We start from the raw sequence: 230,686 nt of genomic DNA, 5'->3' as shown, positions 1-230,686 counted from the left end.
CAGACTTAGGTACGACCCCATACTTTTCAAAGAGGGAAACAACCATATCCCATTGGCCACCATCTTGTTGAGGGGTTTGAAGGAGGAAGGCAACCTTACGGCTAGTCAATTCCTGATCCGCTGTCGCAATGATTTGCTCCAAGAACCAGTTGGATTTTTCGTACTTATCCCAGAAGAAGGTATGAGCTTGAGACAACTCAAAATCCTCTAATTGGAAGTTTGAGATCATCTTGTGGCGGAAGGTATTTAAGGCCGCAAACATCCAGCAACGACCAGAAGCTTTCTGGTCTGTTACTTTGTCCTTGGTTAAATCAAGAGAAAAGACGGGCGTGTTTTCTACTGCACTTTTGCGTGTCTCCAAAGCTGCATGAATCCCATTGTGGGTGATGGCATTTTCGAGAGCCGCAAATTTCACATTTGCTTGGTAATTTGCATAAAGTTGATCTGTAAATTCTTGTGTTAATTCTGACATAAGATTCTCCTTTGTAAAGCTACTTACCATTATAGACCATTGACCAAAATCTTCAAGTAAAAATTGTTTTAAAGGTCAGAAGAATGGATCGTGTAGATGATTTGATCTCCGACATAGTCTTTTCTAGCGACAGCATTTGGGAGAGTTTCAAGATAATGCATTCCAGCTTTTGCCATGACCCTTCCTGAAGCAGGGTTCAAACTGACATACTTGGCCTGAATTTCCTTGAATCCCACCTCTACCAACAAAAAGTGTAAAACCGCTTGGAGGGCTTCTGTCATCAGACCTTGACCCCAGAATTTTTTTCCTAGAATATAGCCAACTTCACATATTTCTTTTTGTGAATCCTGGGAAACGACACTGATATCTCCTATCACTTGTGCGGGATTATCTTTTTTGCAAATTGCCCACTTGTAGCTATTTTCCTCTTGGTACTGACGGAGCCACCTTTCGATCGAAGCCCGAGTCACTTTAGGATTTGGATGAGGATCCCAAGTCACATATTTAAGATTATCTGTGTCAGACGCCCAATTTTCAAACATTGCCTTTGCATCCTCTAAACCAAAGCGTCTTAATAATAAACGATTGGTCTCCAGTTCAATAGAACCCAATTTTCTCATCCTCTTTCCTCCTATCTGTTTAAAAAAAGTCGGCTCAACCGACTTTTTCTTTCTTATCAACGCCAGAAGGTATCAAATACTGTAATTGGTAAATGGCGTTTGTGTTGGCCTTTGTGCCACCAGCTTTCAATGGTTGCTTGAGCTTCTGGGCTAACGGATTTCCCTTCTAGGTAGTCATCAATTTCTGCATAGGTCACCCCAAGAGCTACTTCGTCAGCGATACCTGGCTTCTCCTCTTCCAAATCCGCAATCGGTACCTTTTCATACAAGGCAGGATCAGCTCCCAGCGCCTGAAGCAACTGCTTGCCTTGGCGCTTGTTAAGGCGGTAGAGAGGCAGAATATCGGCTCCACCGTCTCCAAACTTGGTAAAGAATCCAGTGATGTTTTCGGCTGCATGGTCTGTCCCAATGACGGCTCCGCTATAGGCACCCGCTAAAGCATACTGAGCAATCATCCGACTCCGGGCCTTGATATTGCCCTTGTTAAAGTCTGAGACATCCGTTCCTGTCGCTTCGACAGCACGCTCCATGGCATCGACCGATTCCTTGATGTTCACGACCAGGCTGACGTCTGGCTGGATGAAGGCCAAGGCCTTTTGGGCATCTGCTTCATCCGCTTGGACACCGTAGGGCAAGCGAACTGCAACAAACTGATAACTGGCATCTCCAGTCTCTGCCCGCATTTCCTCCATGGCTAATTGAGCCAGGCGACCCGCTAGGGTCGAGTCCTGACCTCCTGAAATTCCTAAGACAAAGGTCTTTAGAAAAGGATGTTTTTGCAAGTAATCCTTCAAAAAATCAATCGACCGGCGAATCTCTTCTTGAGGATCAATGACTGGTTTGACCCCTAATTGGGCAATAATGTCTTCTTGTAGGCTCATTCTTCTTCACCTCCCAAGGCTTTCTGACGCATCTGATCAATGAGGTCCATCTTATCTTGCCAAACATCCTTGGCCAAGTCCACGGGATAATGTTGTGGATTGAGGACACGTTTGTACTCATCCCAGAGCTTGTCAAATTCCTTCCGAGCATAGGCTTGGATATCCATCAAGGTTGGCAATTCGTAGACCTGTTTTCCATCCTTGAAAATATCGACCAAGAGCGGGATGGCATCAAAATCACGAACCGTCTTCTTGATATAGGTGTAGGTCGGATGGAACATTTTGATTTCTGTCAGTTCATTGACATCTACTCCATCGTAAGTGATGTAATCCCCTTCAGATTTGCCTTTTTCCCGACTGGTAATACGCCAAACTTGCTTCTTCCCTGGGGTTGAAACTTTTTCAGCATTGTTAGACAGCTTGATGGTATTTCGCATTTGACCATTGTCGTCTTCGATAGCAACAATCTTATAGACTGCTCCGAGGGCTGGTTGGTCATAAGCTGTGATCAACTTGGTTCCGACACCCCAGACATCAATCTTAGCCTTTTGCATCTTCAAGTTGAGGATGGTGTTCTCATCCAAATCATTTGAAGCATAGATCTTCGCTTCTGTGAAACCAGCTTCATCCAACTGTTGGCGAACCTTTTTCGAGATGTAGGCAATATCTCCAGAGTCAATCCGTACGCCTAGGAAGTTGATGCGATCGCCCATCTCACGCGCTACCTGAATCGCAGCTGGAACTCCGATACGCAAGGTATCATAGGTATCCACTAGGAAGACACAGTTGCGATGGGTCTCAGCATAGGCCTTAAAGGCTTGATAATCATCGCCATAGACCTGCACCAAGGCATGGGCATGGGTCCCAAGGACAGGGATGTCAAAGAGTTTTCCTGCACGTACGTTACTGGTCCCGCTAGCGCCCCCAATAACAGCTGCACGGGTTCCCCAAATAGCCGCATCCATTTCTTGTGCTCTACGAGTCCCGAACTCCATCAAAGGTTCGTCTTCAATCACAGACTTGATCCGAGCGGCTTTTGTGGCAATCAAGGTTTGGAAATTGACAATATTGAGGAGGGCCGTTTCAACCAACTGACACTGGGCAAGCGGTCCTTCTACTTGGACAATCGGCTCATTGGCAAAGACCAGGTCCCCTTCTTTGGCAGAACGAACGGTCAATTCCATTTTGAAATTTTTCAAGTAATCCAGGAAGGCTCCTTCGTAGCCTAAGGATTCTAAGTAGGCAATATCCGACTCTGAAAAACGTAGATTCTTCAAATAGTTGACAATGCGCTCAAGACCTGCAAAGACGGCATAGCCATTTTTAAAGGGTTGCTGGCGGAAATAGGCTTCGAAGACCGCCTTTTTATTGTGTATGCCTTGCTCAAAGTAAACCTGCATCATATTGATTTGATACAAATCAGTATGGAGAGTTAAACTATCATCTGGGTACATATTTGATCCCTCTTCTTTTTTACGTCATGGCACCAGTCACGCTCTGTCAACTGGCACAGTCCAAAATAATTTTAAACACATTATAGCACATTTTAAGCAGGACCACATGAGTTTAATCCGGTCTAAGCCTCATTTTTTATCGTAAAAAAGAAGGGATCTTCGCCTCTTTCCATCAGACGAACATCCCTTTCTTCTTTCTTATTCTTCGTGTTCAGTAATATATTTATAAGCTTCTTGACCGGCGACAGCGCCATCCCCAACAGCTGTGGTGACCTGACGAAGATCTTTTTGGCGGACATCTCCAACCGCAAAGACACCCGGCACGGAGGTCTTCATGTGATCATCCGTGATCACCCAACCTTGGTCGTCTAGAATACCGAGGTCTTTGGCAAAGTCACTAACAGGATCCAAGCCCACATAGATAAAGACACCCCCAGCTGCTTGCTCGCGAACCTCACCTGTTTGAACATCTTTTAAGACCAGACTGGTCACACGGTTGTCCCCTTTGATCTCTTCGACCACTGTATTCCAAGCAAAGTGAATCTTTTCATTGGCAAAAGCTCGGTCTTGAAGAACCTTTTGGGCACGTAGGGCATCGCGGCGATGAACAATGGTAACAGACTTAGCAAACTGAGTCAGGAAGATTGCCTCTTCAACCGCAGAGTCTCCCCCACCAACAACCATGAGATCTTCATCCCGGAAGAAGGCACCATCACAGACAGCGCAATAAGAAACCCCACGACTATTCAATTCTTCTTCACCTGGAACTCCCAACAAGCGATGGTTGGAACCTGTCGCAATAATAACGGTCTTGGCTTGCAAGAGGCCATCATCTGTCGTAATTTCCTTGTAGCTTCCTTGATCAACAATGTTTTCGGCTCTGCCAAACAAGTGTTCCACACCTAGGGCTTCTAGAGGTTCAAACATCTTTTCAGCCAATTCAGGCCCACTGATATTGGCATAGCCTGGGTAATTCTCGATATCGGATGTATTGTTCATCTGTCCGCCAGGAATTCCAGCTTCTAACAAGGCAACCTTTAGATTGCTGCGGGCTGCATACAAGGCTGCAGTCATTCCCGCAGGTCCTGCGCCGATAATCAGTGTATCATACATAAGCTTCTCCTTTTGTTGTAACTATCTTGATTCTAACTCCAATTGAACCATTTTGCAATTATCTTGCTCGAAGAATAAACAGAACTCCGATAACTGCAAAGGTGAGGACTGGAATTGTCATAATATCAATTAATAAAATATCATAGAGGTGTAACTGGCGTTCCTTAGCTGTTTTATCCGTCTTACGAGCCGCTCGCAAGCCTATCCAAATAGCTGAAGCAACCAACACCCCAATTGAAGTGATGATTAGGCTCTCGATATAGAGAGATAGCAATTGGTTTAACATAAGATCTCCTTAGTATCCAAGATTGGAATGAGGGGACGAGGTGCCGATTCGTTTCGTTCACTATTGGATCAAGTTGAAACTTCTATCTTCGCGGAAAAATGAACTACTACTATTCATCTTTTCCTGAGGCACCTACTCAAAGAAAAATCCGAGTCTGAAACATCGCGTTCCAGACTCGAGCTCTTATATATTATATCAAACAAATGTTCGTTTGTAACTAGCAAAGAATTCTTTTGTCCGCTCTTCTTTAGGAGCTTTCATGATCTCTTCTGGAGTCCCAGATTCAATAATTTTCCCCTTGTCTAGGAACAAGACCTTGTCTGCCACTTGGGAAACAAAGCTCATATCATGGCTAACCAGAATCATGGTTTGACCTGCCTGAGCTGCTGCTGCGATGGCTTTTTCTACCTCTCCGACCAATTCCGGATCGAGGGCTGAAGTTGGCTCATCCAATAAGAGGACTTCTGGCTTCATGGCTAGGGCACGTGCCAAGGCCACCCGCTGTTTCTGCCCTCCTGACAAATGACGAGGGTAATGGGTTTCGCGGTCCGACAGACCGACTTTTGCGAGTTCTTCTTTGGCAATCTTGGTCGCTTCCTGGTCGGGTAAGCCTTTGACGACGATCAGTCCTTCCTTGACATTATCCAAAGCAGTCTTGCGACTGAAAAGATTAAACTGTTGAAAGACCATAGCTAGTTTTCTTCGAAGGGTCAGGATCTCGTCCTTGCTGATGGTTTCAAAGTCCACCTTCTCCCCATTGATCTCAATGCTGCCACTATCTGGGGCTTCCAAATAGTTCAAGCTTCTCAAGAAGGTTGATTTCCCAGCTCCAGAAGAACCGATCAAGGCAACAACTTCCCCTTTTTGGACTTCCAAATCGAGATGGTCTAGGACTACTTGACCGGAAAAAGATTTTGATAATTGTGAAATCCGAATCATGCTGCTCGTTCCTCCTCTTGCAAGGTTTGGGAAACAACTTTTGGATCTTTGATAGCGAGTACCTGTTCGATCCAACGTCCCAATTGTTCAATCAAAATATTAATGGCCCAGTAGATCAATGAAACAGAGATAAAGCGCTCGAAGTAACGACTGTCATTCCCCGACATAATCTTGGCTTGGGCAAAGATTTCCAAAACACCTGCATAAAAGGCCAGAGAAGTCCCCTTGGTCAAACCAATCAAAGAGTTGATCAAGGTCGGAGTCGCAACCACGGCTGCATTTGGAATAATAATCCGACGATAAACTTGGGCATTAGTCATGCCGAGACTCTTCGCTGCTTCGATTTCACCCGCATCAACAGATAAAATCGCTGCCCGAATGGTCTCACTGGCATAGGCTGCCTCATTGAAGGCAAAGGCCACAATGACAAATAAATGGGCTGGTACATCATTGATATTAAAGGCTGTCCCATATTGTTGGTTAATGGCCTTCAATAGGAGCGGGATTCCATAATAGGTCAGCATCAACTGAACCAAAATTGGTGTCCCTCTTAAAAAACTCACAAACAAAGCTTGGATCGGGTAAAGGATTTTTACCCGATTGATTTTGACAATGGCAAACAATAGGGCTAGCAATAGACCAAAAAAGGCTCCTGCTAAGGTTAACAAAATCGTATTGGGAAGCTCTTTTAAAATTCCGGGAATAGCTTCAAAAACGACGCGTAGGTTAAAGATTTCTCCTTCTGGTATCCATTTTAAAAACTGTTCGTACCAGCCAGACGCCAAATAAGTAGTTGTAAACATCTTCGTTACTTCCTCCCTCAATAATGAATCATTCTATCATATTTACAGTTAAAATGCTGAGTTTTGCTACTGATCGTTCGTAAATCATGCTTCAGGTCTGATGGGATAACAAGCAAGCGTCTCCCTTAAGAGCAAAAAAATAGACTATCTATAGATAGTCTATCACAAAATAAATCAGCGACCAAATAGTTAATTTTTATGGAAATCTTTAAATTTCTTTATCACTAAAAGGTTTGGCGTTTCGCCTTTCTTTCTGCTCGACCGCGAGCACGATTCTCAGCTCGCTTGGCTTTCCGACGTTTCTCGTCCACGGCCCATTTGATTTTTTTCTTGTAGCCTGGTTTGATTTTTTTCTTTTTCTTCTTGACCAAGCCGATCATCTCAATGTCGAGTTTTTCTTGGCGTTTTTCACGATTAGCCCGGCGATCCCGGTCGTAGGTATCTTCGATAGCTCCAGCCTTCAAGACCTTAGGGACAAACTGGATGCCCAATTTTTCAAGCTCCCGAATGTCTGAGTCATCACTCGGTTGATAGAGGGTGATAGCTGTACCAGGAAGACCATTCCGACCAGTCCGGCCAACGCGGTGGACAAAGAAGGATAAGTCTTGTGGAATAGCATCATTGATGACATGGCTAACCCCTTCAATATCAATTCCACGCGCTGCCAAGTCTGTCGCCACGATATATTCAAAATCCAGGTTTTTGACTTGGTTCATGATTCGTTTGCGCTCCCGTGGAGGAACCCCTCCATGGATTTTAGCGACCTTAAGCCCCTTCTCTACCAGAAAAGCATGCAAATCGTCCGCTCTATCCTTGGTGTTCACAAAAATCATAGCTAGATAAGGTTGAAGAGCCTGCGTCAGTTGATAGACTTGCTCGTTCTTATCACGCCCTTTTGTCGATACCAACCAGTTATCAATGGTATCCGAGATCACTGTTTTGGTTTTAATCTGCTCCATGACAGGGTTAGACAGGTATTTTTTCAAAAAGGGTTGTAACTTTTGCGGAATCGTCGCTGAGAAGACTAAAAACTGAAGCTTCTTAGGAAGACTAGATGCAATCTTATCTACTGTCGTCAAAAAGCCCATATCGAGAGTCATATCGGCCTCATCGACCACAAAGGTATGCGCCTTATGAATGGCCAGATCTCCAGAAGCGACCAAATCATAGATGCGGCCTGGTGTCCCGATCACGATATGCGGTTGGGCTACTTGGAGCTTATCAATCTGACGAGCCTTATCAGTTCCGCCGACATAGTTAGCAATCCGAATTTCCTTTTCACAGTGGCTAGCAATCTGACGAGCCGCTTGGTAGATTTGAGTTGCCAATTCCCGACTCGGTGCTGTGATGACCACTTCAACATGGCTACTATCTTCGTTCAAGGTTTGAAAAATAGGCAAGAGGAAGGTATGGGTCTTTCCAGATCCTGTTTTAGATTCACCAACCAAATCTCGACCTGCTAAAACAATCGGGATGAGTTTTTCTTGAACTTCTGTTGCTTCGATAAAATTAATCTCTTTTAAGGCCTCTTGGATATAGTCCTTAAACTTAAAATCTGTAAATTTCATTCTCTTATCCTTTCATCATCTCTACTATTATATCAGAAAAGTCTTCTTCCCGCTCTTCTTTTGGACAGCAATTCCTAGCAAGCGAAAAAGGTTGAGATAGCATCCCAACCTTTTATGATTCACGACTTATGAATTGGTCAAATAGTAGATCAAGAGGGTCAAGGCGCTCATTCCTGCACCGACACTCCAGAGAAAGGCATCGACCTTCCACTCAGACCATTTAGGACCATTACCTGACAGACCACCTAATTCTAAATGGTGATGGAAAGGCGTCATGCGGAAGATTCGGCGTCCTTCCCCTGTCCTTTTCTTGGTCCATTTGAAATAGGACACTTGGAGCATGACAGAGCTAGTCTCAAAGACGTAGACAATCCCAATCAAGAGCAAGGTCCACTCTACGTGGAGAGCCATGGATAGAGTCGCAAGCATCCCACCTAGTGCTAGGCTTCCAACATCTCCCATGAAAATCTTGGCCGGCTTGTGGTTGTAGACGAAGAAACCTAATAGAGCTCCAATCATACTGATGGTCACAAAAAGGATATCGATTCGTCTTTGCCAAACAGCGATGATGGAATAAGCGATCAAGCTGATGGTTACCGAAATGCTTGCCAAGCCATCAATCCCGTCCGTTAAATTGACTGCGTTTGAAAAACCAACCAACCAGAACAAGGCAAAGATAATATAGAAATGTCCCAAATAGACATCCCAACCAAAGACATTGAGAAGACTACCAGCTCCATGACGTTCAGAGAAGAGATAGAAAATGATCCCTCCCAACAATTGCAGGGCTAATTTTTGCTTGGGATTTAACCCTTCATTGATCTTACGAAAGACCTTTAAGAAGTCATCCAAGAAACCGACGATTCCATACAAGACCAAAATAAAGAGGATCAATTGAACAGGACGCGTAAAGTTCCCAGTTAGGAAGCTAAAGACAAGGGTGACAAAAACTGAAGTGATCAAGAAGACCACTCCCCCCATAGTTGGAGTGCCTGCTTTGGCTTTGTGTTGCTTCACATCTTCGTGCATTTGTTGGCCCGAAATATGGGCCCGTTGATAGAAACGGATAAAGGCAGGAATGCCAATAACCGTTAGAATAAATGATACTACTAGGGTAGCAAGTAACATATCAATCTCCTAATGTAATTGTTATTTTCTTCGTCTTCTTTAAAGCAGTTTCTACTTTGACGTTTTGTTTGCTCACACGAGAACCTTCCCCTTTATAGGTGATCTCAATGCCCGTCCATTCCGCAAATTTATCAACATTTTCCTTGGTCCATCCATACATATCCGGAACTGAATCCAAGTCATCTGTTAATAATAACACTTGCTCATTTGCTTTTAATTTCGTTCCTGCTGATACAGACATCTTTTTAATATTCTTTCCAGTTCCTAGGACAACAGGCTGGATCAGATTGCGACGCAGTTCATCTGCGAAGCCACCTGGGCTGATGGTCTGCTTCAAGTTCAATTCTTTCGACAAGGATTCTGCCGACGGCATCTTATAGGTGTCCTCTTTCGTGACCCCATCCAAGGCCTTGGTTTCCGTTACTAGATTCAACTCATCCTTCAAAGCAACCGCATCTTCCAAGACTGGATTGACTAGTTCTTGCCAACTGGTCGGACTAAAGCTGACTTCAGGCTGTTGAACCGTCACATACATAATGAAATCTGGATCTTCAGCCGGTGTCATGACAACAATCGAGTTGATATTGTCATTTTCGCCTTCCAAATATCCATTAGCCGTTGCAATTTGGGCCGTCCCTGATTTGACAGCGACATTTTGTCCAGCTACTTGGATAATGGGACCATCCGATGAATAGAGGGTACCAAATTGAGGATCAGTCCCTACCGTAATCATGTAATTACGGGTCTGTTGGGCAACCGAAGCGGGTACTGGATTGCCGACAATCTCTCTTTGTGATTTACGAGCAGTTTCATGCTTGCCGTCGTAAATCGCACTGATAAATTTAGGCTCCAACATTTCCCCATCATTTGCAATGGCAGAAAATGCACGCAACATCTGCGTTTGGGTCACCGAAATCCCTTGACCGAAAGAAGACATGGCTTGAGTGACATAGTTATCTCCTGGTAGGCCTCCAAAACCTTCGTCTCCCATTCCAAAACGTGTAGGAAGTCCGAACTTAAAGAGTTTGAGGTAATTCATCCAGACATTATTGCCCATCTTCTGTTCAAGCTTGGTCATCCCAATGTTACTTGAATAGGCGAAACCTTGGGCAATATTCATATAGCGACCTTCTGACAAGCCCATATTGATTTCCCAGTCTTTGATGATCGCGTCTTTTACTTGTAGCTCGTTATTGTAATATACCTCATTATAGGCTGGGAAAGTCCCATGATCAATCGCTGCAGCCAAGGTCATGACCTTCATAGTCGAACCTGGTTCGTACTGGTCCTGGTAAAGAATCGTATTCCAAGTTCTCAAATTCTTGATATCCAGACCTTCTTTGGTATCTGCATTAAAGGTTGGCCGTTGCGTCGTTGCAAGGATTTCGCCTGTTTTGGCACTCACTAGGGTCGCACTGACAAATTTGCCTTTTACCTTTTCTTGGAATACATCCATTCTGGTTTCGAGATAGGTTTGCAGTTCTGCAGAAAGGGTTGTATAAACATCCTTTCCATCTTCTGTCTTCACGGCAACCTTGTCTGATCCCGGCACAATATTTCCGTTACGATCCTTTTCATAGGTCACAACTCCATCCTGACCACCCAAGATACGATCCAAGGATTTTTCTATTCCCGTTATTCCCTGTAGGGTTTTATTGCCTTCTTTATCTTCTACCAATTGAGCTTGACCGATAAATTGAGAGGCAAAGGTCCCATTTTTATAACTCCGATTTGGACTCGTCGTAAAATCAACACCTTTAATGTTGGCAGCTTCTAGTTCACTCCGGATAGCATCCATATTGCTATAGCTGATATCGTTCCCCGCCGCACCAAAAGAAACTTGGTTGAGCTTCTTTTGAGACAGTTGTTGGACGACATAATCTTTTTCCATCCCCAAATAACGATTAAAAACGTCCGCTACTTGGTTGTATTGGCTTTCTTCAACGTATAAAACTTCACCTTTTGCTGATTTATAAGTTTTGTCGATGATAGCATAAACATTATAAGTCGTCGCATCTTCAGCAATGACAGCTCCATTTCGATCATAAATTGTTCCTCGTTTGGCTGGAACAATCTCAGTTTTCTGATGGACCTGATGCGATAACTCAGATAAATTTTTTCCAAATTTGCTATCTGTGCCTATAATGACTGCAAAATTAATAAGAAAAATGAAGAAAACAAGAATGGAAAGCAAACTTAAATTCTTAGCTACTTGCCGACGATTTTGGTCTGGAAGTTTCCTTTTTTTAAGGGAATAACGAATGATTTTCTTTTTTAATTTACTCATCGCTACTTGAACTCACCACTTTTCGATTTTCTTTTTGGAGGGTCATCCCCTGAGAACTAGCTAACTTAGACAAGCGTTCATATCGAGTCAACTCATTGACTTCTTGCCGGATATCTTCTAGTTCAGTCTCTTTTGTTTTTAGTTCCGTATTGAGGTTTGTCAAATCACTTTGCACTTGTAGAATCCGCGTCTGCATAAAAATAATACTGACAGCAAGGATAATCCCTGTTAGGACAATCGAGCCATAAAAGGCTTTCTCTACTCTGGTAAAGCGACGAATACGATCTTGCAATTGACTGCCACGAGATCGTAATGGTTGATCTGCCATGTTCATTTCCTCTTACTTATGAATTTTTTGAGCAACCCGCAATTTTGCAGAATGAGCTCGGTTGTTATTTTCTAACTCTTCTTGGCTTGGAAGAATCGGTTTTCGAGAAACTAATTCCATTTTTGGTTTTAAGTCCTCTGGGATGAAGGGCAAGCCCTTCGGTACATCTACTGTAGAAGCTTCTTTAAACAATTGCTTGGTCAAACGATCTTCCAAGGAATGAAAGGTAATGACTGAAATACGACCACCAACTGCCAACAAATCCATAGCCTGCTGGATTGATTCATCAGCCGCTCCCAATTCATCATTGACTTCGATCCGAATAGCCTGAAAAATTTGTTTGGCTGGATGCCCCTTTTTCTTGAGTTCCTTGGCTGGTTTTGCCGACTTAATAATCTCTGCTAATTCTGTCGTCGTTTCAATCGGTTTTATCGCACGCGCTTGTTCGATCTTTCTAGCAATTTGTTTGGAGAATTTATCTTCCCCATACTTGAAAAAGATGCGAACCAAATCATGGTAATCATAGGTATTGACTACTTCATAAGCTGTCAAAGAAGCGTCTTGATTCATCCGCATGTCCAAGGGAGCGTCTTTTTTATAAGAAAAACCACGAGACCGCTCATCTAACTGAGGACTAGAGACTCCCAAGTCATAACAAATGCCATCAATTTCACTGACTCCCAATTCTTGGAGACGCGCTTGAAGATTCCGGAAATTGTCTTTGATGAAGGTTACCATGCCTTTTTCAACGTAAGGAGCCAATCGTTTCTCCGCATTATCAATCGCATGCTGATCCTGGTCAAAGGCATATAAATGTCCTTTTTCACTTAATTGACTTAATAAATATTCGCTATGGCCGGCTCCACCTAATGTGGCATCCACATAGATTCCATCTGGCTTTATATCCAGCATATCAATCGTTTCATGGAGCAAGACCGTTACATGATGAAATTCTTTACTCATATCCTATCTATTTTACCACAAATCTGACCAGGATGCACTTGAGATTCTTTCCTCTATCCACACACTGTTTCGGGATAAAAAGTTCCTATTCTTTAAAAACCTCATTCTATCAACCAATAGACCTAGAGAAACAAATTGTGATACAATAACCCTATGAAAGATAAGAAATACCTTCTCCTTGGCCTGCTAGTGGCCGATCTTATTGCAGTTTACTTTTTCCTACGAACTCCTGTCCCTTGGATTTTTTGGACAGCTACCTTTGTTCTTGCCGTCTCCATTTGGATATTTAAAAATCAATGGAAAAACTACAAAAATAGAGATGAGGAGTCAGAGTAGCCCATATAGAATTAGAAAACTCGATCAGTTCAATATCTGATCGAGTTTTCTATTGTCTATTTATGAATTGGGATCATCAAGGCTACGGCCATGCAAGCCTTTTTCCCGTTGGACTTGACGTAGTTTTTCTGGTGTCACATCATTTCCTTCTTCGTCAACAACTTTGATACCTTCAATGTGATGACGGACGGAGCGTCTGTAACCTTCAATATACTCTTCACGAAGTTTAGCTTGTTCTACCTCTTCTTCTGGTGTCAAGCCTTCTGCTTTTTTCTTTTTGGCAAGCTCATTGATTCGAGCAATTTTTTCAGGTGTCATAATAAAACCTACTTTCTACCTGTCATCAGGTCATTATTTTGTATTTAATTGGTTAAAGGCTGCGACTTTATTGGCTTTTGCTACTAGACTAGCAAGAAGGGCCAAACGATTCTTTTTAACAGCCTCATCTTCTGCCATAACCATGGTATTGTCAAAGAAAGCATCGATGACTGGGCTAAGAGCAAAGAGTTGAGCCAATTTGTCGCTAGCTGAACCTGTCAATTCTAATTCTTCAATCGCCTTAGCAAGAGCTTTTTCTTGATCATTTTCAAAGAGACTAGCATCGACCTCTACTGAAGCATCTGCTTTTTCTGCCAAGTTGAAAGCACGTGAGAGTGACTCAACAGCTGCCTTATAACCATCAGTCTTAGCAGCTTCTGAAAGAGCTTCAGCCGCTTCAAGCATATCCGCTACCACGAAGTTTGAACCAGCAAGTACAGCTTCTTTGATGTCTTTAGATGTGCGTCCCATCATCTTGTCTACACGCGCCTTGATGAAGTTGAGCACTTCTGCTTGATTGGCATACGAAAGACTATCGAATGAAAGTCCGTAAAGACTATCGATTAACTCATCCATCGGGATGTTCCAACCAAAGGCATCCAAGATACGAACAATCCCTTGTGTTGCACGGCGAAGCGCATAAGGGTCATTGGAACCAGACGGAATCAAACCGACTGAGAAGAAGGAAAGAAGGGTATCCAATTTATCCGCAAGAGCAAGGATGGCACCAACCTTGGTTTCAGGAAGGGCTCCATCTGCTGAATCAGGAAGATAGTGCTCACGGATAGCTGTCGCTACTGCAGCATCTTCACCAGCAAGGAGGGCGTATTTTTCACCCATGATTCCTTGCAATTCATCAAACTCTCCAACCATACCAGTCAAGAGGTCAAATTTGTAGATTTCTGCTGCACGAGCTACAGCTGCTTTTTCTTCAGCAGTCAAGCCAGCTTGCTCAGCCAAGGAAGCCGCAATGACACCAGCACGGGCCATGTGTTCTGAAAGAGAACCGATTTTTTCATGGAAAGTCACGTGTGCCAATTTAGCAACCAGGTCTTCAATCTTGAGTTTTTGGTCTTCACGCCAGAAGAATTCACCATCTTCGAGACGCGCCACCAAGACTTTTTCATTTCCTCGGATAACATTTTCCAAGTGCTCAGCATTCCCATTACGGACTGAGATGAAGTTTGGTTTAAGCTTACCGTCAAGGTCACGTACAACAAAGTAACGTTGGTGCGTTTCCATTGAGGTCACCAAGACTTCTTCTGGAACGTCCAAATACTTAGTATCGAAACTTCCCATAAAGGCAGTTGGGTATTCGACCAAGTTCAAGACTTCATTCAAAAGTCCTTCTTCGATTTGGACTTGAACACCTTGTTCTGCTTCAATAGCTTTGATTTGCTCACGAATCATGTTTTCACGTTCTTTGCTGTCTGCAATGACGTAAACGGTACGAAGGTCTTCTTCGTACGAATCCGCATTGGTAATTTCCACTTCATGTCCAAGGAAACGGTGTCCGCGACTCACACGACCTGAATGGATATCCAAGAAGTCGAGATCAAGCGCTTCATCACCCAAAAGGACAATCAAGGTATGAACTGGACGAATGTATTCAAAGGTGTTGTTAGCCCAGTGCATGCTGACAGGGAAAGTCAATGAAGCAAGTACTTCTGGAACGCCGGCCAAGACTTCTTTGGCAGGTTTTCCAGCTTCATGTTTCGTCACGTAAACGTATTCTTCTCCCTTAACTTCACGGAATTCGATGTCATCTACAGTCAAGCCTTTTCCACGAACAAAGCCTTGCGCTGCTTTTGAGAAGTTTCCATCAGCATCCAAGGCAATTTTCTTAGAAGGTCCTTTAAAATCTTCTGTCAAATCGGTTTGTTGATCAGCCAAACCAAGTACACGAACAGCCAAACGACGTGGAGTTGAGAAGGTTTGAATGCTTTCATATGAAAGGCGGTTATCATCCAAGAAGGCTGCCATTTTCTCACCCAATTGTTTTTCACTTGGTGTGACAACGTAGGCTGGTAACTCTTCAAGTCCTAGTTCTACTAATAAGTTTTTTGTCATGTTTTTTCTCCAGAAAATATCTTTTTTCCAGTTTGCCTTATGTGATTGGCACGCAAGCAACCGACTAGGTCGTTTCATTGCTAAAATTGGAGCCTAAGGTCTCCAATTTTGCCTGGTATCATTAGTTTCTCTAATGATACCTCAATCACTGCGGCAACTGGTTCTGTAGGATTATTCTATAATCCAATTCTATTAATACACTCTCTTTATTCTTCCTCTTCTGCTAGGAGTTTTGCGCGTGTGGCTTCGTCGAGAAGTGGGTAACCGAGTTTCTTGCGTTCTGCGACGAAGGTCTTAGCTACGACACGGGCCAAGTTACGGATGCGGGCAATGTAGCCGGCACGTTCTGTAACAGATACCGCTCCACGAGCATCAAGTAAGTTAAAGGTATGTGAACATTTCAAAACGTAGTCATAGGCTGGGTGAACGAGACCCAATTCCAAAGCACGTCCGGCCTCTTTTTCAAATTTTTCGAAGTTTTCAAGAAGCATATCTTGGTCAGAAACTTCAAAGCTGTATTTTGAGTGCTCATATTCTGGTTGAAGGAAGATTTCTCCATATTTTACACCCGGAGCCCACTCGATATCATAAACTGAGTCTACTTCCTGGATGTAAGAAGCCAAACGTTCCAAACCATAAGTGACCTCAGCGGTAACAGGACCTGTTGCCAAGCCACCGACCTGTTGGAAGTAAGTGAACTGAGTGATTTCCATACCATCCAGCCAAACTTCCCAACCAAGACCAGCTGAACCAGTTGATGGATTTTCCCAGTTATCTTCTACGAAGCGAATATCATGCTCTAAAGGATTGATACCCAATTTTTCCAATGACTCAAGGTAAAGTTCTTGAATGTTTGATGGTGATGGTTTCATGACCACTTGGAATTGGTGGTGTTGGTAAAGACGGTTTGGATTTTCCCCGTAACGACCGTCTGCTGGACGACGAGATGGCTCTACATAAGCCGCATTCCATGGTTCCGGACCAATGGCGCGAAGGAAGGTGTAAGGACTCATCGTACCCGCACCCTTTTCATTATCATAAGCCTGCATGAGCATACAACCCTGGTCATTCCAGTATTGTTGCAAAGTCAAAATAATCTCTTGAAAAGTCAATTTTTTAGACATGTTTTACTCCATTTTCTATAATTTCTTGCGACACGAGTCTGCCTCGTCGATCATACGAGGCAAGACGAGTTAGTACTGCGTCTAGCTCAGGCACCCTAGTGCTGAGCGTGGGACAGCCCGACTGAAAGGAGGTCTCTGCCACTGACGCAGTGAAAGGTTAGTTTTTTAGACATTATTTACTCCATTTTCTATAATTTATTGCGACCTAGAATACAAAAAGAACCGTGTCTTTCCCCCTAAGTCAAGTGACCTAGGGGCGTCAGAAACGCGGTTCCACCCTAATTTATTACTTCATTTTATTCTACTGTACTCAGCTATCTACTGAGAGAAAGCGCCACTTGCCTATCTTGTTCCACTTGGCTTTCACTGTCCCAAGCTCGCTAAAAAAACGCCATAAGCCTTTCTTTCTTGACTAGTATTATAGCAGATTTCTATTCGAGTGTAAACAAAAAACAAGTCCGAAACTGTTGTTTCAGACTTGTAGAAATTCCTTTCAAAGAAAGGGTAAGGTTATGGGCGTTTTGCAACCTTTGGTTTTTTCCCATTTAATTTTTTCTTAGCAGCTTTAACCTCTGCTAAGGCCGCCTTGACTTCCTGTTGACTAGCACCAGGATTAGCCAGTACTGCTTGAGCGCGGATAAAGGCTTGAAGGTAATTCACCTTCACCTTATCTGCTGCATAGATAAACTTAGCGTTCTTAGCTTGGAACTGGAGTTCTGCTGCAATCAATTTCTTAAGACTTGAGAAATCGGTTGTTTTGCCAGTTAATTGTTGATCAGCCGCCTGGTAGTTCGCAAGCGCTTGGTTGATTTGCTCTTGTGTCACACCTTCGCGGACGAGCAAGAGAGCCAACTCCTTAAAGCTTTGATCAAAGGCACGTCGAGCAGAATCCTTAGCGTTCGCATAACGGCCTGTTTTTGAAGTCGCATCATAGGCAGCAATAGCTGATTTTAGCGCTGTGAAATCAGACTCTTTCCCATCTAATTGACTGGTTACCAATCCAAGATTTGAAAAGATTTGGTCAACTTCTGCTTGTGATAACTTAGTCGCAAGAGCTTTCTGAGCTTCTTGGTATGCTGCATCATAAGCTAAACGTTTTTCACTTGTTGCATTAAAGTACTGAGGAGTGCTGGTCAAGTTAGCTTGTTGAGCCAGCAATTGCAACAATTGGGTCTTAATGACAACAGAAAGTTTTGCGAGGTTGTTTTGATCCGCCAGAACGGTCACAGTCGGTGCATCCTCAAACAACTCATAGCCTGTTGGTAGACTGACTGAAATCGTATAAGTTCCAACTGGGACATCTTTCCCAAAAGCATTCTTGCCATAGCGTTGAACTGGAAGAACAAAGGTTTCACCAGCTTGATTCTTCAAGACAACTGGTGTTGTTCTAGGTACTGCTTGATCAAAGACCAGGCTCAAAGGAGCAGTGACAATCTCTTTGGCCAAGAATTCGATGGTCTTAAAGCTATCCTCTGCAGTGATTTCAAATTTCTGAGTTCGTTCGCTGACGAGTTTCAGATCTGATTTGTCATAGGCAAAGAGTTCTGCAACATAGCTACCAAACTTAAGGAAATTGATTTCTTTCCCTTTATCTAAGTTGACATACTGCCCTTGTTCATCTTTGATACGGTAGACAAAATCAGTATCTAATTCTTGATGTGTATCGGCATCTAGGACTGATACCTTAATTCGGCCACTATCCTCAGTAGCAGCAAAATCAGCAAGAGAGGCAAAGTCGCGGTTTCCAGCGTAATCTTCAACCACATAGTAAAGTAAGTCTTTACTGATTCCTTCTGGAAGAGTATAGCCTCCATCTTCATTTGCCGTTAAATAGACACGGTTTTCAAAACGGCTAGTCTTCCCTAGGGCGTCTTTCCCCTCCTTAACTAGGGTCCCCTCTTCATCAAAGGTCTTGACATAGAAGACTTGCTCTCGTAAGATTCCACCATTGCCAACATCTTTTGTTTTACGAGCATAGAAGGTTTCTACCCCATCCTTCTTGGTCGTGTAACCTGAAGTCAAGACTGGTTTTTGGGTATCAATTTGGAGGTTAAAGCGAACAACTTGCTCCTCTGCTCCTGGAACTGCTGGCGTATAACGAACCTCATAGATATAGTGACCATCCGCCACCTTTTCACCCTTGGCATTAGTTCCTTCCCAAGCCGTGTTGTCGACTAGATAAGATCGTTTCCCACGTCCGTCAAAATAATTCTTACGAGCAGAGAAAGCTCCTGTACTTGTCCAAACTGGCTGAGCAAATGCTTGATCATCTGCCTTGTAGACAGCTGCTTTCATATTTTTTAGGTTTCGCAAGACTACAGCCCGGTACTGCACGTAATCTTTGTTTCCATCTCCATCTGGAGAAATAGCCAGACGTACATTGCCATCCGCATCTAAATGGAGGACATTCAAACCTTCTGGAGTTTCTACTGTCCCAAGAACGATTGGGCTTCGTTCTGCTGTTTCCTTCTTAGCAGTCGAATAGAGCACGTCGTTAGCGTTAGAGACTAAGGATGTTACATTCGTCTTTGATGGCACATGTTTGGTTTCTGGAACATCATAGTAGAATCCTGATTTCCCTTCTCTTACCAAATTGTAGATTGGTTTTTCAACCGCAGGGATATTTTGGAAAGAACCACGGAAGCCCATAAATGGAATGCTAACCACATCGCCGTCATCTGCTGGATCCACAAAGCGAACAAATCCTTCTAGGAAGTAACCGTTCGGCATCAATTTAGTCAATTCCTCTGCAAACTTAGACGCATCGACAGTCACTGTCACTGTCTGACTACTATGGGCTTTTACAGTTACATTTGGCCATACCGTCTCTGTTAATTTCCGAGGCTTCAAGGTAAAGCGATCATCTTTTACATCGTCGGTAGTGGTATTCACAATCATCTTCAACTCTCTGTCAGTATCAGAAATATTATGAACGGTCACATCAAAACTAAACCGATCCTCGACATTGCCAAGAGTTACGCTTGGGTAAGCATCTTCATTCGTTACATATAGGTCTGTTGAAACCGCTGCAGCAGTATCCACAATCCCCGCCCCTTGTTGACGTACCGAAGTGTAAGCACCCGTTTCTTTGTTGAGGTGCGGTTTTGCGGTTGACATGATTAAGGCTTTGACTGTTGCAGATAGCTCCTCTGGCGAAAGTTCTGGATGATGAGCTTGGAGGTATTCCTTCACCAAAGCCGATACCCCAGCTACATGAGGGGAGGCCATACTGGTTCCGCTCATACTACCATAGCTATTGTCATTTAGAGATGAAAAGATCGACCCACCAGGTGCTGTGACATCCGGTTTTAATTGGCCATCTGTTGAGACTCCCCAACTGGAGAAATCTGACATCTTATCTGCATCAGGGTTTGGACGATTGTCTAAGCTACCATCAAAGACAAGCTTGTAGTCTTTACCTTTAATCGCTTCTCCATAGCGCTTAGAAATGAAAACAGCAGGGATCTTTCTCGCATCCCCTTCGAGGCCCATTTTGACATTCGCGCCTTCGACACTGTTGTAAATAAGGGCTCCAATTGCTCCTTTTTTATAGACATTAGCGACCTTATCTGAGAAGGTGATTTCGCCACGTTTGATAAGGGCAACTTTACCAGTCAAATCGAGACTGTCTAAATCACTCTCACGCCCCAAACCAGCATCTACATAATCATATTCTTTCCCATTTTCGAAATTGGCATCTGTTTCAGCTGCTGTATAGGTGAATTTTCCTTTATCCAAGTCGGCATTGTCTTCCAAGCCTCGAACTGTAAAGACTTCTTCTGTTACAACCGAATCATTTACGGATGCAACTGAAATAGACTCTTCTACGGTTGAAGGACTCCCCACGACACCGTAATCAGGGTTTTCAGCACTTGGATTGTCATAACCGTATCCATAGGTATTGCTATTTCCTGCCGCGATAATGACGCTAACCCCTTTTGCGCGTGCTCGTTGGATAGCTTCCCGGACAGCGGGACTAGCATTCACAGTAGAACCTGTCACAGATCCCAAACTCATGTTGATGACGTCCGCTCCCAATGCAACTGCGTCATCAATCGCTTTCACATAGACAACATCACTGGTTGATCCACTACGATCAGAGAAAACACGCATAAACATCACTTGGGCTTCTGGAGCAACTCCGTATACATAGTTGCCATCCCCAGCTTTTTTGTCAGGGTTCCCAGTCGCAATCCCTGTTACGTGCATACCATGTGAATCATGGTCTTTTTCTTTGATATTGTCATCTCCATCCATATAATCATAAGCAAAGACGACCTTATCGTTGTACCATTTTCCGTAGTCAATTCCCGCTGCTTTTTTTGCAGCTTCTAATTCTGTTTGATTTTTGAACTTCCCTTTTGTCGGGTCTGAAATCCGCAATACTTCATGGTAGACATCTAAACCAGAGTCAATGACTGCAACAACAGTCCCTTCACCCTTGTAGCCTTTTTCCCAAGTTTGAGGCACATTAATAATCGTATTGCTGCTGATACTGAATGGTTTGTCTTCAGCTTTCTTTTCAGCTCTTGCTTCTGTTGCAGGGTTAGCCTCAGCCTTCTCCTCTGTTGAAGAGGGTTTAACTTCTGTTTTTTCCTGTCCCTCACTTGCTTTTTCTGCAGGTTTAGCCTCAATTTTAGTTACAGCTTCTACTTGCTTTTCAGTAGCTTTATCCTCTGTTTTTGCTTCCTGGGCAACTACTTGGCTACCTGATTCGACAGATGGACTTGTTGCCCCTTTTTCTGAAGAGGCTGGCTCGTCAACAACTTTACCATTTTCAACTACTGAGTCTCTAGTCTGCTCATTTGCTTGATCACTTACAGGAGAAGCAGACTCGCTTGGCAACGCTGGATTTGCTTCTGCAGATGCAATTACTGCCGTCTCTGGTTGTTTTGTTTCATCCGCACTTACATTTCCTGCTCCAAAGACAAGGACCGACCCTAACAGCACCGATGCAACACCAAATTTATATTTTCTCAATGAGAAACGCTGTTTACTCATAAGATTCCCCCTATATACTAAATTATTCTTATTATACTCCTAATTTTTCAGAAAATTCACTCAACATTAACTTTGTTATCAAATTGTAATATTTCCGCATGATATCTTTAATTAGGTGTTTTTTGTTTGTTTTTAGTGATTTTATAATTCAAATAATTAGAAAACTAAAACCAATCATCCGTTTTTTTATCTCATTGCACAAAAAAACAGCGAGAGCAAACTCTCACTGTCTTTTATAAATCAACTAACTTACTGTCTTAAAAGTCTTTGGTATCTGGATCTGGCGCTCCCGCTTCTACTGGGATCTTCCGAAGGAGCTCACAGTCTTCTGGAGCCAATTCGATTGTAGTGCATTGAAGATTACTTGCAATGCGTTCAGGAGTCACTGATTTAGGCAAAGGTAAAAATTCTTCTGCTAAACTCCAAGCTAAAAGAAGCTGGGCTGGAGTTACACTATATTTTTTAGCCAATGCAAGAACTGTCTCATTTTGAAAAAGCTCTCCTTGACCAAATGGACCCCAAGCCTCCAATAAAATTCCTTTATCACGGCAATAACGGACTACTTCCTCTTGATAGACTCCAGGAGCCAAGCGGATCTGATTGACTGCTGGAAGAACTTTGGCACTCTCCAACAAAGCATCCAGGTGATGAGGCAAAAAGTTACTCACGCCAATAGAGCGAATTTTACCCACTGCCTGCATATCTTCCATGGCTCTCCAAACCTCACGATTCCGTTCTTTCCAGGCCTCATTTTCTCGGTGAGTCACAGGATTTGGCCAGTGGATTAAATACAAATCGATATATTCTAGACCCAATTTGTGCAAAGATTCCTCTAGGCCATTGACAGCATCCTCATAGGTGTGACGATTATTCCACAACTTGGTCGTTACAAAAAGCTCTTCTCTTGGAATACCACTATCCCGGATAGCCTTTCCGACGCTTTCTTCATTTTGATAGATGGCTGCCGTATCAATATGGCGATAGCCCGCTTCTAAGGCTGTTTTTACTGCTTGATAAGCTTCCTCGCCATCTTTCGCCTTCCAAGTACCAAAACCTAGTACAGGAATTTGGCGTCCGTCATTTAGTTTGTAGCTCTCCATCTTATTTCCCGTCACTTTTCTTTGTTTTTTCATCAGACTTAGAAGTCTTTGCATTCAAGCGCAACTTTGGCTTAAAGATATTTTCCTTAGGTTGCACCATTGATTTACTAAAAAAGGCATAGAGTAAAAAGGCACTACCTGCCACTAGAATGACGGGACTACGGCGTAACATACCGTAGAGAAAGAAAAATAATCCCATCAACAAAAAACGTACATTTATCTTATTCATAAAACTACCTCGCGATTCAATTAATTTCATTATACCATGTATCAGAGCAATGAGACAAATGGCTAGGCCAAGGAATCTTATTTAAATGAGAGTGGGACAGAAATCGGTCATTCGTTAGAATTCAATTTCGTCGTCCCACCTCCGCACAGTTGAGTAGGGCTGTAAAAGCTGATGAAATCAGCGTGGTAGAGCCCACTCAACCACTGCGTCTTGCTAGACAATCTAAAGACAATTGAGAGGCTAGGACTCTTGTCCCAGCCTCATGGAAGAAATTCAATTTTAAAACTAGTGAAAGGAAGCGAAAGCAATTGATTCGTATTCGAACCTCTTTTTCACCATTAAGCTTCAAATCGTTTTTGGCCATCCAAGAAGGTTGCAACCAACTCTAAATCTTTATCAAGTACAATAAAGTCAGCATCATGTCCCTCACGAATTTGGCCACAGACATCATCAATATGGACAGATTTAGCAGGATTGAGACTGGCCATCATGACCGCTTCATGAGGATTAGCAATGCCCCACTCAACAACATTCTTCAAGCCATCTTTAAGCTTCAAGATCGAACCAGCCAAGTTTCCTGTCGATTTCAAACGGGCCGTTCCATTTTCTACGACAACAGGGAATTCACCCAACATGTAGTCGCCATCTTCCAAGCCACCAGCTGTCATACAGTCGGTGATCAAGGCAATATTTTCCACTCCTTTTTGTTTGAGGAGAATATCGCAGGCTTTTGGATCAACGTGATGGCCATCACAGATTAACTCTGCATAAGTATGTGGAAGTTGGTACATAGCCCCAACCATTCCAAGTTCACGGTGCGTCAAGCCGCGCATTCCGTTATAGGCATGCACCCAGACACTAGCCCCAGCATCCACTGCTTTTTTGGCTTCGTCAAAGGTTGCATTGGAGTGCCCCAGCGCAACTGTCACCCCTTCTCCTGTTACTGTACGGACAAAGTCTTCTACACCTTCCCGCTCAGGAGCAAGGGCAATTTTATTGAGTAAGCCATTGGCTGCTTTTTGCCATGCACGGAATTCATCCATCCGAGGATCTTTCATATAGGCTGGATTTTGAGCTCCTTTGTACTTCTCTGTAAAGTAAGGACCTTCAAAGTAAATCCCACGGATCTTTGCACCAGAAGCTTCTTGGTATCGTGCTCCAATGTTTTCAGTTACTGCTAATAATTGCTCATAAGAAGAGGTCAAAGTTGTTGGCAAAAAGCTAGTAACCCCTGTGCTCAAGAGCCCCTCACTCATAGTATGAAGGGTTCCTTCAATGTTGTTGTCCATAACGTCAACTCCACCAAATCCATGGATGTGCGTATCAACCAAACCAGGAGCAATACTATAGCCGGTATAGTCCAAAACGGTAGCTCCCTCTGGTAGCTGATCCACATGTTTTCCGAATTTGCCATCGACAATTTCTAGATATCCTCCCTTACGAATTCCATGGGGATAAAAGAATTGATCTGCTTGTATATAGGTTGTCATGGTGATTTCCTTTCTTTTTCTACCGATATATTCATACACATTATAATCCTTTGTGCTACATTTGTAAATGGTCTAGACCTATTTTATTTAAATATATTAATATTCTTTATAAATACAATAAGAAATCCAGTTCTAAAGAACTGGATTTCAGAATATTGACAAACTTTTTCCATAAAATAGATAGATGATTTTTTTAAAAAATTATCTTTTTTGAGAAATTAGGCAGATCTAAAACTTTCCGCTGTGAGAAAAGTGCCTAGATCAATTAAGGTCTAGGTACACGGAATTATTGAGACCTTAGGCTCAATAATTAGTCATGGAACTTCGAAGAAGTTCGCTGACGTCCGTACTCACCTAAGGAAAGTTTTAAAAAAAATGTTATACCAATCTAAAGAGAGTGGGACAAAAATCGGTCACTCGTTAGATTCGATTTCGTCGTCCCACCTCCGCACAGTTGAGTAGGACTGTAAAAGCTGATGAAATCAGCCTAGTAGATCCCTACTCAACCACTGCGTCTTGCTCGACAATCCAAAGACAATTGAGAGGCTAGGACTTTTGTCCCAGCCTCTTTTTGCTTTTTTAGATCTGCTCTAATTGTACCTTCTCTGCTAAATTCATGGCATGGTCTGCAACACGTGTATAGTGAGAGATCATATCAATAAAGTTGACACCTGCTTGAGGTGTACACTCGCCCTTGTTTAGACGAGAAATATGGGTCTTCCGCAATTTCTTTTCGAGCTTTTCAATTGCCTGATGGCGCTGTTCCAACTCTGCTGCCAACTCTTGGTTATCCTCTTCTACACTTCTAAGTGCATCTTTAACAAAAGTAGCAGTTTGTTGGTAGATATCTTCTAATTCAGCCAAGGCATTATCAGAAAACACAACTTTCTTCCGAATGAGGTAGTCCGTCAGGTTGATTAAGGATTCCGCGTGGTCTCCAATCCGCTCTAAATCTCGAGAAGAATCCAAAATATTAGTCAAGGATTCACTTTCTTTTGGACTCAGAGCTTCACTAGACAAGCGGATCAAGTATTTGGTCAACTGATCATCGATGGTATTAATGGCTTCTTCTGTTTTATGGCCTTTTTCAGCTAGCTTTTCTTCTTGATTTACAATGTAGCGATAGGCCAAGTCGAAACTCTTTTCAGCATAGGTTCCTAAATGCAATAGTTCTTTTTTGGCATTTCCTAAAGCAATCGAAGGAGCTTGGGTAATCAGATTTTCATCCAAGTAAAGTGGTTCGTATTTGACCACTTCATCCTCACCAGGAATCAATTTCGTCACAAAGTAAGCCAAAGCTCCAATGAAGGGGAACTGGATGATGGTATTGGTAATATTAAAGGTCCCGTGAGCAAAGGCTATGGTCATCTCGGGAGACAAATGAAGAGTCGTTTCAAACCATTGAATCAAAGATGTAAACGGAACAAGGAAGACAAGACAGATAATGGTTCCGATAACATTAAAGGCTACATGGGCACCCGCCACACGTTTGGCCGCAATATTTGCTCCCAAGGAAGCAATGATGGCTGTAATGGTCGTTCCGATATTATCACCAAAGAGAACTGGGAGAGCCCCTTTAAGGTCAATCAAATGACTAGCATAGAGATTTTGTAAGATACCAATGGTTGCAGAGGAAGCCTGAATCAAAAGAGTTAATCCTGATCCGACAAAGACACCCAAGATAGGACTTTTACTCAACTCCACCATGTAGTCACGAAAAACTTGCAAATCTTTAAGAGGTTCCATAGCCCCACTCATCAAGTTGAGGGCAAAGAAGATACCACCGACACCAAAAACGATTCGTCCAACATTATTAACCAAACGATTTTTGGTAAAGAAGAGACAAATCGCTCCGATAAAAAGCATAGGCAAGGCGTAGTCTCCTAATTTAAAACCAATGATAAAGGAGGTAACAGTAGTTCCAATATTGGCCCCCATAACAATACCAATAGCTTGACGGAGGGTTAGAAGTCCAGCACTCACCAGACCGACCGTAATCACTGTAACCCCTGAACTAGACTGAATCAAAGCAGTCATCCCAATCCCTACTAGAACCCCTAGAAAGGGATTACTCGTATATTTATCAATATAGTATCGAAGGCGATCCCCTGCAGCCTGTTGCAAGTCTTCTCCCATGGTTTTAATACTATAGAGAAAGAGACCCAAGCCACCTAAGAAGTTAAATAAAATGTTCTGCCAATCAATGGACATTTCTTTCCTCCATCATCATTCGATAAAAGTTTACTCACTCTATTTTAAAACATCCACCACTTGGACACAAGTTTTTTTTTGAAATTTCTTCTGAATTTTGTCCTAAAAAAACGATAGACTCTACAAAATCTATCGTTTTGTTCATTATTTTTTATCAAGCTCTCGTAACATTTGATCAATTTTGTTTCCATATTCAATGGATTCATCTTTGATAAAGGTTAAATCCGGAATCTTATATAATTTTAAATTCCGACCTAATTCGCGCTTGATGGTTCCTGTTGCTTTTTCAAGCCCTGTCTGAGCCTTCTGATTATCTGAAGCCAGGTCACTCATAATCGAATAGTAGACCTTAGCCATAGACAAATCGCCTAGCATCTGAACATCCGTAATGGTGACACCTTGAACACGTGGGTCACGAACTTTTTTTTGCAAAATTTCGTTGACTTCACGCTTGATTTCCATCCCTACTCGGTCTGTCCGAAAATGACTTGCCATAGGAACTCCTTTCTGATCTGTCTTTAAAACTAGGAAATGGGAGATTTCTTCTCTTCTTTCCTAGTTAACAGTTTATTTTTTAATTTCTTCCATGATGTAAGCTTCGATGGTATCATCCGTCTTGATATCATTGTAGCCTTCGATCATCAATCCACCTTCGCGACCGTTGGTTACTTCTTTGACATCATCTTTATAATGTTTCAAGCTAGCAAGAGCGCCATCATAAATCACGACACCGTCACGAATGACACGAACTTTGGAATCACGAGTGACCTTACCACTGAGGACCATAAATCCACCAATGGTACCCACTTTAGAGACTTTGAAGGTTTCACGAATAACCGCTTCCCCGATGACTTTCTCTTCAAACTCAGGATCCAACATTCCCTTCATGGCATCTTCCATTTCTTCAATCACTTTGTAGATGATTGAGTGAAGACGGATTTCTACCTCATCAGCTTCAGCTTGCTGACGCGCTTGAGGAGTAGGGCGGACGTTAAATCCAATGATGAAGGCATTTGAAGCTTCTGCGAGGGTAACGTCTGATTCGTTGATAGCACCAACCGCTGAGTGAACGATGGTAACCTTGACACCTTCTACTTCAATCTTTTGAAGGGAAGCAGCAAGGGCTTCAACCGAACCTTGTACATCAGCCTTGATAATGACATTAACAGATTTCACTTCACCAGCCTTCAAAGTATCAAAGAGGTTTTCAAGGCTGACACGATTAGTTGCTTGCCGTTGTTTCAAGAGGGCACGTTTGGCACGTTCTTCACCCGCTGCACGCGCTGATTTTTCATCTTCATAAACCGCAAAATGGTCACCCGCCATCGGCGCTTCGTTTAGACCAGTAATCGAAACTGGTGTGGAAGGACCTGCAACCTTAACCCGACGTCCAAGGTCATTGGTCATGGCACGGACACGCCCGAAAGTATTCCCGACAACGATTGGATCTTGGACATTCAAAGTACCTTGTTGCACAAGAAGAGTTGCAACCGCACCTTTTCCTTTATCCAAACGCGCTTCGATAACGGTACCAATAGCACGGACTGTTGGGTCTGCCTTGAGTTCTTGGATTTCAGCTACAAGAAGGACCGTTTCCAACAACTCATCGATGTTTTGGTTGAACTTGGCTGAGATTTCTACAAATTCAGAATCTCCACCCCAAGCAGTTGACATAACGCCGTGTTCTGCCAATTCTCCAATAACACGTTCTGGATTGGCACCTGGTTTATCAATCTTGTTAATGGCAACGATAATTGGAACGTTAGCCGCTTTTGAGTGGTTAATGGCTTCAATCGTCTGAGGCATAACCCCGTCATCCGCTGCTACGACCAAGATGGTAATATCGGTAACAGATGCACCACGTGCCCGCATAGAGGTGAAGGCTGCGTGTCCAGGTGTATCCAAGAAGGTAATCTTCTTGCCGTTTTCCATGATTTGGTAGGCTCCGATATGCTGGGTGATCCCACCGGCTTCTCCTGTCGCAACCCGTGAGTTACGAAGGGTATCCAAAAGGGTTGTTTTACCATGGTCAACGTGTCCCATAATGGTAACAACTGGTGGACGCTCCACCAATTTATCTGGATTCAAATAACCATCTTCGACGAAGAAGCGCTCGATATCCGCATTATCCACTTCAACCTTTTTCTTAGCTTCAATTCCATAATCCACTAACAGAAGTTCAATGGTATCGCCATCCAAAGATTGGTTTTGTGTCGCCATCACGCCCATCATGAAGAGCTTCTTAACGATTTCTGCCGGCTCACGCTTAATCCGTTTTGCGATTTCCGCAACCGTCATTCCATCTGTGTACTCCAATTCACTTGGCAACTCATGGAATTTACGCTCTGTTACTGGTTTTGGAGCTTCATTGCGGTTATTCTTTCCTTTTTTATTCTTTTTGTTGTTATTCCAGTTACTATTTCTTTGATTTCTCACTTGGTTTTGACTACTTCGATTCTTTTGTTGTTTTCTTGGACCATCTTCTTCACGATCAAAATCTTCACGTTTTTTGTCTGGTCTAGCTTGCTTTTTCCGACGTGTATCAACTGCTGCAGGACTTGGACTCGCTACTGGAGTTGCTTTCACTGGCTCCGCCTTTGGTTGTGAAGCGACAACTTCAGTGGCAACCACTTCTTCGCGCTTACGACGTTGTTGTCGTTCTTGCTCAACCTTGGCTGCCTGGTTTTGCTTGTAGCGTTCTTCACTACCACGTGCATATTCCGCATTTTGCTCTGCCTTTAATGCTGCAGCACGGGCTTTGAAATCAATCTTGGGTGCACCGTTTACTGGATTTGGACGTCCTTGACCATTTCCAGCTTGATCGCGACGACGATCATTCCCTTGATTTCGACGGTCATTCCCTTGATTCTTTCGCTCATTGCGATTTTGGAAACGATCTCCGTCCCGACGGTCGTTTTGTTGTTTTTTAGGTCGATTTCCTTGTTGTTGACGACGTTCAGCTTGCTCTTTCGCACGGGCTTCACGTTCCGCCTTGAAATTACGACTCTTTGGCTTCACAACAGGTGCTACAGCTGTTTCAGTTGTTTTTTCTGTATTGTTTGCAACGGGTTCTTTTGCAACCGGCACAACTTTTACTTGTTTTTCTTCCGTCACTTTAGGAGTTTGAGGAGCCTTTGATGCAAAACTATTCACCAAACGCTCAACAGCTTCACCTTCAATACTAGAAGCGTGACTCTTTACCTCCAACCCTAATTCTTTCGCACGTGTGACGACTTCTTTACTTTCCTTGCCTAGTTCTTTGGCAATCTCATACAATCTTTTCTTAGACAATTGCTGTCCTCCTCTTCTATTCCATAAGAGACCTCATTTTCTTTGAAAATCCAGCATCTGTCACGGCCACAACCTTTCGTGAGCGACCAATGGCAGTGCTTAATTCTAGTGTTGAAAACACGGTTAATACCGGAACGCCATAATAGTGGCATTTATCTGTGATTTTTTTTGTAAGATTGGGAGCGGCATCATCTGCTAGAAAAACTAAGCAAGTCTTTCCTTCTTGAACAGACTTGATAACCAATTCTTCCCCAGAGATAATTTTCCCTGCTCGCTGAGCCAATCCCAATAAATTACTGACTTTTTGCTTATTCAAGGCCTAACTCTCTTCTCTTCACCTTATGATCCACATAAGCAATCAATTCGTCGTAAAAAGCTTCATCCACTTCCATGCTAAAGCTGCGATTGAAGACTTTCTTCTTTTTAGCTTGAAGTGCTTCCTCATTATCCAGTTTGATATAAGCACCACGACCATTTGCTTTCCCAGTCGGATCGATAAAAACTTGACCTTCTTTATTTTTTACGATTCGCAAGAGATCTCGTTTATCGATGACCTCGTTTGAAACAACAGACTTGCGTAAAGGGATTTTTCTTGTCTTTACCATGATTCCCTCCCTATTCGTCTACAGAATCCAAATCACTTTCTACTTCTTCAAAAGCAGGTTCTTGACTTGCTTCCATTTCTTCGTACTCACTAGCTGATTTGATATCAATCCGGTAGCCAGTTAAGTGAGCCGCCAAGCGTACGTTTTGACCCCGACGACCGATCGCAAGAGATAGTTTGCTATCTGGCACTACCACAAGGGCATGTTTGCTGTCTTCTTCGTCAAAGATAACTTGATCGACCTCAGCAGGAGCAATGGCATTGTAGATAAATTCTGCTGGATCTGGGACCCACTCAATGACATCAATATTTTCTTCTGTTGGAACCATACGATCCAATTTCTGATCATAGCGAGCTGGGTGGAACTTGCTGGTGATCTTTTTAATATTCGATCCACCACGACCAACGATGGTTCCAATCGCATCCACGTTTGGATTATGGCTACGAACAGCAACTTTGGTCCGGTCGCCAGCTTCACGCGCTACGCTCATGATTTCAACCGTTCCATCGTAAACTTCCGGAATTTCTTGCTCCATTAAACGTTTGATCATTTCTGGATGGCTACGGCTTACGAATACGTTCACCCCACGAGGATTGTCTTCTACTTTGTAGACAAATACTTCGATGCGATCATGAGATTGGAAAACTTCTCCTGGAATTTGATCTTGTTTAGACAATTGAGCTTCGATAGATCCTAAATTCACATAGATAAAGCGATTATCAAAACGCTCCACAGTTCCACTCATAATTTCATTTTCATGTTCTTTATAAGTGTTATAGGTAATCGCACGAGTTTGCTTGCGCATTTTTTCCATGATGGTTTGTTTGGCAGATTGTGCTGCGACACGGCCAAACTCAGCAGGAGCCTCTTCAAATTTGATTTTGTCTCCCAATTCATAGGCAGAGCTAATTGCAAGAGCATCTTTCAAACTAATTTCTAACCGGCTATCAAAAACTTCGTCTACTACTTCACGAACGGTATAAACACGGAAGTCACCAGTCTTTTCATTAAACTCGATAGCAGCACTCTCGGCTTGGCCATACCGTCTCCGGTAAGCTGAACGCAATGATTCTGTGACAGCTTCAATGATATCTTCTTTTTTGATTCCTTTGTCTTCTTCTAAGATGCGAAAAGCATCTAGCATTTCTTTACTCATTCTTTTCTTGCTCTTAAGCTACTAAGAGCCTTCCTTTCTTTTCTGCTATAATTTGACAGCTAATCTTGCTTTCGATACAAGACTATAGGGGATTTCAATGGTTTTCTTTCTGGTTTTGTCCATGTATTCCATGGTCAATTGGTCATCTTCGAACTTAACGAGTGTTCCTTCAATAACCTTTTGTTTGTCAACTGCCTTGTACAAGCTGACATGGATATATTGACCCAGAGCTTTTTCCACTGCATCTTTGGTTTTTAAGGGACGCTCCAAACCAGGACTCGTCACTTCTAGGAAGTACTGTTCCGGGAATGGATCTGGTTGAATCTGATCCAACAGAGGACTAATCACTTCTGTTAAATCTGCTGTATCGTTCAGGGTAATACCACCTGGCTTATCAACAAAGATACTTAGAACATAATCTCCTACAACCTTTTCATATTCAACATCCACTAATTCAAAGGGAGCTTGGATGACCGGTTCAATAATTTCTGTTACTAATTCAACAATTGTTGCGATAGGACAACACCTCCTCACAGATAAGAGGCGAAGATATGTCTTCGCCTCTCCTTTTCTATTCATTTTAAACATTTTAGCACAAGTTCCGTCGAAATGCAAGAATTTCGCCTTCCTCATTCTTACAGCTATCATCAAAAAGAAAAACGAGAGTGGGATAGAAATCGGTCATTCGTTAGAATTCGATTTCGTCGTCGCACCTCCGCACAGTTGAGTAGGGCTATAAAAGCTGCTGAAATCAGCCTAGTAGAGCCCACTCAACCACTGCGTCTTGCTCGACAATCCAAAGACAATTGAGAGGCTAGGACTTTTGTCCCAGCCTCCTTAATCCTTATCTAGACTTTAAAATTGTGCTTCAACTCGATAAATAACCTGACCCTTACTTGAGAATTTCTTTTCATATTCGGTCATGACATTGCCCTCAAAATCACTCGCATGAAGATCTAACCAGACACCCTTTAAAGTCATTCCGTATTGAGAAAAACTCACCAAACTATATTCAAAGAGTCCTCGATTGTCCGTCTTAAAATGAATCTCCCCATACTCTGGCAAAATCTGTTTGAAGGTATCTAAGAAACTCTTATAAGTTAAGCGACGTTTTTCATGACGTTTCTTCGGCCAAGGATCTGAGAAGTTGAGATACAATTGATCAATCTCGCCATCTTCAAAGTAATTGGTGAGGCTATCCCCATCTACCCAAAGCAACTTGATATTCGGAACGTCGGCTTCTAACACCTTGTCCAAAGCGTAGCTTAATACCGATTTTTGAATATCAATCCCAATATAGTTGATAGTTGGATTTTGTTTGGCCATTCCAGTGATAAAGGCTCCTTTACCGCTTCCCACTTCAATATGAATCGGATGGTCATTTCCAAAAATCTCATGCCACTTCCCTTTGGCTTCTTCTGGTTTCAAAATGACATATTGCGGATTGGCTTCTAATAATTCGGTTGCACCTTTGCGGTTTCTAACTCTCATGCTTCTTTCCCATATTTTGACCGGAAATTACGCAAGGCATAAATTTCCCGGTTAACATTCTCTAAATCATTATTTTCATAGTATTTTACAATCTGACAAAGGAAAGAGTATTGACCAAACCAGTACAATTTACCAAATACAGTTTCGTTGTACTTATAGCCGTAATAGACCAGCCAATCCTGCCACTGAGAGTCTGGAATGTAGTGACTTAAAACATGGGCCACATCCATCATCCGATCTGTCAAGCGGACAGAATCCCAATCAACCAAGTAGATGAATCCACTGTCCGTTTCAATCCAGTTACTGTGGCGTACATCTCCATGAACAATGGTCGCATAATCTTCTCGAAAAGCTGGAACAGTCTGTCGTAAACTCTTTAACACAGATTGCAAATAATTGTTTTGACGCAAAGCAATTGGCAACTGACTGCTCAGAGAATTCAATAAATCCAGCGGAGATTCAGCCGTGTAGCCCAATTTTCTCAATTGTGTCATCAAGGGGCGTGAACGGTGCAAACGAGTCAGGATATGAACCACTTGCTTTTTCCCCATCCCATTTGGAGTTAAAATTTCTCCATTTAACCATTCTTGTGCGCTCATCACATTTCCGTCAGGTAAGCGTCGGCTCCATAAGAGTTGTGGAGCAATTTGTTCTTTAGCTAGCCCCGCTAATATTGGAGTTGTATTCATTTTGACAAATACTTTCCCCCCATCCGGATAAGTCCCCATAAAGGCTTTCCCGCTTTTACCAGCAATTGGGGTCAACGTTAGCTCTTTTTCGTTCGAGTCCATCTATTCCTCCGTAAAAAGTTTCCCATCTATTTTACTAATTTTAAGGCGTTTCGTCAACTAATCGTCTCACCTTGAAAGGTGCATAAACATAGGCTAAAAAGGCTGTGAAAGCTAGCAAGGCCAAGACAAGAAGTTTGTCTTCAAAGACCACCAATCCTAGGCCTCCCTCGATGAGAGCCACAAACAAAGTCACCGATTGAACTGTTTGAAGAAGCCCTCGTGTCTTAGCACGATTTTCCAAGGGGAAAAGTCGCGTTAAATATTGATAGTCAAAGGCCTTGTAGAGTCCAAGCAATTGAAAAACAAGTAAATAATTCAAGAGCCCAGTGACAGCCACTGCTACTAGTGTTTGCGGGATGAAGAGAAAGACCGCTATTGATAGTCCTAATAGACGCAGGCTCATGGAAAACAGATCCCCATTTCTGAGATAAGAACGGAGATACAAGTTGTTCCAGGTCTTGTCGCTGACTTTCGGAACCATTTTTGTCAGCTTATCTAAATAAGCCCGCCGTTTTACGCTATTAGTCATTCCTTTTACTGTTGTAAAAAGGGCAAAAAACCTTAGAATACTTTGCTTTCTCAGGTTTTCAAGCTCTACGATTCGCTTCCAATCAAGACCCGCCTGGTTATAGAATCTTTTCCCCTTCCCTTGAAAAACAAGAACTTTCAAGAGAAAGAGAGCAACCAAATAAACCCCTACAATGGCAAGAGACAGTCCTAAAGCCAGAGCCAAAGGGACAAACAGGACAAGCACAAAGGTTTGCACAATTCCCCAGAAAATAGTCGCTCGTAAGGTTTGTTGTTTCAAATAGCCCTTCAATTCCTCTTCTTTTACTAGGAGGAAAATCATGTCTGGCTTCTCAACATAGGTTGCGATTGAACCAACAGGAAGCAGGAGAAAGGGAGCTAGGACAAGTACAAGGAGGAGAAGGCTCTTATCTTCTGGTAGAGAGCGCAAAAATTGGCTGTACTGAACTGCTAAAAAACCTAGAAAAATCAAGAGAAAGAGAACAAAGTGATCATTAAACACATAGCGAGAATATTTCAAACACTGATTGCGAAAGCTCGCTTTCCTCTTTTTTAGTACTTCTATCATCGGTCAGCCTCTTTTGTTAGTGCAAGGTAAATCTCATTCAAATCCGCATCTGCCATTCCAAACTCTTTTCGCAATTCCTCTAAAGTCCCCTGGGCACGGACCTGTCCCTTATGGAGGATGACAAAGGCATCACACATTTTTTCAGCAGAATCCAGAACATGGGTACTCATTAAAATAGATTTTCCTTTTTCTTTCTCTGCATTCAATAGTTGAATTAAATCTGAGATTGCAACTGGATCTAAGCCTAAAAAGGGCTCATCCACAATAAACAAACTTGGATCCACAGCAAAGGCACAAATGATCATGACCTTTTGTTTCATCCCCTTAGAAAAATGGACAGGAAACCAATCCAATTTTTCCTCTAGTCGAAATTGTTTCAAGAGAGGAGTTACACGCGCAAAAACAGCTTCTTGATCCAAATCATAGGCCATAGCTACTGTTTCAATATGCTCACGCAAGGTTAACTCTTCATAAAGGCTAGGGGTTTCTGGGATATAACCAATTTTTTGACGATAAGCACTTGGAGAAGCAACTAGAGTCAAGTCATCAATCCGGATTTCACCAGCATAGGGACGCAGGAGACCAATAATTTCATTAATGGTCGTTGATTTCCCTGCCCCATTCAAGCCGATCAATCCAATTAATTGGCCATCGCCAACCTCAAAACTAACATCTTTTAAGACAGGGATATTGACATAGCCTCCTGTCAGGTTTTTTATTTCTAACATATTTTCTTTGCTTTCTGGTATAATGTTCTTATATTATAACAAAATCTAGCTAAATTGAGGTATATTTATGGTTTCGGATTGTATTTTTTGTAAGATTGTTTCTGGAGACATTCCTGCTTCTAAGGTCTACGAAGATGACCATTTTCTTGCTTTTTTAGATATCTCCCAGGTCACTCCAGGCCATACCCTTGTGATTCCAAAAAAACATGCCCGCAATCTGTTGGAAATGACACCAGATGAAACGGCTGATCTCTTTAACGTCGTTTCAACAGTCACCAAAAAAGTTGAAAGTGCTACGCAACCTCAAGGGATGAATATCATTAGTAATATGGAAGAAATCGCAGGACAATCTGTCTTCCATACCCATGTCCATATTCTTCCACGCTACTCTCAAGATGACGACTTAAAGATTGATTTCATTGCCCATGAACCCGATTTTAATCACCTTGTCCAATTAGCCAAGGATATCTCAAACCATTAAAAAGGAGCTTACTATGAAATTAAGAGATCTATTTTGGTTTGCGACTGGAGCAACCATCAGCTATCAGCTTGTTAAAAATCGCGAACCTCTGAAAAATGAATTCAGTGAAACCAAACAACTAACCGAAGGAATCCAATCAAACCTTTCTAACATCAAAAAAAATATTGAAATCATCCAAGATCAAAGAGTCCTTTTAAATCAATTACTGGAAGACTTTTCCTATAAAGCAAGGGTCTTCTCTCAGCAAGCCAATGCTTCTGTAGAACAAATCCAAACTATTTGGTCTGAGAAATCAAATCACGAATAAGCAAAAAAGGTTTTGAGACAGTCGTCTCAAAACCTTTTTATTTTTAGAAGAGAAATGATTTAGTTTCCTCCATCACCAGCTACTGTTGTATCCGTAGAAGGAGTCACTGCCGGTTGGTATTGTGTAATTGCTTCTGAGCTTACAGTAGTTTCTGGAACATAGGAAGGTTCATAATATCCTCCACCAGTATCCTGGCTCGATTCTACTGAAGCTTCACCACTTTCTGATGAAACAGTTCCACTAGCTTCGTCTCCATCTAATAAAACAGCACTCGTTTTAAGCTTGCGCAAAGGCGATAAACCAAGACTTTTACGCAGTATATTCTGCATCTTCAACAGGTGTTCTGAAGTAACAATTTGGTAACTTCCGCCATCGGCAAGGGTAGCATCTTCACCTTTCAACTGTTCCATACGAATGTTCTTCAAGGCATCTCGATAGCCCATCAACTGCATCAAACTATCCGTATCCAAGGAGATATTGGTCTGCATATTATCACTAACCGCTTCAATAATTCCTTGATAATTGCTCAGACCATCCAAAGTCAATATTTTCTTGATGATCTTTTCGATGACTTCTCGTTGACGTTTTTGACGACCATAGTCTCCTTCTGGATCTTGATAACGCATCCGTGAGTATACTAACGCTTGTTCTCCGTCAATTTCTTGACGACCAGGTGGAATTTTAGCTGTATACTCCGGTTCATTTTCTTCAATCGAAATATCGAAATCAAATGGATTGTTTACCGTTATTCCGCCGACCTTATCAACCAGTTGGACTAGGCCTTTCATATTAATCATCGCATAACGGTCAATATGAATATTCATCAAATCTTGGATGGTTTCAATGGCCAACTCGGCCCCACCTTGAGCATAAGCTGCGTTCAGCTTAGCTTGAACCGTTTCTCCATCCTGCGTAATATTGGTTAAGATATCCCGTTCCAAACTCATAATCGTTGTCTCACTCGTTTGTGGATTCACCGTCACCAGGATCATGGTATCACTGTTTCCTACCCACTGATCCTCTCGTGAGCCTGATCCAGTATCGACCCCCATGAGCAAGATGGTCATTGGTTTGTTTTCTGCAATGACATTGTTTTCACCGCCGATTCCTTTATAGGTCTTACTCAACGCATTTGTCGACTGATTAAGGATGGTCAGCCCGTACGCCCCAATCCCAATCGTCGTTACTGCTAACAAACTAAAAAACATTAATAGAATTTTTTTAATCATTGATTCTGTCCATCTATCAGTTTGCCCATTAGGTAAACATCCAGATATTCCCCTTCCTTGTATACGCCTCTCTTTCGGAGGCCTTCAATTTCAAATCCTAGCGTTTGATAAAGATGGATAGCCCGTTCATTTCGAACTTGGACACTGAGTTCTAACTTCCGAAGGAGGTTGGTCCCTTCTGCCCATGCGATTCCTTCTTCTAGAAGAAGGCGACCTAAGCCTTTATTCCAGTATGCCTTCCGAATAACAATAAAGAGATCTCCAATATGACGCAAAGCCTTGTTTTGATCCGCGACAATATTTAAGACACCTACTAGATCCTCACCCAAGTATAACAAAAGACATAATTGATTGTCTGTTTGTGCTTGTTTTTTTGCATACATTTCCAACTCTTGCTTGGTCATCCCAAGTCCTTCTGAAGATAAGGTCGTAAAATCAGATTCAGTCGCTACATCTTTAAAAAAGTCGAGTAAAGACTGTGCATCCGACACTTCAGCCTCTTTCAAAAAGAGATCTAGTACCTGTTCCATCTTCAAGCTCCTACAGAAGTCAGAAATGACTCCCTTAATTGTTCTGCACGTTCCCCGACAGCTGACAAGCGTATCTCGCGTCCGTCACCATCCTTGAGCAATTCAACCTTTAAATATCCAGCAGGAAGACTGGTCTCTAGCAACTCTCCCCACTCAATGACGGTAACCCCTTCACCAAACAAAAAGTCATCCAAATCAATCGAATCTGGATCGTCCCCTATACGATAGACATCCAGGTGATACAAAGGCAAGCGACCTTCATATTCTCTCACGATAGTATAAGTAGGACTTTTGATCATCTGACGAATGTCCAAACCTTGAGCAAGGCCTTTTGTAAAGGTTGTTTTCCCTGCCCCCAGATCTCCAGTCAGAATCACTACATCCTGTTTTTCTAATTGTTGACCCAACTGTTTCCCAAGGGCAATTAACTCTTGTTCATTTTGACTTTTCATTCCACCATTATACCAAAAATAATTGATTCTTGCCCACCATTTTTCGTCAATCATCCTTCTACCTCACTTGAGACAATAAAAAGAAGAGGCTGGGACAAAAGTCCTAGCCTCTCAATTGTCTTTGGATTGTCGAGCAAGACGCAGTGGTTGAGTGGGCTCTACTAGGCTGATTTCATCAGCTTTTACATCCCTACTCAACTGTGCGGAGGTGGGACGACGAAATCGAATTCTAACGAATGACCGATTTCTGTCCCACTCTCTTCCCTCAGTTCTCATTTTAGTGCAAGGCCATACTGATAAAGTTCAGGATAAACAAAGCATCTAAAATCCAAATCATACTGTGAACCTCTTTGGCTTCACCTTTGACAAGTTTGGTTACTGTATAAGTGATGAAACCTGCTGCAATCCCATTTGTGATTGAATAGCTGAATCCCATAAAGATAGAAGTGAAGAAGGCTGGTACAGCTTCTGCCATATCATCCCAATGGATGTTTTTCAAGCTACTTAACATCATGATCCCAACGATAATCAAAATTGGTGCTGTCGCTGCAGTTGGCACAATGGCAAGAAGGGGACTAAAAATACTTGACACAGCAAAACAAAGAGCTACTACGAGGGCTGTCAGACCAGTCCGTCCACCAGCTCCAATACCCGCAGCTGACTCAACATAAGTTGTCACATTCGAAGTACCCGCAATTGCACCAACAGATGTCGCTACGAGATCTGAATAAAGGGCTTTATCCAATTTAGCGGATTGGTGATTTTCACCATTTGTGGCAACAATACCAACTTTTTCACCTGTTCCAATCAAGGTACCAATAGTATCAAAAATATCTGTCAATGAGAAAGCGAGAATAGCCATCAAGGTTTCAGGAAGACGAGAAGTATTGGTAATCAAAGAACCTAATCCTTCTGAACCAAGTGCAGCACCAAAAATTTTCCCAAGATCATTGACAGCTGCTCCAAGATGGGTACTACCAAAGTCAATCGTTGAAAGATCAACAATGCCAAATACAATAGCGAGGACTGTTGTCGTAAGGATAGATAGGATAATCCCTCCTTTAATGCCCTTGATGACAAAGAAAACAGTAATAGCTAAGCCAGCCAATGCAAGGAGGACTGTCGGACTATTGAAATTAACAAGTCCTGGGACCGCTGCAGAATTTGCTGTAATCGCCGCATTTGCCTTATCAGCCCCTTCTCCTGCTACTGTATAGGTATGTGGATCAATCGAAAACTTCAACAGACCAGCATTTTTAATTCCAACATAGGCCAAGAAAATTCCGATACCAGCAGAGATAGCTGAACGCAAAGCATTTGGAATTGACTCAATAATCATTTTCCGAACATTAGTTAATGTGATAACCAAGGAAATCAATCCGCAAATGAAGACCATTCCCAAAGCTTCTTTCCAAGAATAGCCCATCCCAAATACCACTGTAAAGGTAAAGAAGGCATTCAAGCCCATCCCCGGTGCTTGGGCATAAGGTAGATTGGCATAGAAAGCCATCATGAGAGTTCCAACGACTGACCCAATAATGGTTGCTAGAAATACTCCTTGAGCAGGCATACCTGTTTGGGAAAGCATTTGAGGGTTTACAAACAAGATATAAGACATGGCAAAGAATGTCGTTAAACCAGCTAATACCTCTGTACGAACCGTCGTTCCGTGTTCAGATAGTTTGAAAAACTTATCCATTTTTCCAATAAACTCCTTAAAAAAATAAATCTGTCCGCGATTCAATCACGAACAATACCAATATTTTATCAAATATCATTCACTTTTACAAGCGATTCATCTGGACAATCTTTCGTGGCACATCCTTTACCATTCGAAAGACTGAAATTTTCCTATTTATCTGGTATAATGGTAGCATTCTTCTTAAAATATGGTGCTCTTTACTCTATAAAACATTCCTTGTTTAGAGTACGAAAAACCATACAAATGAAAGGATTTTTCCTATGAATAAAAAACTAATCGCTGTCGATTTAGATGGCACCTTATTAAATTCTGAGAGTAAATTATCACCCTATACGATTGAAACCATCCAGAAAATCAGTGAACAAGGCCACCAGGTCATTATTACAACTGGGCGTCCCTATCGAATGGCAGATCATATCTATAAGGAATTGGGTTTGGAGAGTCCCATGATTAACTTTAACGGTGCTCTCACTCATATTCCAAATAAAAAATGGTCGAAAGAACTATCGATGACCCTTGATAAAAAATACCTCCTAGATATGGTCGAGAGAGAAAATGACATCCAGGCGGACTTTATTGCAGGGGAGTATCGCAATAAGTTCTATGTCACCCATACCTACCACCATACTATTGATCCTGCCTTATTTGGGGTTTCTAAAATCTCCTCCAAAACAAAATTCGAAGCTCGCAAAGTTACCGAAAATCCGAATGCGATCCTCTTTCAAACACGCGCTGAAGATAAGTATGCTTTAGCCGAAGAAATGCGTGCCTACTACCATCATGAGTTGGAAATCAATAGTTGGGGTGGGCCACTCAATATTCTGGAGTGCGCTCCAAAAGGGGTCAATAAGGCTTTTGCCCTCAACTATCTCCTCGAGACTTACGGACTTGATCGGAAAGACTTGATTGCTTTTGGGGATGAGCAAAACGATACAGACATGTTGGCTTTTGCAGGAACTGGTTATGCTATGAAAAATGCCAATCCTGTCCTCCTCCCCTATGCGGATAAACTAACCGATTATACCAATGATCAGGACGGCGTTGCTCGTCAACTAGAAAAACTCTTCCTATAAAGCGAACCGCTTGAATCACCTTTTACAAGAAGGGATTCAAGCTTTTTGTTTTCTTACTTAATAAGAAAACAGGGGCCTATCCTTTTCCGAAAATTATTTAACCGGTCAAATTTATTTTCAGAAAATTTTCTATATAAACGCTTACTGACCAATAAAGTTTGTGATAAAATTAACATAACAAAAATAAAAAAGGAGCCTAGCTCGTTTCATACGATAATGATTCTAGTGATTTTACTTCTCGTTTTATTACCGTCTCTAACGTCCAGTAGGAGATGCTGTCAAAGTCTTTGACGAAATGGAAGCTGGAACCATTCAAGGACGTATGGTACTTGACTTCACCAACTAAACAACTGAATCTACAAGACTAGTCCAACTGGGCTGGTCTTTTTTAGTTTCTCACAAGCAGGGCCTGAAAGGAGTTTCTATATCTTTATTTTACCCCTTAGAACCGACTACTAATCATTTCAGAAACTCCGAATCCCCTTCACTCCCATTTTGTCAAGGATTTCCAAAGGCCTTCCGAGTTCTGTAGTGAAAAACTCTGCTAACACCCAAAGATAAATGTTAATTATTTAATATATTAAAGCTCTTCTTTTTCCTTTAATTTAGTACTGAAAAATTGACTTTATCATGAAAACGTTTTATAATAGATAAGCTTAAAGTTTTCTTAAACTGAAAGTCAAACAAATTTTATAAGGAGGAATGTCAATAATGAGTATTGGTATCATTATTGCTAGCCACGGTGAATTTGCAGCTGGAATCCACCAATCCGGCTCGATGATCTTTGGGGATCAAGAGAAAGTTCAAGTGGTTACGTTCATGCCAAGTGAAGGCCCAGATGATCTCTATGCTAAATTCAATGCTGCTGTTGCCGCATTTGATGCAGAAGATGAAATCTTGGTTTTGGCTGACCTTTGGAGTGGTTCTCCATTTAACCAAGCGAGTCGCGTTATGGGAGAAAATCCAGAGCGTAAATTTGCGATCATCACTGGATTAAATCTTCCGATGTTGATTCAAGCTTATACAGAGCGTTTGATGGATGCAAATGCAGGCGTTGATCAAGTCGCTGCAAACATCATCAAAGAATCTAAAGATGGAATCAAAGCTCTTCCAGAAGAATTGAATCCTGTCGAAGAAGCAAGCACTGCTTCCGCTGCCCCTGTTGCCCAAGCTGCTATTCCAGAGGGAACAGTGATTGGAGATGGCAAACTCAAAATCAACCTTGCTCGTCTCGATACTCGTCTCCTTCATGGACAAGTCGCTACTGCTTGGACTCCTGATTCAAAAGCAGATCGCATTATCGTTGCTTCAGACTCAGTTGCCAAAGATGAACTCCGTAAAGAGTTGATTAAGCAGGCGGCACCAAATGGTGTAAAAGCAAACGTAGTCCCAATTCAAAAATTGATCGACGTCGCAAAAGATCCACGCTTTGGTGAAACACATGCTTTGATCTTATTTGAAACACCTCAGGATGCTCTTCGTGCCATCGAAGGTGGTGTTCCGATTAAAACCTTGAACGTTGGTTCAATGGCCCACTCAACTGGTAAAACCATGGTTAACAATGTGTTGTCAATGGATAAAGAAGATGTGGCTACATTTGAAAAAATGCGTGATCTTGGAGTAGAATTTGATGTCCGTAAAGTGCCAAATGACTCTAAGAAAGATTTGTTTGACTTAATTAACAAAGCTAACGTTCAATAATCGATTACTTACGAAAGGATTTTAAACATGTCTATTATTTCTATGGTATTAGTGGTCGTTGTTGCCTTCTTAGCAGGTCTTGAAGGTATCCTTGACCAATTCCAATTCCACCAACCACTTGTTGCTTGTACCTTAATCGGTTTGGTAACAGGTAACTTGACTGCCGGTGTGATGCTTGGTGGTTCCCTTCAATTACTTGCACTTGGCTGGGCAAACATTGGAGCTGCCGTTGCACCCGATGCTGCTCTTGCATCTGTCGCTGCTGCGATTATCTTGGTTCTTGGTGGTGACTTTAGCTCTAAAGGAATCGCTGTGGCTCAAGGTGTGGCTATTCCACTTGCAGTCGCTGGTCTTTTCTTGACCATGATCGTCCGTACTCTCTCTGTTGGTTTGGTCCACACTGCCGATGCTGCTGCTAAAAAAGGTGATATCAAAGGGGTAGAACGCGCTCACTTTGTAGCTCTTCTTCTTCAAGGTCTTCGTATCGCTATTCCTGCAGCCCTCTTGTTGATGATCCCTGCTGAAACTGTTAAAGGTGCGCTTGAAGCGATGCCTGCTTGGTTGTCAGACGGTATGCAAATCGGTGGGGGTATGGTTGTAGCCGTTGGTTATGCTATGGTTATCAACATGATGGCAAGCCGTGAAGTTTGGCCATTCTTTGCCATTGGTTTTGCACTTGCTGCCGTCAGCGAATTAACTTTGATTGCTCTTGGAGCGATTGGTGTTGCCCTTGCCTTGATTTACCTTTCACTTTCTAAGAAAGGTGGCAACGGAGGTGGCGGAGTCGCTACTTCTAATGACCCAATCGGCGATATTCTCGAAGACTATTAAGAAAGGTGTGACACTATCATGACTGAAAAATTACAATTATCTAAATCAGATCGTCAAAAAGTTTGGTGGCGTTCAACCTTCTTGCAAGGTTCTTGGAACTACGAACGGATGCAAAACTTGGGTTGGGCTTACTCATTGATCCCAGCTATCAAAAAACTCTACACCAAGAAAGAAGACCAAGCGGCTGCTCTTGAGCGTCACATGGAGTTCTTCAACACTCACCCATACGTAGCTGCTCCAATCATCGGGGTTACTCTTGCCCTTGAAGAAGAAAAAGCAAACGGTGCTGCTATTGATGATGCTGCTATCCAAGGGGTTAAAATTGGTATGATGGGGCCTTTGGCTGGTATCGGAGATCCAGTCTTCTGGTTTACAGTTCGTCCGATCCTTGGAGCACTTGGTGCATCTCTTGCCTTGACTGGTAATATCCTTGGTCCACTCATCTTCTTCCTTGCATGGAACGCAATTCGTATGTCCTTCTTGTGGTATACCCAAGAACTTGGATACAAAGCCGGTTCTGAAATTACCAAAGATATGTCTGGTGGAATCTTGCAAGATATCACTAAAGGAGCTTCTATCCTTGGGATGTTTATCCTCGCTGTCTTAGTAGAACGTTGGGTATCGATTAAATTTATCTTCAATGTCTCATCAGTTAAGCTAGACGATAAAGCTTATATCCACTGGGATAAACTTCCTGAAGGATACAAGGGAATCCAAGAAGCCTTCGCTCAAGTTGGTTCAGGCCTATCTCAAACACCGGAAAAAGTTACGACTTTCCAACAAAACTTGGATTCATTGATTCCTGGTTTGATGGGCTTACTTCTTACTTTTGCTTGTATGTGGTTGCTTAAGAAAAAAGTATCTCCTATCACCATCATTATCGCCCTCTTTGTCATCGGTGTCTTGGCACACGTTGCTGGCTTGATGTAAGCAAAAATCAATAAAAAGAAGGTTTCGGCCTTCTTTTTATTATGATATAATAGAATTACTTGAAATCAGGAGGAAAGAATGGCGCAATCGCAGAATAAAACCGTTGAATTCCATACCACAGGAGTCTCTTATCTAGGAGTGGGAGGAAAGGTTGGAAAAATTTTAGTTGGAGACGTGGCTTTTGAATTTTATGCAGATGCTAATGTAGAAGACTACGTCCAAATTCCCTGGAAAGAAATCGAACAGATTGGAGCCAACGTATCCGGGCGTAAAATTAGCCGCCATTTTGAAATCTATACCAAGGAAAGCAAATTCCTGTTTGCTTCTAAAGACTCGGGAAAAATCTTAAAAATTGCCCGTGAACACCTTGGAAATGATAAAATTGTCAAATTGCCGACCTTGATCCAAACCATCGCAGCTAAAATAAAAAATCTATTTGCAAAATAGCTTCTTTTCTTGTATAATAAACAAAAACGGATAAGTAAGTTAAGAGGCTCTTTCAGAAAGTCTGCGGTTGCTGTGAGCAGATAGAAACCTTAATTGAAATTCTACCGTTTCTTTAAAATACAATATTGAATCAAGTGCACACCTGTGAAGTTGGATGGAACCGTGGCCCTGCCACTCCAACACTATAACAGGTGTGTTTTTTGTTAAAGGAGAAGCTATGTTAGATATTAAACGAATTCGTACCGATTTTGATACGGTTGCTGAAAAATTGGCGACACGTGGGGTAGACGCTGCTATCTTAAATGAGATGAAGGAAATCGATGCTAAACGTCGTGACATCTTAGTCAAGGTTGAAACCCTCAAGGCAGAGCGTAACACCGTTTCTGCTGAAATTGCTCAAGCCAAACGCAACAAGGAAAATGCAGACGACAAGATTGCTGCCATGCAAACCCTATCTGCTGAAGTCAAAGCGCTAGATGCAGAATTAGCGGAAATCGATGCTAAATTGACAGAATTTACTACGACTCTTCCAAACATCCCAGCTGATAGTGTTCCTATTGGTGCAGACGAGGACGATAACGTAGAAGTTCGCCGTTGGGGAACTCCTCGTGAGTTTGACTTTGAACCAAAAGCCCACTGGGATCTTGGGGAAGACTTAGATATCCTTGACTGGGAACGTGGTGGAAAAGTCACTGGTGCCCGCTTCCTCTTCTATAAAGGCCTGGGAGCTCGTTTGGAACGTGCTATCTACAACTTTATGCTAGATGAGCACGGTAAGGAAGGCTATACTGAAGTCATCACCCCTTACATGGTTAACCATGATTCTATGTTTGGTACCGGACAATATCCAAAATTCAAGGAAGATACTTTTGAACTCAGCGACACTAACTATGTCTTGATTCCAACCGCTGAAGTGCCTCTAACGAACTACTACCGTGATGAAATCATCGATGGGAAGGATCTTCCGATCTACTTTACTGCCATGAGCCCATCTTTCCGTTCAGAAGCTGGTTCTGCTGGTCGTGATACACGTGGCTTGATTCGTTTGCACCAATTCCACAAGGTTGAAATGGTTAAATTTGCCAAACCGGAAGAATCATATGAAGAATTGGAAAAGATGACAGCTAACGCTGAAAATATCCTTCAAAAGTTGAACTTGCCATACCGTGTCGTAGCTCTTTCTACAGGAGATATGGGCTTCTCAGCCGCTAAGACTTACGACTTGGAAGTCTGGATCCCAGCACAAAATACCTACCGTGAAATCTCAAGCTGTTCCAACACAGAAGATTTCCAAGCACGACGCGCGCAAATCCGCTACCGTGATGAAGCCGATGGTAAAGTCAAACTTCTTCACACTTTGAATGGTTCAGGATTGGCTGTTGGACGTACCGTCGCTGCTATTCTTGAAAACTATCAAAACGCAGATGGTTCTGTAACCATTCCAGAAGTCCTTCGTCCATACATGGGTGGAGCTGAAGTTATTGCACCAAAATAAGATAAGAATAAAAAACTGAGTCTTGCATCTGCAAGCTCAGTTTTTTTAATATTTACGAAAACGCTGGTAGCGTTGCTCTAGCAGATCTTCGAGAGACAAAGCTTGTAGTTCCTTCAATTCTGCTTGAATTTCCTTCTTCACTTGAGCGAGTAGTTCTCCATTTGAGAAACCATGCTCCGGAATCACCTTGTCTACAATATCCATATTTAACAACTCATGCGAAGTAATCTTCATCAACTCAGCAGCTTCCATGGCACGGCTTCCATCTTTCCATAGAATAGAAGCAAATCCTTCTGGACTCAAGACGGCATAGATAGAGTTCTCCAACATCCAGACCTTGTCCGCTACAGCCAGAGCAAGGGCGCCACCTGAGCCACCTTCCCCGATGATAATTGCGATAATCGGAACCTTTAAATCACTCATTTCCATGAGGTTACGCGCGATAGCCTCACCCTGTCCCCGTTCTTCAGCGCCAACACCCGGATAAGCACCCGCGGTATTGATGAAGGTTACTACTGGACGACCAAACTTCTCCGCCTGTTTCATCAGACGCAAAGCTTTTCGATAACCTTCAGGATGGGGTTGACCAAAGTTTCTACTGAGGTTATCCTGAAGATTCTTTCCTTTTTGAATCCCGACAACCGTTACCGCTTGATCTCCAAGCCAACCAATTCCACCAATCACTGCACCGTCATCTCGGAAATTCCGATCTCCATGTAGTTCGATAAAGTTTTCAAAAATTCCATGAGCATAATCAAGAGCTGTCAAACGTCCTTGGTCACGAGCTTCTTTAATAATTTGTGTTATTCTTGTCATTACTTCCCTCCATGAAAGGCTAACAAGTCTGCGATTGTTGAACGCATATCACTACGCTGGACAATCACATCCACAAAGCCATGCTCTTGTAAAAATTCAGCCTTTTGGAAATTATCCGGCAACTGTTCCCGCACGGTTGACTCGATCACTCGACGACCTGCAAATCCCACAAGGGCTTGACTCTCTGCAATGATGATATCCCCTTCCATTGCAAATGACGCCGTTACCCCTCCTGTTGTTGGGTCTGTTAGAACGGTAAGATAAAACAAGCCTGCTTTTGAGTGTCTTTGAACAGCTGCAGAGATTTTAGCCATCTGCATCAAACTGACGATTCCTTCTTGCATCCGAGCACCACCAGAAGCTGTAAAGAGCACGACTGGGAGCTTTTCTTCTGTCGCCAATTCAAATAGGCGGGTAATCTTTTCACCGACCACAGAGCCCATAGAAGCCATGATAAAATTGGAATCCATAATACCAAGAGCGACTTTATGGCCCCCGATTTTTGCAGTTCCTGTTAACACAGCCTCATCAAGCCCTGTTAATTCACGAACAGTCGCCAATTTCTTCTTGTAGTTTGGAAACTTAAGCGGGTCCTTGGTCTCAATACCCGTAAACAGTTCAATAAAGCTTCCTGGATCAATCGTCAATTGAAGCCGTTCTACAGCAGAAATACGGAAGGTATAGCCACACTTAGGACACAGACGTTCACTTCCTAGATCCTTTTGGTAAATGGTATGTTTACAGCCCGGACACTGAGAAAACAACTCATCTGGAACCTCTGGTTTCGGCTGAGGTGCTTCAATGGCCGACCGATTGGGATTAATTCGAATGTACTTATCTTTTTTAGAAAATAAAGCCATCAACTTCTCCTTACTTGGTAAAAGAACTTTGTAATTGTGCGCGTTCATTCCTTGTGAAAATGAATCTCACATTTACAAAGTTCAATGCTTATTGATTTTTCTGATAATTTGGTAAAAATTTTTCCATCAGAAAGGCGGTATCGTAATCACCAGCAATCACATTCGAATCTGAAATCAAATCCAATTGGAAATCACTGTTGGTCATTACACCGTCAATTTCCAACTCATAGAGGGCGCGTTGCATCTTCATCAAGGCATCGAAACGATTCTCTCCATGGACAATGATTTTGGCAATCATACTATCGTAGTAAGGTGGAATCGTATAGCCAGGATAGACTGCAGAATCCACGCGCAAGCCAACCCCTCCACTTGGAAGGTAGAGATTGGTGATCTTTCCTGGACTTGGTGCAAAGTTAAAGGCAGGATTTTCCGCATTGATCCGGCATTCAATGGCATGACCGGAAATTTGGATATCTTCTTGACGCACAGACAATTCTTGGCCTTCAGCAATCTTAATTTGCTCTTTCACGATATCAATTCCAGTGACAAATTCTGTCACGGGATGCTCAACTTGAACCCGAGTATTCATCTCCATGAAGTAAAATTCGCCTTTACCTTCATCGTAAAGAAACTCGATTGTCCCAGCATTTTCATAGCCAACAGATTCTGCCGCGCGGACAGCTGCAGATCCGATTTGGTCTCGAATTGTCTTACCGATTGCTACGGATGGAGATTCTTCGAGGACTTTTTGGTTGTTTCTTTGAAGGGAACAATCCCGTTCACCCAAATGAACCACATGTCCAAATTGGTCAGCCAAAATTTGAACCTCAATATGACGAGCTGGGTAGATGACGCGTTCAAGATACATAGCTCCATTGCCAAAGGCCGCCTTAGCTTCTGTCGAAGCAGATTCAAAAGCTGGAACTAGGTCCTCTGCCCGTTCTACTTTACGGATACCTTTACCGCCACCTCCAGCTGACGCCTTCAGCATAACAGGATAGCCAATCCGATCAGCAACTTCCAAGGCTTCTTCAGCTGTATGAACTTCACCATCTGATCCTGGAATCACAGGTACGCCTGCTTTGATCATTTGTGCTCGGGCATTAATTTTATCACCCATCATATCCATAACAGATCCTGATGGTCCAATAAACTTAATCCCTACTTCTTCACACATGGTGGCAAACTTCGAATTTTCACTCAAAAATCCAAATCCTGGGTGAATCGCTTCTGATCCAGTCAAAACTGCTGCAGATAAAACAGCATTCATGTTCAAATAAGACTCGGTTGACTTGGCAGGCCCAATACAAACTGCTTCATCCGCTAGTAAGGTATGCAAGGCTTCTTTATCAGCCGTTGAATAGACAGCGACTGTTTCAATTCCTAATTCACGAGCAGCTCGAATAATCCGGACCGCAATTTCACCACGATTCGCGATTAAAATTTTTCGGAACATAGAAACCTCCCTAGTTACCAATTGCAAATGTTAGGGTCCCGCTAGCAGCTAATTTCCCATCGACTTCCGCTTTTGCTTCCACGACCGCAATCGAACCACGACGCTTGACAAAGGTAGCCGTCATCACGAGCTGATCTCCCGGAACGACTTGTTTTTTAAATTTAACCTTATCCATTCCAGCGTAAAAGACTAATTTCCCTTTATTTTCTGGTTTGGATAATTCTAAGACACCGGCAGTTTGTGCCAAGGCTTCCATAATGAGGACACCTGGCATTACTGGGTAGCTTGGAAAGTGCCCATTAAAGAAGGGCTCATTGATCGTCACATTCTTAATGGCTACAATCGTATCCTCACTTGTTTCAAGGACGCGATCCACCAACAACATCGGATAGCGATGCGGAAGAGCCTCTTTAATAGCTTGAATATCGATCATTTAATCCGTACCAATCCTTTCCCAAACTCGACCATTTCTTCATTTGAAACAAGGATTTCAGTGACGATTCCATCTCTTGGCGCAGGAACTTCATTCATGACTTTCATTGCTTCAATAATCAATAAAGTTTGGCCTTTTGAAACGCTATCTCCAACCTGAACAAAAGCTGGTTTATCTGGACCTGAAGCTAAATAAGCTACACCGACAAGAGGACTTTCAACTACTTCCCCTTCTGCTGCTACTGTTGGAGCAACTTCTGGAGCTGACGGAGCAGCTGGTTCTTCTGCGAGAACAACAGGGCTTTCAACAGCGGGCGCCACTTCCTGAACTACAGGAGCTGGCGTAGCAGGTTGCGAGCTAGCTACACTGCCAGTATTTTTACTAAATGATAGCACATCCGTTGCATTTTGATAGCTAAATTCACGAAGACTGGATTGGTCAAATTGACTCATTAGGTCTTTAATTTCTTGAATATTCACTTTATCCCTCCCAACGTTTAAAGGCTAAGACAGCATTGTGTCCTCCAAATCCAAATGTATTGGAAATAGCATAGGAAATCGGACGTTCTTGCCCTTCACCAAAGATGACATTGGCTTCAATATAATCTGATAACTCTTGTGTTCCAGCAGTTTTTGGAACATATTGATGGCGAATTGCTTCAATTGTCGCAATAGCTTCAACTGCCCCTGCTGCTCCCAAGAGGTGACCTGTAAATGATTTTGTAGAAGATACTGGAACTTCTGTACCAAATACAGAAACGATTGCACCACTTTCTCCTTTTTCATTTGCTGGAGTAGAGGTTCCATGGGCGTTGACATAATCAACTTGAGCTGGTTCAATTTCTGCCTCATCCAAAGCCAACTTCATTGCCTTGATAGCACCTTGACCTTCTGGATGTGGAGAAGTCATATGGTAAGCATCACAGGTATTACCGTAGCCCACCACTTCAGCAAGAATGGTTGCACCACGTTTTTCAGCGTGTTCCAAACTTTCAAGTACCAACATACCTGATCCTTCACCCATTACAAATCCATTCCGATCTTTATCAAATGGAATAGAAGCACGAGTTGGATCTTCTGTTGTTGAAAGAGCTGTTAGGGCTTGGAAACCGGCAATTGCAAATGGCGTAATAGAAGCTTCTGAACCACCTACCAACATCAAATCTTGGAAACCAAATTTAATGGCACGGAAAGCATCCCCAATCGCATCATTGGAAGAGGCACAAGCAGTATTGATCGATTTACAAATTCCATTAGCTCCAAAACGCATAGCAACATTACCAGATGCCATATTTGGCAGAGCTTTTGGAAGGGTCATTGGTTTGACACGTTTTGGCCCTTTTTCATGCAAGCGAATCACTTGATCTTCGATTTCTTTGATACCACCGATACCAGAAGCAACAATGACACCAAAACGATCTTTATCAATAGCTTCTACATCTAAACCTGCATGATTCACAGCTTCTTGAGCGGCATACAAAGCATATAATGAGTAGTTGTCAAAGCGGTTTGTATCTTTTTTGATAAAGTATTTATCAAATGGGAAATCTTGGATTTCAGCTGCATTATGAACAGCAAAGTCACTGTGGTCAAATTTTGTAATCGGACCAATTCCAATTTTTCCTTCTTTTAAGCTATTCCAAAATTCTTCTGGAGTGTTTCCGATTGGAGATGTCAAGCCATAGCCTGTTACAACAACACGATTTAATTTCATTTCAAAACCTACCTCTTTTTATTGCATGGTTAAGCCACCATCAATTGCGATGACTTGCCCTGTTAGATATTCTTGAGTCGCAAGAAAGACTGCAACATCTGCTACTTCTTCTGTATTTCCAAATCGTTTCATTGGAATTTGAGCGAGAGACATTTCTTTAATTTTTTCCGGAAGTCCTTCTGTCATATCAGACTCAATGAAGCCCGGCGCAATGACATTGACTCGGACATTTCTACCAGCTACTTCACGCGCTACCGATTTAGAAAAACCAATCAAACCAGCTTTCGAGGCAGCATAGTTAGCTTGTCCAACATTTCCTGTCAGACCGACAACACTCGACATGTTAATGATAGCACCTTCACGCGCCTTGGTCATCGGCTTTAAGACTGATTGTGTCATATTAAAAGCACCAGTCAAATTCACCTTCAAGACTTGCTCAAAATCTTCTTCCGTCAATTTTAACATGAGCTTATCATTGGTAATCCCAGCATTGTTAACAAGGATGTCTACTGAGCCAAGTGCTTCAATCGCTTCCGCGACCATTCGTTTCGCTTCCGTAGCTTGGGATACATCCCCAGTAACGCCAACTACCTTCACACCGTATGAGGCAAATTCATCCACTAGACCTGCAGGGAGCTCTCCACGACTATTTAAGACAATGTTGGCACCTTTTGACGCAAATTTATGTGCAATAGCCAATCCAATGCCTCGACTTGAGCCAGTAACAAATACATTTTTATTCTTCAGTTCCATAGTCACCTCATCTTATTCGTTCAGTAAGGCATCAAGGCTTGCTTGATCCTCAACATTTTTCGTTGGAAGAGTTTTATCAATTTTTTTCAAGAAACCAGTCAAGACCTTACCTGGACCAATTTCAATCACTTCATCTACTCCAAACTCTTGAATCGTTGCAATCGAATCATAGAAACGAACAGGCTCCATCACCTGGCGAGCTAATAAAGCTTTGATTTCGTCTGATTTCATGATCTTTGCTTCTGTATTCCCAACCAAAGGCAAGCTAAAGTCCTTAAAAGTAACTTTTTCAAGTTCAGTCGCTAGTTTTTCACTAGCAGAAGCAAGTAAGGCCGTATGGAAAGGACCAGAGACATTTAGAGGAATCAACCGTTTTGCCCCTGCTTCTTGTAAGAGTTCAACTGCATAATCCACAGCTTCAACCTCTCCACCAATCACAATTTGGGCAGGAGTATTGTAGTTAGCTGGTGTTACAACTCCCTTTTCAGAAGCCTGTTGACAGATTTCTTCAATCAAGGCAGGATCAGTATTCATGACAGCTACCATCTTCCCGCTTCCAGCAGGCGCAGCTGTTTCCATAAATTCACCCCGCTTGGCTACCAAAGCGACTGCTTCTTCAAAAGAAAGAGCACCTGCAGCAACCAAAGCAGAATATTCTCCTAGAGAAAGACCGGCAACAATATCCGGTGTCATGCCCTTTTCTGCTAATAGACGATAAATAGCTACTGAAGTTGTCAAAATAGCCGGTTGGGTAAAGCGTGTTTGATTGAGCTTGTCTTCATCAGAATCAATCAATTCTCGTAAATCATAGCCCAAAATCTGACTTGCAGTATCAAATGTCTCCTTAACAATCGGATAAGTTGCATACAAGTCACTAGCCATCCCCAATTTTTGGGCACCTTGACCAGCAAATAAGAAAGCACGTTTTGTCACTGTCCTCTTCCTTTCCTTTACTTGTTAGAATTTGACATCTGCCCAGCGAGCTGCTTCTTTCTGAATGACTTTAGCAGCTCCAAAATAGATATCTTCCAAGATTTCAGCACAGGTTTCTTCTTTACCTACGAGACCTGCAATTTGTCCTGCCATCACAGATCCGTTATCAACGTCTCCGTCCACAACAGCATTGCGAAGAGCACCTGCTCCTAATTCTTCAATTTCTTCTTGAGTCTTCTTACCTGCCAAGAAATCTTTTTCCGCTTGGTTATAGGCAGAAGCCAATTTATTCTTAATCGCACGAACTGGATGGCCAACAACTGACGCAGACACTACTGTATCAATGTCTTTAGCTTTCAAGATTTTATTCTTAAAGTTTTGGTGAGCATTTGATTCTTTAGCTACGACAAATCGTGTTCCCACTTGAACAGCAGCTGCTCCAAGCATGAAGACTGCAGCTGCTCCAGCACCATCAGCCACACCACCAGCACCAATAACGGGAATAGAAACAGCTTCGACCACTTGACGAACCAGGGTCATGGTAGTCAATTTACCAATATGCCCACCTGCTTCCATTCCTTCAGCAATCACAGCATCCGCACCTAGTTTTTCCATCCGTTTTGCTAAAGCTACTGAAGGTACAACTGGAATAACGGTAATGCCAGCTTCGTGGAAACGATCCATATATTTCCCAGGATTCCCTGCACCAGTGGTAACAACTTTAACCCCTTCTTCGATAACCAAGTCAACAATGTCATCTGCAAAAGGAGAGAGGAGCATGATATTCACTCCAAAAGGTTTGTCAGTAATGGATTTGACACGATCAATATTCGCTTTGACAACTTCTTTAGGTGCATTTCCTCCACCGATGATCCCAAGACCACCTGCATTGGATACAGCTCCAGCAAGATCTCCATCTGCTACCCAAGCCATACCACCTTGGAAAATTGGATATTTAATGTTTAATAATTCTGTAATTCGTGTTTGCATAGTACCTTCCTCATTTTCGCTTAAGTAATAGTTTGAAAGCGGTTCTTTGCTTTGAGCGTCAAACTATTACCTAAACAAGAGAGAATATCTTTCGATACTCTCATCCATTATTATTTAGTTTTTTCTTCTACGTAAGCAACAAGGTCACCTACAGTAGACAATCCTTCTTCAGTTTCAATTTGAATGTCGAATGCATCTTCAATTTCTGAAATCACTTGGAACAAATCCAATGAATCAGCTTCAAGATCTTCAAAAGTAGACTCAAGTGTTACTTCTGATGGTTCTTTACCAAGTTCTTCAACGATAATTTCTTGTACTTTTTCAAATACTGCCATGATTGGCCTCCTTAAAATAATAAAAAATTTTTAAAATGTGTTACCACATGTTTAACTAGATTGTAACAAGAAGTGAGCCCCATGTCAAACCTCCACCAAATCCAGACAGAAGAATTGTTTGACTTCCATCCAATTTGATCAGTCCTTGGTCGACACACTCCGATAATAAAATTGGAATACTTGCGGCACTCGTGTTACCATATTCCATCATGTTTGCAGGAAGTTTTTCCCGATCAACCCCGATTTTCTTAGCCATTTTATCTAAGATACGGTCATTTGCTTGGTGCAGAAGAAAATAATCAATCTCCTCAACAGGCACTGGAGCAGCTGCTAACACATTTTTAATACTCTTAGCCACATCCCGAATAGCAAAATCAAAGACTGCTCTCCCATCCATTGACAAATATTTTTTATCTTCTTCCTTATCAGAATATGGTGAAGATAAACCAACAGATGATGATTGAAGAACCTCTCCACGGGAACCATCTGAAAACAGACTTTCTGCTAAAAAAGTTTGTTGCTCGGAAGCTTCCAATAAAACGCCACCAGCACCATCTCCAAATAAGACTGCTGTTGTCCGATCTTCCCAATCGATCACTTTCGACAAGGTTTCACTTCCGATAACAATTCCTCGTTTGTACTGTCCAGAGCGAATAAACTTTTCAGCAGTCGCAAGCGCAAAGACAAATCCACTACAAGCAGCTGTCAAATCAAAAACAAAAGCTCTAGAGGCCCCAATTTTAGCTTGAACGCGAGCAGCTGTAGATGGCATCATAGAATCCGGAGAAATTGTTGCAACAAAGATAAAATCCAACTGATCCGCATGTAAACCACTCTTTTTAAGTAAGCGACGAGCTACTTCCGCAGCTAAATCGCTGGTTGATTCCGACTTGGATATATGTCGCTTCCGAATTCCTGTCCGACTTGCAATCCACTCATCGCTGGTATCCATCCGTTCAGAAAGATCTTGATTGGAAATCACTTGGCTAGGCGAATAATGGGCTACTTGACTTATTTTTGCAAAAGTCATTATTTCAACTCCTCCAAGAAACGATAAAGGTTCTGCAAACCTTTTTGCATCACTTTCCGTTCATCTGGAGACATCCCATCGATAATCTGATTGACCATCCGCTTGTGAAATTGTTGGTGAAGGCGATACAAGAGCTTTCCTCTTTTTGTCAAACTCAAATGGACAACACGACGATCAACTTCAGACCTGGTTCGTTCAATATAACCTTTTCGTTCAAGATTATTTAAACTGGTAGTGACTGTACCTAACGTTACCATTAACGAACGCGAAATATCACTTGGAGTTGCGTTTGGTGTTGAGCCGATCACATCAATTGTGTGCATTTCCTTGATAGAAACATCATTAAATCGACTGCTACGTAAACTAGTTTCTTCGATGACTAATACGTTGTTAAAAATGGATGTAAGATAATCATTGACTAGTTGAAAATTCAAAAACCACACCCCCTATTCATTACTTTGATAATCGAATTTTATCAAAATTCAAACCAAATAGCAAGCCTCAACAACAAAAACATAGAAATTTTACGTTTTTATTTTCCTTGAAATTTTGGCCGCCGACGCTCTGAATAGGCTATCACTCCCTCTTTGAAGTCTTCTTTTAGAGATAGATTTCTTTGTAACTTCAACTCAATTTCGGCATAGCGATCCCAGTCAATCAACATACTAGACCATGCCAACTCCTTAATCGCAGCAAAAGAATTGTCTGAGCTACGTCTTAACTTCATGAGAAGTTGATTGGCAGTCTTATCTAATTTTTCTACTTCAGAAACCTTATAAACAACTCCATATTCCAGAGCCTTTTCAGCACCTAATGGTTCACCAGTCATCGCTAACTGAGTTGCTCTACTCAAACCAATCGCTCTTCCTAAAAGGAAAAGACCACCTGCATCAGGAGCTAAACCGACTCCAACAAAGGCTTGAATAAACTTCGCTTTATCAGACGCAATACAAAAATCTGCCGCTACTGCCATATTAGCAGTTGCTCCTGCAACCGCACCATCTGCAACCATAATCACTGGTTTTGGAATTTGCTTCATTCTTTTAGAGATTTGATTAACCAATTCCGCAATTTGCGTTAAAGAATCGATATCATCGGCATCGACAGCCCGTTTCATCTCTGCTAGATCACCACCGACTGAAAAAACCTTTCCGACTGCTTTAAATAAAATAAAACGAACGTCTGCGTTCTGCTCAGCTAATTCTAATGCTTCAAGAATTTCCTGACACATTGGAATGTTAAAACCATTTGAAACCTCAGGCCTATTTAAAATAATGGATGCGAGATCCTCTTCTACAGAAAATATAATCGTTTCGAACACCATAAGCTACCTCTTTACTAATTAGCTATTCATATTATTTGATAGTTGAACTTGTTTATTTTTATATTATTTTAGCACAACTACTTTGAGAAGTAAATTACATTTTCATAACAAAGTGTCTCATCCGAAAGACTCCCTTGATAACAGTGCTATTTTAGATTGTAACAAGGCCCTATCTTTGGTATAATTTAAAGAAAGTTGTGTAAAGGAGTCCACATGAAAGTAGTTAAATTTGGTGGTAGTTCATTAGCATCTGCTACCCAGCTAGAAAAAGTATTCAATATCGTTAAAGAAGATGAAACCCGTAAATACGTTGTCGTCTCTGCCCCAGGAAAACGAAATCCTGAGGATACAAAAGTTACAGATGCCCTCATTAAGTATTACAAAGAATATACCAACGGAAAAGATACTAGTCAAAGTCAAGAATGGATTATCAATCGCTATCGTTCTATTACAGAGGAGTTAGACTTGGACGAGGAAATAATTGAAGAGATTTCTAGAGATATCAAGTCTCTTGCAACACTTCCCAAATCCGATAACACCTTCTTATATGATACCTTCTTGGCAGCTGGAGAAAACAATAATGCAAAACTGATTGCAGCCTACTTTGTTAAAAAAGGCTTAGAAGCAAAATATATCCACCCAAAAAATGCAGGTATTTTTGTAACAAGTGAACCTTGCAATGCCCGTATTCTCCCTTCTAGTTATGACAAGATTGAAGAACTGATAAACCATAATGAGATTTTAGTTATCCCAGGATTCTTTGGAATTACAAAAGAAGACCAAGTATGTACATTCTCAAGAGGAGGATCTGACATTACAGGATCCATTATCGCAGCCGGAGTTAAAGCAGATCTCTACGAGAACTTTACGGACGTAGACGGTATTTTTGCAGCCCACCCAGGAATCATTAAACATCCTCATTCTATTCCTGAATTAACCTATAAAGAGATGCGGGAATTAGCCTATGCTGGCTTTAGTGTCCTCCATGATGAAGCACTTGTTCCTGCATATCGTGGAAAAATTCCAATGGTCATTAAAAACACCAACAATCCAAAACATCCAGGTACCAAGATTGTGCTGAACCATATCGATGAAAATGTTAAAGTTGTTGGAATAGCAGGAGATTCTGGATTTGTCAGCATTAATACCACAAAGTACCTAATGAATAGAGAAGTCGGTTTTGGTAGAAAACTATTACAAATTTTAGAAGATTTGAATATTAGTTGGGATCACATGCCAACTGGAATTGACGATTTATCGGTTATTCTACGTTCGAAAGAACTAACCCCAATTAAAGAACAAGAAATCTTAAAACATTTAATCCAAGACTTACAAGTGGACTATGCAGAAATCGAACATGATCTTTCTATTATCATGATAGTAGGAGAAAATATGAAAAATCAGATCGGTGTAACTGCAACAGCTACGAAAGCTTTATCAGAAAACAACATTAATATCCAAATGATTTCCCAAGGATCCAGTGAAGTTTCTATCATGTTTGTAGTTAATCAAGAACAAGAAAAACAAGCCATAAAAGCTCTATACAATGTATTCTTTAACTAAAAAAAGGTTCGAAAGAACCTTTTTTACTTATCTAATAAAAAAGAAAAATAAAAAAACCCTTTCGGGCACTTACTCCGCCAGTAGGACTCGAACCTACGACATCATGATTAACAGTCATGCGCTACTACCAACTGAGCTATGGCGGAAAAAAGCTAAGCGACTACCATATCTCACAGGGGGCAACCCCCAACTACTTCCGGCGTTCTAGGGCTTAACTTCTGTGTTCGGCATGGGTACAGGTGTATCTCCTAGGCTATCGTCACTTAACTCTGAATGATGAACATTCAAAATTGAATACCTATATTCTAACAAAAATCTAAACGGCTGTAAATATCCTCAGTTACTTTTTGGATAAGTCCTCGAGCTATTAGTATTAGTCCGCTCCATTGCTCACACAACTTCCACTCCTAACCTATCTACCTGATCTTCTCTCAGGGCTCTTACTAACATATAGTTATGGGAAATCTCATCTTGAGGTGGGTTTCACACTTAGATGCTTTCAGCGTTTATCCCTTCCCTACATAGCTACCCAGCGATGCCTCTGGCGAGACAACTGGTACACCAGCGGTAAGTCCACTCTGGTCCTCTCGTACTAGGAGCAGATCCTCTCAAATTTCCTACGCCCGCGACGGATAGGGACCGAACTGTCTCACGACGTTCTGAACCCAGCTCGCGTGCCGCTTTAATGGGCGAACAGCCCAACCCTTGGGACCGACTACAGCCCCAGGATGCGACGAGCCGACATCGAGGTGCCAAACCTCCCCGTCGATGTGAACTCTTGGGGGAGATAAGCCTGTTATCCCCAGGGTAGCTTTTATCCGTTGAGCGATGGCCCTTCCATACGGAACCACCGGATCACTAAGCCCGACTTTCGTCCCTGCTCGAGTTGTAGCTCTCGCAGTCAAGCTCCCTTATACCTTTACACTCTGCGAATGATTTCCAACCATTCTGAGGGAACCTTTGGGCGCCTCCGTTACCTTTTAGGAGGCGACCGCCCCAGTCAAACTGCCCTTCTTCTACTAGGAACTGTGGTTCCATTCTTACAATAGAATAAAGTAGGTGTTTCATGAAAAATAGAATAAAGGACGATGTAAAAGAGCAGTTTTTAACCTCTCTTCAAACCATCATTTCTTATCCTTCGGTTTTAAACGAAGGCGAAAATGGAACACCGTTTGGACAAGCTATCCAAGATGTCCTTGAGAAAACGTTAGAAATTGCTCAAGAAATGGGCTTTCAAACCTATCTAGATCCTGAAGGATACTATGGATATGCAGAGATCGGTCAGGGGGAAGAACTCCTGGCCGTTCTTTGTCACTTGGATGTTGTTCCAGCCGGTGATTTAGAAGATTGGCAGACGCCACCTTTTGAGGCGACTCTGAAAGATGGATGGTTGATCGGACGTGGAGTACAAGATGACAAGGGGCCATCCCTTGCGGCCCTTTACGCAGTTAAGAGTCTGCTTGACCAAGGACTTGTATTTACCAAACGGATTCGCTTTATATTTGGTACGGACGAGGAAACTCTCTGGCGCTGTATGAACCGCTACAATCAGCTAGAAGAAAAAGCAGATCTTGGCTTTGCTCCAGATTCGTCCTTCCCATTAACCTATGCTGAAAAAGGCTTGCTTCAAGTGAAGCTCCATGGACCAGGCTGGGAGGATCGTCCTTTACAAGCTGGTCGTGCCCTTAACGTGGTACCAGATAAGGCAACTTATAAAGGGGAACGCTTAGAGGAACTTTTACCAGTGATCGAGCAAAGTGGTGTGAACTATACAGAAGAAACTGGAGCAGTAACCGTTCTTGGACTGTCTAAACACTCCAAGGATGCGGCTGAGGGTGTCAATGCTATTGTCGGCTTAGCGGAAAGTCTTTCCTTGATCCAGCCTCATCCAGCCCTTCTCTTTATAGCAGATGCTGTTGGGGAAGATGCGATAGGAGCAGCTCTCTTTGGTGAAATCAAAGATGAACCAAGTGGTGCTCTTTCCTTCAATATTGCGACCCTCTCTATTGATGAAGAGCAATCTGAAATCGGGATTGATATTCGGATCCCTGTCCTAGCAGATAAGGATGCTTTAGTAGAGCGATTAACTGAAGTGGCAGCTAGCTATCAACTTCAGTATGAAGAGTTTGATTATGTAGCTCCCCTGTACGTTCCATTAGATAGTCCGTTGGTGAGTACTCTGATGGCGGTCTACCAAGAAGAAACGGGGGATCAGACTCCAGCTATGTCCTCAGGAGGAGCTACTTTTGCTCGAACCATGGAAAATTGTGTGGCTTATGGGGCCCTCTTCCCTGATGCTCTCCAAACAGAGCACCAGGCGAATGAACGAGCCAAACTGGATGATTTGTATCGTGCAATGGAAATTTATGCCGAGACCATTCGACGGTTAGCAGGCAAAGAAGTCTAATATAGATTTGAAAAAAGCTTAGATGGTCAGTGAACTGCACCCCAAAAGTTAGACAGAAAAAATCTAACTTCCTGAGAAGGTTGTCAAATCCCCATCCAATACCGCATCATCTGGATTCGTCGACTTGAAGAAATCCTTCCGATTGGCAAAGACCATCTCATGATCGGGGTCTTTATCTGACATAGTTACCGTAATGAGGGGATCCTTATCTGATTGGTATTTAAAGATACGCACAGTGACGGTGAAATCAGTATTTCCATCAGACTTTTTCATCTGACTAGTAGAAACTTTATTGGCACCTTCTACTTTGAAATCCGTTGAGAACGTTGCTGAAACAGCACCATCATCTGTTTGATAATCAATTTTCCAAGATTTCCCATCTTTCTGTATCTTGGCCTTATCACGCGCGCTAGAGACATATTCACCAGACAAATCGATGGCTTTTTCCTTAGATGAGGACGAGGTCTTCGAGGTCTGGTTGAACTCTTTTTGATGATCCGGTTGGATATTGGAGCTAGAGTAGAGATAGACTCCTCCAATTAGAACCACTGCACTCACAAAAGCGATGATCATCCAAAGATATTTCTTATCTAACTTTTTGATCATTTCAATACCTCCTTGAAATGGTAGTTACCTATTAGTATACCTTAAATTCTATTTAAAGCAAACTTTGACCGAATTTCATAAATTTTTTATCGTTTTTCGATACTTTTTTATTGACTTATTTTTTATAAAGAGTATACTATAAGTAAATAATAAATAAACTTTAAGGAGGCTTGCGATGAAAAACTCAAAAACCTTAAAAAATGTTATTGAAGTCTTAACGGCTTTCATTTACTTCTGTGGCTTTATGACTGTGGCAGCACTGGTCATCCACCTGCTTTCACGGATGGGTGTGTTTAAGGATCTCGTTCAATCTGGGCGCTTGTCCTTTGAGGTGAATGGCATCCAGCTTTTCCCAAAACATCTGCAACCCCTATGGCAGTTGCTCTTCCCACTAGCCTCAAGTGCTATTTATATTCTTCTTCTCATCACCATTCGTAGCTTCCTCCAAAATCTCTACCAAGAAAAGATCTTTTCTCACTCCAACATTGATCTTTGCAACCGAGCTTGGAAGATCTTATTGGTCTTGTCCTTTATGTCTGGTACACTTGAAACCAGTGGCGACGTTTATCTCCTTCCCTTTACCTTCCAATTGACCTTTAATACGGGACTCCTCCTCGCTGTCCCAATTGTCTGGGTCCTTGGCAAGATTTTAGAGAGAGGAATTGCGATCGCTGAAGAAAATGAGCTGACCATTTAAGGAGGGGACCATGATTATCGTCAATCTAGATGTCATGCTGGCCAAGCGAAAGATGAAATCCAATGAGCTAGCTGACAAAATCGGCATCACTACCGCCAACCTCTCCATCCTTAAGACAGGCAAGGCCAAAGCTATCCGCTTCACCACCCTTGAAGCTATCTGCAAAGAACTGGACTGCCAGCCCGGAGATATCCTGGAATACCGGCCAGATGAATAGGAAATATCTTAAGAAAAGTAATTGGAGACTTTCCTTAGGTGAGGACGGACGGTAGCGAATCCCTCTGGGATTCCATACCTAAAATTTGAGCCTACTGTCTCAAATCTTCCGAGAGTCTGAAACGAAACTGTTTCAGACTCTTTTCTCACTGATGAAAACTATAGCGATACAACAAAAGCACTCCCGCGGGAGTGCTTTTAGTATACAATCATCAGTTTAGCCAATGATGCTGCCATTTAGCACAGATGGATCAACGGTTAAGACTGTTAATTGATCCCCGTGTTCTGCAGAAAGAATCATGCCTTGGCTGACATATTTCTTCATCATCTTACGTGGTTTGAGGTTGGCCACGATTTGGAGTTTCTTGCCGACCAATTCTTGTTCATTTGGATAGAATTTTGCGATACCAGAGAGGATTTGACGGTCTTCGCCATCTCCTGCATCTAGGCGGAAGCGAAGCAATTTGTCAGATCCTTCGACGCGTTCAACTTCTTTGACCTCTGCCACACGGATTTCGACCTTGTCAAAGTCTTCAAATTTAATCTCATCTTTTTCAGACTTGAGTTCCACTTCTTCTGGAATCCATTCTTTTTCTTAAATCTTGTCAATATCTTTTTTCTATTTTTTTAAAAAAAGTTTTTCTTTTTTTAAAAAAATAGAAAACGAGAAGTGGATTCTTCTCGTTTTCTTATGATTATACAAGTTCTTTATATTTTTTCTGTTCTGCTTTATTTGCCCAAACGTAATGTCCTGGCTTGATTTCAACCATTTCTGGTTTGTCGGTTGAATAATCATGCTGATCAGGATCATAAACTTTCAGAACTTTTTTGCGTTCTAGAATTGGATCTGGAATCGGAACTGCCGATAGTAGAGATTGTGTATAAGGATGAATTGGGTTGTTAAACAATTCTTCCGTTTCAGCTACTTCTACAATAACACCTTTGTAAATAACCGCAATACGATCAGAGATAAAACGAACTACTGAAAGATCGTGTGCTATAAAGAGATAAGTCAAGCCCAACTCTTTTTGGAATTTCTTCAGGAGGTTCAATACTTGTGCACGAACTGATACGTCTAGGGCAGAAATTGGTTCATCTGCAATAACAAATTCTGGCTCCATTACCAAGGCACGAGCGATACCAATCCGCTGGCGTTGTCCACCAGAGAATTCATGGGGATAACGAGTCAAATGTTCTGCTAGAAGACCCACTTCATGCATAATCTCTTTTACTTTACGTACTCGGTCTTCTTCATTTTCGAATAGATGATAATTGTACAAACCTTCTGAAATAATGTAGTCGACTGTTGCACGCTCATTCAAGCTAGCTGCTGGGTCTTGGAAGATCATTTGAATCTTTCGGATTAATTCATTTTCATCCTTGCGATTTTGCTTCCCATTGATCTTTTTACCATCATATAAGATGTCACCTGCACTAGTGTCATTCAAACCAATGATTGCTCGACCAATTGTTGTCTTCCCACTACCTGACTCACCAACGAGGGAAAATGTTTCCCCTTTATTGATGAAGAAATTTGCATTCTTTACGGCTACAAATTTTTTACTTCCTTCACCGAAGGAAATTTCTAGATCTTTAACTTCTATTAATTTTTCTGTCATTTCCTTCTCCTAGTCCTTGATTGTAGTGAATCCCATTTTTGCACTTATTTTTTCATGAAGATTATCAATAATTTCTGGTTTATTGACTTTTGGTGCATCTTCATGCAAGAGCCACGTTTTAGCCCAATGTGTATCTGAAACTTTGAAAACTGGTGGATGTTCCTCAAAATCAATTTGCATGGCATAGTCTGAGCGCAAAGCAAAGGCATCCCCTTTTACCGGTGAGTACAATGATGGAGGAGTCCCTGGGATAGAAAATAAATCACCCTTAGAAGTAGACAACTGTGGCAAACTTGAAAGAAGACTCCATGTATAAGGATGTCTTGGGTCATAGAAAATTTCTTCTACTTTACCAAATTCTACAATTTCACCAGCATACATTACGGCAACCTTATCTGCAATACTTGCCACCACACCCAAATCATGGGTGATAAATATTGTTGTAAAGTTATATTCTTTTTGTAATGATTTCAACAAGTCAATGATTTGGGCTTGAATAGTTACGTCGAGGGCCGTTGTAGGCTCGTCACAGATCAAGATATCAGGACGGCAAGCAAGCGCAATAGCAATAACGATCCGTTGGCGCATCCCACCTGAATATTGGAAAGGATATTCATCAAAGCGACGTTCTGCTTCCGGGATTCCCACCTTTTCCATATAGTCAATAGCCATTTCTCTGGCTTCTTTTGCACTCTTGCCTTGGTGTTTAATAATAACCTCTGTAATTTGTGATCCGATTGTATTAATCGGGTCCAAACTGGTCATTGGGTCTTGGAAGATCGTTGCAATTTTTGCACCACGAATTTCTTCCCAATCTTTGTTTGACTTGAGTTCTGTTAATTCTTGCCCGCGATAATTAATGGTCCCATTGGCAATTCGTCCGTTTTCTTCTAACATTCCTGTAAAAGTTTTTGTCAAAACAGATTTACCAGAACCTGATTCACCAACAAGCGCCATGACCTCTCCTTCAACAAGATCCAAAGAGACATTGCGAATAGCTGTTAAGACACGATCCCGAACATCAAATTCTACTACGATATCGCGAGCAGATAAGATTACATTTTTATCATTTGTCATATCTACTCCTCCTATCTATGTGTACGTGGATCGCTGGCGTCTGCAAGATTTTGTCCAACGATATAGAATGACAAGGATACCAAGACTAAGACTGTCAATGGAATCCAGAAAAGATACGCATTGGTTGTTACGTTTTGTGAGTAGTCTGAAATAAGACGACCTAAACTTGGAACTGTAATCGGCAATCCCAATCCAAAGAAGGAAAGGAAGGCCTCAGTCGAAATAAAGGCTGGCAACAATTGTGTAGTTGTCGTCACAATAACAGAAACCAACTGTGGCAAAATATTTTTCGTCACAATTTTAAGGGTTGGTGTACCCAAGGTGCGACTGGCCAAGTTGTACTCTAAATCGCGGTAACGCATAATTTGGACACGGATAGAGTAAGCAATCCCAATCCATCCTGTCACTGTCATCGCCAAAATCAAGTTCCAGAAACCAGCACCAATTGAGTAAGTCAAGACAATAACAATCAACATGAATGGAACATTTGAAATAACGTTATAAACTTCCATCATGAAGCGGTCGATTGATTTTGACACACCCCAAATCCCGCCGATCACTACTCCAATCACAACGTTGATCAAGGTAGCAATAAAGGAGATGATAATCGAATTGCGGGCACCAAACCAAACTCCATCAAACAAGGATTTACCATTGTTATCCGTACCAAAGAAGGCCTTGGTGCTTGGCGGATTCAAACGGGCAGTAAAGTCATTTACTTTACTTACATCATTGTAATCAAAGTTTGAAAACATTGGGTATACAAAACTCATTAAGAGAATAGCAACCAAAACGGCTAACATCAAAATGGTTGATTTCTTTTTGAAGAATTGACGGAATACGGATTTCCAATAGGAGTAAGACGGCGCATCAATTGTCTCAGAGGCAAAATCATCACGTTCCACAAATTGGAATTTCTTCTTATCGATTGTAGACATTATTTGCCTCCTTTCTTAGTTGTTAGTTTGATACGAGGGTCTACCATAACCATAAGGATATCTCCAGCCATTGCTCCAAATACAGCAAGAACAGTAAAGATGAAGACAAGACCAACTACCATGGTATTATTGGATGCCTTGATAGAATCAATCAACATTTTACCCATACCAGGGAAGGCAAAGACAGTTTCTGTCAAAGTTGCCCCTGAAATGACTAGAACCAATTGAACAGGAATCCCTGTAACGATCGGAACCATGGCGTTTTTGAAGATATGTTTGCGGGAAATTTCTTTCTCAGAAAGCCCTTTGGCACGTGCAAAACGGACAAAGTCTTGAGAATGCAAGTCGATCATGTAACGGCGAATCCAAACTGCCAATCCTGGTGCACTCAAGAGACCCAAAATCACAGAAGGTAGTACATAAGAGCGCCAATCCTGAGCCCCTAACACTGGGAAGGAATCTGGTAAGCCGATAGAAGAGCCAGCCAAGCGAACGATGTAAACCAAGGCAATCGTCGGCAATGACATCATAAATGTTAAAGTTGCCGTAGATGCACTATCAAACCAAGTATTCTTCAACAAGGCCATATAAGATCCTAAAGGAATAGCAATCAAGTAGGCAATCGCAATCCCGATTAAACCGATAATGGCTGAGCTCACAATCATGGATGGATTTTCATAGTTGCTCAATGTTGCTGTATAAGCATCTCCTTTACCAAAGCGGGCGATATCTTGAGCATCTGCCTTGCTTGGTGATTTGTATGTACGAGAGTAGATATTGATAGAAGATTCTTTTTTTCCTGTTGGGAAGTTTACTTCACTCTTCTTAGTTGTACCTTGTCCTTGTGTAATAACCTGAAGAACAGGTGTATTTGAATAAGTTGGGTAAGATTCACCCAAGTTTAAGGATACAAAATTTTGATGAATGAACGGGAATTGACCATTGAAATACAAAAGATATTTATGTTTAGTCCCCGAACCAACTACTGACCAACCAATAGCTGGGTCATTTTCAATTCGAATATAGCGTTCAAGTTTTGGATTAGAAGCATCTTTGATGACATTTGGATGGTCAATCTGAATCAGATTACCATAGAATCCAATAACACGTTCAAAGACAGGGACTTCACGAGTAGCGTAAAAACCTTTGTTTTCAGGGAAACGTTTCAATACCCAGCCATTTCCAAGGTTAGAAATGTACTTTTTGTAGATCTTCTCGTTTTCTTTAGTAGGCTCTACTGTTACTGATGAGTCTTCCTTGCTTGCTTTTTCTTTCAAAGCTTTTGAATCAAGATATTCTATATACCCCATGCGATCATAGACTGTATTTTCATAATTGATTTTAGAGTCTTTTGTTTTCGCAATCTTGTTATAGTTAGGGTCGTTTTTGAAAATTAAATTTCTTGGGGTTAGCGTATAAATAATTGTATACGTCAATGTCGTAACCAAAAAGATCGACACCAACGAACGTAAAATACGCATAAATATATATTTTTTCATATTCCGTTCCTTTAATGTTCAAAAGAACTTTCTCCCCTATTAGAGAAAGTTCTGATGAAGGTGATTATTTGACGTGTTTTTCAAGATCTTGCTGAGCCTTCTTGTTTGATTCAGCTTTTTCTTTCAACCATTTTTCACGTGCTTGATCATATTGTTTTTTAGTGACAGGTTCATCTTGAATTTCAACATATTTGAAATAAGTTGATCCTTTGTTACCTGTTTGTGATGAAGGTTCAGAGAATGGAACCACTTTTGAAACCACTGTAGCTGCACCAGAGCTTGTCATAGTTGGAATTACCAATGCGCTATCTGTTAACCAAGCTTGCGCTGCTGCAAATTTTTCATAACGTGTCACTACGTCTAGGGTTTCTTTTTCTGCATCATCAAGCAACTTCGCATATTCATCTAAGCCAACAGCCTTAGCAGAGGCATTATCGACACCACCAGCAAATCCAAGATAAGTCTTAGTTTGGTCTGGAGAAGATGGTTGCAAGGTATCAAGGTAAGTAGATGGGTCATCATAGTCTGGATTCCATCCTACAAGTCCTTGAAGGTCCCAGTCAGTTTCTGCAGCTGATGGTACGTTAAGAGTAATGTTCAAGACTTCATCTTGGTCCATCATTTGAAGGTCCACAACAACGTTTTCTGTACCAAGTGTTTCTTCAACTGATTGTTTGAAGGATTGCATCCGTGACACAAAGTTTGTTGAGTTTTGTGCAACCGGAACATCCAAGTGGATTGGGAATTGAACACCCTCTTTTTGGAGTTCAGCTTTTGCCTTTTCAAACTGAGCTTTTGCTTTTTCCTTGCTATAGAGTCCGTTTTGACTGTCTGCAAGATTCACACCGCTCCATTGATCCCCATAAGTTTGCAACTTGTCTGCTACTACATCACCAAAGTCTTTACCGTTTACTTGAACAAAGGCAGGTGCAGTGTACATATTCCGAATAGCAGCCTTAGCATACTCTTTACCATTGACTTGCGCTGAATAATTTTCGCGGTTCAAGGCAAAGGTGATAGCTTGACGGAAATTCTTGTTCAAGATAGCTTTCTTCGTAGAAGATTTCTGCTCATCTGACGTCTTAGAAGTATGGTTGTAAGCTTGACGGTCAATGTTGAAACCTAAGACTGCGACACCAGAACCAGGCTGTGTGTTGTAGATATTGTCTTTGTATTTTTCTTCAACAGACGCAAAGTTAGAGCTAGCAGGGTATAGACGCGCCTTGGTATATGAACCATCGCTAAAACCGCGCGCTATGGAATCTTGATCTGATCCATCATAATAAGACAATTTAATCTTGTCAATATGAACGTTGTCTTTATCCCAGTAATCTTCGTTCTTTTCAAAAGTGATTTCTGATTTAGAAGTGATTGATTTCAAAAGGAATGGACCATTGAACAAGATTGATTTGACATTACCAGGTTGACCAAATTCATCACCCTTGCTCTTCAAGAATTCTGTACTAATTGGGAAAAGAACTCCATTAGTTGTTTTTGAATTCCAAAAAGTTTCTGGTTGATTCAAAGTATACTCAAGTGTATAATCATCTATTGCTTTGACCCCAACCTCGGAGAAATCTGAAATTTTTCCTTCTGAGTAGTCTTTCAATCCTTTGATTGAGTCTTTCACCAATGGAAGAGATTCTGATTTCTTGTCTGCCGCATGCTTCAATCCAGTAACAAAGTCATGAGCTGTTACTTCACCATGCTCTTCGCCGTCGGCATCATACCATTTAACACCCTTACGGATTTTGTAAGTATAGGTCAAGCCGTCTTTTGAAACAGACCAATCCTCAGCAATAGATGGCACAAGGTTTCCGTATTTGTCATTTTCCAACAAACCATCTACACCGTTTGTTGTAATATCGTGTACGGAAGCTTTTGAAGATACGGTGTAATCCAAAGTTGTAGGATCATCTGTATAAACATAGCCATACGTTGTATCTTTTTTTGATGCAGACTTGCTATCTTTTGAGCCAGAACATGCTGCAAGGAAAGTTGCTGCGAGCAATGTTACTCCGGCAAATGCAAAAACTTTACTTTTTTTCATTTTGAGTCTCCATTTTATTGAATTTAGATAGAATTATAGCATAAGTAAAGAAAAAAGTAAACTAAATTTTCTGAATATTTGGCAAGTGAAAGGAGCCACTAAGCGGGGGACTGCCTAAAAAATCAATCCTTTTTAGTGGCTCCTTCCCTTAAATAAACTTATGCCTTCTTACTATCCCAATTATTTTTCATCTATTTCGATTCGATGTGGTTCTTTAATTCTTCTTGAGCTTTTTTATTGGATTCAGTCTTTTCTTTTAACCATTTTTCTTTGCTTGCATCGTAATCCTTTGTCTTGATGACTTCTTCTGAAAGTTCAAGATATTTATAGTTGGTTCCAGTTCCTTTTGTTCCAACCCATGAAGCCGCACGACTATATGGAACAGTCCGTTGCAACATTGGAGTTCCACCATTTGAAACAGTCGGCAAGATCAATGAACTATCGGTTAGCCATGCTTGAGCAGCTGCGTATTTCTCATAGCGTACAGCTTGATCATTCACTTCAGCATTGGCATCTTTTAATAGTTCTGCATACTTCCCAAAGTCAACTGCTGGAATAGCAGGACTGTTTGAGCCTGCATCCACACCTAGATAGTAGAAAACAGAACCGTTAACAGGACTTAAGCTCTCTAAATAAGTAGATGGATCTTGGTAGTCTGGAACCCATCCACCTCCTGCAAGGTCATAATCTTTCTCAGCAGCAGTATCTGTGAAATAGGTAATATTGTTAAAGTCATCATCAGATAATTTCTGAATATCTACGACAACATTGTCTGCACCGAGAACAGCTTCTACGGATTGTTTAAAGGAGCTAGCTTGTTGTACCTGACTGTTATCCGTTTGACTGACAACGTAATCCAAATGAATTGGGAATTCTACCCCTTCTTTTTGCAGTTGTTCTTTAGCTTTTGCAAACTCAGTCTTGGCTTTTTCTTGATTGTAGAGAGTGGTTTGGGCATCATCTAGATTTACATCTTTCCACTCATCTCCATAGGTCACCAATTGTTTCTCAACAACCTTACCGAACTCTTCTCCATTTACTTGAACAAAAGTCGGTGGAACCAAGGTATTCCGAAGAATCTTGGTCGCCGCATCTGCTCCCGATGTTTGAGCTGCATAGGCTTCACGGTCAAAGGCAAAGTTTACAGCTTGACGGAAGTCTTTGTTTAAAATCGCTTGTTTTGTGGACGATTTCTGAGCATCTGTTGTTTTGGCTGTATGGTTATACTTCTGACGATCAATGTTGAATCCGAGGTAGTATGATGTTCCGTATTGAACACCATAAACAATATTATCACCAAATTTCTTTTTTACACTCTTATAAGTGGAGCTATTTGGCATTACTGTCGCAAATGAATATTGTCCATTCTCAAATTTCTTGATGACAGATTCTGGATCTGATCCGTCATTATAGGTCAACTTCACATGATCAATATGAACATTCTTTTCATCATAATATTCCTTATTTTTCACAAGTTCAATCTGCGATTTTGAAGTTAAATTCTTCAAATAATAAGGACCATTATAGAGAATACTACTTGGCTTCAAAGAACCGAAGTCTTTCCCTTGAGATTCTAAGAAAGCTTTGTTAACCGGGAAGAGGACGCCTGAGGTCGTCTTAGAATTCCAAAAACTTTCTGGACGTTCCAAGGTATATTGAACGGTATAATCATCTAGGGCTTTCACGCCAACTGTATTGAAATCTTTTGTTTCACCTTTGACAAATGCATCTAAGCCTTTAATCGAATTTTGGATTAAGAAAAGACCCTCAGATTTTGCTTCCACAGCGTGTTTGATACCTGTCACAAAGTCCTGGGCTGTTACAGCACCATACTCTTCTCCCTCACTGGTATACCATTTTGCATCTTTTCGAAGTTTATAGGTATACACCAAGCCATCTTCCGAAACAGTCCAGTCTTCTGCCAAACTTGGGATTAAATTTCCATATTTATCATTTTCTAACAAACCATCAACAAGGTTACTTGTAATATCAGACGTTGTTGTACGAGTCGAGGCAATGTAGTCCAAAGTATTTGGATCTGTTGAATAAATATAAGAATAAGTAGATTGATTGCTACTTCCACCGCCACAGGCTGTCAATAGAAGAGCACTGGCTAGAGAAACACCGGCCAGTACGAACCGTTTATTTACTTTCATCACTATCTCCTTATGTTAGGTTTTCTACCATTATACACTATTTCTCTCATTTTACCAACTATCTTTAAAATCGAACCGTAGGATCTCGATTGATAACTGGACAAAAAGAGGATTGGGGAAGTTTCCTTCTTTTATGATACAATAGTAGTGACAATAAACAATCGAGGATTCAAACGTGAAAAAAATAATCACTTTACTTCTTTGTCTACTTCTTACACTTCTCACTACTTCTCCTGTGAAAGCAGAGGACCTAGAGCTTGGAGCCCAGCATGCTATCGCGATTGATGGGACAACAGGTAAAATACTCTACGAAAAAAATAGCGAAGAAAAAAAAGAGGTTGGTGGAATCAGCAACCTTTTGACCACTTATCTCGTCTATGAAGCCATTCAACAAGGAAAATTATCTTTAAATGACGACGTGGAGATTTCGGACAAAGCCTACCAACTAACTGCTGTCGAAGGAATCAGTAACGTCCCTATGGAAGCTCGCAAGTACAAGGTTAAAGACCTGCTCACTGCGCTGCTTGTATCAAACGCCAATAGCGCTGCCATCGCCTTAGCTGAAAAAGTAGCTGGAAGCGAGGAAAAATTCATCCTCCTTATGCAAGCAAAACTAAAAAAATGGGGGATTAAAGACGCTATCATTGTAAATGCTAGCGGACTGGATCAATCCCTTATTGACGATAATAAGGAATCTAAAAAGAAGAATACTGAAAACAAGCTGAGTGCTTATGATGTGGCAGTCATCGCAAAACATCTCTTAGAAGACTACCCTGAAGTTACCAAAATCACCTCCCTTTCCCATGCAGAATTTGCTGGAATTCAATTGGAGAGCAGCAATTATATGCTAGAGAACATGCCCAGCTATCGAGCAGGAGTGGATGGTCTAAAAACTGGAAATTCCGAAAAAGGAGGCATTTCATTTGTGGCTTCTACTAACCAAAACGGTATTCGAATGATTACCGTTGTCATTGGTGTTGAGGCAATCGATGGAGATCCCTACGCACGATTTGTTGCAACAGCCAACCTGATGAATTATGTGAGCCAAAACTTCATTGCAAGCTTGATTGTCAGCAAAGGCGAAGCCTACAACAACAGTAAATCAACGGTTCTTGATGGCAAGAAAACCAGCGCTATTGCTGTTGCCAAGGATGACTTCATCGTGATCGAACGGCAAGGAAGCCAAGCAGAACCTAAAATCACCTTCGAAAGCAGCCAACCTTCTTTTAGCGCTCCCTTAAAGAAAGGTACTTCCCTAGGGACCCTTACCTACACCGACCCAGAACCCATCGGGCGAGGGTATATCGAAGGTAAAGCTCCTAGTATGGAAATGGTGAGCGGAGAAAATATCCAAAAAAGTTTCTTCTTAAAGGTATGGTGGAATCAATTTGTTCGTTACGTTAACGAAAAGCTATAAATACTAATAAACAAAGAGGCTGGGACAAAAGTCCTAGCCTCTCAATTGTCTTTGGATTGTCGAGCAAGACGCAGTGGTTGAGTGGGCTCTACTACGCTAATTTCATCAGCTTTTATAGCCCTACTCAACTGTGCGGAGGTGGGACGACGAAATCGAATTCTAACGAATTACCGATTTCTGTCCCACTCTCTTGTTTAGTTGAATCAATCAATAGAACTTCTATCGAACTTCGAAATAAGGAAAAGCAGTGTCACTGTCTATTGGATGAGTCGGGATTTCTTCTTCAATCACCCCACGCCAACCTGCTACCAATTCTTCAAAAGATAAGCTAGCTTCAGGAGTAGCTGTTGTTAATTTACGACCAAACCAAGCCATGGTCGCTGTTTCTAATTGAAGCATGGCGTAGCTAATCACAGGAACATTCGCAGCTTCGTAATTTTCATTTACTGCATGGGCTACAGCTGAAGCTTGCGGCAAGAGTTGAAGACGGATTTTTTCCACAAGCGGTGGATCTAATTCTTGCCAAGAAATTAATTTCCCATCAACTTGATAATACAAGTCAAATGTTTCTTGACCTGGCTTAAAATTCACTAGCATAAAGGCACGATCAGCTTTATCAGGGCCACCAACAGCCTTCACAGCATTAATCAAGAGATTTTGTTCCATTTGTCTCCAATAATCATCCGCTTCTTCGGCTAGATCGTTTGTAAATGGGGGGAACAATTTCCTCTGCAGGAATTTCGCCCTTATTCGCTTTTTCAACATTACCAAATAATTTTTTTAAGAATCCCATTTGCTACTCCTTGCTCCTATTAGCCGACAGATCCTTCCATTTCATAGCTAATCAAGCGGTTAAGCTCAACTGCATATTCCATCGGAAGTTCTTTAGTGAAGGGCTCCACAAATCCCATGACAATCATCTCTGTTGCCTCGGATTCTGACAAGCCTCGACTCATGAGGTAATACAATTGTTCCTCTGAAATTTTTGAGACCTTAGCTTCGTGTTCCAATGCAACTTGTGAATTGTGGATTTCATTAAATGGAATGGTGTCAGATGCAGACAAGTCATCCATAATAATGGTATCACACTCGATGTGACTAACCGATTTCGCTGAATCTTTATTGAAGGTCACTTGTCCACGGTAATCAACCTTTCCTCCACCTTTAGCGATGGATTTTGAAACAATAGAAGAGCTCGTGTGAGGAGCATTGTGGATCATTTTAGCACCTGTATCTTGGTGTTGCCCAGCATTGGCAAAAGCGATCGACAACATGGTCCCACGTGCACCTTCTCCATCTAGGTAAACTGATGGGTATTTCATGGTCGTTTTGGCACCGAGGTTCCCATCGATCCATTCAACCGTCGCATCTTTCATCGCTTTGGCCCGTTTCGTTACCAAGTTATAGACGTTATCAGACCAGTTTTGGATAGTTGTATAACGCATATAAGCGCCATCCAAAGCAAAGATTTCGACAATAGCAGCATGCAAGCTGTTACTTGAATAAGTTGGCGCTGTACATCCTTCTACGTAGTGGACACTTGCTCCTTCATCGACAATAATCAAGGTCCGTTCAAACTGACCTGTATTTTCATTGTTAATTCGGAAGTAAGTCTGCAAAGGAACATCAACCTTTACACCCTTCGGTACATAGATAAAGGTTCCGCCTGACCATACTGCGGAGTTGAGGGCTGCTAACTTGTTATCTGTCGGAGGTACCAACTTAGCAAAGTATTGCTTGAACAAGTCTGGATATTCCTTCAAGGCAGAATCTGTATCGGTAAAGATGATTCCTAACTTCTCAAATTCTTCCTTCATATTGTGGTAAACCACTTCAGACTCATACTGAGCTGCTGCTCCGGCCAAGTAAGCACGCTCTGCTTCTGGAATCCCAATCCGTTCAAAGGTCTCCTTGATTTTTTCGGGCACTTCATCCCAGCTACGTGCAGGTTTATCAGATGGTTTTTGATAGTAAATCAAATCATCAAAATCAATATCTGACAAGTCTGCCCCCCATGTTTGCATAGGCATTTTTTTAAATGCTTCATAGGACTTCAAACGGAACTCCAGCATCCATTCCGGCTCATTTTTCGCAGCAGATAACTCACGAATAACTGATTCATTCAACCCTTTTCCTGTCGACAAGATCGGGTCTACATCATCGTGAAAGCCAAATTTATATTCACCAAGATCAATTGGTTTTGGTTCTACTCTTTCTTCTGTCATATCTTTCCTTTCAGTTTCTTTTTTGCGCTCTTTCCATATGATTCATCTTCTAGTCTTGACCATAAGCATCCGAGTTTTGAGTCAATTAAGTAAGAAGAAAATCGGTTAAAGGGCACACTAGAATTTGCACACTCTTATGCATCATTACGATTGAGAATCAATTGCTTTTTTGAGAGCATTCCAGGCTAGGGTCGAACACTTGATCCGTTGCGGGAATTTAGCAACCCCAGCTAAAAAAGCAGCATCTCCCAACTGGTCTTGACGGGCATCTTCTTTGCCTTGGACCATTTCCGAAAAAATAGTCGCCAACTCTAGCACTTCTTCCTTTGATTTTCCTAGGACAACATCCGTCATCATACTAGCAGAAGCCGTCGAAATCGTACAACCTGAGTTGACAAAGGCAATATCCTTGACTACTCCATTATCATCAAACTGAACAGACAAACTAATCACATCCCCACAGGTAGGATTGTTCAGGTTGATTTGTTCAACTCCTTCAATCTTTCCATGATGATGGGGATTTTTTGAATGGTCAGCCACTACTGCCATATAGAGGCTATCTAATTTAGAAAGTGCCATTGAAAAACTCCTTTGTTTTTATCAGCGCTTCTACAAGCTTATCGCAGTCTTCTTTTGTATTGTAGAGATAAAAGCTAGCTCGAGCAGTCGCCGGAACCTCCAAATACTGGATTAAAGGTTGGGCACAATGGTGGCCTGCCCGAACGGCAACCCCTTCATAATCCAAGGCAGTCGCAAGATCATGAGGATGCAAATCCCCTAAATTGAAGGAAATCACCCCTGAACGTTTCGCTAAATCTTGGGAGCCATAAATTTTCAAGCCTTCAATCGCTTGAAGTTTGGGAAAGACATAGGCAATCAAGTCTTGCTCGTGACGCTCAATCGCATCCATGCCAATAGCCTCCAAATAATCAATCGCCGCAGCCAAACCAATGGCGCCAGCCATATTGGGAGTCCCTGCTTCGAATTTCCAAGGGAGTTCCTTCCAGGTTGCTGATTGTTCATAGACAAAGTCAATCATTTCTCCACCAAATTCAACAGGTGACATTTGGTTGAGATACTGCTCTTTTCCATACAAGACTCCAATCCCTGTAGGTCCAGCCATTTTATGGCCCGAAAAGACAAAGAAGTCTGCATCTAGTTTTTGAACATCTATTTTCATATGAGGGACTGATTGAGCCCCATCCACTACCACAATGGCTCCTTTTTCATGGGCCAATTGAGCGATTTCTTGGACAGGATTTATCACCCCGAGTACATTAGAGGCATGAGCAATGGAAACAAACTTGGTTCGATCTGTCAATTTTTTTCGGAAATCCTCTAGATCCAGACCACCGTCTTTCAAGTAAGCATAAACCAACTTAGCCCCCGTCTTACGGCAAGCCTCCTGCCAAGGAAGGATATTGGAATGGTGTTCCATAATGGAGATGAGGACCTCATCCCCCTCTTCTAGGATTTCTTCTGCAAACCGACCAACCCAGTTCAAGCCTGTCGTGGTTCCTCTCGTAAACAAGACCTCTTTGGTTGAGGAAGCATTTATAAAACGACGGACAGTTTCTCTTGCTGCTTCGTAGGAAGCGGTCGCCCGTTCGGCCAAGGTATGGACTCCGCGGTGAACATTGGCATTATCCTCTTGGTAATATCGATTCACAGCTTCTAAGACAGCTTTTGGTTTTTGTGTCGTCGCTGCATTATCCAAATAGACAAGTGGCTCATCATTCACAATTTGATCTAAAATCGGGAAATCTTTCCGAATCTTTTCGACATCTATCATCTTTATCTCTTTAATAATTTATCTTCAATGGTTTGGATCATTTCTTCACGAACTTCTTTAACTGGAATTTCCACAATCACTGATCCAAGGAAGCCACGAACCACTAGGCGTTCTGCAGTTGCTTGATCCAAGCCACGGCTCATCAAATAATACATATCTTCAGGGTCAACTTGACCGATAGAAGCCGCGTGACCTGCTGTCACGTCGTTCTCATCAATCAAAAGAATTGGATTGGCATCAGAACGTGCTTGATCAGAAAGCATTAACACACGGCTTTCTTGTTGGGCATCCGCTCCCTTAGCTCCCTTGATAATGTGGCCAATCCCGTTGAAGGTCAAGGTTGCCTTTTCAAGAATGACACCATGTTGCAAAATATTCCCTACTGAATTGCAACCATAGTTGGTTACACGGGTATCAATCCCTTGAATTTGACGCCCACTAGATAAAGCTACAACCTTAAGGTCTGCATGGCTTCCATTTCCGATCAAGTCACTATCAAAGTCAGCAACGACATTTCCTTCGTTCATGACACCGATAGCCCAGTCAATGCTGGCATCCTTGCCTAGTTTGCCACGGCGGCTAATGTAGGCAGTAACATTCTCACCGAGGCGATCAATCGCTGCAAACTTCACTTGCGCTCCAGAACGAGCAATCACTTCGACTGTAATATTAGCAGTCGCTTTGGCACTACCCTCTCCACGCGATTCTAAGCGTTCTAGATAGCTAATCTTACTGTTTTTACCAGCGATAATCAGGATGTGCTTGTTAAATGGCACATCGCTATCACTATCTTGGTAGAATACACCCTCGATTGGTTCCGCAATTTCTACATTATCTGGAATATAGAGAACAGCACCACTGTTAAAGTAGGCTGTGTGGTAAGCCGCTAACTTGTCATCATCGTATTTAACAGATGACATGAAAAATTCTTTTATGACCTCCGGAATTTCTTCCAAGGCTGAGTGAAAATCTGTGAAGACAACACCCTGGTTCGCCAAGTCAACTGGAATCTGTTCAAATACTGTATGGGTCCCATACTGAACCAATTTTAATTGATTGTCAATCGCAGTGAAGTCTGGCACAGCAGTGAGTGGTTCACTTTCTGTGATCGTTCCATCCCCAAGATTCCAACGATGAAATTTCACACGTTCAATCACGGGTAGTTCTAAGTCATCCATTTTATCAAAAGCCTTCTGGCGCAACTCTTGCAACCATTGAGGCTCTGCATGCATTTCTGAAAAAAGTTTGATATTTTCTTTGGTCATTTACTCCTCCTCAAAGATCCTGTTCAGTTTTTGACACAAGATTAGAGTTCTTCTTTGTAGTCGTAACCTAACTCTTCTGCTAATTTCGCGTATCCTTCACGTTCCAAACGCACAGCAAGTTCAGGACCACCTGTAAGGACCACACGACCTTCCATCATCACGTGAACCACATCAGGAGTAATATAGTTTAGGAGACGTTGGTAGTGGGTAATGATCATAGCACCGAAACCTTCACCACGCATTTCATTGACCCCTTTTGAAACCACTTTAAGGGCATCAATATCTAAACCAGAGTCAATCTCATCAAGAAGGGCAAACTTCGGTTCCAACATCAACAATTGCAGAATTTCATTGCGTTTTTTCTCACCACCTGAGAAGCCTTCATTCAAATAACGCTCTGCCATTTCTTCCTTCATGTTGAGAAGTTCCATTTTTTCATCCAATTTTGTGATAAAATCACGAACAGAAATTTTTTCGTCTTCTTCTTTTCCAGCATTCATAGCTGCACGAAGGAATTCAGCATTGGTAATTCCTGGAATTTCTGATGGATATTGCATAGCAAGGAAAAGTCCCATACGAGCACGCTCATCCACTTCCAACTCAAGGATATTTACTCCATCAAATAGAATTTCACCTTTGGTAACTTCATAGTTTGGATTCCCCATAATGGCTGCAGATAGGGTTGATTTCCCTGTTCCGTTAGGACCCATAATGGCTGCGATTTCTCCTGTTCTAAGGGTCAAGTTCACGCCTTTCAAAATTTCCTTGCCTTCAATTTCTACATGAAGATCTTTAATCTCTAATACTGACATTTGTATTCCTTTCTGCTATAGAGTTTTGTCTTATCTAGTATAACAAAAAAAAGCCTAAAAGGCTTTTCTGGTGTTTAGAATCGTTCTTATTTAGTCTTGTTTTTTCTATTTTGTCGAACTTTCTCTCGATAGGCAGAATTCCCTATATAGCGTAAACAATTGAGAAGCGGACTATGGTGAGGACCTAGGACTCCAATTAATTCCGCTAAGAGCTCAACCCCTAATACCAAACCAATGACAAGAAGAACTCCGCCAATACGAGTAGAGATATTCAACAGCAGAGAGATCATAGCAAAAATCATCGAAATTCCATAGATAACCAAAACGGTTCCGCGATGCGTTAAGCCCAAAGAAAGTAAACGATGGTGCAAGTGATTCCGATCTGGTGCATAAAACTTCTGACCAGAGAGAGTCCGACGGACAATTGCTAAAAAGGTATCCGTAATTGGAACTCCCAAGATAATCATCGGCGTAACAACCGCAACAGCTGTCGCATTCTTAAGACCTTGCAAGGACAAAACAGAGATCATAAAACCAATGAAGAGGGCTCCTGTATCCCCTAAATAAAGAATCGCTGGATGATAATTAAAGGGGAAGAAACCAGCAATGGCCATGACTAAGACAAAAATCGTCATGGTCAAAAAGAGATTGGGCACTGGGAGAAAGAAATGAGAAACAATCCCCATCGTCACCAAGGAAATAATCGAAACTCCACTGACCAGGCCATCCAAACCATCAATTAGGTTGACTGCATTGGTAATAGAAATGATCCAAATAACTGTTAAAATATACGATAACCAAGGATCAAAATGAAGAAATGGTCCCCCGAAAGGTATCTTGAAATCATTTAAGCGAAAATCTGTAAAAAACCAGATCACACTAGCTCCTAGGAAAATCCCCAGCATCTTTAACCGCGGTGATAATTCTTTTATATCATCGACTAAACCAGTCAGTCCAATAATCCATCCTCCAACGACAACTGGTACGGTATAGGTCAGATAAGATGTCTTAGCTACATGCCCCTTTGTAATCATCGGCAACAAAATGACGGTTGCAATGGTAAAAGCAAGAATAATAGCTAAACCACCAGCGCTGGGCATGGGTTTCTTATTGATCCGACGCGCATTTGGATAGTCTACGGCATCTATTTTAAACGCCAATAACCTCACAAAGGGAGTTAGAATCAAACTGATCAAAAAAGTTGCAATCAGGACCAGGATAAATTGTAACGGAAAAGTAATCATACCAAATTAACCTTTTGAAGTTCGTGAATAGCATCTGAGACAAGCAAGAGATGGCCATGTTCCTGAAGGACAGCTCTAGTAGTATCTGTATCTTCCGCATATTCACGCATAGTTGCCAAAAGCCAACCTGGATAATCCTGCGGACACCCTTCCAAATCGATCAGGATGGTTAAATAGTACATCCCGTCCATTTTATAAAGTTCAGAAGTCTCAACAGCATAATGAACTGTTTTTGTAAACCGAATCACTTCTTCTAACTGAGAAAACTGGAGGATATAATAAATATACCGTGTATCTACTGGATGATTCGATGTATCTTCTTCTGAAATCTGATTTTCGTCAGCCAATTCCTCAGCTTCTAAATGACGGATCGCATCGCCGTCTCCCTTACTCTTTTCAGAGATGGTTTTTTCCAAGGTTTTGATAAATTCGTCTGGAGACATTTGCGACAATTCTTCCATATCAGGCAAGTCGGAAAAATCTTCAAAATTTAAATGCTGATCAATTTTTGATTTGGTCACAAAAACATCGAGTTTATCTGGCTTAGGGGTCACTCGGAAACTTAACATACCACTGTCTAAGAAACTTTCTGGCATTTCTAATTCATCTAAGATGGTATAGAAAAATTCTTCTGTTTTTTCTTGAGGCACCAAAAAATCGGCCATTTCCATGCCCCGTTCTTCTAAGTCCTCTAATTGAATCGTGATTTTAATGGTTGAATCACTGATTTGCTTCATCTTCATGACTGCACCTCATACTATTAGTCTTTCTATTATACTAAAAAGGGACATATTTTTCAAAACATGACCCCCTCCTTAGATAGGAAACAAGACTTAAACAAAAGAGCACTTCCTCCCCCGCAAACATAGCAGTTTGAAGAAAAGGAAGAAGCACTCCAATTTCATTATTAGATAAAGATTTTAATCACTGCGTAGACGAGCAAAATCGCCCCCAGAACAATCCGATATTTCCCAAAGACTGTGAAGTCATGAGTTTTGACATAGTCTGTCAAGAAGCGAATCGCTACCATACTAACACCGAAGGCTACCGCCATAGCAACTAAAAGGATTGTTCCCTGGCTGAAGCTTAAAGCATTTCCTCCCAAGACAAACTTAGCGACCTTTAATAGGCTAGCCCCAAACATGGCAGGAATCCCCAGATAAAAGGTGAATTCTGTCACCACTGAGCGACTAACTCCATTGACCAAACCACCTACAATTGTTGCACCTGACCGACTGGTTCCTGGGAAAAGCGACAAGACTTGGAACAATCCAATATAGAGAGCTGTCTTATAAGGCAACTTGTGTAATTCCGTCACTTCCGGCTCTACTTGCTCCCGTTTTTCAAGGTAAATAAAGGCCCAACCATAGGTGATCAGCATGATGGCTACAGAAAAAGAGTTATGAAAATGAGCTTCAAACCAATCATCCAATTTAAAGACAAAGAGCAAGGGTAGAGTCGCCACAGCAACCTTGGCCCACAATTGCCAAGTCCGTCTCACCTCTTTTTTCGATTTCCCCGGCTTAAATGGATAAAGCTTGTCGAAATAAATCACGACGACAGCCATAATGGCACCAAGCTGAATAACGACATTAAACATCTCCATAAAGGCAGGATTTTGATCCTTAAACTGGATAAAGTCTTGAATCAAAATCAAATGACCTGTACTTGAGATTGGAAGCCACTCTGTGACTCCTTCAACAATTCCAAAAAGAATCGCTTTTATCAGTTCAATGATAAACATCTTTTTCTCCTAAACTTACATTTGCTATATTATAACACATTTCTAGCCATAGAACCAGATGCGCTTGCAAGGATGCATAGACTAAAAGAGAGTGGGATAGAAATCGGTCATTCGTTAGAATTCGATTTCGTCGTCCCACCTCCGCACAGTTGAGTAGGGCTGTAAAAGCTGATGAAATCAGCCTAGTAGAGCCCACTCAACCACTGCGTCTTGCTCGACAATCCAAAGACAATTGAGAGGCTAGGACTTTTGTCCCAGCCTCCTATAAAATTGTAAACACAAGATTGGCTAGTCGACACATTTGTAACTCTAAAAAGCACCGAAGCCACCGCCTCCGCCACCGCCAGAGAAACCACCCCCTGAACTTCCGCCTGACGATACTGTGAAATGACTAGCGGTTGTAGCAGTCGTTCCATAATTAGACAAGAGACGGCTGGAATGGATTAGATTACTACGAAACGGAGTGTAGACATAGGCATCCATACCTGGGTTCTCTAAGTGGATTTGACGAAGCTTCATCACTTTACTTACTTGATCTGCAAAACCAAACAAAGTAGCATAGACTAATAAACGATTCCATAAAACCAGCGATTGAATTTCTGCTTCTTCCAAATGAGCGATATCCCGCAACATATTACGGAAGCTATCCCAATAATAGCGTTGCTCAGCTCCGAGCTCTGTTGGGACCCCATCCCGTTGATAGAGGCTGAACTTCCCTTGGAAGGATGCCGGAAGGATCCACATCACCAACACATACATCACGCAAAAGATAGAGAGCCAGTTTAAGACAAAATAAGCTACTAAACCAGCTACCAAGGCAATGCTCCATGCAACCCATCCAAAGAAGAGACTTTTACGTCCTGCACTTTCCTCCCCAGCCTCTAAGGGACGATAATAAGAAGGAAGGGTAAATGTTTGGATCTTCTGCTGAACAGCTTGAGAGACACGAGAAATCGCTGCATCAATACGATTTTGTGCTTGTTTTCCTCGCTCACGAATCTCATCTTGATCTTTCTTAGAAGCATATTTATAGAGAGAATCTGAAATTTCATAATCTGAAAACAAGTCATCTGTTCTACAATATTTTTGAGAACCGAATGCAAGTCTAAGAAACTCTCTCTCAAATTCATCCAATGTATCTTCATTTTGAATCGTTAAAACTGTATGAGTGTCGTATTGCTCACAGATGATATTTTTTCGATCAATCAAATCAAGTAAGGTAGCTTGCACCAACTGATCAAATTTAAAGGCTCCCCGAGCGTGTTTTTTGGTTGGAGAGATTTCATCTAGCTCTGTAGAATAAACAATTGAAGCCATTAGTAGAGGCGCAACGTTATTTGGAATCTCATACAAGCGACTATTTTTCGGAAAAACCTTGGTAGAAGTAACAGATTTCATGAAACGATGACGATAATAAATAGCAAGAAGAAGGAAGAGCAGAACAAGGATTGGAAGTAGGACCTTTATAAATAGGCGAATCCAGGTCCGTTTTTGAACAATTCCAGCTTGCGTCCGATGATAGTTGGCCTCCTCCATTAAGCCTGTATCTCTATCTGATTCCCCAAAGGAAGCTACATCCGATTTCAACCAGTAAGCATAAATTTCAACACCTTCTTTTCGTTTCAGATGATGTAGAATAGCCCTATAGTTTGCTCCTTCTTTCTGGACAGTTACCTCAGCTCCCATATAAGCCGTATGGATATTTAGTTCCGCTTTCGAGGTAGCCGTGGCAAATTTCGGAATGACCTGCAACTCTACTTTTTTGACCCCCTGATCCCCATCACTGATGGGCTTCCAGTTCAATAACAAGATATCCCGATGAACATAGAGCAGGTTTTTTAACTGCCAGGTAACCTTCACCTTAACAGTATCCCCTGCGCTTCCGCCATTGTAAATCTTAACCTGATAACCATCACCTAAATTTTGAACTTCTGGTTCTTGTGACAAGGTTCTGCCTTCTACTTCCACCAGGGGAGGAGTTACTATTTCAAAACCTTGAGGCATTTTACCCGCCGATCCCAAGGTGACATATTGGCCATTATAGGAAGTTGTAAAATGATAGACCAATTCTTCCTCATAAGTAGCATCGTCCCAAGTTTCCAAGATTAAAGTCCCCCGATAAGAATGAATCTCATAGGAAGGACCATCCGCCTTGACAAGACCCGTTACAAATAGACAGGTCATCACTGCAAATAGAACATACAGAATTTTTTTCATTTTCCTATACTCCTTTGGTATATTATAGCATTTTTTTATGAAAAGGCTATCAGGTTTGAAAAGTAGGCCAATTTCCTGTACAATAAGATGATACTATTTATATAGGAAGAGGAGACTACATGAAAAAAACAATTTATGCTCTCTTTACAGGACTACTTTTATGCCTGGGAATGAGCCATATTGTAAAAGCAGACGAATATCTCCGGATCGGGATGGAAGCCGCTTACGCTCCTTTCAACTGGACCCAAGAGGATGATGCAAATGGAGCCGTGAAGATTGATGGCACTAACCAATATGCCAACGGATACGATGTCCAAATCGCAAAAAAGGTTGCTGAGGGACTAGGTAAAAAACCGCTGATCGTAAAAACATCTTGGAACGGACTAATTCCCGCCCTCACCTCTGGTAAAATCGATATGATCATCGCTGGAATGAGTCCTACTGCTGAACGCAAGAAAGAGGTTGCTTTCTCTAATAGCTACTATACCAGTGAGCCGGTCATGCTGGTGCGCAAAGACGGGAACTATGCAAATGCGACTAGTCTAGATGACTTCAAGGATGCAAAGGTCACCTCTCAACAAGGGGTCTACCTCTATTCTCTCATCTCCCAACTCAAGGGCGCCAAACAAGAAACCGCTATGGGGGATTTCGCCCAGATGCGTCAAGCTTTAGAATCTGGCGTTATCGATGCCTATGTTTCTGAGCGGCCTGAAGCCTTGACAGCTGAATCTGCTAATTCAAAATTTAAGATGATCCAATTCAAAAAAGGTTTTGAAGTCGGGGAGGAAGATGCGACCATTGCTATCGGGATGAAAAAAGGCGACAGTCGAATCGACCAAGTCAATGCTACACTAGCTAAAATTTCGGCTGAAGACCAAGTCAAACTCATGGATGATATGATTGAGAAGCAACCCGCTTCCAACGATGCTAGTGATGATGAGCAGACTTTCTTCAGCCAAATGATGAAAATTTTGAAAGATAATGGACCACAGTTCTTACGAGGAACTGGAATGACCCTCTTAATCTCTATGACAGGGACCATTGCTGGTTTGATTATCGGTTTGTTAATCGGTGTTTTCCGAACTGCTCCTACGTCTAAAAACAAGGCTCTAGCTGCCTTGCAAAAATTCTTTGGCTGGTTCCTCAATGTCTACATTGAAATCTTCCGTGGTACTCCGATGATCGTTCAATCCATGGTTATTTTCTACGGTTCAGCCCAAGCCTTTAACATTTCCTTGGATCGTACCTGGGCTGCTATCTTTATTGTTTCGATCAACACAGGAGCTTATATGAGTGAGATTGTTCGTGGAGGAATCTTAGCAGTGGATACTGGCCAGTTTGAAGCGGCTACCGCTCTGGGGATGACCCATGGACAAACCATGCGCAAGGTCGTTCTCCCACAGGTCGTGCGCAATATCTTGCCAGCGACAGGGAATGAATTTGTCATCAACATCAAGGATACATCTGTCTTGAATGTTATCTCTGTGGTTGAACTCTACTTTACAGGAAATACGGTCGCAACTCAAAACTACCAATACTTCCCAACCTTTACCATTATTGCGGTAATTTACTTTATCCTGACTTTCACCATCACCCGTATCCTTCGATACATCGAACGTCGCTTAGACTCTGATACCTACACAACTGGTGCCAATCAAATGCAAGTCAAAGAGGTGAAATAATGGCAGAAAAAATACTTGAAATCAAACACTTAAAAAAATCCTACGGTCAAAACGAAGTTTTGAAGGACATCTCTCTTTCTGTTGAGAAGGGCGAAGTTATCTCCATCATTGGGAGCTCTGGTAGCGGGAAATCTACCTTCCTTCGCTCCATTAATCTCTTAGAAACTCCGACTGATGGAGAAATCCTCTACCGGGGACAGAACGTTCTTGATCCTGATTACGATCTCACCCACTATCGGGAAAAATTGGGCATGGTTTTCCAAAGCTTCAATCTATTTGAAAACTTAAATGTCTTGGAAAATACCATTGTGGCACAAACAACCGTTCTCAAGCGTGATCGTGAAACAGCAGAGAAAATTGCTAAAGCGAACTTAGAGAAAGTTGGCATGGGAGAACCTTATTGGGCTGCTCGTCCAAAACAACTCTCAGGCGGCCAAAAGCAACGGGTGGCTATCGCTCGGGCCCTTTCTATGGATCCTGATGCCATTTTGTTTGATGAACCAACCTCAGCTCTGGACCCTGAAATGGTCGGAGAAGTTCTTAAAATTATGCAAGAGTTAGCCAAAGAAGGCCTAACCATGATCGTGGTGACTCACGAAATGGAATTTGCCCGAGATGTTTCAAGTCGCGTTATCTTTATGGACAAGGGGGTCATCGCTGAACAAGGTGATCCAAAAGAAATCTTTACCAATCCAAAAGAAGAACGAACCAAGGAATTCCTTCAACGTTTCTTAAATTAAAACAAACTCCCTCACTGGAATGATTCCGATGAGGGAGTTTTCGAATACCATTAAATGAAAGTGAAATTCCACACATAAGCTTGTCGAAATCCTTTAATAGCTAGGGAGAGAGTTAGTGATACTTTCCTACGATATCCTGATTTATACTATATAAAAAGAAGGGAAGCTTGTTCCCTTCTTTTTTATATAGTATTTTAATTTTCAAATTTTTGATGATTCTTATCATAAAAATCGATTAAGCCAAGCGCAGTTTCAAACGAGATGTTTTTCACTTTTGCACGACCTTGCGCAAGTGCAATGATAGACATTTCACGGGCGTTCGTTTCTTTACTGATACGATACCCAGTGATCTTTTTATCACGTACCCAACCAACAACTGATTCCACTTTTTCGAAGTTCGATTTAGCCATGATCATTCTCCTATATTATTATTTCCAATACTAATATAAAATTTTTTGCATATTTTGTCAACCATAATAGCTGAAAGTACGAACAATTTTAAAAAAGTCAGATATTTTGTTATTTTGCTTTTAAAGCTGAAAGGATTTGGGTACGAATATTCTCTACGCCATCCGGATTTGCTGGTAAGAAGAGGGTATTGGTTCCTTGCTTTTCTGCAAAGTTATTCAAAGTATCCAAATATTGGTTGGTCAAAAGAATGGACATGATCTGTTCTTCTGTCAAATTCACATTGGTATCTTTCAATTCCTTGATAGAATCAGCCAAACCATCTACGATAGCCTTCCGTTGTTCTGCAATCCCGACCCCGTGAAGACGATCCTTTTCAGCTTCTGCCTCAGCTGCTGTAACAATCTTGATCTTATCAGCTTCTGCCAGTTCTTGGGCTGCCACACGTTTCCGTTGAGCCGCATTAATCTCGTTCATAGATTGCTTAACTTCAGCATCTGGTTCAACTTTAGTAATCAAGGTTTTTACGATAATGTAACCATAGGTCGACATTTCTTCAGCTACTTGCTTTTGAACCTCAAGGGCGATTTCATCTTTTTTCTCGAACAATTCATCCAAGGTCAACTTTGGAACAGATGAGCGCAAGGCATCTTCGATGTAAGATTTGATCTGAGCTTCTGGGCGCATCAATTTGTAGTAAGCATCCGTTACATTGTTTTCATTTACGCGGTATTGTGTCGCTACATTCATGGTAACAAATACGTTATCTTGTGTCTTTGTTTCGACCACAATCTCGCTTTGCAAGAGACGCAATTGCACACGCGCCGCAATTTTATCGATTCCAAATGGTGCACGGACATGAATCCCACTGTTGCTGATCTTTTGATAGCGTCCAAAACGCTCAATAATCGCAACAGATTGTTGTTTCACCACATAGAGTGAGCTAATAAATACACTAGCTCCAACGACTAGAATAGCCAGTAGAAAAATCCAAATCATTTTCTGATTCTCCTTTATGTTTTATTTACTTTTTAAAAGTGATTCTTTGGTAAAGAATCCATCATACCAACATGTTGTAGAGAGTTTCATTTCCATTTAAATTAATGAAAGCGGGGTCAAATTGTTCAATCCGATTGATCAGACCTGCGTAATCATGCTTATCCGCTAAAGCAACCCCAATCAAGACTGGGCCCGTCCCCTTGCTTGCCCGTTTGATGTACTCAAACCGCGTGATATCGTCATTTGGCCCTAAGATATCATTTACAAACTCTCTCAAAGCTCCTGGACGTTGCGGGAAGTTGACGATGAAGTAGTGTTTGATACCATCATAGATTAAAGCTCGCTCTTCCATCTCTGGCATCCGGTTAATATCATTGTTCCCACCAGAAATCACACAACAAATGGTCTTCCCTTTGATATAGTCTCTCAACACTTCTAAAGCCGCAACACTGGCAGCTCCAGCCGGTTCTGCAACCAAGCCTTGCTTGGAATAAAGATCAATCAAGGTCTCAGAGATCAAGCCCTCGTTTACTCCAATTAAGGTCTCAACATTTTTTTTCGTTGCTTCATAAGTCAGCTGGCCAACCTTTTGAACAGCGATTCCATCCGCAAACTTATCAATTTGTTTGAGTTTGACCGGGCCTCCAGCTTCAAATGCTGCCTTCATCGACCGAGCTCCATCTGCTTCGATCCCAATAACATCGATCTCTGGTGCTTGTTCCTTTATATAGGTGGATACTCCAGCGATGAGACCTCCCCCACCAACTGGTACTAACACAGCATCAAAGTCAATCGACTCTTTTTTAGCTTCCTCTAGGATTTCGTAGGCTACAGTCCCTTGACCCGCTTGGACGTTGACATCATCAAATGGATCAATGAAGGTACAGTTTTTAAGCTCGGTGTATTCCTGCGCTGCCTTAGAAGAAGCATCAAAGGTATCTCCTACTAATTTAATGGTCACATACTCTCCACCGAAGAAACGAACCTGGCTAATCTTCTGCTGAGGTGTCGTAATGGGCATAAAGATGGTCGCTGGGATTTTCATCTCTCTACATGTGTAGGCGACCCCTTGTGCATGGTTACCCGCCGAGGCACAGACTACTCCTCGCTCTCTCTCTTTCTCATTCAACTGAGAAATCGCGTAGTAGGCTCCACGAATCTTAAAGGAACGAACACGCTGAGCATTTTCCTTCTTTAAGTAGATTTTCGCTCCATACTTTTCGGATAAATAATGATCATAATCTAAGGGAGTCTCAACAACCACACCCTTTAAGACCTTGTGGGCTTTTATGATATCTTTCGATGTTATCATAGTCTTCCTCTTCTTCTCCTTATTTCATCTAATTATATCAAAAGACTGCAAAAATTTCAGCGTGTTTTCCAAATTTTCAGAAAAATCACCCAAAATGCTCGATATGGCACGTCTCTTCATACAGATTCTGCTAAATGGTTGAAAATACCTTCCAATCCATCTCTGCTATTGATGAAAAAGAAGTTGGGATTTCTCCCAACTTCACCATCACCTCATTAGTTATAGATTTTAAAGGCGTCGTCATCATTTTTTCCAACGAATGGCATTGCTTTACGCAATTCAGCACCAACTTTTTCGATTTCAAGGTTAGCCGCTTGTTCACGGTAAGCAGTCAATTTTGGACGACCAGCTTTGTAGTCGTTGACAAAGTCATTAGCAAATTTACCATTTTGGATGTCCGCAAGAACGGCTTTCATGTTTTCTTTCACTTGCTCAGTAATGACACGTGGACCTGACACGTAGTCACCGTATTCAGCAGTGTTTGAAATTGATTGACGCATTTTCTTGAATCCACCTTCGTAGATCAAGTCAACGATGAGTTTCATTTCGTGAAGTACTTCAAAGTAAGCCAATTCTGGAGCGTATCCGGCTTCCGTCAAGACTTCAAAACCTGCTTCGATAAGGGCAGTCAAACCACCACAAAGAACGGCTTGTTCACCAAACAAATCTTCTTCCGTTTCTTCTTTGTAGGTTGTTTCCAAAAGTCCTACACGTGCTGAACCAACACCTTTACACCAGTCCATAGCGATGTCTTTAGCGTTACCTGTAGCATCTTGGTATACCGCGTAAAGTGCAGGAACACCAAATCCTTCTTCATACGTACGGCGAACCAAGTGACCTGGTCCTTTAGGCGCACACATGAAGACATCAACATCTGCAGGAACTTTAATGAATTCGAAGTGGATGTTGAAACCATGTGCAAATCCAACAGCATTTCCAGCTTCCAAGTTTGGAGCAATTTCTGCTTCGTACAATTCTTGTTGGATTTCGTCTGGAGCCAAGATCATGATGACATCAGCCAATTTAGTTGCTTCTGCTACTGTGTAAGTATCAAAACCATCTTCTTTTGCTTTGTCAAAAGATTTACCTGGACGTACACCGATGATCACATCATGACCTGAGTCACGCAAGTTTTGAGCATGGGCATGACCTTGTGATCCATAACCGATAACGGCGATTTTTTTACCGTCAAGTGCTGCTACTTTTACATCTTTTTCGTATTCCATTTGAACTGCCATAGTTTTTTTCTCTCTTTTCTATTTTTATTGCCTCTTAGGCGGTAGTAACTATTTTGAATGGTGGGCTTTAATCGCGGGTAAAGCCAGTTGCACCCGTCCGTGCAACATTCTTAATCCCATAAGGACGAATGACACGCAAGAGAGCTTCGTTCTTCTCTGCATTTCCTGTCATCTGCACGGTGATGGAGCTTGGAGCCACGTCTACCACAGTCGCGCGGAAGGGCTGGATAATGGCCAGCAATTCTGCCCGTTTCTCTGCAGGCGCTGAGACCTTGATCAGAATCACTTCACGCTCGAGATGAGGTTTATCTGTAATATCTCGAACGCGAATCACATCGACCTGACGGTTGAGTTGCTTGATGATTTGTTCCACTTCATCATGAGACGCGACGTCAATGATAATAGTAATCCGTGACACATTAGGATTTTCTGTCGCCCCTACCGAGATACTCTCAATGTTGACTTGGCGTCTAGACAAGACACCAGTAAAGCGATTGAGAACCCCAGACCGGTTTTGAAGTTTGGCTGTTAACATTCTACGCATTAAACTTCACCCCCAACATCTCATGATTGCTCTTACCAGCTGGTACCATTGGTAAAACGTGCTCTTTCCGAGAAATGTCGATCTCGATGAACATTGGTACATCTTCGGTAATAACTTCCAAATCCTTCTCTAAGGTTTCGGGATTATCAAATTTGTAATTCTTAATCCCATAGGCTTGCGCCATCAATTGGAAGTCTGGCAAGGTTTCAAAGACAGACTCTGATGTTCGTCCATCATAGAAGGCTTCTTGCCACTGCCGAACCATTCCAAGTGAATGGTTGTTGAGCATGATGACCTTGATTGGGATCTTGTAAACATTCAAGATTGCCAATTCTTGGTTGGTCATCTGGAAGCCACCATCTCCGACAAAGAGCACGACTTCTTTATCTGGATTGGCAATCTTAGCACCAATGGCGGCTGGTACACCGAATCCCATGGTTCCTAGACCACCAGAAGTCACCAACTGCCGTTCGTTTTGGTACGGGTAGTACTGAGCTGCCCACATTTGATGCTGCCCAACGTCTGTTACGACGATAGCATTCCCCTTGGTCAACTCACCAACGCGTTCAATAACCGCTTGAGGTTGGACGACGCGTTCTTTCTTATCATAAGAACGAACCCGATTCTTATCTTGGGTGACTTTCTCGACCCATTTCTCCGTATTGTTATGAACCACTGGCTCTGCTAACAACTGTTTTAAGGCTTTTTTGGCATCGCCAACGACTGGAATATCGACTGCAATGATTTTACCAATCTCAGCCGGATCAATATCAATGTGAGCGACTTTGGCATTCTTCGCAAAGGTCTTTGGATTTCCCGTCAGACGATCATCAAAACGACAACCGATGCTAATCATAAAATCCGCTTCTGTCATGGCAATGTTAGCCGCAAAGGAACCGTGCATCCCACCCATTCCAAGGAAGAGAGGGTGGCTGGTCGCAATCGTTCCTTGTCCTAGAAGACTAGTTACCACAGGAATCTGATAGCGTTCTGCCAACTCGACCAATTCTGTTGCTGCTTCCGCATAGCTGACGCCACCTCCAGCCAAGAGGACTGGTTTCTTAGCCTTTCCAAGTTGCTTCAAGATTTTCTTAATCTGTAATTCATTTGGTTCAATAGTCGGCTGGTAACTTGGAATGTTAATGGCCGGATTGTAAATATAATCAGTTTCTAGGGCAGAGACATCTTTTGGAAGGTCAATGACGACGGGGCCTGGACGCCCAGTTGTCGCAATATGAACTGCTTCCGTGATAACCCGTGGAATATCCGCTGTCTCACGTACTTGGTAATTGTACTTGGTGATGGGCATGGTAATCCCAACAATATCCGCCTCTTGAAAGGCATCTTTCCCGATCCCAGAACGGTTGACCTGACCAGTAAACACAAGAAGAGGAACACTATCACTCATGGCATCCGCAATCCCTGTAATGGCATTGGTTGCTCCAGGTCCACTTGTGACGACGGCCACACCTAGCTTCCCAGTTGATTTGGCATAGCCTTCAGCTTCATGCAAGCAGCCTTGTTCATGTCGGCCAAGAATGTGTTTGATCCCTTTAAAACTATAAATAGCATCATAAAGGGGCAAAACCGCTCCACCTGGGTAGCCAAAAATGGTATCAATCCCAAGATCTCGAAGCGTTTCTAGCACAAGCTCTGAACCTGTTTTTGCAGTTTCTAAGGTAATTTTCTCCATGTCTCTCCTTTCTGTTTCTTTGATTATCAAATGAGCATGCTACTATCATACCATTTTTGGAAAATAATTCAAGTAAAAATCACAAATTTTCTGAATTTTCTATCCAAATCCGATTAATGAGAGTTGTCCTAAAAAAGAACAATCCAATCAAAAAAGTCTCTAGGAATCCTAGAAACTTTGCTTGCTTATAGCCATCCCTTTTCTTGGGCGATTTTCGCCGCCTCGGTCCGGTTCTCTGCATTCAACTTGGTCAGAATAGCCGACATATAATTGCGAATAGTCCCGTTAGAGAGAAATAAACGATCAGCAATTTCTTGATTAGAAACTCCCTTTGCAACTTCTTTTAGGACCGCTTGCTCCTGAGAGCTTAGAGGATTGGGATGGGTTAGGATTTCCTCCATTAATTCAGGAGAATATTCTTTTTGCCCTGCCAAAACCGTATGAAGTGTTGCCATCAAATCTGTAATGCGACGTTCTTTTAAGACATAGGCATCGACTCCGGCCTTGAGGGCCCGCTCAAAATAACCCGGTCTCTTAAAAGTCGTAACGATGACGACCTTGAGTTGGGGTTGTTGACTTTTAGCCCATTCCAACACTTCTAACCCTGTTTTGATTGGCATCTCGATATCTACAATGGCAATATCGACTGGATGGCTTTCGAGTATGTGAATAGCTTCTTGCCCGTCTCCAGCCTGCAAGACTTCTTCCACATCCTCTTGCAGGAGCAAGAGCTGGCAGAGAGCATCTCGCAACATACTTTGGTCTTCAGCAACTAATAAGCGCATCTTATTTCCTTTCTTGATAGGGGATCCGTATTTCTATGCGGGTCGGCTTGTGACGATGACTGATCTCTAGCTCTCCTCCCAATAAGGCAATCCGTTCGCGGATCGAGTGCAGGTCCTTGCCGGAGACTTTGGAAAAGCCGATGCCATTGTCTTCTGCGACCATTTCTACCCCTGTTTCGGTAGAGCGATAAGAGAGATGGGCCTCCGTCGCTTTGGCATGTTTGATCATATTAGTGGCTAATTCCAGAGACACCATGGCCAGTGCAGACTCTAGGATCGGCGAGATACTAGCTGTATCAAGCTCATTTTGAATCTCCACTTTGACTTGCGCCACTTCTAGCATTTGCTGGACGGTTTCTAACTCTCTTGCCAGCGTTCGCTGCTTCAAGTTCTCCACAATCTCCCGGACTTGGTGCATGGACTCTTGACTAATGGCTTGAATCTCTTGCACCTGCTCCTGCGCCTTCTCAACCTGACCCAATGCTAAGAATTGATCAGCCAGGTCTGCCTTGACACTGAGCATAGCAAAGGTATGGCCCAGACTGTCATGTAGATCACGGCCAATCCGATGGCGCTCGTTTTCTGCCAGCAAGAGATTGATCTGGGCATTTTGCTTGGCATGGTCAGCTTTCAACTCTTCCATCATCCGAATCCGAACCATGCCGTAAGTCATGGCATGGGTAAAGAAGAAAATGATGATTAAAAATACCCATTCATACTCCATCGCATTCTGTTTGAAAAAGATAACTCCAAAAAGTAGGAATTGCGATAGAAAAACTGTCCAAAGATAAGGAGAGCGAAAATTGCGAATCTCAAAGTGATAGACTAACAGATTACTGATGAAGAAATAAAACCAAAAATAGTTAGCGTTAATAAAAAGAGTATTTCCTGCTACATAGGCTAGGAGGTACAGCCAACAAATCCAGATCAGCTTTTTGTTTTCAGTAATCAAGATTCCTAGATAGGAAGCAATAAACAAGAGGGCTAAAAAGAAGTGCCAGTAGGGAACCTCACCCAATAAAATAGAGATAAATGGGAATCCCATAAAAACTAGGCTAGCGTAAAACATATAATGAATACGCTTGAGTTTTTCGATCATGAACGAACCTCAGAATGACGACGATAGACGATGACAAGAGCAAACAAGACCAGGGTAAACAAGCTTAAATAGAGACTAGCAAAGCCATTGACCTGCCCCTTATTTAAAAAGGTCTTGATCAGCTCCATCAATTGATAGGTTGGCAGGCATTTACCAATAGCTTGCATCCATTCTGGAAAGACACTAATAGGCATCCATAGGCCACCCATAACAGCCAGTCCCATATAGAGGAGATTGCCCGCAACCGACATCAATTGACTGGAAGGAAGCAAGGTCAAGACCAGACCGATAGCTACAAAAGCTAGACTTCCTAGGATGAGAAGGAAGGCCGCTAAGACCCAATCCTGTAGAGACATGTTCACATGCCGCACCACATGACCCACGGTAAAGACGACCCCAATGGATAGGAGAAAGTCTACAAAGAGACCCGCAACCTTTATTAGATAATATTCTACCATAGATACCGGGGTATGGCGCAAGACTTTTTGCCAATTATTGAGTCGATCGGTTTCAAGAACTGTTGGAAAGGAAAATAGAGCCGTAGACATCATGGAAAAAGCCGTCATAGAGAGGAGATAATCCCTCATAAAATGAGCGGGCGCCCCTGGTGTGTCCTGGTACATCCCTGAAAAGAAGAGATAAAAGGCCGTGGGCATCCCTATTGATAATAAATAATAAATGGCTTGGCGTCTGGTCAAATGCCACTCAACCACGCCGAGAGCTTTCATGCGTTTCATCTTCTCTACCTACTTCCTTTGTATTTTCAAAAATAGAATCCAATAAACTTCGATTGGTCACTTCGATCTCTTGGATCGAACAGCCTTCTTCTTGCAATCGAGTCCACAAACGATTGGCATCGCCTGTCACAACTTGAAGGGCATCAGGTTTGACCGTCACTTGACCAATTCCGTCCATCCCTGCCACTAGAGCTTGGTATCGCAAAGGCAGGGTAAAATGTTTTTCTACCTCTTCACTTCTCATAGCTAGTGGCGTCGTATCTCGAAGCAAACGTCCCTGGTGCAAGACCAGGATCCGGTCAGCTGTATGCTCTACTTCCTCAATGTAATGGGAAGAATAGACAATAGTCACACCTTGATCTTTTAAATGCCCGACAATCTCCCAAAAGCGTTGGCGAGTGGATGTATCCATGGCAGCCGTTGGCTCATCCAAAAACAGAAGACTGGGACGACCAATCAAGGTCAGGACAAAGGATAGGAGACGTTTTTGCCCACCAGACAGCTTACTGGCCAATTGTTTCTTTTGTTCTAGACTAAAACGCAATAGATCATCGATTTCACAGACCGTTAAGGGATTGGGATAGATGGAGCGAAAGAAACTAATTAGTTCCTGCACGGTTAACTTTTGCACGATAGCATTCTCTTGAGGGAGATAAGAGATACTAGTCTTCAATTGAGGATGACCAGGAGCTTTTCCCTCTATTTCAATGGTTCCAGAAGTTGCCTTCCTATCTCCTAGGAGGCAATTCATCAAGGTCGTCTTCCCTGCTCCGTTAGGCCCAATCAAGGCCATACAGTCTCCCCGTTCAACCCTGAAAGAAAGATCTTCTAGAATCACTTTTCCTTTAATACTTTTCTTCAAGTTCTCAACTCTAATGACACTCATGAGACTCTCCTTTCAACCAGGCTTGGCCAGCTGGAATGATGACATAGACAACCAAGGTCACTCCCCAAACCGTTTGGAAAAACCAGCTAGGAAAATGAGCAGAAAACCATCCCGTCATCATCTCAGTTACCCAAAGGAGCAAACACAGAGCAGCTACCAAGCCAATTTCAATTTTCTTTTTCATTGCTCCATCTCCTTTTTAACAGCCTTGACCATTTTTAGCCCTTCTTGGACTGCCCAGCTCATGATGCCAATCCCCGCAAATAATTCCCAAGGGAAATGGTAATAGAGGCTATCATCCTTTGAAAAGATCAAATAGACGACCATCCCAACCACTGTTAATGTAAACACTTTATAGAACCATTGTTTCATTTTTCCTTACCTCTTACTTTCTGACTTTATTATAGCGAAAGGAATAACAGGCTACTAGATGATTTTGTCACTGGCTGACATGACAAATGTCATGGAAAATAAAAAAGGCCGGACAAGAGTCCGAACCTATGGTGCTGGCGTTTCTTCTTTAAAACCGTGGAGTTTTAATCCTGTGAAAACAGTCGATGCCTTGATGTCTTTTAGGTCACCGATACCAAGATCTTTAAAGTAAGATAGGTCTTTAACCTTGTCCCAATCAATAGTTTCCATATCAACAGAGACCGTTGAGGCTAATTTTTTCTCTGGAGTGACCTTATATTCGATACTGAAGCCAGCCATGTCTTTCAGAGCCTTGTATTCTGAATCTGACTGCAAGCCTTCATTAATAATTTTTGTCATCTCTTCAGGACTTAGATTAGCTGAATTAGTGGCGATTTTTTCTGGCAAGGCTGATAAAACATCTAACTTTAATTTCTGAACCTTATCACCTTTTGTCGTGATGGTGTAGCGATGTTGATTGCCATTGATTTTTGCAGTGAGAACTTTGGTTTCTTCCTTTGCCTCACTAGTAACAGTTTCACTTTTTTCTATCGAAGTAGTGGTTGAGCTTTTTGATGTTTCTGTGGACTGAGACTTAGTAGCACACCCCGTCATCACAAAAAGCAAAGCTCCTAAAAAGCAGATTACCTTTTTCATTTGCTTTTTCTCCTATTTCTATTTTTCTAAAGTATAACATATCAAATAAAAATTGTCTAAAAACACCTATCTAATCGCTTTCATAAAGTTTTTTTTATCAAAAAAAGGGCCAAAAAATCATTTTTTTGGCTCTTTTTCCTGCTATTTTTGAAATTTTTTGATTATTCAACGCTAAACAAATATGGGTAAACTGGTTGATTTCCTTGATGAATTTCGACTTCAACGTCCTCATATTTAGCCATCAAGTTTTGAGCCAACTCATTGGCTAGATCTTCTTGACCATCTTCACCGATATAGATCGTAACAATTTCACTATCTTCGTCCAACATCTTATCAAAGGTTGCTGTCAAGGTTTCCATCATATCTGGATTGGAAACAACGATTTTGCCATCGACCATTCCAAGATTGTCGTTTTCATGGATTTCAAGGCCATCAATGGTTGTATCACGAACGGCTGTCGTCACACTACCTGACACCACATCTTCAATCGCTGCTGCCATTCGATCATGGTTTTCTTCAATAGACTTGCTCTCATCAAAGGCAAGAAGACTGGTCAATCCTTGAGGGATGGTCTTGGTCTCTACGACAACTGCAGGTTGTTCAATGACTTCTGCTGCTGATTGAGCGGCCATCAAGATATTTTTGTTATTTGGCAAGATAATGATGTTGCGCGCATTCAACTCTTCAACAGCTTTGACAAAGTCTTCTGTTGATGGGTTCATAGTTTGACCACCAGAGATGATGTAATCCACACCTTGCGCTTTGAAGATATCCGCTAATCCGTCACCCGCAACGACTGCGATGATCGCATATTCTTTTGCTTTAGCTGGTTTCGCTTGACGCTCTTCTTTTTCAACTTGTGCTTCATGCTGGTTGCGCATGTTGTCTACTTTTACCTTGACCAAGCTACCATATTTCAATCCTTCTTGCATAACAAGACCTGGATCTTCAGTATGGACATGGACTTTGACGATTTCATCATCGTTAACGACTAGTAGAGAATCCCCAAGATTGTTCAAATAGTTACGGAATTCATCGTAGTCAAAGTCTTTGACATAGGTTGGGCCTTGTTTCAAAGCGACCATGATCTCTGTACAGTAACCAAAGGTGATATCTTCGGTTGCCACATGGCCCGCTACGGACTTGTGGTGCTCTGCATTGATCATTTCTGACATGGTTGCTGGAGTCGCCACAAATTCTTCAGAAGCGATAAATTCTCCTGTCAAAGCTGATAGGAACCCTTCATAAATGAAGACCAAACCTTGACCACCAGAGTCCACCACACCGACTTCCTTCAATACAGGAAGCATATCTGGTGTTTTGGCAAGAGCTGTCTTAGCTCCTTCAAGGGCCGCACGCATGACTTCGACAGCATCATTGGTAGATTCTGCTTTTTTCTTGGCACCGATGGCAGCACCACGAGAAACGGTCAAGATGGTTCCTTCTACAGGCTTCATTACCGCTTTATAGGCTACTTCAACCCCTGCTTGAAAGGCTGCCGCAAGAGCTGCTCCATCCAATTCATCCTTGTCTTTGACACTTTGAGAAAATCCGCGGAACAATTGTGACGTAATCACTCCTGAGTTTCCACGCGCTCCCATCAAAAGCCCTTTCGCAAAGATATTTGCTGCTTCTCCAACAGTTGAAGCAGAGCGATCGGCTACTTCTTTTGCACCATTTTCAATGGTCATCCCCATATTGGTTCCAGTATCACCATCTGGTACAGGAAAAACGTTCAATGAATTGACATACTCGGCTTGTTTATTTAAGCGAGTAGCCCCTGCTTGGACCATTTCTTGAAATAAACTAGTTGTAATTTTAGACACGATTATTCTCCCACAATTTTAATGTTTTGGATATAGACGTTGACTGTATCCGTTGTGATTCCAAGTTGATTTTCTAGACTGAATTTGACACGCTCTTGAATATTTTTTGAGACTTCGCTAATTTTTGTACCATAGCTCAAAACAGTGTAAACATCAACCGCAATACTTCCTGCTTCTGTTGTCTTCACAACTACACCCTTAGAGTAGTTTTCCTTACCTAAGAGAGCTTGGAAATTATCTTTAATCGCTTTTTTGCTGGCCATTCCAACCACTCCAAAAATTTCAGTGGCTGTACCGCCTACAACAGTTGCGATGACATCATCGGTCAATTCAATCTGACCATCTTTTGTATTGATTTTTACTGTCATAATTTCTACCTCAAAAGTATTTTATATTCTATTTTACCATAAAAGAGGGCGCGTGTAAAAGGGATACACCTTTCTCCTATCGGTTGATACAAATGTTCAAAAAGAGAAAAAAACGAAGAAAAAAGAAAAGGACCTCCAAGAGATCCTGATTTCTGATTAAACGCGTTCTACTTTACCAGATTTCAATGCACGAGCTGAAGCCCAAACTTTTTTAGGTTTACCATCGATAAGGACAGTTACTTTTTGAAGGTTTGGTTTTACGGCACGTTTGGTTTGGTTCATCGCGTGTGAACGGTTGTTTCCTGATACAGTCTTACGACCAGTGAAATAACATACTTTAGCCATTCTGTTTTGCCTCCTATTAGATCTAATATTACGGATGTGCTAGCACCACATACCGTACTATATTACCAAAAAAACTTCCTCTTGGCAAGACCTTTGAATAAGTTTTTCTTAGATAGGCTTATTCGAAGGATTTCTCACCTACATAGATGATTTCTAGGTTCCCCAGTGAGACCTCTCCAACGATGTAAAAGTCCTTGCTGGTTAAATTGCTTGGATTTTCCTGGTGTTGGATGGCTGACAGAGAATTTTCTACATTGACGTGAACCCGCCAGTCGCTTGGAACATAGAGGCTCAGACTTCCAAGGGAAACATCCACTGCGAACTGGGCAGACGGACCTTCCATCCGGCAATTATCAAAATAGATCGAAGCTTCTCCAAAACTCACATCGGCACTTCCACCTGTAAAGTTCTGGTCATTCAAATACTTGGTCACTGTAGAAAAGGAAACATCGATATCATTGCCAGCAGCTTGGGCATGTGATCCTGCTGAATAGGAACTCCAAGTCGTTTTCGCTTTTTTAGAGGGCTTAAAGAGAATATTCAGACCAATCACCGCTAAAATAGAAGAAAAGATGACCACCGAATTGGATACTGGAAGAAAATGGTATTGACCATTCAGGGAGAAGAGGGGCAAAATCCCATATAGGAAGCCCCAGCCAAAGTGCCGCTTCAAAAAACTTGAGAGGGAAAGGACTGCTAGTAAAACAACCCAAGCCAGCGTCCAGATACTGATTTCCCATTTTACAAAATAACCTTGTAAGAGCACTAGGGTTGCTAAGAGGATTAAGAAAATCCCAATTAATTTATTTTTCATCTTGTTACCTCATTTCCTTTAACCGTTCTTTTAAGAGTTGATAATAGTGCCGGGACACGTGTACCTGTTTATGGGTTTGATAAAAGTTTACTGTACTAGTTCCCGAAAAAGATTTTTCAATAGAATAAATCTGCTTGGCATTGACAATGGTCGACTTGGAGATGCGACAGAAAGCAATCGGCAAGATTTCTTCCAACTCATAGAGTTTTTGACGAACCTCATAGGCCTCTTCTCTGGTATGCCCATAAATCTTTTCGCCATCTGTCTCAAAGAAGAGAATTTCTGACACATCTACGAAGTACTCGCTTCGATCCTTGTAAAAGGTCAGTGGCGTCATTTTTTGCTCCAAGATCAACTGTTGCAAGCGGGCGACTTCCTCCGTCAATCGAGGAGCCCGGATGATCATTTCTGGCTCATCCATCTGCGGATCTAATTCGATGCGAACTTTCATAGGACTCCTTTCTTAACCTTTGTTAGTAACATTATAACAGCTGTTCAAAATCTTACAAGTCCTTTTCGGTAAGTGGTTATTTTCAGCCCCTAAGTGGTTCTTTCAGATAGCTAAAAAGAGGCTAGGACAAAAGTCCTAGTCTCTCAATTGTCTTTGGATTGTCGAGCAAGACGCAGTGGTTGAGTGGGCTCTACTACGCTGATTTCATCAGCTTTTACAGCCCTACTCAACTGTGCGGAGGTGGGACGACGAAATCGAATTCTAACGAATGACCGATTTCTGTCCCACTCTCCTAAAGCGAATAAAATCGGAAGCATTATTTTTCTTTTGATGCGTCTGGAAAGAGAAAACCTAGACCAAGACAGGCCAAGACACCCGCAGTCATCACGACCCCATTTGAAATTGGAAGAAGATCATAGATGGCATTGGCAATGATCAAGCCAATCACTGCACAGATCAAACTAGACTTGTAGTCTTTCTTGAGTGCATTTTCAAAAGTAAAGAAAGCAAACAAGACAACTGGAACCAAGGGCCAAAGATTGGCATCTATTTTGGGATAACCAATGATACTAAAGGTGATGACGGCGATAGCTGCAAGGATAAATCCAAAACCAATTAATTTTTTCATGATACTACCTCTTTTTGTAATATTATCAGAAGACTGGCTTCTTTCGATAATCCTACTATAGCAAACCAAGGCAAAGGTGACAAGGAAATTTGGATAAGTGGTCGAATTATCGGACTATCTGGTCACATGAACATTGATGAGCCAGATGAAGTATCCATATTTAGGTTATGGTTCCTCTCTTTCATTAAACAATTAAAGTACCTGTCGATCGAGAAGATTAACGATGAATTTGAAAATATCCGAATACTTTTAAAATCATTTGGTGCAAATAAAACTTTTCGTAAAACCTGGTTTGGAAAGTATGAGTTTCAGTTGGACTAAAAATAGCGTAATATCAAGGTTTTTATGAACGATATTTACTGATTGATTTCATAAAATTTGAATCAATATTTCTTAAATAGGGGAATAGTTCGGTTCTGTAAGTATTAATATAATACACCTACAAAGCTTATTATATCAGATTTTCCCCAGTTTTAGAAAAATAGGTAGAGAAAAAACAACTCTAAAACCTGCTCATTTTTCACAAACTTGCGTTAAATGTTGGTAAATCATAGCCATACGTAGCAGAAATTTGTTTTTTGTTCCTATTTATAATAGACTAACACTAACATTAGATGAAAAGGTGACTCTATGATTATAAATCAACTGCTTCAAAAGCTGGAGCCTACTAGCCCTATCCTTCAAGCTAACTTTGGAATTGAACGCGAAAGTCTTCGTGTCGATAGACAGGGAAAATTAGCACATACGCCTCACCCTTCCTGCCTAGGAGCTCGAAGTTTCCACCCTTATATTCAAACAGATTTTTGTGAGTTTCAGATGGAACTCATCACACCAGTTGCTAAATCTACCACTGAGGCTCGTCGATTTCTTGGAGCCATTACCGATGTAGCTGGACGTTCCATCAGTAAAGATGAACTTCTCTGGCCCTTGTCCATGCCTCCTCGTATCAACGCCCAGGAAATTCAAGTTGCCCAACTGGAAAATGAATTTGAACGCCATTATCGTAACTACCTGGCCGAAAAATACGGAACTAAACTACAAGCTATCTCAGGTATCCACTATAATATGGAACTAGGGAAAGATTTGGTTGAGGCCCTATTCCAAGAAAGTGACCAGATTGATATAATTGCTTTCAAAAATGCCCTCTATCTTAAGTTGGCTCAGAACTATTTGCGCTATCGTTGGGTGATCACCTATCTCTTTGGTGCTGCACCTGTTGCTGAGCAAGGCTTCTTCGACCAAGAAGTGCCAGAACTCGTGCGTTCCTTCCGAAACAGCGACCATGGTTATGTCAATAAGGAAGAAATACAAGTATCTTTTGCAAGCCTAGAAGACTATGTCTCTGCCATCGAAAACTATATCGAACAAGGTGATTTGATTGCGGAAAAGGAATTTTACTCGGCTGTTCGTTTCCGTGGACAAAAGGTTAATCGCTCCTTCCTTGACAAGGGAATCACCTACCTAGAATTCCGTAACTTCGACCTCAACCCCTTTGAGCGTATCGGTATTAGCCAAACTACCATGGATACCGTACACCTACTCCTTCTAGCCTTCCTCTGGCTGGATGCCCCTGAAAATGTTGATCAGGCTCTGGCTCAAGGTCACGCGCTGAATGAAAAAATTGCCCTCTCTCATCCTTTAGAACCTCTACCTTCTGAAGCTGAAACTCAGAACATTACGACAGCTCTAGACCAACTGGTGCAACATTTTGGGCTTGGTGACTATCATCAAGGTCTGGTCAAACAAGTTAAAGATGCCTTTGCAGATCCGAACAAGACACTAGCTGCTCAACTTCTTCCTCATATCAAAGACAAGTCCCTTTCTGACTTTGCCCTTGACAAGGCGCTTGCCTATCATGATTACGACTGGACTGCCCACTATGCCCTTAAGGGTTATGAGGAGATGGAACTTTCTACCCAGATGCTGCTCTTTGATGCCATTCAAAAAGGGCTTCATTTTGAAATCCTAGATGAGCAGGATCAATTCCTTAAACTCTGGCATAAAGATCATGTTGAGTACGTCAAAAATGGTAACATGACCTCAAAAGACAACTATGTAGTTCCTCTTGCCATGGCTAATAAAACCGTGACCAAAAAAATCCTGGCTGATGCTGGCTTCCCTGTCCCTGCCGGCGACGAATTTACCAGTCTAGAACAAGGTCTAGCCTACTATCCTCTTATCAAGGGCAAGCAAATTGTGGTTAAACCAAAATCAACCAACTTCGGTCTGGGCATTTCCATTTTCCAAGAGCCTGCCAGCCTTGATAACTATAAGAAAGCTCTCGAGATTGCCTTTGCAGAAGATACAGCTGTTCTTGTTGAAGAATTTATCCCAGGAACCGAATACCGTTTCTTCATTCTGGACGGGCGTTGTGAGGCTGTCCTCCTTCGTGTCGCTGCTAATGTTGTCGGTGATGGCAAACATACCATTCGTGAATTAGTCGCTCAGAAAAATGCCAATCCATTGCGAGGCCGTGACCACCGCTCACCTCTGGAAATCATTAAGCTAGGAGACATCGAACAATTGATGTTAACTCAGCAAGGTTATGCACCTGATGATATTCTCCCAGAAGGGAAAAAGGTCAATCTCCGCCGTAACTCCAACATCTCTACGGGTGGTGACTCTATTGATGTCACTGAGACAATAGATTCCTCTTACCAAGAATTGGCAGCAGCTATGGCAACTAGCATGGGGGCCTGGGCTTGCGGGGTTGACCTCATCATTCCAGATAGAACTCAGCCTGCTAGCAAGGAAAAACCTCATTGCACTTGTATCGAGCTCAACTTCAATCCCTCTATGTATATTCACACCTATTGTGCTGAAGGTCCTGGACAAGCTATCACTCCAAAAATCCTAGACAAGCTTTTTCCAGAAGTTGCCACAAGTCAAACCTAAAACCTAATTCTTAGGAACAAACAAATCACCTTTATCTCGATGATATGATACCTCTTAAGTAGACAAGGTAAATACCTAAAATCTACGGCTCTTTGTCAACTGTAGTGGGTTGAAGAAAGGCTAAGCTCGAGAAAGGACAAATTTCGTCCTTTCTTTTTTGATATTCAGAGCGATGAAAATTCGCTTCTTGAAGTTTTCAAAGTTCCGAAAACCAAAGGCATTGCGCTTGATAAGTTTGATGAGATTATTAGTCGCTTCCAATTTTGCGTTGGAATAGGATAACTGAAGGGCATTGATGATTTTCCCTTTGTCCTTTAGAAATGTTTTAAAGACAGTCTGAAAAAGAGAATGAACCTTCTTTATATTGTCTTCAATGAGTCCACAAAAATTTCTCTGGTTCCTTATTCTGAAAGTGAAAAAGCAAGAGCTGATAGAGATTATAGTGGTATTTCAAGTCTTCTGAATAGCTCAAAAGCTTGTCTAGGATTTCTTTATTGCCTAAATTTTCAAATTAAGTTAGACTTTTCAAGTAACTCAGAAAAACTTGGTAGGGTGATTGAAATAGTTCTATATGGTAATTCATAGACTACCCTCTGTTCAACTATTCCCCCTTCATCTGCAACAAAAAAATATTTCTCATGATGTCGCCAAATATGTTGTCCATAACCTTTTATTTCCTCAAACTTACTAACTTCTTCCCAGCCTAGTTTACTATATTCCATGTATGTTCTCCGATCTTTTCACTAATATCTTACATTACACCTTCAGGAATATCTCCTGTTGATTATTGTAACTATCTAGTTGACTGTTATACCAAACCCTGGAATTCTGTCAATATCTTCTTTTCCCTATTTTGATTTATTTCTCAGCTATATGGTATATTAGGATACTTTGAATTCACCTTAAACAAAAAAATGCACAAGTTAATTACAACCCTGCACATCTTTTTAATTTTATATTTAAAAGAGACTATAAATCAACTTTCCGAAAAATTTATATTTTCCGAAAAGATAGTTTTGAGCATTTCTAAAATAACTTTAGAATATTGATAAAGTCATTCCCGTATTAGCTAAGACTACGATCATACATTACAAGAGAAAATAAATGTTGAACTTGATAACATTCAAAAACTTTTATAATTTTTGGTACAAAAAGCAATTCAACATCAAAAAAGCCTGTTACAATAGGCTTTTTCTTGTGTAGCTTGATGCCGAATGCAGGGATCGAACCTGTGACCTACGCGTTACGAGTGCGTTGCTCTACCAACTGAGCTAATTCGGCAATTACCCCTATAGTATAGCACTTTGAAGAAGGCTGTCAATAGTAGCTAGTAGAAAATTATCAAAAAATATTATCGAGTCAAAAAGACCTACCCTTACGGATAAGCCTTCTCACATGTTTATTTCTTTATTCAATCACTTGGCTTCCTGCTACTTTCTTGTACCAGTGAGCTGATTTCTTTGGATAACGTTCTTGGGTTTCAAAGTCCACATAAAAGAGACCATAGCGTTTTTCGTAACCATTTGACCAAGAGAAGACGTCCATGAGTGACCAAATGAAGTAGCCTTTGACGTTTGCCCCATCCGCAATCGCATCGGACAGAACTTCCAAGTGTTGTTTCACATAATCAATCCGTCCATCGTCATAAACCGTATTGTCCACAAACTCATCTTTGTAGCCCAGTCCGTTTTCAGTAATGTAGATTTTCTTATAATTTGGATAATCCGCCTTCACACGCATGATCTGATCATATAGCCCTTGAGGATAAATGATCCAGTCCCAGTCAGTGCGAGGTACATAGTCAGGAGCTACACGACGACCAACACCTTTAATTTGGTACTTAGAGCTTCCTTTTTCCCCTTTACCGTTGTGGATGATTTCAGTTTCACCATCAAATGCTTCCATCCAATCACTCATGTAGTAGTTAATTCCAAGGAAGTCGTTCAAATCTTTAGCTGCTTCAAGCGCTACAAAGTCTTCGTCACGAAGATCCAAGCTACCACCATTTACTGATAAGATGTGGTTTACCCCTTCCATGGTTGCATCTGAGTAGTGTCCAAGGTAAGTAGCATCCAAGATAAATTTGTTGTGGATGATATCTTCCAACTCAGCCGCACGAACATCTGCTGGATTTTTCGGATCCAAAGGATACTTAGTTGGAAGAGCATGTACGACACCAATTTCACCCGCATAACCTTTGTCTTTGTACAATTTCACAGCACGGGCGTGCGAAATCATCATATTATGGTGTGATTGGAAAACTTTGGCAAGATCATACTGGATTCCTGGCGGGAATTTACCTACCAGGTACTGACCATCACCGATGGGACCAATTTCATTGAAGGTTGTCCAATAGTTAACTTCTGGGAATTCTTCAAAACAGAAGGCAGCATAATCTACAAAGTGTTGGATGTTTTCACGATTCAAGAAATCTCCATTTGAATGAAGAGCTTCTGGTGTATCAAAGTGATGGAGGGTTACAAAAGGCTCCACATGGCGTTTGTGGCATTCCGCAAATAGATTGTGGTAGAATTCAACCCCTTTAGGATTGACTTCCCCGTAGCCAGTTGGGAAGATCCGCGACCAAGCGATGGAAATCCGGATGCCATTGACACCGTATTCTTCAGCCAATTGAAGATCTACTGGATATTTGTGGTAGAAATCACTTGCTGGTTCTGCTGTATACCAATAGTTATCAGCTAAGTATTTGTCCCAAGCAACTGGACCTTTTCCATCAGTATGAGTAGCACCTTCTGCTTGATAGGCAGCCGTTGCCCCACCAAAAATAAAATCTTTAGGAAGTGTTTTTGTCATTATTTCACCTATTTCTTGATTGAATCAAATGAAAAGTGAGAGGAGAGGAGCTAGTGAGCCATCCATCTCCATCTCACTTCTTAGTTCTTAGTTCTTATTCTTCAAATTGAGCTTGAACAAAGGCGAGAGCACCTTGTCCATCACGTGTTAGTTTAATGTACTGAGCACCTTCTGTCTTAGCCAGTTTGATGCCCAACTTGTCTGTTTCTGCCTTCATATCTTCGAAGTTTGAAGCAACCTGAGGAGCTAAGATGACTAGATCAAACTCTGGCAACATTTCACGGTGGGCACCGTAACCACCTGCTGCCGCTTTGACAGGAACCTTATATTCAGCTGCAGCCTTATTCAAGGCATTGGCAAGGAGGCCACTGGTTCCTCCACCTGCACAGAGAACCAAGACGTTTGTTTCTTCTGTAATCGTATTTTCAGCTGGTGCATCTTCAACACCTGCTTTTTCAAGAATAGCGTCTGCTTTGGCAGTATTGAAGTTTGCAGCTACTTTTTCTTTTAATTCATCGTTTGCTTTACCAGAGCGTTCTTCTTCAAGAATCTGCTCATCATAAACCTTGAGGAATGGATAGTAAATAGCAACGTCTACAACAATCAGGAGGGCCGCCAAGATAAAGGACAAGACTTGGAAGTTCGTACCCAAGATTTGTCCAAGTGGTGCTGGAGTAGTCCATGGAAGGTTGGTCGTGAATGAGTTCATCCCAAGCGTTTCAATAAAAAACTTGAAGATCCAAACGTTAGCGATTGGCGCAAAGATAAATGGAATAAAGAAGATTGGGTTCAATACAAGTGGTGCACCGAACAAGATTGGCTCGTTTACACCGAAGAAAGTAGGAACGACTGATGCACGTCCAATAGCACGATTTCGTTTCGATTTACATAGCCACATAAACATAAATGGAACTACTAGGGTCGCACCTGTTCCACCCATGGTAACGATAAACATTTGCGTACCAGAAGTGAGAATCTTATCCGCATGCATCCCTTCTTTTAGCAAATTCAAGTTAACTTCGGCATTTGCGTAAGTAATCGCTGCAATAGCAGGTTCAACAATAGATGGTCCGTGAATCCCAACAAACCAGAAGAAAGCAAAGGCCCCAAAGATAATGGTAATTCCTACATAGCCATCTGCTGCAGAGAAGAGAGGAGCGAAGAGTTTACCAATCGATTCGGCCACACTTGCCCCGTCAATATGACGAACAATCAAATCAAGAGCATAAAGAGAAACAACTGAGAGTGTGAATGGAATCACATCTTTAAAAACTTGAGAGATATTCGGTGGAACTTCGTCCGGCATGCGGATGGTAACATTGTTTTTCACACAGACCTTGTAAATATTAACAGTAACAAAGGCCGCAAGGAAAGCAGAAAGCAAACCTTTTGTTCCAAGGAAACCTGTAGAAATACCACCTTCAATTGGGTCAGCAGCCAGCATCAACAAACCAACGATTGCTGCCAAAAGTGTTGACATATAGTTGATTTGATTGGTTTTTTCCATATTACGATTGACAGAGTCTGTTAAGGACTTGGCTGTTGTTCCTGCTACCAATAGAGCAAGGATCCCCATGGAATAGCTGTAAGGTTTCATCAAGAAGCCCACTACATCATCAGACCATTGGAAGCCCCATGAGTTTGGTACGAAGGCAATCAAGATAAAGATACTTGAAAAGAGAATGACTGGCATTCCCGCAATAAAGCCATCACGGATGGCGCGGAGATAAATATTCCGCGATAATTTTTCAAAGAAAGGTTTCTTTTTTTCAATAAATTCAATTAATTTATGCATTATTTTACTCCTCTTTTGTATAGTTCAATGAAATGATGAATCACATCTTTTAATAGGATCGTTGTCATTAAGTGGTCCTGCCCATGCATCATGGTAATGCTGTAAGGGAGGTCTTCTCCGGCTGCTTCTTGCGCTAGCATAGTTGTTTGAGACTTGTGAGCCTCTGCGATGCAGCTTCCTGCTTCTTCTACCAAGCTTTCCGCTTGAGCGAAGTCACCCTTCTCAGCTGCCTTGAGGGCCTCCAAAAGTTTAGAGCGAGCATCCCCTGCATAGGCAACGATCTCAAAACCTAATAGTGTCATTTCTTCTTTGGTCATGACCAATTCCTCCAATTTGAATTTCTTAATTTTTAAAAGTTGTTACAATAATCGTTGAATGTGTAAGACAAGATAGACCCGTTCGCTCTTGTACAAGTCAACTCCAGTCTCCCTAGAAATCACATCATAAATCTTGGAACCAATCTCAAAGGCTTTGGGATAGGAGCTTTTGATGTGCTCCTCCATATCTAGAAGTGATTGATTATCGTCTCGATTGCGATCCAGGTAATCCAAGAAGTAGTTGAGATGAATCATGAAGCGATCATAAAAGTTATTGTTGGTCTCGGTTCGTTTGATTGAGTAACTATCCAAAACCTCTTCCACACCTTTTAAGATTTCTTTGCGCTGGTCCATGGAATCCACGATTTCCACTCCATTTTCACCTTCTGCGTTGATGAAATGATAGGCGATGCGAGTGATCTCATCTTCAGGGAAGCTAGTTGTGAGCTTCTCCCGATAGATATCTACTGCCTCTTTGGCAATCTCAAAAGCCACTGGATAGTTCTCCGAGATATCCAAAAGATTACTTTCCTTATACCTGCCTTGGGTCATTGCTTGGTAAGAGCAAAACATGTGGTCGGTCAAGGTCACATAAATATATTCTTGAACGGGATAGTGATACTTTTTGATCAAGTAATCAATCATCTCGTAGGTCACTGTGATGAAGTCTAACGGAACATCTTTTAGCAGGGTCATAAAGTTCTCTCGGGATTCCTCTGTTTTCATCCGAAAGAGCTTTTCTACCTTTTCTTTAGGGACTAGGTCGCCCTTCTTTTTCCCAAAAACGATTCCTTTTCCAATGACAATCAGTTCTTCCCCTTTGTCATTCCTCACCAGAGCAACATTGTGATTGAGTGGATTCAAAATCCGATACATGGTACTCTCCTTGATAGTTTATTTAAGGTTTAGGGTATAAAAAATGACCACAAATGAGATCAGAGAGGTTTCTCCCCGATTCATCTGTGATCATGCGTAATCTAACTTACTAACACTCACCTTGTATTCACTTATGGATTAAGTATAGCACACGCTTTTGTTTTTGTAAACCCTTTCTTAACAACTTTTTAACTTTTTTGTTTTTTTCTAACAAATAGCTGTTTATCGTTGTATTCTCTGGGCTCTTCAAGGAAATTCGAACGCCCATCGTTAAAGGAGTGGTCTACACTGTTAAATACGCTCTTTCCAAGAAGTTGCGACTTGGTCCAAGACTTGGTTGAGTTCTTCAATGTTGCGACGACCTTCGGTACGCAACCATTCACGAGCTGCAGCTTCCCCATTCTTGATGTAGGCTTCTACAGATCCAGCCCAAGTTGCACGGCCACAAAGAACTCCGTTGAAGTTCGCTCCTGCTTCATGCGCAAAAACTAAGGTTTCTTGGAAGAGTTTAGCAGAAACACCTGCACTCAAGTAGATATATGGAAGGTTAGTTGCTGCTTCTTGTTCTTTAAAGAAGGCTGCAGCCTCTTCACGGCTATGAACAATTTCACCATCTCCAAAGCCTTCTACGTATTTGACGTTAACAGGAACTTCTACTTTCAAAACATCGATGTTAAAGCGTGGGTCTGAGAAGACTTTCATAGCTTCGATGACTTTGCGAGGTTTCACTTTAGCGTATTCTACAGAACCTGCATCAGCGATGGTTTCATCGTAAGCCAAGATTTCAAGGAAGAATGGAATTTCTTCTGCCGCACATTCTGAACCGATGCGTTCGATATAGGCTTGTTTTTCTTGGTTGAGTTCATCAGCACTATCCACATCATAGTAGAGCAAGAATTTCACTGCATCTGCACCTTGTTCTTTGATGCGTTTAGCTGACCAAAGGTTGAGGCAGTCTGGCAGACGCTTGGTGCTTGAAGTGTCGTAGCCTGTTTTTTCATAAGCCAACAAGAGCCCCGCTTCCGCATCCAAAACCTTAGTCGCTGGAAGTCCATACTCAGGGTCCAAGAGCATAGAAGATGCGAATGGCGTCAATTCTTCAGCCACCAAGACCTTCAATTCTTCCATTTGAGCCACTGTTGGTTCTGTGTCTTGATATTGAGCCATGAGGCGTTTCAAAGCGCCACGTTGGTCAAAGGCTAAGGCTGAGATCACACCCTCTTTGGTGCTCAATTTTTCTAAATAGTTGCGTTTTTGTTCTGTTAATACCATCTTATACCTCTTTTACATTTATCTGTTGATACAAATCATCATAGCGATGAATATTGATATGGCCTGTCGTTGCTTCTTGAGCATTCAACATGCCAAGGACATTGGCTTTGGTTAAAAGTGCTTGGTCGTCTTCCTGATGATAGAGAGCTGAGGCAATCCCAGCAACTGTCGAATCACCAGATCCTACTGGATTGACCACTTCAATTTTTGGAATGTCCACTTTATAGAAGACATCACCATGTTTGGCAAAGGCACCGTCAGCTCCTAGGGAGACGATGACCCAGTCAATCCCTTTAAACAAGTTAGATTGAAGGACCTCTTTTAATTGATCCAGATCCTTGGTCACCTCGTAGCCCAAGAGTTGAGACAACTCTTCATTATTGGGCTTGATAACCGTTGGTTTAATAGGAGCTGCTAGAGCTTTTTCCAAGGAAACACCTGAACAATCCAGAACAACTGGTTTTCCTGCCTTCTTAGCACGCTCGACTAATTTCACATAATAATCAACTGGTAAACCAGCTGGTAAACTTCCTGAGATAGCAACAACTGCTACATCTGGAAGCAAAGCTTCAAAGTGAGCCAGAAATGCTTGCCCTTCTTCTTCAGAAACAGATGGACCTTTTTCTAAGATTTCTGTTTGTTGACCTTCGTGGAGGATCGCAATACAATTCCGGGTCTCCCCTTGAATTTCAAAGAATTCTTTGCCGATTTCCTGATCTAGATGGTCCAAAATAAATTGGCCTGTTGAACCACCAATCAGACCAGTTGCCGAGACAGGATCTCCAATCTCTGCAAGGACCCGTGTGACATTGAGACCCTTCCCTCCTGCGGTTTTGCTTACCTTGTCAACTCGATTGACCGTATCCAAGTGTAAAGTTTCTAATGGATAGGAAATGTCGATTGAAGGGTTCATGGTTACCGTTAGTATCATAGACTCACCTCTTAGTCGTGGTATTCCCCACGGTCCCATTTTTCAAGGAATTCTGTGAAGAAATCCTCATCTTCTTGATGGTCGTTGTGGGTTTCCAAATGTTGAATCTTGGCAATCAATTTCTTATTTTCTTCACTTGGTTTGTATTCTGCATGAATGAAAGCTTCAATAATATCGCACATGAGCAATTCACCAGTTACTTTCCCACCGAAACCAATGACGTTGGCATTGAGTTCTTCTTTGGCATAAAGTGCAGTTGTCATATCGCGGACCAAGGCTGAACGGATTCCAGGGACCTTGTTAACCGCGTTGTTAATCCCAACGCCAGTTCCACAGATACATACTCCAAAATCTGCAAGACCACTAGCTACAGCTTCTCCGACTTTTTTCCCAAAAATTGGGTAGTGGGTGCGAGCATGGTCATAGGTTCCGAAATCAAGGACCTCATAGCCTTTTGATTTCAAAAATTCTGAAACAGCCATTTTTTCATTCGTGACAATATGGTCACATCCAATTGCAATTTTCATTCTTTTACTCCTCCCTTTAGCACATCTTGTTGAGCATATCCACACGGATTTGGTGGCGACCACCGTCATACTTACCGTTAACAAATCCCTTGGCAATATTTTTCGCCAATTGGTCACCCACGATTTGAGCACCCATGGTGATCATGCGAGAATTGTTATGACCACGAGTCATATAAGCTGAACGCTCATCTGAAACTTCTGCCGCAACCATTCCTTTAATTTTAGTTGCGACCATGAAAGGACCTGCTCCATAAGCGTCAATAACAATCCCAAGATTGTCTTCTGCTTGTTTCACTTCTTTTGCAACAGCCAAGGTCACATCAACAAAGTCTTGCCCTTCTTCAGTAACATCCACCACTTGGAAACCTTCTGCTTCCAAACACTCTTTGACTACTTCTTTTAAGCGAATACCTGCTGCATCCGCACCAACTACAATTGCCATATGATTCTCCTTTTTATATTTCCGTCAACAAAGAAAGTTCTCCTCTTTCTTCATCCGACTTCGTTTTGTTGTTCACAAACATAGTATAGCGCTAATTTTGTTTGTTGTCAACTATATTTGTTTATTTTTTTCATTTTTGTTTTAATTTTCAATCTTATTCTGTTTATAACAAACAAAAAGAGAGAATGATTCTCTCTTTTTTCAGTTCATCATTTATACAATCACTCGTGTATACTCCTCTAATTCTTCATGTGCTTTCTCAGATGCATCGTCCGTTATCACTGCCGTCACTTTCTTTAAGGAGCAGATAGAGGTAAAGTCTTCTTTACCAATCTTGGAGGAATCAATCAGTAGGTAGGCTTCGGAAGAACGTTCTAAAGCCAACTTTTGCGTATAGGCTTCTTCAAAAGAAGAGGTCAGAACGCGCCCATCCACAATGCCATTCCCACTAAAAAACATCTTGTGGAAGTACATTCTTTCCATGAGAGTGTTCGTTATCTCGCCGACAAAAGCTTGGCTGGTTTCTCGTAGCTCCCCTCCCAAGAGGATTACCTTAAAGGTATCACTTTTCTTCTTTAACAACTCTTGGAAAATCGGCAGACAGTTGGTCACCACGCGCAATTCCTTATTATTAATAGCTTCGGAAAGAACTTCAACAGAGGTCCCAGGTCCAAGGAAGATACTCTCACCTTCTTTTATCAGTTCGCAAGCTTTCTTCGCTACCTCACGCTTAGCCAGTATATTCTTGAGCAACTTCTCTTCATGAGGAAGTTCTCGTGAAGGGAGGAATTGGTTACTTTTAGCTCCGTTTCGAACCCGAATAATCAGCCCCTGTTTTTCCAGTTCAATCAAATCACGACGGACCGTCATATCCGACACCTGCATACTTTCCATTATATCTTGAACGTAAACGGTTCCAGCCTTATTGACTAGATTGATAATCTCATTCAGTCTTTCCTGTTTCTTCATTTCCTACCTACTTGCTTCGTTTTTGTTTATTATAACCTTAAACTGTCAGAATCGCAATCATTATTTGTTTGAAACAAACATTTTTCCAAAAAAGAGAAATCAAAAAGGCTTATCCTCACGGATAAGCCTCTGGTTAATATCGTTTCAAGCGAAATTAAGCTTTGTTTTCTGAACCGAATACGTCGATACGTTCTTCAACTGAAGCTGTGATTGCTTCGAATCCTGGTTTCAAGAATTTACGTGGGTCGAAGAGTTTCTTCTTGTCGTATTCTGCTTCGTTTGCATCGTATTCACGTACGAATTGACGAGTTGCGTTAGCGAATGCGATTTGGCACTCAGTGTTTACGTTAACTTTCGCAACACCAAGTTTGATAGCTTCTTGGATTTGGTCATCAGGGATACCTGAACCACCGTGCAATACGATTGGGAATCCTGGAAGAGCTTCTGTCAATTTCTTCAAGTGGTCAAGGTCAAGACCTTCCCAGTTTGCTGGGTATGGACCGTGGATGTTACCAATACCTGCTGCCAAGAAGTCAATTCCTGTAGCAACCATTGCTTTAGCATCTTCGATTGGTGCCAATTCACCTTTACCAACGATACCATCTTCTTCACCACCGATTGTACCAACTTCAGCCTCAACTGAGATACCTTTAGCGTGAGCTTTTTCTACAACTTCTTTTGCCAATTTAAGGTTTTCTTCAACTGGAAGGTGTGATCCGTCGAACATGATTGAAGTGTAACCAACTTCGATACACTCAAGAGCATCTTCGTAGTGACCATGGTCCAAGTGGATTGCAACTGGTACAGTGATACCCATTGCTTCAACAAGGTTAGCGATCATGTTGCGAGCTACTTTGTAACCACCCATGTATTTAGCAGCACCCATAGAAGTTTGGATCAAAACTGGAGCTTTTTTAGCTTCTGCTGCACGCAAGATAGCTTGAGTCCACTCAAGGTTGTTTGTGTTAAATCCACCAACTGCGTAACCATTGTCACGAGCTGCTTGGACAAATTTTTCTGCTGAAACGATTGCCATTAGTAGTAGGCCTCCTCTAATTTTTTGTGGTTAAACCACTTACATTGTTTATTTTATCACTTTTTCATTGAAAATGCTAGCTTTTCCTGAACCTTTAAAGCGTTTTCTTCTCTTTTCAAGCTGTCTTTCTGCTAAATGAACAAGAAAAAAAGATAGCCGAAGCTATCTCGATAATCCGATGCGGAGAGAGGGACTTGAACCCTCACGACCTAAAGCGGTCACAGGATCCTTAGTCCTGCGCGTCTGCCAATTCCGCCATCCCCGCGATTGAGTACCTTACTAGTATATCAATCTTCTACTTTCTTGTCAAGATTTTTTTCAAACTTTTTTCAAAGTCTACACTTTTCTCTCCTGTTTAGATGCTGACAAATCCTCCTTGATGAAGGACTCCTTTAAGGGACTGGAATTGTCTCACTGGGCGTAACCAGAAACTTTTCAAATTCTAAATCAGGCATGCATGAGAGCAAATCTTCTCTGATCTGATCGAGTGCTTCCAAGCGCATCTCTACAGAGGTCGCTCGATTCCCCTGTATGATAAAGAGGACATTACGGGTAGTCTCCTCCATCTTGTAGCGTTCACCATCTCTCACATCTAGCCAGGCCATAATACCTTGTTGATCTCGGTAGACCGGATCGCTTTCACTAACATGCTTTTCGGTTGATAAGATGGGCAAAAAGCTATCCTCTCTTTGGCTAATCGTAAATTCGATTGGCCCCTGGATCTTATCTAAATCATGCCCTCCGATGGCTAAAAAGGAACTGAGGCATTCGACATTATAGATATCAATCACACTATTAATCGTAGGAAGGAAGCCACGACTTTGAATATTCTTAATCAAAGCAAGAATAGTCGGTGGGTTCTTCTTAACACTACGCCCCACATCCTTCAATAAGTCAAGGTAGCCTTGTACAACCGGCTCCTCTTTCACCGAGCTGAGGTCGCAATTTAAAGCCCAATCTTCCATTTCCTTCTTTTTAGCTAAAAATTCTTCAGATAAGGGAGCTTGTGGATTCACCTGTTTTGCTACTCCAATCACTACCGTCTCAATCCCTAAATCCACCAAACTTTGATTCAGTATCCAGTCCATATTTCCTTCCTCCTTCTGTGCTAGGTTAGGCTTACACCCTCATTATACTCCTCCTTGAACCATCCTTCAAGTAAAGAAAAGAGAGTGGGATAGTTGAGTAGGGCTGTAAAAGCCGATGAAATCAGTGTAGTAGAGCCCACTCAACCACTGCGTCCTGCTCGACAATCCAAAGAAAATAAAGAGGCTAGGACTTTTGTCCCAGCCTCTTTTTTGGATTATTCTTCTTCTTCGTAAGACTCTTCTTCGTCTTCTTCGTCAGTTAACTCAACTTCCACATCCAACTCATCTGGTGAGATTTCATTAATTTCAGCGTCATATGCTTCCACTTCATCCTTCTCATCTTCTGGGTTTTCATCATCGTAAGTAAGCGCTGGATCTGCTTCATAGACATCTTCGTCTTCTGGATCATCCGCATTGTAATCAATCGCGTCTTCATCTCCATCCATAAAGGCGTTGACACGTTTTTTCTTACGTTTCTTAGGCTCTTCGTCTTCATCTGTTTCTTCAAGAGCGATGATTTCTTCATCTACCTCATCGATGGCATACCATGAGCGAAGTCCCCATTTGTTATCTCCTAGTGGGATAAAGCTTCCATCCACATTTAATTCCGTATAGAACAATGGAAGAGCTTCACGAATTTCACTGTTTGATTTTTCGAGGTAGTTTTGAATTTCATTGACCAGGTCATTAAAATACATTTCATGATCACGGCCACGTGACTCCAAAATGGCACGGGCTACTTCAATCATTGAAAGTTCACTTTTTTCTTGTCCAGCAAATACTTCTAATTCCAAGGTAGATCTCCTTCATTTTCATCTCAAGGCATCACTCTTTTTCATTAAAAAAGAGGATACCCCTAGAATACATCATTTATCGTTACACTCTATTGTACGATAATTTTCCCCTTTCGTCAAAGGAAAATTCCGCGCCAATAAGAAGAGAAAAGCCGGGACACATGGCCTCAGCTTTTCCTCTTATGATTGCTTTCCATAAAGATGGAAGATCATCTTTTTTATTTTACTTTCGCAGTGCTCGTGATCACTTCAACAGCTTTCTTCACAGCGATATCATGTTTCAACATTTCTGGTGAAAGCAAGCTGCGAACTTGTTCAACTGGCATGTTGTAATCTGCTGCCAATTGTTCGATTTCTGCAGTTACTTCTTCGTCAGTTGCTTCGAAGCCTTCTGCTTTGGCAACCGCTTCTACGACAAGGTTTGTCTTAGTACGTGCTGCTGCGTCTGCTTCATATTGTTTGTGAAGATCTTCTTGAGTTGTTCCAGTGATTTGGAAGTACATGTCTGGAGAGATTCCTTGACGTTGCAAGTTTCCAAGGAATTCATTAACAGCACGGTGTACTTCTTCGTGGATCATTTCTTCTGGAAGGTCAACGATTTCTGCATTTTCTACCGCAAGATCAATTGCTGCTGACTCAACTGCATCTTTGTAAGCTTCTTCTTTCGCTTCAGCCAACTCTTTGCGGTATTTTTCTTTCAATTCAGCGAGAGTTTCAACTTCTTCATCGATGTCTTTTGCCAATTCATCGTCAAGAGCTGGTACTTCTTTTGCTTTTACTTCGTGGATAGTTGTCACGAATTTCGCTTCTTTACCTGCAAGGTCAGTTGCTTGGTAGTCTTCTGGGAAAGTTACGATCACATCAACTGTTTCACCAGCAGAGTGTCCAACCAATTGGTCTTCAAAACCTGGGATGAATTGACCTGAACCAAGTCCAAGTGAGAAGTTATCTCCTTTTCCTCCGTCAAACTCAACACCGTCAACAGAACCTACAAAGTCGATCACAACTGTATCACCTTCAGCTGCTGGTCCTTCTTTGATAACCAATTCAGCCAAGTTGTTGCGTTCGCGTTCGATACGTGCATCTACATCTTCATCTGTTACTTCTTTAGAAACGTCTACAGATACTTCAAGGTCTTTGTAAGCACCCAATTTTACTTCTGGTTTTGTAACAACATTTGCTGTCAAAGTCCAATCTTGACCTTTTTCCATTGATACAACGTCAAAAGTTGGTTGAGCAACAACTTCAAGACCTGCTTCTTTTACTGCTGCTTCATAAGCTGCCGGAAGAAGATCGTTCAAAGCATCTTGATAAAGTGATTCTTCACCAAAACGTTGGTTGAAGATTGGACGTGGAAGGTGACCTTTACGGAATCCTGGTACGTTCAAGTTTTTCTTAACAGATTCAAACACGCGATCTAAAGCTGGTTTAATTTGTTCTTGACTAATGGTGAAAGTCAATACACCGCGGTTTGTTTCTTTGTTTTCAAATGATACAGACATTCTGTCTCTCCTTAAAATAATATAGTCATTCCTAATAATTTTACCATAAAACTTCGAAAATGCAAGTTTTTGGGCATCCTGGTTTTGTGGAAACTGCTTCTTTTTTAGCAATTTTATAGTGATTTCTGCAGACCAATAGATTTCAAATCCCTTTCCTCTCTCAAAATTGGTCCCGAAACAAAAAAACTAGTCCATGTCTTGAACTAGTTTCCTTCTTATTAAGATTTTCGAAGCGGATCTTCTTGGTAAGAAGCACGCGCCCCTCCGATTAACTTCGGACGACTGGCTAGAGCCGTCACATGAGCGCCCCCCAGTTCTTTCAAGACAGGACGAACAGGTACTTGCACATGCTTGACATGCATCCCGATAGAGGTATCTCCAATATCCAAACCCGCCTGAGCTGTGATAAATTCAACTTCGACGGGGTCTTTCATATAACTAAAAGCTGCCAACTGACCGGCACCTCCCGCATGGAGGCTCGGTAGTACATTAACGATTTCTAAGTCTTTCTTTTCTGCTAGTTCACGTTCGACCACCAGAGCTCGGTTAAGATGTTCACATCCTTGAACCGCTAAATAAATCCCTTTGGGAGTTAGGGTATTTAGGATGGTTTTTACAATGGCTTGCCCAATCTCTAAACTTGAGTTCTTACCGATACTTGCTCCAGCGACCTCGCTGGTTGACAGGCCTAACACAAGGATTTGCCCCTGACGCAGATGAGCCTTGGATAAAAGATCCAGCAAGATTTCCTGGGTTTCTCTTTTTAATTGCTCCAACTCCATCTTCTAATTTCCCTTCTTTGGTAAGAAATGATAAAGAGCATATCCTAGAGCCATACCAACGAAGTTTTGAACCAAATTATGAGGAATCTCCGCTAAGGCTGGCCCCCAGTTGTTTCCTAAAAAGAGCGCTGAAGCTAGTGCATAGCCACCTACCATGATGACAGTAGCAAGTAACAGACCGATATAGCGGGCTTTTCCTTTAAAGCCAGCAAAGTAGCCTTGAGCTCCGTGGAAAAGAAGACTAAAGAACATCCATTGAGGATAACCGGAGACGAGGTCTAAGAGAAAGGCGCCAAGACCACCAACTACTGCTCCTTCTTTGCGCCCCAAATAAAAGGCGGTGAAGTATACACCTAGATCCAGCAAGGTCACCATCCCGGTAGGAGTTGGCAACTTAGTATAATAGCCTAGTACAACTGTCAAGGCGGTTAAAATGGCTAAATGCGCGATTACTTGGGTCCGTTTATTGGTCATATTGAACTACTCCATATTGATCTGATTTTTGAATGGCTTGGTAGACAAAGTCTTTAGAGGCTTTGACAGCTTCTAAGGTTGCCTTCCCTTGGACTAACTGGCTTGCTATGCTAGAGGCAAAAGTACAACCAGCTCCTGTATTATTCTTTTCTAAAACGTCTTCTTCGAAGACCGTAAAGTCTTGGCCGTCATAAAAGACATCGATGGCTTTTTCCTTGTTGAGGCGATTGCCCCCTTTGACCACGACAGTCGCTGCTCCTAATTCATGGAGCTTACGAGCGGCCTCCTTCATATCGTCGAGCGATTGAATCTTGCTTTGAGTCAAGATCTCAGCTTCTGGTAAGTTTGGCGTGATGATGGTCACATAAGGGAAGAACTTGATCAATTCATCTCGAAGGGCTGACACTTCCACGTCATGAGTTTCCTTGCAGACCAAGACAGGGTCTAGTACCACAGGAATCTCCGCATGGGCTTTGACATAGTCCAAGGCTAAGTCTGCCACTTGGACATTTGGCAAGAGGCCGAGTTTAATAGCAGAAAAAGGAACATCCTTGAGAGAGTTGAGCTGTTGAGCAAAGGTCGTCGGATCCACCGGAATGACTTCAAAACCGTGCTCGGTCATAGCGGTCAAACAAGTCACTGCTACAAAGCCATGCTGTTTGTTGGTTGTATAGGTGGCCAGGTCAGCGTGAAGACCTCCCCCACTAAAAATATCATTTCCTGAAATAGCTAGAATCAATTCATTACTCATAACGGATCTCCTTTAAATATAAGCCATTTGGCGCTGCTGTAGGACCTGCTAGATTGCGGTCCTTCTTTTCTAAAATCAGATCGATCTGCTCGATCGGCATCCGATCATTTCCGATCTTCAACAAAGTTCCCACCATATTACGGATTTGCTTGTAGAGAAAGCCATTGCCCGAAAAGGTAAAGAGAAGACGATGATTTGCCACGTCCTCGACCAAGCGAGCCTCTGTAATCGTGCGAACCTTGTCTTCCACACTGGTTCCCGAAGCTGTGAAGCCAGTGAAATCGTGGGTCCCCTCCAATTTTTGGATGGCTTCTTGCATCTTGGCCACATCCAAGGGGTAAGGATAGGAAGTTGCATAGTGGCGCATCATGGGATTCTTGGGGCGGCCATAATCCACGATGAATTCGTAGGTCTTGCTGTGCTTCTTGTAACGTGAGTGAAAGTCATCTGCTACTTGCTCCACCCGGATGAAATCAATATCCTCTGGGGTCTGGGTATCCAGAGCAAAGCGGAGCTTCTCCTCATCCCGTGGCTGAGGGAGATCAAAATGGATGACCTGCCCAAGGGCATGGACGCCTGCATCCGTCCGGCCCGCGCCATGGATGGTCACTGCCTGTCCATGGTTCAGACGCATCAAGGTCTTCTCGATTTCTTCTTGCACACTACGTGCATGCGGTTGTCGTTGGAAACCCGCAAATAGAGTTCCATCGTAAGAAATAGTTGCTTTGTATCGTGTCATGTTTTTATTTTATCAAGTTCATCCAAGCGGAACAAGGCAGAAAAGCAACAACTGTCCGGGTACAGTTTTTAGGACAAAAAAAGAACCAAGTCTTTCCTTTTCCATTTCTGGAAAACTAGAAAAACTTAGTTCAATCGGGGGGCTGATTAGTCTTCTTCCCGTCCTTTGAGACTCATACCTGTCGCTCCTAAGATGGCTCCAAGCAAGGCCAAACCTAAGATAGACTCTTGGCCAGTTTCAGGAAGCTGTTGGCTAGATGGTGTTTGATCATGCACCGGTGCTAGCTTAGCCTCTTCTACTGGTTTTTGATCTGAAGCAACTGGAGCTGGTTGAGCGTTCACAAGTGGCTTCACTTCAGGAGCTACTGGTCTGACTTGATGATGACCTCCTTGACCGACTTGAGGTCGGTCTGCTTGAGGACTTGGACTATCCTGTAAACCTGGAGTCGGAGTGACTACTTTTGCCTCCTTGGTTCCTACTTCCACAATCTCAGAAACAGCTTCTTTCGAAACTTCTGTTCCTACTACTTGGCGACTCTGATCAAGAGCAGATACTGCAACAAATTCACGATGTTGGCCTTTGGCACCAGTCTGAATCACTTTCCGTTCGCCCTTAGCTAAGTCTGGATTCGTACGTTCGACGACTTCAAAATCCAGTTCTTTTTCAACAATTTCCAAGCTTGGTTTGTCTTCTACCAAGGCTCTGACATCATTTTCTGCTTGGCTTCCCACTTGGGTGATTGGTTTCAACTGGCTGAGAGCTTGAGTTAGGCTTGTCACTTGCTCATCTACCTTTTCTTGATGGGCACGACTGATCGTCCAGTTCAATGTATCCAAAACTTTCGCAAGAGCTGAACGTGATTCCTCTGTATAGATGGAAAGATCTGTTGGAACACTGGCAAGAGCCGAACGAAGGGCCGTATAGTCAGCTTTGAAATAGTCCTTATTGTGGTTGGCAAAGGCAGTCATAAGTTCAAAGATTTCTTCTTCCTTGTATTCATTGGCTGGTTCATCTGCCCAGATTCCCAACATACTTCCGGACACCGGCAATTTCACATCAGGGTATTTAGTTGAAGCTAATTGTTCAAACGGAACGGTTTCTGTATTTTGGATGGCTTTTTCGAGTGGATAACTTTGCTCTCCCTTGTGGCCCAAAACATAGTACCAGTCACCGTTGGTGTTGAGGAATTTGTAGCCCTTGTCTGCTAGGTACTGTGGTGATGCCAAATTGTAGCCCCACCATCCTTTAGACCAGTAAGAAATTAAGACATCCTTGTCAAAGGCAACATCATCTTCGTCTCCATAGTAGAAGCCATCGTTAAAGGCCATTGGCTGCAAGCCTTTTTCGCGGGCCATGGCAGCAAGACTGTTGGCGTAGTCCGCAAATTTACCATAGAGCTCATACCATTTGAGGTAGTACCAACCTTGAGCATTAGTGGCATCATTGGCGTATTCGTCTGTTCCGTAGTTAAAGATCTTAGACTTGCCTTTAAAATAGTCCATGTACTTGCCAATTAGGGCCTTAGTAAAGTTGACTGCTTCTTCGTTGGTCAGGTCCATAGTTGTCTTGGAAACCGTATCAAAGGTCGCTTGCGGATGTTCGATACCTAGTTTTTGCATCGCTACCAAAATGGCATCCATGTGGCCTGGACTATTGACTGCTGGGATCAAACCAATGCCTTTTGAGGTAGCATAAGCTAGCAACTCATCCATTTCTGCTTGGGTCAAGGCTTGACCATTTGGATCGTCATTTGGCTGCAAGCCTTTTTCGCGGGCCATGGCAGCAAGACTGTTGGCGTAGTCCGCAAATTTACCATAGAGCTCATACCATTTGAGGTAGTACCAACCTTGAGCATTAGTGGCATCATTGGCGTATTCGTCTGTTCCGTAGTTAAAGATCTTAGACTTGCCTTTAAAATAGTCCATGTACTTGCCAATTAGGGCCTTAGTAAAGTTGACTGCTTCTTCGTTGGTCAGGTCCATAGTTGTCTTGGAAACCGTATCAAAGGTCGCTTGCGGATGTTCGATACCTAGTTTTTGCATCGCTACCAAAATGGCATCCATGTGGCCTGGACTATTGACTGCTGGGATCAAACCAATGCCTTTTGAGGTAGCATAAGCTAGCAACTCATCCATTTCTGCTTGGGTCAAGGCTTGACCATTTGGATCGTCATAATAGGCCTTGGTTCCTTCAAGGATAGCAGCTTTCACATCGTCGCTAGTGTAGGTTTTGCCATTTGCCTCCAGGGTCATATCATCGAGGACAAAGCGCATACCATCATTTCCGACAAGGAGGTGCAAGTCAGAGTACCCTAGCTCACTGGCCTTATCCACGATTCGTTTCAACTGATCCAGTGAGAAGTATTTGCGCCCTGCGTCAATGGAAATCACTTTGCTCTTAGCTAGTTTTTCAGCAGCTTCCTTGTCCGCCAACTCTTTGGCATAGCTTTCTGTATGGACCAAGGCCTCTTGAGCGGCTTTGAGAGAAGCAATCAGTTCTTTCGCTTCTGCTCGAGTCGTGTCTGCTCCTACCCCTTCCAAAGCTTTTTTAGCTTCTGTAAAGGCTACTAGAGACTCTGGTGTATAGTGATCCAAATCAGTTGGAGCTTCTGCAAGAGCTTTTTCAACCACTTCAGGATCTGCTACAAAGTAGTCCGCGTTCTTGTCCGCAAAAGCGTGCATGAGCTTAAAGAGAAGCTCTTTTTTGTAGGTTGCGGATGGCGTATCTGCCCAGGCAGCTACCATTCCACCGATGAAGGGAACCTTAGCCCCATCATTTTTCTGAACGGAATCGATCGCTGATTTAGAAATTCCTTCAAGACCTTGATCAAGATTGTACCAACCTGATCCAGCTTTGTCACGACCGAGGACATAGTACCAAGCATCATTGGTATTAAGAATTTGATGGCCTAGTTCAGACAAAAGCTTGGATGAAGCAACATCATAGCCATTCCAACCACCTGTCCAGTAGGATACAATGATATCCTTATCAAAAGTTCCATAGGAAGTATCGCCATTGTAGTAGATACCATCGTTGAAGGCCATTGGCTTCATCTTGTGTTTTTTCACAATAGCCGCTAGATCATTGGCATATTGGATGAATTTTTCGTATCCTTTGTCTGGATAGCCTTCGTCTGGCCAATACTTGCTGGCTTGAAGGACTTGCCAACCATGGGCATCTGTTGCATCATTGGCATATTCGTCCAAACCAATGTTAAAGATTTCTGTCTTGCCACTGAAATAAGCCGCATACTTGTCCACCAAGGCTTTGGTGAAATCTAGGGCTTTTTGGTTGTCTAAATCAACGGTCCGTTCTGATTTTTTCGTACCAAAGTAATTGAAGTGAGGGTTTTCGATCCCCAATTGCTCCATAGCTGTCAGAATTGCATCCATGTGCCCTGGGCTATTGATCGTTGGAATCACGCCTATATTCTTGGATTTGGCATAAGCCAAAATGTCATCCATTTGAGCCTGAGTCAAGGCTGTTCCATTTGGATCATCATAATAAGCTTTGGTTCCTTTTTCGACTGCTTCCTTCACCGCCTGGCTAGAGTAGGACGTATCTCCTACCTGCAAGGACATATCATCAAGAACAAAGCGCAAACCATCATTTCCAACTAAGAGATGCAAATCGGTATAGCCCGTCTTACTAGCTTCATCAATGATTTCCTTGATTTGATCAGGTGAGAAGTATTTGCGACCGGCATCGATAGAGATGACCTTTTTCTTAGCCAATTTTTCTTCTTGCTCTGGATCTTTAGCTGGTGTTTCAGTCGTTGCTGTTACCGGTTGAGCTGCCACATCAGCTTCTGTGACAGAGATTGCTTCTTCACGAATCAAGCGATCAAGATCGGATGCGCGTAATTCTCGATCAGGTAGGGTCGGTTGACTTTGATCGACGATCGGAGCAGGAACAATTGGTTTTTCTACTGCTGGCTGAGTAGCTTCCTCAGTAGTAGAGGGAGGCAAATCTCCTTCACTTGCTTGCGTCGGAAGAGTCGTTGCAGGACTTTCTGTAACGCTCGGCGTATCTGCTGCTACAACTTGACCACTGGCAAAAAAGCCAACCAGTACCGAAGCAACTCCTACAGCATACTTGCGAATAGCATAACGTGGTTGATGTGATTTCATCAGGACCTCCTAAATTTTGTTGTGTGTAAACGCTTACTCTCAGTCTATCTAGAAAGCCTGCCCTCGTCAAGGCTTCTTTGAAATGTTCTTTAATTAAGAGAAGAAGCTATAAAATTTTATCCCTATATTTTATTAAAACTAGCGGACACAAGAAAAAGAGCTTGACTGTTAAAACCAAACTCTTTATTTTTATTCTCAAAAAACAAACGCTCTGAGTTACCGACTTCTGTCTCTTAGCGCAGTGGTTGATTGCTCAAAACACAGTTTTAAGGTGCGGATAGAGATTGCGGAGCAAGCCCCTTTTGAATCAACTGGGCGGGGGGACTAAAAAGGTTCGGGGGACCTTTTTTGCCCGAGCCTTGAAATCGAGAAGCGAGGAAGAAATCAAACTCTTCGAGTTACTGATTTCTGTCTCTCGGCGCAGTGGTTGATTGGAACTACTCCTACCTACGGTACTTGTACTTCCTAATCAACTGTGCGGGGGCAGGACTACGAAATCGAGACTGCGTTTACCGATTTCTGTCCTGCTCCCTATATTGCCCAATCTCCGTTGCGGAATACTGGGACGCGAGTGCCGTCTTCTCGGATGCCGTCGATATCCATTTGGCTTGAGCCAATCATGAAGTCGACGTGGACGTCTGAGCGGTTAAGTCCTGCTGCTTCGAGTTCTTCTTCTGTAAACTCTGCGCCACCTTCTACACTAGTTGCATAGGCTGCTCCGATGGCCAAGTGGTTAGAGGCATTTTCATCAAAGAGGGTATTAAAGAAGGTAATGCCTGATTGGGAAATTGGGCTTGGGTCTGGTACGAGGGCACATTCACCCAAGGCACGCGCTCCCTTGTTTTTGAAGACCAAATCTTTCATGACTTGATCACCTTTTTCAGCTGTAATATCTACAATTTCCCCATTTTCAAAGGTCACTTTGATCCCTTCGATGATATTCCCATTGTAGCTAAGCGGTTTTGTAGAAGTGACATAACCTTCTGCGCGACGGAAGTCAGGAGCTGTGAAGACCTCTTCTGTCGGCATATTTGGCAAGAAGCCTTCGCCTTGGGCATTGATCGCTCCGGCTGATTCCCAAACGTGGTTTTTCGGTAAACCAAGGGTCAAATCTGTTCCAGGTGCTGTGTAATGAAGGGCTGAGAATTGCTCTTTGTTAAGTGTATCTGCCTTGCTCTTGAGAATAGCAGCATGCTCTTCCCAAGCCTTAACCGGATCTTCTTCGTAAACTCGACAAGTCTTGAAGATTTGATCCCACAGGAGATCCACTGCTTCTTCGTCGCTAGCCGCATTTGGGAAGACTTTTTTCGCCCATTCTACCCCTGCTGCTGCTGCAACTGTCCAGCTGACCTTGTTAGCCTGAGTGGCGATGCGCATGGGTTTCATGGCCATGCCCAAAGCCTTAGCAGAAGAAGAAAGTTTCTCTGAATCAACGCCATTTAAGGCACCTGGATCAGACGAGCGCACACCCAAGCGACTCGCCTTGTGGTCCAAGAGGTAGTTCATCTCTGCAATCTTGTAGTCAGGTACATTGTCCAAGCGATCCATCGGGGCATGGAGGAATTTTTCCCGGTTAGTGAAGTCATCCGCCCATTGGATAATGACTTCGTGAGCACCCAAGGCATAGGCTTCTTTCACGATCAAGTGGGCTAATTCTCTTTGCTCCACATCGATGTTCAAAGCCAAGGTATGGCCAGGTTGCACATTAACTCCGTTCGCAACTAACAATTTAGCATATTTTTCTAAGTTTTCTTTAAAATTTGGTAAAACCATTTTTCAATCCTTTTCTATATTAATCCTTTAAGAGTGACAAGAGGTTTGCTACTACGATAGTGGAGCAGACCAAGGCAGTGACTTTTAAAATTGTATCGGTATCTAACTCTAATTGATAGTTAAATGTTTTTTGAGCAGGTTTGTCTTCTGCAAAAATTTTCACCCTCATCGTTCCATTCCTTTCTTAGTCATCCTCCTCACCTAGATAGAGGAGTCGTGCCTCTGGGCTGTTGGTAAGAATATCGATATAGGTTTCATAATCATTGGGCAGGGGCTTTCCTAAAGAGATATCTAGCTCTGGATTCACATTTTTCCCATGGAGAAAGCAGAGATAGAGACGTTCATTGAGCGTCGGAAAGGCTTCAATCGACATGAGCTCAGCCTGACCTACCCGCTCCCAATCTTGCTCTTGGATATCTGGTAGGATATAGGCTTGGAAGAGTCCCATTAGAGGATTATCCTCTGGTTGTCCACTATCCTTATCCGCTAGAACCAAAGAACAACGTCTACCAAAACCTGCAAGTTGGCGCTCCCGTCCCTTCACCGAAACCGTAATCGGATGCCCTTCCATATGGCTGTAAATCCATTCTTTGGGTAGCCGATAATCTAACAGAGGCTCAAGATCTTTGATAATCGTTACAGGACTAGAGCGTAGAAACTGACGAGTGACTGCTTTACAAAAGAGAATATCCTCCTCTTTCAAGGTCACTCCCTTCCAGCTATTATCCTCCTTAAAATGGTTAAAAAACACCAGATAGGGCTCTCGGACCATTTGCGCTAAGACATAGACGCCATTCCGTAGGCGAATGGAAATGACTTTCCCTGACTTCCAGGGTGTTGCTCTTTTTTTCTTTTCTATCATTAGCCAACCTCAAAGCGAGCGAGGATCCTTGAATCCATTAAAACAAATCACTATGACTTCCTGTCCTCAGCAAGTTTAAAATCAATTCCGACTTGTCTACCTTATAGACCAAAAGCCAATCTGGTTGGATATGACACTCACGAACCCCTTGAAAATGTTTGGACGTCGTCAATTGATGGTCGCGATATCTAGCAGGAAGTTCTTTTTCTTGAACAAGAAAATTCAATACTTCTTCTAATAATTCTGCCTTCAACCCACGCTTCATAGCCAACTTAAAATCTTTTTTAAACTGTTTATGGTAACGAATTTTAAGCACGCAAGTCCTCCATCAAGTCTGAGACAGATTCAAAAGACTGACTCATATTACGATTTTGGTCTACATCCATTACTACTTGGAGCAATTTTTGATTCTCATCAAGCCTAACATCAAAAGGCAAACCCTGATATTGAATTGCCTGACGAAGGAAAATATTGATAGCTGTTGTCATATCCATTCCTAAATGATTAAAAACCTGTTGGGCCTGCTCCTTAACCTCACTATCCAGACGGATGCTCATACTCGTCTTTGGCATATTCTCACCTTCTTTCTATTGATTATTTTAACAAAAAAGACGGCTAATGTAAACCCATTGGATATACAATGGATAGCTGTTAGCTAAAATATAGTAAAGAAATAAAATTAATGTCCCAAATATGGGAGATCTCAGCCTGAGTTTTAGTTTTAGAATATAATGTTGCTATCATAGATTAAGAGGTGAAAAATATGAACCAGATTATGAAACAATATAAATTACTATATTTCTTGATTATTTTATTAAGTTTGACAAGTGCTCTTTTAATGACATTCTTCTCTCTTCAATTAGGAAGAATACTTGATAGTATAACTAATTCAAATAGTGGATTACTCTTTCATATCACTATTTGTGTAAGTTTAATTTTACTGTGGTTCTTTATCTCTTGTTCTTATTCCTATCTTAAAAATCAATATGTAAAAAAAGTTATTATAGATCTAAAAAAGGGTCTCTTATTACATTATTTATCGCGTGAATTTAACCAAATTGACAACCGTAACCATTCAGATTTCTTAAATAATATCACCAAAAATAGTGACCTTATTCAAGAAAATTTATTGATTCCTAGAATCTCTCTAATTGCAAATTTAGGGACCCTTATCATGAGTGTGGTTGCCATTATCTATATAGAATGGCGATTAGCATTAGTCTTTCTTTTATTGTCGAGTATAACGATTTTTCTATCTCAAATTCCTGGAAAGTTAATGACTAAAGCAACTAATAATTATTCCCTACAAAATAGTCACTATTTGTCAAAAATGACAAACTTTATTAATGGTTTTGAACAAATTAAGTTATTAAATATTCAAAGCTGGACCCAAGAAAAAATTCAGGGAATCAGTTTAGAATTTGAAGAGTCCAGAAAGACATATCAATTCTTAAAAGACTTAGCTTCAACTACTGGAATTTTACTAAGTTTTGGCTCTCAACTATCCTGTATGGTCGCTGGTATCTTTTTTGTAAGAAATAACTTACTGACTATTGGACTACTAGTAGCAAGTATTCAATTATTAAACGGTGTTTTTGCTCCATTACAATCTATTCTTTACAATAAAAATTTAATCAGCAGTAGCAAGTCCATTATTGATAATATCCAAGAAAATCTATATGAGACAAATCATGGAACTTTCCATAAAACAAGTACAATTGATTGTGATAACATTTCGACTATTTCTATTAGCCAATTATATTATGAAATTGAAAATAGAATATTATTTGATCATTTTTCCTATGAATTTAAAAAAGGCAAGCGCTATGCGATTATCGGTGCTTCAGGAACTGGGAAAACAACTTTAGTAAAATTAATACTAAATTATTATCCAAAAAATCTTTATGATGGAGAAATAAAAATCAACGGAAAACAGAATATTGATATGCCCTCAGAGGAGTTATATAAAGATATTGCGTTTGTGCAAAAAAATGACTTTCTAATTGAAGGCAATATTCTAGAGAATATCAAATTGGCTAGAAACCTTCATTTAACTGAAAAATTAAGAAAATCCTTAGGTTTTAATGAAGACTTCCTTCGTAAAAACCTAGCTCAATCAAACAAAATCATTTCAGAAGGAGAAAAGCAACGAATTGATTTAGCTAGGTTTTTAGTCAAAACATATTCAGTTTATATATTTGACGAACCTACAAGTAACCTTGATCCAATAAAAGCAAAAGAAATAATGGACTACATTCTATCCATTAAAGATGCAATTGTTATTGTCATTACTCATGATCAAAATCCAGAAATATTGGAAGAGTTTGATCACGTTATTACCTTATAGATAAATGGCCTAGTCTACTAAATGAATGATGTGTTTCTCAAAGTATTGTTTGTAATTTTTGTAGATTGTTTTATTGAAGAGTTCGAAAATTTTTAAAGCTTCTTTGATTTTTAAAAGTGATTTTTGATTATGATAGAATTTCAGTTCCAAATATCCATCTAAATATAGCAAAATAGTTTGTTCAAAAAAATCTGTGGAATCCGCTAATATATTCTTCGTAGCCTGTTTTAAAAATAAAGATTCCTCATATAAGTCGTTCTCAATCATTATAATCAAAGAATTGAGAAGTAGTTGAATGAGAGATTGTCTATTTCTAGGTATAGGACTATACAACTTCCCTTTTTTGAGCGCCTCTTTGGCATATCTAAATAATAAATCTGGAGATAGAACACGACAGCAATTTCCAAGGATGAGCGTTTCGTAATAACCCCAGTTTTCAACGGAAAATAAATAGTTTGTAAGATAAGAGGCGTCTTGACGACTCAATTGATGATTCTTATCCATTCCCGAAACAATACTTTCGATGAAAATAGCATTTAATTTATGGTAATGAGAATTTGTCTCATGAAAAAGTTCTATTTCTTTCTCTACCATATCTAGTAATGCTTGAGCATCTTCATTATATGTGGCCTGTTTAACAGAAGCTATTAAGGTATTAAAATCCGAAGGTTGATAATGATTACAGATAAGCAGAAATTCTTCTAGTGTTACTCCTATTCTTTCAAGAAGATACAATAACTTAAAGACAGAAATCTCTGTTTCTCCTAATTCAAATCTAGATATTTGAGATTTTGAAATTTCAGCACCTGCTAATGAAGAAATAGAAATCCCCTTTTCTTCTCTTATTTTCCTATAAGTTTCACCTAAAATCATACTTATCTCCATTCCATATCGAAAAGTTATTAAGGTATAGCAAACACTACTTCCATTAAGCTTACTCTTGTTTGAGAGTATCATTATTAGTAATTTATAGCAATCATTTTTGATAATTTCAATATATAACTTCCTAAAGTTTTAGTCTTTGTATAAAAACTTACTTATATTCTATCATATCTAAAAACCAGTAGAAATGAAAATCATAAAAATTCATCTCTACTGGTTTTACTGTTAAGTCTTAATTAGATGAAACTTAGTCGGCTTATTTGAACAAGTTGACTTTAAATTAAAACAAATCATCAAAGAGACTGAGCTGGTTGTCTTCTGGCATATTGCCAAGAATTCCCATCTCGTCCATCTTTTCCACCAAGGTTGAGGAGACGCCACCACGTTTGCGCAACTCTGTTTTAGAAAGGAATTCTCCTTCTTTGCGAGCTCGTACAATCTGCTTGGCTACGTTTTCTCCCAATCCATCCATGGCAACAAATGGTGGAATAAGGGTGTCTCCATCGATGATGAATTCCGTCGCATCACTGCGATAGAGGTCTAGCTTACCAAACTTGAAGCCACGCTCCCACATCTCATTGACAATTTCAAGGGTCGTGTAGAGGTCAATCTCCACATTGGAAGCTTCGTTGTTCTTGCGTTTTTCAGCAATCTCCTTCATCCGCGCTTTCACGGCTTCTAGGCCTGCACCCATAGTCTTGATATCAAAGGCCTTGGCACGGATTGAGAAGTAAGCACAGTAATAGTAGAGCGGATGATGAACCTTAAAGTAAGCCACCCGCAAGGCCATCATAACGTAGGCTGCCGCATGGGCTTTGGGGAACATGTACTTGATTTTCCCACAAGATTCGATGTACCATTCAGGTACATTGTTAGCCTTCATGGCCTCGATATAGCCATTGCGCTCTTCTTCAGGAATCTTGAGCCACATGCCTTTCCGCACCCGCTCCATGATGGTAAAGGCCATTTTTGGATCTAGGCCAGCGTGCATGAGGTAAACCATGATGTCATCCCGACATCCGATAACGGTTGATAGGTCAGCAATACCCGCCTTGATCAAGTCTTGGGCATTTCCCAACCATACGTCGGTACCGTGAGACAGACCAGAAAGCTGAAGCAACTCGGCAAAGGTCGTCGGATGGGTTTCATCGACCATACCCCGAACAAAGTTGGTCCCAAACTCTGGGATCCCCAGCATACCAGTCGAGGTACCGATTTGCTCCGGTGTGACTCCTAAGATATCGGTTCCTGAGAAGAGGGCCATGACACCAGGATCATCCATTGGGATATCGTTTGGATCAATGCCTGATAAGTCCTGGAGCTTGCGAATCATAGTCGGATCATCATGTCCCAGGACATCGAGTTTAAGGACGTTCTCATCGATATCGTGGAAGTTAAAGTGAGTAGTCTGCCATTCAGCTGTCACATCATCTGCTGGGTACTGCACAGGGGTGAAGTCATAGACATCCATATAGTTAGGGATAACAACGATCCCTCCTGGGTGCTGACCAGTCGTCCGTTTAACCCCAGCTGCTCCTTGGGCTAGCCGTTCCACCTCTGCATCCCGGTAATACTTGCCGTAGTCCCGCTCATAGCCTTTAACAAACCCATAGGCGGTCTTGGCTGCAACTGTACCTACTGTTCCTGCCCGGAAGGCATATTCTTCTCCAAAAATATCACGGACATCCAAGTGGGCACTCGGCTGATCTTCCCCTGAGAAGTTCAAATCGATATCGGGTACCTTGTCCCCATCAAAACCAAGGAAGGTCTCGAAAGGAATGTCTTGGCCGTTTTTGCTGAGTTGGTGACCACAGTTTGGACAGTCCTTATTGGGCATATCAAATCCTGAACCATAAGAACCATCCGTGATAAACTCACTGTATTTACACTCCCCGCAGACATAGTGAGGAGAGAGCGGATTAACCTCGGTAATCCCGATCATGGTCGCAACGAAACTGGAGCCGACAGATCCCCGGGAACCAACCAAGTAGCCCCGTTCATTGGAACGGTGCACCAAGAGTTGGGAAGCCAGATAGATCACGGCGAAGCCATTCCCCAGGATAGAGGTTAATTCTTTTTCAATCCGTAAATCAACAATATCAGGTAGCGGATTGCCATAGATTTCAAAGGCCTTCTGATAGGTCAATTCGGCAACCGTTTCTTCGGCCTTGTCGATAAATGGGGTATAGAGGTCACCCTTGACCACTTCGACAGGTTCAAAGATTTCTGCCAGAGCATTGGTGTTTTCAATGACCAGTTTTCGTGCTAAGTCTTCCCCTAGAAAAGCAAATTCATCCAGCATTTCATTGGTTGTACGGAAATGGGCTTTTGGTAGGGGTGCAGGTTGGGCGTTTTCTCCATGACCGATGGTCCGGTTAATCATGGCCCCTTGCCCAAGACTGCGGACAATGATTTCTCGATAAATCTCATCCTCGGGCTCAAGGTAGTGGACATTTCCTGTCGCGAGGACTGGCTTGCCAAGGCGATCTCCCACCTCAATCAAGCTCTTGATGATAGTCTGGAGCTCGTCCATGTCTTTGACCTGCTCTTTAGCAATGAGGGGCGCATAGATGGCTGGAGGCATGACCTCAATAAAGTCATAATACTTGGCCACTTCCACTGCCGCATCAACTCCTTGAGAGACGACCGCGTCAAAGACTTCTCCTTCAGAACAAGCCGTTCCCAGGATTAAACCTTCCCGGTGGGCATCTAAAACTGTTCGCGGAATCCGAGGAACTCCCTCAAAATATTGGGTATTGGAAAGGGAGACCAATTTGAACATGTTTTTCAAGCCCGTCTGGTTCTTGACATAGATGGTTGCGTGTTTGACCCGAGCCTTTTTGTAGGAATCCGGACTAATCAAATCCAAATTCAGCTTGGCAAGATTAGTCACGCCATGCTTTTCTGCTACATCCTTGATAAAGATAAAGAGCAAGCGACCCGTCGCTTCTGCATCATAGTTGGCCATGTGGTGGTGTTCCAAGGCAACCCCAAACCGCTTGGTCAAGGGGCCCAAACCATGACGCTTGTACTCTGGATAAAGGTTCCGAGCAAACTCTAACGTATCAATTACTGGCTGGGTGATTTTGGGAAGGCCATGACGCTCATAGTTGGCATTCATGAAGCCCACGTCAAAAGTGGCATTGTGGGCAACCAAAACCGCATCCTTGCAGAATTCCTGGAACTCCTCCAAGACCTGTTTCAAAGGTTTGGCATTGCGAACATGGTCATCGGTAATGCCTGTCAGATCCGTTGTAAAGGCGGAAATGGGGTGCCCTGGATTGATAAACTCATCAAATTCAGCAATGATATTGCCCTTGTGCATTTTAGACGCGGCAACCTGAATCAGATCATTGTAAATTGCTGAGAGTCCTGTCGTTTCCACATCAAAAACCACATAGGTCGCTTCATGAAGGTCTAGATCGACTTCATTGTAGGTAATCGGTACACGGTCTTCAACGATATTGGCTTCCATCCCATAGATGAGTTGGATACCAGCTTTTTTAGCTGCCTTGTAACCATGAGGGAAGGACTGCACATTCCCATGATCGGTAATAGCAACTGCCTTGTGGCCCCATTTGGCTGCTTTTGCGACCAACTCCTCTACCTCAGGTAGGGCATCCATGGTCGACATATTGGTATGGGCATGGAACTCGACCCGACGCTCGCCTTCTGGCATCAGATCCTTACGCTCATAGTGGACCACTTCTTGAACATCTTGAACATTCATGGTCAAATCTCGTGTAAAGTTATTGACCTCGATATTCCCACGAACCCGTAACCAAGAGTTTTTCTTGATCATATCAAACTTCTGAGCTTCTTCTTCATTTTTAGCCCATTTCTGGAGCGAAAAACTGGAGGTATAGTCGGTCATCTTGAAATTGATCAAGACTCGACCTGTCCGAGTTACCTTTTGCTCGACATCAAAGACTACCCCTTCAAAAACAATGCGGTTCTCTTCTGTCGTGATATCAATCATAGGAGTGATCTCTGCCTTATCCAGCTTAGGCTTGGCCGCAGCCTTTTTGGCTTTGAAATCAAAGGCTGGTTTTTCCTCTGCTGGTGGAGGAGCCATTTGAGACAAGGACTCCATGGCCCGCAATGTTTCTTCGTTGGCTGCTTGGAAGATTTGATCCTTCTCAGCTTCGAAGGCCTGTTGGAGTTCTTCTGTCAACTGGTCATCAGCTTCTACCCGACACTGAAAATGAGGAAAACCAAACTTGGTCAATTGACTAGCAAGATTTGGCAGATGATTTTTCCGGTGATGCTCCGTATCCACAGATGAAGGGCCACTAATAATCAGCTCTCCTCCCTGTGCACGAACCTGCAAGTGTTGATACATGCTCTTAAAGCCCTGACTCGCACAGGGACCATCTTCAAAAGCTTCCTGGTAATAGGCTTGCAAGAGCTCCTCACTAAAAGTTGGATTCTTTACCTGAATCTCAAACACCGCTCGATTGCCTGTCTTTGAAAACTCCTCAGCCAAGCGGTTTTTGAGCTCCCGAAAAATAGTGATGGGAAGAATTTCGGCAAAAACAAAACGAAATTCCCAAACACGACTGAGCTTATGGACGATGACCTCTTGGATTTCAGCCCCTTCAAAAGCGCCTGATTCACGCATTTCCAAAGGCATCCCTAACTGATTCATTAAGATTTCAAAGCTAGTTGACATGATTTCTCCCTGACGAATTACTAGCCTTTATTTTATCATATTTCGCCTAACTTTTCGACTGTCAGAAGGTCCTTTCATCTAGCTGGCTCAGCTTACAAAAAAGAAGGCTAGGGTGTTGAGCATCCTAGCCTTCTACTATTGCTTATTTATTTAAAATTGAAAGGGTTTCAAGCAGGTTGTCTGCATGCACTTCAATCGTGTCTCCTGAAGCTTTGATTTTCACTTCTACGATACCGTCAGCTGCTTTCTTCCCAACAGTGATGCGGATTGGCAAACCAATCAAGTCACTATCGCTAAATTTAACACCTGCACGTTCGTTACGGTCATCCACCAAGACTTCGTAGCCAGCCTTGACCAATTGGTCTTCGATCTTGCTAGTCAATTCAAGAGAGGCTTCGTCTTTGACATTTACTGGAATCAAATGCACATCAAACGGCGCCAATTCTTTAGGGAAGTTGATTCCCCAAGCGTAACGGTATTCACCTTTTGGTGTCTTATTAACGAAGAGGCGAGCGTGTTGTTCCATGACTGCTGAAAGGAGACGACTCACACCGATACCATAGCAGCCCATGATGATTGGCACAGCACGGCCATTTTCATCCAAGACATCTGCACCCATACTTGCTGAGTAGCGAGTACCGAGTTTGAAGATGTGACCAATCTCGATCCCACGCGCAAAGTTGAGAACACCTTGTCCATCTGGAGAGATTTCACCCTCACGCACTTCACGGATATCCACATATTCGGCAGTAAAGTCGCGACCTGGATTCACACCCGTCAAGTGGTAACCATTTTGGTTAGCACCCACAACAGCATTGCGGCTATCTTGCACTTTGCGATCTGCAATAATTTTGACAGTTTCTGGAAGATTGACTGGACCAAGAGAACCAAAGTCAGCTCCCAACAATTCTTTCACTTCTGCCTCAGTTGCAGGTTCCAAGAAGTCAGCTCCAAGGTGGTTTTTCAACTTGACTTCATTGAGTTGGTCGTTGCCAACCAATAGAGCTACAACTGGCTCTTGGTCTGCAATATAAACCAAGGTCTTGATTGTTTGGTCTTCAGAGATATTCAAGAAGGCAGCTACTTCATCAATTGATTTGACACCTGGTGTTTCTACACGAGCCACTTCTTCTTCCGTCACAACACGGTTGCTTGGTTTGTAGGCGTTTGTCGCCATTTCCAAGTTAGCTGCATAGCTTGACTCACTTGAGTAGGCAATCGTATCTTCACCAGAAACCATCCATTTCAGTAATTCTGCCTTAATTTCTTCTTGCACTTCTGCAGGAATCTCGTCAAATGATGCGACTGACTTGTCTAAGACCACCCAACGGTCAAGGTCTGTTCGTGAAGGAGTGATGGCCATAAACTCTTGGCTATCCTTACCACCCATGGCTCCACCGTCACCGATGATGGCTTTGAAGTCCAAACCACTGCGAGTGAAGATACGCTCATAGGCTGCCTTGTACTCATCATAGGTCACATCCAAGCTATCGTAGTTAGCGTGGAAGCTGTAACCATCTTTCATGATGAACTCACGAGTACGAAGAAGTCCATTACGAGGACGTTTTTCATCACGGTACTTAGGCTGGATTTGGTAGAGATTCAGTGGCAACTGCTTGTAAGACTTAACAGAATCACGGACAATAGCTGTGAAAGTTTCTTCGTGAGTTGGCCCCAAGATAAAATCTGACTTCTCACGATTTTTCAATTTGTACAAGTCTTCCCCGTAAGTTTCATAACGGCCAGATTCGCGCCAAAGGTCAGCGCTGAGAAGGGCCGGGGCCAACATCTCAACGGCACCAATCTTATCAAATTCCTGACGCATGATCTTCTTAGCTTTTTCGATTACACGGTTGGCAAGTGGTAGGTAAGAGTAGACACCTGCTGATACTTGACGAACATAACCAGCACGGAGCATCAAAGCGTGGCTGATGACCTGGGCATCACTTGGCATTTCGCGAAGTGTTGGAATAAGCATTTTACTTTGTTTCATTCAGATTCATTCCTTTTCTATTTCAAAAATAATTTCATGATATCGTTCCAAGTCACAGCAATCATCAAAATAACCATGACCGCCACTCCAGCAAGGGTCAAGTAGGTTTCTACCTCCTGTTTAAGAGGTTTTCTACGAACAAGCTCGATCAGATTGATCAAGATTTTCCCACCATCCAAAGCCGGAATAGGAATCAAGTTAAAGATTCCGATATTAATAGACAGCATGGCCATCAAGGATAGGATAGCTGGAAGTCCTAGCTCCGCAGCTTGCGAACTAGCTTTGTAGATCGCTACCGGACCACCCAACTTGTTCAAACTAAAGTGGAAGATGATATCCTTCAAGGCCGTCAAAATACGAGTTGCTGTGTACCAAGTATCTGTCACACCTGAGAAAAGCTTATCTAGGAAGCCTGTCTTGACAGCATTGGTCACACCGATATAATACCGTCCCCCATCTTCTTCTGGTTGAACCGTCACTTTTTGAGTTTTCCCGTCTCGTTCATAGGTAATCGTTACTTCTGGATTTTTTCCTTGGTTACGGGTCGCCTTCTGGACAGAATCTGTCAACTCATCCCAGTTGGAGACCTTGTATTCATTGATTTGAACGATCTGGTCATTGTCTTTCAAACCAGCCTTAGCCACCACTCCTTGGGGAACGACCTGAACATGGTTGCTATAGTAGTCCACTGCACCTCCCTGCATAAAGGCAAGGAGAGAGTACACGACAATACTTAAGATAAAGTTGTTCATTGGACCAGCAAAGTTGGTCATCAGGCGTCCCCAGATACTAGCGTTTTGATACTGCACATCCAGAGGAGCAATCCGTACTTCTGTCCCATCTTCCTCAACGATGGTTGCATCATGGTGGACAGGATAAGTTTTGGTCTCTTCGATAACGATTCCTGTAATTTGAAGTTTATCCTCAAAATCAAAATCTGTGACATTCATGGGAAGAGCTGTCTGATCGATATTTTTCCCAGAAAGGTTGATCCGAACAACTGTTCCCTCAGGGTTCAAAGTTAGACTGACAGGCGTTCCTGTCTTAATCTCTGTTGTATCTTCGCCCCAGCCTGCCATTCGGACATAGCCCCCCAATGGAAGGATTCGAATAGTATAGGCTGTTCCGTCTTTGCCTACATGGGCAAAAATCTTGGGCCCCATCCCAATCGCAAACTCGCGAACAAGGATGCCTGATTTCTTTGCAAAATAGAAATGGCCGAACTCATGTACCAGGACAATGACGCCAAAAATGATAATAAAGGCAATAAATTGCATACACGCTCCTTCGTTTTATCTGATGATAGGATGATTTCTGTTTAAAACAGACCAAAGAATAGCATCAGTGGGAAAACAAAAATCAAGCTATCAAATCGATCCAAGACACCACCGTGACCAGGAATAAAACGGCCAGAGTCTTTCACTCCAAAATGGCGCTTGATGGCACTTTCGACTAGGTCACCAAACTGAGCTGCTATACTGAAAAGAATGGTAAAGAGAATCATGGTCACCCAACCGTAAGAGCCTGCAACGGTACGATCTAGCATCATAAAGATCATCGTCACAACGACAGCACAAGCAATCCCGCCTAGACTTCCTTCAACAGTCTTGTTAGGTGATACTCTTGGCAAGAGTTTTTTCTTACCGAACTGGCTCCCAATAAAGTAGGCTCCTGAATCCGTAGCCCAAACAATAAAGAGGGCCAAGAGAATCTTATCTACACCTGCTAAGCGTGCTTGAATCAAAGCATGGAAACCAAAGCCAACATAAAAACTTGAAGCAATCGGATAGACAACCTCGTCATAGGTGTAGCCTTGCGCCAAGACAGTCGTTCCCATCAATAATAAGACCAAAAGGCCATAGGCGATGAAATTGCCACCCGCTGGTAAGAAGGGAAGGTAACTCTCTAAAGGCAACGCCAACACAAGAGCTGCTAGCATGGCCAAGGCTCCTTCGATGGTTTCAGTCTGCAGACCTTTCATCTTCAACAATTCATGAACACCCAACATAGCGATAAGTCCCACTACAATCTGGAACACAAGGCCTCCCATAAGAACAACTGGGATAAAGAATGCTAGGGCGATTCCTCCAAAAATCACTCGCTTCTGTAAATCTTTTCTCATCTATTTCTCTCCTATACACCACCAAAACGTCGATGACGATGGCTGTATTCTTCTATTGCTTCATGCAAGGCCTTTTCTCCAAAGTCAGGCCACATCACATCGGTAAAGTAAAGCTCACTATAGGCTGCTTGCCAAGGTAAAAAGTTGCTCAAGCGAAGCTCGCCACTAGTCCGAATAATCAGATCAGGATCTCGTAAGTCCTTGGGTAGACTACTGGTATACAAATAATTGGCAATCATCTCTTCTGAAATATCGCCTGGATTCAAGCGCGCATCTAGGACTTCCTGGGCAATTTGTTTGACTGCTTGGGTCAGTTCTGCCCGTCCTCCATAGTTCAAGGCGAAATTCAATATCAAGCCTGTATTGGAGCGTGTTAAGGCCTCTGCCTTTTCCAGAGCCTCCAAGGTTTCCTTCGGAAGACGGGAAACCTCGCCAATCATCTGGATCTTCACATTATTTTTGTGAAGCTCTGGAACAAAGCGGTCATAGAATTCAACTGGAAGATTCATGATAAAGCTCACTTCCTGTTGAGGACGTGTCCAGTTTTCAGTTGAGAAAGCATAGACCGTTAGGGCCTGCACACCCATCTCCTTGGCTGCAATGGTTACTTCTTGCAAAGCCTCCATACCAGCTTTATGCCCAAAGACACGAGGTTGCATCCGTTTTTTGGCCCAACGACCATTCCCATCCATGATAATTCCAATATGCTTGGGCACTTCTAGGGGAACACTTAACTTTTCTTTCTTTTTAAAACGAAACATGTTTTTCTACCTATTTCACTGTTTTTATCGCTTCATTATATCATAAATCCGCTTAAAATGGCAGTCTTGTCCCTTTTCTAGGGGGATCTAGCTAAAAATGAAAAAAGCGACCTTTTGATCGCTCCTTCTTATTATTCACCGTCGATGATAGAATCTGATTCGCCAGCGCCTTCAACTGCACTAGCTGTCACTCCTTCTGAAACTGGCAAAACTGTTTTAATAGCTGTCAATTCAAATGTGAGATATACGCCATCCACATCCAAGACAACGGTTTTCCGTTCAGTATCTACTTCATCAACTGTTCCATACAAACCACCGATGGTAATCACTTCATACCCTTTTTGAAGCTTGTTCAAGCTTTCCATCCGTTTTTGGTATTGTTTCTTTTGGCTACGGCTCATGAAGAACATCATTCCGACCATTAGCGCAAGCATAAATAGCAAGGTTGTACCACTTTGCATCCCATTTCTCCTTTTTAAATCATATATGCTCTACTATAGCAAATTTTATAGGTATTTTCAATACGAACCCTTGATTTTCAAAAAAATAAGTCCTTAGATGGAGGTGTCCAACCACTATTTGATTCGGACAGCTTTTCTAGTGCTTTCTTTTTTAGAAAAAGAAAAAACCATAAAAAATAGGTTTTTGCTAATCGATTGTGATTCCATATTTTTCATGATTTTTATCATACCATTCAATCAACAACATGGCTGTTTGATAGGTAATATTTTTAATTTTACTGGTTCCTTTTGTCAAGGTAGCTAGACTCATCTTGCTAATATCTGTCTCAGTCGCTACTCTATAACTTGTCACCTTTCCATCCACCATCAATTGAACGACAGCTTCAACTTTCTTATAATCTTTTGTCGAATAAATATCAATTGGATTTTTCATAAAATCATCCTATCCCCTTAAATTTAGTCTTTTATATATTATATAATTTATTTGTTCATTTATAAGAAAATCTTGCTTACAGACGCTTTCTAAGGCATTTTCATGCTGTATTTTGCACTAATTTATGAAAAAACATACCTATTTTTTATCATTTTTCACTTTCTGGGAAAAAAAACGATAAAACTATACCTCATATATTTTCTTTTGTTGACATTAAAAAGGCTAAGAATTTCTTCCTAGCCTTCTTTTTCAAACTGATTTTCTCTTGTTTATGGAGCTAGATGTTTCGGTTATTCTTCTGAGGTTCCATTCTCTTTAATAACCAATTCTCCATCTTCCATATCAGCCAACAAGTGTTTTGCGTCAAGGTTATCCAAGTGGAAGTCAGTCACCTTATCACGGATTTGTTGTTCAACCACACGACGGAGTGGACGAACACCCATGACTTCATCGTATCCTTCTTCAGTCATATATTCTTTAGCTGCATCGGTAACTGTCAAATCAATGTCTTTCTTAGCAAGCGTTTTATTCACTTCTGCTAACATCAAGTCAACAATCTTAGAAAGGTCTTCCTTGCTCAAGTGTGAGAATTCGATGACAGCATTGAAGCGGTTTAGGAATTCTGGACGGAAGAATGGTTTCAAACGATCCATGAGTTCTGGTTTGTCAGCATCTTCTGTCAAGTTAGCCTCATAACCAAAGCCAGCGTTTGAAGTAGCGATAATGACCGTATTCTTGAAGTTAACGGTGTTTCCTTGACCATCTGTCAAACGACCATCATCCAAGACTTGAAGGAGCAGGGTGATCACTTGAGGATCCGCCTTTTCAATCTCATCAAGAAGGACGATAGAGTAAGGATTGCGACGTACACGTTCTGTCAAGGTATTGTTGTTATCATCGTAACCAACATAACCGGCAGTGGTACCAATCAACTTAGAGACGGCTGTACGATCGCTGTATTCTGACATGTCCAAACGGATGATGGCATCTTTGGTACCAAACATATCAAGGGCCAATTGTTTAGCCAACTCAGTCTTACCGACACCAGTAGGTCCGACGAAGAGGAAGCTACCGATTGGACGGTTGCCTTCATCAAATCCTGCACGGTTCCGACGAATCGCTTTGGCAACGGCTTCAACGGCCTTGTCTTGACCGATAACTTTCGTTTGCAAACGGTGTCCCATATCTTTCAAGCGTTCGATATCGGTTGCTCCCATTTGAGAAACTGGAATACCCGTCATCCGTTCTACTGATTCAGCCACATCGTTGATTGTTGCTGTTACTTTATGGTCTTCCGTATGGTTAGCAATTTTCTTTTCCAGTTCTTCGATGCGAACTTTTGCTTTCAAAGCTGCTTCGTAATCTTCTTTAGCTGCAGCTTCTTCTTGTTTTGCTTTTTCTTCATCAATTTCATGTTCCACTGCGTGCACATCTGTTACTGGATGTTGAGCTGCCAAGTGAGCAGCTGTCACATCAACCAAGTCGATGGCCTTATCAGGCAAGCTCCGTTGTGGAATGTATTGAACAGAATAATCAACTGCTGCTTTCAAGACTTCATCTGGCAAGACAACATTGTGGTGTTTTTCATAAAGATCACGGATTCCTTGGAGAATCTTGAAGGTATCTTCAGCAGAAGGAGCATTGACCTTGACTTCGTTGAAACGACGAGCAAGGGCAGCATTTTTCAAGATGGTGTTACGGTATTCATCTTGAGTAGTTGCCCCAATCACGGTTAATTCACCACGAGAAAGAGCTGGTTTCAAGATATCCGCAAGACCTTTAGATCCTTGTCCATCTCCTGTGCTACCTGCACCAAGAATTTGGTGAATTTCATCGAAGAAGAGGATGACATTGCCCATTGCTTTGACTTCTTGGATCATATTTTGGATATTTTCTTCGAAGCTACCACGGTATTGCGTACCAGCTTCTAGACCAGAAATATCAATCGAGATGATTTCTTTGTTCTTGATAGCTGCTGGAACATCACCGTTCACGATAGCTTGAGCCAATCCTTCTACAACAGCCGTCTTACCAACACCTGCATCCCCGACAAGGACAGGATTGTTCTTGGTACGACGAGACAAGATTTCAGCTGTTTCTTGAATTTCTTTGTTACGTCCAATGACCGGATCCAACTTTCCTTCACGTGCTTCTTCGGTCAAGTTGCGACCAAGCTTCGCAAGAATCCCATCTTGCTTCATACCTTTAGCTTGGCTGTGTTGAGCTTGTTCGCCACCATCAGATGGAAGTTGACCTGTTTGGCGGTAAATAGCGAATTCTTCTGGTGTCACTTCACGACCATTGATCATGTAGCGACGGCTTTCAGAACGGAAACCACCCATGTTTCCCATTAGTTGATTGAAAAGATCGTCCATATTGTTAAAGTTGTTGTTCATAGTTGTTACCTCGTTTTACATAATTTTAATTCGTTCTTGAAAATGGTAGCCAGACTGGCTACTTTAAGTTTATTTACATAATTTTATTTTCTCTTTTAAATGAATAGCCTCAAGGGCTAGGATCTTAAATTCCTTCTTTTATCAATTAGTTTTCTATATTTTGGAAATAGCATCACACCATCTCCTTTCTACTATTGATTCTGTAAACTCTTGAGATTTTCTCAACCTCTTTTTGTTTACATAAATTATTATAATCCAGACTGATTTTTTTGTCAACACTTTTTTACATAATTTTTTACTTTTTTTAAAAAAATTTTTCCAGAATCAAAAAGAGGCTGGGACAAAAGTTCTAGCCTCTCAATTGTCTTTGGATTATCTAGCAAGACGCAGTGGTTGAGTGCTCAAAGCACTGCTTTGAGGTGGCGGATAGAACTTGCGAAGCAAGTATCCTAAGTCTTTATTCACTTTTTAAGCTTCAAAGATGCCCTATGTTGACGGAAACTATGTTTCCTTTATCTGCAACCTTCAACAGTCTCCCAGACTGTTGAAGCTGTGCGGAGGTGGGACGACGAAATCGAATTCTAACGAATGACCGATTTCTGTCCCACTCTCCTCTTGTTAAATCATGTATTCGACGCTGTAGGTAGCGTCGGATAGAATCCGTGATAGGAATTGTTTGGTTCGCTCTTCCTTTGGACTATTGAAGAATTCATGGGGTTCGTTTTCTTCGATGATATGCCCGCCATCCATAAAGATGACGTGGTTGGCTACATCACGCGCAAAACTCATCTCATGCGTCACCACAACCATGGTCACTCCTTCTTGGGCCAATTGCTTCATAACAGCCAGTACATCCCCAACCAACTCTGGGTCCAGCGCTGAAGTCGGTTCATCCAGCAAAATTACGTCTGGTTTGACTGCGATGGCACGTGCAATTCCGATCCGTTGTTGCTGGCCACCTGACAGTTGAGAAGGATAGTAATCCTTATAAGCTAGGAGGCCAACTTTTTCAAGGGCTGATTCTGCCCGTTGAAGAGCTTCTTCTTTTGGAATCTTACGAGCTACAATCAGGCCTTCTAAAATATTTTCAAGCGCTGTTTTGTTGGCAAAGAGATTGTAATGCTGGAAGACAAAGGCTGTCTTTTGGCGGATTTCTAAAATATCCTTTTTGCTGAGTTTTGAGAGGTCATACTCTTTCCCACCCAGAGTCAAACGGCCTGTATCTGCCTTTTCCAGGTGGTTGAGGCAGCGAAGGAAGGTTGTTTTTCCTGATCCGGATGGGCCTATAATGACGACCACATCCCCTTGGTTGACCTTGAGATTGACATCTACCAGAACTTGGTGGTCCTTAAATTTTTTTGATACGTGTTCTACTTCTAACATCTTCTCATTTCTCCTTCTTCTATGCGAGTGTCAGGCGTTTTTCTAAGCGATTGAATCCCCACTGAATTAATCCACAAATGACAATATAAAGAATAAAAATCACTAGATAGGATTCAAAATACTGATAGCCATAGGAGGCTTCGACCTTGGCAATAGCGGTGATATCCTTGATGGTCATGACAAAGACAAGGGAAGTACCTTTGACCAAGTTGATGACCAGGTTACACAGATTGGGCAGGGCTGCACGCAGGGCTTGTGGAAAGACAATGCGGATATAGGCCTGGCTATTGGTCAAGCCGATAGCTTGCGCTGCTTCTAGCTGGCCCTTATCCACTGTCAAAATAGCGGACCGAAGAATTTCAGCAAGACTCCCTGTTGTCATCAAGCTAAAGATGATGAAGGCATAGTAAATGGGATTGATCTCAAAGACATTAAAGTGACTACCCATGCTCTTAAAAAAGCTATTTAAGAGGCTAGGGAAGAGACTATAAAAGAAGAGAATCAAGAGAATCGGAGGCGTCGCGCGTATAAAGGCCAAGTAAACCACTGAGAAACTGCGAACCCCTTTAACCTTATAAATCTGACCGAGCGCCAAAAAGAGGGCTGGAAAAAAACTCAAAAGAATGGAGACGACCATAATCAGAAGAGTCACTGGAACACCACCCAAGGTGGCTAGAAATGTTTTACTAATAAAATTGAAATCCATAAGCTACCTTTCTGTGACACTGAGTCGTTTCTCAAGGAGTTGAGCGGAGAAGGAGATCACTAGAGCAATCACCCAGTAGATCACTGCTACGGCTGTATACGTCTCCAGAGAATAATTTCCGAGATTGCGGCTGATCAAGTTATTTCCTGCTCCCATGATGTCGATAAAGCCAATGGTATAAGCCAAAGCGGCATCGCGCATGAGGTTCAAGGTGGCCGTTGTCATATTGGGAAGAGCCACGCGAAAAGCTTGGGGGAGGACAATCCGCCAAATGGTTTGAGCTGGCGTCAAGCCAATACTCAAGCCGGCTTCCATCTGGCCTTTTGGAATTGCCAAATAGGCTGCCTTGAAGACCTCAGAGATCATCGCCGCGAAGAGAAGAAACATAGCCACAAGGACAAAGACAAACTTAGACCAGTGATCGATATCTACTCCCAACCACCAGTTTAAAAATTGGGGCAGTCCATAAAAGACCAAGAAAAGGAGGACAATCGGAGGGGTACAACGCAATGTGAAGATATAGCCTTTTGCTAGACCTGCTCCTACCTTCTCTTCTGATACTTGTGCCCAGGTCAAAACCAAGCCAAAAGCCGAGCCGAGAAGCGTCGTTAAAACCATCAAAGCTAGGGTCGCCGGCAGGGCTTGGACCAAGGTTGGGAGAAATGACCAGACCTTGGAAATGTCGTATGAGACCATCTTTCTTTTCCTTTCTCTATCCGGATAGAAATAAGGAAGCTGGGGCTAAACGCACCCAGTTTCATCTTATTTTTCTTTATCTACATAACTGAAGACATCTTCACCGAAATATTTTTCTGATAGTTTAGCAAGTGTGCCATCTTTTTCCAATTCTTTGATGGCCTTGCTGTAGGCTTCCGCAAATTTTTCGTTTTTCTTATCCTTGTGGATCAATGGGTAAGTTGGAATTCCTTTGTAGGCAAACCAGCTGAGTTTGTCTGCATATTGGTGGTAAGAGCCATCTTTATCTGTGACAGCTTTTTCAAAGGAAAGTTTGATGTCAAAGAAGGCATCGTAACGTCCTTCCAGAACCCATGCATAGGCATCTGCAACTTTGAACGATTCTGCAGCTGTTAATTCGATTTGTTTGTCCTTATGCTTGTCATTGTATTCTTTAATAACATTCCATTGCGCATTTTGTGGTGAAATTGGAACCAATTTTCCTTTTTCTTTCGCAAAGTCATCAATGTTCTTGTATTTATCCGCATCTTCTTTTCGTACGGTAAATCCGATGATACTGGCTCCGATTGGTTCTTTTGGAATGATAAATTTCTTGGCGCGTTCTTCTGTATACCAAGCTCCTTTGGTACCGATATCGTACTTGCCAGATTCTAGACCGATCAAGAGATCGTCATCACTCGTTCCAGTGTACTCAAACTTGTAGTCTAGAAGTTTTTCGTCAATGGCTTTCAGCACGGCTACTTCATAACCATCTGATTCCCCTTTTTCATCGACGAAATCATAAGGCACGTAGTTTTGAGTGTGGGCTACTTTTAAGGTTGTTACCTTGTTCGATCCTGTTGAGCCTTTGCTGTCGTTTGCGTGGTTCAAGCTCCGTCCAATAATCGTTGCACCTGCAAGGGCAAGAACGGCCACCCCACCGATAATCCATGTTTTTTTACTCATATTCTGTTCTCCCTCTTTCTATTTTCCTTATTCTGCTGCTGCTTCACGAACCCATTCGATTCGTTCTTCATCGATATCACTTGGAATGGTACAATCCGCACCGATGACCAAGCCTGTGGTTCCTGTTTCTGCGATGATGCGTTTGGTTTCTGCTTGGATCGCAGCCTTGTCTCCTGTGTAGAGGAGACCATTTTTGCCATTTTCAAAGCCACCAAGAACCGTGCGTCCACCAAAGATTTCGCGTCCTTCCGCTAGGCTGATGCCTTCTGGTCCAACCGCCCAGTTAATGACTTGAGCTGGGTAGTCTGTGAAGAGGTGGATATCATTGCGAGCTCCTTCGTAGCCACAGATATGAAGGATATTCACCCCACCTGCTTCATTCGCTGTTTCTAAAACATGGAGTTCGCTCGGCGCAATGACTTGTTTGTACACTTCTTGACTCACGCGCTCATCTTGAATACTTTGAACACTGAGGTAGATCCCGTCTGCTCCAGCTTCTTTGATGATTCGTTGGCTCAAACTAGCGATGTCTTGGCCAATGGTATCTAGTACTTTTTTAAGAGTAGTGGCATCTTGATCGATAAAGTTTGCAATCAAGTCATCGCCACCTGAAACTTCTCCGACCAACCATTTGAAGTAGGTTACCGGAGCAAAGATATTGTAAATGGCTACAATGTCTTCTTCAAAATCGGCACGGATTTTTTTGACCAGTTCTACCTGCTCTGTAATCCATGGATGATCTGCCCCGAGGGGTTCAATCCCTGCTAAATCCGAGATGTTTTCAAGGCCCTTGTAAATAGCTGGGTTTGGATAAGCAAAGTAGCCATCACTCATGAGTTTGACAAAGTCTGGTTTGACCTTGTGTAGGAAGTTTTTATGACCATTGAGGTTTTTTTCAATAATTTCAGGATTGGAAAAACCTTTCAACCATTCTTCTTCCCTTGTAAAGTGATGCCAAAAGCCAACTGGCACACGGTCAACCGCTTCCCCTCTGAAAGCTTTTAAAACTAATTCTCTTTTTGTGGACATGTTCTTACCTCGTTCTATTCTTTTCTTGCTAGTTATCTTAACACTTGGACTTTTTTTTGACTAATATATATTTTTTATCAAGCCCTTCATCTTTTTTTATCACTGATCTTCTAGGAGCAGGACTCCTGCTAGATCAGACGGGCGAATGAGGGAGAGACTATGAGCTGGAATTTTCTCCAGTCTTTCCACATCCGGATCCGTTTTGCTTTCCTCTTGACTGCTAGCGGCAGCAACTTTTGCGAGTCCTAGGACTAGGAATAAAGCTACCAGCATCAGACACCAAATATTGATTTTTTTCATCTCCCTCTCCTTTCTCTTTTATAAGACAGCTGCTTGGCGCACCCAATCAAGACGTTCCAATTGGAAATCGTCTGGCACGGTGCAGTCTGCTCCAAGGATCAAACCGCGACTTCCAGCTTCTGCCACCAAGCGACGGGTTTCTTGCTCGATAGTTGCTCGTTCCCCTTGGTAGAGCAAGCCTTTCTTACCATTGACAAAGCCACCCAAGACGGCGCGATTGCCAAAGAGCTTGCGCCCCTCTGCTAAGCTGATCCCTTCATGATGGGTCGCCCAGTTGATAACCTGAGCTGGATAATCCTTGAAGAGTTCCACTTCATTGCTAGCTCCTTCAAAGCCACAGATATGAAGGATATTGATGCCACCCGCTTCATTGGCCGCTTCTAGGACAGCGATACTGCTCGGTTCAATAATCTTGCGGTATTCTTCATCTGTCACGCGCTCATCTTGGATCTGCTGAGTTGAGAAGTAAATCCCTTCCACTCCCGCTTCTTGGATCAAGCGGCGACTAAGAATAGCGATATCTTCAGCAATGACATCAAGTACATGGGCCAAGGTTTCTGGATCTTCCTTGATAAAGTCCGCAATCACTTGATCCCCGCGAGAATGATCTGTCCGGAACCAGCGTTTCAAATAAGAAATGGGCGAGAAGATGTTGTAGAAAGAAGCAATCTCCTCATGAAAATGAGAACGAATTTCCTTGACCACTTCAATTTGTTTTTCAATCCAAGGATGATGCTCTCCGATGGGCTGAATATCCTTTAATTCTTGGATTGATGTGATCTCTCTCGAATAAAGAGCACTCGGATAGCGGAAGAAGCCATCGCTCATAATCTTGACAAAATCAGGTGAAATTTCTTCAACATAGTGTTGGTGTCCTTTGATACTTTTTTCAAGTACGGCCGGATTGTCTAGACCCAATTCTTTTTCTTCTTGGGTCACATAATGGAGCCAAAATCCTACAGGAATTCGCTCTACTGCTTCGCCTCGAATGGCACGAAGAACCAATTCTTTTTTACTCATACCGTGAAACCTCCTCAATCTCTTCTCCAAAAGGAAGACTGATTGCTGCCCTTCTGAAATTTGTAACCATGATATCACCTCGAAAAGTAGCTGACTAATATATTTTCCCTATCAAGGCCTTAAAATTTCTTTATTGAGGTAGGTATCAAAAAAAGCGCAAGCCCTTGAAAATAAAGCCTTGCGCGCATTCTGATCTATTATTTTATTTTTGAAGAAAGGAACCTACTTTGAAAATTACTTGACCCCGTTATAAGAATCAACTATACCCCTCCTTTTCATTCTCCTAAAATATGGTATACTAAAGAAAAAGGAGGTGCCTATGTCTTCCATTCGTTTAATTGTCAGTGATATTGACGGAACCATTCTGGACCAGCAGCATCAGGTCGATCCCGACCTCATCGAACTCATCCCCAAGCTCCAAGAAAAAAAGATTCCTTTTATCTTGGCATCGGCTCGTTCTCCTATCGGGATTGCTCCTATCGCAAGAAGATTGGGCGTCCACCAGGAACCAATCGCTTGCTATAATGGAGCTCTCATCGTCAAGGGAGAAGAGATTCTATTTGAACACAGCCTGAACAAAGATGAGATCCGCACCTTCCTCCATCGTGTGGAAGAACTAGATTCCAGCATTTCGATTAATTGTTATAGTGGGTCAGTCTGGTTTAACTCCAGAGAGGACCAGTGGACCCAAGTTGAGGCTTCGATTACTGGTGAGACGCCACAGATACAGCCCCTTTCTCAGACCCTCTCTGACGATGCTCTCCATCTACATAAATTGCTCTTGATCGGCGATACTCAGAACATTCAAGAACTCTATCAAAAGCTAGATCCACAAGAATTTCCTCAGACTGCTTTCTACCTTTCAAAGGAAAACTACCTAGAAGTCACCGCCAAGTCCGTCTCAAAAAGAGATGCTGTCCTTGAACTGGCTGCTTATTACCAGGTCCCTTTAGAACAGGTCATGACCATCGGAGACCACTTCAACGACCTCCCCATGATTCGTCTGGCTGGACTTGGAGTTGCCATGGGAAACGCTCCTGAAGCTGTCCAGAAGGAAGCTCAAGTTGTCACCACCAGCAACCAAGAACACGGTGTAGCACAAGCTATCCAAGAGTATGTCTTATCCCCATCAAACAAATGAGAGTGGGACAGAAATCGGTCATTCGTTAGAATTCGATTTCGTCGTCCCACCTCCGCACAGTTGAGTAGGGCTGTAAAAGCTGATGAAATCAGCCTAGTAGAGCCCACTCAACCACTGCGTCTTGCTCGACAATCCAAAGACAATTGAGAGGCTAGGACTTTTGTCCCAGCCTCTTTATAACTCTTCCTTCTCTTTTCTAACTCACTGTTTGTAACCCAGTCTCTAATAAAATAAGAAGCTAGGACTGGATCCTAGCTTCTTTTTTTATTCTACTGTTACGGATTTAGCAAGGTTCCGTGGTTTGTCCACATCGAGTCCACGGTGTAGGGTTGCAAAGTAAGCGACTAGTTGAGTTGGTACGACCATTGAAATTGGTGAGAGGTAAGAGTGTACGGTCGTAAGGACGATATCATCTGTATCTTTGGCAACATTCTCTTCTGCAATGGTAAGGACCTTAGCGCCACGCGCTGCCACTTCTTGGATATTTCCACGAGTGTGGTTAGCAAGGACAGGGTCTGACAAGAGGGCCAAAACAGGTGTTCCCTCTTCAATCAAGGCAATCGTTCCGTGTTTGAGTTCTCCTGCCGCAAAGCCTTCACATTGGATGTAAGAAATCTCTTTGAGTTTGAGACTGGCTTCCATGGCCACATAGTAATCTTGACCACGTCCGATGTAAAAGGCGTTACGTGTTGTTTCAAGAAGGTCACGAACTTTATTTTCAATCAGCTCTTTTTCTGAAAGAGAGGATTCGATAGACTGAGCGACGATAGACAATTCATGTACCAAGTCGAATGCTTTAGCTTTTTCGTTGCCATTTGCTTCACCAACTGCTTTTGCAAGGAAGGCAAGGGCTGCGATTTGTGCTGTATAGGCCTTGGTTGATGCTACGGCAATTTCAGGACCTGCATGAAGCAACATGGTATGGTTGCTTCACGTGACAGAGTTGAACCAGGCACGTTTGTCACTGTCAAGCTTGGGATTCCTATTTCATTGGCCTTGACCAAAACTTGACGGCTATCAGCTGTTTCACCAGATTGACTGATAAAGATGAAGAGTGGTTTCTAGCTGAGAAGTGGCATCCCATAGCCCCACTCAGATGAAATACCGAGTTCAACTGGCGTATCTGTCAATTCTTCCAACATCTTCTTAGAAGCAAATCCTGCATGGTAAGATGTTCCAGCTGCAAGAATGTAGATGCGGTCTGCATCTTGAACAGCCTTGATGATAGCTGGGTCTACTACTACTTGACCAGCATCATCTGTGTAAGCTTGGATCAACTTACGCATCATCGTTGGTTGCTCAAAACAGTGTTTTGAGGTTGTGGATAGAACTGACGAAGTCAGTAACCATACTTACAGCAAGGTGAAGCTGACGTGGTTTGAAGAGATTTTCGAAAAAGATTAAATATACTCTACAATTTGATCAATCAATTCTTGGTCGTCTAAACCTGTAACTTGTATAACGACATCTTTGACTGATTGTTTAGCCAGCAATTCACCTAATCGAACACTTTCTTCATCATTTACATCGCGATAGTCAAAGGCATAGCCAACTGTTTTAAGTAGGTTTTCATATGACAAACCGAGTTCTTTCAATTCACGTATTGGCCTTATGAACCGTTCATTATAACCTAATTTTCGGATTGGAGTACGAGCTACTCGACTAACCTCATCCACTATAAAAGGATTTTCAAAGCGTTCTATAATGACTTTGTGGTAATTCTCCAATTCTTTTTTATCAAAGTTCCATTTGGCAATCAAGAGACTCCGAATTTCAGCTAAAACGGATTCAATCTGAGACTTGATATCAGGATTCTGAAGAGCTTCCAAAATTGTCTTGGCACCATAATGTGCACCAATGTAAGCTGAAGTTGCATGTCCAGAATTGACTGAAAAAAGTTTTCTCTCAATAAAAGGTTCTAAATCTTCTTCATAATGCACATCTTCTAGACGTAAATCTGGATTTTTAAGACGCTTGGTTTCAACAACCCATTCATTAAAGGGCTCAACCACAACAAAAAGAGGATCTTCGTGACTTTGTGCTGGAACAATCCTGTCTACTGCAGCATTTGGAAAACCTATGTAGTTCTCAGCAAATGTCAAACCTTCCGGACTTAAGTGTTTCTTGACTTCTTGATAGAGAAATTGAGAACCACCAATCATATTTTCACAAGCCATAACATCCAATGATTGCGTATTTCCTACAGCCCGACGAGCTTCGATTCCTTTAGCTAGAAGTTCAGCGATAAAAGGGAGTATATTAGGTCCGATTGCAGTAGTAACGATATTCGCCTTTTGAATCGCTTCAATGACTTGCTCAGGATGCTCCTTACTATTAATGCCAGCCACATTAGCTATCTCTATGCGGGGCTGTCCTTCCTGTGCAATTTCAATTTCATACTTGCTCTTTTCATTTAGAGCATGAATTATCTGATTATTGACATCCACAAAGTCAATATGAAAACCATTTTTGAATAGAATTTCGCCTATAAAACCTCGACCGATATTGCCGGCACCAAAATGAACAGCATGTTTCATTGAATTTCTCCTTTTCTTGTTTGAGTGACATATATACTAGATGATAAATGAAAAAATTCGATTATTCAACAGCATCAAGTAAGCGCAATACTTGCTCTTCTGACTGAGCATCTGCTAGTTTAAGAACATTATCTACATCTGCACAGAAGATAGAAATTTTCTGAATAATTTCTAAGTGTTCATTACCAATACCAGCAATACCAAAAAGAACCGTTGCCACTTGAGGGTTAGATTCATTCCCAAAATCAACCCCTCTTGGGACTTGAACGACTGTAATACCAGACTTGAGGACATCCTTTTTCGCTGCATCTGTTCCATGCGGTATGGCGATAAAGTTACCCATGTAAACAGATAGCTCTTTATCACGCTCAATCATGGCTTCCATATAGTCTTCATTAACATATCCACCCTCATAAAGAACTTGCCCACAATAACGGATAGCTTCCTCCTTGTTAGAAAATTGTTTATCAAGCTTAATCAAATGTTTTTCAAGTTTCATATTAGTTCTCCAATTTCTTAATTTTTTCGTTAAAAATAGTATTTAGCATCTGATAAATAATGGATTGATTTCCCGTCTTGTAAATCTCTGTATAAAGATGATTTTCAATAATCGACTGACTGATAGCTGTCATTAAATCTCTCACTTCCTCGCTAGCCTCCTTAGACATTAGCATTAACAGACACCTTTTGACCTCTTCTTTCTCTCGTTTCATTGACAATGCAGAGATAGGTAGTTTGAGTTCAAACATAGTAAAACTATTTGTTGTTACTTTGCTAGACTGACTATGTAAAAGCACCAGGCCAGTATTAGGAATAGCCATAGGACTATTCTGGAAGTGAGATAGCAGTTTTCTTGTTAGGTAATCTCTGTCACTTACATTCTTCTGATATTGGATAATTTGTTCTACTGTATGCTCAAATGATTGATTATTCTCCAGTTGAACCAACTCAAATTGACTCAAAAGTTGACTGCTAGATATCAAATAATCTTGCAAGTCATAACTTTTCTCAGGGCCGATAGCATCACGCGCGACAATTGTACGATGTGCCTGTACATACTGAAGCCGTTCCTGCAATTCAAGCAATTCCTTGACGGTTGGAAAACTAGAAATTACATCGATTCCCTGATTAGCCAGTGGCTTGGTAGATAAAATATAATCATACTGACTGAGATCAATACTGTAGTAATCTACTAGAGACTGAATATCTATCCACTCTACAAAAGGAGCAACACTCTTAATTTTACTGACTAATAAATCTCTAGTGACCCGACGTTCGTCCGTTAAAAGCAAAATACGGACTGGATAAATCTCTGGACTACGGCCTAAGCTAGAGATAAAATGCAGGGCAATCATGCCATACTCATACTCTGTATGAAGATATTTCGGAAAAATATCATTCACCAAAAGACTGATGACTGTATAAAGAAATTTATTCCTTTCAACTAAAAGCTGGACAGATTCTGGCAAATTTTCACCCTGAAAAAGGATTGGGACGCCTAAACTGAGTCGAATATGATGGAAAAGAAAATTAAATAAAACCTTGTCCTTAAAAAAGTCAATCTTGGTGTACATAGAAACCGTATCAATCAGATTTGAAATATTGTAGAAAAATTCACCATCAAATTTCTCCGTAAAGAGCGGATTTTCCTGACGTTTAATGATTAATTCATCCAAGATGCTAGCAAAATAGATAATTTCCTGAATACTATAAAATTGCTCAGTCTGCTTAGAGTAAGCTTGAAAAATTTTTTGAGAAATTTCCAAAGCTTGCTTACTAGTATTAGGCAAATTTTCAATGTTTTGTTCCTGACCTATAAGAGATAACAAGATCGCAAAAAACATCTTCATCCTAGCATCCATATCTGGAAAACCTGACAGTTGCTTATTAACAATCTGACTGGCCAGCCTAGTTCTATCTGCTTCTATAATATCAAAGCTTCCAAAATTACCGGTTGAAAAATCTGCTACTGAGATACAGTTTGTCAGTAAAATAGCCAAAAATCTTCTCTTACTAACTGAATCACCAGAAATGCGATACCCCTTTTGCCGTTCAATTTTCAGATCAAAGTCTAAAAGACGCTTATCAATATCTGAAATATCCTGAATAATAGTTACATTACTGACTTTCATGCACTCTTGCAAGGCTTCATTGGTGACAAAACCATTCTCAGTCAGAAGGCGATAAGTAATCAACTCTTGTCTTTCTTGGGGACTATACTCAACTAACACTTCAAGTTCTGTTGGTAGATCGTCCAGTTCGCCAGTCAAAATATAGTATTTCCCACGCTTCGCTATTTCAATCCCATATTGCTCTATGCTATCTGTCAAATCTGATAAAGTCCGATAAATTGTTCTAGATGAGACCTGTAAGATTTCAGTCATGTCTTGCATTGAAAGCTTCCCTACATGTAGGAAAGCCTTCAATAATTGTTCTTCTCGTTTGGTTAATAGCATTCGTAATTTAGAAACCTCTAGTTATATTTATACATTCTAGCAACCATTTTATCATATTCTGGTGTTGTTACTAAACTATCCACAATAAGAAATTGAGAATTCGGTGCTGCTTGCTGCACTTCTGCCTGTAAAGCAATAGTTGTTACAATCATTATGTTTTTAGAATTAAATTCACCTAATTCTGAAATTTTGGCGGTAGAAACTGGAATACGAATATTCTTGTTTCTAAAGATAGCCCGAATCGTTTCACAGCCCATAGTTGCAGATCCTTGTGCTTTACCATAAGCAACTACTACAGCATCAATATGGTTAAGGTCAATTTCCTGACCATCTACTGGTACTGAAGTTGGTATATCTCCTTCAATTTCTGCTATTGGAGCAGCTCCTGTTAATGAAGCTACAATTTCATCATAACGAGGGGACGCTAAGAAATTATCGACAGAAACATGAATAGCACTTGGACTCTTGCCTTTAGCTCTTGGTGTCAGTTCTTCCTGAGTAACAATTAATGTTTTTGGTATATCAACCAAATTTGAGATAGCCTGATTAGATACTGGAATTTCCAGACCTGCTTTTTTAACCTTATCACGAAGAATACTTGCTCCCATCGCAGAACTCCCCATGCCAGCGTCACAGGCAAAAATAATTTTCTCTACTGAATCTCTTGAAATGTTTGTATCTACAGCAACTGGAACTACTTGCCCCTTAGATTTAGCCTTAGCGGCTTGAGTAGCAGCTTGAGCAGCTTCTAACGAATCATCAGTCGACTTATCTGCACGTAGGATAAGAGCTGCTACAAGGAAGGAGACAATTGCTCCCACTAATACCCCAAGCAGGACATTAAGATGAGGCCACACACCTTTTGGAGCCATAGCCATAATCGCAATGATAGATCCTGGAGAAGCTGGAGATTTAAGACCAGCATCTAAAAATTGGAATGTAAAGGTACCTGACACACCTCCAGCAATCGCAGCTAGGAAAAGAGCTGGCTTCATCATAACATAAGGGAAGTATATTTCATGGATACCACCGAAGAAATGGATAACCATTGCTCCCCAAGAAGAAGATTTCGCAGAACCTTTACCAAACAAGGCGTAAGCCAAAAGGATACCTAGACCTGGTCCAGGATTAGCCTCTAAGAGAAAGAGAACAGATTTACCAGCTTGAGATACTTGCTCAGCTCCCAGAGGTGTAAAGATTCCATGATTAAGAGCATTATTAAGGAAAAGTACCTTTGCTGGTTCGATGATAATGTTTGCCAAAGGTAGGAGTTTAGCATTGACAATAGCCTCAACACCATTTCCAACAGCTCCAGTAAGAGTCGATACGACTGGACCGATTGCGTAGAAAGCCAAAAGCAATAATGCAAAACCAACTAGACCAGCTGAGAAGTTATTAACTAACATTTCAAATCCGGGACGAATTTTTTCCTGGAACCTCTCATCAAATTTCTTGATAGTCCATCCTCCCAGTGGTCCCATTACCATAGCTCCGATAAACATTGGAACACTAGAACCTGTAATTGCACCAACAGTAGCAATAGCCCCTACGACGGCCCCACGTTGTCCATGAATTACATAACCACCTGTATAACCAATTAGAGTCGGCAGTAGATAAGTCAACATAGGACTAACAATGGTAGCCAATTGTTCATTTGGTAGATAGCCATCAGGAATGAAGAGGGCAGTTAACACTCCCCAAGCAATAAAAGCCCCAATATTGGGCATAACCATGTTTGAAAGTGATGTTCCCAGTTTTTGAACTCTAACTTTCAAAGATACTTTTTCTTCCATTAGGATTTTCCTCCTTTTCTTTAAATCTAGTATATACAAAAATGAAAACGCTTAAAACTAAAGCTTTGTCACAGATTTTGTGCCAAAAAAATCAACTTTTGTCACAAAATTCTTTTTTTATACCATATTACAAAACAAAATGTACCGAAAACCGCATCAAAAATTCAAATTATGAGTTACAAAAAATAGGCTGTAAAATCTAAGAGATAACCCTCCCAGTCCTACGCCTATTGTTCATCTATTTATTATTCAACTGTAACAGCCTTAGCCAAATTACGTGGTTTATCTACATCCAGTCCACGGTGAAGTGAAGCATAGTAAGCAATCAGTTGAGTAGGAATAACCATAGAAATACTAGATAGATATGGATGAACTTTATTAATAATAATGTCATCACCTTCTTTTTCTATTCCTTCTTCCACAATAGTTAGAGCATTAGCTCCACGAGCTACTACTTCAGAAATATTACCACGAGTATGAGAAGCGACGGTTGGATTGTCAGAAATTAAGGCAATTACAGGTGTACCATCCTCAATTAAAGATATAGTTCCATGTTTAAGTTCCCCAGCTGCAAAACCTTCACACTGAATATAAGAAATTTCCTTAAGTTTTAGGCTAGCCTCCATAACTACATAGTAGTCCTGACCACGTCCAATGTAGAAAGCATTACGAGTTGTTTCTAAGAGTCCTCTAACCTTTTCTTCAATCAATTCTTTCTCTGAAAGTGTAGACTCAATAGACTGAGCTACAATTGAAAGTTCACGCACCAAATCAAACTTTTTAGCTTTTTCATTACCATTAGCTTCACCAACTGCCTTAGCAAGAAATGCTAATGTCGCCACTTGTCCTGTATAAGCCTTAGTTGAAGCTACAGCAATTTCTGGACCAGCATGCAATAACATAGTATAAGTTGCTTCACGAGATAGTGTAGAGCCTGAAACATTAGTTACAGTTAAACTTGGAATTCCCATTTCATTAGCTTTTACTAAAACTTGACGACTATCAGCAGTTTCACCTGACTGACTAAGCAAAATAAACATTGGTTTTTTGCTCAGTAGCGGCATAGCATAACCCCATTCAGATGCAATACCCAATTCCACAGGCGTATCAGTTAATTCTTCTAGCATCGTTTTAGAAGCATAACCTGCATTATAAGAAGTTCCAGCTGCAATGATATAAATTCGATCTGCCTCTTGAACCGCTTTAACAATCTCAGGATCCACAACCATCTGTTGATTCTCATCAGAGTATGTGTTGATTAGCTTACGCATCACTGTTGGTTGCTCATCAATTTCCTTGAGCATGTAGTAAGGGTAAGTTCCCTTACCGATATCTGACAAGTCTAGCTCAGCAGTGTAGCTAGCACGTTCACGACGATTTCCATCATAGTCTTGCACTTCAACACTATCAGCCTTTACGATGACCAACTCTTGGTCATGGATTTCCATGTATTGGTTGGTTTCACGAATCATAGCCATGGCATCTGAGCAGACCATGTTGTAACCATCTCCAAGACCAATCAAGAGTGGTGATTTGTTTTTAGCCACGTAGATGACTTCAGGATCTTGCGAATCAACCAAGGCAAAGGCATATGAACCACGGATGATGTGAAGGGCTTTTTTGAAGGCTTCAAGAACTGACAAGCCATCTTCTTCCGCAAATTTTCCAATCAAGTGAACAGCGATTTCAGTATCTGTTTGCCCCTTAAAGTGGTGCCCTGCAAGGTATTCTTCCTTGATTTCAAGATAGTTCTCAATCACCCCATTGTGAACCAAGACAAAACGTTCTGTCTCAGAGCGATGTGGGTGAGCATTGTCTTCCGTTGGTTTCCCATGAGTAGCCCAACGAGTATGTCCAATACCAGTTGTTCCCTCAACACCAGCTGTCTTGGCAGACAATTCTGCAATACGACCTACAGCCTTGACCAGATGGTTTTCAGCACCACCTAGGACAAAAATCCCCGCAGAATCATAACCACGGTATTCGAGCTTTTCAAGCCCTTGAATCAAAATATCCGTTGCATTTGTATTTCCAACAACACCAACAATTCCACACATAGTATATACGACACAGACCAGCTGTGCTTTCTCCTTAAAATTGGTATAGTCTGATTTGATAGAAAAATCATCAGTGGAGTCAGTATACAATGCTTTTTCCTGTTTGTCAACCTAAAAAATACTAGAAATTGGTCTAGTTAAGAAAGAGTTAAGAAAAACCTATCAACACGTTGATTGATAGGGTAGGATGATTGGCTTCATTTAAGATAGTAATTGATTTCAACTGATCTAGATGCCTATCCAATAATTTCATGAGCTTCACTTCATTTTTTTACCTTTTTAATTATAAAATGAACTCCCAGCAAAACAACTATAATAATAGAAATATAGGCAAACATGAACTGATTCGATAGATGTTCACCACTAGGATTCTGCAAGATGACTCCATAAGACTCTTTGTAGTTCGTAATGACCGAAGATGGGGCGTCATTAAATACTTGAGCAATTGAATCTTTCATCAAAACTTGTTTTAAGAGTGCATTCACCTGTGTTAGAGGGAACCAGGTCATGACCTGTTGCAAGGTTTCTCCTACGGATCCAATTGAAAGATAAACACCAGAAATGAAGCCGATAAAGGTTCCAACTATTGTACTCAAAGTTGTAAAAGCTGAACTGGTTCGAATAAAAGCTAGAATTGGAAGAATAATAGCCGCAGATAAGATCGTTCCTAATGAGGTAACCCCCAAAATTGATAAGTAATCAGTCATTGAATAATCAAGAAGAGAACTAAAACCATTAAAAATACCAATTGCAAAAACACAAGAGAACATGGTCATAATAATCCCAAATAGAATTGCAAAAACTGCATAGGCTAATTCAACCTTAAAGTTAGATACTGGACTGACTTTAAAGTCCTCACTCAACTTCTTTTCTCTATCTGAAACCATTACGCCAAATGCACCAAGAGTACTTGTCATTGAAATAATAGTTGTTAAACCTGAGATTAACCAATAATTGACCATCTGAATGGTATCCGTAGAGGCGGTATCACTATTCAAAGCCTCCTTGATGGCATCAATCTGAATTTGTCCTAGAAAGACTTGATAAACCAAGATTAAGATGATGACCGATAAGAAGGACATCAAGAAAGCTAATCGATCTCGTGTATAGACTTTCCGATTTCTAGAAATTAATTCAAGCATTCCCCTCTCCTCCTTTAGATTTTAGTAAGTTCAAATAAGCTGCTTCCAAATTGGAGTACTCCACATTAAATGTTTCAATAATTGATTTTCCTTGATTTTCTGAAATAATCTCCATCATCTCTTCAACCGAGACATCCTTAAATACGACTTCTGCCTCAGAAAGAACTTGACACTTATTTACAAATTTAGATACAGATAACGATTTTACTGATTGACCAGGTTTTAAAGTGACATTCAAGTTAGTGGTTGAATGCTTTTCAATGAAATTGGCAATATCTCCTGAATAATACAAATTACCTTCGATTAAAACATTTAAGATATCACAAGCAGCCATCTCTTCCAAATAATGAGTGATAAGAACGACAGTCATATTATCTTTTTTGTTCAACTGATTGATTGCTTCCCATAAATCATGACGAGACTGTGGATCTAAACCAGTTGTTGGCTCATCTAGCAACAGCAAAGACGGTTGTGGCAATAAAGCTCGGGCAATATCTACTTTACGTTTTTGGCCCCCTGATAAACTGCCATATTTTTTCTTTTTAAGAGTGGCAACATCCAAATAGGATTGCAAATCTGTAATACGCTTTTGTACTTGTGATTTTGATAATCCATACAAGGCTCCTCGAGAAATCAAGTTTTCCTCTACCGTTAAATGATCATCTAGACGATTACTTTGAAATACAATACCGATATGTCGATAAAAATCTTTCGTTGACAATGATTTTCCATCTACCTCCCAAAAAATCTCTCCTGAACTTGGCTTGAAATTCTGAATCAACAAATTAAAAAGCGTTGTTTTTCCAGCTCCATTTGGTCCAAGAAGTCCATAAAATTTCCCCTCCTCAAGAACTAAATCAATTCCTTTCAAAGCCTCAAAGGAACCATAGCTTTTCTTTACATTGTGTAATCTAATTTCCATTTTCTGACACCAATATCCTTTTTTCTTTCCTTGTACTCTCAGTATATCCAATTTCTATCCTCTAACGTGAGGACATTCATGTCCAGTATAGCCATCATTTTCACCAAAAAACCTGTGAAACTTCACAGATGTTCGAGAATGGAGACAAACTATTGTTTTACATAAAACAGCTAGATGATTATCAAAAAATGACTTTTATTTTTTAGTTATTTAAGAAGATCAAAAACTTTCCGCTGTGAGAAAAATGCCTGAAACGTAATTGTTTCAGGCATTCGGAATTATTGAGACCTTAGGCTCAATAATTAGTCATGGAACTTTGAAAAAGTTCGCTGACGTCCGTACTCACCTAAGGAAAGTTTTTCAGAAGACTTTATCTTCAATCTGAAACACCTGTGAATCTTCACAGGTGTTCAATGTTTATTTTATATTTTTCAAGAACAACAGACGAAAGGAAAAATGCTCCTCTATACCTCAGTGTAGTTTAGACCTTTTTTTGCAAGGTCCTCTTTCCATTCTTCTTGCATGTTTCTCTTCACTAGATCCTCAGATAATAAGTCAGCCATTAAGCATACTTTTTGATAATCATCTTTTGCTTTTTCTAGGTCATCTTCTATAAATAAAGCAACTTTCCAATTTAATGCATAAACAAAAATATTATCCTGAAAATCATGTCTCTTTGTCATAATATCATTTAAGGCTTTAACAATGTCTGGCAATCTGTCGTATATCCCATAATGGGCTAACACACCTGCAGCTGAGATAAGAGTGTTTTGTAGCATTTCCAATTCTGATAAGGGGAAATAATCTATCGCAAGTAAGATTTTCTCTACTAAGTGTATAAATTCATCTTGATCAAAGGCTCCCAAAGCCAAAGAAAGCAAGCGCAATTTGATAATCTCCACATCGTTGAGACTTAACTCTTTTTTCTTCATGGCTTGCTCTAGATACTCATCTAATAAACCTTGATCAAAAGAAGGATTTTTGGATCCAATCATATCAACCGTAGCTTGGGCGACCTGGACAGACAGTTTTTCTTCCTCTGGCAAGTTATCAAAATAATTTTCATAAATGTCCTCAATAATTTCTTCATGCCGATGAAGACGATCTTGATCTCCATAATGGTATAAAGTCCGTAATTGATACTTCAGGTTCAGATATTCTGCTGGCAATTCTAAACTCGTTTGATTCGTTAGCTTGTCTAGGGAAACACCTAGTTGTTCAGCAATATACTTTGCTGTTGCAATCGTTGGTAAAGACTGACCCTTTTCAATTCTCTGGAGTTGGCGTGTCGTTAATACATCCTCAATGCCACAGAGTGCTTGTCTACTTAATCCCTTACTTTCACGTAGAGTTTGTACTTTTTTTCCTAATTCTATTTTAAAATCCATCATACAAGCTCCTTTTCTTCTGGTTTTATTATAACACATATTAAAGTTGAACGTTTTTTAACATTTTCCAGCACTAAATGAAAAATCGGAAATGAAGAACTCCATCAGAAACATCTGCATCTGATGAAGTTCCACACTTCCGAAAATAAAACTGCCAACTACTGAAACGAACGAGTCCTATCATACTTGGACAATAGAATCCTCAACCATCCTCAAAAACTTACTCTTCAAATCCATTCTGCTGGCTCAACTCACGGAACCAATGGCCCGATTTTTTCAGGCGTCTTTCTTGAGTGGCTAGGTCTAATTCGACAAGGCCGTAGCGGTTCTTATAACCATTGAGCCAAGACCAGCAGTCGATAAAGGTCCACATGAGGTAGCCCTTACAGTTGGCGCCTTCTTGAACAGCCCGATGCAACTCACGCAGGTGATCTTTGACGAAGTCAATCCGGTAGTCATCTTGGATTTCCCCATTTTGACGGAATTTTTCTTCCCCTTCAACTCCCATTCCATTCTCTGTTAGAAGCCACTCGATGTTGCCATAATTTCCTTTGATATTTTGCGCGATGTCATATAAGCCTTGCTCATAGATTTCCCAGCCTCTGTGTGGGTTGATCTTTCTGCCTGGCATGACATAGGGTTCGTAGAATTGCTCAACCAGCATCGGGGACTCTGGGTTTGGCGCATAACGAGGCGCAGAGACCCGCATTGGTTGGTAATAGTTGACCCCTAAGAAGTCAACTGTATGTTCTTTTATCAGCCCTAAGTCACTTGGATCTACTTCTGGCAAGAGATCGCGCTCTCGCAGAATCTCTACCAACTCTGATGGGTAAGTCCCAAGCACAGACGGATCAAGAAAAGACTTGGCTTGGAAGAGCTCAGCGATTCGTGCTGCCTTGACATCTGCTGGATGTTGGCTCCGCGGATAGGCTGGCGTCAAGTTCAACACTACTCCGATTCGATAGTTTGGATCCACCTCGTGGCAGGCCTTGACAACAAGGCTGCTTGCCAACTGGGTATGGTAGGCTACTTTGACTGCTGCAGCGGCGTCAACCTTATGTGGGTAATGGGCATCATAAAAATAACCAAACTCTACAGGAACAATAGGCTCATTAAAGGTAATCCACTGATCGACCAAGTCCCCATAGGTTTCAAAGCAGAAGCGAGCGTAGTCGCGATAGGCATAGACCGTCTCCTTGTTCTCCCAACCATCTCCTTGTTCTTGCAAGGCAAAAGGAAGGTCAAAGTGATAAAGATTGACCATCAAATGAATGCCTTTGGATTTGATAAGTTCAAATACTTGGCGGTAAAAGGCCACTCCTACTGGATTGACTTCTCCACGACCCTCGGGGAAAATCCGAGACCATTGGATAGAAGTCCGAAAAGCGGTATGCCCAGTCTCGACTAGAAGCTCAATGTCTTCTTCCCAATTTTCATAAAAGGTCGAAGTTAAACCGGGTCCTTCTTGGAAACGAAAGCGATGAGGCTCTACTTGATACCAGTAGTCCCATAGGTTGTCCCCCTTGCCATCTCCGGCAAAACGCCCTTCTGTCTGTGGACCAGATGTCGATGTTCCCCATAAAAAATCTTTTGGAAACTTAATCATGTGTTTATCCTCTCTCATTGTCTTTCTCTCTATTATACTCCCTTTCAGCGCTCTTCCTAGAGACTATTTTCAGTCATTTTTACGCAGATTATAGAAAAAACACGCTAGCTATCAGAAGACCCGATTTCTAACGTGTTTTGTTTCCATTATAATTGATTGACGACATAATCAAAGAGAGCCTTGTCTCCCTTGCTTATCTGGTAACGCAGTTCTGGATGCCACTGAACCCCTAGAAAGGCTGTCCCGTGGGATGATTGAACCGCTTCGATAATCTGATCATCCGGACTAAGAGCAATCACTTCTAGGTGAGGGGCTAAATCCTTAATCCCTTGATGGTGGTAGGAATTGATCTGACCAACTTCTCCGAACAAGTCTCGCAAAACGCTCCCCTCAACGGTTTCGATTGAATGACTGGCTTCGCTGGCAGGATTTTCCTGCCAGTGGTTGTCGATATCTTGGTAAAGCGTCCCACCCATGGCGACATTGTAAAGTTGCATACCTCGACAAACCGTAAAGATGGGCTTCTTAGCAGCTAGCGCTTCCTTGATCAAGGCCAATTCAAAAAGGTCGCGCTCAAGCAAGTAATCGTCACTGACAATCTCCTTCTCTGCTCCATAAAACTGAGGAGAGACATGCTGACCACCTGTGAGAATCAACTTATCAATCAAGGAAATATAGTGCCCAGCCGATGCAGGGTCTCCAATCGGAAGGATCAGAGGGATTCCCCCTGCTTCTTGAACCCCCTGGACAAAGCCTGTCGGTGTATAACTGAGGTACATTCCCTCTTCTTCACGGAAAGGGCGTTGGTTGCCTGTAATCCCAATCACTGGTTTCTTCATCGCTCGTTCTCCAATCTCTTCATAGCTAATATAGTTCCTTATTTTATCACACTCCGAAGGTGACTTTCAACTTTTTTCATGATTTTTCAAATAAGGAGAAGTTTTCTAGAATTTTTACGAATAGTACAGGTGAAGAAACAATTTTCTTTAAAGAAAGGAGAAGATAGATGAACACAATTACTATTCATTCTGATGACATCCTATCAGATCATGAACTAGCCTCTATTCAAGGTGGATTTATCCCAGCTGTAATTGCAGGGGTAGCTACATGGAAAATTGCTACAGTTGCTGTCGGTAGTGTAGGACTCGTTTTTGCTGCAGGAGCAGACCTAGGATATCTGGCTAACCGTCCATAGGTAAGAACGATGAAAAAAAGACGCATATTCCATATCATCACGATATCTACTTTACTTTTGTCTAGGATCTTTTTAGCAGTTCTACAAATCCTACACGACCTTCATTATCTCACACTCCCTTTTGAAACTTACGGAGTAAGTGACTTACTTTCTTGGATTCTTGTTATTTGGATCCTAAGCATAGCATATAGAGAAATTAGAAAGGAGAAAAACAATGAATAACTTACAACTTTTAACAACTGAAGAATTGGAAAACACCCGGGGCGGTATTGGCCTAGCTGAAATCGTTGCTATTTCAGGAGTTGCAAACTTTTTCGTTTCCGTCTTTAATGCCGGTTATAAATTTGGGGCTGACTTGGCCCGACGTCATTAATATAGAAAAGAGAGTGGGACAGAAATCGGTAATTCGTTAGAATTCGATTTCGTCGTCCCACCTCCGCACAGTTGAGTAGGGCTGTAAAAGCTGATGAAATCAGCGTAGTAGAGGCCACTCAACCACTGCGTCTTGCTCGACAATCCAAAGACAATTGAGAGGCTAGGACTTTTGTCCCAGCCTCTTTTTTATTGATCACATATGATTTCTTTTATTTTCATGTCGATCATAGATTTAGAAAGGCTTAGCTCCTACATAAGAAGCTAAGCTCAGTTGCTCTTGCTTCACATCTCTGACTAAACAGTCATTGACGACTCCTCTTTTTATGATTGGCAATAGACTGAAATGGCTTTTGCAACAAACTCTGCCGTACCGGGTCCACCTGCCTGATCGATAAACGTTGTAAAGCGATTATCTTCTGTGTACATCTGCCCTAATCCCGCAAGAATTGTTTGGTCGCACGGATAAAAGTGCTCACTAATATAATCCTGCAAGACCTTGACTTGATCCTGAGCTTCTTGCGTACTCGCCTCTCCATGCCGCAACGCTCCAAAAGCTTGCATAATTTCCATCATTTCCTTTGTAACTGCTGGAAAAGCAGTTTCGCCCTTGGCCTCAAAAGCCTGGTAAGCCTCTGTCTGCCCCCATCTAGAGTGGGCTTCCTGCTGGAAGTCCTCCAAGGCTTTTTGATCGAATGCTTCAAATGACATTTCTTCTTCCTCCATTTGTAAGGCTTTGGCATGGGAAATGATCGCATCTAGGCGGGACTTTTTCAACTCCAAGAGCTGAATCTGGTCCTTCAATGCCTGAGCTTTATCATATCCATCCTGACTTACAAGTTCCTTAATTTGTTTTAGAGGGAAGTCCAACTCACGGTAGAGCAAAATTTCCTGCAAACGGATGATCGCATCGCGATTATAATAACGATAGCCGTTTTCAGCAACCATTGACGGCTTCAGCAAATCAATCTCATCATAATAATGAAGGGTGCGCACACTGACCCCGGACAACTGGCTGACTTCTTTTACAGATTTCATTGGAACTCCTCTCTGATAAACAGTATAAGCTATGACGTGACGTGAGAGTCAAGGGAGAAAATCAACTTTTTTCAAGAAATATCTAAAAAGTCTTCAAGGGAACACCTTGAAGAACTTTTTAACTTTATTTCGTTACGATATTTACAAGCTTGTTAGGTACACTAATCACTTTCACGATGTCCTTGCCATCGATCTCGGCCTTAACTTTTTCGTCAGCCAGAGCCACTTCTTGCAATTCTTCGCGTGACAGATCTTTGGCGACCATGAGTTTGGCACGGACTTTACCTTTGATTTGAACGACGATTTCGATTTCGTCTTCAACCAATTTGCTTTCGTCCCATGTTGGCCAAGCCACGTAAGAGATGGACTCACCTGTTGCTGCAACAGTTTGCCAGAGTTCCTCTGCCAAATGAGGCGCAAATGGGGCGATCAACTGGATAAAGCCTTTGGCATAATCCACATAGAGCTTGTCTTCCTTGTTAGCCGCGTTGACAAAGACCATGAGTTGGGCAATGGCTGTATTGAATTTCATCGACTCGATTTGCTCTGTAACAGCCTTAACGGTCTCGTTATAGACCTTATCAAGAGCACCATTGTTTTCCGAAACGATTTCTTTCGTTGTGATCAAACGGTACACACGATCGAGGAACTTACGGCTTCCTTCCAGACCTTCTTCAGACCAAGCGATCGAAGCATCGAGTGGTCCCATGAACATTTCATAGACACGAAGGGTATCAGCACCGTATTGTTCCACCACATCGTCTGGGTTCACCACGTTCTTGAGGGATTTCGACATCTTGGCTGGTGCTTGCTCCAACTCTTCCCCTGTTTCCACATGGAAGAAGGAACCGTCACGTTTTTCAACCTTATCAGTCGCCACAAGAGCCCCACGATGGTCACGGTAGCTAGTTCCCAAGATCATTCCTTGGTTAAAGAGTTTTTGGAATGGTTCTTTAGTTGGTACAACACCGATATCATAAAGGAATTTATGCCAGAAACGAGCGTAAAGCAAGTGAAGCACGGCATGCTCTGCACCACCCACGTAGATATCGACTGGCAACCATTGTTTGAGGAGGTCCTCATCAGCCAATTTTTCTGTGTTGTGTGGGTCGATATAGCGGAGGTAGTACCAGCTTGAACCAGCCCATTGTGGCATGGTGTTGGTCTCACGACGACCTTTGACGCCATCTTCACGAGTCACTTCCAGCCAGTCGGTCAAGTTAGCCAATGGGCTTTCACCAGTACCTGAAGGGCGGATGTCCTTAGTAACTGGCAAGACAAGTGGCAAATCACTTTCTGGAACGGCTGTTGAAGTCCCATCTTCCCAATGAATGATTGGGATTGGTTCACCCCAGTAACGTTGACGGCTAAAGAGCCAGTCACGGAGACGGTAGGTCACCTTTTCTTGACCACAGCCTTTTTCTTCCAACCAAGCCACAATCTTGGCAATAGCATCTTCTTTGTTCAGTCCATCAAGGAAGTCTGAATTAACGTGAAGTCCATCTTCAGTATAGGCAGCTTCTGCTACATTTCCACCTTCCAGCACTTCTACGATTGGAAGACCAAACTGGTTAGCAAATTCCCAGTCACGCTGGTCGTGGGCAGGTACGGCCATAACGGCACCTGTTCCATAGCTAGAAAGAACATAGTCGGCAATCCAGATTGGAATTTCTTTGCCGTTTACAGGGTTGATAGCATAAGCACCAGTCCAAACCCCTGTTTTTTCCTTAGCAAGGTCAGTACGAGCTAAGTCTGATTTAAGGCTAGCTTGGTGTTTGTAGTCAGCCACAGCTTGAGACTGCTCTGGGCTTGTAATAGCGTCAACCAAGTCATGCTCAGGAGCTAAGACAGTGAAGGTCGCACCAAAAAGGGTATCAGGACGAGTGGTAAAGACGGTGAATTCCTTGTCTGTTCCTTTGACTTTAAAGGTGACATTGGCACCAGTTGATTTCCCAATCCAGTTACGTTGCATGTCCTTGATAGACTCTGGCCAATCTAGGTCATCCAAATCGTTGAGCAAGCGCTCTGCATAGGCCGTGATTTTAAGCATCCATTGGCGCATTGGTTTGCGGACAACTGGATAGCCACCACGCTCAGATGTTCCATCTGGAAGAACTTCTTCGTTGGCGATAGCTGTTCCGAGTTCCTCCACCCAGTTTACGGGTACTTCGGCTTCATAGGCTAAGCCTTTTTCGTAAAGCTTGGTGAAAATCCACTGCGTCCACTTATAGTAGTTAGGATCTGTCGTATTGACTTCACGATCCCAGTCGTAAGAGAAACCAAGGGCATTGATTTGGCGTTTGAAGTTGGCAATGTTTTCTGCTGTGAATTCCGCTGGGTCATTCCCAGTATCCATGGCATATTGCTCTGCAGGCAAACCAAAAGCATCCCACCCCATTGGGTGAAGGACATTGTAACCTTGGGCACGTTTGAAACGGCTAAGGATATCTGTCGCTGTGTAGCCTTCTGGGTGTCCTACGTGAAGACCCGCTCCAGATGGGTAAGGAAACATGTCAAGCGCATAAAACTTCGGTTTTGAGGCATCTGTTCCTGTCTTAAAGGTGTGATGGTCAGCCCAGTGTTTCTGCCACTTAGGCTCGATTTCTTTATGATTGTAAAAACTCATGCTGTCTCTCCAATTTTCGTGATGCTCCTATTATACCATTTTTAGGGGATTTTTAAAGGTTCTATCCACCAAAAAGAGGCTGGGACAAAAGTCCTGGCCTCTCAATTGTCTTTGGATTGTCTAGCAAGACGCAGTGGTTGAGTAGACTCTACTAGGCTGATTTAATCAACTTTTACAGCCCTACTCAACTGTGCGGAGGTGGGACGACGAAATCGAATTCTATCGAATGAGCGATTTCTGTCCCACTCTCTTCCCTGTTCAGTATACAATCGCTCTTAAAGCTCCTAGTCCTCTACGTGACTTTCTAGTTCTTTTTGAGCTTTCTTATTGGATTCTTCTTTTTCTTTCTTCCATTGTTCACGCGCTTCATCGTACTCCTTGGTTTTCAAGACTTTGTCTTGCAATTCCAAGTACTTGTAGTTGAAGGTTTGACCCTTGTGTCCTGTCCAAGCAAAGGCAGCTGTGTATGGAACTGTCTTACGAACACCTGGAGAAGCTCCATCTGAATGAATTGGAATCAAGAGGGCACTATCAGTCAACCAAGCCTGAGCTTTAGCATATTTTTTATAGCGGTCGTTGACGTCTTTTGTTTCATTGTGCGCGTCTTCGATCAGTTGATCGTATTCATCAAAACCAGCTTCTTTAGCAGCTGCGTTATTCGTTCCCGCATCAAATCCAAAGTAGGAATTGGCATTTTCACCATTCTTAGAGCTTGTGATATCTAGGTAAGAAGATGGATCAGTATAGTCTGGTCCCCAACCTAAGTTGTTGTTCAAATCCCAGTCTTGTTGGGAAGCATTTTCAGCAAAGTAGGTCACTCGATTAAGATCGTCCTCAGATACCATGTTCAAGTCGATGACGACATTTTCTGCTCCTAGGGTAGATTCAATCGACTGTTTAAAGGATTGAGCTTGCTTGACTCCTTCTGTATAGGTTGATGAAACAGGGAGGTCCAAATGAATCGGGAACTCTACCCCTTGGCCTTGAAGGGCTTCTTTAGCCTTGGCAAACTCTTCCTTGGCCTTGGTTGGATTGTAAAGGGTATCTTTTCCATCTTCGACAGAAACACCTTTCCATTCATCACCATATTCTTCTAAGTTTTTCTCTACAGACTCACCGAAATCTTTGCCATCAATTTGAACAAAGTTTGGAGGAGTGAAGGTGTTGCGGATGACCTTGTCTGCAGATGCTTCCCCATTGGCTTGCGCTACATAGGCCTTGCGGTTGAAGGCAAACATAATGGCTTGACGGAAGTCTTTATTCAAAATTGCTTTCTTGGTTGAGCTCTTTTGAGCATCTGTCGTCTTCGTCGTAATCTCATAAGCTTGACGGTCAATGTTGAAAGACAAGTTATAAGTAGAGGATCCTTGGTCACTGAAGACAATGTCATCTTTGTGTTTCTTCTCTACACTCTTATAGTTAGAGCCATTTGGGAAGACACGGGCAAAGGTATAGTCTCCGTTATCAAATCCACGGATCAAAGATTCTGAATCTTGTCCATCATAATAGGTCAGCTTAACCTTAGAAATTTTTACATTATCCGCATCCCAATAGGTTGGGTTCTTTTCAAGCGTCACAACAGATTTAGAGGTGATAGCTTTGATCAAATAAGGACCACAATAAAGAATACTAGAAGGGTTCGTACCTTGACCGTAGTCATCTCCCTTAGAATCTAAGAATTCTTTATTGACTGGCATCAAAATGCCCATGGTGGTTTTTGAATTCCAGAAACTTTCTGGTTGGTTCAAGGTGTATTGAACAGTATAGTCATCGACAGCTTTGATACCAACTGTTGAGAAGTCTTTGGTTTTCCCTGAGACATAATCATCCAACCCTTTGATAGATTGTTGGACGAGATAGAGGGCCGAAGATTTCTTGTCCGCTGCGTGCTGAAGCCCCGTTACAAAGTCTTGGGCCTTAACTTCTCCGAATTCTTCCCCTTCAGCGGTCACCCATTTAACCCCTTTACGAAGTTTATAGGTATAGGTCAGACCATCTTTTGAAACAGTCCAATCCTTAGCAAGAGATGGGATTAAGTTGCCATATTTGTCAACTTCTAACAAACCATCCACAGCATTACCTGTAAATTCTGAAGTCGACCGTTTATTAGAAAGTGAATAATCCAAAGTATCCGGATCTTGCGTATATACATAACTAAAGACCTGGTTGTCCGAACTTGAAGATTTCCCTCCTTGTGAGCAGGCTACCAGTGCGCTTACAGACAAAAGCAGAGCGCCGGTGGCTAAGAGTAGCTTCCCTTTTTTCATATGGATCACCTCTGTATAAAATGTTATTCTTCATATTAAATTATAGCACTTTACGGAAAAATGTAAACGCTTAACTGTATAATATTTCAAAAGTTAGAAAAAATAGTTGTTTTGACTGCATGCAAAAAAGCAGTTTTGACTGCTTCTTTGATGATGGATAAAGGCCCCTGCCACTCCTTCCCCTTACTTAAATCCCACTGACCAGGAGGGATAAGAGGGTAAGGAAGCTATTCCAAGAGGCATGCTGAAGGATAGCCCAGTAAATCGATTTGGTATAACGCAAGACCGCACAAAATAGCAGGCCCGGTACCAAGTAGACGATAAAGCTTGGCAAATCCCAGCCATGCTGCCAGACATGCGAGAGGCTGAACAAGGAGGCCGAAACAAGCATATCCAGCTTATACTTCTGATAAGGTGCCAAAGCCGTCATGACCAAATCACGAAAAACTAGCTCTTCCACAATGGGAGCCAGCAAGCAGGCATAGACATAGCGTATCAACACCAAGGCCCAGCCTGACAAATCACTAGATATTTCTGCAAGGGCTATGGAATTCTTAGTGGGCGGAAATACCGCTGCAGAAAACATATCCCATAAAAAGTGAGCAAGAAAAACAAGCACAAACACCGCCAAATAGGAAGCTTTAAAGGTGAATTTCCCGTACAAGTCCCAGCGACGACTCTTTACCAAGAGTGTAACGGCTACCCCCCCAATCAATCCTATCAACAAGAGGAGCAAGCCATAATAAGAATCATCCGATAGGTGGCCCACTAAATCCGTTGGGAGTCCCACGTTAAAAAGCGCAAAATTGATGCAGAGAATTCCAATTGTCGCTAGTTGAAACAATCTGTCTGTCTTACTCATTGCATTTACCCTTTCATTTAATCCTTTCTACCGAGTTCCAATCTGCCTTAAGATCTAACTCTCAGAACACTTCATCCTAGAACTCTATCATGTCTTAAATACGAGCGAGCGGTGGTCGCTTCACAAATCCAGGACGTCCAATCTCAATCTTATCTGACTGACCTTGAACCACATTTGGGCGAGAACCTCCTCCTCCTACAATCTGTGCCAATTCTTTTTGACTACATTCTGTCATTTCATTTCCTCCAATTTGTATTTGTAACGCTACCTCCTGAGTCTATCAAAGATTGGAGCCTTTGCCTTTTCTTTTTTCTATATGGTTGCATTTTTCAGCTATGTGGGTGGAGAATCTCTTAATTCAGAAGTATACATCTCCAAATTAAACGAAAACGAACAACCATCAAAAAAACCATCGCCAACAGGCGATGGTTTCTGTATTTCTTTGATTAACCTAAGGACTTGACATAAGCATCTACTGCTACAATCGCTTGAGCAATATCAGATGCTTGTACCTTGAATGGCATTTGATGGATGGTTTCTCCTTCAATGGTTGCTTGTTGGCCAACCTTAAGAAGATCTTCGTAGCTTGCATTTTCAAGATGCATTTCTTTCAGAGTCGTTGGCATACCAATTTGTTGATAAAAACGAATATATTTGTTCAATTCTTCTTTTGGACGGTTTTCCAAGAACAATTGAACCAAGGTGCCATAGGCTACTTTTTCACCGTGTGTCAATTGGTGGATGTCCCCAGTGAGGGCAGTAAAACCATTATGGATGGCGTGAGCCGCTGCCAAGCCACCACTTTCAAACCCAATCCCACTGAGAAGGGTATTGGCTTCAATGATGTTTTCAAGAGCAGGCGTTACAACTTTGGCTTCACATGCCGCCATGGCTTGGAGACCATCAGCAAATAAGATTTCTTCACAACGTTGCGCAATCGCGACACCCGCTAGAGTTTGGTGTTTGCCTAGCATGGTTTTTCCGTTGGCTTGCATTACCGCACGCGCTTCGACCCAAGTCGCTAACCCATCTGCGATACCAGAAGCCAGCAAACGTTTTGGTGCTTGAGAGATCACTTTACTATCCACCAAGACCAATTCTGGATTTTTAGAATAGAAGATATAGCGAGCAAAGGCTCCTTCATCCGTGTAGATAACTGACAAGGCTGAGACTGGAGCATCTGTCGAGGCAATGGTCGGAGCAATGACAACTGGTGATTGTAAAAGATCTGCAATAGCTTTTGCACTGTCGATGGTCTTTCCTCCACCAAGTCCAATAACCAAATCACAGCCATTTTCTTCTGCCAGACTGACCACACGATTGATTTCATTATCAGAAGCTTCACCATTGAAGAACACTGGCAAGACTGTAAAGCCATACCGGAGGAGATACTTTTCAAAACGTTCTCCTACAATATCATAGACCACTGAATCACAGAGTAAAACGGGATGACTCCCCAGCTCTAAAATAGGTTTTGCATTTTCAAATAAAGCATTCTCACCTTGTATGTAACGAGATGGACTTGCAAAATTTCTCATACACTCCTCCTTTATCAAATTGTAGTCTTTTGATGAACGGCTGACCAATCTGCCTCGAAGTCATCTACTGCTTTTGCAATAGAAGGCATTCCAAAAGCTGCTTCAAAGACATCTGCCCCTGCCGTAATTGCTTGTGTTCCTTCTTTAAATGCTCTATTAACTTGAGCCACATTTTTAAAGGAAGCTGCTAGAATTTTGCTTGATGAATGATTACGCTCTATGGCACTCGCTAACTGAGAAATAACCTGAGCTGAATCAATGTTTAAGTTTTCCATACGATTGTAATAAGGTGCTAAATAGTCGGCTCCTGCTTCAATCGCTAACAGTCCTTGAAAAACAGTATAGATTGCTGTTGCAGTAATTTTGTAACCCTCTGCTTTTAACACTTTAATTGCAGCAAGTCCTTCAGGTGTAACTGGGACTTTAATATAGGTATTTTCATCGCATTGTTCGCGAATTTTAGCCGCATCTTTTAAAATTCCTTCATAATCTTTTGCGACAACTTGAACATGGATGGAAGGAGAACCTCCGATGATTTCCCGCACCTTATGGATACGATCAAAAAAATCAATGTCCCCTTCTTTTTTGGCAATTGTTGGGTTCGAAGTTACCCCAGCAAGGGGTAACACTCGCGCCCATTTTTTTATCTCATCTAAATTTAAAGTATCAAGCATAAATTCCATATACATACCTCTTTACTATAGAGTATGCTCTGTCCGTCCAATAATATCATCTTGTGTAGCTCTTGATAGTACATTGAAGAAAGCTGAGTAGCCTGCAACACGTACAATTAAGTCACGGTGTTTTTCCGGATGTTTTTGAGCGTCTAATAATGTTTCTCTAGAAACCACATTGTATTGAATATGGTATCCATGTAGACGATTAAAGAACGTACGGAGTAAAGCAATAAGTTTTAATTTATCTTCTTCTTTAGCTAAAGTTTGTGGGTTTACTTTTTGGTTCAGTAGAACACCACCAACAATTTCATCTGTTGGTAATTTAGAAACAGATTTTAGAACAGATGTTGGGCCATGTTGGTCCATATTGTGGGATGGAGAACATCCTTCTGCAAGTGGAGTCCCGGCATTACGACCGTCCGGAGTGGCTAATGTTCCACGACCTTGTCCTACATTGGCTGAAATAGAAGATGTACCTGAGTAACGAATTCCTCCGATTGGCCCACGTCCATATCGAGTATTTGGATATTTAGCAATTTCATCCACATAAATATCGTATGCTTCTCGAACTAAGCTGTCCGCATAGTCATCATCGTTTCCATACTTCGGTGCATCATGGATAAGCATCTCTTGGATTTCTTTTCCACGTTCGCCCTCGTAATCGGTTTCCAGAGCATGCCATAGCTCTTGTGGCGTTAAGCGTCCTTCTTCGAATACCAGTTTCTTGATTGCTGCAAGTGAATCGGATAAGTTTGCAATACCCACTTGTAAACCAGAAATATAATCGTAGACAGCTCCACCTTCTTTTAGGTGTTTTCCACGTCCAATACAGTCATCTGTCAAAGCTGAACAGAGGATATCTGGCACTTCTCTTTCAAGAGATAGGTCGATAGAGTTTTCTACGATCACACTCATGCGGGTTAAGTGGCGCAAAGTCTTGTCCCAAGCAGTTTGCAATTCATCGAAGCTCTTCATGTCTTTAAAATGACCAAAGCTTGGTGCAAAGCGCTTGCCAGAAGCAGGATCGATTCCGTCATTCATCGTAATGAGCAAAACTTTAGGGAAGTTCATATAACTCATACCTGTACAGCGATATCCCCATTTACCTGGAACAGCTGTTTCTACACAACCAATTGCACTGTAATCATAAGCATCTTCTTCAAGAACACCTTTTGAAATAAAGGATGGAATAATAATCTCATCATTATTGAAAGCAGGCATACCAAATCCGAGCTTCATAACTTCAATACATTCGTTCATGAAGCGGGCATCCAGACCAGCATGATAACGAACAGTTAAGTTTGGTTGAGGAAGGTGAGTTTGAGCAACTGACTTCAACACCAAATAAGACAATGGATTGACGGCATCTTTCTTATCACGTGTTTGACCACCAATCGTAACGTTTTGATAAAGCGGACTACCTGCAGATGAGAAGGTATGTGCTTGACTACGTACTTTGTTAATTGTAATAGTCTTAATCCAAAGGTTAGTCAAGCGTTCAACAATACTCTCTTCAGTTTCCCGTCCACTTTCCAAATCAGCTTTAACGTATGGATACATATATTGGTCAAAACGGCCATATGAAAGTGAGTGTCCATTTGATTCAATCTGAAGAATACATTGGATAAACCAAACAGACTGAACAGCCTCTGCAAATGTACTTGCAGGCTCGTATGGAACTTTTGAGCAAATCTCTGCAATTTCAAGCAATTCCTTCTTACGTTCAGGAGTTGCTGTTTCAGCAAGTTGTTTAGCAAGTTCCACAAATCGTTGAGCATAGGTCTTAACAGCATCAACTACGATAAAGATAGAATCGTAAAAATGGTACTTATCAATGCTAGCTGGATCCGTTAGATCTAGGGCTGCTTTAGCTTGGCGAGCTCTTTCTTCAAAACCTTTCAAGCCATATTGCAATAATTTTTGATAATTGACTGCTAAGTGGGCATCTCCTGAATTCATCTTCCCTTCCATACCGAAGAATCCTGTTTCCATATAGACAGATACTTCTTCAGGTAGAAGAGCGCCAGCTCTTGCACGTAAGTTATTATTTTCCCAGAACGGTGCGATACTACGGAGCTGTTCTTTCGTTTCTTCCGTAATATAGAAGACATCACCATCCCGCTTTTCAAAAAGATCCAATTCCTTCAGAACGAACTCTAAAGTATATTCTGGGAAAATCGGAGCATCTTTATTAGAGGATGCTTGGTTTCCAGCAATCATGGATTCATCCTCAATGTAGATTGTCATATTTTCAAGAATCTCTTTCAACATATAGGCACGTTTAAGAACATTTGGTTGTTCCTTATAACGATCATATGCCTTAGTTGCAAGAACAGCACGTTCAGCATCGATGTAAGGCTTCTTATTTAAGACATCTTCACGATACTTATTCATGCGTTCAGTGAGGCTTCCAAAATATTCTGTTTTAATGCTTGTACTTGCTACTTCTACTTGTTTCATTTTTTCAAAACCTTTCTTTTGAAATTATTTTGTTTTCTTTCGTAACTATAGTAGCATTAAATTTTACGAATTTCAATGAATTATGAATTATACATATAAATTCTATTCTAGTCGCACATCTGTGCATACATGATAAACGCACTATTTTTCAGCTTGTAATTCATTGTTATAGGCAAGATTATCTTGGAATTTGAAGAATGGGAAATATACGACAGTCGAGGTCGCAAGAACTAGCACTTGAACGAAAGCACCTTGCCAACCTCCAACCATAAATCCAGAAATAATGGCTGGTGTACTCCAAGGAAGAGTCACACCTGAGAATGGATGCATAAATCCAATAGCAATTGATGCATAAACAATTATTGCAGCCAAAATTGGAACCAAAATAAATGGAAGGAACATAACTGGGTTCATTACGATCGGAAATCCAAATACGACGGGTTCATTGACATTAAAGATTGCAGGAAATGCTGCAACTTTCCCCAAAGCTTTATACTGTTTTGACTTAGCAGCAAATAGCATGGCAACAACCAACCCAAAGGTTATACCTGATCCAGACAAAATAAGGAAGCTATCTAAGAATTGTTGAGTTACAATGTGGGCACCATTTTCAACGGATAGCTTCCCAGCTGCCAACATTGATTTATTGGCATCTAGGTTAGAAAGTAGCAAGGCTGTTACTACACCGTTGACAACTGATTGGCCATGAACACCAAACCACCACAAGAATGAAATAAAGAAAGCAATCCCAATCGCTCCGTAAAGTGATCCTGTTAGACCTTGAAGAGGAACCTGAATGACATCATAAATCATTTCAATGAAGGTACCGCCGTTTGTCACTACTTTTGATACGATATAGACAATCATTGATAGTAAGAAAATCACGAAAGCAGGAATCATCGCTTCAAATTGTTTGGCAATGGCTTGAGGTACTTGTTCTGGCATTTTTATAACAATGTGTCTTTGGATAAACACAGTATAAATTGCACCAACTACCAGACCAATAATAATGGCCCCGATAATCCCTTGACCACCAAACCATACTTTTGAAATGGCATCGCCAATCGGTTCTCCCTTAGCTGGTACATAAGAAGATTTTAACAAGATAAAGAATGAAGACAGGGACAAAACTCCCGCTGGCAAGGGTTCTACTCCACTGTTTTTAGCATAAGAATACCCAATGGAGAAGCAAGAAATTAAGCCCATGATGGCGAATGTTCCTGAATAAACTTGCATAAATGGCTCTGTCCATGTATCGCCAAATACACTAGCAATAGCCTGATTAAGGCCTTCAAATGGTAATTGTCCAATAATCAGAAACAAACTACCAACTACCGTTAATGGAAGGATCGCTAACATCCCATCTTTAAGAGCAATAATTCCTTTCATGTTTACAAAACGCATGATTGGAGCGATAATTTTCTGAGAATTAAAATTAGACATGGGAAGCCTCCTTATTTTTCTCCTAGCAATTCTAGAGCTAGATTTAGTACCTTCTTACCATCTAACATCCCATAATCCGCCATAGGAATGACAGCAATAGGGATATGGTTTGCCTCACAAATCGCTTTTGATTTATCCAAAGTATAAGCTACTTGAGGCCCTAACAAAGCGACATCTATTTCTGGGGCAAAATCTGCTAATTTCGCTTGAGAATATGCCTCAATTTCAGCATCAATACCTAATTCCTGAGCCGCTACCTTCATATTATTTACCAACATTCCTGTTGAAAATCCTGCCGCACAAAACAATCCAATTTTCATCATCTTTTCCTCCTTATTGTTTCGCTGAAAGTTCTTTTCGTAAGTCAATCATTTCTTTAATCAAGTTAATCTCTGTGATTGAAGTCATTAAGTGATCTTGTGAGTGCACAAACAAAGCTGTAATCTCTGTCTTTGTCCCACTTGCTTCCTGGGCTAAAAATTGGGTTTGCAAGTTATGCGCTTCTAGCAATGCTGCATCTGCTTTTGCAATTTCGCCTTCAGAAGATGTAAAATCACCTTCCTTAGCATATGATAAAGCTTGGTAAACATGCTGTTTAGCATCACCCGCATTTAAAATTAAGCCCATAATAATTTGGTCTGCAACAATTATTTCCATGTGCACTACACTCCTTTGTCAATCTAATGAAAGCGCTTTTTCTATTGTCAATATACCATTTATATTTTTGCCGGTCAATAAAAAACTACAACATTTGATTATTGTTTTTAGTTTTTGCACATTTGTGCTATTTAACTCAAAAAAATAAGGACTGCATCCTCGCTGTCCTATTTTTTAGTAAATTGCTGATCACCATCTAATTCTAAAACTTTTAAGATCGTCGCTTCATCTGTGACTAAATGATTGATATAGTTGGCTTTCAAAACCGATAAAATTGCTTTTGCTTTTTGATCACCGTAGGCTAACGAGATGATATTCGGAACCTTTCTCAATTCCTCCAATGTGATAGATATTGTTCTTTCCTGTAATTCAGGATAAACGGGGATACCTTCTTGATCAAAGAAACGACAGCAGACTTCTCCTACAGCATGTTCCGACTCCAATTTCTTAAAATCATTTGTTGTTAGCATATCAAACCACTGAGGATTCTTGCTATCTGCATGGCCACCAATCCCTACAGCAGCAACATCCAAACAACGCCAACTAGCTTTCAAGTCCTCGAAATACTTAGAAGATAAGATGCCTTCCGTTACCTCAGAATTTTCTTGAATGACACTCGCGTTTATAAAATGACATTCTCCATGAAATTTACTCGCCATACTGTAGATTAGAGTATTGACATGGTAGCGAGCATGGATATGACTGGGACCTCCAGCTAGGGGATAAAATTGAACACCATCCAAACGCTTAGTTCCAACTTGTTCCACCATTAATCTGAGAGACTTGCCCCATGAAAAACCAACTGTCATTCCATCTTCAATCAAATTTCGAAGCATGACAGCACTAGCTTGCGCTAGCCGCTTTTCAAGGCTTTCTCGTGGCTCATCAACTAGATTTGGTATAATCTCGATAGCTTTCAAGCCATATTTTTGTTTGATATAATTTTCTAAATGGAAGAGGCGAGTATCAAAATTTTCAATTTCAATTTTTACAACTCCCTCTTTTTTAGCCTCCGCTAACATTCTGCTGACAGTTGTACGGTAGATTCCAGTTTCTGCTGCGATTTGCGATTGACTTTTGTCTTCAACATAGTATAGATAGGCTAATTTAGCAAGTAACTTTTTCCGTTCATCTTTCAATTGACTTCTCCTTCTTATACTAAGTTTAAAATCGTTTGCGAATCCTCAAGTTTTTCCTTTGCTTCTTGAGATATATTCTTATCTGTTATCACTCTAGAAACTTGCGAAAGTGCAAATCGTCTAACGGTCCCACACTTTCCAAATTTACTTGAATCTGTTAAGACAACCACTTCTTTAGAAACATCAGACATAGCTTGAACAACTTCACTCCGCATCATATCTTTCCCAGTAAAGCCAAGTTCATCATCATATCCGTCAACCCCTACAAAAGCAAAGGGAACTCTAAACGAGCGAATCAACTCTTTCAGAAGAGGACCTACGGTCACTCTAGATTCTTTTTGAAATTCACCACCAAGTAGGATGATTTTACAGGAATCATATTCCTGAATATAATCTGCAATAAAATAAGAATTTGTCACAATCTTGATATTCTTTTTTGTTTGACAAATTTCTTCCGCTAGCAAGGCACAAGTAGAGCCCGATTCAATCAAAACCGTGTCGTTATCCTTAATTAGTTTGGCAGCTTCCCTGGCTATTCTTTTCTTGGTATCATATTGAAAAGACAATCGAACATTGATATCATCTCCACTATTTAAAACAGCATAGCCGTGTTCTCTATGCAATAATCCTTTGGATTCTAGCTTGTCCAAATCCTTTCGAATGGTCACTTTAGAGACTTGTAATTTCTCCGACAAGCTATTAACATCAATCTTTTCAAACTCCGATACTAATTTCAATATTTCATCTAAACGTTGCATTGTTTTTACCTCTTCTCTATTTTAGCAAATTTTCGAGTGAATTCAAAACAAAATAAACTTTCGTTCGTAATTGAATTAGTTTCTTAAATAATGTATAATAGACTTACTAGATTGATAGGAGAGCAAAATATGGAACAAAATCGTGGCATTATCTTTAACATCCAACACTTTAGTATCCATGATGGCCCTGGCATCCGAACTACTGTATTTCTAAAAGGATGTCCCCTGCGTTGTCCATGGTGCTCCAATCCTGAATCCCAACGTGCAAATCCTGAAAAAATGTTGGATGCTGTTACTAAAAAGGAAACTATCACGGGAGAAGAAAAAACAGTCACAGAAATCATAGATGATGTCTTAAAAGACGTTGACTTCTATGAAGAATCTGGTGGTGGCATTACCCTGTCTGGTGGAGAAATCTTTGCTCAATTTGAATTTGCCAAATCTATCTTAAAAGCTGCGAAAGAAGTTGGACTTCATACTGCAATCGAAACGACAGCTTTTGTTGAACATGAGAAATTTGTCGATCTCATTCAGTATGTTGATTTTATTTATACAGACCTTAAACATTACAATACACTTAAACATAAGAAGGTTGTCGGAGTCAACAATCATCTGATTATTAAAAATATTCATTATGCCTTTGCTCAAAACAAAACAATCGTTTTACGTATTCCAGTCATTCCTAATTTCAATGACTCGCTAAACGATGCTGAAGAATTTGCTTCTCTTTTTAATTCGCTTAACATCGATGAAGTACAACTTCTCCCATTTCACCAGTTTGGAGAAAACAAATACAAACTTTTAGGACGTCGCTATGAAATGGAAGGAATAAAAGCTCTGCATCCAGAAGATTTATATGACTACCAGCAAATTTTTTTAGATCATGACATCCACTGCTATTTCTAATCCATTCAAAAAAATCCCCAAAGACTAGTTTCAGTCGCGAAACTTGACTTTGGGGATTTTTTATTCTTTCACGAGCGTCGAGAAAAAGAGAGATTGACTTGTGGGCATGGCCCACATCGTCAATCTCCTATTTTCTTCTCGCTTTTTTTACGGGCTTAGTATCTTAGTTTACCAAATGATCACGCGGTCTTCTGGGGCACGCCACATGCCATCGCCTTCTTTGACATCAAAGGTTTCAAAGAATTCGTCGAAGTTTGGCAATTGGACATTGGTACGGAGTTTTCCTGGTGCGTGGACATCGACACTTGCGAGGAGTTGCATGTACTCTGGTCGAGCTTTCATGCGCCAGATGCGAGCAAAGTTGGTAAAGAATTCTTCTGCAGAGAAGTCTGCTTCAGTCGTCTTAGTAACTTGTACGTTGGGATTTTTTTATTCTTTCACGAGCGTCGAGAAAAAGAGAGATTGACTTGTGGGCATGGCCCACATCGTCAATCTCCTATTTTCTTCTCGCTTTTTTTACGGGCTTAGTATCTTAGTTTACCAAATGATCACGCGGTCTTCTGGGGCACGCCACATGCCATCGCCTTCTTTGACATCAAAGGTTTCAAAGAATTCGTCGAAGTTTGGCAATTGGACATTGGTACGGAGTTTTCCTGGTGCGTGGACATCGACACTTGCGAGGAGTTGCATGTACTCTGGTCGAGCTTTCATGCGCCAGATGCGAGCAAAGTTGGTAAAGAATTCTTCTGCAGAGAAGTCTGCTTCTTTCTTAGCGGCTTCAAGGGCTGCGGCAATTCCTCCGAGGTCTGCCACATTTTCAGAAACGGTCAATTTCCCGTTGATCTTAGCACCGTAAGAGTCTTGGCCTTCGAACTGATCGATGACCTTTTGCGTGCGAGCAGTAAAGGCTTCGTAATCTTCTGGCTTCCACCAATCTTTCAAACTACCGTGCTCGTCAAAGGATGCTCCATTGGTGTCAAAGGCGTGGGAGATTTCATGGGCAATGACCGCACCGATTCCGCCGTAGTTAGCTGATGACGATTGGTGAAGGTCATAGAAAGGCGCCTGTAAGATCGCTGCTGGGAAAACGATTTGGTTTTGTTGCGGATCATAGTAAGCATTGACCATATTAGCTGGCATGTGCCACTCACTCCGATCGACTGGTTGGTTCCACTTGCTCCAGACATGGGCAATCGAAATTTGCGCCAATTTTTGAGCATTTTCCACCAAGGTCTTGCTCTCGTCGATGATCTTCTTAGCGTAAGTTTCTGGTAATTTTTCAGGGTAGCCGATATGCGGTGTGATGACATTGAGTTTAACAATGGCTTTTTCGCGGGTTTCAGGAGCAAGCCAGTCTGCTTTTTCCAGACGATCCTTGTAGACCTCAATCATAGTCGCTACTTTATGCTCTACGTCTGCTTTCGCTTCTGGTGAGAATTTTTCGCCCGCATACCAAAGGCCAAGCGCTTGGCTATAAGGCCCTTCTGCTAAAGCCAAAGCTGCCTTTTCTTTCGGACGTGCTTCTGGTGTCCCTGTGATGGTCCGTCCATATTCACCAGATAAGACACGGATTTCTTCGGTCAAGAAGGAAGTCCAAGAAAGAGCTGCGCCGAGTTTCAATTTAGCATGAAGGGTTTCCCAGTTGGCTGCTGAGTAGAATTTTGGCGCAAATTCCTTCCAAAAACGCTCTTCCGGCACGATGATTTTATCTGGTGTTTGTCCAATCACTTCTGTAAAGAAGGTATCAAGTGGCAATTCTGGAACCAAGGCCTTGAAATCTGCCCATTCATAAGGATGGTAGAGTTTGTTGTACTCGGATTTTTCTTCATTTGACAAGACATATTTGGCCAATTCTGCATCGGCCGCAATGACCTTATCCAGTATATCCTTGATTTCTTCCTCTGAGAAATCGAATTTTGCCAAGAGTTTTTCAACCATTTGACGCCAAACAGCCAATAACTCTGGGCCTTTTTCATTGCCTTCTTCATAGTAGGTTGTATCAGGCAAAATCAAACCGAGTGCTTCTCCCCACAAGACATTCATTTGGGCATTCATAAAGTCTGGTGACACGCTAAATGGCATGAGATTTGGTTTGCCAGCTAGCTCATAGGTGCCCAACTTGCTGGTATAGTCTTCGAAAGAAGATAGAGCCTTGATTTCATTGATCAAGGGCATAGCCGGAGCCACACCAGCTGCTTCCCGTGCATCAAAATCTGCCACCATTTTGTGGTATTTGACAAAGTTTTGCAGAATACTGTCTTCGGGCAGCTCTTCTCCCCGTTGCCATTTTCCGGTAATATCCAACATCAAGTTTTCGATATCTTGGATCAAGTCCATAAAACCACCAGTTGACGGTTTGTCATCAGGAATAACAGCTGTCTCAGCCCATTCCCCATTGACGTAATCATAAAAATCATCTTGTAAACGTACCATAATCTTCTCACTTTCATTCTTTTCTATTAACCTTATCAAAAATAGGTCTATTTTTCAATGATTACAAAAGATTTAATCTAAATTATTTTAAAAATTAACTTGACTTAATTTTTTCGTTCATGTATATTAATGGTAAAGGAGTAAAATCATGATTCAAATTGAACATCTAAGTGTTGCTTACCAGCAAACACTGGCCTTGGAGGATCTTTCCCTCACCATCCAGGGTCCAACCATCCTAGGAATTCTTGGACCCAACGGTGCGGGGAAATCAACCCTGATCAAGGCCATGCTAGGACTTCTCCCTCATTCGGGAAAGGTCCTGCTCGATCAACAAGATCTCGGCCAAGTTCTTCAACGAGTGGCCTACGTCGAACAAAAGACAGCTATTGATTTCCACTTCCCCATCACGGTGCGGGAGTGTGTCTCACTAGGCCTCTACCCCCATCTTTCTATCTTCAAGAGAAAAAGCAAAGAGGATCTCCAAAAGGTGGAAGATGCCTTGAAACTTGTCAATCTTCTTGATCTAGCAGATCGCCAGATTGGTCAACTATCCGGTGGTCAATTCCAACGGGTGCTGATCGCCCGTTGCTTGGTCCAAGAAGCAGATGTCATTTTTTTGGATGAGCCCTTTGCTGGGATTGACTCTGTCAGCGAAGACATCATCATGCAGACCCTCCAGACCTTGAAACAAGAAGGCAAGACCATTCTGATCGTCCATCATGACCTCAGCAAGGTTCCAGCTTACTTTGACCAAGTCCTCCTCCTTCATCGCAAACTGATTGCTTTTGGGAAAACAGAGGAAACCTTTACCAAAGAGAATCTGCATGCAGCCTATGGGCATGAACTCTTTATAGGAGGTGGAGTCGGATGATTACAGAATTTATCGATGGATTACAGCAATTCCACTTCTTACAGAATGCCCTGATCACAGCCATTGCTATCGGGATTATCGCTGGAGCTGTCGGATGTTTCATCATTTTACGAGGCATGTCTCTTATGGGAGATGCCATCTCGCACGCAGTCCTTCCAGGGGTGGCTCTGTCCTTTATCCTGGGCATCAATTTCTTTATTGGCGCCATTGCCTTTGGGCTATTAGCTTCCATCCTCATCACCTATATCAAGAGCAACTCCATCATCAAGAGCGACACTGCAATTGGGATTACCTTTTCTTCTTTCCTCGCCTTAGGAGTCATTCTGATCGGAGTCGCTAAAAGTTCCACCGACCTTTTCCACATCCTCTTTGGAAATATCTTGGCCGTGCAAGACCAGGATATGTGGATAACCATCGGTGTTGGGGTGGCAGTCTTACTGGTGATTGTCCTGCTCTTTCGTCCCCTACTGCTCACTTCTTTTGACCCCGTTCTGGCTCAATCCATGGGCGTCCGGGTCAAGCTCTATCACTACCTCCTCATGGTGCTCTTGACTTTGGTTTCTGTCACTGCTATGCAAAGTGTCGGAACCATTCTCATCGTCGCCATGCTCATCACACCTGCTGCGACAGCCTACCTCTATGCCAATAGCCTATGGTCCATGATGCTCCTTTCATCCGGATTAGGTGCCCTAGCCTCTATCCTAGGACTCTTTATTGGCTACAGTTTCAACATCGCTGTCGGGTCTTGTATCGTCCTCACTTCTGCCATCTTCTTTCTCATCAGCTTCTTTATCGCTCCTAAGCAGAGAAAGAATAAGCACGCTCTTTCACCTCATTAAAGGAGAAACACATGAAAAAAATCGCTTCTGTCCTCGCCCTCTTTGTGGCGCTCTTATTTGGATTACTGGCTTGTAGCAAAGACTCTTCTTCCAAGTCCTCATCTGATAAATTGAAAGTGGTCACCACCAACTCCATCCTTGCCGATATGACCAAAAATATCGCTGGGGATAAAATCGAGCTCCACAGTATTGTCCCTGTCGGCCAAGATCCCCACGAGTACGAACCGCTACCAGAAGATGTCAAAAAAACTTCACAAGCAGACCTGATCTTCTACAATGGGATTAACCTCGAAACTGGTGGCAATGCTTGGTTTACTAAATTGGTCAAAAATGCCAATAAAGTAGAAAACAAGGACTATTTCGCCGCTAGCGAGGGAGTCGACGTCATCTACCTAGAAGGCCAAAACCAAGCTGGAAAAGAAGACCCTCATGCTTGGCTCAATCTCGAAAACGGGATTCTCTACGCTAAAAACATTGCCAAACAATTGATCGCAAAAGATCCAAAAAACAAGGACTTCTACGAAAAAAATCTAGCAGCCTATACTGAAAAACTCAGTAAGCTGGACCAAGAAGCCAAGCAAGCATTCAAGAACATCCCAGAGGATAAGAAGATGATCGTGACCAGTGAAGGCTGCTTCAAGTACTTCTCCAAAGCCTACGGCGTCCCATCTGCCTATATCTGGGAAATCAACACGGAAGAAGAAGGGACACCCGAACAAATCAAAACGCTAGTAGAGAAATTGCGTCAAACCAAAGTACCGTCCCTCTTTGTCGAATCCAGTGTCGATGAGCGTCCTATGAAAACTGTGTCTAAGGATACCAATATCCCTATCTTTGCAAAGATCTTCACTGACTCGATTGCCAAAGAAGGGGAAGAAGGCGACAGCTACTACAGCATGATGAAATGGAATTTAGAGAAAATCGCAGAAGGTTTGAACAAATAAGGTTCCAAACTCATTAGATTCTCAAACAAATCAGTGGCTCTTCCCCCTTCATTGATGTACAATGAAAAGAAAAAGGAGTCTTTTCTATGACAACATTTTTAGGAAACCCTGTTACCTTTACCGGCTCTCAACTTCAAGTTGGCGATACTGCTCACGACTTTTCACTGACCACTCCTAACTTGGAGAAAAAATCTTTGGCTGATTTTGCTGGCAAGAAAAAAGTCCTCAGCGTGATCCCATCTATTGACACAGGGATCTGTTCCACTCAAACACGCCACTTCAACCAGGCCCTCTCTGACATGGAAGATACTGTCGTCTTGACGGTTTCTGTCGATCTTCCTTTCGCTCAAGGCAAATGGTGTGCTGCAGAAGGGATTGAAAATGCCATCATGCTTTCAGACTACTTCGACCATTCCTTCGGGAAAGCCTATGGTCTCTTGATCAATGAATGGCATTTGCTCGCACGCGCTGTCTTGGTCCTAGATGCAGACAACAAGGTCACTTACGTCGAATACCTAGACAACATCAACAGCGAACCCAATTACGACGCGGCAATCGAAGCCGTCAAAGCACTTGGATAAAGTAAAAAGAGGTCTAGGACCTCTTTTTACTTTATCTACAAAATCTGTTCAGAGACTTTCCTTAGGTGAGTTTCTAAGAGGCCTTTTTCTTCAATCCGAAAGAGGACTACTATAAAATCCGATGGAGCCCATTCTTGAGTAAAAGTCGCCAGCGTAAGCGTGGGATGCCTCTGAGGAAACTCCGCACGCGCTTTGCTACTTGTTGCTTATAGCTCTTGCCTCCTTGTGCAAAGGTTCCCTTCCGACTCCAGTAGCCTTCAATACTGCGATCATTCTTCGGAGCTAGATAGCGAACACCTTGCTGATAGAGAACCTTCTTGCGAAAAGCTGGATCCCACGGTTTAACGGGATCGATATCCAAGTCCTTATGGGTATGGCCTTTGGCTAAGCCATAGTTGAAACTGGCTCCATTGACAATGCCATTTTCAGAAATCTGATACGGATCCACTTCGTTGAGAAACTGGCCACCCTGATCCAGGATATACTCTGTATGAAAGTTGAGCAATACCTTAAAATTCAACTGGGCCTGAGCACGAGATGGGAAAGCAAGTTGGCCATCTTGATCCACATAGACCTTATTATGGAGACGAGCTGCTGCATAAGCATCGATTTTGATCCCTTTTGTCTCCTGCAAGTAAGCTTGTAGCGCCTCTTCATCAGTCTGCCCCGCTCTGGCATAATGCTCCCGAATCCACTGGGCCTGGTAGGCAGAGAGCAGATAGCGAAACTGGTGAACCTGTCGTTTTAAGAGCTGATCTCCTGCTTTGCTGGCTAATGGATCCTGAGCAAATGCTACTTGAACCACTCTTGAAAAAGAGGACCAAAAAGACGAATGAGGCGGGCAATCTGGCCAGAACCGCTTCAGTAAGAAGGCAGTCTCCTCACAGGTTCCCGATAAATCCCGTGGCATGAGACAGAGGTGCATGACCCCTCTTAAGAGGGCCTGGGCACGGCCTTCCGTCAACCCTTGCAGTTCTCTCTGCCACATCTCTTGGAAAAGAGGACTGGCAAAGACGAAGACAGAGCGGTAAGAGTCTTGCCTTGTTGCTTCATCTTCGCAAGACTGCAGTTGTTTTTCTAAGTAGCTGAGACCTCTGGTCGTCCAGCCCAGTTTTTCCAATTCCTGTCGCTGCATTTGCACCCTCCTTTCCATATTGTTCTCGGTTTATGCTTCTATACTATCATCTTTCTCCCTCCCAGACAATTCCTATCCACTGGCCAAGCCATTTCGCGCTTTTTTTGATATACTAGAAGAAGCGAAGAAAAGAGGACCCTATGACACCAAATAAAGAAGATTACCTCAAGTGCATCTATGAAATCGGCACGCAACATGAAAAAATTAGTAACAAAGAGATTGCGGCCCGGATGCAGGTTTCGCCTCCAGCCGTGACTGAGATGGTCAAACGCATGATCTCGGAGAATCTCCTCATCAAGGACAAGACCCACGGCTATCTGCTAACCAAGCTCGGCCTCCAAACGGTTTCCGATCTCTTTCGCAAGCACCGCTTGATTGAAGTGTTCTTGCTCAAAAAACTGGGCTATACGACTGAAGAAGTCCATGAAGAGGCTGAAGTGCTCGAACATACTGTCTCCGACCGCTTTATCGATAAACTTGACCAGATGTTAGACACTCCCAAAACCTGCCCCCATGGAGGAACCATTCCACCCAAAGGAAAACTTCTCATCGAGGCTTACCAGGACCGTTTGAGTGATGTCAGCGAACCGGGAACCTATCGTTTGCGAAGAGTCCAGGATAGCTTTGAATTGCTGAATTTTTTAGACCAGATCCAGCTGACCATTGGAGATGTCATTCTCTTCAAAGGCTATGATGATTACACCGGCCTCTATCATCTCCAGATCAAAGACCAAGACATCCAAATCAATCATCTGATTGCCCAACAACTTTACATAGAAAAACATGCCCTTTGATAAAGGGCATGTCAGATTGAAGAAATAGTATTCCTAGAAACTTTCCTTAGGTGAGTACGGACGTCAGCGAACTTCTACGAAGTTCCATGACTTAGTTTTGAACCTAAGGTTTCAAAACTCCCGAATGCTTGAAACAACAATGTTTCAAGCATTTTTCTCACAGCGGAAAGTTTCGGATTTACTTTGACAATCCAGAGTAATATAAGAATTTTTTTGAAAAATTATCCAGCTATCCTAAGTAAAAAGTAATTTGTCTACATTCAAACATGCCTTTTAATCAAGGGCTTGTTTTTTTATGGATTTTTCGTATCGAGGATGATGGTCACTGGGCCATCATTGATGAGTTCAATTGCCATATCTGCAGCGAAGACCCCTCGTTTGACAGGGACTTCCTTTTCTAACAAATCATTAAAATCATCATAGAGCTGGCTAGCCATCTCTGGATTGGCTGCCCCAATAAAGGCTGGACGATTGCCTTTTTTTGTCTGGGCAAAGAGGGTAAATTGAGAAATCGAGAGGATTTCTCCTTGAATATCCTTAACAGATAAGTTCATCTTCCCTTCTTCATCCGAGAAAATTCGCATTTGCGTGACCTTTCGTACTGCGTATTCCAGGTCCTTTTGGTCATCATCCGGACCCACTCCCACCAAGAGAAGAAGTCCTTCTTGAATCTGACTATAAACTTGACCATCAATAGAAACCGAGGCCCTTTTGACCCGTTGAATTACTAATTTCATCTTATTATCCTATTATACAATCTATTGGGCTCACCACTAAGCTTCAAAGAACATCGACTTCAAACAAGGCGATGAAAAGCAGGCAGACTATCCGAAAACCAAAGGCTGTTCAGTTGCTTTTAGGGCAAGGCAGCGAGACGAAGACAGTACTGGAGTACGGCGAGGCGAGCTAACGAAGCAATAAAAGATAACTGAGCAGCCGACTAGCCGTTGGTACGCTTAACAGAGTACACCTCCGGCACACTCTTAATCTTATCCACAACCGTTGTCAACATAGACAGGTTTGGAATCCCGAAGGAAATGTGGATATTGGCAAATTTCATATCTTTGGTTGGTTGGGCATTGACAGTTGAGATCATCTTAGCCGTGTTGGAGAGGACTTGAAGGACATCATTGAGAAGGCCTGCACGGTTGAGGCCGTAGATATCGATATGGGCGATGTAATCCTTGGTCGTGTTATTGTCTTCCCACTCGACGTCGATCAAGCGTTGCTCGTAGTTGTCTTGGGCCCGCAGGTTCATACAGTCTTGACGGTGAATGGCAACCCCACGTCCTTTGGTAATGTAACCGACAATTGTATCTCCTGGGACGGGATTGCAACACTTAGCAATCCGGATCAAGAGACCAGAAGCCCCTTGGATGACCACGCCACCTTCATGGCGGACCTTGAGGGTGTCTTTTTTGTTTTCAACCTTGACTTCGCCACCTTTGACCAGTTCTTCAGCTTCTGCACGCGCCTTGGCCTTTTCCTCTTCTCGACGCTCTTCCTCCGTCAAACGATTAAAGACAGAGATGGCTCCGATTTCTCCAAAACCGATGGCCGCAAACAAGGCCTCTTCGGTCTTGTAGCTGGTCTTTTGCAAGACCTTGTCCATGTGCTTCTTATCCATGAACTTGTTGGCAATCATATCATGCTCATGGAATTGGGCCATGAGCAACTCTCGTCCACGGTTGATCGAGAGTTCCTTGTCTTGGTTCTTAAAGAATTGGCGGATCTTATTGCGGGCCTTGCTGGTCTTGACGATATTGAGCCAGTCACGACTTGGTCCAAATGAATTTGGATTGGTGATGATTTCAACCTGGTCACCCGTTTTCAGCTTGGTAGTCAAAGGAACCATACGGCCATTAACCTTGGCACCAGTCGCTTTTTCCCCGATCTTGGTATGAATCTCATAGGCAAAGTCAATCGGTCCAGAATCCTTTGGAAGAGAACGAACCGCTCCATCTGGGGTAAAGACATAAATCTCTTCGGCTAGATAGTTTTCTTTGACCGTATCTACAAATTCTTTGGCATCATCCGCCTGGTCTTGGAGTTCCATCATCTCCTTGATCCAGTTCATCCCAATAGCCGATTCTTTGCTGTTGACTTGGCCCTTGATTCCTTTCTTATAAGCCCAGTGTGCCGCAACCCCGTACTCAGCAACCTCGTGCATTTCCTTTGTACGGATCTGGAACTCGATGGGACCTTTTGGACCGTAAACAGTGGTATGGATGGACTGGTAACCATTGGCCTTCCGATTGGCGATGTAGTCCTTGAAACGGCCTGGCATCGGCTTCCACAACTCGTGGATATAGCCCAGCATGGCATAGACATCGCTCGGTGATTCTAGGATACAGCGAATGGCAATCAAATCATAGATTTCATCAAAGCGCTTCTTCTTATCCTGCATCTTGCGGTAGATGGAGTAGATATGCTTAGGACGACCATAGATTTTCCCATAGAGGTGGCGTTCTGCCGCATAGGACTCGATCTTTTGGACAACTTCTTCTACCAAGGCTTCCCGCTCGCGACGCTTCTCCTTCATCATATGGGAAATTTTATAGAACTCGACTTCATTCAGATAACGGAAGGATAGATCTTCCAATTCCCACTTGACGCTAGAAATCCCGAGACGGTGGGCTAGCGGTGCATAGATTTCCATGGTTTCCTGGGAAATCCGTTCTTGCTTGTCCTTGCGTAAATGCTTCAAAGTCCGCATGTTGTGCAAGCGGTCTGCTAGCTTGACTAAAATGACACGGATATCTTGAGACATGGCCATGAGCATCTTGCGGTGGTTCTCTGCCAACTGCTCTTCATGGGACTTGTATTTGACCTTCCCGAGCTTGGTCACTCCATCAACAATCACTCGGACATCATGTCCAAATTCGCGTTCTAAATCATCTAGGGTCGCGTCTGTATCCTCGACAACGTCGTGCAAAAAACCACAGGCAACGGTCACAGCATCCAACTTCAATTTTGCCAAAATGCCGGCAACTTGAATAGGGTGGATGATATAGGGTTCACCTGATTTACGGAATTGCCCACTATGGCAGTCGACCGCATAAAGGAGGGCTTTTTCTACAAATGCAACATCCTCTCCTGACAAGTATTTTTTGGTAAGGGCAATAACCTGGCCCCCTGTTAAAGGTTCTTCTTTCGGCATCTAGTTTTCTCCACTTTCTTGCCTTCTATTCTATCACTTTTAGCTCTATATGAAAACTAGTCCGATTGACTTTCATGCTATTTGAGGAGCTTTCCAGCAATATCAGCTAGAAATCCCGAACGTAGGTTGTCTTTTTTCATAAAGATTCCATTTTTTTACTAAATTCATCAATTTGTAATATATAAAAAATAAGAAAACGAATCCATTCTGAACAAAATAAGATATAATAGAAAGACATCATTTTATTTAGGAGGACAACCATGTCATCATTCCGTAAACAGGCTGCCCTATTCAGCCTTGCTGCTGCTTTCTTGGCAACAACTACTGCCCAGGCAGATGAAGCGACAAGCTCAAGCGCAACTGATTCGTCAGCAACTGCTGTCACAGAGGCCGCAACTCCTGCGTCTCCTGCGACTAGCTCTGAAGCAACAGCTAGCAATAGCAATTCGATAGCTAGCGGAGAAACCACTGCTACAGCAACCGAAGCGACTCCTGTTGCACCTCAAAATAGTGCCAGTGACGCAAAAGCGAACACTCCAGTTGAGGGGCAAGAAGTCGATGTCCGTATCCTTGCGACAACGGACCTTCATACCAACTTGGTCAACTATGACTATTACCAAGACAAACCCGCACAAAACGTCGGTCTGGCAAAAACTGCTGTCTTGATCGAAGATGCAAAAAAAGAAAACAGCAATGTCCTCCTCGTTGATAACGGAGATACTATCCAAGGAACTCCTCTTGGGACCTACAAGGCCATCGTCAATCCTATCAAAGATGGTGAGCAACACCCGATGTATACAGCTCTTCAAAAATTGGGCTTTGATGCAGGAACGCTTGGAAACCACGAATTTAACTACGGACTAGACTACCTTAAAAAGGTCATCGCAACAGCTGGTATGCCGATCGTCAATGCCAACGTTGTGGATGCAAAGACTGGTAAATTTGTCTACGACCCATATAAGATCATTAAAAAGACCTATACTGACAAAAACGGTCGTTCCGTCGATGTTAATATTGGGGTAACAGGGATCGTCCCTCCACAGATCCTCAGCTGGGACAAGTCCAACCTCGAAGGCAAGGTCAAAGTCAATGACTCCGTCGAAGCCATCCAAGCCATCATCCCAGAAATGCGCAAAGCCGGAGCAGATGTCGTCCTCGTCCTTTCTCACTCTGGTATCGGAGATGACAAATATGAAAAAGGCGAAGAAAACGAAGGCTACCAAATCGCTAGCCTCCCAGGTGTTGACGCTGTCGTAACAGGACACTCACACGCAGAATTCCCTAGTGGAAATGGAACTGGCTTCTACGAAAAATATGCTGGTGTCGACGGTGTAAACGGTAAAATCAACGGCACACCGGTTACCATGGCTGGAAAATACGGCGACCACCTCGGGGTGATCGACCTCAACCTCCGCTACACGGACGGCAAATGGTCTGTTGTCGGAAGCAAGGCTGCCATCCGCAAGATCGACACCAAATCAAAAGTAGCCGATGAGCGCATCACCGAGATTGCGAAAGAGGCGCATGAAGGAACCGTCAAATACGTCCGCCAACAAGTCGGAACTACTTCTGCTCCAATCACTAGCTACTTCGCCCTTGTGAAGGATGATCCATCTGTCCAAATCGTGAACAATGCACAGATTTGGTATGCTAAGAAAGAGTTGGCAGGAACTCCAGAAGCCAACCTTCCAATCCTCTCTGCTGCGGCACCATTTAAGGCGGGGACACGTGGAGATGCTACTGCCTACACAGATATCCCAGCTGGCCCAATCGCTATCAAGAACGTCGCTGACCTTTATCTCTATGATAATGTCACTGCCATCCTCAAGGTGACTGGTGGCCAACTCAAGGAATGGTTGGAAATGTCTGCTGGTCAATTCAACACGATCGACCCAACTAGCAAAGAGCCTCAACAACTTGTCAACCCTAACTACCGGACCTACAACTTTGACGTCATCGATGGCGTGACCTATGAGTTCGACGTGACCCAGCCAAATAAATACGACCGCGAAGGAAAAACGGTTAACCCAGACGCTAGCCGTGTTCGCAACTTGAAATACCAAGGAAAAGAAGTAACTGCGGATCAAGAATTTATCGTTGTTACCAACAACTACCGAGCTAACGGAAAATTCCCAGGCGTTCGCGATGCTAGCCTGAATCAACTCCTTGGATTGGAAAATCGACAAGCTATCATTAACTATATCTTGGAAGAAAAGAATATCAATCCAAGCGCAGACGGTAACTGGCGCTTTACAAGCAGCATCAAGGGGGTGGATGTTCGCTTCTTGACCGCTGATAAAGCCAAGGAGCTAATTGGTAAAGACGGAGATGTCGTCTACCTTGAACCGTCTAAACAAGAAGGATTCGGAGAATTCCGCTTTGTTTATGTGGAACCAAAAGTAGAACCTGAAACAAAACCAGAAAAACCAACAAGTCCTGAAACAGGAAACCCTTCATTTGTCTTTGTACCGAACCATCAGAAACCGGCACAAGATGAAACCATCACCCTGTCTCATAGCCAACAAACCATTACCCTTCCTGCACCAAGTCAAGAAGGAACTCGCCCTGTAGAAGCTCGCCAAGAAACTGCTAAGCCAGCATTCGCTTCTTCTATCAGCGAAAAAATCTTGCCTGAAACAGGAGAACGTGCTTCTATCTTGGCCCTTGTCGGATTAGTGATGACTAGTCTTGGCTTCCTTCTTCCATCTCGTAAGAAAGAAGAAAATTAATTCTTTCCTAGTCAAAAAAATTAACGCGTGAAGATCACCTTCACGCGTTTTTCATTAATTCTGTGACAACACTCACTGCGCTAAGAGCATAGAGTGGTGCTGTTTCTGCTCGAAGAATCCGAGGGCCAAGTCCTGCCAGGACTGCTCCTTTAGCTTCAAAATTTTTAATTTCCGCAGGTGAGAGCCCACCTTCCGGACCAAAGATAAAGAGCAGTTTGCTTCCAGCTTCCAGTCCAGTCAGTGACTGAATTAGAGCAGCGCTTTCGCCTTCTTTGGCCGACTCTTCATAGGCCACCACGATGCGGTCAAACTGGTCGAGTTGGGCTAGAAAGTCTGCCTTTTTCTCAAAAAGGGTAATGTTTGGAACAAGATTCCGCTTGCTTTGCTCGGCTGCTCCAAGGGCGATTTTTTCTAGTTTCTCGACCTTTTTACCCAATTTCTTGCCGTCCCACTTGGCAACTGACCAGTCTGCAGGAAAGGCCCAGATTTGACTAGCACCTAGTTCTGTCACCTTTTGAGTGATGAACTCGAGCTTGTCTCCCTTGGGAAAGCCTGAAGCGATGGTCACTTGAATAGGTAGTTCCACATTGTCAGCTAATTCTTTGATTAGCTCCAACTGACGAGCCTCCACATTAACCACGCGCGCCAAATGCTTGATCCCATCATCAAAGACTAGTGTAACCTCATCATCTTCCTTCAAGCGCATGACCTGAAACATATGCTTGCTGGTTTCCTTGTCCTCGATAGTGACTGGTGAGCTAGCACTACCTTTTACAAAATACTGTTGCATGCTAACCTCCAATCACACCAGAGATATCCTTGGTCTTCTTGAAGACACAGGCATTCCATTCTCCTTGGATCATGTGAGTTTCAAGGAAAAATCCAGCAGCTTCTGCGGACTCATGGACCATGTCCCACTTGTCCTTGATAATGCCACTCATGATAAGATAACCTTCGTCCTTGACCAAACGATAAGCATCGTCTGTCAGATGAATGAGGATATCTGCCAAGATATTGGCCACGATGACATCGGCCTCAATCTCTACCCCCTTGAGCAAATCGCCCGGTGCTACATGGATGTTTTCCATGCCAGGATTGAGCTCAATATTTTCCTGAGCGACTCGAACTGCTACATCGTCTAGGTCATAGGCGAAAATTTCCTTGGCACCTAGAAGCGAGCTTGCAATAGAAAGAACCCCTGAACCCGTCCCTACATCTAGCACTGTTTCGCCACCACGAAGAACCTGCTCCAAGGCAAAGAGGCTCATCTTGGTCGTCGGGTGGGTTCCTGTTCCGAAGGCCATACCAGGGTCCAACTTGATAATCTTTTCTCCCGCCGTCGCCTCATAGTCCGTCCATGACGGTACAATGGTCAAATCATGAGTGATGCGAGCTGGTTCATAGTATTTCTTCCAGTTGTCGGCCCAGTCTTCCTCAGCCAAGGCGGTCGTGCCCATCTTGACCTCGCCCAGATCCATAAAATCGGTCAATTCTGCCAAACGAGCCTGCAAGTCTGCCTCAACCACTGCTACATCCACCGTTTCAGGGTAGTAGGCGGTCACAACGATTTCTTCCTGTTGCTCGACTTCAGGGAAAATCTCACCAAAACGGTCCACATTCCCCACATAGTCCATGCTGTCTTCAATCGCAACACCTTGCGCTCCCAACTCAATTAGGAGATTGGAAACCAACTCCTCTCCCTCACGCTTGACTGTAACTTTTAACTCTTGCCATGTTTCCATCATTAAGATACCAAGCCCGTAAAACACAAAGCCAAAATAGGAACTTCTCCGAAGACGCTTGTGTCTAAGAGAAGTTTATCTTTTTTGGCACAGTGTTTAGGGCGGGTTCAGTTTAGAAATGTAACCGAACCATCCTTTCTATTTCTCTATCATTTTTTTCATGTAGACCATATCCATGCCTTCTTTTTCAGGCTCGATATGGGTTTGATGGTAGCCATTCTTCTCATAGAAAGCAACCATGCCCGAATCCTGTAATACCGTACACAAATCCCACTGTGTGACGGTTGGAAATTCTTTTTCCAGTAAGCTTAAACCTTTAGATCCATACCCTTGTCCTTGATACTGAGGCAAAATCGCTGCTGTTCCTAACCAAGCATTCGTTAGCTCTTCATTGGTCTGAATTCGTAAAAAACCAATCTTTTCTTCATCTTCTTTCACAAAGTAGTAATAGCTATTAGGACGTTCTACCAGTTTCCACTTGATTCGTTCGCGGTCCTCCAGATAAGGATCATACTCATCTTGGTATTTCTCATAGACCGCCTTAAAACTGGCTCTTTGAATAGTAATGATGGTTTCTAAATCTTCCGCTCCTACTCTCTCAAGTCTTATCATAATTCTCCTCCAAATAATCCCTCAATCTCCCCTGTAGCTGAGGCACTGCCTGTTTAGACTTCAAAAATTCCTCAATAAGCATCAGTTTATAGGCCTGTCCTTCATTCCCAAAGGTAATATTGTCAAATTGTTCTTGTCTTAGCTGACCAACCATAAAGACCGATTGCTTGTCTTTAAAGATTACGCTAGGATAAATCTTGCTCCAAAGCAGACAGTCTTCATCTAAATGAATTCCCAATTCCTCATAAACTTCACGCGCTGCACACTCAAAAGGACTTTCGGTCCCTTCACGGCCACCACCTGGCAACTCCCACTTATTGGGCCAAGGGATATTTTCCTTATCATCACGTAGTATGGTTAAAATCCTATCTCCACAAATCAAGGCAATCTTGCAACCCGTAAAATCCAATTGTTGATCCAATAATTCCATGATACTGACCTTTTCATATCATAACAACTACTTTATGAGAAAACCCTGGCTAGCTTTCTTCAATCACCTTTTGACACTCTGCATCCCAGTATGCCTGCCATCTACCATGTTTTTTAGCAAAATAAACGGTAAACTCATCATTTACATAATCTGCGACATATCGAAGATTAGGCGGATTTTCCTCAAAACTTAATACCCAAGGATGGAAGTAGAAGGTTTTCTCCCACCTCTTCTGAGTATAGCCCAGATCCTTGGCAAACTGAGGGATGGGTTGCTTCATCTCACTTTCCAAACAAGACTGAATGGCATTGTCAATACTATTTAAACGAGCTAATAGTTGCTGAAACTGGTCTTCTTCCTCAATTTTGAAAGCACCTATGAATTCAAATTCTGCAAAGTCTATCGAAAAGTCAAATAGTGTGATTTCACCATCCTCAACACAGTGACCCACCTCATCAATACGGTCACAAGTTCCAGACTTCAATACTCGCTCGAAATCTAGATCTGCAAATCGATTTCGAGGAAGGATCGACTCATGCTCTTGTGATGTTTGGAATTTTTTACTACATAACCGCTTAAATATCTGAAACATCGGACAGCTCTCTTTCCTTTTATCAGCCTACCTGAGTCTGTTCTTCCTGTATAGCTTGCTCCAACTCATCTAACCACTGCTGGTAATAGGCTTTCTCATCTCGCAACATGCGACTTACATCCATTTTCTGTCTGGCAAGCTTGATCGCCTTGTGTGTCCGGTCCAAATCCTTCTTGACCATAAATTGATACCAAGCTTGGACCGCTTGTATATTGGTCATTTTCATCGACAAAAAAGACTTGACTCGCCGAATGGTCGCGTACTCCTCTGCTTTCTCATCATCTCCTTCCAATAAGGCGATATGCAAGAGGGATAACTGAGCGGCCGTTTGAATCATCGGATTATCTGCCCTCTCCAGTAAAGCCTGAAACTGCTCTTTAGCCGCCTCTCGATTGCCCTCTAGGATGTAGACTTCTCCCTGAAGGGCTAAGACTCCCTCCACAAAACCTCCTTGCGCCTCCTCAGAAACAGGTCTAACAAAGTCTTTTAGATCGTAGTCTTCTGGCGCTAGCAAGGTCTGAGCAGAATGGCGCAGTCCGAGATAAGCATAGGGTACATTTTCAGGATGGCGCATCAATTCTAAAATTTTGGCTCCATCTGTAATCCCAAGGGGGAGAGCATTGGCCAAAATGAAGGAGAGATTGAGACAAATCCAATTGCCTGCAAAATACCAACTCTGTGTCAGAACTCCAAAAAGGATGGATACGATAAGTAAAGTCAAATGAACCAATATCCCACCGGAAAGCATCAGAATCATTCGTTGGTCACTTTCATCCTCTTTTAGTCCAATATACTGGGCACCGACATTTTTCAGAGTGGCCGTGCGGCTAAGACGAAACTTCCCTGCTTTTTTAGTCAGGAGAAAATTTCCCAAGCCTAAAGCGACGAGCCGATAGCCCGTCAGATAGCCACAAAAAGCATGCCCCAGTTCATGGAGAATGAAAATGAGATAAATGCTAGAAAAAGTGAAGAGATAGCCCGGTACAAAAACCAGTTGAAAACCTAACTCCGTAAAGGCGATCGTCCCCAAGGCAAAAGCAGCCATCAAGAGAAGAAACGATAGACCGTAAACCAGGTAGATCCCAATTTTTTTCATAAAGTCTCCCACTATTCCTAATATCTCGGATAAGGGTAAAAGGTGCTTTCTTCTAGGCCGACTTTTCCTTCTTCAAAGACTTCTTGGTTCCAGACGATCTCAAAGCTCTCTGCCTCTTCGTCTGCTAAGAAATCCATGAGGTCATCCAAGGCCAGCTCGGCTGTATCTTTGAGGAAGGTCGCAAAATAAGCTAGAAACTCTCGAGACAAGCCTTTTTTCGGCTCATACGGAAGGGCTGTTAAATAGGCATCTTCTTCCACATGCGACTTGGCTGGATTGTAGAAGATGACGGCTTCTTCAAAGAAGATATCCTCGTCAGATTCTTCGCCCGACTCATCGACCAAGGCAACCCCTCCTGTGTTTTGTACTTCTAAGAGAAAAGCCACTTCTACCGCATGATTCTTCTTATCCCAATTGATCTCAAAGTCAAAGGGAAAGACCTTTTCCATTTCCTCTTCTAAAACATCCAAAAATCCATATTTAGACATCGTGTCCTCTTTCTAATTTCCCACTCTTAGAGCGGAATATGATACAATAGTTACTACAATCTTACCATAAAAACTGCCTCTTTTAAAGGAGACAAAGCTAGAAAGGAGACCCTCATGCCGGACAATCTCGCCCTGCGCATGCGCCCCAAAACCATCGATCAGGTCATCGGACAAGAGCACCTGGTCGGCCCAGGGAAAATCATCCGCCGCATGGTGGAGGCCAATCGTCTCTCGTCCATGATTCTCTTTGGCCCACCAGGGATTGGCAAGACCAGTATTGCTTCTGCCATCGCGGGTACGACCAAGTATGCTTTTCGGACCTTCAATGCAACCGTAGACAGTAAAAAACGCCTGCAAGAGATCGCAGAGGAAGCCAAGTTTTCAGGCGGCTTAGTCCTGCTTTTGGATGAAATCCATCGCCTCGATAAAACCAAGCAAGATTTTCTCTTGCCTTTATTGGAGAGCGGTCTGGTCATCATGATTGGGGCAACAACTGAGAATCCTTTCTTCTCCGTGACGCCTGCCATTCGCAGTCGGGTACAGATTTTTGAGCTGGAACCCTTGACCAATGAGCAAGTCAAAGGGGCTATCCAATTGGCGCTTAGCGATCCCGAGCGGGGCTTTGACTTTCCTGTTACCCTCGACGAGGATGCCTTGGATTTCATCGCCACTTCGACCAATGGGGACCTACGTTCTGCCTATAATTCTCTCGATTTAGCCGTCCTCTCTACTAAGGAAGGGGAGAATGGCGTTCGCCACATCAGTCTCGACATCATGGAAAATAGCCTCCAGCGGAGCTATATCACCATGGACAAGGATGGAGATGGCCACTACGATGTCCTCTCTGCTCTTCAAAAATCCATCCGCGGATCCGATGTTGATGCCAGTCTCCACTATGCAGCCCGCTTGATCGAGGCCGGTGATCTACCCAGCTTAGCTCGTCGCTTGACGGTCATTGCCTACGAGGATATCGGCCTGGCCAATCCAGATGCCCAGATCCATACAGTGACAGCCCTTCAGGCCGCTGAGCGCATCGGCTTCCCCGAAGCCCGTATCCTCATCGCCAACATCGTCATCGACCTAGCCCTTTCACCCAAGTCCAATTCAGCCTACGTCGCCATGGACAAGGCCTTGGCAGACCTCCGGAAGTCAGGCAACCTTCCCATCCCTCGCCATTTACGGGATGGCCACTATGCCGGAAGCAAGACCTTGGGGAATGCCCAAGATTACAAATACCCTCACAATTATCCTGGCAATTGGGTCCAACAGGACTATCTACCAGACAAGCTGAAGGGGGTCTCCTATTTTACTCCTAATGAAAATGGCAAATACGAGCGAGCCCTAGGAGCGACAAAAGAGAAGATTGATCAACTCAAGAAAAGATGATATCGGTTCCAAAAAATTGAGATTTTCCCTTGAAATTTTTTTGAAATATGGTATCATATACATATAGAAACGCTGTGGTGTACGACTTCACACTTAAGTGTTGACCGACTATTTTTTGTATTATTAGGGAAACAAAGGACTTCTAACAGCATGCAGGCCGTATCACGCGGAAGCAGCTTCAGTTAGAGCAAGTTGCCCACCTGCTTAATTGCGCGGGTTCAATACAAACCGTGAAGTTTCGGCACCAATACAGCTTTTTTTTGCCTCCTTAGCTCAGTTGGTAGAGCAGTAGACTCTTAATCTATGGGTCGCAGGTTCGAGCCCTGCAGGGGGCATCCAATAAATCAACAGGAAGCCTGATATATCAGGCTTTTTTGTTTGTCATTTTGTTTTTTGTACCAAAATTTGTACCAAATAATTACAAAAGTTTTCTAACGTTATCAAATTCTTCATTGATCTTCTCTTGTAGTGTATGACCATATACTTCTACTAACATTGAAATATCTTTATGCCCTAGAATTTTTGCAATTACTCCAAGGTCAAATCCTTTGTGCCAGAGGTAGCTTCCATAGGTATGGCGTGCTCCTTTTGTCGTGATAATTGGATAAATATCTAATTCATTTAAAAGAACACTCAAAGCTTTATTGACACTTGCAATGTCTGGTACCAAGTGAATATATCCATAATGCTGAAAAATCATTTTATACCTATTCTTGATTCCTAGCTCTTTATTAGCTTTCTCTTGTTCAATTTTTAGGACTTGTAATATCTTAATACATTCTTCGTCTATCGGTACCATCCGAATAGACGTTTTGTTTTTTGGAGGGACAAATTTATGAGAAAGGGTATTAAACCTCCTATATGTTTTTAGCAGTCCTCTGTCAAAGTCAACTTCATTCCAAGTTAACGCTATTAACTCTCCAAACCTCATGCCTGTTTTTAGTAGAAAATAGACGATATAAGGAACAATTGAACGTTGGTAATCAAATTTTCTCTTTACTGCTAAAAGTAAATCCAGATAGTCCTTTTCTGTATGTAAATATTTCTCTTCTGTCATCTGTTGTTCTTTGGATGAAAATAACTCGACATGTTGTGTAAAATCATCTATTAGAACTTTGTCTGCAATTGCCATTTGGATGCTCTGATGAATTCCAGTATTCAATCTACCAAGAAAATTTCTACCAACTGTTTGACCATACTTATTCATTATTCTTTGGTATTCACTCGCACGAATTTGAGTGACTTTTTTATTTCCAAATAATCTTTCAATTGTGTTTTTACGGAGAAGATATTTTTTCTTTGTCTCTTCCGACCTACTACTCGGTAGAATTTTTAGTTCAAGCCATTCTTGATATAGATCGACAAGAGAAATATCTCTAGAAATTCTTTTCCCTAAACGAAGTTCTTGCAGAATTGGCTCAGCTTCTGACTCTGCAAGTTTTTTTGTTTTAAAACCGCTATTATGAGCAACAGTTTTTCCTTCGTTACGAATTTCATAGGTCCATAAGTTACTATCTCCTCGCTTTCGATAACGAACACTTGCCATATTACGCCACCTCAGTTCCTAGAATCTCATTTACAACACTTTTTGGAACAACCATCAAACGTTTACGATTATAAAATGTATAGCCTCGTGATACAAGTAATTCTCTTGCCTGATGGATGATATCATTTGCAGTGTGAGGGCGATAGCCCATTTCAATTAATTCTTTGTTGCTAATTAAATTATTATCCATAGTTATCCTCCTGATTTATTTTCTAAATTCAGAAACTCGCCTACAAGTAGTTGTAATTCTGTATTTAATTTAGGGAGATTCTGTATTAATACTTCTTTTAATTCTTCCGCAAATTGATTCGTTTCTTCTCTCAATAGTTTGCGGACTCTTGTTTTTTTCTTTTTGATGCTGTCTGATTTTAAATTTGGAAAAGCCAATGATAACAGTTCAGGATTGTTGAGAAAGATAATTGTAAATGCTCTTTGCTCCACTCGAATATGTTCTAGCTTATAAAATCCGAAATTATCAAGTCGATTCATAACATCTTGGACCATCTCCTCCCCAATCGCTTTGGTTCTAAGTTGGAATTCCAGTCTCCACCAAAACGGATTTACAGCCAAATCTAGCTTCTCATCGCGCTTGTGAGCAATGATTTCTTTATTCTTATCATATAACCTAACTTGTACATTACTACCGCTAGAACCCCAATATTTCGTCTCTAATTCACCCCCTCTACCATAGAAGACCTTATGGGTAACACCACCTTTAATATGTTGCAAATTAACGATTTCAGGCCTATTGAAAATGTCAAATGCCAAATCAAAACGAGACAAACGTACTGTCAATGAATTCAATCTAGCAAAGTACATTAATTGCCTCCATACTTTCATTCCATCAAATTCTTTTAAAGTATTAGGATTGAAATCAATTCGAATCAATTGTTCATTTCCATAAGTGGATAATTGAAAAAATATAATATTGATTGAATCATACTCATTAAAATCTTTAGCTAAAGTAAATACATCATCTCGTACGTTATCATGTATTTCAAATGAATCAACTCTTGTACTTATTGCCTGTTTCAGATTTTTGAAAATCCGTCTTAGGGAATCAGTATCTGTATCCCAGATAACCGTTAGTCTATCAATACTGACATCTAACCGCTGTACTAATTCTCCTACATCACATCGTTCTTGAATGCTTCTTAAATCTTGTATAGAAACCAACAAAATTGTCCCCCTTTCTTTTAGATTTTTTAGGACTCAGAAACACCGTCAAATCAACGTTTGCTCGTTCCGTCGTTCTTTGGACGTTGTCCTAAGTGTCCCTTTTTGCTGGCTGTTAGAATAGCCAGCTTTTGCTTGGCTAGAAATTGTCTGAACGGCACTCTGCAGGACTTCGCCTGACTTCCCGTCAGGCTCGTCCCTTGTCCTTGTCCACACAATTTCTAGCTCCAAAGCTTCGAATAGTCATAAGTCATAGTCTCTTCCTCAACTTCCTCCTCACTCACTATTCCTAAACTTATGAACCATTTTGTATCATTTATAACTTATTTATAAGTTATAAATATATTTTATAAAAAATATTTAGAACAGTCAACTAAAAACTTGATTTGTAAGTTTATAGGTGATAAAATAAGTTAAAAATAAAAATAGGAGTTTCCCATGACCTTTATTATTCAAAATTTTGGACCCAATTTGGCACGCCTACGCATAGAAAAAGGAGTAAGTCAAACTCAACTAGCTGAAGATTTAGGAATCGGTAAACAGTCCATCTCTGATTATGAAAAACAAAAAAGCTATCCTACCTTTGCAAATTTGGATAAGATAGCAGAATATTTTAATGCAACTCCAACTCAACTTTTTGGAACGAGTAAAGAGATTGAGTTAGAAAAGAGTGTTCTTGAATCTAATGAATACTCTGATAAAGTAAGTGAGATTTTAAAAGCTGTCAAATATATCGAAGATTTTCTAGAAACTGATGGACAGTACTTAGAGGATTTACTTTACTTAACAAGAGGCAACCAACTATACACAGAAGATGGAGATGAGTTGTATATTGATCCAACTTCTCAGAAAAGAACACTTCATAACCAATATGAACCTGGTTTTATTGAAGCAAGGGATAAATCTCCACTAGAGCTCTTAATTGAAAATAAGGAGCTATTAGATTAAATAAAAAAAGCGAGGATATCCTCGCTTCAGATTGAAGTTAAAATCTTTAGAAGACACTTTTATAAGGACTTTGTCTTAAATCTGTGAAAAGGAGTGAAAACTCCTTTTCTTTTTGTAAGTCAGACTGAAACTTCCAAATTGTTTATTTATTTTATTGACATTTTCTATAAAAATAAGTATAATAGTTTTATTAGAAAACTATACTATATAGGGGGTATTGAAATGAAATTTTCTAATCGTTTACTGCTATTCCTTGCAGGAGTTGTTTTTGTCCTTTTAGGACTTTTCCTATTTACAAACCCAGTAGCTAATCTTGTTGCTTACAGCTGGTGGATTTCATTTGGTTTACTGGTTTCTTCTATAGCAGCTATTTTAGGCTATTTCTCTGCACCAAAAGAGCTTCGCTCACCTGTTTATCTTTTCCAAGGATTTGTTAGTCTTCTCTTAGCTCTTTACCTCGTTGCTTATGGCTTTGTGACCCTGCCGGTCGTCATTCCGACCATTGTAGGAATTTGGTTAATTGTAGAAGCCATTATTGCTTTCTTTAAAGGCAATCGTCTAAGATTGAATTTCCCTATTATTGGTAGCAATATCACGTGGGTAGCCTTGCTTGAATTTTTACTAGGTCTAGTGATTCTGTTCAATCCAGTGGCTACAGGTGTCTTTGTCGTTTATGTCATTGCCTTTTCAGTTTTAGTTACTGGCTTCACCTACATTATTGAGGCCTTTCGTAAATAGTCTAGTTGCTATTTCTATCGCATTCAAAAAAGCTGGGAAATCATATTCTCAGCTTTTTCGTCTCTTTAATTATCACTTTTTCGCATTCCATTAGAACTTTTAATTGAAAATAAGGAGCTATTAGATTAAATAAAAAAAGCGAGTTTTAGGCTCGCTTTTTCTATTGTATAATCTTATTCTTCAGTTCTTCCGGTTGCTTAGTTGCATTGAACTCAACTCGTTTTGTTGTTCCATCTTTCTCAGTATGATAATAACTTGAATGTTTCAACACCCATTCTTTATTACCAATCATCAAACACTCCGCCTGTAAGTTGGTACATGAGGTAAATGTGTCCAAGGTTTTTACAATTCGCGCCACATGAAATTATTTAAGCATAACCTTTTTCTCTCATTACCATTTTCTGTTATAATGAATTGTATTTCTAAAGTAGAAAGGTATTAATATGACAACTCTTATTAAGCATAAACGTGTAGAATTTTCAGAACTATTTTATGACCTAGTTTTTGTTTTTGCAATTTCAAAAGTAACTACTTTAATTGAGCATCTTCATAACGGTATTTTGACTTGGAATTCTTTCCTTGATTTTTTCATAGCTGTCTTGGTTCTCACCGATTCCTGGATGATTCAAACCATTTATACCAATCGCTATGGAAAGAACTCTTTATTTAACATGGTAATCATGTTTATCAAAATGGGAATTTTACTCTTTATAGCCAATATGATGGGACCTGATTGGCAACAATATTTTCATTATCTCTGTTGGGCTATTGGTACATTAACCTTTACCTTATTTTTACAATATTTGGTTGAATTTTTTAGAAAATCAACCGATAATGCTAATCGGGAAAGTATCAAAGGTTTTCTATGGATAACAGGTCTAGGAAGTTTAGGAGTCTATCTAGCAGCTCTTCTTCCTATTTACGTTGGGGTCTCTATCTTATTTGCTAGTATTCTGCTAACATTTATTATGCCAATTATCTTGCTTAGTAAAGATAAGCATTACCAGGTAAATCTCCCCCATTTAATCGAGCGCATCTCCCTTCTTGTCATTATTACGTTTGGAGAGATGATTATGGGGCTAGCTAACTTCTTTACAATCGAGAATTTCTCGATTTATTCGGTTCTTTATTTCATAATTATGATTTCTCTGTTCTTGTTTTATTTTGGTCAATTCGACCATGCTATTGATCAAAAATCTAATCAAAAGGGACTATTTCTAATTTACAGTCACTATCCTATTTTCATTGGGCTTATGATGATGACTGTATCGATGAGTTTTCTTCTGAATCCTGAAGCTAATCGTCTCTTTGCAACCAGCTTCTCTTATATCGGATTTGGCCTCTTTCAAGCTGCTGTCCTAGTAAATGGGCCCTATAACAAACACTATCTTCGCTATTCGAAAAGTTACTACTGTGTCCAAGCGACACTCTATCTGGCTGCCTTGATTCTCTCTTTAATCTTTGCTTCTAATCCTATAATAGTAGTGAGTATAACAACCATTTTAGCTCTAGCTATAGCCACTCATTTTATTTATTTTTATATGACACAGAATAAAAAATATTCCAAATCTAACTGGGGGTTCTTTTAATGAGTTTATAACATAAAAAAGCTTTGGGAACCAAGGCTTTTTTTTCATTAATTTGTTTTTCCATTTTATCCTCCGATTTGAACTCGCACTGACATTTATTTATAACAACACTATATATCTAGTATGGCATAATCATTAGGTATTATAGATTTTCAAACCAAATGTGAGTCATTCGTTTTTGCCCCACTTTTGCCACGTTTTTAAAGCCTGACAGTGAAAACACCTAAAAGTATTTCCCTAAAATCAGCTATATTTCAACACTTTTGTTTATTTTCAATATGAAAAGTTCTTACAAATTCATGTAGGGGGCATCTAAATCAACAGGAAAAAGCCTTAATTTACAAGGCTTTTTTGCTTGTCATTTTGTTTTTTGTACCAAAAAGTCTATATTCACAAAATAAGCGAGTCTCATCCAAAGACAGACTCGCTAGTTATCTAACACTCGTTTTCATCGAAAAAACCACCGCGAGGGTGGTTCTTTTTTATCAATCGTCCATCACTCCGCCTGTGAGCTGGTACATGAGGTAAATGTGCTCTAGGACTTTTACTTTATCCATGTGATCCACATCTTTAAAGCCTCCCAAAGCTAGCAAAGGAACAAAACCGAAACATTCATCGTAGGCCAATTGCCCATGTTTGGCAACAGCTTTTTTGTAGAGTGGAATATCGAAATAATCGTCTTTGAAATCTTCATCATCAACATACTCTATGAAACGATCCATACGCTTAATCATAATATCCAAATCCTGAATATTATATTGGACAATTCCCACATAGGCATTCTCTTCCCAAGTAATAATATCTCCAAATGCTGTTACGAACATAGGAAAAGCGACATCTCCTCTGAAATAACTATCTTGGAGAAGTTCAAGATAGTCGTCTGGATTAATGACTTTGAGATAACCATCTAAAAAGGTTCCCAAGCCATCCTCCTGCCAAATTTGAACCAACTCAGCAGGGACTTGGTCCTTGTATTTTTCAATAACTTCTTGGGGCATATCTGCCTCTTTTATAAAGTTTTCTAACATATTTTCCTCTTTCTTGATTTTAGATTGTGAATTTAACCACTCCAATTACTCTATAAAATGTAACTCGATTCATTTTTATCTTCTAATTATTTGTACTCTACAGTCGCTATAAATTCTGTGCTAATTGTTCGTAAAGTATTGCTATCAAACTGATAATTATATATCAAAATCAACGCATTATTGGGTTCAATATTGGGATTTATGCCTTTTTGCTTTAAATTGTTTACAATAATATTATTATAGGATGCCTCCTTTAGCATGTCAAACAAATTTGTAAAGCTGGTTTCAAAAACTTCTTTTTCAATTAAGTAATCATCAATGTCATCAATATCAATATTGTATTGATTATAAAACAATGACGGAACCACCTCCCCTTCTTCATCATATTTCAAATTTATAAACTCATCTAAATCTAACTTAGTAGCAAAGTTGCCAATCCAAATTGACACTGTGTTTTCTGTTTCCATAATTATCCTTTCTATTTTCCAAAACTCCGCAGTCCCTCTGGCAATGAAGCTATTCCACCATTTAAAATGGTTCCCAGATCATCCTCTTGCCAAATCTGTAACAACTCAGCTGGAACTTGATCCTTATATTTTTCAATCACTTCTTGGGGCATGTCTGTCACTTTGATAAAGTTTTCTAGCATGTTTTCCTCCGATTTGATTTCCTATTCACGTTTCACTCTGCCTCTAGTATACCACAAACCATATGTACCAAAGACTACTTAACAAGAAGAATAACAGTCTCATGCGTTTTTAAGTATCTAAAGGAAAGATAATAAAAATAATGTTTTTGAAGCACTCTACCAAACACCATCCCCATATTCTCCCTCCACTTATGGTATGATGGTAGAGTATGTTTAGGTGCCAAGCTACTTGAGCACCTCCCTGCTAAAAGGAGAACGAATATGAAAATCGCATGGAATGAAATTAAATACCAACCCAAGAAATTTATCCTGATTGAACTTCTCATTACCATTCTCATGTTTATGGTGGTGTTCTTGTCCGGTCTAACAAATGGACTGGGCCGTTCGGTATCTGCCCAAATCGATAACTATGGGTCCCGGTATTATATCCTTTCGACGGATTCAGAAGGGATTATCCCCTTTTCAACCATTACGGCTAAGGATTTAGATGAGATAAACAAGATAGAAGGATTGGATTATTCTGGCTTGTCGATCCAGCGGGCAACTATCTCAAAATCAGAGGATTCCAATACCCTAGATATCACCTACTTCGCGACCGACCACAATGAAGAAGAAATCCTTAATCCAATCATGGAAGATAGTGACCTCAAGATATCCGATTTAAAGAAAAATGAAGTCATTCTGAACAGCTCTTTCAGAGAGGATGAGGGGATCCAGGTCGGTGATCAAGTGATCGATAAAACTTCTAAGCAAAAACTCAAGGTCGTGGCCTTCGCGAACAATGCCAAATACGGCTATAGCAAGATTGGTTTTATCAGCTCTGAGACCTACACAGGCATGCGGCAAAAAACAGATCCAAGCTATCAATGGCAAGTCCAAACCCTTGTGACCAAGAAGAGCATTACCTCTAGCGATCTAGCCAGCAACTTAATGGTAGCGGATAAAAAGCAAGTAATCGATAAAATCCCTGGCTACAAGGCTCAAAACTTGACGCTACGGATGATTACTTGGGTGCTGCTACTCGCTTCCTCTGCTATCCTTGGGGTCTTCTTCTATATTCTCACCCTGCAGAAGTTGAAACAGTTTGGCGTCTTAAAGGCTATTGGCATGTCCATGAGCCAGATTACCTATGTCCAATTATCCCAGCTCACCATCATCTCCCTCATCGGAGTACTGCTGGGACTTGGCTTGGCAACTATGATGGCACCATTTTTACCCAATAGTGTCCCTTCCTTTATGACCCTGAAAGACAACCTCACCATCTCGATTAGCTTTATCCTGACCTCTATGTTGTGTGGTGCCTTGTCCCTTGTCAAAATCAAAAAAGTAGATCCAATCGAAGTCATTGGTGGAAATGGAGAATAAGATGGCCATTATTGCATTAGAAAATATCAGAAAATCCTACGCCGATGGCAGCCAGATGCACCATGTCCTTAACCAACTTAATTTAAGCGTCGAACCCAACGAATTTGTCGCAATCTTGGGCCCTTCAGGATCTGGTAAATCCACTCTCTTAGCCATCGCTGGCTTGCTTTTGTCAGCAGACGAGGGCCGGATTCGTATCGCTGGCCAAGACTTGACCGGCCTCAACCAAGGCCAGTGGACACAAAAACGGCTGGAATTGCTTGGCTTCATCTTTCAAGATCACCAGCTCCTCTCCTACATGAAAATCGGTGATCAGTTAGAACTGGTAGCCAAATTGAAAGGAGAAAAGGACAAGAAAAAACGCCAAGAGGAAGTCAAAGCCTTGCTGGCAGATCTGGGCATCGAAGCTTGTTACCACCAATACCCTAATCAGATGTCTGGTGGACAAAAACAACGGGCAGCTATTGCTCGCGCCTTTATCGGAAATCCGCAGGTCATCTTAGCCGATGAACCAACCGCTAGCCTAGACCCTGATCGGGGGCAAGAAATCGCCCAGTTGATCCGGAAAGAAGTCAAATCCAAAAACAAGAGCGCCATCATGGTGACCCATGACCGCTCCATCCTGACCTATGTGGATACCATTTATGAATTAAAACATGGCCAATTGCTAAAGGTAGAACAGCTTGATTAAGTACAAAAAGAGGCTGGGACAAAAGTCCTAGCCTCTCAATTGTCTTTGGATTGTCGAGCAAGACGCAGTTCTACTACGCTGATTTCATCAGCTTTTATAGCCCTACTCAACTGTGCGGAGGGGGGACGACGAAATCGAATTCTAACGAATGACCGATTTCTGTCCCACTCTCTATTTTTTTAGTCTTGAGGATCTTTGGGCAGTTCCATACGGAAGCGTAAGCCCATAGCCGTTTTATCAAATTGGTAGGCCAGTTCTTCATGATCCAGCAAGTGTTGAACCACGAAGAGTCCCAAGCCACCTTCCTTCTTCTGGCGGCTAGCGGACATTGGCATCTCAGCGGTCTCTACCATTTCCTGGCTGGTATTTTCAACAGCCAAGTGCGTCCCTTCTTCTTCGAGACGGAGTTGGATCTCTCCACCGGCATCCGAATGCTTGACAGCATTACTGATGACATTTGAGAGGACCAATTTCAGAATGGCTGGATCCATATAGACTGGTTTGTCAGGGATTCGATTGTCAATCGTGAGCGAGCGGGATTGAGCCAAGACCTTGTACTGGTCGAGGATCTGCTCTAAGACCTGGTCCAGCTGGATCCACTCCTTGTCACCAGCCAGTTCTTGGACAGAGGACAGGGACAGGATTTCTAGGACGATCTGATTCATCTCATCGACGATATCGAGGGAAACCGACAGGTAGCGGTCCCGATCCTTGTAGCGACCGATCTTATCCCGCATATTTTCGAGGATAATCTTCAAGCTGGCCAGAGGAGTCTTGAGCTCATGCGAAGCCCCTCTTAGGAATTCGACCTTCATCTGCTCCAACTTCAGATTTTCCTGTTTCTGCTGCTCTAGATTGTCAATCACTTCTAGGAGATGGTGATAGAGGTCGTTGATTTGTTGCTTGAGGACGCCGATCTCATCCTGCGAGTGAATGGGGAGACTGGCTGTCCGATCCAGCCGCTTCATCCGTTTGGTCATCTGCTTGATCTCAAGGATCGGAGCAGAAATCATGCGGGCATAGAGATAGGAGGCAATCAGCGACAAAACAAAGGAGGCAAGAAGACTATAGGGAAGAAAGCCCAGACTGATGTCCCGCGCTTCCTTTTGCGAATCGACAGTCGCTAAGAATTGCAAGGTCAAGTCTTTCCCTTCTTTGGTCTGAATCTTTCGCTCTTCAATCACCAGAGAATTATTCTGGCTGTCAGGGTTGAGGAGCAGGTCATCTTTTATCTCTATGGCATTTTGTTTTTGCTTGCCCTTGATAGAGACCTTGATATCATTGGTCTTGGAATAAAGGTCGATGACCGACTCAATGGTCCCTTCTGTCTGACCTTGGAAACTCTTGGCCAGGGCCTCTGATTTCTTCAAAATCGTCTGGCGCTGGGACTCGATATAGGTCGATGGGAAAATAAAATAAACCGAAGCATGTAGAAGGATGACTAAGCTACTAAAAAGGGCAAAGGTGATCAGAAAGATCTTTGCAAAGATACTCCGTTTGGTCATGGTCTCTCCAATTTATAGCCGACATTGCGTACCGTAACGATACAGTCCAGCTCTAGTTTTTTTCGTAGTTCCTTGATATAAACATCGATCACCCGGTCAAAAGGGATCTCCTCCGTCTCCTTCCAGACAGCATCGAGGATCTGAGAGCGAGTCCGGGCTTTACCTTCATGCTGGAGCAAGTATTCCAAGATTTCCAACTCCTTGGCATTCATGGAAATGGCTTGCCCAGCTAGGCTGGCTGTATAACTCTCAAAATCCACCCGCGCCTCTCCATAGGTGAAGACCCGTGAAGGTTGAAGCTTTTTAAAAATAGCTTCGATCCGGACCTTCAAGAGGGACAAGGAGAAGGGTTTTTCAAGGTAGCCGTCTGCCAGCTCTCCAAAGGCCGTCAACTTATAGTCCTCATCATGGAAGGCCGTTAGCATGAGGACAGGGACTGAGCTAGTCTTCCGGATGGCCTTGAGGACTTCCAAGCCATTGAGGATAGGAAGCTGGATATCTAGCAAAACTATATCCGGCGCTTCTCTGTGAAAGAGGTCCAGAGCCTCCTGCCCATCGCCTGCTTCAAAGACCTCATAGCCACATTCCATGAGATAGTCGCTCATTCCTTCTCGAATCAGGACTTCATCTTCTACGATTAGTATCTTCATACACTTTCCTTTTATCTAAGAAACTTCTTCTACCTCCTATTATACCCTATTTCTATTTTAGGAAACAATCTATTATTCGACATCCACCAAGAGTTCCTTTGGTTTCTTATGCAAGAGCCATTGAGAAGAAAGGATGGATACGAGAATCAAGAGAATCCCACCGACCAAAACAATCACCAGCAATTGGCTCGGTTGGATGTCCATATGGATATCTGTCAGGGTCTTACTGAAGCTTTCCGCCTCAGCTCCTCCACCAAGGTTTGCGGCAGAGGATTCTTGAGCCATTTGTTTGGCAATGCCACTGGTTACGTTCTTGAGCACCGTATCTCCTACTGCTTTGGCAAGAAGACCTGCGACTCCATAGGAGAGGAGGAAGGCTGGGATGGAAATCATGACCAATTCTGCCACGAATTGCCCCGCAATCTGTACCTTAGAAAGTCCAAGAGCCAGTAAGATTCCAACTTCTCTGCGACGGGCATTGAGCCACAAGACAAGAAGAAGAGTGAGAAGCAAGCTAGCAAAGATGAGGCTACCAATAAACAAGTAGTTCGCCACTTGGAACATGCTGCTGATCGATTTTTGCAAGGCTGGGTAGTTCGAAGAGCTCTTAACCAAATCATAGTAATTCCATGGGATATCCAAGGCTTTGATTTTTTCGATCAATTTATCCAGGTCCTGATCCCCTTTTGCAAAGAAGGTCGCATCCTCATAGGTAGCTGTTTGGACGGTATTGCCATAGAGTTTGGCAGCTGTATCCAAATCAGAAATGAGTGTATCTTCATACAATTCTTGGGCGTAAGTGAGAGGAGCTTGGTTTTTCCCTGAGAACAAGCCTTTAATGGTCACTTCGACGGTTTCATTGGCCCCTTTTTCATTGTCAGCATCGTAGAGGTTGGACTTGAGACGCACCTTATCGCCCACCTTGAGGCCATTCTTTTTCGCCAAATCTTCGTGCATGAGGATTTGGTTTTTGTCCTTATCGGTCAGATGCTCCCCTTGAACCAGCTTGTAGGCCCCAGAGACAAATTTATCTTCTTTTGAAGAGTCATTGACCCCTGTCACCATCAAGGTGTTTTTGAAGTGCTTAGCCCGCTCTGGAGATTGATTTTGCAGAGTTTCTTCTGTCTCAATAATCTCGTGGTCTAGGATATCCGCGATAGCATTGATCCGCTTGATGGAGGAGGTGATGCCCTCTACCTGGCTGATTTTTTCGATATCCTCTCCTCTGAGATTCCCAGCTCCCCGAGGGGTTCCCGGATTGGTCCGTCGATTGATCTGCATCGAGAAGCTATTGGTGATGGAGCCTAGACTTTCTGATGAAGCTTTTTGGGTCGCCCCCTTCATGGAGAGTCCGATCAAGCTCAAGGTCCCCATGAGGAGAATGATGGCAAAGAGCAAGAGAGACTTGGGCCATTTACGTGTGATATAAGCAAAAGCATTTCGCAACATAGCATTCCCTCCTTACTTGCTCTTCTCAACGAGGCTACGGCGACTCAATTCCAAGACCACATCGGAGGCCTCTGCCACTTCCTTGCTGTGGGTGACGACGATGACACATTTTTGGCGTTCCTTGGCCAACTTCTTCAAAATCGCAATGATATCACCTGCTGTTTGTTCGTCTAGGTTTCCTGTTGGCTCATCTGCCAAGATGACAGGCGCTTCTGAAACGAGCGCACGTGCAATGGCCACCCGTTGCTGCTGCCCTCCGGATAGTTGGAGGACATTGCGTTTGATTTGCGTTTCGTCCAGCCCCAATTCCAAAAGAATCTCTTTCCCAGCTTGTTTGTTGACTAGGCGGACATTTTCAAGTGGTGTCAAATAATCGATCAGATTGTAATTCTGAAAAACCAGGGAAACATGGTGCTTGCGGTGGTAGCTAGATCCTTTGGTCTGGATATCCTCCCCATCAAAGAGAACCTGCCCCTTCTTGGGATTGTCCAAACCAGCCAAGAGGGAGAGGAGGGTTGATTTCCCAGTTCCTGACTGGCCAATAATACTGTAAAATGTCCCATTTTCGAACTGATAGTTCACATTTGAGAGGATATCTTCACTATAGCTTTGGTAACTATAGGCTACATTTTTGAGTTCTAACATATGTGTCATTTCTCCTTAACTCATTTTTGTTAATATTTCTTTTGGTGTCTTGCGCCAGATCAAGCTGGTGGTTGCACCGAGCGACAGAAGGATCAAGCCCAAGAGGCTAGCATAGGCGATTCCTAAGGAAAGGCCTTGAGGGATCTGATGAAGTAGGTCAAGGGTCTGCTGTTGTCCCGTCTCTCCGACAAATTGTTCTAAGAAACGTTGGCTAACCATCCGCCCGATGAGAAAGGCCGGAATCACTGCCAGTAAGGATACCAGCACCACTTCCAAGAGGAACTGTCCAAAGATCCGTCCCTTGCTCTTTCCAATGGATAAGAGAACCCCGATTTCATGGATCCGCTCCCGTGTCCAGAGGCTCAGTAAGAGCGATAGGGCACCTGCTCCCGTCACCAGGAGGACGATCATCATAATCCGTACCAGGCCTTCTAGGGTCTGAGAGGACTCCTTCATCTGGTCAAAGGCCTTGCGATCCTCGACCAAGCGGAGAGACTGCCAATCCAGATCCAAGCTTTTTACTTGCTTCAAGAGAGCATCAATTTTCTCAGGATCTTTAACGCCAAAGGTAACCTGGGTCACTTCTTGCTGACTGAGACCTAGGAGCTTGGTCGCATCCTCATAAGGGAGGTAGACTTGGTTTTCACTCAGATCAGAGGTCATTCCTGTGAATTTTTCCTGTTTCTTACCTGAAAAGATCCCAACGATTTCAAAGGTTTGCTCTTTGGCAGGAGTCTCTCCCATCTGAAAACTGGATAAGGTTAACTGATCTCCGACCTTTAGCTTGTTCTTCTTAGCCAACTCTTCGTGGATCAAGATCTGTCCGCTCGCTTTATCGGATAAGTGCTTGCCTTGCACCAATTGGAAACTGCCACTTCGGAAATCCAGATGCTGGTCTGTCTTCTGGGTGAAGACAGCGCCTAGTGCTTGCTTGGCTTCCTGTCCCAGATCATCCCTTTCTACCGACTGCTGTCCCGTCACCGCTTCTTTACCAAGAATACGAACGGGACTTTCATATTGAGGAACCATGGATCCCACCCCGTCCAGTTGCCGCACCTTTTCAGCTTCCTTCAGAGCAAAGGGCTTATCCCCTTGTTTACTGGTCAGAGCAAAACTGGTCCCCGCCGACTGTTTGATGTGGTCCTCCAGTTTTCCTCCCACTTGCATCAGTGAAAAACAGAAATACAAGCAAGAGAGGATCAAGAGGAGAATCAGAAAGAGGACCAGATTCCTCGTTCTTTTTCGAGAAATATAGGCGATTGCCTGTTGTAAGAGCATGATCTTACCCTCCATTTCAAGGTCCACAGCGATACAGTGTGGACGCTTTCATCATTTGTTGCTTTCATTATAGAGGAGAAATGTGAAATGTTTATGAAATACAAAAAAACTCCCCCAGAAAAATCTGGAGGAGCTTTTAGCAAGGGGTGGATGAAAAAGTTTAATATGAAAAAGGTCGATAAAAATTAAGAATCAAAAAGTTTTATTTTATTCGATCAAGTTTTTGTCTTTAGACATGTATGTGGGAAGTATCCCCCCTTGCTCTGATGTAGAACTTTTTTCTACTTAATATAGTTTAACCTATCTTTGTTACAAAATAAAGGAATTTGTATTGCAATTTTGTTCCAAACATAAAACGGATGGATGACTAAAAAAAGGGGACTTCTATAGATGTTTGTTCAATTGAAAAGAACGCATTTATATCACTACATTTAAAGAAAATCGACAATTCAACCACCCTTTGTTTTTTTACTCCGATCGCAGTTTTTTAATCTAGTCGTTAAAGCTGAATTTGCAGAAAAATAAATTTCAACAATTGCACTTCACAAACAATTACAATATATATAAATATGTAGTCGATTTGGCGTCCAATGATTTGGTGCCTTAGCACCAATCATTTACAAAGGTTACGACAGAAAATAAAGAAGGCCGATAATGTCTTCTTTGTTTTCTTAGTAAGATGCTTAGGCAAGGCACCATAGTGCTTGCCGTATCCTAATGAGGTGCTTCAGTTACATAGGTTACAACGCGAAAAAGGGAGGAACGATACTTTCCTCCCTTTAAGCTAGTAAGACGTTTAGCCAAGCCGCAACATAGTGGTTGGCGTCAAATGATTAGAGGCAAAGCCTCAATCTTTTGTAACGTGTTACATCATCCCACCCATCATGCTTGGATCCATAGCTGATGCTGCTGGAGCTGGTTCTGGTTTGTTGGCTACCACTGCTTCGGTCGTCAAGATAAGACTCGCTACAGAAGCCGCATTTTGAAGAGCTGAACGGCTCACCTTCACTGGGTCGATAATTCCTGCTTCAATCATGTTGACCCATTCACCTGTTGCAGCATTGAAGCCTGTTCCGACTTCTGCATGTTTCAAGCGATCGATGACGATTGATCCTTCATAGCCTGCATTATGGGCAATTTGGCGTACAGGCTCTTCCAGGGCACGAAGTACGATATTACGTCCTGTCGCTTCATCCCCTTCCAATTCAAGGGTTTCCACTGCAGAAATAACGTTGGCAAGGGCCGTACCACCACCTGCAACAATTCCTTCTTCAACCGCTGCGCGTGTCGCATTGAGGGCGTCTTCGATACGAAGTTTCATTTCCTTCAATTCGGTTTCGGTTGCAGCTCCGACCTTGATCACTGCAACACCGCCAGACAATTTAGCCAAGCGTTCTTGCAATTTTTCACGGTCAAATTCTGAAGTAGTTGTTTCAATTTGTGATTTAATCACAGCTACACGGTTGGCAATGGCTTCAGGATTTCCTGCACCTTCTACAATAACCGTGCTATCTTTATCTACTGTCACTCTACTTGCTTGACCAAGCGCCTCGATGGTCGCATCTTTTAACTCAAGACCGAGATCTTCTGTGATAACAGTTCCGCCTGTCAAGATAGCGATGTCTTCTAGCATGGCTTTGCGACGGTCACCGAATCCTGGTGCCTTGACAGCTACAACATTGAAAGTTCCACGAATCTTGTTCAAGACAAGTGTTGGGAGGGCTTCTCCATCCACATCATCAGCAATGATCAAGAGCGGACGATTGCTTTGCAGGATACTTTCAAGCAATGGAAGGATTTCCTGAATATTTGACACCTTCTTATCGGTGATCAAAATATAAGGATTTTCAAGGTCTGCCACCATTTTTTCATTATCTGTGACCATGTATTGAGAGAGGTAACCACGATCAAACTGCATCCCTTCAACGACTTCTAACTCTGTTTCCATTCCACGAGATTCTTCAATGGTGATTACTCCGTCGTTGCCCACTTTTTCCATGGCTTCTGAGATGTACTCCCCGACTTTTTCAGAACGAGAAGAGACAGCTGCAACCTGGGCAATAGCTTCTTTATTGGCAACCGGAATTGCATTGTCTTTCAAGGCTTCAACAGCAGTCGCAACCGCTGCTTCAATCCCACGACGGATACCGATTGGATTCGCACCAGCTGTAACGTTCTTGATCCCTTCACGGACGATGGCTTGAGTCAAGACAGTCGCAGTCGTTGTTCCGTCTCCAGCGATATCGTTGGTCTTAGAAGCTACTTCTGATACTAATTTGGCACCCATATTTTCGAAGTGGTCTTCCAATTCGATTTCTTTGGCGATGGTTACCCCATCATTGGTAATCAATGGTGAGCCAAATGATTTTTCAAGAACCACATTTCGCCCTTTAGGTCCCAAGGTTACCTTAACGGTATCTGCTAGGATATCAACCCCACGGACCATGGCTGCACGAGCATCTGATGAAAATTTAATTTCTTTTGACATAGATCTTTCTCCTTTCTGAATCTTTAAGCTTCAACAATGGCAAGAATACTTGCAGTCCCAACAATCGTGTATTTCTCATCACCGTCTTTCACTTCAACGCCTGCATGATTTTCCACTAAGACAGTATCACCGACTTTGACGCTTGGTGCTACCAACTCACCACTGAGGGTCCGAACTCCCTCACCTACAGCGATGACTTCTGCTGTTTTGGTTTCAGCTTGACTTGCTTTTGCGATGACAAAGCCACCGACTGTTTGTTCTTTTTCTTCTACTTTCAAGACCACGCGGTCTCCTAATGGTTTTAACATGTCGTTCCTCCATTTCTGTATTTTAGCACTCTTTGATATCGAGTGCTAACCCATGTTTCTATTGTATCACTTGGTCAAAAATAGTCAAGAAAAAAACACCTCAATCTTTTCGAAGTGTTTTCGATTTCTAGCCAACCAGATCTAGTTTTTCTTGGTAAGCTTGGACAACTTTTTGTAGGTTGGCTCGACCACGATACATCCCATATCCCACTACCAACATCCCCACAATCCCGAACAGGGCGATCAAGCTACCTAAGATCAAAAATAGTAGGGAAGTCTTGTGAAAGAAATAAATCAGCAGCCCACCGATACTAGCCATGAGAAAGAGCACACTAAACCAACGCCCCAAGTTTTCCAACATATACCGTTGGTAGCGAATTTCCGTCTCATACCCTTTTATTAATTCTTGTCTGGTGTGCATAGATGCCTCCTTTAATAAAAATTGAGAATGAAGTATTCGTAAAGGAGGTCACGTACTTCATTCTCAATGCTCCGGTTGCAATAAACTATTTCTAGTTTTCTCTTAGTATTTGAGACCTGGATCAAAGATTCCAAGAGCTACCCCAGCCAAGGCGATGATGACCAAGAGAAGCATCACCTTGTTTGGTGAGACTTTCTTCTTCGCCATGAGCCACCAGCAAAGAGTGATAAAGGCAGCAGTTAAGAGACCTGGATAAACACCATCAATCTTTTCTTGGATTTTGAGAAAGGCCTCTCCGTCAGCATTTTTAAATTCGAGGGCTGTTGTAACAGAGACCCAAGTCGCTGCTACGGCACCGATGACCATACCACCGACTACACTGATCGCTTTACGAAGGGCTTGTCCTTTTGGTCCTACAAGGAATTCAACCGCCTTGTCCCCTAAGTGATAACCTTTGAAGAAAGCGAAACGCATTCCCAAGTATACCAAGAGGTTCCAAACGACGATGTAGAAGAGAGCCCCTGCAATGTTTCCACCTTTAGAAAGACCAAGGGCAATACCGAGAAGTACAGGGATTAAAGTCCCAACAACCAAGGAGTCACCAATTCCAGCGATTGGTCCCATCAAACCAGCACGCATCCCGTTGATGGTTTCGCCATCTACTGCTTCTCCATTGGCACGAGCTTCTTCCAAACCAGCTGTAATCCCTACAACCAGTGATCCTAGTTGGGGTTCGGTATTAAAGAAGGCTGTATAGGTTTGCATAGCTTCTTTTTGTTCTTCTTTAGAATCATACATTTCTTCCACGATTGGAAGCATAGAAGTCAAATACCCAAAGGTTTGCATGTGTTCTTGAGAGAAACAGGTCAAGTGACCATAATACCAATGATGGAATGCTTTGGTTAGCGTTTTCTTTGAAATTTTCTTTTTATCAGCCATCTTAGATATCCTCCTCATCATCGTCAAAGTCATTTGCTCCAGCAGGGACGACTTTCATTGTTTTAATCACTTCAAGTTCATAGTAGATCACTGCAAAAATCAATGAAACTACCGCACTCGCTACCAAGTTCAAGCCAAGAGATTTTGCCAAAGTAAATCCAACAAAGAATGGAATGAAGTCTCTCACTTCTGTAACGATTTGCTTCAAGAGGATGGCAATACCGACACATGGAAGAAGGGCACCGACTGTAAAGAGGGCTTTCATCCAGTAACCATCCATCGGAAGGTATTGTTTCATCAAATCCACCATGTTTTCACCGAATTTGGTGATAATCATTGTTGGAAGGAAAGAGAAGAGGAAATGAGAGATCCAAGGGTAAACCCAGTCAACTGCGTAGAGTTTTTTGAAGTTTCCTTCTTCAACGGCTTTCCAACCGATGTGTTGCCAAAGCAAATTCATTGTCGCAGTACCGTAGAAAAGAACGGTACCGATAGTCCCAACGGCTGCACCGATTGGGGCTGCTGCCGCTGCAATTGCTGCCTCACCAGTAATATTGTTAGCATGAACAAATAAGATAGAAAGAGGAATTCCAATATAAGAAATAGCCCGCACATCGGCAGATACAGTTCCACCAGGAGTAACCAAGGCGATGTATACGACCTGAAGGGCAACCCCGACCATGATACCGGTTGTCACATCTCCAAGGATCAACCCTGAAATCAAACCTCCGACCAGGGGACGACCAAGTGTATAGTTCCCGATACTGGAACCACCCATACCAGGCATTGAAGACAAGCTGGCGAAAATACCAAGCAAGATTGCTTGAATCCATGAAATTGTCATAACAAACGCTCCTTTTGTTTGTAAATATAGTTTAGTGACGAAGAGCTAGAATGTGCTCCCCTTTCTAGAATCCGAATTTTGATTTAAAATCATCCCAGTAACCAATCGACACATCTGGTAACAACTGGAATTTTACCTTGTAACCAGCAGCCTGAATAGCTTCAATAGCTTCTGCTTCTTCCTGGGTGATGGATTGGTTGTTCCCCAATTTCACAGCACCCGGACGGTCATTTGCAGGACCGACAATGATTTCTTTGACATCCCCTGGAACAAATCCTTGGTCGACCAAAATTTCTTTCATATCGATGGGGTTCTTGGTAATCAAGAAATAGCGAGTTTCTGATTCAGTTACTTTTGCAGATTTTTCCTTGAAAGCTTCCTTGGTCCAAACAAAGGTTTTCTTATCTGAAGCCCCTTTATAGGCTTGGATCAAGACCTTATTGGAAGCTGCTGTGTCGTTGACGGCGATTAAGCCATCACAAGGCTTTTCTTTAGCCCATCGAGTTACTGTTTGACCGTGGATCATACGGTCATCAATGCGTACAAATGATACTACCATTTTCTAACCTCCCTAAATTAAATATCATCGTCTTCTTCATCATCACCCTCTACTGAAGCAAGGGCAAATTCTTGTAAGGCAGTGGAAGCTTCGGATAAAATCACTTGGGCTAAGTCTGCCCCCTCCATCATGTCCTTCATCACAACTGCTGTCAGCGCCATGGTCAAGTTCATTCCACCTAAGATCAAGGCTGAACCCAGCTTTCCTTCTTCCTCTAGCACCGTTGCAGCTGTTGTCAAAGGACTTCCACCTACAATGTCCGCTAGAACTAAGACAGAGTCCTCATCTGCCAAAGGTGCTAGAGCCTGACGAAAATCATGAGCAAAATCATCTACCGATTTGCCTTCTTTCAGTCCGACCGCAATCACCTGATCTATCTTATCCCCAGCAAACATTGCCAGTGAACTTTTCAGACCTTCTGCCAGTCCACCATGACTGACTAATACCAGATACTTCATCCTTTCGCCTCCTTTATGATGACCTTATTGTATTGCTTTTGAAAGCGTTTTACTATTGTCATTTGTCACAAAGAAAAGTTGACATCTGTCAATAAAAAAATGACATCTGTCACTTGACAGATGCCTAGTTCTTCTTAACGAAACTTTTCCCGAAGCATTTCCTCAATAATCTTTTGAATTTGAGGCAATTGATTATCAATATCTTTTGCTTTAAGGGCATTATGAATGAGATAGTCCAATCGATCCCAGATATCAGTTGGCAGGTTCCCAGGAGTGCTTAGGACAGCTTTTTTCATAATTCGGTCCAGGGTCCGATTCGTCAGGGAGTCGGACCCAAAGTCATCCGCTTTAAGGAGGTCCCGACTTTCCGAACTATTGACCACCGAAGGGAGGACAGAGGTCCCCTGCGACTGCCGAAAGAGCTCCTGCTGGACCTGCTGGTCCTGGGTCAAAAATTCCATGAATTCCTTGGCCTCCTTGCTAGCACTGGCCCGAGAAGACAGAGCAAATAAGGACGTCTCCACTAAGGTTGATGGAGTAGAGCCAGAAGCCCCGGGCATAGGGATACAGGTCCAAGTGAAATTCGAATACTTGGCAACATGATAGGGATATGGTTTATAAGTTCTGTACTGGGCCAAGGTCATCGGATAAAAAGCGACCTTTCCTTCATCAAAATCCTTGGAAGTGACATTGAAGTTCCCATGAAGAGCTTCAAGTTTTTCGACAAAATAGAGCGAGCGCTTCATTTCTTTACTCGTCAGACTAATGTTATCCTGGCGGAACAGCTGTCCCCCGTAGGCTGCCAAGGCCTCTCGCCAAGTATAATCTGTACTTCCAAACTGATCTAGCTCCCCATCTCCATCCGTATCCTTCGTCACTTTTTGACAAATAGCATAAAATTCCTCCAAGGTCCACCCCTCTTTCGGAATAGCAATCCCTTCCTTTTCCAATAAATCCTTATTGACACACATCAAAACAGGATTGCTCTCAAATGGGAGGGCATATTGACGATTCTTGTACTTGCCGGCTTCTAGAGCAACTGGATAAAAATGAGAAGGATCGACCTGTTTTTCCATCAAGGGGGTCAAATCTTCCACCGCCCCACGCGCCGCTAACACTGGCAACTCTGTACTGGATACCATATAGAGATCTGGCTCCTGTCCATGGAGGATCTGATTGGCTAACCAGTTCGCATACTTATTCTTCGGAATCCCGCTTTCATAGACAATCTTTACCCCTGGATGCGTTTTTTCAAAACGAGCAATCGCTTGGTCCAAGACTTTTTCTTCTGTTTGGGTGGGTACATCCCAGCTAGATCCTGCGTAGACCCCCAAACGGACAATCCTTGGCTGACGCCGCCACCAAATCCCTCCAGCAAGCAGAAGAAGCAAGAAGATCCCTAGAAAAAATCTGGTACCTCGTATCTTACGTTTTTTCTTCATCGGCCATCACTTTCTGTTCCAAAATCCTTAGTGGTCACACCTTTTTGAACAGACCAAATAGCTAGCTGGGTCCGATCTCGCAGGTTCAACTTAGACAAAATGGTTGACAGGTAATTCCGAATCGTTCCCTCAGACAGGAAAAGTTTGGCTGCGATTTCCTTATTAGACTCCCCAAAACCAACCTGCTGGATGATCCGCCATTCAGTCAGGGATAAGTCGCTCACATATTCTTCAGAAACGGAGATTGTGTAATTGCTCTGAGCCATCTGAGAAAAAATCTGAAAAACCTTACTAGCAATATTAGGGTTTATCATGGCTCCCCCATGATAAACAATTTGAATGGCTTGGTAGAGCTCCTCTGTTGAAGCCCCTTTAAGCAAATACCCTGAAGCTCCATATTTCAAAGCACGAAAGATGAAATCATCATCGTCAAAGGTGGTCAGAATGATGATTTTAACCTCAGGGAAGCATTCCTTGACTTCTTTTGTCGCCATCACGCCATCCATCTTGGGCATACGAATATCCATCAATACGACATCTGGTCGATCTTTAGGGATTCGTTCTAGCACCTCGTGACCGTCCGCCACTGCAGAAGTCACCTGAATATCTTGATGGGCAGACAAAATAATTTGGAGCGACTCGCGAATCAGTGCTTGGTCATCCGCAATCATTACTTTGATCATAAGATCTTTCCTCCTTTTTCTTTAGGCAATTCAATTCGTGTATAAAATCCATTTCGATTGGCAAATTCTATCCTTCCTCCCAAGATAGAGACCCGCTCTCGCATTTGTTTCAAGCCATAGCCGACCTGTAGTTGGTCAAAGCCGACCCCATTATCTTGGAGAATCATGACATAGGCATCTTCCACCAAAAATGAAATCTGCATGTAGGTCGCATGACCGTGGCGGACAGAATTGGTCATGGACTCCTGAATCACTCGAAAGACGGTGTCCTCCACCATGACATCCAGATCTACATCATCCCAGTCATAGGTTAGCTCGACTTGTAAGTTGGAAATAGCTTGGTATTCGTGAACCAATTTCAAAACCGCATCCCTCAAGGTATGGTCCTCCAAGGCACCTGGCCGAAGCTTGTTCAAAGAGCCCCGGACGTCCTTGATTCCATCTCGTACCACCGTAGAGACCGATTGAAGCTGGGTCTTGGCACGACCAGGGTCAATATCAATCAAAACCCCAACTGCATCAATCCCTGCAGAAATACCCGTCAAGGCATGGCCCAGAGTATCATGAATTTCCCGTGCTATTCGCTTGCGCTCCCGATCCTCCGCAATCTTTTCCGAAAGGGCCATGTAGCTATTTAATTCCGTATTAACCTGCGAAACCATTTCTAACTCTTTTTCAATCCGATGGTGCTCTGCCACTACCGATAAAATGTAAAAGAGAAGAGAAATAATAAAGACAACCATATTTAAAGAAGCTAGCGCATTTTTAGCGAATAGGATGAGCATCCGAATCGATGAAGGATAGAAGGCAATATAGGCATCTAGCGAAGGCAATTGCACAACTAGAGAAAGAATGTCATAATTGGTCACAAGGAGGACTATAAAACTCAGAAGGATAAAGGCAAACCAGTAGCGCCTATCTTTGGAACTACTAAACTCTTTGGAACCGTAAAAGATATCAGCAAATACCAAGAGGATGATCCCATTGTAGGAGAAGCTGAGGGCCATCATGACACCTAGCATCAGCAGTATTTCTAGAATATTCCATTTGTCAAAAACTGACCACTCCTGTGTCCCTTGACGCATCCGATAAAAGGTAATGAGAAGAATCCCTCCAAAGAGAAGAATGGAGATCCAAAAATTTTGAGCTGGTGAACTCGGTATTGCTCTTAATTGCTCCAATAATTGATACCCTTGCCCCTTGGCAATGATGTAATTGGTCGCATGTAGGTAGAGCGAACTGCTAAATAAAATGGCGATGAAATTAATGATTTTTAATAAAATCAAACTATAACGAATACCACGGAGCTTGGTCATTACTGCCACCCGTTGACATCGTATCGGTCAACATTATCCTTATCAATCATCTCTACTGGGATCTTATATTGCTCCTTGTAGGATTTACCTGTCCTCATGCACTCAATCACTTGCATCACCTGTCTTCCCATTTTAAGAGGAGATTGAGCAACTGTCCCTTCAATATCATCCGTCGTCGAAAGCAAAACCTTCATATCCGGAGAGCCATCGATTCCATAAATAGAAATCGGCATAGCTAATTGATTTTCCTTAATCGCTGCTAAAGCTCCGATGGCTGCCCGATCATTTAAGGCCACGACAGCATCAAATGCAAGACCGTCCTGAATGACCTGGGAAACAGCTGGCAGGGCCAATTCCGTTTGCCCACGAGTCTCTTCTCTCCCAACAATCTGATAGGCAGGTTCCGACTGAATCGTATCTAAGAACCCTTGAATCCGTTGCTCTGCCGATATCGTCCCCTTATGCTCTAAGAGGAGGATTTTCGCCTCTTTTTTCTGCTTCATCAAGCGCTGTGCTACCAAGACCCCTGCTTGGTAATTATCCGACACCACACTGGCATCCACCGTGAAATGGCTGAGCTGACTGTCCACTGCAATGATTTTAATCCCTGCCTGTTGGGCTCTCTTTAAGGAAGCAATGATTTTAGGGCTATCTCCTTTTACAGGATTAATCACAATCACATTGACCTTTTGTTGACGAAAATAATCTATTTGCTGACTTTGTTTTTCCTCGTCCAATTCTGGATTACGAACTAGAAGCAAATCCCCTTTTTCGTCAGCCACTCGTTCAATCTCTGCATTCAGTGTTTGGTAGAATTCATTGTTCATGGTCATGTAGGTCACACCAATCCGCATCTGCCCTTTTACCGGTTTTAGTTGGCTAGCATTCAAATAGATGACCACTACCACAAAAACCAGGCTCCAAAATATCGTATAGATCATCACTCGATTGTGTTTCTTTTGAACAGCTTCCTCTTCTAACCCCATCTCTTCTCCTCTTAAAAGAACGAACTATTTTACTATATAAAGATTTTTTGTTCGTATTTAATACCTTGTATTATAGCATTTTTTATCAAGAGCTTGAAGGTCTTTAGGAAATGAATGCGTTTTACTCATAAATCCATATGATGACTTACCCCTGCAACTTCCGTGAGAAGTTTCGAAAAAGAAAAAACGACACAGCTGACCAGCTGCACCGTTCTCTTCAGTTAAAAGGGAAGCTCTTCCTCCTCGAGGATCAGATCCGCTAAATCTCCTCCTGCTCCATTAGCCCGCATCGCTCGTTGAGCACGACTTTCTAAGAGCTGAAAGCCTTGACAGAGTACTTCTGTCACATATTGGGTCGTTCCATTCTTCTCATAGCGTCTGGTTCGAAGCT

The 230,686-nt window shown here is 42.1% G+C and carries 212 protein-coding genes, 4 tRNA genes, 1 rRNA gene, 1 other RNA gene, 10 pseudogenes and 1 other annotated feature (2 of these 229 only partly in view); of the genes and pseudogenes, 36 read left to right on the top strand and 192 right to left on the bottom strand.

Going from position 1 to position 230,686, the window contains the following annotated elements:
• The 32 genes and pseudogenes from pepC to N596_RS09170 form a co-directional block, all read right to left on the bottom strand.
• On the bottom strand, nt 1–472 hold the 5' portion of the coding sequence (gene pepC, locus N596_RS09325) for an aminopeptidase C (RefSeq protein WP_023022331.1). The gene continues 866 nt to the left of window position 1, outside the view; the window shows 472 of its 1,338 coding nt (coding positions 1–472); its start codon is at nt 470–472; its stop codon lies off the left edge, out of view.
• A 68-nt stretch (nt 473–540) separates the two neighbouring features.
• Nucleotides 541–1,092, bottom strand: a complete 552-nt coding sequence (locus tag N596_RS09320) for a GNAT family N-acetyltransferase (RefSeq protein ID WP_023027727.1) — start codon at nt 1,090–1,092, stop codon at nt 541–543.
• Between the two features lie 56 nt (nt 1,093–1,148).
• Nucleotides 1,149–1,973: an NAD(+) synthase gene (nadE, locus tag N596_RS09315; protein ID WP_023027726.1), complete on the bottom strand. Its 825-nt coding sequence runs from the start codon at nt 1,971–1,973 to the stop codon at nt 1,149–1,151.
• Nucleotides 1,970–3,427 carry a nicotinate phosphoribosyltransferase gene (locus N596_RS09310; protein ID WP_023027725.1) on the bottom strand — a complete coding sequence of 486 codons (1,458 nt, stop codon included), beginning with the start codon at nt 3,425–3,427 and terminating at the stop codon, nt 1,970–1,972. Before N596_RS09310 ends, nadE begins: the two co-directional genes overlap by 4 nt.
• Nucleotides 3,428–3,625: 198 nt before the next feature.
• A complete protein-coding gene (gene trxB, locus N596_RS09305) occupies nt 3,626–4,540 on the bottom strand; it encodes a thioredoxin-disulfide reductase (protein ID WP_023027724.1) in 915 nt (304 codons plus the stop codon).
• Between the two features lie 58 nt (nt 4,541–4,598).
• Complete coding sequence (locus N596_RS09300; RefSeq protein WP_006596860.1) at nt 4,599–4,826, bottom strand: DUF4059 family protein; 228 nt, start codon at nt 4,824–4,826, stop codon at nt 4,599–4,601.
• Between the two features lie 195 nt (nt 4,827–5,021).
• Nucleotides 5,022–5,765 (bottom strand): amino acid ABC transporter ATP-binding protein, encoded by a 744-nt coding sequence (locus N596_RS09295; RefSeq protein ID WP_023027723.1) that lies wholly within the window; start codon nt 5,763–5,765, stop codon nt 5,022–5,024.
• A complete protein-coding gene (locus N596_RS09290) occupies nt 5,762–6,568 on the bottom strand; it encodes an amino acid ABC transporter permease (RefSeq protein WP_023027722.1) in 807 nt (268 codons plus the stop codon). Before N596_RS09290 ends, N596_RS09295 begins: the two co-directional genes overlap by 4 nt.
• Before the next feature lie 224 nt (nt 6,569–6,792).
• Nucleotides 6,793–8,136: a DEAD/DEAH box helicase gene (locus N596_RS09285; RefSeq protein WP_023027721.1), complete on the bottom strand. Its 1,344-nt coding sequence runs from the start codon at nt 8,134–8,136 to the stop codon at nt 6,793–6,795.
• Between the two features lie 126 nt (nt 8,137–8,262).
• Nucleotides 8,263–9,264 (bottom strand): phospho-N-acetylmuramoyl-pentapeptide-transferase, encoded by a 1,002-nt coding sequence (gene mraY, locus N596_RS09280; protein WP_023022314.1) that lies wholly within the window; start codon nt 9,262–9,264, stop codon nt 8,263–8,265.
• A gap of 1 nt (nt 9,265) precedes the next feature.
• On the bottom strand, nt 9,266–11,551 hold the full coding sequence (gene pbp2x, locus N596_RS09275) for a penicillin-binding protein PBP2X (RefSeq protein ID WP_023022312.1): 2,286 nt from the start codon (nt 11,549–11,551) through the stop codon (nt 9,266–9,268).
• Nucleotides 11,544–11,879, bottom strand: coding sequence for a cell division protein FtsL (ftsL, locus tag N596_RS09270; RefSeq protein WP_006596866.1), 336 nt, complete (start codon nt 11,877–11,879; stop codon nt 11,544–11,546). The genes pbp2x and ftsL overlap by 8 nt, the downstream gene beginning before the upstream one ends.
• 12 nt (nt 11,880–11,891) lie before the next feature.
• Nucleotides 11,892–12,842, bottom strand: a complete 951-nt coding sequence (gene rsmH, locus N596_RS09265) for a 16S rRNA (cytosine(1402)-N(4))-methyltransferase RsmH (RefSeq protein ID WP_023022310.1) — start codon at nt 12,840–12,842, stop codon at nt 11,892–11,894.
• A gap of 396 nt (nt 12,843–13,238) precedes the next feature.
• Nucleotides 13,239–13,496 carry a DUF896 family protein gene (locus N596_RS09255; RefSeq protein ID WP_023022306.1) on the bottom strand — a complete coding sequence of 86 codons (258 nt, stop codon included), beginning with the start codon at nt 13,494–13,496 and terminating at the stop codon, nt 13,239–13,241.
• Nucleotides 13,497–13,529: 33 nt separating this feature from the next.
• Nucleotides 13,530–15,566, bottom strand: coding sequence for a glycine--tRNA ligase subunit beta (glyS, locus tag N596_RS09250; protein ID WP_023022303.1), 2,037 nt, complete (start codon nt 15,564–15,566; stop codon nt 13,530–13,532).
• A gap of 206 nt (nt 15,567–15,772) precedes the next feature.
• On the bottom strand, nt 15,773–16,690 hold the full coding sequence (glyQ, locus tag N596_RS09245) for a glycine--tRNA ligase subunit alpha (protein WP_000038760.1): 918 nt from the start codon (nt 16,688–16,690) through the stop codon (nt 15,773–15,775).
• 510 nt (nt 16,691–17,200) lie between these two features.
• Entirely contained in the window at nt 17,201–21,691 is a 4,491-nt protein-coding gene (locus tag N596_RS09240; RefSeq protein ID WP_023027720.1) for a S8 family serine peptidase, read from the bottom strand.
• Between the two features lie 257 nt (nt 21,692–21,948).
• Complete coding sequence (locus tag N596_RS09235) at nt 21,949–22,791, bottom strand: aldo/keto reductase (RefSeq protein WP_023027719.1); 843 nt, start codon at nt 22,789–22,791, stop codon at nt 21,949–21,951.
• Between the two features lies 1 nt (nt 22,792).
• Complete coding sequence (locus N596_RS09230; RefSeq protein ID WP_042361369.1) at nt 22,793–23,020, bottom strand: hypothetical protein; 228 nt, start codon at nt 23,018–23,020, stop codon at nt 22,793–22,795.
• Between the two features lie 338 nt (nt 23,021–23,358).
• Entirely contained in the window at nt 23,359–24,510 is a 1,152-nt protein-coding gene (gene nagA, locus N596_RS09225; RefSeq protein ID WP_042361367.1) for an N-acetylglucosamine-6-phosphate deacetylase, read from the bottom strand.
• Between the two features lie 579 nt (nt 24,511–25,089).
• Nucleotides 25,090–26,721 (bottom strand): Na/Pi cotransporter family protein, encoded by a 1,632-nt coding sequence (locus N596_RS09220; RefSeq protein ID WP_023027716.1) that lies wholly within the window; start codon nt 26,719–26,721, stop codon nt 25,090–25,092.
• A gap of 144 nt (nt 26,722–26,865) precedes the next feature.
• Nucleotides 26,866–27,216, bottom strand: a complete 351-nt coding sequence (gene rbfA / locus N596_RS09215) for a 30S ribosome-binding factor RbfA (RefSeq protein ID WP_023022291.1) — start codon at nt 27,214–27,216, stop codon at nt 26,866–26,868.
• Between the two features lie 72 nt (nt 27,217–27,288).
• A pseudogene (gene infB / locus N596_RS09210) lies at nt 27,289–29,586 on the bottom strand (translation initiation factor IF-2); the annotation flags it as partial.
• Between the two features lie 336 nt (nt 29,587–29,922).
• A pseudogene (locus N596_RS10445) lies at nt 29,923–29,997 on the bottom strand (hypothetical protein); the annotation flags it as partial.
• Between the two features lie 31 nt (nt 29,998–30,028).
• A complete protein-coding gene (locus tag N596_RS09205; RefSeq protein ID WP_023022287.1) occupies nt 30,029–30,328 on the bottom strand; it encodes a YlxQ-related RNA-binding protein in 300 nt (99 codons plus the stop codon).
• On the bottom strand, nt 30,321–30,617 hold the full coding sequence (rnpM, locus tag N596_RS09200) for an RNase P modulator RnpM (RefSeq protein WP_006596879.1): 297 nt from the start codon (nt 30,615–30,617) through the stop codon (nt 30,321–30,323). The genes N596_RS09205 and rnpM overlap by 8 nt, the downstream gene beginning before the upstream one ends.
• A 10-nt stretch (nt 30,618–30,627) precedes the next feature.
• On the bottom strand, nt 30,628–31,773 hold the full coding sequence (gene nusA, locus N596_RS09195; RefSeq protein ID WP_023022285.1) for a transcription termination factor NusA: 1,146 nt from the start codon (nt 31,771–31,773) through the stop codon (nt 30,628–30,630).
• A 45-nt stretch (nt 31,774–31,818) separates the two neighbouring features.
• Nucleotides 31,819–32,307 carry a ribosome maturation factor RimP gene (rimP, locus tag N596_RS09190; RefSeq protein ID WP_081698240.1) on the bottom strand — a complete coding sequence of 163 codons (489 nt, stop codon included), beginning with the start codon at nt 32,305–32,307 and terminating at the stop codon, nt 31,819–31,821.
• Nucleotides 32,308–32,628: 321 nt separating this feature from the next.
• Nucleotides 32,629–33,264: a tRNA (guanosine(46)-N7)-methyltransferase TrmB gene (gene trmB / locus N596_RS09185; RefSeq protein ID WP_023027714.1), complete on the bottom strand. Its 636-nt coding sequence runs from the start codon at nt 33,262–33,264 to the stop codon at nt 32,629–32,631.
• Nucleotides 33,261–34,055, bottom strand: a complete 795-nt coding sequence (gene ccrZ / locus N596_RS09180; protein WP_023022280.1) for a cell cycle regulator CcrZ — start codon at nt 34,053–34,055, stop codon at nt 33,261–33,263. The genes trmB and ccrZ overlap by 4 nt, the downstream gene beginning before the upstream one ends.
• Nucleotides 34,056–34,095: 40 nt before the next feature.
• Nucleotides 34,096–35,151: an ABC transporter permease gene (locus N596_RS09175; RefSeq protein WP_023027713.1), complete on the bottom strand. Its 1,056-nt coding sequence runs from the start codon at nt 35,149–35,151 to the stop codon at nt 34,096–34,098.
• Nucleotides 35,148–35,879, bottom strand: coding sequence for an ABC transporter ATP-binding protein (locus tag N596_RS09170; RefSeq protein ID WP_023027712.1), 732 nt, complete (start codon nt 35,877–35,879; stop codon nt 35,148–35,150). Before N596_RS09170 ends, N596_RS09175 begins: the two co-directional genes overlap by 4 nt.
• Before the next feature lie 67 nt (nt 35,880–35,946).
• Here N596_RS09170 and N596_RS09165 point away from each other — a divergent pair, with 67 nt between their 5' ends.
• Both N596_RS09165 and N596_RS09160 read left to right on the top strand, forming a co-directional pair.
• Complete coding sequence (locus N596_RS09165) at nt 35,947–36,360, top strand: HIT family protein (protein WP_023027711.1); 414 nt, start codon at nt 35,947–35,949, stop codon at nt 36,358–36,360.
• Between the two features lie 13 nt (nt 36,361–36,373).
• Nucleotides 36,374–36,667, top strand: coding sequence for a hypothetical protein (locus tag N596_RS09160; protein ID WP_023022273.1), 294 nt, complete (start codon nt 36,374–36,376; stop codon nt 36,665–36,667).
• Nucleotides 36,668–36,726: 59 nt separating this feature from the next.
• On the opposite strand, the gene lytR is transcribed toward N596_RS09160, so the two are convergent.
• The 4 genes from lytR to N596_RS09140 form a co-directional block, all read right to left on the bottom strand.
• Nucleotides 36,727–37,896, bottom strand: coding sequence for a glycopolymer--peptidoglycan transferase LytR (gene lytR / locus N596_RS09155; RefSeq protein ID WP_023022270.1), 1,170 nt, complete (start codon nt 37,894–37,896; stop codon nt 36,727–36,729).
• Nucleotides 37,893–38,426, bottom strand: a complete 534-nt coding sequence (locus tag N596_RS09150) for a GNAT family N-acetyltransferase (protein WP_023022268.1) — start codon at nt 38,424–38,426, stop codon at nt 37,893–37,895. Before N596_RS09150 ends, lytR begins: the two co-directional genes overlap by 4 nt.
• 2 nt (nt 38,427–38,428) lie before the next feature.
• Nucleotides 38,429–38,878 (bottom strand): tRNA (adenosine(37)-N6)-threonylcarbamoyltransferase complex ATPase subunit type 1 TsaE, encoded by a 450-nt coding sequence (tsaE, locus tag N596_RS09145; RefSeq protein ID WP_042361452.1) that lies wholly within the window; start codon nt 38,876–38,878, stop codon nt 38,429–38,431.
• 277 nt (nt 38,879–39,155) lie between these two features.
• Nucleotides 39,156–40,577: an NCS2 family permease gene (locus N596_RS09140; protein WP_023022264.1), complete on the bottom strand. Its 1,422-nt coding sequence runs from the start codon at nt 40,575–40,577 to the stop codon at nt 39,156–39,158.
• A 263-nt stretch (nt 40,578–40,840) separates the two neighbouring features.
• Between N596_RS09140 and N596_RS09135 the strand changes: the two genes are divergently transcribed.
• The 7 genes and pseudogenes from N596_RS09135 to serS all read left to right on the top strand — a co-directional run bounded on the left by N596_RS09135 (nt 40,841) and on the right by serS (nt 47,057).
• Entirely contained in the window at nt 40,841–41,653 is an 813-nt protein-coding gene (locus N596_RS09135; protein WP_023022262.1) for a Cof-type HAD-IIB family hydrolase, read from the top strand.
• Between the two features lie 259 nt (nt 41,654–41,912).
• Nucleotides 41,913–41,999: pseudogene (locus tag N596_RS09825) on the top strand (alcohol dehydrogenase); the annotation flags it as partial.
• 365 nt (nt 42,000–42,364) lie between these two features.
• Nucleotides 42,365–43,354 (top strand): PTS sugar transporter subunit IIB, encoded by a 990-nt coding sequence (locus N596_RS09130; RefSeq protein ID WP_023022259.1) that lies wholly within the window; start codon nt 42,365–42,367, stop codon nt 43,352–43,354.
• A 27-nt stretch (nt 43,355–43,381) separates the two neighbouring features.
• Entirely contained in the window at nt 43,382–44,185 is an 804-nt protein-coding gene (locus N596_RS09125) for a PTS mannose/fructose/sorbose transporter subunit IIC (RefSeq protein WP_023022258.1), read from the top strand.
• A gap of 18 nt (nt 44,186–44,203) precedes the next feature.
• Nucleotides 44,204–45,115 (top strand): PTS system mannose/fructose/sorbose family transporter subunit IID, encoded by a 912-nt coding sequence (locus N596_RS09120; protein WP_023022256.1) that lies wholly within the window; start codon nt 44,204–44,206, stop codon nt 45,113–45,115.
• Between the two features lie 78 nt (nt 45,116–45,193).
• Nucleotides 45,194–45,562 (top strand): DUF956 family protein, encoded by a 369-nt coding sequence (locus N596_RS09115; protein WP_023022254.1) that lies wholly within the window; start codon nt 45,194–45,196, stop codon nt 45,560–45,562.
• A gap of 217 nt (nt 45,563–45,779) precedes the next feature.
• Complete coding sequence (serS, locus tag N596_RS09110) at nt 45,780–47,057, top strand: serine--tRNA ligase (RefSeq protein WP_023022252.1); 1,278 nt, start codon at nt 45,780–45,782, stop codon at nt 47,055–47,057.
• A 45-nt stretch (nt 47,058–47,102) separates the two neighbouring features.
• Here serS and N596_RS09105 read toward each other — a convergent pair whose 3' ends face one another.
• The 13 genes from N596_RS09105 to N596_RS09045 all read right to left on the bottom strand — a co-directional run bounded on the left by N596_RS09105 (nt 47,103) and on the right by N596_RS09045 (nt 57,700).
• Entirely contained in the window at nt 47,103–47,873 is a 771-nt protein-coding gene (locus N596_RS09105; protein ID WP_023022250.1) for an acetyl-CoA carboxylase carboxyl transferase subunit alpha, read from the bottom strand.
• The gene (gene accD / locus N596_RS09100) at nt 47,873–48,733 is read right to left on the bottom strand and encodes an acetyl-CoA carboxylase, carboxyltransferase subunit beta (RefSeq protein ID WP_042361364.1); all 861 of its coding nucleotides are present in this window, start codon (nt 48,731–48,733) and stop codon (nt 47,873–47,875) included. The genes N596_RS09105 and accD overlap by 1 nt, the downstream gene beginning before the upstream one ends.
• Before the next feature lie 88 nt (nt 48,734–48,821).
• A complete protein-coding gene (locus N596_RS09095) occupies nt 48,822–50,189 on the bottom strand; it encodes an acetyl-CoA carboxylase biotin carboxylase subunit (protein WP_023027707.1) in 1,368 nt (455 codons plus the stop codon).
• Nucleotides 50,190–50,199: 10 nt separating this feature from the next.
• Nucleotides 50,200–50,622 carry a 3-hydroxyacyl-ACP dehydratase FabZ gene (fabZ, locus tag N596_RS09090; protein ID WP_006596902.1) on the bottom strand — a complete coding sequence of 141 codons (423 nt, stop codon included), beginning with the start codon at nt 50,620–50,622 and terminating at the stop codon, nt 50,200–50,202.
• A complete protein-coding gene (accB, locus tag N596_RS09085) occupies nt 50,619–51,101 on the bottom strand; it encodes an acetyl-CoA carboxylase biotin carboxyl carrier protein (RefSeq protein ID WP_023027706.1) in 483 nt (160 codons plus the stop codon). Before accB ends, fabZ begins: the two co-directional genes overlap by 4 nt.
• Before the next feature lies 1 nt (nt 51,102).
• The gene (gene fabF / locus N596_RS09080; protein ID WP_023022242.1) at nt 51,103–52,335 is read right to left on the bottom strand and encodes a beta-ketoacyl-ACP synthase II; all 1,233 of its coding nucleotides are present in this window, start codon (nt 52,333–52,335) and stop codon (nt 51,103–51,105) included.
• An 18-nt stretch (nt 52,336–52,353) separates the two neighbouring features.
• Nucleotides 52,354–53,088 carry a 3-oxoacyl-[acyl-carrier-protein] reductase gene (gene fabG / locus N596_RS09075; protein WP_006596905.1) on the bottom strand — a complete coding sequence of 245 codons (735 nt, stop codon included), beginning with the start codon at nt 53,086–53,088 and terminating at the stop codon, nt 52,354–52,356.
• Nucleotides 53,089–53,100: 12 nt separating this feature from the next.
• A complete protein-coding gene (gene fabD, locus N596_RS09070) occupies nt 53,101–54,021 on the bottom strand; it encodes an ACP S-malonyltransferase (RefSeq protein ID WP_023027705.1) in 921 nt (306 codons plus the stop codon).
• A 24-nt stretch (nt 54,022–54,045) separates the two neighbouring features.
• On the bottom strand, nt 54,046–55,011 hold the full coding sequence (gene fabK, locus N596_RS09065) for an enoyl-[acyl-carrier-protein] reductase FabK (RefSeq protein WP_023027704.1): 966 nt from the start codon (nt 55,009–55,011) through the stop codon (nt 54,046–54,048).
• A 110-nt stretch (nt 55,012–55,121) separates the two neighbouring features.
• Nucleotides 55,122–55,346, bottom strand: coding sequence for an acyl carrier protein (locus N596_RS09060; RefSeq protein ID WP_003003892.1), 225 nt, complete (start codon nt 55,344–55,346; stop codon nt 55,122–55,124).
• Nucleotides 55,347–55,401: 55 nt separating this feature from the next.
• Complete coding sequence (locus N596_RS09055; protein WP_023027703.1) at nt 55,402–56,376, bottom strand: beta-ketoacyl-ACP synthase III; 975 nt, start codon at nt 56,374–56,376, stop codon at nt 55,402–55,404.
• Nucleotides 56,376–56,810 (bottom strand): fatty acid biosynthesis transcriptional regulator FabT, encoded by a 435-nt coding sequence (gene fabT, locus N596_RS09050; RefSeq protein ID WP_006597415.1) that lies wholly within the window; start codon nt 56,808–56,810, stop codon nt 56,376–56,378. The genes N596_RS09055 and fabT overlap by 1 nt, the downstream gene beginning before the upstream one ends.
• Before the next feature lie 98 nt (nt 56,811–56,908).
• Entirely contained in the window at nt 56,909–57,700 is a 792-nt protein-coding gene (locus N596_RS09045) for an enoyl-CoA hydratase (protein ID WP_023027702.1), read from the bottom strand.
• Nucleotides 57,701–57,913: 213 nt separating this feature from the next.
• Between N596_RS09045 and N596_RS09040 the strand changes: the two genes are divergently transcribed.
• A complete protein-coding gene (locus N596_RS09040) occupies nt 57,914–59,263 on the top strand; it encodes an aspartate kinase (protein WP_023022228.1) in 1,350 nt (449 codons plus the stop codon).
• 72 nt (nt 59,264–59,335) lie between these two features.
• Here the strand turns inward: N596_RS09040 and N596_RS09035 are convergent.
• Both N596_RS09035 and rrf read right to left on the bottom strand, forming a co-directional pair.
• Nucleotides 59,336–59,409, bottom strand: a tRNA-Asn gene (locus N596_RS09035).
• A gap of 5 nt (nt 59,410–59,414) precedes the next feature.
• Nucleotides 59,415–59,530, bottom strand: a 5S ribosomal RNA gene (gene rrf, locus N596_RS09030).
• A gap of 92 nt (nt 59,531–59,622) precedes the next feature.
• Nucleotides 59,623–60,387: a sequence feature (23S ribosomal RNA rRNA prediction is too short), on the bottom strand.
• Between rrf and N596_RS09020 the strand changes: the two genes are divergently transcribed.
• Nucleotides 60,387–61,670, top strand: coding sequence for a M20 family metallopeptidase (locus N596_RS09020; protein ID WP_444547697.1), 1,284 nt, complete (start codon nt 60,387–60,389; stop codon nt 61,668–61,670). Its footprint overlaps the feature before it by 1 nt.
• 63 nt (nt 61,671–61,733) lie before the next feature.
• Here N596_RS09020 and N596_RS09015 read toward each other — a convergent pair whose 3' ends face one another.
• Nucleotides 61,734–62,276: a hypothetical protein gene (locus N596_RS09015; protein ID WP_023027530.1), complete on the bottom strand. Its 543-nt coding sequence runs from the start codon at nt 62,274–62,276 to the stop codon at nt 61,734–61,736.
• Nucleotides 62,277–62,451: 175 nt separating this feature from the next.
• On the opposite strand from N596_RS09015, the gene N596_RS09010 reads away from it, so the two are divergent.
• Nucleotides 62,452–62,973, top strand: a complete 522-nt coding sequence (locus N596_RS09010) for a DUF2975 domain-containing protein (RefSeq protein ID WP_023022517.1) — start codon at nt 62,452–62,454, stop codon at nt 62,971–62,973.
• Between the two features lie 10 nt (nt 62,974–62,983).
• Nucleotides 62,984–63,190 carry a helix-turn-helix domain-containing protein gene (locus N596_RS09005; RefSeq protein WP_003006064.1) on the top strand — a complete coding sequence of 69 codons (207 nt, stop codon included), beginning with the start codon at nt 62,984–62,986 and terminating at the stop codon, nt 63,188–63,190.
• A 216-nt stretch (nt 63,191–63,406) separates the two neighbouring features.
• Here the strand turns inward: N596_RS09005 and metG are convergent.
• From metG to N596_RS08970, 7 genes and pseudogenes are all read right to left on the bottom strand, one after another.
• Nucleotides 63,407–63,784: pseudogene (gene metG / locus N596_RS09000) on the bottom strand (methionine--tRNA ligase subunit beta); the annotation flags it as partial.
• 100 nt (nt 63,785–63,884) lie between these two features.
• Entirely contained in the window at nt 63,885–64,808 is a 924-nt protein-coding gene (locus N596_RS08995; protein WP_023022226.1) for an ATP-binding cassette domain-containing protein, read from the bottom strand.
• 9 nt (nt 64,809–64,817) lie between these two features.
• Nucleotides 64,818–65,885 (bottom strand): ABC transporter ATP-binding protein, encoded by a 1,068-nt coding sequence (locus N596_RS08990; RefSeq protein ID WP_023022224.1) that lies wholly within the window; start codon nt 65,883–65,885, stop codon nt 64,818–64,820.
• A gap of 11 nt (nt 65,886–65,896) precedes the next feature.
• A complete protein-coding gene (gene oppC, locus N596_RS08985; protein WP_023022222.1) occupies nt 65,897–66,823 on the bottom strand; it encodes an oligopeptide ABC transporter permease OppC in 927 nt (308 codons plus the stop codon).
• The gene (locus N596_RS08980) at nt 66,823–68,322 is read right to left on the bottom strand and encodes an ABC transporter permease (protein ID WP_023022220.1); all 1,500 of its coding nucleotides are present in this window, start codon (nt 68,320–68,322) and stop codon (nt 66,823–66,825) included. The genes oppC and N596_RS08980 overlap by 1 nt, the downstream gene beginning before the upstream one ends.
• 64 nt (nt 68,323–68,386) lie before the next feature.
• Nucleotides 68,387–70,372, bottom strand: coding sequence for a peptide ABC transporter substrate-binding protein (locus tag N596_RS08975; protein WP_023027700.1), 1,986 nt, complete (start codon nt 70,370–70,372; stop codon nt 68,387–68,389).
• Nucleotides 70,373–70,563: 191 nt separating this feature from the next.
• A complete protein-coding gene (locus N596_RS08970; RefSeq protein ID WP_023027699.1) occupies nt 70,564–72,528 on the bottom strand; it encodes a peptide ABC transporter substrate-binding protein in 1,965 nt (654 codons plus the stop codon).
• A gap of 184 nt (nt 72,529–72,712) precedes the next feature.
• Between N596_RS08970 and pbp3 the strand changes: the two genes are divergently transcribed.
• Entirely contained in the window at nt 72,713–73,945 is a 1,233-nt protein-coding gene (pbp3, locus tag N596_RS08965; RefSeq protein ID WP_196805883.1) for a D-alanyl-D-alanine carboxypeptidase PBP3, read from the top strand.
• Nucleotides 73,946–74,164: 219 nt separating this feature from the next.
• Here the strand turns inward: pbp3 and N596_RS08960 are convergent.
• The 10 genes and pseudogenes from N596_RS08960 to N596_RS08915 all read right to left on the bottom strand — a co-directional run bounded on the left by N596_RS08960 (nt 74,165) and on the right by N596_RS08915 (nt 85,244).
• Nucleotides 74,165–74,738: pseudogene (locus N596_RS08960) on the bottom strand (hypothetical protein).
• Between the two features lie 19 nt (nt 74,739–74,757).
• A complete protein-coding gene (sufB, locus tag N596_RS08955; RefSeq protein ID WP_023022212.1) occupies nt 74,758–76,170 on the bottom strand; it encodes a Fe-S cluster assembly protein SufB in 1,413 nt (470 codons plus the stop codon).
• Between the two features lie 144 nt (nt 76,171–76,314).
• Nucleotides 76,315–76,749: a Fe-S cluster assembly sulfur transfer protein SufU gene (gene sufU / locus N596_RS08950; protein ID WP_023027698.1), complete on the bottom strand. Its 435-nt coding sequence runs from the start codon at nt 76,747–76,749 to the stop codon at nt 76,315–76,317.
• The gene (locus N596_RS08945) at nt 76,736–77,962 is read right to left on the bottom strand and encodes a cysteine desulfurase (protein ID WP_023027697.1); all 1,227 of its coding nucleotides are present in this window, start codon (nt 77,960–77,962) and stop codon (nt 76,736–76,738) included. The genes sufU and N596_RS08945 overlap by 14 nt, the downstream gene beginning before the upstream one ends.
• A 2-nt stretch (nt 77,963–77,964) precedes the next feature.
• Nucleotides 77,965–79,227 (bottom strand): Fe-S cluster assembly protein SufD, encoded by a 1,263-nt coding sequence (sufD, locus tag N596_RS08940; RefSeq protein ID WP_023027696.1) that lies wholly within the window; start codon nt 79,225–79,227, stop codon nt 77,965–77,967.
• A 41-nt stretch (nt 79,228–79,268) separates the two neighbouring features.
• Entirely contained in the window at nt 79,269–80,039 is a 771-nt protein-coding gene (sufC, locus tag N596_RS08935; protein WP_023027695.1) for a Fe-S cluster assembly ATPase SufC, read from the bottom strand.
• Nucleotides 80,040–80,125: 86 nt separating this feature from the next.
• The gene (locus N596_RS08930; protein WP_023027694.1) at nt 80,126–81,283 is read right to left on the bottom strand and encodes a glycosyltransferase family 4 protein; all 1,158 of its coding nucleotides are present in this window, start codon (nt 81,281–81,283) and stop codon (nt 80,126–80,128) included.
• Entirely contained in the window at nt 81,280–82,026 is a 747-nt protein-coding gene (gene mecA, locus N596_RS08925; protein ID WP_023022206.1) for an adaptor protein MecA, read from the bottom strand. Before mecA ends, N596_RS08930 begins: the two co-directional genes overlap by 4 nt.
• A 164-nt stretch (nt 82,027–82,190) precedes the next feature.
• Nucleotides 82,191–83,027: an undecaprenyl-diphosphate phosphatase gene (locus N596_RS08920; protein WP_023022205.1), complete on the bottom strand. Its 837-nt coding sequence runs from the start codon at nt 83,025–83,027 to the stop codon at nt 82,191–82,193.
• 309 nt (nt 83,028–83,336) lie between these two features.
• Nucleotides 83,337–85,244: a DUF2207 domain-containing protein gene (locus N596_RS08915; protein ID WP_023027693.1), complete on the bottom strand. Its 1,908-nt coding sequence runs from the start codon at nt 85,242–85,244 to the stop codon at nt 83,337–83,339.
• Between the two features lie 119 nt (nt 85,245–85,363).
• Between N596_RS08915 and N596_RS08910 the strand changes: the two genes are divergently transcribed.
• Nucleotides 85,364–86,926 carry an ABC transporter substrate-binding protein/permease gene (locus tag N596_RS08910; RefSeq protein ID WP_023027692.1) on the top strand — a complete coding sequence of 521 codons (1,563 nt, stop codon included), beginning with the start codon at nt 85,364–85,366 and terminating at the stop codon, nt 86,924–86,926.
• Nucleotides 86,926–87,666, top strand: a complete 741-nt coding sequence (locus tag N596_RS08905) for an amino acid ABC transporter ATP-binding protein (RefSeq protein WP_023027691.1) — start codon at nt 86,926–86,928, stop codon at nt 87,664–87,666. The genes N596_RS08910 and N596_RS08905 overlap by 1 nt, the downstream gene beginning before the upstream one ends.
• A 194-nt stretch (nt 87,667–87,860) precedes the next feature.
• Here the strand turns inward: N596_RS08905 and N596_RS08900 are convergent, their stop codons facing one another.
• The 19 genes from N596_RS08900 to N596_RS08810 all read right to left on the bottom strand — a co-directional run bounded on the left by N596_RS08900 (nt 87,861) and on the right by N596_RS08810 (nt 102,867).
• Complete coding sequence (locus N596_RS08900; RefSeq protein ID WP_006594972.1) at nt 87,861–88,076, bottom strand: capsule biosynthesis transcriptional regulator; 216 nt, start codon at nt 88,074–88,076, stop codon at nt 87,861–87,863.
• 109 nt (nt 88,077–88,185) lie between these two features.
• Entirely contained in the window at nt 88,186–89,073 is an 888-nt protein-coding gene (locus N596_RS08895) for an SPFH domain-containing protein (protein WP_023027690.1), read from the bottom strand.
• A gap of 61 nt (nt 89,074–89,134) precedes the next feature.
• A complete protein-coding gene (gene ilvA / locus N596_RS08890; RefSeq protein ID WP_023027689.1) occupies nt 89,135–90,385 on the bottom strand; it encodes a threonine ammonia-lyase IlvA in 1,251 nt (416 codons plus the stop codon).
• Between the two features lie 215 nt (nt 90,386–90,600).
• Nucleotides 90,601–91,623: a ketol-acid reductoisomerase gene (ilvC, locus tag N596_RS08885; protein ID WP_023027688.1), complete on the bottom strand. Its 1,023-nt coding sequence runs from the start codon at nt 91,621–91,623 to the stop codon at nt 90,601–90,603.
• 67 nt (nt 91,624–91,690) lie between these two features.
• A complete protein-coding gene (gene ilvN / locus N596_RS08880) occupies nt 91,691–92,167 on the bottom strand; it encodes an acetolactate synthase small subunit (protein ID WP_006594976.1) in 477 nt (158 codons plus the stop codon).
• Nucleotides 92,160–93,860, bottom strand: a complete 1,701-nt coding sequence (locus tag N596_RS08875) for an acetolactate synthase large subunit (RefSeq protein WP_023027687.1) — start codon at nt 93,858–93,860, stop codon at nt 92,160–92,162. Before N596_RS08875 ends, ilvN begins: the two co-directional genes overlap by 8 nt.
• Nucleotides 93,861–94,045: 185 nt before the next feature.
• Entirely contained in the window at nt 94,046–94,645 is a 600-nt protein-coding gene (locus tag N596_RS08870; protein WP_023027686.1) for a response regulator transcription factor, read from the bottom strand.
• A gap of 1 nt (nt 94,646) precedes the next feature.
• On the bottom strand, nt 94,647–95,744 hold the full coding sequence (locus N596_RS08865; RefSeq protein ID WP_023027685.1) for a sensor histidine kinase: 1,098 nt from the start codon (nt 95,742–95,744) through the stop codon (nt 94,647–94,649).
• Complete coding sequence (locus N596_RS08860) at nt 95,741–96,481, bottom strand: ABC transporter permease (RefSeq protein WP_023027684.1); 741 nt, start codon at nt 96,479–96,481, stop codon at nt 95,741–95,743. The genes N596_RS08865 and N596_RS08860 overlap by 4 nt, the downstream gene beginning before the upstream one ends.
• Nucleotides 96,450–97,367, bottom strand: coding sequence for an ABC transporter ATP-binding protein (locus tag N596_RS08855; RefSeq protein ID WP_023027683.1), 918 nt, complete (start codon nt 97,365–97,367; stop codon nt 96,450–96,452). The genes N596_RS08860 and N596_RS08855 overlap by 32 nt, the downstream gene beginning before the upstream one ends.
• Nucleotides 97,354–97,551: a hypothetical protein gene (locus N596_RS08850; RefSeq protein ID WP_023027682.1), complete on the bottom strand. Its 198-nt coding sequence runs from the start codon at nt 97,549–97,551 to the stop codon at nt 97,354–97,356. The genes N596_RS08855 and N596_RS08850 overlap by 14 nt, the downstream gene beginning before the upstream one ends.
• The gene (locus N596_RS08845) at nt 97,548–97,739 is read right to left on the bottom strand and encodes a hypothetical protein (protein WP_023027681.1); all 192 of its coding nucleotides are present in this window, start codon (nt 97,737–97,739) and stop codon (nt 97,548–97,550) included. Before N596_RS08845 ends, N596_RS08850 begins: the two co-directional genes overlap by 4 nt.
• Nucleotides 97,740–97,865: 126 nt before the next feature.
• A complete protein-coding gene (locus N596_RS08840; protein ID WP_023027680.1) occupies nt 97,866–98,435 on the bottom strand; it encodes an SP0191 family lipoprotein in 570 nt (189 codons plus the stop codon).
• A 161-nt stretch (nt 98,436–98,596) separates the two neighbouring features.
• Nucleotides 98,597–100,261, bottom strand: coding sequence for a DAK2 domain-containing protein (fakA, locus tag N596_RS08835; protein WP_023027679.1), 1,665 nt, complete (start codon nt 100,259–100,261; stop codon nt 98,597–98,599).
• Between the two features lie 2 nt (nt 100,262–100,263).
• A complete protein-coding gene (locus tag N596_RS08830) occupies nt 100,264–100,629 on the bottom strand; it encodes an Asp23/Gls24 family envelope stress response protein (protein ID WP_023027678.1) in 366 nt (121 codons plus the stop codon).
• A 156-nt stretch (nt 100,630–100,785) separates the two neighbouring features.
• Complete coding sequence (rpmB, locus tag N596_RS08825) at nt 100,786–100,974, bottom strand: 50S ribosomal protein L28 (protein ID WP_001140948.1); 189 nt, start codon at nt 100,972–100,974, stop codon at nt 100,786–100,788.
• Nucleotides 100,975–101,092: 118 nt separating this feature from the next.
• The gene (locus N596_RS08820) at nt 101,093–101,788 is read right to left on the bottom strand and encodes a LiaF transmembrane domain-containing protein (RefSeq protein WP_023027677.1); all 696 of its coding nucleotides are present in this window, start codon (nt 101,786–101,788) and stop codon (nt 101,093–101,095) included.
• A gap of 4 nt (nt 101,789–101,792) precedes the next feature.
• Complete coding sequence (locus tag N596_RS08815; protein ID WP_023027676.1) at nt 101,793–102,239, bottom strand: LytTR family DNA-binding domain-containing protein; 447 nt, start codon at nt 102,237–102,239, stop codon at nt 101,793–101,795.
• 316 nt (nt 102,240–102,555) lie between these two features.
• Nucleotides 102,556–102,867, bottom strand: coding sequence for a hypothetical protein (locus N596_RS08810; RefSeq protein WP_023027674.1), 312 nt, complete (start codon nt 102,865–102,867; stop codon nt 102,556–102,558).
• Nucleotides 102,868–103,497: 630 nt separating this feature from the next.
• Between N596_RS08810 and gshAB the strand changes: the two genes are divergently transcribed.
• Entirely contained in the window at nt 103,498–105,762 is a 2,265-nt protein-coding gene (gshAB, locus tag N596_RS08800) for a bifunctional glutamate--cysteine ligase GshA/glutathione synthetase GshB (RefSeq protein ID WP_023027672.1), read from the top strand.
• A gap of 120 nt (nt 105,763–105,882) precedes the next feature.
• Here gshAB and N596_RS09820 read toward each other — a convergent pair.
• From N596_RS09820 to N596_RS08670, 28 genes and pseudogenes are all read right to left on the bottom strand, one after another.
• A pseudogene (locus tag N596_RS09820) lies at nt 105,883–106,267 on the bottom strand (transposase); the annotation flags it as partial.
• A 1-nt stretch (nt 106,268) separates the two neighbouring features.
• Nucleotides 106,269–106,484, bottom strand: coding sequence for a hypothetical protein (locus N596_RS08795; protein WP_023027671.1), 216 nt, complete (start codon nt 106,482–106,484; stop codon nt 106,269–106,271).
• Nucleotides 106,485–106,970: 486 nt separating this feature from the next.
• A tRNA-Thr gene (locus tag N596_RS08790) sits at nt 106,971–107,043 on the bottom strand.
• Nucleotides 107,044–107,169: 126 nt separating this feature from the next.
• Complete coding sequence (gene lacG / locus N596_RS08785) at nt 107,170–108,576, bottom strand: 6-phospho-beta-galactosidase (RefSeq protein ID WP_023027670.1); 1,407 nt, start codon at nt 108,574–108,576, stop codon at nt 107,170–107,172.
• A 94-nt stretch (nt 108,577–108,670) separates the two neighbouring features.
• Complete coding sequence (locus tag N596_RS08780) at nt 108,671–110,371, bottom strand: lactose-specific PTS transporter subunit EIIC (protein ID WP_023027669.1); 1,701 nt, start codon at nt 110,369–110,371, stop codon at nt 108,671–108,673.
• Nucleotides 110,371–110,688, bottom strand: a complete 318-nt coding sequence (locus N596_RS08775) for a PTS lactose/cellobiose transporter subunit IIA (RefSeq protein ID WP_023027668.1) — start codon at nt 110,686–110,688, stop codon at nt 110,371–110,373. Before N596_RS08775 ends, N596_RS08780 begins: the two co-directional genes overlap by 1 nt.
• Nucleotides 110,689–110,730: 42 nt before the next feature.
• The gene (locus tag N596_RS08770; RefSeq protein ID WP_023027667.1) at nt 110,731–111,564 is read right to left on the bottom strand and encodes a PRD domain-containing protein; all 834 of its coding nucleotides are present in this window, start codon (nt 111,562–111,564) and stop codon (nt 110,731–110,733) included.
• Between the two features lie 291 nt (nt 111,565–111,855).
• The gene (lacD, locus tag N596_RS08765; RefSeq protein ID WP_023027665.1) at nt 111,856–112,836 is read right to left on the bottom strand and encodes a tagatose-bisphosphate aldolase; all 981 of its coding nucleotides are present in this window, start codon (nt 112,834–112,836) and stop codon (nt 111,856–111,858) included.
• Between the two features lies 1 nt (nt 112,837).
• A complete protein-coding gene (locus N596_RS08760) occupies nt 112,838–113,767 on the bottom strand; it encodes a tagatose-6-phosphate kinase (RefSeq protein WP_023027664.1) in 930 nt (309 codons plus the stop codon).
• 11 nt (nt 113,768–113,778) lie between these two features.
• Nucleotides 113,779–114,294 (bottom strand): galactose-6-phosphate isomerase subunit LacB, encoded by a 516-nt coding sequence (gene lacB, locus N596_RS08755; RefSeq protein WP_023027663.1) that lies wholly within the window; start codon nt 114,292–114,294, stop codon nt 113,779–113,781.
• A 16-nt stretch (nt 114,295–114,310) separates the two neighbouring features.
• Complete coding sequence (gene lacA, locus N596_RS08750) at nt 114,311–114,736, bottom strand: galactose-6-phosphate isomerase subunit LacA (protein WP_023027662.1); 426 nt, start codon at nt 114,734–114,736, stop codon at nt 114,311–114,313.
• Nucleotides 114,737–114,949: 213 nt separating this feature from the next.
• A complete protein-coding gene (locus N596_RS08745; RefSeq protein ID WP_023027661.1) occupies nt 114,950–115,705 on the bottom strand; it encodes a DeoR/GlpR family DNA-binding transcription regulator in 756 nt (251 codons plus the stop codon).
• A gap of 154 nt (nt 115,706–115,859) precedes the next feature.
• Nucleotides 115,860–116,741, bottom strand: coding sequence for a class II fructose-bisphosphate aldolase (locus N596_RS08740; RefSeq protein ID WP_023027660.1), 882 nt, complete (start codon nt 116,739–116,741; stop codon nt 115,860–115,862).
• A gap of 179 nt (nt 116,742–116,920) precedes the next feature.
• A tRNA-Leu gene (locus N596_RS08735) sits at nt 116,921–117,006 on the bottom strand.
• A gap of 127 nt (nt 117,007–117,133) precedes the next feature.
• Nucleotides 117,134–117,829: a B3/B4 domain-containing protein gene (locus N596_RS08730; protein ID WP_023027659.1), complete on the bottom strand. Its 696-nt coding sequence runs from the start codon at nt 117,827–117,829 to the stop codon at nt 117,134–117,136.
• Nucleotides 117,830–118,044: 215 nt separating this feature from the next.
• Entirely contained in the window at nt 118,045–118,623 is a 579-nt protein-coding gene (gene rpoE, locus N596_RS08725) for a DNA-directed RNA polymerase subunit delta (protein WP_023022170.1), read from the bottom strand.
• A 218-nt stretch (nt 118,624–118,841) separates the two neighbouring features.
• Complete coding sequence (gene tig / locus N596_RS08720; protein WP_023027658.1) at nt 118,842–120,125, bottom strand: trigger factor; 1,284 nt, start codon at nt 120,123–120,125, stop codon at nt 118,842–118,844.
• 218 nt (nt 120,126–120,343) lie between these two features.
• The gene (locus tag N596_RS08715) at nt 120,344–120,907 is read right to left on the bottom strand and encodes a TIGR01440 family protein (RefSeq protein WP_023027657.1); all 564 of its coding nucleotides are present in this window, start codon (nt 120,905–120,907) and stop codon (nt 120,344–120,346) included.
• Between the two features lie 3 nt (nt 120,908–120,910).
• On the bottom strand, nt 120,911–121,381 hold the full coding sequence (locus tag N596_RS08710; protein WP_023027656.1) for an ECF transporter S component: 471 nt from the start codon (nt 121,379–121,381) through the stop codon (nt 120,911–120,913).
• On the bottom strand, nt 121,371–122,132 hold the full coding sequence (locus N596_RS08705) for a bifunctional hydroxymethylpyrimidine kinase/phosphomethylpyrimidine kinase (protein WP_023027655.1): 762 nt from the start codon (nt 122,130–122,132) through the stop codon (nt 121,371–121,373). The genes N596_RS08710 and N596_RS08705 overlap by 11 nt, the downstream gene beginning before the upstream one ends.
• Entirely contained in the window at nt 122,125–122,871 is a 747-nt protein-coding gene (gene truA, locus N596_RS08700) for a tRNA pseudouridine(38-40) synthase TruA (RefSeq protein ID WP_023027654.1), read from the bottom strand. The genes N596_RS08705 and truA overlap by 8 nt, the downstream gene beginning before the upstream one ends.
• A gap of 146 nt (nt 122,872–123,017) precedes the next feature.
• Nucleotides 123,018–126,671 carry a family 20 glycosylhydrolase gene (locus N596_RS10385; protein ID WP_444547698.1) on the bottom strand — a complete coding sequence of 1,218 codons (3,654 nt, stop codon included), beginning with the start codon at nt 126,669–126,671 and terminating at the stop codon, nt 123,018–123,020.
• 213 nt (nt 126,672–126,884) lie between these two features.
• A pseudogene (locus N596_RS10465) lies at nt 126,885–127,001 on the bottom strand (YSIRK-type signal peptide-containing protein); the annotation flags it as partial.
• Between the two features lie 531 nt (nt 127,002–127,532).
• Complete coding sequence (locus N596_RS08690; RefSeq protein WP_023027652.1) at nt 127,533–128,774, bottom strand: aminopeptidase; 1,242 nt, start codon at nt 128,772–128,774, stop codon at nt 127,533–127,535.
• Nucleotides 128,775–128,793: 19 nt separating this feature from the next.
• Nucleotides 128,794–128,943: a hypothetical protein gene (locus N596_RS10280; RefSeq protein ID WP_023027651.1), complete on the bottom strand. Its 150-nt coding sequence runs from the start codon at nt 128,941–128,943 to the stop codon at nt 128,794–128,796.
• Between the two features lie 15 nt (nt 128,944–128,958).
• Nucleotides 128,959–129,636, bottom strand: coding sequence for a DUF8309 domain-containing protein (locus tag N596_RS08680; RefSeq protein ID WP_023027650.1), 678 nt, complete (start codon nt 129,634–129,636; stop codon nt 128,959–128,961).
• A gap of 37 nt (nt 129,637–129,673) precedes the next feature.
• The gene (locus N596_RS08675) at nt 129,674–129,952 is read right to left on the bottom strand and encodes a type II toxin-antitoxin system YafQ family toxin (protein WP_023027649.1); all 279 of its coding nucleotides are present in this window, start codon (nt 129,950–129,952) and stop codon (nt 129,674–129,676) included.
• The gene (locus tag N596_RS08670; protein WP_023027648.1) at nt 129,945–130,208 is read right to left on the bottom strand and encodes a type II toxin-antitoxin system RelB/DinJ family antitoxin; all 264 of its coding nucleotides are present in this window, start codon (nt 130,206–130,208) and stop codon (nt 129,945–129,947) included. Before N596_RS08670 ends, N596_RS08675 begins: the two co-directional genes overlap by 8 nt.
• A gap of 191 nt (nt 130,209–130,399) precedes the next feature.
• Here N596_RS08670 and N596_RS08665 point away from each other — a divergent pair, with 191 nt between their 5' ends.
• Nucleotides 130,400–131,983, top strand: a complete 1,584-nt coding sequence (locus tag N596_RS08665) for an ATP-binding cassette domain-containing protein (protein ID WP_023022159.1) — start codon at nt 130,400–130,402, stop codon at nt 131,981–131,983.
• A 9-nt stretch (nt 131,984–131,992) separates the two neighbouring features.
• Here the strand turns inward: N596_RS08665 and N596_RS08660 are convergent, their stop codons facing one another.
• From N596_RS08660 to N596_RS08585, 16 genes are all read right to left on the bottom strand, one after another.
• Complete coding sequence (locus N596_RS08660) at nt 131,993–132,856, bottom strand: helix-turn-helix domain-containing protein (RefSeq protein WP_023022158.1); 864 nt, start codon at nt 132,854–132,856, stop codon at nt 131,993–131,995.
• A gap of 289 nt (nt 132,857–133,145) precedes the next feature.
• Nucleotides 133,146–137,537, bottom strand: a complete 4,392-nt coding sequence (locus N596_RS08655) for a PolC-type DNA polymerase III (RefSeq protein WP_023027647.1) — start codon at nt 137,535–137,537, stop codon at nt 133,146–133,148.
• Between the two features lie 142 nt (nt 137,538–137,679).
• Nucleotides 137,680–139,530, bottom strand: coding sequence for a proline--tRNA ligase (locus N596_RS08650; RefSeq protein ID WP_023027646.1), 1,851 nt, complete (start codon nt 139,528–139,530; stop codon nt 137,680–137,682).
• 17 nt (nt 139,531–139,547) lie between these two features.
• Nucleotides 139,548–140,807 (bottom strand): RIP metalloprotease RseP, encoded by a 1,260-nt coding sequence (gene rseP, locus N596_RS08645; protein ID WP_023022155.1) that lies wholly within the window; start codon nt 140,805–140,807, stop codon nt 139,548–139,550.
• Nucleotides 140,808–140,848: 41 nt separating this feature from the next.
• Nucleotides 140,849–141,652: a phosphatidate cytidylyltransferase gene (locus N596_RS08640; RefSeq protein WP_023027645.1), complete on the bottom strand. Its 804-nt coding sequence runs from the start codon at nt 141,650–141,652 to the stop codon at nt 140,849–140,851.
• 11 nt (nt 141,653–141,663) lie between these two features.
• On the bottom strand, nt 141,664–142,413 hold the full coding sequence (uppS, locus tag N596_RS08635; protein WP_023027644.1) for an undecaprenyl pyrophosphate synthase: 750 nt from the start codon (nt 142,411–142,413) through the stop codon (nt 141,664–141,666).
• 131 nt (nt 142,414–142,544) lie between these two features.
• Nucleotides 142,545–142,874 carry a preprotein translocase subunit YajC gene (yajC, locus tag N596_RS08630; protein WP_023027643.1) on the bottom strand — a complete coding sequence of 110 codons (330 nt, stop codon included), beginning with the start codon at nt 142,872–142,874 and terminating at the stop codon, nt 142,545–142,547.
• Nucleotides 142,875–143,061: 187 nt separating this feature from the next.
• Nucleotides 143,062–143,307: a hypothetical protein gene (locus N596_RS08625; protein ID WP_023022151.1), complete on the bottom strand. Its 246-nt coding sequence runs from the start codon at nt 143,305–143,307 to the stop codon at nt 143,062–143,064.
• A 290-nt stretch (nt 143,308–143,597) separates the two neighbouring features.
• Entirely contained in the window at nt 143,598–145,703 is a 2,106-nt protein-coding gene (locus N596_RS08620; protein ID WP_023027642.1) for an ATP-dependent Clp protease ATP-binding subunit, read from the bottom strand.
• 618 nt (nt 145,704–146,321) lie between these two features.
• On the bottom strand, nt 146,322–147,086 hold the full coding sequence (locus N596_RS08615) for an amino acid ABC transporter ATP-binding protein (protein WP_023027641.1): 765 nt from the start codon (nt 147,084–147,086) through the stop codon (nt 146,322–146,324).
• A 19-nt stretch (nt 147,087–147,105) separates the two neighbouring features.
• Nucleotides 147,106–147,792: an amino acid ABC transporter permease gene (locus N596_RS08610; RefSeq protein WP_023027640.1), complete on the bottom strand. Its 687-nt coding sequence runs from the start codon at nt 147,790–147,792 to the stop codon at nt 147,106–147,108.
• A 3-nt stretch (nt 147,793–147,795) separates the two neighbouring features.
• Nucleotides 147,796–148,488, bottom strand: a complete 693-nt coding sequence (locus tag N596_RS08605; RefSeq protein ID WP_023027639.1) for an amino acid ABC transporter permease — start codon at nt 148,486–148,488, stop codon at nt 147,796–147,798.
• 66 nt (nt 148,489–148,554) lie between these two features.
• Complete coding sequence (locus N596_RS08600; protein ID WP_023027638.1) at nt 148,555–149,433, bottom strand: transporter substrate-binding domain-containing protein; 879 nt, start codon at nt 149,431–149,433, stop codon at nt 148,555–148,557.
• Nucleotides 149,434–149,460: 27 nt separating this feature from the next.
• Nucleotides 149,461–150,462 (bottom strand): uroporphyrinogen decarboxylase family protein, encoded by a 1,002-nt coding sequence (locus tag N596_RS08595; RefSeq protein ID WP_023027637.1) that lies wholly within the window; start codon nt 150,460–150,462, stop codon nt 149,461–149,463.
• Between the two features lie 99 nt (nt 150,463–150,561).
• Nucleotides 150,562–150,762, bottom strand: coding sequence for a hypothetical protein (locus N596_RS08590; RefSeq protein ID WP_006595041.1), 201 nt, complete (start codon nt 150,760–150,762; stop codon nt 150,562–150,564).
• 18 nt (nt 150,763–150,780) lie between these two features.
• Nucleotides 150,781–151,782 carry a uroporphyrinogen decarboxylase family protein gene (locus N596_RS08585; protein ID WP_006596959.1) on the bottom strand — a complete coding sequence of 334 codons (1,002 nt, stop codon included), beginning with the start codon at nt 151,780–151,782 and terminating at the stop codon, nt 150,781–150,783.
• Nucleotides 151,783–152,101: 319 nt separating this feature from the next.
• Between N596_RS08585 and N596_RS08580 the strand changes: the two genes are divergently transcribed.
• Nucleotides 152,102–152,923: a Cof-type HAD-IIB family hydrolase gene (locus tag N596_RS08580; RefSeq protein WP_023027636.1), complete on the top strand. Its 822-nt coding sequence runs from the start codon at nt 152,102–152,104 to the stop codon at nt 152,921–152,923.
• A 264-nt stretch (nt 152,924–153,187) separates the two neighbouring features.
• Here the strand turns inward: N596_RS08580 and N596_RS08575 are convergent.
• From N596_RS08575 to N596_RS08525, 11 genes and pseudogenes are all read right to left on the bottom strand, one after another.
• A pseudogene (locus N596_RS08575) lies at nt 153,188–154,236 on the bottom strand (isomerizing glutamine--fructose-6-phosphate transaminase); the annotation flags it as partial.
• A gap of 87 nt (nt 154,237–154,323) precedes the next feature.
• The gene (locus N596_RS08570) at nt 154,324–155,460 is read right to left on the bottom strand and encodes a mannitol-1-phosphate 5-dehydrogenase (protein ID WP_023022144.1); all 1,137 of its coding nucleotides are present in this window, start codon (nt 155,458–155,460) and stop codon (nt 154,324–154,326) included.
• Between the two features lie 61 nt (nt 155,461–155,521).
• On the bottom strand, nt 155,522–155,959 hold the full coding sequence (locus N596_RS08565; protein ID WP_023022143.1) for a PTS mannitol transporter subunit IIA: 438 nt from the start codon (nt 155,957–155,959) through the stop codon (nt 155,522–155,524).
• Between the two features lies 1 nt (nt 155,960).
• The gene (locus N596_RS08560; protein WP_042361355.1) at nt 155,961–157,916 is read right to left on the bottom strand and encodes a BglG family transcription antiterminator; all 1,956 of its coding nucleotides are present in this window, start codon (nt 157,914–157,916) and stop codon (nt 155,961–155,963) included.
• Between the two features lie 17 nt (nt 157,917–157,933).
• Nucleotides 157,934–159,709 (bottom strand): PTS mannitol transporter subunit IIBC, encoded by a 1,776-nt coding sequence (locus N596_RS08555; RefSeq protein ID WP_023027635.1) that lies wholly within the window; start codon nt 159,707–159,709, stop codon nt 157,934–157,936.
• A gap of 245 nt (nt 159,710–159,954) precedes the next feature.
• Entirely contained in the window at nt 159,955–161,766 is a 1,812-nt protein-coding gene (gene glmS / locus N596_RS08550; protein ID WP_023027634.1) for a glutamine--fructose-6-phosphate transaminase (isomerizing), read from the bottom strand.
• Between the two features lie 263 nt (nt 161,767–162,029).
• Nucleotides 162,030–162,908 carry an ABC transporter permease gene (locus N596_RS08545; protein ID WP_023027633.1) on the bottom strand — a complete coding sequence of 293 codons (879 nt, stop codon included), beginning with the start codon at nt 162,906–162,908 and terminating at the stop codon, nt 162,030–162,032.
• Entirely contained in the window at nt 162,901–163,830 is a 930-nt protein-coding gene (locus N596_RS08540; protein WP_023027632.1) for an ABC transporter ATP-binding protein, read from the bottom strand. Before N596_RS08540 ends, N596_RS08545 begins: the two co-directional genes overlap by 8 nt.
• Nucleotides 163,831–164,294: 464 nt before the next feature.
• Nucleotides 164,295–165,221 (bottom strand): helix-turn-helix domain-containing protein, encoded by a 927-nt coding sequence (locus N596_RS08535; RefSeq protein WP_023027631.1) that lies wholly within the window; start codon nt 165,219–165,221, stop codon nt 164,295–164,297.
• Between the two features lie 217 nt (nt 165,222–165,438).
• The gene (locus tag N596_RS08530) at nt 165,439–166,824 is read right to left on the bottom strand and encodes a glycoside hydrolase family 1 protein (RefSeq protein WP_042361449.1); all 1,386 of its coding nucleotides are present in this window, start codon (nt 166,822–166,824) and stop codon (nt 165,439–165,441) included.
• 146 nt (nt 166,825–166,970) lie between these two features.
• Nucleotides 166,971–167,663 (bottom strand): gamma-glutamyl-gamma-aminobutyrate hydrolase family protein, encoded by a 693-nt coding sequence (locus N596_RS08525; protein WP_023027629.1) that lies wholly within the window; start codon nt 167,661–167,663, stop codon nt 166,971–166,973.
• A 167-nt stretch (nt 167,664–167,830) separates the two neighbouring features.
• On the opposite strand from N596_RS08525, the gene N596_RS08520 reads away from it, so the two are divergent.
• Nucleotides 167,831–168,019: a class IIb bacteriocin, lactobin A/cerein 7B family gene (locus N596_RS08520; protein ID WP_023027627.1), complete on the top strand. Its 189-nt coding sequence runs from the start codon at nt 167,831–167,833 to the stop codon at nt 168,017–168,019.
• Nucleotides 168,020–168,233: 214 nt separating this feature from the next.
• Nucleotides 168,234–168,392, top strand: a complete 159-nt coding sequence (locus N596_RS08510; protein WP_023027625.1) for a class IIb bacteriocin, lactobin A/cerein 7B family — start codon at nt 168,234–168,236, stop codon at nt 168,390–168,392.
• A gap of 323 nt (nt 168,393–168,715) precedes the next feature.
• Here N596_RS08510 and N596_RS08505 read toward each other — a convergent pair whose 3' ends face one another.
• From N596_RS08505 to N596_RS08450, 13 genes are all read right to left on the bottom strand, one after another.
• A complete protein-coding gene (locus tag N596_RS08505; RefSeq protein WP_023027624.1) occupies nt 168,716–169,429 on the bottom strand; it encodes a MerR family transcriptional regulator in 714 nt (237 codons plus the stop codon).
• Nucleotides 169,430–169,553: 124 nt separating this feature from the next.
• Nucleotides 169,554–172,055: a leucine--tRNA ligase gene (gene leuS / locus N596_RS08500; protein WP_023027623.1), complete on the bottom strand. Its 2,502-nt coding sequence runs from the start codon at nt 172,053–172,055 to the stop codon at nt 169,554–169,556.
• Nucleotides 172,056–172,339: 284 nt separating this feature from the next.
• Nucleotides 172,340–174,322: a peptide ABC transporter substrate-binding protein gene (locus tag N596_RS08495; protein ID WP_023027622.1), complete on the bottom strand. Its 1,983-nt coding sequence runs from the start codon at nt 174,320–174,322 to the stop codon at nt 172,340–172,342.
• Between the two features lie 187 nt (nt 174,323–174,509).
• Complete coding sequence (locus tag N596_RS08490; RefSeq protein ID WP_006595055.1) at nt 174,510–175,184, bottom strand: CPBP family intramembrane glutamic endopeptidase; 675 nt, start codon at nt 175,182–175,184, stop codon at nt 174,510–174,512.
• Nucleotides 175,185–175,278: 94 nt separating this feature from the next.
• Nucleotides 175,279–175,419, bottom strand: a complete 141-nt coding sequence (locus N596_RS09805; RefSeq protein WP_006595056.1) for a bacteriocin — start codon at nt 175,417–175,419, stop codon at nt 175,279–175,281.
• Between the two features lie 211 nt (nt 175,420–175,630).
• Nucleotides 175,631–176,722 (bottom strand): glycerol dehydrogenase, encoded by a 1,092-nt coding sequence (locus tag N596_RS08485; protein ID WP_042361352.1) that lies wholly within the window; start codon nt 176,720–176,722, stop codon nt 175,631–175,633.
• Between the two features lie 14 nt (nt 176,723–176,736).
• A complete protein-coding gene (locus tag N596_RS08480; RefSeq protein ID WP_023027620.1) occupies nt 176,737–177,405 on the bottom strand; it encodes a fructose-6-phosphate aldolase in 669 nt (222 codons plus the stop codon).
• A gap of 15 nt (nt 177,406–177,420) precedes the next feature.
• The gene (locus tag N596_RS08475; protein ID WP_023027619.1) at nt 177,421–179,859 is read right to left on the bottom strand and encodes a glycyl radical protein; all 2,439 of its coding nucleotides are present in this window, start codon (nt 179,857–179,859) and stop codon (nt 177,421–177,423) included.
• A 141-nt stretch (nt 179,860–180,000) separates the two neighbouring features.
• Nucleotides 180,001–181,302, bottom strand: coding sequence for a PTS sugar transporter subunit IIC (locus N596_RS08470; protein ID WP_006595060.1), 1,302 nt, complete (start codon nt 181,300–181,302; stop codon nt 180,001–180,003).
• 11 nt (nt 181,303–181,313) lie between these two features.
• The gene (locus N596_RS08465) at nt 181,314–181,625 is read right to left on the bottom strand and encodes a PTS sugar transporter subunit IIB (RefSeq protein WP_006595061.1); all 312 of its coding nucleotides are present in this window, start codon (nt 181,623–181,625) and stop codon (nt 181,314–181,316) included.
• Nucleotides 181,626–181,635: 10 nt separating this feature from the next.
• Entirely contained in the window at nt 181,636–181,959 is a 324-nt protein-coding gene (locus N596_RS08460; RefSeq protein WP_006595062.1) for a PTS lactose/cellobiose transporter subunit IIA, read from the bottom strand.
• Nucleotides 181,960–182,126: 167 nt separating this feature from the next.
• Complete coding sequence (locus tag N596_RS08455; protein ID WP_023027617.1) at nt 182,127–183,098, bottom strand: sugar-binding transcriptional regulator; 972 nt, start codon at nt 183,096–183,098, stop codon at nt 182,127–182,129.
• Between the two features lie 14 nt (nt 183,099–183,112).
• On the bottom strand, nt 183,113–183,856 hold the full coding sequence (locus N596_RS08450) for a DeoR/GlpR family DNA-binding transcription regulator (RefSeq protein WP_023027616.1): 744 nt from the start codon (nt 183,854–183,856) through the stop codon (nt 183,113–183,115).
• 129 nt (nt 183,857–183,985) lie between these two features.
• On the opposite strand from N596_RS08450, the gene N596_RS08445 reads away from it, so the two are divergent.
• On the top strand, nt 183,986–184,762 hold the full coding sequence (locus tag N596_RS08445) for a glycyl-radical enzyme activating protein (protein ID WP_023027615.1): 777 nt from the start codon (nt 183,986–183,988) through the stop codon (nt 184,760–184,762).
• Between the two features lie 168 nt (nt 184,763–184,930).
• Here the strand turns inward: N596_RS08445 and N596_RS09800 are convergent.
• Nucleotides 184,931–185,158, bottom strand: a pseudogene (locus N596_RS09800) (M13-type metalloendopeptidase); the annotation flags it as partial.
• Nucleotides 185,159–185,299: 141 nt separating this feature from the next.
• A complete protein-coding gene (locus N596_RS08440; RefSeq protein ID WP_023027613.1) occupies nt 185,300–187,195 on the bottom strand; it encodes a M13 family metallopeptidase in 1,896 nt (631 codons plus the stop codon).
• A gap of 148 nt (nt 187,196–187,343) precedes the next feature.
• Between N596_RS08440 and N596_RS08435 the strand changes: the two genes are divergently transcribed.
• The 4 genes from N596_RS08435 to tpx all read left to right on the top strand — a co-directional run bounded on the left by N596_RS08435 (nt 187,344) and on the right by tpx (nt 190,430).
• Nucleotides 187,344–188,066, top strand: coding sequence for a metal ABC transporter ATP-binding protein (locus tag N596_RS08435; protein WP_023022125.1), 723 nt, complete (start codon nt 187,344–187,346; stop codon nt 188,064–188,066).
• The gene (locus tag N596_RS08430; RefSeq protein ID WP_023022124.1) at nt 188,063–188,905 is read left to right on the top strand and encodes a metal ABC transporter permease; all 843 of its coding nucleotides are present in this window, start codon (nt 188,063–188,065) and stop codon (nt 188,903–188,905) included. Before N596_RS08435 ends, N596_RS08430 begins: the two co-directional genes overlap by 4 nt.
• 11 nt (nt 188,906–188,916) lie before the next feature.
• Nucleotides 188,917–189,849 carry a metal ABC transporter substrate-binding lipoprotein/fibrin-binding adhesin FimA gene (gene fimA, locus N596_RS08425; protein ID WP_023027612.1) on the top strand — a complete coding sequence of 311 codons (933 nt, stop codon included), beginning with the start codon at nt 188,917–188,919 and terminating at the stop codon, nt 189,847–189,849.
• A gap of 86 nt (nt 189,850–189,935) precedes the next feature.
• Nucleotides 189,936–190,430, top strand: a complete 495-nt coding sequence (tpx, locus tag N596_RS08420) for a thiol peroxidase (protein WP_023027611.1) — start codon at nt 189,936–189,938, stop codon at nt 190,428–190,430.
• A 109-nt stretch (nt 190,431–190,539) separates the two neighbouring features.
• Here tpx and N596_RS08415 read toward each other — a convergent pair whose 3' ends face one another.
• Entirely contained in the window at nt 190,540–191,565 is a 1,026-nt protein-coding gene (locus N596_RS08415) for a DUF3114 domain-containing protein (RefSeq protein WP_042361347.1), read from the bottom strand.
• A gap of 140 nt (nt 191,566–191,705) precedes the next feature.
• On the opposite strand from N596_RS08415, the gene N596_RS08410 reads away from it, so the two are divergent.
• A complete protein-coding gene (locus N596_RS08410) occupies nt 191,706–192,359 on the top strand; it encodes a metal-dependent transcriptional regulator (RefSeq protein ID WP_023027609.1) in 654 nt (217 codons plus the stop codon).
• A 293-nt stretch (nt 192,360–192,652) separates the two neighbouring features.
• Here N596_RS08410 and dtd read toward each other — a convergent pair whose 3' ends face one another.
• Together dtd and N596_RS08400 are read right to left on the bottom strand one after the other, a co-directional pair.
• On the bottom strand, nt 192,653–193,096 hold the full coding sequence (dtd, locus tag N596_RS08405) for a D-aminoacyl-tRNA deacylase (RefSeq protein ID WP_023027608.1): 444 nt from the start codon (nt 193,094–193,096) through the stop codon (nt 192,653–192,655).
• 203 nt (nt 193,097–193,299) lie between these two features.
• Nucleotides 193,300–195,519: a RelA/SpoT family protein gene (locus N596_RS08400; RefSeq protein ID WP_006595074.1), complete on the bottom strand. Its 2,220-nt coding sequence runs from the start codon at nt 195,517–195,519 to the stop codon at nt 193,300–193,302.
• A gap of 260 nt (nt 195,520–195,779) precedes the next feature.
• Here N596_RS08400 and N596_RS08390 point away from each other — a divergent pair, with 260 nt between their 5' ends.
• Nucleotides 195,780–198,248: a bifunctional 2',3'-cyclic-nucleotide 2'-phosphodiesterase/3'-nucleotidase gene (locus N596_RS08390; protein ID WP_023027607.1), complete on the top strand. Its 2,469-nt coding sequence runs from the start codon at nt 195,780–195,782 to the stop codon at nt 198,246–198,248.
• Nucleotides 198,249–198,288: 40 nt separating this feature from the next.
• Here N596_RS08390 and N596_RS08385 read toward each other — a convergent pair whose 3' ends face one another.
• The 7 genes from N596_RS08385 to N596_RS08355 all read right to left on the bottom strand — a co-directional run bounded on the left by N596_RS08385 (nt 198,289) and on the right by N596_RS08355 (nt 203,208).
• Complete coding sequence (locus tag N596_RS08385) at nt 198,289–199,038, bottom strand: 16S rRNA (uracil(1498)-N(3))-methyltransferase (protein ID WP_023027606.1); 750 nt, start codon at nt 199,036–199,038, stop codon at nt 198,289–198,291.
• Nucleotide 199,039: 1 nt separating this feature from the next.
• A complete protein-coding gene (prmA, locus tag N596_RS08380) occupies nt 199,040–199,990 on the bottom strand; it encodes a 50S ribosomal protein L11 methyltransferase (protein ID WP_156023436.1) in 951 nt (316 codons plus the stop codon).
• 138 nt (nt 199,991–200,128) lie between these two features.
• Nucleotides 200,129–200,602 carry a GNAT family N-acetyltransferase gene (locus N596_RS08375; RefSeq protein WP_023027604.1) on the bottom strand — a complete coding sequence of 158 codons (474 nt, stop codon included), beginning with the start codon at nt 200,600–200,602 and terminating at the stop codon, nt 200,129–200,131.
• Entirely contained in the window at nt 200,589–201,032 is a 444-nt protein-coding gene (locus N596_RS08370) for an NUDIX hydrolase (protein WP_023027603.1), read from the bottom strand. Before N596_RS08370 ends, N596_RS08375 begins: the two co-directional genes overlap by 14 nt.
• 49 nt (nt 201,033–201,081) lie before the next feature.
• Nucleotides 201,082–201,624, bottom strand: a complete 543-nt coding sequence (locus N596_RS08365) for a hypothetical protein (protein ID WP_023027602.1) — start codon at nt 201,622–201,624, stop codon at nt 201,082–201,084.
• A gap of 22 nt (nt 201,625–201,646) precedes the next feature.
• Nucleotides 201,647–202,720, bottom strand: a complete 1,074-nt coding sequence (locus N596_RS08360) for a site-2 protease family protein (RefSeq protein ID WP_023027601.1) — start codon at nt 202,718–202,720, stop codon at nt 201,647–201,649.
• Nucleotides 202,721–202,737: 17 nt separating this feature from the next.
• Nucleotides 202,738–203,208 (bottom strand): DUF3013 family protein, encoded by a 471-nt coding sequence (locus N596_RS08355; protein WP_023027600.1) that lies wholly within the window; start codon nt 203,206–203,208, stop codon nt 202,738–202,740.
• A 114-nt stretch (nt 203,209–203,322) separates the two neighbouring features.
• Between N596_RS08355 and N596_RS08350 the strand changes: the two genes are divergently transcribed.
• The 3 genes from N596_RS08350 to N596_RS08345 all read left to right on the top strand — a co-directional run bounded on the left by N596_RS08350 (nt 203,323) and on the right by N596_RS08345 (nt 204,929).
• Nucleotides 203,323–204,594, top strand: coding sequence for a replication-associated recombination protein A (locus N596_RS08350; protein ID WP_023027599.1), 1,272 nt, complete (start codon nt 203,323–203,325; stop codon nt 204,592–204,594).
• Between the two features lie 66 nt (nt 204,595–204,660).
• Nucleotides 204,661–204,854: non-coding RNA, 6S RNA (gene ssrS / locus N596_RS10460), on the top strand.
• A gap of 2 nt (nt 204,855–204,856) precedes the next feature.
• A tRNA-Lys gene (locus N596_RS08345) sits at nt 204,857–204,929 on the top strand.
• A gap of 83 nt (nt 204,930–205,012) precedes the next feature.
• Here N596_RS08345 and N596_RS08340 read toward each other — a convergent pair.
• Genes N596_RS08340 through N596_RS10395 form a run of 4 tightly spaced genes read right to left on the bottom strand, consistent with a single transcriptional unit; the run spans nt 205,013 to nt 207,547 of the window.
• Nucleotides 205,013–206,140 (bottom strand): site-specific integrase, encoded by a 1,128-nt coding sequence (locus N596_RS08340; RefSeq protein WP_023027598.1) that lies wholly within the window; start codon nt 206,138–206,140, stop codon nt 205,013–205,015.
• A 1-nt stretch (nt 206,141) separates the two neighbouring features.
• On the bottom strand, nt 206,142–206,330 hold the full coding sequence (locus N596_RS08335) for a DUF3173 domain-containing protein (RefSeq protein ID WP_000369785.1): 189 nt from the start codon (nt 206,328–206,330) through the stop codon (nt 206,142–206,144).
• Nucleotides 206,331–206,332: 2 nt separating this feature from the next.
• Nucleotides 206,333–207,319, bottom strand: coding sequence for a replication initiation protein (locus tag N596_RS08330; protein ID WP_042361344.1), 987 nt, complete (start codon nt 207,317–207,319; stop codon nt 206,333–206,335).
• Nucleotides 207,320–207,364: 45 nt separating this feature from the next.
• Entirely contained in the window at nt 207,365–207,547 is a 183-nt protein-coding gene (locus N596_RS10395; protein ID WP_075202639.1) for a hypothetical protein, read from the bottom strand.
• Between the two features lie 207 nt (nt 207,548–207,754).
• Between N596_RS10395 and N596_RS08325 the strand changes: the two genes are divergently transcribed.
• The 3 genes from N596_RS08325 (at nt 207,755) to N596_RS08315 (ending at nt 210,591) form a co-directional block, all read left to right on the top strand.
• Nucleotides 207,755–208,264 (top strand): helix-turn-helix domain-containing protein, encoded by a 510-nt coding sequence (locus tag N596_RS08325; protein ID WP_023027597.1) that lies wholly within the window; start codon nt 207,755–207,757, stop codon nt 208,262–208,264.
• Nucleotides 208,265–208,486: 222 nt separating this feature from the next.
• Nucleotides 208,487–209,002 (top strand): HdeD family acid-resistance protein, encoded by a 516-nt coding sequence (locus N596_RS08320; protein WP_042361342.1) that lies wholly within the window; start codon nt 208,487–208,489, stop codon nt 209,000–209,002.
• A gap of 443 nt (nt 209,003–209,445) precedes the next feature.
• Complete coding sequence (locus N596_RS08315) at nt 209,446–210,591, top strand: low temperature requirement protein A (RefSeq protein WP_023027595.1); 1,146 nt, start codon at nt 209,446–209,448, stop codon at nt 210,589–210,591.
• 485 nt (nt 210,592–211,076) lie between these two features.
• Here the strand turns inward: N596_RS08315 and N596_RS08310 are convergent, their stop codons facing one another.
• The 3 genes and pseudogenes from N596_RS08310 to N596_RS10175 form a co-directional block, all read right to left on the bottom strand.
• Complete coding sequence (locus tag N596_RS08310; protein WP_006153019.1) at nt 211,077–211,619, bottom strand: T6SS immunity protein Tdi1 domain-containing protein; 543 nt, start codon at nt 211,617–211,619, stop codon at nt 211,077–211,079.
• Nucleotides 211,620–211,705: 86 nt separating this feature from the next.
• Nucleotides 211,706–212,086, bottom strand: a complete 381-nt coding sequence (locus tag N596_RS08305; RefSeq protein ID WP_006152825.1) for an immunity 22 family protein — start codon at nt 212,084–212,086, stop codon at nt 211,706–211,708.
• A 56-nt stretch (nt 212,087–212,142) separates the two neighbouring features.
• Nucleotides 212,143–212,268: pseudogene (locus tag N596_RS10175) on the bottom strand (GAD-like domain-containing protein); the annotation flags it as partial.
• Between the two features lie 261 nt (nt 212,269–212,529).
• On the opposite strand from N596_RS10175, the gene N596_RS08300 reads away from it, so the two are divergent.
• The gene (locus N596_RS08300; protein WP_023027594.1) at nt 212,530–213,633 is read left to right on the top strand and encodes an ABC transporter permease; all 1,104 of its coding nucleotides are present in this window, start codon (nt 212,530–212,532) and stop codon (nt 213,631–213,633) included.
• Nucleotide 213,634: 1 nt separating this feature from the next.
• Nucleotides 213,635–214,324: an ABC transporter ATP-binding protein gene (locus tag N596_RS08295; RefSeq protein ID WP_023022105.1), complete on the top strand. Its 690-nt coding sequence runs from the start codon at nt 213,635–213,637 to the stop codon at nt 214,322–214,324.
• A 179-nt stretch (nt 214,325–214,503) separates the two neighbouring features.
• Here N596_RS08295 and N596_RS08290 read toward each other — a convergent pair whose 3' ends face one another.
• From N596_RS08290 to N596_RS08210, 17 genes are all read right to left on the bottom strand, one after another.
• Nucleotides 214,504–215,829 carry a sensor histidine kinase gene (locus N596_RS08290; RefSeq protein WP_023027593.1) on the bottom strand — a complete coding sequence of 442 codons (1,326 nt, stop codon included), beginning with the start codon at nt 215,827–215,829 and terminating at the stop codon, nt 214,504–214,506.
• Nucleotides 215,826–216,479: a response regulator transcription factor gene (locus N596_RS08285; RefSeq protein ID WP_023027592.1), complete on the bottom strand. Its 654-nt coding sequence runs from the start codon at nt 216,477–216,479 to the stop codon at nt 215,826–215,828. Before N596_RS08285 ends, N596_RS08290 begins: the two co-directional genes overlap by 4 nt.
• Nucleotides 216,480–216,551: 72 nt before the next feature.
• Nucleotides 216,552–217,928, bottom strand: a complete 1,377-nt coding sequence (locus N596_RS08280) for an ABC transporter permease (protein WP_023027591.1) — start codon at nt 217,926–217,928, stop codon at nt 216,552–216,554.
• A 12-nt stretch (nt 217,929–217,940) separates the two neighbouring features.
• On the bottom strand, nt 217,941–218,573 hold the full coding sequence (locus N596_RS08275; protein WP_009731296.1) for an ABC transporter ATP-binding protein: 633 nt from the start codon (nt 218,571–218,573) through the stop codon (nt 217,941–217,943).
• Between the two features lie 15 nt (nt 218,574–218,588).
• Entirely contained in the window at nt 218,589–219,851 is a 1,263-nt protein-coding gene (locus N596_RS08270) for an ABC transporter permease (protein WP_042361340.1), read from the bottom strand.
• Between the two features lie 865 nt (nt 219,852–220,716).
• Nucleotides 220,717–222,339: a chaperonin GroEL gene (gene groL, locus N596_RS08265; protein WP_023027587.1), complete on the bottom strand. Its 1,623-nt coding sequence runs from the start codon at nt 222,337–222,339 to the stop codon at nt 220,717–220,719.
• Between the two features lie 23 nt (nt 222,340–222,362).
• Nucleotides 222,363–222,647, bottom strand: a complete 285-nt coding sequence (groES, locus tag N596_RS08260) for a co-chaperone GroES (protein ID WP_006595108.1) — start codon at nt 222,645–222,647, stop codon at nt 222,363–222,365.
• A gap of 127 nt (nt 222,648–222,774) precedes the next feature.
• Entirely contained in the window at nt 222,775–223,068 is a 294-nt protein-coding gene (locus tag N596_RS08255; protein WP_023027586.1) for a hypothetical protein, read from the bottom strand.
• Nucleotides 223,069–223,170: 102 nt separating this feature from the next.
• Complete coding sequence (locus N596_RS08250) at nt 223,171–224,025, bottom strand: PTS system mannose/fructose/sorbose family transporter subunit IID (RefSeq protein ID WP_042361448.1); 855 nt, start codon at nt 224,023–224,025, stop codon at nt 223,171–223,173.
• Complete coding sequence (locus N596_RS08245) at nt 224,009–224,851, bottom strand: PTS mannose/fructose/sorbose/N-acetylgalactosamine transporter subunit IIC (protein WP_023022097.1); 843 nt, start codon at nt 224,849–224,851, stop codon at nt 224,009–224,011. Before N596_RS08245 ends, N596_RS08250 begins: the two co-directional genes overlap by 17 nt.
• A 64-nt stretch (nt 224,852–224,915) precedes the next feature.
• Entirely contained in the window at nt 224,916–225,410 is a 495-nt protein-coding gene (locus N596_RS08240; RefSeq protein WP_023027584.1) for a PTS sugar transporter subunit IIB, read from the bottom strand.
• A gap of 17 nt (nt 225,411–225,427) precedes the next feature.
• Nucleotides 225,428–225,868 (bottom strand): PTS sugar transporter subunit IIA, encoded by a 441-nt coding sequence (locus N596_RS08235; protein WP_023027583.1) that lies wholly within the window; start codon nt 225,866–225,868, stop codon nt 225,428–225,430.
• 134 nt (nt 225,869–226,002) lie between these two features.
• Nucleotides 226,003–227,310, bottom strand: coding sequence for an ABC transporter substrate-binding protein (locus N596_RS08230; protein ID WP_023027582.1), 1,308 nt, complete (start codon nt 227,308–227,310; stop codon nt 226,003–226,005).
• Nucleotides 227,307–227,993, bottom strand: coding sequence for a response regulator transcription factor (locus N596_RS08225; protein ID WP_023027581.1), 687 nt, complete (start codon nt 227,991–227,993; stop codon nt 227,307–227,309). Before N596_RS08225 ends, N596_RS08230 begins: the two co-directional genes overlap by 4 nt.
• A complete protein-coding gene (locus N596_RS08220; RefSeq protein WP_023027580.1) occupies nt 227,990–229,309 on the bottom strand; it encodes a sensor histidine kinase in 1,320 nt (439 codons plus the stop codon). The genes N596_RS08225 and N596_RS08220 overlap by 4 nt, the downstream gene beginning before the upstream one ends.
• Entirely contained in the window at nt 229,309–230,295 is a 987-nt protein-coding gene (locus tag N596_RS08215; protein WP_023027579.1) for a substrate-binding domain-containing protein, read from the bottom strand. Before N596_RS08215 ends, N596_RS08220 begins: the two co-directional genes overlap by 1 nt.
• 221 nt (nt 230,296–230,516) lie before the next feature.
• Nucleotides 230,517–230,686, bottom strand: partial view of a single-stranded DNA-binding protein gene (locus N596_RS08210; protein WP_023027578.1) — the end only. 226 nt of this gene lie beyond the right edge of the window; only the last 170 of its 396 coding nucleotides appear in the window; its start codon lies beyond the right edge, outside the window — the gene reads right to left on this strand; it ends in the stop codon at nt 230,517–230,519.

The sequence above is a fragment of the Streptococcus ilei genome (assembly GCF_000479335.1).
Classification (GTDB): Bacteria; Bacillota; Bacilli; order Lactobacillales; family Streptococcaceae; genus Streptococcus; species Streptococcus ilei.
Note: the sequence above shows the minus strand (reverse complement) of the source record. Positions and strands in the feature narration are given on the sequence as shown.

Excerpts from the sequence above, each read along its gene's own strand:
- N596_RS09320 (WP_023027727.1), bottom strand. The coding sequence starts at position 1,092 with ATGAGAAAATTGGGTTCTATTGAACTGGAGACCAATCGTTTATTATTA.
- nadE (WP_023027726.1), bottom strand. The coding sequence starts at position 1,973 with ATGAGCCTACAAGAAGACATTATTGCCCAATTAGGGGTCAAACCAGTC.
- N596_RS09310 (WP_023027725.1), bottom strand. The coding sequence starts at position 3,427 with ATGTACCCAGATGATAGTTTAACTCTCCATACTGATTTGTATCAAATC.
- trxB (WP_023027724.1), bottom strand. The coding sequence starts at position 4,540 with ATGTATGATACACTGATTATCGGCGCAGGACCTGCGGGAATGACTGCA.
- N596_RS09300 (WP_006596860.1), bottom strand. The coding sequence starts at position 4,826 with ATGTTAAACCAATTGCTATCTCTCTATATCGAGAGCCTAATCATCACT.
- N596_RS09295 (WP_023027723.1), bottom strand. The coding sequence starts at position 5,765 with ATGATTCGGATTTCACAATTATCAAAATCTTTTTCCGGTCAAGTAGTC.
- N596_RS09290 (WP_023027722.1), bottom strand. The coding sequence starts at position 6,568 with ATGTTTACAACTACTTATTTGGCGTCTGGCTGGTACGAACAGTTTTTA.
- N596_RS09285 (WP_023027721.1), bottom strand. The coding sequence starts at position 8,136 with ATGAAATTTACAGATTTTAAGTTTAAGGACTATATCCAAGAGGCCTTA.
- mraY (WP_023022314.1), bottom strand. The coding sequence starts at position 9,264 with ATGTTACTTGCTACCCTAGTAGTATCATTTATTCTAACGGTTATTGGC.
- pbp2x (WP_023022312.1), bottom strand. The coding sequence starts at position 11,551 with ATGAGTAAATTAAAAAAGAAAATCATTCGTTATTCCCTTAAAAAAAGG.
- ftsL (WP_006596866.1), bottom strand. The coding sequence starts at position 11,879 with ATGGCAGATCAACCATTACGATCTCGTGGCAGTCAATTGCAAGATCGT.
- rsmH (WP_023022310.1), bottom strand. The coding sequence starts at position 12,842 with ATGAGTAAAGAATTTCATCATGTAACGGTCTTGCTCCATGAAACGATT.
- N596_RS09255 (WP_023022306.1), bottom strand. The coding sequence starts at position 13,496 with ATGACACCTGAAAAAATTGCTCGAATCAATGAGCTTGCCAAAAAGAAA.
- glyS (WP_023022303.1), bottom strand. The coding sequence starts at position 15,566 with ATGACAAAAAACTTATTAGTAGAACTAGGACTTGAAGAGTTACCAGCC.
- glyQ (WP_000038760.1), bottom strand. The coding sequence starts at position 16,690 with ATGTCTAAAAAATTGACTTTTCAAGAGATTATTTTGACTTTGCAACAA.
- N596_RS09240 (WP_023027720.1), bottom strand. The coding sequence starts at position 21,691 with ATGAGTAAACAGCGTTTCTCATTGAGAAAATATAAATTTGGTGTTGCA.
- N596_RS09235 (WP_023027719.1), bottom strand. The coding sequence starts at position 22,791 with ATGGAGAGCTACAAACTAAATGACGGACGCCAAATTCCTGTACTAGGT.
- N596_RS09230 (WP_042361369.1), bottom strand. The coding sequence starts at position 23,020 with ATGAATAAGATAAATGTACGTTTTTTGTTGATGGGATTATTTTTCTTT.
- nagA (WP_042361367.1), bottom strand. The coding sequence starts at position 24,510 with ATGACAACCTATATACAAGCAGATCAATTCTTTTATCCCCATGGAATT.
- N596_RS09220 (WP_023027716.1), bottom strand. The coding sequence starts at position 26,721 with ATGTCCATTGATTGGCAGAACATTTTATTTAACTTCTTAGGTGGCTTG.
- rbfA (WP_023022291.1), bottom strand. The coding sequence starts at position 27,216 with ATGGCAAGTCATTTTCGGACAGACCGAGTAGGGATGGAAATCAAGCGT.
- rnpM (WP_006596879.1), bottom strand. The coding sequence starts at position 30,617 with ATGGTAAAGACAAGAAAAATCCCTTTACGCAAGTCTGTTGTTTCAAAC.
- nusA (WP_023022285.1), bottom strand. The coding sequence starts at position 31,773 with ATGAGTAAAGAAATGCTAGATGCTTTTCGCATCTTAGAAGAAGACAAA.
- trmB (WP_023027714.1), bottom strand. The coding sequence starts at position 33,264 with ATGAGAGTTAGAAACCGCAAAGGTGCAACCGAATTATTAGAAGCCAAT.
- ccrZ (WP_023022280.1), bottom strand. The coding sequence starts at position 34,055 with ATGGACTCGAACGAAAAAGAGCTAACGTTGACCCCAATTGCTGGTAAA.
- N596_RS09175 (WP_023027713.1), bottom strand. The coding sequence starts at position 35,151 with ATGATAGAAGTACTAAAAAAGAGGAAAGCGAGCTTTCGCAATCAGTGT.
- N596_RS09170 (WP_023027712.1), bottom strand. The coding sequence starts at position 35,879 with ATGTTAGAAATAAAAAACCTGACAGGAGGCTATGTCAATATCCCTGTC.
- N596_RS09165 (WP_023027711.1), top strand. The coding sequence starts at position 35,947 with ATGGTTTCGGATTGTATTTTTTGTAAGATTGTTTCTGGAGACATTCCT.
- N596_RS09160 (WP_023022273.1), top strand. The coding sequence starts at position 36,374 with ATGAAATTAAGAGATCTATTTTGGTTTGCGACTGGAGCAACCATCAGC.
- lytR (WP_023022270.1), bottom strand. The coding sequence starts at position 37,896 with ATGATTAAAAAAATTCTATTAATGTTTTTTAGTTTGTTAGCAGTAACG.
- N596_RS09150 (WP_023022268.1), bottom strand. The coding sequence starts at position 38,426 with ATGGAACAGGTACTAGATCTCTTTTTGAAAGAGGCTGAAGTGTCGGAT.
- tsaE (WP_042361452.1), bottom strand. The coding sequence starts at position 38,878 with ATGAAAAGTCAAAATGAACAAGAGTTAATTGCCCTTGGGAAACAGTTG.
- N596_RS09140 (WP_023022264.1), bottom strand. The coding sequence starts at position 40,577 with ATGGATAAGTTTTTCAAACTATCTGAACACGGAACGACGGTTCGTACA.
- N596_RS09135 (WP_023022262.1), top strand. The coding sequence starts at position 40,841 with ATGAATAAAAAACTAATCGCTGTCGATTTAGATGGCACCTTATTAAAT.
- N596_RS09130 (WP_023022259.1), top strand. The coding sequence starts at position 42,365 with ATGAGTATTGGTATCATTATTGCTAGCCACGGTGAATTTGCAGCTGGA.
- N596_RS09125 (WP_023022258.1), top strand. The coding sequence starts at position 43,382 with ATGTCTATTATTTCTATGGTATTAGTGGTCGTTGTTGCCTTCTTAGCA.
- N596_RS09120 (WP_023022256.1), top strand. The coding sequence starts at position 44,204 with ATGACTGAAAAATTACAATTATCTAAATCAGATCGTCAAAAAGTTTGG.
- N596_RS09115 (WP_023022254.1), top strand. The coding sequence starts at position 45,194 with ATGGCGCAATCGCAGAATAAAACCGTTGAATTCCATACCACAGGAGTC.
- serS (WP_023022252.1), top strand. The coding sequence starts at position 45,780 with ATGTTAGATATTAAACGAATTCGTACCGATTTTGATACGGTTGCTGAA.
- N596_RS09105 (WP_023022250.1), bottom strand. The coding sequence starts at position 47,873 with ATGACAAGAATAACACAAATTATTAAAGAAGCTCGTGACCAAGGACGT.
- accD (WP_042361364.1), bottom strand. The coding sequence starts at position 48,733 with ATGGCTTTATTTTCTAAAAAAGATAAGTACATTCGAATTAATCCCAAT.
- N596_RS09095 (WP_023027707.1), bottom strand. The coding sequence starts at position 50,189 with ATGTTCCGAAAAATTTTAATCGCGAATCGTGGTGAAATTGCGGTCCGG.
- fabZ (WP_006596902.1), bottom strand. The coding sequence starts at position 50,622 with ATGATCGATATTCAAGCTATTAAAGAGGCTCTTCCGCATCGCTATCCG.
- fabF (WP_023022242.1), bottom strand. The coding sequence starts at position 52,335 with ATGAAATTAAATCGTGTTGTTGTAACAGGCTATGGCTTGACATCTCCA.
- fabG (WP_006596905.1), bottom strand. The coding sequence starts at position 53,088 with ATGGAACTGAAGAATAAAAATGTATTTGTTACTGGCTCAAGTCGAGGC.
- fabK (WP_023027704.1), bottom strand. The coding sequence starts at position 55,011 with ATGCAAACACGAATTACAGAATTATTAAACATTAAATATCCAATTTTC.
- N596_RS09060 (WP_003003892.1), bottom strand. The coding sequence starts at position 55,346 with ATGGCAGTATTTGAAAAAGTACAAGAAATTATCGTTGAAGAACTTGGT.
- N596_RS09055 (WP_023027703.1), bottom strand. The coding sequence starts at position 56,376 with ATGACTTTTGCAAAAATAAGTCAAGTAGCCCATTATTCGCCTAGCCAA.
- N596_RS09045 (WP_023027702.1), bottom strand. The coding sequence starts at position 57,700 with ATGGTGTTCGAAACGATTATATTTTCTGTAGAAGAGGATCTCGCATCC.
- N596_RS09040 (WP_023022228.1), top strand. The coding sequence starts at position 57,914 with ATGAAAGTAGTTAAATTTGGTGGTAGTTCATTAGCATCTGCTACCCAG.
- N596_RS09015 (WP_023027530.1), bottom strand. The coding sequence starts at position 62,276 with ATGATCAAAAAGTTAGATAAGAAATATCTTTGGATGATCATCGCTTTT.
- N596_RS09010 (WP_023022517.1), top strand. The coding sequence starts at position 62,452 with ATGAAAAACTCAAAAACCTTAAAAAATGTTATTGAAGTCTTAACGGCT.
- N596_RS09005 (WP_003006064.1), top strand. The coding sequence starts at position 62,984 with ATGATTATCGTCAATCTAGATGTCATGCTGGCCAAGCGAAAGATGAAA.
- N596_RS08995 (WP_023022226.1), bottom strand. The coding sequence starts at position 64,808 with ATGACAGAAAAATTAATAGAAGTTAAAGATCTAGAAATTTCCTTCGGT.
- N596_RS08990 (WP_023022224.1), bottom strand. The coding sequence starts at position 65,885 with ATGACAAATGATAAAAATGTAATCTTATCTGCTCGCGATATCGTAGTA.
- oppC (WP_023022222.1), bottom strand. The coding sequence starts at position 66,823 with ATGTCTACAATCGATAAGAAGAAATTCCAATTTGTGGAACGTGATGAT.
- N596_RS08980 (WP_023022220.1), bottom strand. The coding sequence starts at position 68,322 with ATGAAAAAATATATATTTATGCGTATTTTACGTTCGTTGGTGTCGATC.
- N596_RS08975 (WP_023027700.1), bottom strand. The coding sequence starts at position 70,372 with ATGAAAAAAAGTAAAGTTTTTGCATTTGCCGGAGTAACATTGCTCGCA.
- N596_RS08970 (WP_023027699.1), bottom strand. The coding sequence starts at position 72,528 with ATGAAAGTAAATAAACGGTTCGTACTGGCCGGTGTTTCTCTAGCCAGT.
- sufB (WP_023022212.1), bottom strand. The coding sequence starts at position 76,170 with ATGACAGAAGAAAGAGTAGAACCAAAACCAATTGATCTTGGTGAATAT.
- sufU (WP_023027698.1), bottom strand. The coding sequence starts at position 76,749 with ATGGCACTTTCTAAATTAGATAGCCTCTATATGGCAGTAGTGGCTGAC.
- N596_RS08945 (WP_023027697.1), bottom strand. The coding sequence starts at position 77,962 with ATGATAGATGTCGAAAAGATTCGGAAAGATTTCCCGATTTTAGATCAA.
- sufD (WP_023027696.1), bottom strand. The coding sequence starts at position 79,227 with ATGACCAAAGAAAATATCAAACTTTTTTCAGAAATGCATGCAGAGCCT.
- sufC (WP_023027695.1), bottom strand. The coding sequence starts at position 80,039 with ATGTCAGTATTAGAGATTAAAGATCTTCATGTAGAAATTGAAGGCAAG.
- N596_RS08930 (WP_023027694.1), bottom strand. The coding sequence starts at position 81,283 with ATGATTACTTTTCCGTTACAATTTATCCTGGTCCTGATTGCAACTTTT.
- mecA (WP_023022206.1), bottom strand. The coding sequence starts at position 82,026 with ATGAAGATGAAGCAAATCAGTGATTCAACCATTAAAATCACGATTCAA.
- N596_RS08920 (WP_023022205.1), bottom strand. The coding sequence starts at position 83,027 with ATGTTTATCATTGAACTGATAAAAGCGATTCTTTTTGGAATTGTTGAA.
- N596_RS08915 (WP_023027693.1), bottom strand. The coding sequence starts at position 85,244 with ATGAAAAAAATTCTGTATGTTCTATTTGCAGTGATGACCTGTCTATTT.
- N596_RS08910 (WP_023027692.1), top strand. The coding sequence starts at position 85,364 with ATGAAAAAAACAATTTATGCTCTCTTTACAGGACTACTTTTATGCCTG.
- N596_RS08905 (WP_023027691.1), top strand. The coding sequence starts at position 86,926 with ATGGCAGAAAAAATACTTGAAATCAAACACTTAAAAAAATCCTACGGT.
- N596_RS08900 (WP_006594972.1), bottom strand. The coding sequence starts at position 88,076 with ATGGCTAAATCGAACTTCGAAAAAGTGGAATCAGTTGTTGGTTGGGTA.
- N596_RS08895 (WP_023027690.1), bottom strand. The coding sequence starts at position 89,073 with ATGATTTGGATTTTTCTACTGGCTATTCTAGTCGTTGGAGCTAGTGTA.
- ilvA (WP_023027689.1), bottom strand. The coding sequence starts at position 90,385 with ATGATAACATCGAAAGATATCATAAAAGCCCACAAGGTCTTAAAGGGT.
- ilvC (WP_023027688.1), bottom strand. The coding sequence starts at position 91,623 with ATGGCAGTTCAAATGGAATACGAAAAAGATGTAAAAGTAGCAGCACTT.
- ilvN (WP_006594976.1), bottom strand. The coding sequence starts at position 92,167 with ATGCGTAGAATGTTAACAGCCAAACTTCAAAACCGGTCTGGGGTTCTC.
- N596_RS08875 (WP_023027687.1), bottom strand. The coding sequence starts at position 93,860 with ATGGAGAAAATTACCTTAGAAACTGCAAAAACAGGTTCAGAGCTTGTG.
- N596_RS08870 (WP_023027686.1), bottom strand. The coding sequence starts at position 94,645 with ATGCGCTTATTAGTTGCTGAAGACCAAAGTATGTTGCGAGATGCTCTC.
- N596_RS08865 (WP_023027685.1), bottom strand. The coding sequence starts at position 95,744 with ATGATCGAAAAACTCAAGCGTATTCATTATATGTTTTACGCTAGCCTA.
- N596_RS08860 (WP_023027684.1), bottom strand. The coding sequence starts at position 96,481 with ATGAAACGCATGAAAGCTCTCGGCGTGGTTGAGTGGCATTTGACCAGA.
- N596_RS08855 (WP_023027683.1), bottom strand. The coding sequence starts at position 97,367 with ATGAGTGTCATTAGAGTTGAGAACTTGAAGAAAAGTATTAAAGGAAAA.
- N596_RS08850 (WP_023027682.1), bottom strand. The coding sequence starts at position 97,551 with ATGAAAAAGAAAATTGAAATTGGCTTGGTAGCTGCTCTGTGTTTGCTC.
- N596_RS08845 (WP_023027681.1), bottom strand. The coding sequence starts at position 97,739 with ATGAAACAATGGTTCTATAAAGTGTTTACATTAACAGTGGTTGGGATG.
- N596_RS08840 (WP_023027680.1), bottom strand. The coding sequence starts at position 98,435 with ATGAAAAAGGTAATCTGCTTTTTAGGAGCTTTGCTTTTTGTGATGACG.
- N596_RS08830 (WP_023027678.1), bottom strand. The coding sequence starts at position 100,629 with ATGACAGTAAAAATCAATACAAAAGATGGTCAGATTGAATTGACCGAT.
- rpmB (WP_001140948.1), bottom strand. The coding sequence starts at position 100,974 with ATGGCTAAAGTATGTTATTTCACTGGTCGTAAGACTGTATCAGGAAAC.
- N596_RS08820 (WP_023027677.1), bottom strand. The coding sequence starts at position 101,788 with ATGAAAAATAAATTAATTGGGATTTTCTTAATCCTCTTAGCAACCCTA.
- N596_RS08815 (WP_023027676.1), bottom strand. The coding sequence starts at position 102,239 with ATGAAAGTTCGCATCGAATTAGATCCGCAGATGGATGAGCCAGAAATG.
- N596_RS08810 (WP_023027674.1), bottom strand. The coding sequence starts at position 102,867 with ATGAAAAAATTAATTGGTTTTGGATTTATCCTTGCAGCTATCGCCGTC.
- gshAB (WP_023027672.1), top strand. The coding sequence starts at position 103,498 with ATGATTATAAATCAACTGCTTCAAAAGCTGGAGCCTACTAGCCCTATC.
- N596_RS08795 (WP_023027671.1), bottom strand. The coding sequence starts at position 106,484 with ATGGAATATAGTAAACTAGGCTGGGAAGAAGTTAGTAAGTTTGAGGAA.
- lacG (WP_023027670.1), bottom strand. The coding sequence starts at position 108,576 with ATGACAAAAACACTTCCTAAAGATTTTATTTTTGGTGGGGCAACGGCT.
- N596_RS08780 (WP_023027669.1), bottom strand. The coding sequence starts at position 110,371 with ATGCATAAATTAATTGAATTTATTGAAAAAAAGAAACCTTTCTTTGAA.
- N596_RS08775 (WP_023027668.1), bottom strand. The coding sequence starts at position 110,688 with ATGACCAAAGAAGAAATGACACTATTAGGTTTTGAGATCGTTGCCTAT.
- N596_RS08770 (WP_023027667.1), bottom strand. The coding sequence starts at position 111,564 with ATGTATCGGATTTTGAATCCACTCAATCACAATGTTGCTCTGGTGAGG.
- lacD (WP_023027665.1), bottom strand. The coding sequence starts at position 112,836 with ATGGTATTAACAGAACAAAAACGCAACTATTTAGAAAAATTGAGCACC.
- N596_RS08760 (WP_023027664.1), bottom strand. The coding sequence starts at position 113,767 with ATGATACTAACGGTAACCATGAACCCTTCAATCGACATTTCCTATCCA.
- lacB (WP_023027663.1), bottom strand. The coding sequence starts at position 114,294 with ATGAAAATTGCAATTGGATGTGACCATATTGTCACGAATGAAAAAATG.
- lacA (WP_023027662.1), bottom strand. The coding sequence starts at position 114,736 with ATGGCAATTGTAGTTGGTGCGGATGCAGCAGGTATTCGCTTAAAAGAA.
- N596_RS08745 (WP_023027661.1), bottom strand. The coding sequence starts at position 115,705 with ATGAAGAAACAGGAAAGACTGAATGAGATTATCAATCTAGTCAATAAG.
- N596_RS08740 (WP_023027660.1), bottom strand. The coding sequence starts at position 116,741 with ATGGCAATCGTTTCAGCAGAAAAATTTGTCCAAGCAGCTCGTGACAAT.
- N596_RS08730 (WP_023027659.1), bottom strand. The coding sequence starts at position 117,829 with ATGGACTGGATACTGAATCAAAGTTTGGTGGATTTAGGGATTGAGACG.
- tig (WP_023027658.1), bottom strand. The coding sequence starts at position 120,125 with ATGTCTGTATCATTTGAAAACAAAGAAACAAACCGCGGTGTATTGACT.
- N596_RS08715 (WP_023027657.1), bottom strand. The coding sequence starts at position 120,907 with ATGGAGTTGGAGCAATTAAAAAGAGAAACCCAGGAAATCTTGCTGGAT.
- N596_RS08710 (WP_023027656.1), bottom strand. The coding sequence starts at position 121,381 with ATGACCAATAAACGGACCCAAGTAATCGCGCATTTAGCCATTTTAACC.
- N596_RS08705 (WP_023027655.1), bottom strand. The coding sequence starts at position 122,132 with ATGAGTAATGAATTGATTCTAGCTATTTCAGGAAATGATATTTTTAGT.
- truA (WP_023027654.1), bottom strand. The coding sequence starts at position 122,871 with ATGACACGATACAAAGCAACTATTTCTTACGATGGAACTCTATTTGCG.
- N596_RS08690 (WP_023027652.1), bottom strand. The coding sequence starts at position 128,774 with ATGGTTTTACCAAATTTTAAAGAAAACTTAGAAAAATATGCTAAATTG.
- N596_RS10280 (WP_023027651.1), bottom strand. The coding sequence starts at position 128,943 with ATGAGGGTGAAAATTTTTGCAGAAGACAAACCTGCTCAAAAAACATTT.
- N596_RS08680 (WP_023027650.1), bottom strand. The coding sequence starts at position 129,636 with ATGATAGAAAAGAAAAAAAGAGCAACACCCTGGAAGTCAGGGAAAGTC.
- N596_RS08670 (WP_023027648.1), bottom strand. The coding sequence starts at position 130,208 with ATGCCAAAGACGAGTATGAGCATCCGTCTGGATAGTGAGGTTAAGGAG.
- N596_RS08665 (WP_023022159.1), top strand. The coding sequence starts at position 130,400 with ATGAACCAGATTATGAAACAATATAAATTACTATATTTCTTGATTATT.
- N596_RS08660 (WP_023022158.1), bottom strand. The coding sequence starts at position 132,856 with ATGATTTTAGGTGAAACTTATAGGAAAATAAGAGAAGAAAAGGGGATT.
- N596_RS08655 (WP_023027647.1), bottom strand. The coding sequence starts at position 137,537 with ATGTCAACTAGCTTTGAAATCTTAATGAATCAGTTAGGGATGCCTTTG.
- N596_RS08650 (WP_023027646.1), bottom strand. The coding sequence starts at position 139,530 with ATGAAACAAAGTAAAATGCTTATTCCAACACTTCGCGAAATGCCAAGT.
- rseP (WP_023022155.1), bottom strand. The coding sequence starts at position 140,807 with ATGCAATTTATTGCCTTTATTATCATTTTTGGCGTCATTGTCCTGGTA.
- N596_RS08640 (WP_023027645.1), bottom strand. The coding sequence starts at position 141,652 with ATGAGAAAAGATTTACAGAAGCGAGTGATTTTTGGAGGAATCGCCCTA.
- uppS (WP_023027644.1), bottom strand. The coding sequence starts at position 142,413 with ATGTTTCGTTTTAAAAAGAAAGAAAAGTTAAGTGTTCCCCTAGAAGTG.
- yajC (WP_023027643.1), bottom strand. The coding sequence starts at position 142,874 with ATGCAAAGTGGTACAACCTTGCTATTTATGCTTGCGCTAATGGTCGGA.
- N596_RS08625 (WP_023022151.1), bottom strand. The coding sequence starts at position 143,307 with ATGAAAAATCCAATTGATATTTATTCGACAAAAGATTATAAGAAAGTT.
- N596_RS08620 (WP_023027642.1), bottom strand. The coding sequence starts at position 145,703 with ATGAACAACAACTTTAACAATATGGACGATCTTTTCAATCAACTAATG.
- N596_RS08615 (WP_023027641.1), bottom strand. The coding sequence starts at position 147,086 with ATGTTAGAAGTAGAACACGTATCAAAAAAATTTAAGGACCACCAAGTT.
- N596_RS08610 (WP_023027640.1), bottom strand. The coding sequence starts at position 147,792 with ATGGATTTCAATTTTATTAGTAAAACATTTCTAGCCACCTTGGGTGGT.
- N596_RS08605 (WP_023027639.1), bottom strand. The coding sequence starts at position 148,488 with ATGGTCTCATACGACATTTCCAAGGTCTGGTCATTTCTCCCAACCTTG.
- N596_RS08600 (WP_023027638.1), bottom strand. The coding sequence starts at position 149,433 with ATGAGTAAAAAAACATGGATTATCGGTGGGGTGGCCGTTCTTGCCCTT.
- N596_RS08595 (WP_023027637.1), bottom strand. The coding sequence starts at position 150,462 with ATGTCCACAAAAAGAGAATTAGTTTTAAAAGCTTTCAGAGGGGAAGCG.
- N596_RS08590 (WP_006595041.1), bottom strand. The coding sequence starts at position 150,762 with ATGAAAAAAATCAATATTTGGTGTCTGATGCTGGTAGCTTTATTCCTA.
- N596_RS08585 (WP_006596959.1), bottom strand. The coding sequence starts at position 151,782 with ATGAGTAAAAAAGAATTGGTTCTTCGTGCCATTCGAGGCGAAGCAGTA.
- N596_RS08580 (WP_023027636.1), top strand. The coding sequence starts at position 152,102 with ATGTCTTCCATTCGTTTAATTGTCAGTGATATTGACGGAACCATTCTG.
- N596_RS08570 (WP_023022144.1), bottom strand. The coding sequence starts at position 155,460 with ATGAAACATGCTGTTCATTTTGGTGCCGGCAATATCGGTCGAGGTTTT.
- N596_RS08565 (WP_023022143.1), bottom strand. The coding sequence starts at position 155,959 with ATGAAACTTGAAAAACATTTGATTAAGCTTGATAAACAATTTTCTAAC.
- N596_RS08560 (WP_042361355.1), bottom strand. The coding sequence starts at position 157,916 with ATGCTATTAACCAAACGAGAAGAACAATTATTGAAGGCTTTCCTACAT.
- N596_RS08555 (WP_023027635.1), bottom strand. The coding sequence starts at position 159,709 with ATGGAAGAAAAAGTATCTTTGAAAGTTAGAGTTCAAAAACTGGGAACA.
- glmS (WP_023027634.1), bottom strand. The coding sequence starts at position 161,766 with ATGTGTGGAATTGTTGGTGTTGTTGGAAATACAAATGCAACGGATATT.
- N596_RS08545 (WP_023027633.1), bottom strand. The coding sequence starts at position 162,908 with ATGCTTGAATTAATTTCTAGAAATCGGAAAGTCTATACACGAGATCGA.
- N596_RS08540 (WP_023027632.1), bottom strand. The coding sequence starts at position 163,830 with ATGGAAATTAGATTACACAATGTAAAGAAAAGCTATGGTTCCTTTGAG.
- N596_RS08535 (WP_023027631.1), bottom strand. The coding sequence starts at position 165,221 with ATGATGGATTTTAAAATAGAATTAGGAAAAAAAGTACAAACTCTACGT.
- N596_RS08530 (WP_042361449.1), bottom strand. The coding sequence starts at position 166,824 with ATGATTAAGTTTCCAAAAGATTTTTTATGGGGAACATCGACATCTGGT.
- N596_RS08525 (WP_023027629.1), bottom strand. The coding sequence starts at position 167,663 with ATGAAGAAACCAGTGATTGGGATTACAGGCAACCAACGCCCTTTCCGT.
- N596_RS08520 (WP_023027627.1), top strand. The coding sequence starts at position 167,831 with ATGAACACAATTACTATTCATTCTGATGACATCCTATCAGATCATGAA.
- N596_RS08510 (WP_023027625.1), top strand. The coding sequence starts at position 168,234 with ATGAATAACTTACAACTTTTAACAACTGAAGAATTGGAAAACACCCGG.
- N596_RS08505 (WP_023027624.1), bottom strand. The coding sequence starts at position 169,429 with ATGAAATCTGTAAAAGAAGTCAGCCAGTTGTCCGGGGTCAGTGTGCGC.
- leuS (WP_023027623.1), bottom strand. The coding sequence starts at position 172,055 with ATGAGTTTTTACAATCATAAAGAAATCGAGCCTAAGTGGCAGAAACAC.
- N596_RS08495 (WP_023027622.1), bottom strand. The coding sequence starts at position 174,322 with ATGAAAAAAGGGAAGCTACTCTTAGCCACCGGCGCTCTGCTTTTGTCT.
- N596_RS08490 (WP_006595055.1), bottom strand. The coding sequence starts at position 175,184 with ATGAGTAAGACAGACAGATTGTTTCAACTAGCGACAATTGGAATTCTC.
- N596_RS09805 (WP_006595056.1), bottom strand. The coding sequence starts at position 175,419 with ATGACAGAATGTAGTCAAAAAGAATTGGCACAGATTGTAGGAGGAGGA.
- N596_RS08485 (WP_042361352.1), bottom strand. The coding sequence starts at position 176,722 with ATGAGAAATTTTGCAAGTCCATCTCGTTACATACAAGGTGAGAATGCT.
- N596_RS08480 (WP_023027620.1), bottom strand. The coding sequence starts at position 177,405 with ATGGAATTTATGCTTGATACTTTAAATTTAGATGAGATAAAAAAATGG.
- N596_RS08475 (WP_023027619.1), bottom strand. The coding sequence starts at position 179,859 with ATGAAACAAGTAGAAGTAGCAAGTACAAGCATTAAAACAGAATATTTT.
- N596_RS08470 (WP_006595060.1), bottom strand. The coding sequence starts at position 181,302 with ATGTCTAATTTTAATTCTCAGAAAATTATCGCTCCAATCATGCGTTTT.
- N596_RS08465 (WP_006595061.1), bottom strand. The coding sequence starts at position 181,625 with ATGATGAAAATTGGATTGTTTTGTGCGGCAGGATTTTCAACAGGAATG.
- N596_RS08460 (WP_006595062.1), bottom strand. The coding sequence starts at position 181,959 with ATGGAAATAATTGTTGCAGACCAAATTATTATGGGCTTAATTTTAAAT.
- N596_RS08450 (WP_023027616.1), bottom strand. The coding sequence starts at position 183,856 with ATGCAACGTTTAGATGAAATATTGAAATTAGTATCGGAGTTTGAAAAG.
- N596_RS08445 (WP_023027615.1), top strand. The coding sequence starts at position 183,986 with ATGGAACAAAATCGTGGCATTATCTTTAACATCCAACACTTTAGTATC.
- N596_RS08440 (WP_023027613.1), bottom strand. The coding sequence starts at position 187,195 with ATGGTACGTTTACAAGATGATTTTTATGATTACGTCAATGGGGAATGG.
- N596_RS08435 (WP_023022125.1), top strand. The coding sequence starts at position 187,344 with ATGATTCAAATTGAACATCTAAGTGTTGCTTACCAGCAAACACTGGCC.
- N596_RS08430 (WP_023022124.1), top strand. The coding sequence starts at position 188,063 with ATGATTACAGAATTTATCGATGGATTACAGCAATTCCACTTCTTACAG.
- fimA (WP_023027612.1), top strand. The coding sequence starts at position 188,917 with ATGAAAAAAATCGCTTCTGTCCTCGCCCTCTTTGTGGCGCTCTTATTT.
- tpx (WP_023027611.1), top strand. The coding sequence starts at position 189,936 with ATGACAACATTTTTAGGAAACCCTGTTACCTTTACCGGCTCTCAACTT.
- N596_RS08415 (WP_042361347.1), bottom strand. The coding sequence starts at position 191,565 with ATGCAGCGACAGGAATTGGAAAAACTGGGCTGGACGACCAGAGGTCTC.
- N596_RS08410 (WP_023027609.1), top strand. The coding sequence starts at position 191,706 with ATGACACCAAATAAAGAAGATTACCTCAAGTGCATCTATGAAATCGGC.
- dtd (WP_023027608.1), bottom strand. The coding sequence starts at position 193,096 with ATGAAATTAGTAATTCAACGGGTCAAAAGGGCCTCGGTTTCTATTGAT.
- N596_RS08400 (WP_006595074.1), bottom strand. The coding sequence starts at position 195,519 with ATGCCGAAAGAAGAACCTTTAACAGGGGGCCAGGTTATTGCCCTTACC.
- N596_RS08390 (WP_023027607.1), top strand. The coding sequence starts at position 195,780 with ATGTCATCATTCCGTAAACAGGCTGCCCTATTCAGCCTTGCTGCTGCT.
- N596_RS08385 (WP_023027606.1), bottom strand. The coding sequence starts at position 199,038 with ATGCAACAGTATTTTGTAAAAGGTAGTGCTAGCTCACCAGTCACTATC.
- prmA (WP_156023436.1), bottom strand. The coding sequence starts at position 199,990 with ATGGAAACATGGCAAGAGTTAAAAGTTACAGTCAAGCGTGAGGGAGAG.
- N596_RS08375 (WP_023027604.1), bottom strand. The coding sequence starts at position 200,602 with ATGATAAGACTTGAGAGAGTAGGAGCGGAAGATTTAGAAACCATCATT.
- N596_RS08370 (WP_023027603.1), bottom strand. The coding sequence starts at position 201,032 with ATGGAATTATTGGATCAACAATTGGATTTTACGGGTTGCAAGATTGCC.
- N596_RS08365 (WP_023027602.1), bottom strand. The coding sequence starts at position 201,624 with ATGTTTCAGATATTTAAGCGGTTATGTAGTAAAAAATTCCAAACATCA.
- N596_RS08360 (WP_023027601.1), bottom strand. The coding sequence starts at position 202,720 with ATGAAAAAAATTGGGATCTACCTGGTTTACGGTCTATCGTTTCTTCTC.
- N596_RS08355 (WP_023027600.1), bottom strand. The coding sequence starts at position 203,208 with ATGTCTAAATATGGATTTTTGGATGTTTTAGAAGAGGAAATGGAAAAG.
- N596_RS08350 (WP_023027599.1), top strand. The coding sequence starts at position 203,323 with ATGCCGGACAATCTCGCCCTGCGCATGCGCCCCAAAACCATCGATCAG.
- N596_RS08340 (WP_023027598.1), bottom strand. The coding sequence starts at position 206,140 with ATGGCAAGTGTTCGTTATCGAAAGCGAGGAGATAGTAACTTATGGACC.
- N596_RS08335 (WP_000369785.1), bottom strand. The coding sequence starts at position 206,330 with ATGGATAATAATTTAATTAGCAACAAAGAATTAATTGAAATGGGCTAT.
- N596_RS08325 (WP_023027597.1), top strand. The coding sequence starts at position 207,755 with ATGACCTTTATTATTCAAAATTTTGGACCCAATTTGGCACGCCTACGC.
- N596_RS08320 (WP_042361342.1), top strand. The coding sequence starts at position 208,487 with ATGAAATTTTCTAATCGTTTACTGCTATTCCTTGCAGGAGTTGTTTTT.
- N596_RS08315 (WP_023027595.1), top strand. The coding sequence starts at position 209,446 with ATGACAACTCTTATTAAGCATAAACGTGTAGAATTTTCAGAACTATTT.
- N596_RS08310 (WP_006153019.1), bottom strand. The coding sequence starts at position 211,619 with ATGTTAGAAAACTTTATAAAAGAGGCAGATATGCCCCAAGAAGTTATT.
- N596_RS08305 (WP_006152825.1), bottom strand. The coding sequence starts at position 212,086 with ATGGAAACAGAAAACACAGTGTCAATTTGGATTGGCAACTTTGCTACT.
- N596_RS08300 (WP_023027594.1), top strand. The coding sequence starts at position 212,530 with ATGAAAATCGCATGGAATGAAATTAAATACCAACCCAAGAAATTTATC.
- N596_RS08295 (WP_023022105.1), top strand. The coding sequence starts at position 213,635 with ATGGCCATTATTGCATTAGAAAATATCAGAAAATCCTACGCCGATGGC.
- N596_RS08290 (WP_023027593.1), bottom strand. The coding sequence starts at position 215,829 with ATGACCAAACGGAGTATCTTTGCAAAGATCTTTCTGATCACCTTTGCC.
- N596_RS08285 (WP_023027592.1), bottom strand. The coding sequence starts at position 216,479 with ATGAAGATACTAATCGTAGAAGATGAAGTCCTGATTCGAGAAGGAATG.
- N596_RS08280 (WP_023027591.1), bottom strand. The coding sequence starts at position 217,928 with ATGTTGCGAAATGCTTTTGCTTATATCACACGTAAATGGCCCAAGTCT.
- N596_RS08275 (WP_009731296.1), bottom strand. The coding sequence starts at position 218,573 with ATGTTAGAACTCAAAAATGTAGCCTATAGTTACCAAAGCTATAGTGAA.
- N596_RS08270 (WP_042361340.1), bottom strand. The coding sequence starts at position 219,851 with ATGCTCTTACAACAGGCAATCGCCTATATTTCTCGAAAAAGAACGAGG.
- groL (WP_023027587.1), bottom strand. The coding sequence starts at position 222,339 with ATGTCAAAAGAAATTAAATTTTCATCAGATGCTCGTGCAGCCATGGTC.
- groES (WP_006595108.1), bottom strand. The coding sequence starts at position 222,647 with ATGTTAAAACCATTAGGAGACCGCGTGGTCTTGAAAGTAGAAGAAAAA.
- N596_RS08255 (WP_023027586.1), bottom strand. The coding sequence starts at position 223,068 with ATGCACACCAGACAAGAATTAATAAAAGGGTATGAGACGGAAATTCGC.
- N596_RS08250 (WP_042361448.1), bottom strand. The coding sequence starts at position 224,025 with ATGAGGAGGATATCTAAGATGGCTGATAAAAAGAAAATTTCAAAGAAA.
- N596_RS08245 (WP_023022097.1), bottom strand. The coding sequence starts at position 224,851 with ATGACAATTTCATGGATTCAAGCAATCTTGCTTGGTATTTTCGCCAGC.
- N596_RS08240 (WP_023027584.1), bottom strand. The coding sequence starts at position 225,410 with ATGGTAGTATCATTTGTACGCATTGATGACCGTATGATCCACGGTCAA.
- N596_RS08235 (WP_023027583.1), bottom strand. The coding sequence starts at position 225,868 with ATGAAGTATCTGGTATTAGTCAGTCATGGTGGACTGGCAGAAGGTCTG.
- N596_RS08230 (WP_023027582.1), bottom strand. The coding sequence starts at position 227,310 with ATGAAGAAAAAACGTAAGATACGAGGTACCAGATTTTTTCTAGGGATC.
- N596_RS08225 (WP_023027581.1), bottom strand. The coding sequence starts at position 227,993 with ATGATCAAAGTAATGATTGCGGATGACCAAGCACTGATTCGCGAGTCG.
- N596_RS08220 (WP_023027580.1), bottom strand. The coding sequence starts at position 229,309 with ATGACCAAGCTCCGTGGTATTCGTTATAGTTTGATTTTATTAAAAATC.
- N596_RS08215 (WP_023027579.1), bottom strand. The coding sequence starts at position 230,295 with ATGGGGTTAGAAGAGGAAGCTGTTCAAAAGAAACACAATCGAGTGATG.